The organism is Shewanella morhuae, assembly GCF_003028295.1.
Taxonomy (GTDB): domain Bacteria; phylum Pseudomonadota; class Gammaproteobacteria; order Enterobacterales; family Shewanellaceae; genus Shewanella; species Shewanella morhuae.
In genome coordinates this window covers 1960832-2191517 of sequence record NZ_PYSG01000002.1, presented here as the reverse complement: position 1 = coordinate 2191517, position 230686 = coordinate 1960832, and the positions used below count along the sequence as shown (strand labels likewise).

Sequence of the window (230686 nt, the reverse complement as noted above, 5' to 3'; positions counted from 1 at the left end):
TGATGCGTCATTAGTGCTCAGCAGAATTGTTTTTAGGCTTTAAACTGGCTTATTTGGTGCTTTAATGTGGCGGCTAAAGAGGACAGCTCATTGGCTGAGTGGACTGTTTGCGTGGCACGAAGCTCACCTTCACTCGCAAGCTCGCTGATTAGGTGCAGGTTATGGGTAATTTCTTGCGCCACACTGCTCTGTTGTTCTGTCGCCGAAGCAATATTACATGAGCTAATCGCCAGCTCGCCAATTCGCTGAGTGATTTCCTTAAGCTGTTCACCGGTTGCTTCACCTTGGGCGGCCGATGTTATGCCTAACTGACGGCTTTGACTCATTTGCTCCATCGTATTTTTGACTTGAGTTTGCAGCTTTCCAATCGTCTGGCCAATTTCTAAAATGGATGACTGTGTTCGATGGGCTAAAACTCGGACCTCATCGGCCACCACGGCAAAACCTCTACCTTGATCGCCCGCTCGCGCAGCCTCAATGGCTGCATTGAGTGCGAGTAAATTAGTCTGCTCGGCAATGCTATTAATCACTTCTGTGACTTTGCTAATCGCTTCACTTTCTTGGCTAACTTTTTCTACCGATAGATGACTACTATTGAGCTGCTGACTTAACTTGAGTAAATCTTGTACAACTTGAACTTGCTGTTTTTGACCTTCTTTAGCTGCAACATCTACCTGTTGGCTCTGGTCAGCACCGGCTTGAGCATGATTGGCAACATCACGGATTGACGTTGACATCTCTTCAATTGCGGTGGCAATTTGATCGGTTTGTAGCATCAAAGCTTGCGCTTCTTCACCATTTTGCTGCGCCACGTTTTGCGCTTGTATGGCTTGTTGCTCTAAGCTAGTGACCGAGGTTTGTAGTGCGATAATGAGTTGCCTGAGCTCTGCAGACATTGCTGATACACTGGTGGTAATTTTATCAACTTCGTTTTCGCTTTGTGGTTCAGATGCCGTTAATTGGTGACTAAAATCACCGTGGCCTAAGGTTTCCATATGATTTTGTAATACATGTAATGGCTTAAGCGTTCTGATTAGCACCATTGACAGTAATGCGGTGATTAATGCTATGCCAGTAATAGCTACAATCGCGTTAATTTTGAGTAAATGTATGCTTTCTTCACTGAGTTCACTGACTTTTACCTGGCCGATAAGCACCCAGTTCCAACCATTCACCGTTTGACTGTGGGCAAACATAGCTTCATCTTTGCTATTAGCATAACGCCAGTCGGTATTATCCTGTGTGGCTTGGCTTAGACTCAAGCCATCTAACATGGTATCTGTGACCATTTCGCCAGCTGCAAATTGAGGGTGCGCGACCAGTAAATTGTCGACTTTGTGCATTAATAGGAAATGGCCTGTTTCTTCTAAGACTAAATTATTCACGGCTTGTTGGAGTTGTTGTAATACGGCGCTTATTTCAAAACCAATGTACAAAATACCAATGACTTGTCCCTGAGTGTCTTTCACCGGACGATAAACAGTCATGTAATCTTTGCCAAACAGCTTGGCATAACCTTCATAGTCTTTGCCGCTGATCAGAGTTTGATAGCCAGGATGACTTTTGCCTAGATAGGTACCAAGTGCTCTATGGCCATCGGCTTTCTTGAGTGACGTTGCAATACGTATAAAATCGTCACCATCGCGCACAAATATAGTTGCGTTACCGCCTGTTAAGTTCGCAAAGCGGTCGACCTTACTTTTAGAGGTATTGATCTGTTCTTGTTCGTGTAATAGCGCAGGAGTGCTCACGCCAACAACGTTAATGGTCTTATCCGGTTTGCTAAATTGCCCTGGATACATTTCTTTAAAAACATCAGCATTGCGCCTAGCAAGTTGTAACAGACTGTCATATTGCAGTTCTAGCATGCTTGATAAGGCACTAATTTCAGCATTCATCGCACTAATGCCTTTATCTTCAAGTACATTTGATGCCGCTTTATAGGAAAGGGTACTGAGTATACTAAAAATAATAAGGGTAAGAAAAAAGGCGAGGGCCCCAATCTGTTTTGCAATAGGCCAATGTTTATAATTCATTATGTGTTCCTATAGGTAAAGGTGCCGCGAATGTACCTGAAAATTTAGCTAGAGGTCTTGATGTGAGTCTAAGATTTATTATTTGTTATCGATTATGGGTTAAGTTATGACCAAATAAATGTTTTATCTGGTTGTTGTGGTGTGTGATTGAATGATATTGGCTTAAAAGTGGCTACCAAGCCACTGTTTACCCTTTATATTAATACACCAGCACCTTGTTAAAGTGATGGTGTATTAAACGGCTTTTTGTTTTGCACTTTTAGTTTTTTACTTTAGCCGCGCCATTATTTAGCACTTAGCATTGTCAGGCTGCGCCGTTTCATCAACAGTAAGTACATAGTTGGTACCCATACAAGTGAGAGTAGCGTGGTGAGTAATGTTCCGCCTGCAATCGCAATAGCAAAGGGCGGCCAAAAGCCACCACCAGCGATAATGAGCGGGATAAAACCGCCAACGGTAGTAATGGTTGTCGAACTGATATGACGGCCACAACGACTGACTGTGGTAATGATGGTTTCTCTATCGCCAAGTCGAGCGCTCGGCGTACTTTCTAATTCGGCTAAGATCACAATAGCTGCGTTAATGGCTAATCCCATTAGCCCTAATAACCCTATGATTACCGGAAATCCAAAGGGATATCCACATACAAATACTGCGAGCAGCCCAAGCCCAGCCGATTGTATGGCGCTTAGAAGGATAATCGCAGTAAGCCTAAAGGAGTTAAAAGACAACACCACAGTGGCTAATAGTAGGGTTACTACTAACATGACATTTGATAATAAATTTCCTACAGCCTCGTTGCGCTTAGCGCTTTCGCCACCAATTTCAATTCGATAGCCAGATGGCAATTGTAATTGCGCCACTTTATCCTTAACCTCATTCAGCACTTGGGCGGGCAGCACACCACTGACGATATAGGCTTCAATGGTATTAACTCGTTGGCCATTACGCCTTGGGATTGCCCCGCGGCTCACACGTACATCACCGTGAGATAAAGCTGATAATGCGACCGCCTCACCCGAAGGCGTCATGAGTTGAATCTCTGCCAGACGGCTGGTTTCTTCGCGGCTGCTATCACCTAAACGAACCCGAATAGGCAAAGACTCGGTTTGTTCTAATACGCTGCCACCGATAACGCCAGTGGTCGACATTTGGATCTGTCTGGCAATATCCGTAAGGCTCAGGCCACTCATTAAGCTGGCATCTTCATTGACTTGTAACCACAACTTAGGCGCGCCGGCGCTGAGTGTTGCGCGGGTATGCAGTACGTCCGGTGTTTGGGCGAGAATATTTCTTACATCGTCGCCAAGCGACCGCAAAGTATCTAGATTTGGGCCAAAGATCATTAACTCCACCGGTGCATTGAAAGGTGGGCCTTGCTCTAGCTTGCGTACCAATACTTGTGCCTCGGGGAAAAGGCGATCAAATTGCTGCTGTAATTCAGGTATAAGCTGATTGGCGCGCTGAAAGTCAGTCACTTTAATCATGGCTTGGGCATAATTACTGGCGCCTTGTTGGCGCTGGGTTAAGTTGTAATAAAATGAAGGCGTATTATCGCCCACGACCCAATCGACCTGAGTAATGCCTTTAGTAGCATGCAGTTGTTTATCCATCAGTTGCACTTGGTGTTGGGTGTTTTCTAAACTTACATAGGGGGCAAGATAGATTTCAATCTGAAACATATCCCTATCAGATGGCGGGAAAAACTGCTCAGTCATCTTACCTGATGCGTAAAAACCTAAGGCGGGGATAATGCCAATAATAAGTGCACTAACAATAGGACGTTTGAGGGCTATTCGAATACTTGCTTGAAAATAATAGCTTAACAGTGGCAAGTTGATCCCACGTTGATACCAAGCATCATTTTGGCCCTCGTGGCTAAAGCGTCCCGCGAGCCCTGCAATTAAAGTGTGAGAAATTACGTAAGAGCCGAGCAGCGCAAACATTACTGATATGGCAATTCCACTGACAAATTCACCAGCCGCTCCAGGCATGAGCACTATGGGCGCAAAAGCAAGAATGGTGGTCAGTGTTGAGCCAGCCAGAGGAAGCCAAAGGTGGTGTAAGGTTTTGCTTACCGCAGCCAGGCGAGTCATGCCTTGCTGGCGTCTTTGTGCAATAGCATCGACAATCACAATGGCATTATCCACCATGATCCCAAGGGCGACAACAAGCCCCGTTACTGACATTTGATGTATCGGCAAACCAATATATTTCATACAAGCTAAGGTAAATAAAGCCGTAAGTGGCAGAGATATCGCCACGATAATGGCATTTCTTAGCCCGAGTGTGATTAACAGTACTAATAGAATAATCACAAACCCTTGCAGTAGATTGATAACTAATCCCCCGAGGCGTTCGCTGGTATAACTATTTTGTTCGAATAACCATTGGATACGAATATTGGCAGGCATGTCGCGATTAAGTTCATTAACCACTTGTTCTACCTGTGCTTGCCAAAGGTCAACACGATTACTATTAAGCATGTGCGCGGCAACAAATACGCCTTGTTCACCATCGACTAACGCTAAGCTGTCTGCAGGAGTTTTTGTCTGGCGGGTGACAGTGGCAATATCGCCGAGTCGAATAATCTGGCCTTGGGTGTCAATTTTTAGGGGGACTTGACGAATACGCGATTGCGAGTCGAGTTCACCTGATACTTCGACTAAGGCGCGAAAGTACTGGTTGTTAATTTCACCGGCGGCAATTTTACTGTCGGCGCCGCTGAGGATATGGGCGATAGTGGCAGGGGTGAGTTGTAATTGGCTCATCTTATTGCCGTCAAGCTGTACGAGCATTTCTTCGGTTGGCGCGCCGTAGAGTTTGACAAAATCAGTGCCCGATAACAGTCTAAGTCGACTCTGTAATTCTTTGGCGTAGCGGTTAAGTATGTCAACTCGAACTGGTGTATCGGTATTCCACACTAGGCTTAAAATGGCGGTGTAGGCATAGCCAATTTGATCATCTAAAGTCGGAGATTGTATATCCTCCGGTAGGCTCACTTTAGCATCTGCCAATAAATCACGTGCCCGAGACCACACGGGATCGGTTTCTTGGACTGTGTCTTTCAATTCTAATTGAATGACTGAAATCCCAGGCCGTGAAATTGATTGAATTAACTTAATTTCTTCAAGACGTCTGAGTTGATTTTCAAGCACTTCAGTCACCAAGGCTTCAACTCGCTCGGCAGAAGCGCCAGGATAAGGGGTGATCACTGAAGCAAAACGATTAGTGATATGTGGATCTTCGGTACGCGGTAGGCTGGATATGGCGCCAAAGCCAGCCACAATTAATAGCGCAATAATAAGGCTAACTAGACGGCCATTTTCAACAAAAGCTTTAATCATATCTACCTCGTGGCCGCGGCAATAGGAGACACAGCTTGGCCTACGACCAGCTTATGCAGTCCTTGACTGACATAGATTTCATTAGGCTTAATTGCGCCTTGAATATAAGCCATGTCTTGGGTGGTGTAGAGGATTTCGACATCCCGTCGTTCAATGACTGATTGCTGCTCATCATTTGCGATAATATACAGATTCCATATTCCACGAATACCATCCGTCAGTGCTGAAATAGGCACCCAATAGCCCGTTTGCACTATTTGTTGTTGTTGATGCAGGTACGCAATTTCACCGTTAATCACACGGGCATCTTTAGGTAGACTTATTCTGAGTTGTAGGGTGCGACTGACGGAGCTTACTTCAGCACTGATACCGGCAATTTCGGCAGTGAAATTCTGATTTTGAACGCTGATTTTTACTTTTTCCCCAGCGTAAAATTGGTCGGCTAACGCAACAGGAATACCAATATAGGCTTCAGGATTGATATTTCCCACCAAGGTAAAGATAGGGCTACCTGCGGCAACCACTTCACCTAGATTATGTAGTCTCTGACTTATGGTGCCGTCAAAGGGCGCTATTAAGATAGATTTGTCGAGCTTAAGTTGATTGGCATGTTGTGAGGCGAGTAGACGGTTTTTTACTGCGGCTAAGCTACTTAATTGTGAGTGGTTTTCATCTAACAGTTGCTCAGAGACATAGCCCGATTTTTTTAATTGTTGATTACGTTTTAAGGTGCTGGTGGCTAGATCTACATCGGCTTGGGTTTGTGCCAGACTGGCTTGGATCTCTTGACGCTCAGCTTCGAGTAGTCGGGTATCGAGGATGGCAAGTATTTGCCCTTGCTTCACTTTACTGCCTGAATTTACTTGTAGTTCGTTTAACTTTCCCGCCAATTCAAAGCCAACACCAGTGGTATTGCCAGCGCGGATTGTGCCGGAATAGGTTTGTATGCGTTGATAACTTGGCGTTAGAGTTAATGTTTGACTCGTCACAGTGGGCAACGTGACTTCAGTGGCGTGTTCAGTTACTTCCTTTTGGCAGGCCGTTAATGATGCAAACGCAAACACGCAAATGTGAGTCGTGCGCCAAAAGCGCCTTGCTGTGAGATCCATAATCAGTATTTCCACTGTGAGTTAAACGTTAATACAATGTAACTAGACTTGCTAGTCTAGTTGCGAAAGACTGGACTGTCTAGTCTATTTCGTGCTTAACTAATGCAAATTTATTGTATTTAACCAGTTGAGAGTAGATATGACGCATTCCTCCAAACCACTGTTGCCGCTAAGCCGTAGCGAGCAAAAGCGTCAACAAGTACTTGAAGCTGCAATTGATTTATTCTGTCGTCAAGGTTTTCCTCACACCAGCATGGATGAAGTTGCAAAACTTGCGGGAGTGTCAAAACAAACCGTGTATTCCTATTACGGTAGTAAAGATGAATTATTTGTTGCGGCCATTGAGTCTAAATGTGTTAGCCATAATCTTAATGATGGGTTGTTAAGTGACCCGAGTGAACCCGAGTTAGCCTTGACCCAATTTGCGCTGCAATTTGGTGAGATGATAGTTAGCCCCGAAACCATCACAGTGTTTAAAACTTGTGTTGCCCAATCCGAAAGCCATCCCGAAGTGTCGCGGTTGTTTTTTGAGGCAGGGCCTCAACATATTGTGGCAATATTGGCTGATTATTTAGCTGCTGTAGATTTACTTGGAATATATTGTTTTGGTAATGCTCACCACAGTGCAGTGCGTTTTTGTTTAATGTTATTTGGTGAACTTAAATTAAAATTGGAGTTGGGGTTAGCCGTCGATGAACTCCTTGACGACAGAGAAAAATATATTTTAGGCTGTGCTGAAATGTTTTTAAAAGCGCATCGACTATAGCCAAAAAACGGTTTTAGAAGTATCACTTTGTATCTACACATGGATAGCGTGAACTTTTTTGTTTGATAGCGCGTATCATATGCGCAAAATATATTTCGACATTTACATGTAAGGATTGAGCGTGGCTAATCAACTACACCCACAACTGAGCACAAAATACCCCACACTGAAATATGGTTTATTGTTGCTGCCACTAATGAGTAGTGCGGTGATCGCGGCAGATAAACCATTGCAGGAAAGTAAGCCGTTTAGATTAAATATCTCCCAGGTGAGCACTCAAAGTGCAGAGGTTGCCAATGGCAATACCGAGCTGCAAAGAGACAGCTTATTGCTCAGTGCTGGCATGAATATACCGCTAGATCAGCAATGGTCAGTGGGTTTTAATGTCGGTTACGATCGGCTCAATTATGATTGGCGCAATATTAGTCTTACAGGACCCAATAATGTTTCATCATTATTTGGTTCTGACGGACAAAGTTGGGATCATATTAACCGTTATCGTGCTGGGGTTTCTTTAAACTACCGTATGGATAAACGTTGGTCTTTTTCGTTAGCACCGCAGATCCAATATGCTTACGCTGATACTGCATCAGCTGACCAAGCACAGAGCTATGGTGTTGTGGCATCGGTAATGTATGCATTAAAATCGGGCAATATGATTGGTTTTGGGGTCGCATACCTTAACGATATTGACGAGGTTCGGACAGTGCCTTATCTCGCTATGCGCTGGCAGATAGATGAACATTGGGCACTTGCTAACCCCTTCCAAGCCGGTTTTAGTGGTCCTGCAGGATTAGAATTGAGTTATAAATTTAATCCTGATTGGAATATAGGTTTTGGTAGCTCGCGCCGTACCGAGCGTTTTCTCATCGAAGATGATGATACCGTAGTAGAAACTAACGAATGGGTCAGTTATCTGCGCGGTGGTTGGCAAGCGACTTCCGCACTTTCTGTTAACCTGTACGCGGGTTACTACTTTGATAGTGAAGTAGAAGTGACCAACCAAACGGCTCTTAAAATCGATAACCAAGGTGCTGTTGCCTTGGATATCGGCTTCAAATTCTAAGGTCAAGTTAAGTTATTTGCCCAGCATGGCCTCTTTTAGGCTGTTCTGGGCAGGTTGATCACCTAGCCAAATTTTTAATAGTGCTTGGCGGAACATCTCACCTTCAATAGTCGCTTGTTCTTGACCATTTTTGTAAGCCGTCACGCCGCGGGATTTATTGGCGACTAAGGTAAATTGGTCGCCAGCTTTAATTTCTTGATTAAATAGCGCCATAAAAGTATCGATTTGCGGCTGAATGTCAGCGGTATTATCAGCAGTGGCGTGCTCAAACCCTTCGGTAATTGCATCGCGCATTTTTTCGGAGGTGATCATGCCTGAAGTGATGTTCAGTCGAATGACTGCAATCGGAGCATTAATGACGGCTGCCGTGCTATTCAAGGCTGTAGGCACGTAGAGGCTTCCCACATATAAATCCATAAAGAATTTACTACGAACGCCAGCACCATTAAGTGGTAAAACCTGGCTATCTAATGTCACACTATCGGCAACTTGCACACCTGAAACGTCTTTTGCAAAGACAGTGTTAGGTAATAACAGCGCGGTTGCGAGCGTAAGCGTGGAGAGTAACTTCATAATACACCTCATTTTTAGATTCTAATTATTGGGTTTAAAACTGGTTTTAATGAGTATTTGAGCAAAAACGTTAGTATCGATTTTGCAAACACTCAATACTGCAAACGGATGTTAATCTAAACAGAGGGGTGAGTGATAGACCAATGACGTTTAAGCATGATGTGGTGATGGGGAAATTAGGCATACATGCGTTAAGCATTAGTATGCCATTTGTGTGCAAACAGGATTAAATTAACCGCGAGTACCTAGCTTGTACTGCCCATTTTGTTCGAACATAACTGCTTGTTTTTGTTTTGAAGAAATCAGAATTGGACCGTCATCGAAAAATAAAAAACATTTCCAGTTGCGGACAAATACATCCCAACGGGTTTCAATTACTTGATATTTTTCATAGCAAAAATATACCAGCGTATCATCTGGCCATTTAATGAAATCGGCTAACATAGCAGGTAAACGGCCCTCTTCACTGTCCCAAACGCTCTGCCAGTCATCAGTTTCAGTCCAAGCATCAGCTTTGGCAGCCCAATCACCCTTAGTAAATTGCTCTGCTCGACTACTTTTATTACTGATCCATTGGTTCCATACCTCCATAGCACTTTTGTCCGTTAACGGTAGGATATGCGCCTTATCCTCATCGGTAACAGGTAAGTCTTTGTGGTTGAAAATCCACTTACGGCGGTAGGTCTCTAAAGGTATATAAGTATGAGCCAAACAAAATCTCCTTGGGTATGCGAGTGAACAATGTTGAAATGAGGCTAATTATACTGTCTAGTAAGGTAATATTGAAATCACCGAACATGAATATTAGTGTTCGGTGCGAGTTTTTAACATTATAGCGAAGAAGCCATTAATCGCGTGAGCTCTGCTAAGTACTCTTGTGCAACTTGATTATTGGGGTCTGCATCAATCGCATTGGAAAATGCAGTGTGAGAGGCTTCTACTTGATTGATTTCAATCATAAATAACCCTAGCTTTATCCATGTCTGCGTGTCCGAAGGATATTTTTCTAAATAATCTAAGTAAGCATTAACAGATTGTTGAGTTTTTCCTTGAAGCTTTAAAATATGTGCATACTGGGGCATATACTCATCACTATGAGTTAAAATTTTGACCAACGTTGCTTCCGCTAGTTCAAGGTTACTCAATTTGAGAGCGAGCAAAATAATATTTTTTAACTCCATCTCAGTGCAAAGTTCCTCGGGTATAGCAAGCAAGGCATCTAATGCTTGTTGGGGTTGTTGCTCTAGGCTAAGTTGGAAGGATAGGGCGAGGTGATATAGCCGATTTGCTTCAGTATTTTGTGCAATAAAAGGCAGTAAATTACTGGCTGTCAAAGCTAGACCATAATGATTTTTGGATTGGTTAAGTCGGATAATCTTAGTATAAACATGATTCATCGCTGAATTCGAATTAAGCACACCAGTATAAGTTTGTTTAACAGGTGTGATGTTTTGCTTAAATAATAGGCTGAGCTCTAATAATAAATCGCTTTCACTCTGAACTAAAATATGTTGTTTATGCATTTTTTGCCAAATAAGAAACCTACCAGGCTGGTTTTCTTTTTTCCATCTAACGGCTAACTCTGAGAGTGGAGTATCGCTCATTTCCTTTAGCCTAAATTGAATTTTTTCATGAGCATTCTCTATAAGAGATAACATTATTCCGCAAATAGATGAGAATGCATCATAATAACTTTTTGTCATATTGTTAATATGGGTTTGAGTCCAGTTATCCTTGTCTCGAGTAGTTAAAAAATTGGAAAATTCATGATAGCCATAAAATTTTATGAGTGTAGATAAATTACTATACTTTCTGTTTAACCTATCTTCTATTTTATTTATCTCATCCATGGTTTTTACTGATAGATTAGAGTTTAGGTTTAAAGTTAATGATAGCTTTTTTGCTTTTTTTACCAGAGAGAAAACTTTTTCAAAATCGACTGTCACTTTAGTTAACTCAGTTTTCATGGCCGTTAAGTCATGACTTGAGTATTTTATGTTGATATTTTCAAGGCTTTTTGATTGCAATGTATCTAATTGGATATTATCGGGGTTTACGTAAGATATACCCGTAATTTTAGCTGTTCTGTTAGATAAATTAATAATATCAACGTCAGGATAAGCTTGTGCCTCTTGCTCTAATGACTCCATAGCATGTCTAAGTTGCAATAACGTTTCCGCAGGATAACCCTCATAGGTCTCTACCCACACCGTATTATGCCCTAAACAGGGGCCTTGATTGGCTTCTGGCGTCCCGCTAGCATGGGTATAGCCTGATTTCGAGTAACAAAAATCCACACCACTTAACAGTATTCTAGTAAATCCCATCTCTATTGCGAGGCGTACTGAGCTATTGGTTACCGTTGGTCCAACTGTAATGATATTATCTCGATCATTTTTATCATCCCAGGGAAGGCGTTGTCCCATATAAAGGCACTGTCCTTGCCATTGAGATAATATCTTCGGACTAACATGATATGAATGAACGAGTATTGAATTATCGCTTAAATCAAACATATCGCGACTTACATTAAAGCTGACATCTTGTGGATCAACACTGACGATAATATCGGGAGTAATAGACAGTTTTGCTAATCTACCTGCAATGCGGGATACGCAAATGATAAATAGGTTATTTCTGTTCTCGTAGATCCAATCAATATTTTCATCTAATGAAGGACCGCCCGCAATAACAATGCAGGTTTGTCCTGAGAAGGTGTTTTTTAGTATTTTTGCTTGTGTATGATTATCTGATATATTCGCCAGTTGAGTATGAATGAATATTTTTTGTGTTGAGTCTATTTGGCTTTGAAATGACATGTTTTGTAATTTAGATTCAATGTCATTTAGTAGCGTGTTGTAATCATCAACATGCTTGGCGGTAACCGCTAGAGAGGGGAAAAGACGGTACTGACCTTTTGTGATATAAATTTTAATCTCGTCTTGGCTTAATATTTCATCTACAGCCGATTCATCAACAATGATAAGTTTTTTTTGTAAATGCTGGGGGATATCAATAACCAATAAAGGCAGTACCGATGATAGCTCGATAAATACAAACTTACTTCCGTCAGGAAATTTTGCTTCCAGTACATAGTTGGCTAGTAGTCCAGAGTCCATCCCAATGATAATATTTAGGTTGTCCTTCTGATGGAGTAGATTTTTGAAATTTTTCTCATAAATGGTCTTTGAGTCAATATTGTCAAAAGTATGACGGTTTATACTAGGTAAGTAGTATTCGTTGAAGCGACTTATTGCAAAGTTATTCAATATGTTAGTTTGTAGTTGCATATTTTCCTCTATATAGGGTGAACAACTCATGGGTTTGCTTTAAGAGTCATTAGGATAGTGTCATTTCTTGGCATGTCAGCGCAAGTACGAGCAATTTACGTTCCAGCTAAGCCCTGATGCATGTTATGGGTGAAGATATTTGCTTTAATACTTATTTAGGGGGCTACACGTCAATAAATCGATAAAAAATTTATATTTTATCGATACTTGCCTATAATCATATCCCAATGCTTGTATAATGTTTTAACTTATTTAATCATAATGAATATATTGGCGCGGATATTGCTTTAGATTTTGTCAATGATTTTTTAGTCTTGTCACTGGTCGCTAATCGAAGATGTATATACTTTGTGGGGAAGTTTATGTTTGATAATAAAACGATTTTGATTACCGGTGGCACTGGGTCATTTGGGCAAAAATACACTAAAACAATTCTAGAACGCTACAAACCCAAAAGGCTTATTATATTCTCTCGTGATGAACTTAAGCAGTATGAAATGCAACAAGTTTATAATGCGCCCTGTATGCGTTACTTTATTGGCGATGTGCGTGATGCTGATCGATTAAAGCAAGCATTTAAAGATGTGGATTATGTCATTCATGCAGCAGCATTAAAGCAAGTCCCTGCTGCTGAATATAACCCGATGGAATGCATTAAGACAAATATCCATGGAGCTGAGAACGTTATTCGTGCCGCGATCAGTAATAATGTTAAAAAAGTAATTGCCTTGTCTACAGATAAGGCTGCTAGCCCAATAAATCTATATGGCGCGACCAAGCTCGTCTCAGATAAACTTTTTGTCGCAGCAAACAACGTTGTTGGTGAAGGGCAAACACGCTTTTCCGTTGTGCGTTATGGCAATGTCGTTGGTTCTCGTGGTTCTGTGGTTCCGTTTTTTAAACAACTAGTTGCTAATGGTGCTAAATCTTTGCCTGTTACTCACCCTGAGATGACTCGTTTTTGGATTATGCTCCAAGATGGTGTTGATTTTGTGTTGAAAAATTTTGCTCGTATGCAAGGTGGTGAAATTTTCGTACCTAAAATACCATCTATCAGAATTACAGATCTTGCAGAAGCCTATGGTCCAGGGTTAACTCAAGATATTGTTGGGGTTCGTCCTGGTGAGAAAATGCATGAAATTATGTGTCCAGGGGATGACTCTCACCATACTATTGAGTTTGAAGATCACTTTGTCATTACGCCGAGTATTAAGTTTTTTAGCCAAGAAAATGATTACACCAATAATTTGTTAGGTGAACATGGTCAATTGGTGGAAAGCGGTTTTGAATACCACTCTGGAAATAATCCGCATTTTCTTAGCACCGTAGAAATCTTAAAAATGGATGAGATAGGATGATCCCATACGGTAAGCAAGATATTAATCAATTTGATATAGATGCGGTTGTTGAGGTCTTGAAGTCTGATTTTTTGACACAGGGCCCTAAAGTTGCTGAATTTGAAGATGCCGTAGCTCGTGCCGTTGATGCGCAATTTGCAATTGCAGTCAATAGCGCAACGTCAGCGTTACATATTGCGTGTCTTGCATTAGGTGTGAAAAAAGGTGATTTAGTTTGGACTTCACCCATTACCTTTGTAGCATCTGCTAACTGCGCCCTCTATTGTGACGCTGAAATTGATTTTGTTGATGTTGAACCGACAACAGGTAATCTATGCGCGCAAGCATTCAAAAATAAACTTGAACATGCCAAACTTCTTGGGCGTCTACCTAAAGTGGTTATTCCCGTGCATTTAGCGGGTCATAGTTGTGATATGCAAAGAATTAGCGAACTTGCTAAGCAATACCAAGTAAAAATAATCGAAGATGCATCTCATGCTATAGGTGGACATTTCCAAGGTAATAAGATTGGTTCTTGCCATTTTTCTGATATCACAGTATTCAGTTTTCACCCAGTTAAGGTAATTACGACCGCAGAAGGCGGTATGTTAACGACACAAGATAGTGAGCTCGCAGCAACATTAAATTTGTTGCGCAGTCATGGGATCACACGCGAGCTAAGCCAGTTGACACGTCCAAATGAAGGCGATTGGTATTATGAACAACATATACTGGGTTTCAATTACCGGATGTCAGATCTACAGGCTGCTCTTGGTTTAAGTCAAATTAAGCGCTTAGAATCATTTGTGGAGAGAAGAAATCAATTTGCTAAATATTATGAAAAAGTATTAAAAAATTTAAATATTGGATTTATTAAACCACTAGAAAATTGCCGAAGTGCATATCACTTATTTATCATTAGATTACCAGAAGATAAAGATCGGAAATCAATCTTTAATTTGATGCGGCAAGCTGGTATTGGTGTTCACGTGCACTATTTTCCAGTATACCTTCAACCTTTTTATATTAAAAAAGGATACTTTTCTGGATATTGCCCAGGCGCTGAAAATTACTATGCTAATTGCCTTACCATACCGATTTTCACTCAGATGAAAGAGAAAGAACAAGATTTTATTTTAAAAAAACTTCATGATATCATATTTGATATAAATTAGTTGCTAGAGAGTTGGTTTTTATATCGGTGGTAGCGAGGTTTTTCAAGGCAGTTGTAACCTAAATTATTACACAGCTTCTTTATTTTGCTCTGGATTTAACTCCGAAGCCATATTGGATGCCTGTTTCGCTCTTCTTTTGATCATTGTTCTGGATGTTCACTTCTTTTTGTTTGGTACAACGCTTGGGGTGTTGTATGTGTGACTAATAAATAGTCGCTGATTTAAGTGTGATATTAAATATCGGCTATGGAAATACTCCACATTTTAGATATTTTTTTCATTTTTTCTTTTGTTGGTGCATAGATTGGAATTATATATATAGCTTCGCTGGCGTGTTCTAACTCTGAGCTAGATAAGATACGCTGACCTTCAAAGGTATGCCCTGCGAGATCATAGTCATAAAGAGTAATATGTTGCTGTTTTATTGATTCAATTATAGATGGGTAGTTTTTTGTAAATAAATAAAAATCTCCACCAAGTCCCCAAAATCCAATTTTTTTGTTTTTTTTCAAATTTAGTTTCACTATGTCAAAAAGAGCATTTTGATATTTTTTATATGCACTAAAACGTTTTTCTACAGCATGCTTCGCAGTGTTTGTAATTTTAGGATCCATTATAAATTCAGTAGTTTTATCTTTTTCCAGTAGAAGCATTAATCTTGGAATGTTTCCAGTTGTCAGTTGTTGTTGCTTTACAATTTTAAATCCAGATTTTTTAATTAATAAGGCTATTGAATCTTTACTATAATAATGAATATGTTGGCCATGAACTAAGTTTGTCACAGCTAAGTTTTCAATAAATGCATCTTGACTACAATCAGGAACTTCGATGAAAATATAACCATCATCAGCTAAAATACTACCTATGTTTTGTAGAAAATAAATTGGTTCAATTATATGCTCTAAAACATGAGTGCTTATTGCTAATGAAATAGATTTTTTATTGAAATACTTTTTAATGTTGTCTAGCTTATTTAAATCAGCATCAATATGAGTAATAGTATTTGAATGTGTGTGGTCGTGAAAGTCTACGCTTGAAAATTTTAATGAGTAAGAAGGGTACTCTTGCGCAATATATTTTAATGTAGTGCCTGCTCCAGCTCCAAAATCTACTACATGAATATTTTCTGTAATATAGGGTGCAATAAAATCTACCATCTCCTCATAAGGAGATTTATTATCTATAGGAGTATCACACCACATATCAGGTTCTAAATTACTTGAAAAATAGAGTGAATTAAATATCTCATCAGTATAGGGCACTGTGACTTGTACATGATAGCAATGCTGACATTGAGCTATTGGAAAATAAAGTATTTTTCTGACGAGTTCGACATTACTTCTGTCCCAAATTCCAGAAATAAGTGTATCTATTATTTTCCAATTCGTATGGATACATATTTTGCAGGTTGTTTGCAGGGGGGAGTTTGTATTCATTATATTGCTCTCACTTTAGATAGCAGTCTAAAACGTTCTTCCAGTCGCAGCATACAGCCCGCATCTTAATGCGTGTTTCTAAAAGTAGAGGGCTAATTAATACGGTATAGTCGACTGTGGGAATATCACTGCTGCATAAAATTATTTGTGATTGAAACTCTTTACCTTTTAGGGCGTAATCAAAAAGTATCATTTTCCCTTGGGAAATAAGACTTTTAAGGTCGGCATGTTCATTAATTAGACTATAAAAATCAGCACCGATTCCCCAGAGTCCGACTTTTCCTTCTTGAATAATTTTTTCGCGTAATATGCTAGCTAATCGTGAGCGTAGTTCACTGCACTGTGCTTGATAATGGCATATCACATCAACAGCATTGAAAATTGGCACTGAAACATGAGCTTGCTCGATTAGATTTACTTTTAATAACATCTGTAGTCTAGGTATATATCCAGTAGTTATTCTCGCTATTTTTACTGCTTTTAGTCCGGCTTTGTGAGCAGCATAATTAAGTGAGTCAACAGTAAAGTAATGAATATGCTGCAAATTTATGAGATTGCTCATACCAATTGACTCGATATTATGGCGTTCCGAAAAATCAGGAACCTCAATGAAAATAGCGCCAGTAGGGCTCAATTGTTTTTTTATTTGTCGTAAAAAATCGACAGGATCTATTACATGCTCCAATACATGGGATGCCATTGCAAGATCAACCCCGTTGGGCCAATGGTCATTTGATAGATTTTGAAGCTGATTTAGATCGAATGATAAATAGCGAATATTCTTTTGTGAAAAACGATCATTAAAATCAATGCCAATTAAGGTACTTTTGGGTGTTGCACTATGTGTTGCTTCTAAGAGCTTACCTTCACCACAACCAAAATCGACGATTGTGTTAGGCGCTAAATCACTCAATGCAAAGCTAACCATCTCTTCATAGGGGCTATTACTATTTAAAAGCGATTCATGCCACATAACCGCTTCTTGGGCAGAGTGAAAATATAAATTTTTAAATAGTTCTGAGGTGTATTCGCTGCTGATTTGAACATGCCCACAATGCTGACATATTGACAGCGGATAGTCGGATGATTTACGCACCAGCATTGAGGTATTCTTGTCCCATACTCCAAATGAAATTTGAGAAAATATTCGCCATTGCTGAGTGTGGCAAAGTTGACATTGAACTGTGGGCATAGAGGTCATCCTAGGTTGTGATGCCACCATCAATAGTGAGAGTTTGTCCGGTAATAAATGCTGCGCCATCAGACAAGAGAAAGCTAATTGCAGGAGTAATATCTTCCACAGTACCGAGTCTGTGCATTGGCGTCCGGCGAATGATTTGGTCACGCTTTTTATCTGAAAGGATCGATGACATTTCGGTGTCTAAATATCCTGGAGCAATGGAGTTAATAGTAATATTTCGCCGTCCATTTTCTCTCGCTAATGCTCGGGTTAATCCATCAAGACCCGCTTTAGAGGCCGAGTAGGCTGCAAGTCCTGTATAACCTCTACTACCTATGATCGAGCTGATATTGATAATTCTTCCCGCACTATTTTGCCGTAAGAAAACACGTAACGCTTCTCGTGCTAAATAAAGCGCCCCATGCAAATTAACTTGCAGAAGGGTATCTGATTCGATATTAGGGAATGTTGCTAATATACCTTCTTTGGCAATACCAGCATTATTGATTATGGCCCACAGTTGCGTTTCTTTGGCCCAGTCACAGGCTTGCTTTACAAATAGTGCCGTTTGCGCAGCATTGCCAATTTCGGCTTGAAACCATTGGAAATATGGATATTGAGAGGTTAGTTGGTCAATCTCTGACGTTTTTGCTCGACTGCAAGTTGAGACCATATAGCCTTCTTCTAACAGATGTTTAACTATTGCTAGTCCTAGCCCACGGCTACCACCACTAACTATCACATGTTTCATTAGATCGTTCTCTGCTTTTTCCCTGCATCAGTTAATGTTATCTGCTCAGCAAAAATTATAATTCTAGGCTTTGCTGCCGACTCTAGATTATGACTATAGGCATCTAGTGATGCTCTAGCCAATATTTGATCTTGTGCGCAGAGTTCGATACAAACTAAAGACCCTGTAATTGGATTTGCCTTAGCAAACACTCTCGCATCAGAAATGCCTTCAAGTGCGATTATTTGGTGCTCTAAGGCTTCAAGATTGACTTTAACACCGCCAACATTGACGAGGTTATCTTGACGTCCGCTAAATAAAAAACGATCTTCTGTTTCTATAATGTTATCGCCTGTATCAAGTTGCAAATGATCTTTTTTTAAAATCAGTGACTGGGCAATTTTTAATTGCCAGCCGTTAAAGGACTGATTGGTCCAAGATTTAGGGAAGCCTGCTAGACCATCCTTGACCGTAAATATCACACCTGTTTCTGTTGTGGCATAAATATGCCTTAGTGCTGCTTTGGGAAAATAAGTTTTGATGTCATCTAGAATAGACTGTGTGGCAATTTCGCCTCCTAAACTAATCAGTTTAAGCTTGGGGAAATTCTTCCCCCAGGCAAGTAACATAGCCCTAAACATCGATGGTGTTGCACTGATAGCATTGACCTTATTGTTTAAAGCAATATCTGCTTTTTGCCTAATATTGGCATCGACATTGGCAATTAAAGTGTCATTAGACACTATGGCTTGTAATATAACCTGTATCCCAGCAAAGCTCATTGGGTTATAACATAAGAGCCATCGTGTCGATTCAGCATACGTTTTACTATTTTTCGGCAGTAGGGAATCGATAGAGTGAAATATAAGTTTTGGTGTTCCTGTTGTGCCTGAAGTAAATAGCCCAATCTTAAATGTATTGGGTACATCTTCACAATCAAAAGCTTGTCCATTCCGGTTAAAGATAACTGGAATATCCTGTTGTTGGCCTATGATCATGGCTTTTAGCATCTTTGAAACTAACGGGCCATTATTTTCAAGCTGGCAGTTTAATTGTATGTAGTTGAGCTGTTCATCAATCGCTAATGGGCCAAGGCTTGTGAGTTTGTAGCAAACATCATGTTCTATTAACTTAAAATCCGCATTTAACTTAAACATTAGGTCAACATGCCTTCATAAAGATGAATCAGTTCTCCTACAGTATGAAAGCTTTTAAAGCCTTCTCTGAACGGATCAAGTCCTGTAGACATTTCTAAGCTAACTATCAGGGTGGCAAGATCTAAGGAGTCCATAGGTAAATCGTTTAAGAAATGATAATTAAGTAAGATATCTGGACAAGTTTCACCTTTAGTCTCAATGATTCGACGTGTTTCCTCAATGATGATTGTAGTTAGATTTGTCATGCGAAGTCCCAATCGTTAAATGCTGCTGAAATTTTTTCTAGACTATAATGTTGCTTCTGGCTGAGCCAATCTTCTTTCAGTTGTTCAAAGATATAAACATCTAAAAATTGGTCATTTTTAAATATATGTTGTTTTAAATAACCTACTAATCTTGTTTTGTGTAAAGTCTGTAGCTTAACGACTTTTTCATTGGCGTTGAGTACATGATTAACAATTTTATTCATTTTTAATTGGTGAAAAACATAGTTACAAATATAGGTATGCATTGTTACACCATATTTTAATCTAGCTTGTCTTTCATAAATGTATGAGCCAGTGCTGCAGCGTTGGTTTAGATAATCAATATCACTAAAACAGAGAAAACCGATAGATATTCCATCGTCTTGAATCATGTAGCCTCGGTAGTCTCTGCGATCTTGCAAAGATTTAATCCAAGCTTGCTGCTTTTTAAGTGATGGTTCTTGCAGATCAGTAAACATATGCTGAGTTATTTCTGGTGATGTACGCCATTTCAACAGTAGTTCAGCATCATTTACATCAATTCGTTTAAAATTGAGTGCCATGTGTTACTTCTTAGTTTGCCAGATACCCGCCTTCGACGGGTAGCGTTACAGCATTAATCCATTTCGCCGCATCACTTAATAAAAATGCAACAGCATTTGCGACATCTTCTGGCTGGCCCATTCCCATTGGGTGTTGGTCCAGCATGTGCTGAAATTGCGCTTCCGTCATACTGTTTTTAGTTCGCTGCACCATTTCAGTGTCCACTAACGCAGGTGCCACACAGTTAACGCGAATATTATCTCTTAAGAGTTCCATTGATAACCCTCGAGTTAATGACATTAATCCTGCTTTGCTTGCGCCATACAGCGTATTCCCTGTTTGCCCTATTAAACCAGCTATAGAGGCAACAAAAACAATCGCTCCTTGCTTATTTCTATCCCGCTTAAGGCGAAAACCCTTTGTAATGGCCATGGCACTCGCCAGATTGACATGCATAGTTTCATCAAAAAATGCTTGGTCAAATAAGCGTATCGGTTTAGTTACTTGTATACCGGCACAATGCACAAATCCATCAAAATAGCCTTCAGCTTGGCTTAAGGATTTAAACCATTCACAGAGTTCATCGGTGTTAGCCATATCAAATACAGCAATACTGTGCCCACCACCTGACATCTGCTGTAAGGTGTCCTTGAGACTTTCAAGATGGCGGCCATTGATCACAACTTTTGCACCAAGCTGAGAAAGTAAAATAGCACATGCTCGACCAATACCAGCTGAAGCACCAGTGATGAGTATGCGTTTATCACTTAACACCATTGGGTTATGTAATACCATGATAACTTTGTACCTTAAGCAGTAAGGTGTTCTTGTACTAATGCAATCAGATCATTCACTGTTTTAATTTTCTCTAACTTGTCGCCTTGAATAACAATATCAAAATGTTCATCAGCCATAGCGATAACACTTAGAAATGCTAATGAGTCCCATTGTTCAATATCCATCAGCACTTCATCACCTTGTAAAGTATTGCTATCAAGCTCTAGGATCTCTTCAAGTAGATTTAAAAACTCTTGTTTATTCATTTGTCTTACCTCTTGCTATGATTTGTAATCGTTTCTTATTTGCTATCGGCTTACTAACCGATTGCATGAGATTAATGTGCTATTCGTTGTATTATATTGGCGTTAATACGAGCTATTTCGGGGTGAAGTTGTAATAATTGGCATATTTCTTTAGGAGAGACATTGAGCCAATTCTTATCCAATAGTTTAATTAATGTTGTTACGAGTTGTAAATCTTCATTTTCATCAACACATAGTCGGAATTTATTCCAACCTAATTCACCCGTTTCAACAGGAACTATAATTGTGTCAGGCTGTGAATAAAGATAAAGTGTCACATGTTCGCGCTCTGCTACAGTAGTCGCATTTTCGTAAGCTTTAGTTAGGCTTGCCATACTAAAAACTTCCACATCGAAGCCTCGAGGAAAATAACTTAAACTAATGTGTGTGTATTGCGAGTTATCACCTTGTCGATGTTTTGTAATCGCCTCATCAATTAATATTGCTGAAATTAATGGGCAGTCACCCGTAAGCCTAATTATTATATCCTCTGGCGCAGCATTTTCGTGCAGAGCAGCGTGATAAAATCGTGATAAAACATCTAATTCACTTCCACAAAAGAAGGGTTGTTTGTTGAGTTGGCAAAATTCAACTATTGGTTTATCAATCTCAGTGTTGCTTGTCGCAATAATATGTTTATCGACTAGTTTTGCTTGCCCAACCCTAGCAAGATGATATTCGAGCATAGGCTTGTCTTGTATAGCAGCTAATACTTTACCTGGTAATCTGCTCGATCCCATTCGAGCTTGGGTAATGCAGATCGCTCTTTGCATTGTCAATCCTGTTTCTTCAAAGGAATTGAAAGATGTTGCTCTGATAAGGGAGTGCCAAATGCAATATCTGTAATCGCTGTCTGTTCTAATATTTGCGGTAGATAACGAGTATGCAATCCCTTTGCTGGACGAACAGAACGAATATTTTCTTCTGTAAAATGCTCCCCCTTTTTTATCGCTTTACTCACGTACAAAGAACGCCGAAAATCTCTGCCTCCAGCTTCGCTTGGCTTAATGTCATAACCTACAGTGCCCAAGGCTTTGAAAACTTTAAGAGTTTCTTGTTTTAATGTTGCGAATTCATTTGGCTCAAGTGAGAAAGCAGAATCGACTGAGCCGTCTGTTTTATCTAGGGTAAAATGTTTTTCTATCACTGATGCACCAAGTCCCACAGCTATAATAGATGCTGTGTTATCAATAGTGTGATCACTTAATCCTATGGGGAAGTCAAATCGACGACATAAATCTGCAATTGTGCGTAAATTGCAATCTTCAAGTGGTGTAGGATAGCCACTTATACAGTGTAATAACGCGAGTTGTACACCACCAGCATTGGCAATCGCGCTAACTGCTTCATTGATTTCTTCAAGCGTGGCAAGCCCTGTGGACATTATGATAGGTTTGCCTGTTTTTGCTGCAGCGGTTATTAAGCCAATATCATTAATTTCAAATGATGCGATTTTATAGGCTGGACAATTAAGTGACTCGAGTAACTCAATTGCAGTCTTATCAAATGGCGAGGAAAATAAAGTAATATTGTTCTTTTTTGCTCGTTCAAAAAGCGCCTCATGCCATGACCAAGGTGTATGTGCTTCTTGATATAAATTATAAAGAGTTCTACCGCCCCATAATCCACCCTCGATTTGAAATTCTGGACCATCATGGTTTAACGTAATCGTATCTGCGCTATAGGTTTGAATCTTTATTGCATCCACTCTAGTTGCAGCTGCTGCATCTATCATTGCTAATGCTTGCGATAAATGACCTTTGTGGTTACCTGATAATTCAGCAATGACATAGGGCGGATGCAATGGTCCAATTTCACGACCGTTGATTGAAAGGGTTGTATTAAACATTTTATAGCCCTTCTAATAGTTCGTTGAGATCAAGACGCCAGGCATTATGAAAATGGCGGATTCTATCTTCACATTTGCCAAGTAAACCAGGAACATTACAGTGGGGCATATTTTTTTGGCAAGATTCAGCAATCACACGATCTTCTTCTAAAATTGTATGATTAAATTGGGTGAAATTAAGATTGATAGCTGTTTTTACAGCTTCACTTATTACTCTATCGTTTGGTTTACTTATCATTTTTAATTGATAATTTAATTTGGTATGCGTGGGGTCTATCGGGTCGTAAGTTTGTAGTGACATTAAAGAGCCATTAGTTAGGCCTATAGCGAGATTTGGGTAAATAAAAAAATGATTATATTCTTTAAAGTCAGAGTGTTGGTTGGTTTTTAAATGTTTTCGAGCACCTGCCCACCATTTGTGCGTGGCATCCTGCAGTGGAGTATTACCTGTTGTATGACCATTGAAATTTTCTATTTCACATTCTGCTTTCGCAAAATTTGCAAAGGTTTCAGGGTGAACTCCTGCGACATGATAAACTTCAAGCACTGTTTCACAAGCAATTTTCCAATTCGTATTCCACAGAAAACTGCCTTCTTGAACTTGTTCTGTAAAATCAGTTGACACTCGTTGTAATATACTGAAATAGGGCCCTAAAAATTCAATTAATGATGGCCCTCTTGCGGCAACGCGTACGAAAATGAGTTCCCCGCAGATATCAACTGTAAATTGCTTTAAAGCTAAGTGTTTTTTTGCTGCTTCGTCTAGGCCAAAATCAGTCCTATTTTGAGGCACACCTGCCAATACGCCATCGCTTTTATAACTCCAGCAATGATATGGACATCTGAGTGGACGATTACCTCGCACATCCCGTTGAAGAGTCGCTTTTCTATGGCTACAAATATTTAATAGCGCACTTATTTGACCATTAAAATTTTGCACCACCACTGGAGTATTACCGATTGTGATAGTGATAAAGTCATTATTTTTCGACAAGTGCTCTTTAAAACCGACAAAAATCCAATTTTGCTCAAATACACGACTCAGTTCTTGTTCGAACGTTAGTAAATCATAGTAATGTTTTGGAAGTATGGATTGTGTCGAAATCATTGATGTCCCAATTTATTATTTATGCCAATCATCAACTGTTCAATGATCCGCTGACAACCTTTAGTGTCAACCAATTGGCGAGCCTGTTCACCCATATGAACTCTTTTGCATGTATTATGCCAAAGAATAAGTACTTCTTCTCTGATTTTATTCAATAAATCTCGATTTTGCGATATGTCACCGTTTTCATCATTGAAGTTTCTAACATCTATGCCATGGTACCATGTGTTATTTAGTGGTGAGGTTAAAGCGGGTAACTGATTGTCAACAGTAATTAACGCTAAGGTTGGTACACCCATTGATGCGAGTTCGCCAAGTGTTCCCCCCGCCGCTGAAATGGCTAATCCAGAACGTGACATTATTTCAGCAACAGATTCAGGGTTGCAAATTAGATGAAAACAAGTGTTTTTTTTCTGCAAATTTTTAAGAGATAGCTGGTGTTGGTGAGTTTTACCAAGCAATAGTTGGATTTGTACTTGGGGGAGACAGTCAAGCAGTAATTTAGATAATGGGAGTGCCAGGGATTTACTATCAGTTCCACCTAAGGTTATGAGTAGATTTTTTCGTTCTTCAACAGGAATTAAATTACATCGGGAAAATTCTTGGCGTAAATAAGTATATTGAGGCCCCAAACAAAGCATTGCAGTTGGAGCGTGCCGTTTATATACATCTAAAGGAGCATTCGGAGCTGGATTGATAATAAGATCTGCAAAAAAAATAGCATTATTTAGACCATCATCGAGTTTAACAAGGTATACATCTAAATTTTTTAGTGTGTCCAATTCTGAATCTACTAAGTAATAATCGTCAACGACAAGTACCGTAGGTTTTAGAAGCATTAGTTCGTGTGTGTTTAATGGACTATTTATCGAATGAGTAGAAAAACCTTGTTGATGTAGTTTATGTAATAGGACATCTGTACACGACTTATAGGCAAACACCACTTCAAATTGAGTTTGTGCCGCTTGTGCTAATGCAAATAACCGCATAATGTGGCCTGCACCAATTTGCTGGCTACTATTTCCATAGAAAACAATACGTGCTTTATCCAGCAAGAAAGCCACCATCTACGATTAATGTTGTACCTGTTATTTTTAGACTTAAATCGCTTACTAGAAAATAGACACTATTAGCTACATCTTCTGGAGCGCAAAGGCCTAAAGGGTGTGCTGCGATCAGCGCTTGAGACTGGTGTTCACCTATTGTCTGAAACTGTTTATCTGCTTTTGCTCCGCTTACTATTGCAGGTGCAACACAATTGACTCGTATCGATTTTATCGCAAGCTCTAGGGCTGCGGATTGAACTAACGAAGATAGTGCAGCTTTTGATGCTGCATATAAAGTACGAGCTTTTAATCCTCGCTGTCCAGCGACAGAACCAATATAAACAAAACTTGCATTATGAGAATAATATTTTGTTCTTGAAAAAGCAGTCGTTAGCATCAGAGCGGCAGAAAAATTAACATCAAAATAGTTATTAATTTGCTTTGCAGAAATACTTCGTAAAGGACTATAACCTTGGAAACTCGCACTGTGCACTAATCCATCAATAGGTCCATACTTTTCATTTATAGTTTTTGCCCAAGGTAAAATGTCATCGAGTCGACTTAAGTTATAAGGAACAACGTAGTGATCGCCTACTAGCTGACATCTGGTGGCTTCTAGAGCTTCTTCTCGTCGCCCTATCAATATAAGTTTTGCACCGTGGGCATCTAATTTTTTACATATAGCAAGACCAATATCAGAATCAATCGCAGCCCCTGTAACGATATATAGCTTATCTTTTAAATTCATCATGATTATTGCTGAATGAGTGATAGGGCTTCAAAATCATCATTAATTTCAATGATCTCTGGCGCAACAATTGGTCCAATATCAGTGATGATAGCTCCCCAAGACCAACCAACGCCAAAGCCACCAAGCATCACTTTTTTAGTTTCCTTGGTAAAAAAATCACTTAATTGATGACAAATAGCCAATGGTACTGATGCACTGGAGGTATTACCGAAATCTTTCATATCAATTAAGTATTTATCACCAGGTACTTTTACTTTTTTACGTAAGTGCTCCAAAATGAAATGGTTAGCTTGATGCATTACAACCATGTCCAGATCATCTACTTCAAGCTGTGCGAGTAGGAGTGCGTCTTTTACTAATTTGGGTACTACTTTTAAAGTGAAAGAAAATACTGCTGCACCGTTTAAATACAATCGAGATTCTTTGTAGAGTCTTTGCTCTTCGTCACGGCTTCGAGACGATAATCCTGGCATAGTCGGATTTCGTCTGCCTCCCGCTTTTACTGCAATGTGTTGTCCACCAGTACCATCTGTTCCAAAAACAGCATAAGAATCTGGCCAGTTTTCATCATACTCTAGCGCAGTTGCCACTCCTGCATCGCCAAACAAAGGAAGTGTTCCGCGATCATCTGGTAGCAAGTGACGACTTGATGTATCACCGCATAGCACTAAGGCACGCTTACCATTTGAACTATTTAGCAATTGGCTTGCTATCCAAGTACCATAAACAAAGCCAGAGCAGCCTAAGCTAACATCTAAGCATGCAGCTGATTGAGGCAATCCAAGTCTATGCTGCATGAGGCAGGCAGTTGCTGGGAGCGCGTAATCAGAGTCCTGCGATACATATATCAGTATATCGATAGTTTCTGGTGGCCAATCAAGACGTTGAAGTAATGTTTGTGCTGCTGCAATGCACATGTCAGACGCACAAAGATGAGAAGGTAATATGCGTCTACTATGAATTCCAGTGCTTGCAAATATTTTATTTGCTTCTTCTTGAGTAAAGATATCTGGAGTATCTACATAGGAATGTCTGTGGGTAGGGACTGCAGCTTGCATTCCTGCAATTTTGACTGATTTTATCACAGCTTCCATAAATAGCCTTGTTGAGGTTAATATCGTTTTTAACTATAACATTGAATAATATAGCTTGAAAGTACAAGGCTCATAGTTAAAATAAACTAGCCTTTTGCGATTATAGTAAAAATCTGGAATACGAGATGACTGAAGCTTTAATTAAAAATATTACTATTTCTGGTATTGTATCTGTGTTGCCAGAAGTCGAAAAGGTGAATATTGATAAGCAATCAAATGAGAATAGCCAAGAGATGACCCGCATTATAGCTTCTACGGGTATACACTCTAGGCGTATTGTCAAGCCTTCGCAAACCGCTTTAGATTTAGGAGTAATAGCTTGCCAATCTCTCCTTAATGAGATGCAGTGGGAAGCTGGTGATATTTCTCTTATTATTTTTGTGACTCAAACTCCTGATTTCCCATTTCCAGGTAATGCCATACAGCTTCAGCACCGGCTTGGTTTGAGTAAGAGTACGCTAGCATTTGATGTTAATTTAGGTTGTTCAGGTTTTGTCTATGGTTTATGGCAAGTATCTCAATTACTCAGTGGCTTAGAAGGAGATAAGGCTATATTGGTCGTTGGTGATACGACAAGCCAACAATATAGCGAATCAAATCGTGCTGTAGCTTCGTTATTTGGTGATGCAGTGAGTGCAATTGCTATTGAAAAACGGCAAAATTGTGAAGATATGGTTTTTTCATTAGGGAGTGACGGATCTGGTGCACCGTACCTGATTCAGCCCTACGGTGGAGCAAGAAGACCTAATACCCAGCCAGAACTTTTTATGGATGGTATGCAAGTATTTGTATTCACATTAAGAGAAGTACCCAAATCAATCAATCAATGTTTGGATAGGAAGGGTTGGGCAGTAAATGACATTGACTTTTGCGTTATGCATCAAGCTAATGAAATGATGTTAAAACGTTTGGGAGATAAAGTAGGCTTTACAAGCGAACAAGTTATCATTTCAATGAGGGAGGTCGGCAATACCAGTTCTGCATCGATTCCTTTAGCACTTTGTTCAAGTCTGTCATCAAAGTTAACCACTCAAAAAAATAAATTATTACTCTCAGGCTTTGGCGTGGGGTGGTCTTGGGGAAGTGTGGCTATTCACCTTGATAAATTAACTATTTGTCTGTTAATTGATTTAAGTTGTTAGGCTCTGAGTACAAATTGATACAGTGTCACTTATCGATTATGCCGTTGATTGATTAATCCGACCGCAAGTGACTTAAATTTCAAATTTTTACTCTGCTCTAAGATTATCTAGTTTACTTAATCGTTCACATAAAATATGTTTTTGGCATGAAGTCATATTTATTTTATCGCATCTCTTTTATGGTGCTAATTATTCAATGGCTACTTTAGTTAAATCTTTAGTTAACTTTTTGGGTTGCTGTTTTATTCTATAGAACTACAGCAGATGTTCTAGTTTGGGATTAGTTGGACTGTCTGTTGTTATGTGTTAAAAGACACATTTAATAGTAGGGGGAGGTCATATTCAAGACTGTCAGCTAAAGCTAGCCAGTCATGACGCTCTTGCGCTGCAAGCATCTCACGAAATAATTGTACAACTGTCATTGCGTTTGTTAATTCAGGCAACAGAGGCTTGAGCTGATCTATACAATGAGCAAAGTCATGTGAACCATCGGCTTCATGGCCTAATCGAAATTTACTCGCAGTCGTTATCAGTTTCATGACGAGTTCGTCAGTTGCTTTATTGCTCATGATTTGCATTCCAGATAATGAGTACCATCAATAGCAGCGCCATCTAAACTTACATTATAAAATATTACATGTGGTTTAGAATGGATGTAGTGTTCTAATGCAAGTAGATACCCACGAAAATTAAGATCAGTCGCTACTTTTTCCCCATGACCATTCATAACCCAATGCTGTTTCGCATGGGTTACGGAGGGCCCTAACTTACCGTCTTGCCAGAAAGCGTGCGTTTTATTATGCGGATAACTAAAATCACAACCAAATAATGTAATGGTTTTACTTTTTAAATATACAGCTAAATCAATAGCTGGGTGGATCACACTGCCATTAGTAAATAAGCGTAATTTAGGCGCGAGTTGGTGTAACTCATCATAGACTTGACTCTGTGAATAAGCGGCAAAACGTTGTCCTGGCCACCATTGCAGCACATCTTGTCGTGACTTGGGGAAATAGACCAACTTAACACTCGTGGGGATGTTATCAGGTAATAGCTGCCTTGATATGTTTTGATCTATGCTGACAACGATATCAGGGATAATATTTTCATTGAGTAATGCTTTTAATGCAGTATCGACACTAATCATTAGTGGCCGAGTTGGTTTTGGTAATGTTTGTTGCGCCCTTAAGTATGCGTAATGTAGCTCTAGTGTTGGACCCGTGGCTATGACTAGCGTCTTAGTCGGTTGGTAGTGGGAGCTTAAGTCTGCGGCATCTCTGTCTTTTTTTATAGTGGCGAGATTCTCCATCATCCGTAGCCGAAGCTTATCATCAACACTGCCATGGCTTTTATTTGCATAGGTCAGGTTATTATTAAATACCAATAAGTCACGCAGTCTAGCATTATCATCACTACTCAGTAATAGTTCTGGGGTAATAGCAATATATTGTTGTGCTAACCTGTGATGTTGAAGCTGAAATTCCAGCTCTAGGCGTTGATCGCTTAACCATTGTCGTTGATCGGTATAAGTCAATAATAAGGCAAATAGATTTACGTTGAGTATGCAGATACGAATATGTTTTATGGCTGAATTTTGCACGAGAATTGTAGGGACATCCCCCATGCCGACGCCGTAAACAGTTGCTTCACTACTGTTATTTGGCAGTTGACTAATTAAAAGCTGTGCTTCTGCAATACGATTGTGACGGCTGCTTAACTGGATACCATTTACGCTAATGGTTTGCTCAGTACCTTGCACTAAATGGGCACTTAAATCTAAGACTGAAGCTGTATTTAGCATTTGACTTAGTAATGGCCAGCGTTGATTTATAATTTCTAGGTTGGAGTCAAAAAGTACAGTCATTAACCGTATCCTTGAAAATCGTTGAAGTTTATCAAGATAAGCCTGTTAACTGGTCTCTCCACAGGGACTCGAACCCCGATCGGCCGCTTAGGAGGCGGCTGCTCTATCCTGTTGAGCTATAGAGAGACGAGCGTAATTATACTGGTTTTATCCTTGATTAAAAGGCTTAAAATTTAGTTGCTTAAATCTTAAGCGCTATGTCGTTTATCTGCACATTATAGGTAGCATTTTGATCTTCAAGTACTGCGGTTGCGCTTTCTTCGCTCACTTGTTCGATTTTTACTGTTGCTCGGCTCTTAGTGGCGATAGCGCGCATTTCGTTAAGGCGATCAGGCAAATTTTGTTGTAATACGACTTGGAATTTATCACCGGCACGAATGCCATGTTTACGGCCTAGATTTATAATAATTCTGTCTGCTTGGCGGCTGACAACTTGACCCAGCAATGGTCTGCAATTGAGTGCGCTGTCTAAGTCTTGAGTGGCTTGTTGCATTAATTGGCTGATACTTTTACCGTAGGACGAACGCCAGAATCTATCGCTATTAGGCGTAACGATTGCTTGTTCTTCAAATTCCCAAAGTGCCGACGCACTGTAGCTCTTACTCCAAACTTCTTCTCCACTTATCCCATGGTAGAGACTTAGTTTAAGGTGAAATTGTCTTGTCGGAGCCTCATCCCATAATCCAAGAAAGGTTGTTTGCACAGGGTCTACAGAAATATCGATAATTTGAGGCTGCAGTATATACTGGCTATCCGTGATTTCACTAAGCCAACTTGGGAGCCGATAACCACGAACATCGACAAGCGCTGGTGTAATATCGAGTCGCTCTTTAGCATGGATATGACTAAAACTTGTGGCTGAGTAATCTTCTATTATATTACCCAGCTTTTCGGAAATGACTTCTTCAAAACCTGACAGTTGTCCGTATCTTAGCTGAGCACGATCTTTAATTTGCGATTGTGGAATTAAGATGGCGGCTTTTAAATGAGCGTTAGGACATTGTGGCGTCTGCTCATCATTAAGATCAATTCTTAGGGAAACATTTATTTTATTCCCTTGAATCCTCTCATTAATGAGTTGAATGCTACTCGCTTGGGCATAACGATTTAATGCGAATTTATTCTGGGTAAGATTACCATTGGTTGTTTGTTGCTCGCTGGATATACGAATGCCGGCGTTTAACGTGGCATAACTTACCGCTTGGTTAATTGCTTCTTCCCTTGCTTGAGCTATATTGCCATTCACGATAGCGGCTTCCCCGCTGGCCTCTATCCATTCAGCTTGAGTCGGTAACGACAATAATGAAAAAATCAGCAAAATGAGCGAAGCTGAACGTGATATAAGCATCTATTCAATCCTTATCGCTAAACTAATAGCGATACAGTAAGCCAGTTTTCTGGCAACCTATCTAATATTATTGCTAAGCAATTTCCATGCCTAATTAGCTAGGTGTTTTGATAAAGGTTTGCCAGCAATGGCCGATAAAGTTCGTAATAAAATAATATTTTGGATTTGGATGCAACCTTGGTCTAAACCTTGCTTCCTTAATTCAAAACAATAGAGTGGGTCACTTTATTGTCAATAAATCGATACCATCAATGAGGTAACTACAATGCTAAAGCGCGTAATAATTCCCTTAACATTGTTAATGTTAGGTGGATGCGTTGCTAAACCAGTTGCACCGCCAAAGCCCAGCTTAGTGGATGGCAATGGTTTGCCGCCAACAGCCATGATTAACCATCTGGCACAGCGCATCGTAACTGAATTAGTTAAGCAAAATGATGCCTTACGTTCAGATCAGCCTATTGTGGTCACCACTCCCGTAATGGTTGGCGATATGCATAGTTCTAATGCGCTGGCGCAACAGTTACAACAGGGATTAATGACCTCACTACATAGTTTTCAATTTAATGTCGTGGATTTAAATCTAGCGGATGGCTTACAAGTCACCGCTGATGGTGATTTTATTTTGACGCGGGATTGGCAAAAACTTTCGAAAGACTTACCCGTAGAACATCTTTTGGTATCGACTATGAGCGCTGTCACCAATGGCATGGCAATTAATACGCGTATTGTGAGTCTAAGTAATAATCGTGTGGTGTCAGCTTCGCAAACGTTTGTGACTCAAAAAGAATTGGCTAACTATATGCAGCCTTCGGAGCAAATCGTGTCACAAAACGGCATCCTTTACCGGCAGGCTAGCCCTGGTATGAATGAAGTGCGAGTCTTAGGAGATGGAAAATGAAACGTTATTTGGCTCTTATTACTGCGCTGTTATTGAGCGGCTGCGCCGCAAAAGATAAATATGTTCAGTGGGAGGATGTACCGCCGCCCAGTTTTCCAAAGCTAACCGCTATCGGTTATGCACCTTTAGCCACTCAGCCAGCAAAAGAGCAATCACAGCGAGTTTTAATGGCGATGCAAGCTTCAAAAATTGTGGCCTATCGAGAGTTAGCCGAGCAGGTTTATGGTCAAAAAATTACTGCTAATAGCAGTGTCAGTGATTGGATGTTGACCGACGATAATGTCAAAGCCTCTGTTTCTGGGGTGATACGCGGTGCGCGAGTAATTAAGAGCTATCCGGCTGGCGATCATTATGTTACTGAGTTAGAGCTTGATTTCTCTCAGGTTTGGGCACTTTATCAGCAGCAGAGTCGACCGCAAAAAGTCAAAGAAGTGACTTACTTTTAGCTGTTTTAGTTATTTCAATTGGACTGTCGAGCCGCAAATTTGCGCGGCTTTTTTTACATCAACATGACATTTTACTCAAAGCGTCGGATAAAGAAATGCTAAGGGGGATATGCTTGTTAGGCTTTTAAATCATTGCCTAAGCTTGAGATAGTTGAGGTTTTACCTTTATCGTTATAAGTAAGGCTGGTTGCATTTCTACTCGCCTGTAAAGCTTGGGCAAAACGGTTTAGACTGGCCAAATTCATTTCTATTAGGCTGGCATTTTGTTCATTAAGTTCTTTACACTCAATTAATGCCGTTTTAATTATATCCATTTTATGGATAAGTTCTGTTTGCAAAGTGAGCAGTGCTTTATCACTGTGAGCGGCTAAAATATCATCATTAGCTTTTAGATCTTTCAAGCATTGTGATTTCTCACTAGCAAGTGACAGCAGTAAATCGGCGTTTTGGTCTGCCAAAGCGCCTTTTTCTTTGAGTATGATTTGCTTAAGTACAGCCAAATGGGCGTGTTGTTGATCTACCAGTTTAGCTATTGCTGTCATAGTTACTCTTTATTTAAGTCGTTAAGTTCGGCTTCAAAACTTGCAATATTAGCCGCTAATTTTTCAGGATCAATCTTGTAACGACCTTCTGCAATTGCTTGTTTAATTTCAGCGACTTTCTTTTGGTCAACTTCAGGAAGGCTCGCCATTTTAGACTGTGCTTTTTGAAGCTGTTGCGCTTGGGCGGTAATGACCACTGAATCGCTTTTTTGTGGTGTTGTCGATTTTGTAGCAACTTGAGCCTGTTGTTCGCTGCTGGTTTTAGTTGCCCCAGTTCGAACTTGTGCAGTGGTTGCAGTATTGAGTTTGCTAATGTCTATGGCCATTTTCAGCTCCAGCGTGTGTATTCGGGATTTCTTAACTGGGTATCGGCAGCTTATAAAAAAGCTTTAGGCTATTTTACATTCTTACTTCAACTTCGCCAATGCCCGTGACTATAGCATCTAGTTCTTTGTTTGAACTGCTATTTTTGATTCTTATTCGTTCGCCCTTATTTCCATCTTGCAGAGCTTCTCCCGCTGTTTTAAGTTCGAAAGAGTTAGAACGAACATGGATAGATATTGAGTCGTTCTTACAAACGAAGCATAAGTTATTGCTCAATATAGGAGAATCTTTGGCAACTCGTCGCTTTACGCGCACGCCCGCTAACTTGTTAGGGTCATCAAATTCAGCCCCTCTTAAACTATTTTGCTCAATATAGCGTATTTCAACCTGACTACTAGAGATGAGCTCTCCGGGCGCTAAGATTTCCGTTGAAACAACAACGGGAAATAATATATCGACACGGACTGAGATATATATTTGCCATGGGTAGGCTAAGTCTGGTGTGTCACAGCTCACCTTTAGGGTGTTATTACGACTAATTTCTCTATCGCTCGCCATTTCGATATGAAGAGATGATGAGCATTGCGATGGCAACATTCTCGCGTCAACTATTTGTGGTGTTATATTGACCTTAGCATTAGCTGGTGCTGATATCTTTTCAAGAATAAGCGCTTTAGCTAATTCTGATATGGCCGATATGGTTGGGGCAACAGGCTCTGCACTCGCAGAAGCGGGCGTTAAAAAGGTAAAAATACAAAAAAAATAGACTAAATTTACTTTCATAATGAAGAGACTAGCGTGTAACGCTAGAATACACCTATACTTTTATAAAGATCGAAGCTGGCCACTGGCATAATTATTTCTACTACAGTCAGAAGATTGACTCAGTTTCGACTATGTTTATCGATAGATAAGATGTAAGCAATTAATATGCCTATACTCACCTGAGTCATAGGGCCGTACATAAACAGAACAACAAGGCAGAGTTATGTCGAGTATTCTTGATTCAGTCAACCAACGAACCCAGCTCGTTGGTCAAAACCGTTTAGAGTTATTGCTTTTTAAGCTAAATGGTCGTCAGCGTTTTGGGATTAACGTTTTTAAAGTTAAGGAAGTGCTGCAGTGCCCACCACTGACCACTCTGCCTAAACTGAACCCATATGTAAAAGGTGTCGCTCATATTCGTGGTACAACGATTTCTGTTATTGATTTGAGTGCAGCAACTGGCGGTCGGCCATTAACCAGTACTGAAAACTGTTTTATTATCATTTCGGAATATAACCGTAGTGTGCAAGGGTTTTTAGTCAGTTCAGTTGAGCGCATTATCAATATGAATTGGGAAGCTGTGATGCCACCACCACAGGGCGCTGGCCGCAATTCTTATTTAACTGCGGTGACAGAAATTGAAGGAGAGTTAGTTGAAATCCTTGATGTTGAAAAAATTCTAGATGAAATTTCGCCGGTCAAAACTGCTATCAGTGAAGAGGCTAATGAGAAGCTAACTCTCGACAGAAATCAGCATTACCATATTATGGTGATTGACGATTCCGCTGTGGCACGTAAACAAATTATTCGCTCACTTGAATCATTAAATTTACAAATTGATACAGCAAAAGATGGTCGAGAAGCATTAAATAAGCTTAAAGAAATCGCGAAAGAGATGGATAACGTTGCTGATGAAATTCCACTTATTATCTCAGATATTGAGATGCCAGAGATGGATGGCTATACCTTGACTGCCGAAATTAGAGATGATCCTAAATTGAAGCATATCAAAGTGGTACTGCATACTTCATTAAGCGGGGTATTTAATCAGGCAATGGTTCAAAAAGTAGGTGCGAATGACTTTATTGCAAAGTTTAACCCCGACGAGCTCGCAGCTGCGGTGAATAAGCATTTAAGTTTATAAATGTGTAGGTTAGTACCTCGATAAGCTTTACGCTATAATCTCGATTTCATAACATAATAGTTTTGCACTGATTTTTGTGCATGCTATAAGATTTAGGATGTGAATGTGCCAAATAAATCACTCGCTGAAGCTGAATATAATCAATTTAGATTGTTCTTAGAGCAACATAGCGGCATCGTACTGGGTGAGAATAAGCAATATCTGGTGCGCAGTCGTTTAGCTCCTCTGATGGGGAAATATAACCTGCCATCCTTATCTGATGTGGTTAAGCACTCGATGAAGCCGACAGAGCGAGCGCTGCGGGCTGAAGTCATCGATGCTATGACGACGAATGAAACGCTCTGGTTTCGCGACCGTTATCCATTTGAATTATTAAACAACGTACTCTTACCCGAGTATAGTCGTCTGGGGCGTCCTCTTAAAATTTGGTCTGCGGCGTGTTCGTCTGGACAAGAGCCTTATTCCTTAGCAATGACGATACTTGAGTATCAACAGAAGAAGCCCGGTGCACTTGCGGGAAGCGCTTCTATTCAAGCGACAGATTTATCCCCCTCGATGCTTGAGCGTTGTAAAAATGCCGAATACGACGGTTTGGCATTAGCACGTGGTCTATCAGAAGAACGTAAACGTCAGTTTTTTGATGCATTACCCTCTGGAAATATGAAGTTAAAAGATAACGTGAAGCGCTTAGTAAACTTCAGAGCACATAATCTGCTTGAGAGTTATAGCCTGCTTGGCAAGTTTGATATTATTTTTTGTCGTAATGTGCTTATTTATTTTGCTCCGGAGGCAAAGGCAAAAATTTTGCGGCAATTTGCTGCCGCTCTCAATCCCAAAGGGATTTTATTTCTTGGAGCTTCCGAATCCATTGCTGGATTAACTGATGAGTTTGATATGGTTCGTTGTAATCCAGGAATTTATTACCAAAAAAAGACCTAAATTAGCCGCTTAAATATGAATTACCGATGAATAGTCGGTAATTTTCTATCTGCTTTTTGTTTATTCCCTTGTTATCTTACCTTTTTGTACATGTTGGCACATCAATTGCTTTGTTTCTGTTAGTGATACAAGGAGGCAATTTTATGGCGATCAATTTTGATAATGCACTCGGTGTGCATCAATATACACTTGGTATTAGAGCGCAACGAGCCGAAGTGCTGTCGAGCAATATTGCCAATGCTGATACGCCACATTATAAAGCCCGCGATGTCGACTTTTCTGCGGCAATGCAATCCGCTCGCGGTCAACAGCAGCAGCGTCGCAGCCTTGATTTGCAAGAATCTGACAAACATTTTGGACTGGCAGAATTAACTGGCCAGCATGTTAAGTTCCGTGTACCTAATCAACCCGATACAGGTGATGGTAATACCGTTGATATTCAGCAAGAGCAATCAGCATTCATGCAGAATGCGCTTGAATATCAAATGTCACTTGGATTTTTAGATAGTAAATTCAGTGGTATGAAGAAAGCGCTGAGAGGTGATTAATCATGAGTTTATTTAGCATTTTTGATGTTGCTGGCTCGGGAATGTCGGCCCAATCGGTGAGATTAAATACTACTGCGAGTAACATCGCTAACGCTGATTCAGTCTCTAGCAGCATAGATAAAACATATCGTGCCCGCCATCCTATTTTTGAAGCTGAAATGGCTAAAGCTAGAAGCCAACAACAAACCACTCAAGGTGTAGCCGTCAAAGGTATTGTTGAGAGTGATAAGCCATTGCTTAAAGAATATTCGCCCGATCATCCGATGGCGGATGCGGACGGTTTTATTTATAAACCCAATGTTAATGTCATGGAAGAAATGGCAGATATGATTTCTGCTTCGCGATCATACCAAATGAACGTTCAGGTCTCTGAAGCAGCTAAGTCTATGCTGCAACAAACACTTGGGATGGGTAAATAACATGCGTAATGTAGGAGGTAAGTTGTGAGCCTCATTAATCAAATTAATCAAGCGGCAGTGCCAACTTCTCAGAATACCAGTTCAACAGGAAACCCGTTTCTTGATGGCATACGCTTGCCAAAAGACTCGATAGTGCCTGAGGCAAAAAGTCAGAACTTAACACAAGAGGATTTTTTCTCTTTATTAAGTCAACAGCTGTCGATGCAAGATCCTTTTAAGCCTGTTGATAATGATCAAATGATTGCGCAAATGGCGTCGTTCTCTACGGTTGATGGTATTTCTAATCTAAATAAAGAAATCGTCAATTTAAATAGTGTAATGACATCGAGCCAAGCGCTGCAAGCATCAGGACTTGTTGGCCGTAAGGTATTAATACCAACAGATACGGGCAATATCTCTGCTGAAAGTCCTACGATAAAAGGTGTGATCAGTACACCGAGTAAAATACCTGAGTTGACGGTGCGCGTTGAAGATGAAAAAGGCCAAGTGATTACGACTTTTAAAGTCGATGGTAGCGAAGGTGGTAACGTCGATGTCACTTGGGATGGTTTAGATAAAAACGGCCTGCCGGTTGCCGCGGGTAATTATTCTATTAAAGCCAATGGTTTAGTTGATGGAAAGGCTCAAGAATTACCTGTGTCGACCTACGCCCACGTAAGTAGTGTGTCTTTAGGTACGGCAAGCACCGGGGCGATTCTCAATTTAAGAGGCGGAATGGGCATTAAGTTAACCGATGTATTAGCGGTATCTGAAACTTAAGTTCGCATAAAAAGGTTGAGTGATCGCAGGATCCGAATTGGGCGTTAATCGTCCGTAATTAAATTGAGTAAAATGTAGAGGTATTTATGTCGTTTAACATTGCATTGAGTGGCATTGCCGCCGCACAAAAAGATTTAAACACTACCGCAAATAACATTGCTAATGCGAACACCATTGGCTTTAAAGAGTCTCGTGCTGAATTTGCCGATGTTTATGCTAATTCTATCTTCTCAAATGCGAAAACAGCTGTTGGGGGAGGGGTTGCGACGAGTCAGGTTGCTCAGCAATTTCATCAAGGTAGTTTACAGCTAACCAATAACTCCCTCGATATGGCGATTAAAGGCGGTGGATTTTTTGTCACGTCCTCTGATTTAGGTACGGCAGACCATGCATTTACCCGTGCGGGAGCCTTTAAAGTTGACTCCAATAATTACATGGTGGATTCAGCCGGTAATTATTTGCAAACTTTTCCAGTAGATAAAGATGGTAATTCTACATCAGTGAGTTTAACGACGGCTAAGCCTGTGCAAATTCCTGATACTGCGGGTAGCCCAGTAAAAACGGAAAATGTCACTCTGCAAATGAATTTGGATGCTAAGGCTGCCGCACTTGATCCCGCTGCATTTGACCCAGCAGACCCAAAAACCTATAACAACGTCACTTCAATGACTATTTACGACTCTCTCGGCGAGTCACATATCATGACGACCTATTTTGTGAAGCCTAAAGACGGCGCATATAACGGTGAGAATAACTGGGTTGCTTATTATGCGGTTGATAATAAGCCGGTTAATTTGAGTGGTCCAGCAGGGAAATACGATGTCGATGCCGATGGTGATGGCTCTCCAGATGTACCACTTGTCTCTGGCGGTGGTGGTGTTTCAGCGCAAACTGCGGCAGGTTGGACAGGCGCAGTTTTGAAGTTCAATTCTGTCGGAGCATATATTGAGAGTAATCCTGCGGTGATTACTACTGAGCCACTGGGTAATACGGGGGCTAATGTCATCGGCCCAGGAGCTGACGGCACTCAATCTTTAACCGTCAAGTTTAATGCCCCTACACAATATGCGGATCCTTTCTCAGCAACAGAGTTGAAGCAAGATGGAACGACGGTTGGGCGTTTAACTAACGTTGAAATTGGCACCGATGGTCTTATCACTGCTAGCTACAGTAATGGCTCGACGGTCAACCTGGCTCGGGTGGCATTAGTTCGTTTTGCTAATGAACAAGGGTTAACACAAGTCGGTAATACTTCGTGGAAAGCCAGTTTAGCCTCCGGCCCTGCGTTAGCGGGTGAGGCAAATAGTGGCACGTTTGGTGGCATTAGCTCTTCAGCATTAGAGCAATCGAATATTGATTTAACGACTGAGCTAGTTGATTTGATTTCGGCGCAGCGTAACTTCCAGGCGAACTCTCGAACTCTTGAGGTGAATAACACTCTGCAACAAACCATTTTACAAATCCGCTAATTACTATGCTATTCAACTAAGTGTTGCCGCCTATGGCAACACTTAGCCTTTCTACTGAGTTATCTCCATTCCCTTTATATATTTCTTATTTCTATCAATCGATTAAACGCTAAATTTATTGGCATGATGCTTGCTTTGCTATTGTCATGTAGAAAATTTGACGGGGTCGTCTTGTGGACAAATTCCTTTATATCGCGATGAGCGGCGCTAAGCAAAATATGAACGAGCTGGCGTTGCGTGCGAACAACTTAGCCAATGCGAATACCGAGGGTTTTAAATCCGATATGGCACAAGCCAGATCGATGCAAGCCTTTGGTGAAGGGTTGCCTACAAGGGTATTTGCTATGACAGAGTCTCCGTCAGCAAATTTTAAGTCTGGTCCAATAAAAACTACTGGACGGGATCTTGACGTTGCGATCAAAGGTGATGGCTGGTTTGCCGTACAGACAAAAGACGGCACAGAAGCTTATACCCGTGCCGGTAGCTTAAGTTTTGATTCTACCGGTTTGCTACATAATGACAGAGGTAATCCTGTGATGGGTGATGCGGGTCCTATCGTATTACCACTTCCTATCGAAAAGGTTTCTATTTCTCAAGACGGGATAATTTCAGTGCGTCCCCAAGGTGCAACTGCCGAAGTAGTTGAGGAAGTGGGTAGATTGAAATTGGTTAATCCAGGTAATGCCCAAATGATGCGCGGTGAAGATGGGTTATTTCGGCTTATGTCAGGTAATGATGCCCCAGCCGACCCAAGTGTTGGCCTTGAAAGTGGCGCAGTGGAAGGTAGTAACGTTAATCCTGTCGATGAAATGGTGTCGTTAATTAGCCTACAGCGTCAGTTTGAATTACAAGTCAAGATGATGAAAACCGCGGAAGAAAACGATCGCGCTTCATCTTCATTAATGCGTATTAGTTAGGAGATAGACTATGCATCCGGCGTTATGGATTAGTAAAACTGGCTTAGACGCACAGCAAACTGATATTTCGGTAATCTCAAACAACGTGGCCAACGCCAGTACTGTGGGTTACAAGAAAAGTCGCGCAGTATTTGAAGATTTACTCTACCAAACCGTTAACCAAGCTGGCGGTGTTAGCGCTTCTAACACTAAATTGCCCAATGGTTTAAACATAGGCGCCGGTACTAAAGTTGTCGCCACGCAAAAAATGTTTACGCAAGGCAACATGCTAACAACGGATAACTCTTTAGATTTAATGATAGAAGGTCCGGGATTTTTTGAGATCCAATTACCCGATGGCACTGCTGCCTATACCAGAAATGGTCAGTTTACCTTAGATGATACAGGCCAAATTGTGACGCCAGGTTCTGGTTATGTGCTGCAGCCGTCGATAACAGTGCCCGATAATGCGACCAGCATTACGGTCTCTGCTGAAGGTGAGGTGTCTGTGAAAATACCAGGAACCGCTGAAAACCAAGTCGTTGGCCAGTTGACTATGACGGATTTTATTAATCCATCAGGTTTGGATCCGATGGGACAAAACTTATATACAGAAACGGGGGCGAGTGGCACACCCATCCAAGGGACTGCTTCATTAGATGGCATGGGAGCAATCCGTCAAGGTGCTTTAGAAACCTCTAACGTAAACGTGACCGAAGAGTTAGTTAACCTTATTGAAAGTCAGCGTATTTACGAGATGAACTCCAAAGTGATTTCGGCGGTAGATCAGATGCTGTCTTATGTGACACAGAATTTATAGAGGCGAATATCATGACTAGATATCTTGTGTTGGCCGTCGCGCTATTACTTGCAGCCTGTAGCTCGACGCAAAAGAAACCGATTGCAGATGATCCTTTTTATGCGCCTGTTTATCCAGAAGCACCGCCGACAAAAGTTGCAGCTACGGGGTCAATTTATCAAGAAAGTCAATCAGCTAGTCTATATTCAGATATTCGCGCTCACAAAGTCGGCGATATCATCACTATCGTATTGAAAGAATCGACTCAAGCGAAAAAAAGTGCCGGTAATGAGATTAAAAAAGGCTCCGACCTGAGCATAGATCCGCTCTTCGCCGGTGGTAGCAATGTGTCTGTTGGCGGAGTCCCCATCGATCTACGCTACAAAGATAGTATGAATACGAAACGAGAATCAGATGCGGATCAAAGTAACAGTTTAAATGGCAGTATCTCGGCCAACGTTATGCAAGTACTAAATAATGGCAGTTTGGTGATCCGTGGAGAAAAATGGATCTCTATTAATAATGGTGACGAATTTATTCGTGTTACAGGACTGATCCGCTCGCAAGATATAAATACCGATAACACAATTGATTCAACGCGAATGGCCAACGCCCGTATTCAATACAGCGGCACCGGCACCTTCGCAGATGCTCAAAAAGTAGGCTGGTTAAGCCAGTTCTTTATGAGCGACTGGTGGCCTTTCTAAGGATTATTATCATGAAATATAAATACGTGTTAGCGGTTGCCATGCTAGTGCTTTCCTTACCTAGTCAGGCAGAACGAATTAAAGATATTGCCAATGTACAGGGCGTGCGTAGTAACCAATTAATTGGTTACGGTTTAGTGGTTGGTTTACCTGGAACGGGTGAGAAAACCAGTTATACCGAACAAACCTTTATGACTATGCTAAAAAACTTTGGCATTAATCTGCCTGATAATGTCAAACCTAAAATTAAAAACGTTGCTGTTGTTGCTGTGCATGCCGATATGCCAGCCTTTATCAAACCAGGTCAAGATCTTGACGTTACGGTATCGAGTTTAGGCGAAGCTAAAAGTTTACGCGGTGGCACTTTATTACAAACCTTTTTAAAAGGGGTTGACGGTAATGTGTATGCTATTGCTCAAGGTAGTTTAGTTGTTAGTGGCTTTAGTGCCGACGGTTTAGATGGCTCAAAAGTGATCCAAAATACGCCTACGGTAGGCCGTATACCCAATGGTGCGATTGTGGAACGCAGTGTGACAAGTCCATTTTCGTCTGGCGATTATTTGACGTTTAACCTTCGTCGCTCTGACTTTTCTACCGCGCAGCGAATGGCTGATGCGATTAATGATTTACTAGGCCCTGATATGGCTCGCCCGTTAGATGCGACATCTGTACAGGTCAACGCGCCGCGCGATGTATCGCAGAGAGTCTCATTTTTAGCGACGCTAGAAAATCTTGACGTTATCCCCGCAGAGGAATCTGCCAAAGTGATCGTTAACTCACGTACCGGCACCATTGTTGTGGGACAAAACGTACGTTTACTGCCTGCGGCAGTAACTCACGGCGGTATGACAGTCACTATTGCTGAAGCCACGCAAGTTTCACAGCCAAATGCTTTAGCAAATGGTCAAACAACCGTCACCAGTAATAGTACGATTACGGCAACAGAAAGTGACCGCCGCATGTTTATGTTTAACCCTGGAACCACGCTAGATGAGCTGGTTAGAGCGGTAAACTTAGTCGGTGCAGCTCCCTCAGATGTGTTAGCAATATTAGAAGCGTTAAAAGTGGCAGGAGCTTTGCATGGTGAGCTTATCATCATCTAATTTCTGTCGGGAAAATCATGGAAAAGCTTTCAAGTTCATCACATTTTCTTGACTTGGGCGGGTTAGACTCTCTACGCGCCCAAGCGCAGAAAGATGAGAAGGGCACCTTGAAAAAAGTTGCCCAACAATTTGAAGGTATTTTCGTGCAAATGCTGATGAAAAGTATGCGCGATGCCAACGCCGTTTTTAAGTCCGATAGTCCTTTAAATAGCCAATACACACAGTTTTACGAGCAGATGCGCGATCAGCAGTTGTCGGTCGATTTATCTGACAAAGGTGTATTGGGTCTTGCCGATATGATGGTGCAGCAACTCTCCCCTGAAACCAGTAATTTTACGCCAGCCTCGGTATTACGCGACGATGGCGGCATGAAAATGCTCCATGATGATAAAGCGCTTAATTTACCAGTGCAAAGCACTACAGCTCCCACACTCAATATTGAACCCACGTCAGTGGTTAATGATGGCGTGCCTGCTGCTATCGCGCGTCCTGTATTTGAACCTGATAGAGCCGTCGATGCCAATTCATCAATGGATATTGATACTCCCCATCGGTTATTGGCTATCGATACGCCAAAGCCAAATTGGAGCGAGCAGGCACTTTCTGTCGTAGAACCTGTGATTAGTGGCCAAGTGTTGCCGACCACTGCGTTTAGAGAAACTCAAAAAATTGTCAGGTTTAGCAGTCGAGAAGAGTTTTTAGCAACTTTATATCCCCACGCTGAAAAAGCCGCCAAAGCATTAGGCACTCAGCCAGAAGTATTGTTAGCTCAATCAGCACTAGAAACCGGTTGGGGGCAAAAAATTGTTCGCGGCAATAACGGCGCGCCAAGTCATAACCTCTTTAACATTAAAGCCGATCGCCGCTGGTTGGGTGATAAAGCTAACGTTAAGACCTTAGAGTTTGAACACGGTGTGGCTGTTCAACAAAAGGCGGACTTTCGAGTTTACAGTGATTTTGAACATAGCTTTAACGATTTTGTATCGTTTATTGCTGAAGGCGATCGTTATCAAGGCGCGAAAAAAGTTGCCGCTTCACCAACCCAATTTATTCGTGCTCTGCAAGATGCAGGTTATGCCACAGACCCTAAATATGCTGAAAAAGTCATAAAAGTGATGCAGTCCATCAGCGAAGAGCTGAAATCAATTTTGCCAGGAGAAGACAAATGATGAAGCTTACAACCCTGTTTGTTCATAGGAGTATCAACTAATGGCCGTTGATTTACTTAATATTGCGCGAACTGGTGTGCTTGCCTCCCAGTCACAACTTGGCGTCACCAGTAATAATATTACCAATGCCAATACGGCTGGTTATCACAGACAGGTGGCAACTCAATCGACGTTAGAATCGCAGCGTTTGGGCGGTAGCTTTTACGGTACTGGCACTTACGTTAATGACGTTAAACGTATTTATAACGACTACGCCGCGCGCGAGTTGCGTATTGGTCAAACCACCTTAAGTGCGGCAGAAGCCAGCTACGGTAAATTAAGTGAACTAGATCAGCTATTCTCACAGATTGGTAAAATTGTGCCGCAAAGCTTAAATGATTTGTTCGCTGGGCTAAATAGTATTGCTGATTTACCTGCTGATATAGGCATTCGTAACTCGGCTTTAACTAATGCACAGCAACTCGCTAGTAGCCTTAACCAAATGCAATCACATTTGAATGGCCAACTTAATCAGACTAACGATCAAATCGTTGGTATGACTAAGCGCATTAACGAGATAGGTACTGAACTGGCGAACTTAAATCTAGAGTTAATGAAATCGCCAAATCAAGATGCACAACTGCTTGATAAACAAGATGCACTGGTTCAAGAGTTAAGCCAGTACGCCCAAGTCAACGTGATCCCATTAGAAAATGGCGCAAAGAGTGTCATACTCGGTGGCTCGGTGATGTTAGTTTCTGGTGAGATTGCCATGAGTATGGGGACTCAAGCGGGTAACCCATTTCCCAAAGAGTTACAGCTTAACTCAAGTATTGGTTCGCAAAGCGTCACAGTCGATCCGAGTAAACTGGGTGGGCAGCTTGGTGCCATATTTGATTATCGCGAACAAACGTTAATTCCTGCCAGCCACGAACTCGACCAATTAGCCCTAGGTATCGCAGATAACTTTAATAAAATGCAAGCACAAGGCATCGACCTTAATGGGCAAGTAGGATCTAATATCTTTAAAGATATCAACGATCCTACAATGTCGTTAGGGCGTGTAGCGGGTTTATCGGGTAATACGGGCACCGCAACCTTAGGTGTCACTATTGATGACACGAGTCTATTGACCGGCGGCGCCTATGAATTGTCATTTACTGCACCAGCAAGCTACACGTTAATTGATACACAAACGGGCAACGCTACACCACTGACCTTGTCTGGCTCAACGTTATCTGGCGGTTCTGGATTTTCAATTGATATTAAAGCGGGCGCTATGGCGTCAGGGGATCGTTTTGCCATCCGTCCTACCGCTGGGGCATCAAACGGCATTGAAGTGGTAATGAAAGATCCTAAAGGTATTGCCGCAGCATCGCCAAAAATAACCGCAGATGCAGCTAACTCGGGTAATACCCAAGTGAAGCTGACTCAAATTAATAATCGCAGTGCCGCAAATTTCCCTGTAACGGGCAGTGAGTTGACGATAAAGCTCGATACCACAGTTGTGCCTCCAACCTATGAAGCATTCGACGCCGCGGGAACATCCCTTGGGGCTGCAGCCCCTTATACGCCCCCGAGTATTAGCGCTTTTGGTTTTACCTTTGAAGTTGACAGCAAAGCGGCTGCAGGCAATGACAGATTTACCTTCGATTTATCCTTCGCAGAGGGGGATAACTCTAATGCCGTCGCTATGGCTAAGTTGAGCGAAAGTAAGGTGATGAATGGGGGAAAGTCGACCTTAGCGGACGTGTTCGAGAACACTAAGCTCGAGGTAGGCAGTAAAACGAAAGCGGCCAAAGTGCGTACAGGTTCGGCAGAGGCGGTGTATCAACAAGCTTATGCGCGCGTAGAGAGTGAGTCGGGCGTGAACTTAGATGAAGAAGCGGCAAATTTAATGCGTTTTCAGCAAGCCTATCAAGCCTCTGCGCGGATCATGACGACTGCACAGCAGATTTTTGACACCTTATTATCCTCAGTGCGTTAGGAGATTTAACTATGCGATTATCATCCGCGCAGCTCTTTAATCAAAGCATTACCAGTGTGCTGCAAAAGCAAACAGCGACCAGCAAAATTATTGAACAAATGGACAGTGGTAAGAAAGTGAATACTGCTGGTGATGATCCTGTGGCGTCACAGGGTATTGATAATCTGAATCAGAAAAATGCACTCGTCGATCAGTTTATGAAGAATATCGATTATGCGACGAATCGATTAGCCGTGACTGAAAGCAAGCTAGGCAGTGCTGAAAATTTGACCTCATCAATTCGTGATCAAGTATTACGGGCGGTAAACGGCACACTAGGCGAATCAGAGCGGCAAATGATTGCCGATGAAATGAAAGGCAGCTTAGAAGAGCTCCTTTCCATTGCCAATACGAAAGATGAATCTGGCAATTATATGTTCTCTGGGTTCAGTACTAATAAAGAACCTTTCGCTTTTGACAACTCTACACCTCCGAAAATTGTCTATAGCGGCGATTCGGGCATTAAAAATAGCTTAGTACAGGCTGGTGTTGCATTAGGTACAAATATCCCTGGCGATAGTGCATTTATGAAAGCGGCTAATGGACTTGGCGATTATAGCGTCAATTATTTGGCCAGTCAGCAGGGGGACTTTAGCGTTAAAACAGCAAAAATTGCTGACGCTGCAACCTATGTAGCTGATATATATGTTTTTAACTTTACCGACAACGGTGCTGGTGGCACTAATTTACAGGTGCTCGATTCTGCCAATAATCCCGTCGCCAATGTGATTAACTTTGATGCAACTCAACCTGTTAGTTTTAATGGAATAGAAGTGAGAATTGATGGAAAACCTAGCGCTGGCGATAGTTTCTCTATGGCGCCGCAGGCAGAAGTCAGCGTTTTTGACACGATAAGTCGTGCGATCGCATTAATTGAAGATCCTAATTCGGCTAATACGCCACAAGGGCGAGCTCAGTTGGCACAGATATTGAATAACATCGGTAGTGGTGTCAATCAAATTAGTTCTGCCAGAAGTGTGGCAGGGAATAATTTGAAAATTGTCGAAAGTTACACTGAGGTTCATATCGAAGAAAAAGTGGTGAATACATCTGCACTATCACTCTTAGAGGACCTCGATTACGCATCAGCGATTACGGAATTTGAAAAGCAACAGCTTGCATTGAACGCGGTCTCCAGTGTGTTTAGTAAAGTGGGTTCTGTTTCCCTGTTTGATTATATTTAAGCGTATTTTTCTGGTAATAACGCCAAGAAATTTATAAGTAGTTTCAAGATTGGAAATAGCCAAGCTTCGAAGTCTTGGCAAGATTCTTAGAAGAGGAAATAATTATGGCTATTACAGTTAACACTAACGTGACCTCAATGAAGGCACAGAAAAATTTAAATGCATCCAGCAGTGGGTTGGCGACTTCAATGGAGCGTCTATCAAGTGGCCTACGTATTAACAGTGCCAAAGACGATGCTGCTGGTCTAGCCATTTCTAACCGATTGAACAGCCAAGTTCGCGGTTTGGATGTGGGTATGCGTAACGCCAACGATGCGATTTCAATCGCTCAAATTGCTGAAGGTGCGATGCAAGAGCAAACGAATATGTTGCAACGTATGCGTGATTTGACCGTGCAATCAGCAAACGGCGCTAACAGTACCGACGATTTAAGCTCATTACAAAAAGAAATTGATCAATTAGCTGAAGAAATTACTGCCATTGGCAATAGTACAGCGTTTGGTGATACTAAATTACTCACGGGTGATTTTGCTGCTGGAAAAACATTCCAAGTGGGGCATCAGTCGGATGAGGCTATTAAAATTTCAGTGGGGAAAAGTAATTCAACTACGTTGAGTGTTGCTAAACTTGATGTCACTGCTTCAGTAGCAAGAGCTTCAGCATTATCGAAAATTGATGCTGCAATTAAGACTATTGATAATCAACGTGCTGATTTAGGTGCTAAGCAAAACCGTTTAGCCTATAACATTAGTAATAGCGCCAATACCCAAGCTAACGTTGCAGATGCCAAAAGTCGTATTGTCGATGTGGATTTTGCCAAAGAAACATCCGTCATGACGAAAAACCAGGTATTACAACAAACGGGTTCTGCTATGTTGGCGCAGGCAAATCAACTACCACAAGTGGCGTTATCTTTACTTGGTTAGCCTGTTACCGTGAGCTGATTATAACTGCTTTTTTGCCTGCTTTTTCTGCTTTTTTGTAGAAAGTGGGCAAAGTTTTTTATAGAAAATAAAATTATTAAAAATAATCCTAAAGATAAAAAAGCTGCTGCCGTTAAATATACTGTAACCAATTAGACCCGCCTGGCTTAAGTAGACAGGCAAGTTGATAAGCCAGGAATAAAGAGGAAACGAACCATGGCCATTACAGTAAACACTAACGTCACATCATTAAAAGCTCAAAAGAACTTAAATACTTCAGCAAGCGGTTTGGCCACGTCAATGGAACGTTTATCATCGGGTCTGCGCATTAACAGCGCAAAAGATGATGCTGCAGGTCTAGCAATTTCTAACCGCTTAAATAGCCAAGTACGTGGTCTTGATGTAGGCATGCGTAACGCTAACGATGCGATTTCAATTGCGCAAATATCTGAAGGCGCGATGCAAGAACAGACTAATATGTTACAGCGTATGCGTGACTTGACAGTGCAAGCAGAGAACGGCGCGAACAGTACTGACGACATTGGATCTATTCAAAAAGAAATCACTGCGCTATCTGAGGAAATCACAGCAATTGGTACTAATACCGCATTTGGTACAACAAAATTACTTAATGGTGACTTTGCTGGCGGTAAAACTTTCCAAGTAGGCCATACAAGTGCTGAAAATATTCAAATTTCAGTAGCTAAGAGTGACTCAACTACATTATCAGTCAGCGGTCTGACACTGACATCCTCAGCAGCGCGAGCAAGTTCTTTAACTAAAATTGATGCCGCGATTAAACAGATTGATAGCCAACGTGCTGAGTTAGGTGCTAAGCAAAACCGTTTAGCCTATAACATCAGTAACAGTGCAAACACTCAGGCTAACGTTGCCGACGCAAGAAGCCGTATTGTAGATGTCGACTTTGCTAAAGAGACGTCAACAATGACCAAAAATCAAGTGTTGCAACAGACAGGTTCTGCGATGTTGGCTCAAGCTAACCAGTTACCTCAAGTTGCCTTATCACTGTTGTAATGGTCAATATTAATCTTTAAAAGAGTGATAAGGGAGGTTCGGTAACGGATCTCCCTTTGTTACATTAAAGATAGATTAAGTTTATCGTGCATTTGCTTTGTTATGAAATAAAAGAACAAATGCTAATTGCCGTGAGGATATCGCTATGGACATCAGTGTAGCTAGTTCACCTACCCGAATGCACAATAAAATAGATTTAGTAAACGAATCACTAAAACCGACAACGGTATTTACTGAGCTCAAACAAAATGCAATTGTACTAAACTCTGAGCAACGAACCGAAAAATCGACGGCAGATGAGTCTAGCCCTAATAAGCTTGATGAAGTTGCTGCTGAGCTTTCTGATATGATGTCTATGATGCGTAAGGGATTAGCATTTAAGGTTGATGAGCATTCAGGTCAAGCAGTGGTGAGTGTGTTGGATAGAGATACGGGTGATGTGATTAGACAAATGCCAAGTGAAGAAGCTTTAGCGTTGGCAGAAAAATTGTCAGAAGTGACAGGGCTTTTGATGAAAACAGAGGCATAAAACACGTACTTACTAAAAGTATATAGTTGATGAGTGAGAGGTTTGTATGGCATTAACAGCGACGGGTATTGGCTCAGGTTTGGATATTTCTAATATTGTCAAAGTATTAGTGGATGCCGAAAAAATGCCTAAAGAAGCGATGTTTAATAAATCGGAAGACAGTATAAAAGCGAAAGTTTCTGCAATGGGAACATTAAAAAGCGAGCTGTCTAAATTTCAAGATGCCTTAAAAAAATTACAAACTGGCGATGCATTAAATCAACGTAAAATATCTGTTAGTAACCCAACGTATTTGTCAGCAACTTCTGATAAAACAGCTCAAGCAGGAAGCTATAACATTAAGGTTGAGCAACTTGCTACTAATCATAAAATAGCAGGGACTAATGTTACTTCGCCGACCTCACTAGCAGGTGAGGGAAGTCTAGATTTCGGTGTTAATGGTAAAAATTTCTCAGTCGATGTATCAGCAACCGACTCACTGGCTAGTATTGCAAAAAAAGTAAATGAAGCTTCAGATAATGTAGGAGTGACAGCGACGGTCATCACCAGTGATGCTGGGAGTCGCTTAGTTTTTAGCTCAAATAAATCTGGTGAAGATAATCAGATTACTATAACTGCGAACGATACCGCAGGTACTGGGCTTACCGATATGTTTGGCACTGGCAATACGACTACGCTGCAAGATGCTAAAAATGCAGTGATTTATATTGATGATCAAAAAGTCACTTCACAAAGCAATGATGTTAAAAATGCGATTACGGGTGTCACACTGAGTTTAACCGATGCCGATATCGCTAAAACGACTACGCTAAAAATTACCCAAGATAATGATGCGGTTAAAACTAATGTTAAAGCATTTGTGGATGCTTATAATAGTTTGGTGACAGCAGTCGACAAAATGTCGTCGTATGACCCTGACAAAAAAACGGCGGCAGCATTGCAAGGCGACTCAATGATTCGGTCTATAGAATCACAATTGCGTGGTATCTCAAGTGAGCGAGTACCAACCGAAAGTGGTGGGACAATAGCTTTATATGATATTGGTATTAAAACTGATAGATATGGCAAACTATCAGTAGACGATACCAAGCTTGATAAAGTGCTTTCGGAAGACATGTCCAGTGTTGAAGCCTTGTTTTCTACACCTAATAAAGGGCTTGCAAATCGATTTAATGATGTTGCTAATAGCTATGTTAAATCTCGGGGATTGATCGCGGATCGTCAAACGAGTTATACCACTCAGCAAAAACAATTAAGCGATCAAAGAGTTGCCTTTACACTAAAAATGGAACAGTTGACGGCTCGCTTGTCAAAGCAGTTTAATAAAATGGACTTAGTGGTTGGGCAGCTTAATCAGCAGGGCTCTGGTTTAATGGATCGTTTGAATTCGTTGCCAGGAGCAGTCAGAAAGCGTTAATTTGATACCATCGAAGGTATAAACTCAATGAAACAACTTGATAAATTAAATATTGAATTGAGTGAAGTTTTAAGTACATTAATTAAAATTCCTGCAGAAGAACTACAATCTGACGATCTGGTATCAAACTTGCTTGTGTTAGTCGGTGAGCGTCAAGCGTTGCTAAGTTTACTACTCAATGACGACAAAATAGATGATGCTGATTACCTTCAGCATCAGCTTGATTTAACTGAGAAATTTACAATTCAATCAAATGTTATCATGGCGGATAGACAAGCACTGTTGCATGCAAGCAGTAAAAACAAGCGCCAAATTAATGTTTACGAGACAATAGATTCAAATAGGTAGGTGTTTATGCGAGGGTCATTACAGTCGTATCGTAAGGTATCATTAGAAAGTGAAATTACAGTCGCTTCACCACATCGAATTATACAGTTAATGTTCGCAGGTGCATTGCAACGCCTTGCTCAAAGTCGCCTTGCAATCGAGCAGCGCGATTTATCAAATAAAGGGATTTATATAGGTAAAGCTATTGGTATCATCAACGGCTTAAACAATAGTTTAGATATGGAGACTGGTGGCCAGATAGCTCGAAATTTGAGCGATCTTTACGATTTTATGCTGCGAAAAATATCTGAAGCTAATCTTAATAATGATGTTCAAGCTATCGATGACGTGTGTGATATTTTGCGCAATATTAAAGAAGGATGGGATGCTATCCCTACTGATAAACATCACATGTCGGCTCACACAGAAACGAATTAATTATTTAGTTATCGTTTTACAAATGGCGCATTCCGTGCGTCTTTTTATTGTTCATCGTCAAGTTATTGACTAAATTGGCTGTGACTTTCTCTGAAATGAACTAAAATCAATTCAGTTTGGCATAATCCTCACCAGAGGCTTGCTTCTCGTCTGCTGATAATACAATATTCATCGTAGTCGTGATTGTGGACCAGATTGTTACATTGAATTTGTTAAGCTTTTACAGCAACTAACCATAAATAATTAATGCGAATTAATAAATATTAGCGCTTTACGGTCTATTGAATGATGCAAACAGATCAACGAATTTTACTTGTCGGACCACCATTAGAGCGACTAAGTCGCCTATGTTGTATTTTAGATTTTTTAGGCGAGCAGATTGATCAAATAACAGTCGAAAATTTAAGTGCAAGCCTCAAAGATACTCGTTTTCGTGCCTTGGTTATTTTAACTGATCCAACAGAGTCTGATGCGCTGAAAGAGATTGCTATTCAATATCCATGGCAGCCCATATTGTTATTGGGGAGTGCAGGAGAGTTACAAGCCTCTAATATCCTTGGGTGCATTGAAGAGCCATTAAATTATCCTCAGCTGACCGAGTTATTACATTTCTGCCAAGTTTTTGGCCAAGTTAAACGCCCCCAAGTACCAACTAGCGCGAATCAAACTAAGTTATTTCGAAGCTTAGTTGGACGTAGTGATGGTATTGCTAATGTGAGGCACTTGATTAATCAAGTTGCAACCTCCGAGGCAACAGTGCTTGTACTGGGCCAATCAGGTACGGGCAAGGAAGTCGTAGCCCGTAATATCCATTATTTGTCCGAACGTCGCGATGGACCCTTTATTCCTATTAACTGCGGCGCGATACCGCCAGAGTTATTAGAAAGTGAGCTTTTTGGCCATGAAAAAGGGTCTTTCACTGGGGCGATATCTTCGCGTAAAGGCCGTTTTGAACTAGCAGAAGGCGGTACACTATTTCTTGATGAAATCGGTGATATGCCCTTACAAATGCAAGTTAAATTATTGCGGGTGCTGCAAGAGCGAGTATTTGAACGCGTTGGTGGCTCAAAGACAATCAATGCAGATGTGCGTGTTGTGGCGGCAACTCATAGAGATTTAGAAGCTATGATTAGCGTTGGAGAGTTTCGAGAAGATCTCTATTATCGCTTGAACGTATTTCCGATTGAAATGCCAGCATTGTGTGAGCGTAAAGATGACGTGCCTTTGTTATTGCAAGAGTTGGTTAGCCGAGTTTATAACGAAGGGCGCGGTAAAGTACGCTTTACGCAGCGTGCGATAGAATCGCTGAAAGAACATATTTGGTCGGGTAACGTTCGTGAGTTGTCTAATTTAGTTGAACGGCTGACGATTTTGTATCCGGGTGGGCTGGTTGATGTTAATGATTTACCGGTTAAATATCGCCATATCGATGTGCCAGAATACTGTGTTGAGATGAGTGAAGAGCAACAAGAACGTGATGTTTTTGCTTCTATTTTTAGTGATGAAGAACCGGTTGAAATCCCTGAAACGCGTTTCCCAAGCGAGTTACCCCCCGAAGGTGTCAATCTGAAGGATTTGTTAGCAGAGCTTGAAATTGACATGATACGTCAGGCGCTAGAGCTGCAAGATAACGTCGTGGCTCGTGCCGCAGAAATGCTCGGAATACGTCGTACAACTTTAGTTGAGAAAATGCGTAAGTATGGCATGACGAAAGATTAACCTTCTATTTCATTGTTATTTAAGTAATTTTAACCTCTATATTTTAATTTTTAATTTGGCATAGATTCTGCAGTCACTCCGTTATAAGCAATTTATTGACGGAGTGACTATGTCAGCCAATCCACTAGCGCAAATTGAGTCATTCAAGCACACTAGCAAACAATGGAACCAACTGCGTGAGGCCGCAAATATGTCCAATCGAATGGAACATATTTTACAGGCTATGCCATCTGGCGTGGTGATTATCAATGGTAACGGCATCGTTACAGATGCTAATCCAGTTGCGGTTGAATTGCTTGAACGCTCGTTGTGCGGGGCTCGATGGATTGATGTGATCCATAGCGCGTTTGCTCCACAGGATGATGATGGGCATGAGATATCGCTGCGCAATGGTCGCCGAGTTAAATTAGCTATTACTCCTCTTACACCTGAGCCTGGTCAGTTAATCGTATTAACCGACCTCACTGAAACTCGATTATTACAAAAAAATATCTCCCATCTACAGCGTTTATCTGCGCTCGGTAAAATGGTCGCGACCTTGGCGCATCAGGTACGTACGCCATTATCAGCGGCACTGTTATATGCCTCAAATTTAGCGAGCCCTAAGTTGTCAGATGCCGCTAAAACTAAGTTTCAACAGAAGCTCGTTGATAGACTTAACGAATTAGAACGTCAGGTTAATGACATGCTATTAATGGCAAAAGGCCGTCAGGACCAACTCGGGGACTTAATTTCGCTTACCGATGTTATCGACAATGTTTTAGCTAATTGTGAACCAATAGCAGCACAGTATGGATGTGACTTGCTATTTAATAATGCATCAAGCAGCTCGATGTTGGCTAATTCGAACGCATTAAGCTCAGCAATTAATAACTTAGTGATGAATAGTCTTGAAGCTGGCGCGACTAAAATTCGGATTGAAGCGAAAGAAGAGGGCGAGCAGTTATTCTTGGATGTCATCGATAATGGCAAAGGTTTAGATGCGAGTATGCAGAATCAGGTACTTGAACCTTTTTTTACCACCAAAGCGCAGGGAACGGGACTTGGGTTAGCCGTGGTGCATTCTGTAGTCAGTAATCATGGTGGGCAGCTGCAACTCAGTTGTGTACCTAATAAGGGTTGTACAGTGTCTTTAGTTTTTCCTCGTGCTAAATCTGCGCGTGTATTACCTTTGGAGACATCTCATGTCTGAAGCCAAGTTGTTACTCGTTGAAGATGATGCATCATTGCGTGAGGCTTTACTTGATACTTTAATGCTCGCTCAATATGAATGCATTGATGTGGCCTCGGGTGAAGATGCGATATTAGCCTTGAAACAACATCAGTTTGATTTGGTCATTAGTGACGTACAAATGCAGGGCATCGGTGGTTTAGGTTTATTAAACTATTTACAGCAGCATCATCCTAAGTTACCGGTGTTGTTGATGACGGCCTACGCAACTATCGGCAGTGCCGTTAATGCGATTAAATTAGGTGCTGTTGATTACTTAGCCAAACCCTTTGCCCCTGAGGTTTTACTCAATCAGGTTTCGCGTTATTTGCCGTTAAAGCAAAATGTAGATCAGCCTGTTGTTGCTGATGAGAAAAGTTTAGCGCTGTTAGCGCTGGCTCAACGTGTTGCCGCATCTGATGCCTCTGTGATGATTTTAGGGCCAAGTGGTTCGGGTAAAGAAGTCTTAGCACGTTATATTCATCAACACAGCAGCCGTGCTGATCAAGCCTTTGTTGCCATTAACTGTGCGGCTATTCCTGAGAATATGCTCGAGGCAACGCTTTTTGGTTATGAAAAGGGTGCATTTACTGGTGCCTATCAAGCTTGTCCGGGTAAATTTGAGCAAGCTCAAGGTGGTACTTTACTGCTAGATGAAATATCTGAGATGGATTTGAGCTTACAAGCTAAATTATTACGGGTATTACAAGAACGTGAAGTTGAGCGTTTAGGTGGCCGTAAAACCATCAAGTTAGACGTGCGCGTGCTTGCCACATCAAACCGAGACTTAAAATCAGTGGTCGCGGCGGGCGGGTTTAGGGAAGATCTTTATTATCGGATTAACGTGTTTCCCTTAGCATGGCCTGCATTAAGCCAACGCCCTGCCGATATCTTGCCCCTTGCGCGCCATTTACTGGTTAAGCATGCTAAGGCACTGAATGTTGCCGATGTGCCTGAATTAGATGAGAATGCCCGTCGACGGTTATTGAGCCATCGTTGGCCAGGTAACGTACGTGAACTCGATAATGTGATCCAGCGAGCTTTGATATTAAGAGCGGGTCAATTGATTACTGCGAATGACATTATTATCGATACCCAAGATGTGATTTTAGGCAGTGAAGACCTAGAGCTGTTTGCTGCTGAGCCCGATGGTTTAGGTGAAGAGCTTAAAGCACAAGAACACGTGATTATTCTTGAAACGCTAAACTTATGTCAGGGTAGTCGTAAACTGGTGGCAGAAAAATTAGGCATCAGTGCTCGTACCCTAAGATACAAGATGGCGAAAATGCGTGATATGGGGATCCAACTGCCAAATTAGGTTTATATTCAATCGATAACACCACAGCCTCCATATAAGAAGAGAGGTTGGTGGTGTTAAATATCAATCACAAATGTAACCCGCTTTATTTTTTAATACTCCCACTATTGATGCCTTATTATCCCATTGATTGCTTATTAATAACGACCCTGTGAAACTTGGCCGTTATTTTGCATTATCCCATATATAGATATTTGAACGTCAAGATTTCGACGACTGGGAGCTCAGCATGCAAATAGGCGCAAATTCATTCCTGCAAGAAATGCAGAAACTCCAAGGCGAAATCACGCCGTCTTTCGGCGTTCAGCCAAATATCATGCAGCAAGTCAATAACACCAGTGGCGCTGACTTCGGTCAACTGCTATCCCAAGCTGTCGGTAATGTCAGCGGCTTACAGTCGACATCATCAAACCTAGCGACGCGCTTAGAGATGGGGGATACTACGGTTTCTTTATCTGATACTGTCATCGCCCGAGAAAAAGCCAGTGTCGCCTTTGAGGCAACGGTGCAAGTGCGCAATAAACTTGTAGAAGCCTATAAAGAAATCATGAGCATGCCTGTCTAGGCCAGTAAATAACCCAATTAGCAGGTACGAATCGTGAGTACAGAAATGATTGTTGGATCCAATTCCGACTCAATTGACCAAGGTGTCCAGCAAGAACATAAGCCTGGAATGATGGCAAATCTTGGCAGCGCTGATAGTCTACGTCAGATCACCATGATTTTAGCTTTAGCAATTTGCTTAGCCTTGGCCGTATTTGTCATGCTGTGGGCGCAGGAACCTGAATATCGTCCATTGGGTAAAATGGAAACAGAAGAAATGGTTCAAGTGCTAGATGTGCTTGATAAAAATAAAGTGAAGTATCAGATTGATGTAGATGTTATTAAAGTTCCTGAAGATAAATACCAAGAAGTTAAAATGATGTTGAGTCGTGCAGGCATTGACAACTCTACCACGAGTAAAGATTTTTTGACTCAAGACAGTGGTTTTGGTGTCAGCCAAAGAATGGAGCAAGCCCGACTTAAGCACAGCCAAGAAGAGAATTTGGCTCGCGCGATTGAGCAGTTACAAAGTGTTAGTCGCGCCAAAGTAATTTTAGCTTTACCTAAAGAAAACGTCTTTGCTCGTAATGCCTCAAAACCGAGTGCGACGGTAGTCATCAACACTCGCCGTGGCGGTCTAGGCCAAGGTGAAGTCGATGCTATTGTCGATATTGTTGCTTCTGCTGTTCAAGGGCTCGAGCCTGCACGTGTTACCGTCACTGATTCTAACGGCCGTTTATTAAATTCTGGCAGTCAAGATGGCGCATCAGCGATAGCGCGCCGCGAGCTTGAGTTAGTGCAGCAAAAAGAGGCTGAGTACCGTACTAAGATTGAATCCATTTTAGTACCGATTTTAGGCCCTGAAAATTTTACCTCGCAAGTCGATGTCAGCATGGATTTTACTGCAGTCGAGCAAACATCAAAGCGCTATAACCCGGATTTACCTGCATTACGCAGTGAGATGACCGTTGAAAACAATAGCACGGGTTCTTCTGGCGGTATTCCTGGCGCATTAACCAATCAACCACCAATGGAATCGAATATTCCTGAAAATGCAACGACGGCAACAGAGTCGGTGATTGCGGGCAATTCACATCGTGAAGCGACGCGTAATTTTGAATTAGATACCACTATTAGCCATACCCGCCAACAAGTGGGTTCGGTTCGTCGCATTAGTGTCTCTGTCGCTGTGGATTTCAAACCGGGCGCTGCTGGAGAAACGGGACAAGTGGCGCGAGTTGCTCGTACTGAGCAAGAGTTGAGCAATATACGTCGTTTGCTTGAGGGAGCTGTGGGGTTTAGTTCGCAGCGGGGCGATGTGTTGGAAGTTGTCACAGTTCCATTTATGGATCAATTAGTTGATGATTTACCTGCGCTAGACTTGTGGGAGCAACCTTGGTTCTGGCGTGCGGTTAAGCTAGGCATCGGTGCATTGGTTATCTTAGTGTTGATATTAGCTGTAGTGCGCCCGATGCTGAAACGTTTAATCTACCCAGATAGTGCAGACATGCCTGAGGATATGAGACTCGGTAATGAACTGGCTGAAATAGAGGACCAATATGCCGCTGACACTTTGGGGATGCTCAATACCAAAGAGGCGGAATACAGTTATGCTGATGATGGTTCAATTCATATCCCTAATCTTCACAAAGATGATGATATGATTAAAGCTATTCGTGCGCTTGTGGCCAATGAGCCTGAGCTATCTACCCAAGTAATAAAAAACTGGTTACAAGACAATGGCTGAGAATAAGACGAAAGACGTCACTGCACCTGCTTTTAATATCAAAGATATCAGTGGTATTGAAAAAACTGCCATCTTACTTTTGAGTCTCAGTGAGACCGATGCAGCCTCTATTTTAAAGCACTTAGAACCTAAGCAAGTGCAAAAGGTAGGTATGGCAATGGCGGCGATGGATGATTTTGGTCAAGAAAAAGTTATCGGGGTACACAAGCTGTTTCTTGATGATATTCAAAAGTATTCTTCAATTGGTTTTAACAGTGAAGAGTTTGTCCGTAAAGCCTTAACCGCTGCATTGGGTGCTGATAAAGCGGGTAATTTGATTGAACAAATCATTATGGGTAGCGGTGCTAAGGGCTTAGATTCGTTGAAGTGGATGGACGCGCGTCAAGTGGCGACGATTATTCAAAATGAGCACCCTCAAATCCAAACGATTGTTCTATCTTACTTAGATCCCGATCAAGCCGCGGAAATATTCGGTCAATTCCCAGAGAACACCCGCCTAGATTTAATGATGCGTATCGCAAACCTTGAAGAAGTACAGCCTGCGGCACTGCAAGAGTTAAACGATATTATGGAAAAACAGTTTGCTGGCCAAGGTGGTGCACAAGCGGCGAAAATGGGTGGCCTTAAAGCGGCAGCCAACATTATGAATTACCTAGATACCGGCATTGAAAGCCAGTTAATGGAAACCATGCGCGAGTCTGATGAAGAAATGGCGCAGCAAATCCAAGATTTAATGTTTGTGTTTGAAAATTTACTCGATGTTGATGACCGTGGTATTCAAGCTATGCTGCGGGAAGTTCAGCAAGATGTATTGATGAAAGCCCTCAAAGGCACTGATGAGCAGTTGAAAGAGAAATTCTTGAATAACATGTCTAAACGTGCCGCTGAACTATTACGTGATGATCTTGAGGCCATGGGGCCTATTCGTATTAGTGAAGTGGAAGTGGCTCAAAAAGAAATCCTATCGATAGCGCGTCGTTTAAGCGATAGCGGCGAAATTATGTTAGGCGGCACTGGTGGCGATGAGTTCCTCTAATCCAAGTGATAATAAATTGTCGAAGAAAATTGTGAGCGATAGCGATATCGAGTTTAGCCATTGGGCGCTGCCTGATGTGACTGAAGCTGAAGATGACTCAATATCCAATGTATTTGGTCGCTCAAACCACCAACAGCCTAAGCCTACAACCGTAGAGAGTGTGGCTCCGCCAACGATGGCCGAGATTGAGAATATTCGTGCTCAAGCCGAAGAAGAAGGCTTTACCGAAGGTCAGCAGCGAGGGTATGAGCAAGGGCTAGAAAAAGGGCGACTACAAGGCTTAGAGCAAGGCCATACAGAGGGACTCGCCCAAGGGCATGAACAAGGATTAGAGTCGGGTTTAGCCCAAGCTAAAACATTGTTATCTCGTTTTGAAGCTTTATTGACTCAATTTGAAACCCCGCTGCAATTACTCGATGGTGATATCGAACTTTCCTTGATGACATTGAGTATGACATTAGCCAAATCAGTCATAGGCCACGAATTAAAAACTCACCCTGAACAAATATTGTCAGCATTGCGCTTAGGTATTGAATCGCTACCGATTAAAGATCAGCCCGTAACTATCCGACTGCATCCGGACGATGCTGTTTTAGTTGAGCAGCTTTATACCAGTGCTCAATTAACCCGTAGTAAATGGGAACTTGAAATCGACCCCTCTTTAAGTTCGGGTGATTGTATTCTTAGTAGTCATCGTTCTTTGGTTGATTTAACCCTTGCTTCACGTATCGATGCTGTGTTTGAACCTTTACGGGATCAACACGCACACTTAACGGATAAACAGCGGCAATTGCAAGAGACGATAGCGGCTGAAAATACCGCTAAACAGCTTGCACCTTCAGAAATCGTTGAGCCTGAATTTAACGTAGAGTCAGAGTTGGATAGCCAAACTGTAGATTCTATTTCCCAACAAGCTGAAGATATTCAACCTGCCTCCACCAATAATCATTCAGATACAGGTTCAGATGCTAAATCGCCAACATCAACTACTGAATAGACTTAACCGTCATATCGATAAGGTTCCTCCCTTTCGCGCCGTGGCCAGCGGTCAGCTAGTGCGGGTGGTGGGGCTAACCTTAGAGGCAAGTGGTTGCCGTGCGCCGGTGGGCAGTTTATGTTCAATTGAAACCATGGCAGGTGAGTTAATTGCCGAGGTTGTCGGGTTCGATGGTGAACTCTTGTATTTAATGCCTATAGAAGAATTGCGCGGGGTATTACCCGGCGCACGCGTAGTGCCTTTAGGTGAACAAACTGGGCTCAATGTGGGTTTATCATTATTAGGGCGCGTGCTCGATGGTAACGGTGTCCCGTTAGATGGTTTAGGGGCGCTGCAAACCGATCAACAAGCGCCGCGACATAGCGCTGTGATTAATCCGTTATCTCGCCGTGCCATTACTGAACCACTCGATGTGGGTGTGCGTGCGATCAATGCTATGTTGACCGTGGGAAAAGGCCAACGTATGGGCTTATTTGCGGGGTCTGGCGTGGGTAAAAGTGTGCTTTTAGGCATGATGACTCGCGGTACTACTGCTGACATTATTGTGGTTGGGCTGGTGGGGGAGCGTGGCCGCGAAGTAAAAGAGTTTATTGAAGAAATTCTTGGGGAGAAAGGTCGCGCGCGATCCGTTGTTGTCGCGGCGCCTGCGGATACCTCGCCGTTAATGCGCCTTCGAGCCTGTGAAACTTCGACCCGAATTGCCGAATATTTTCGTGATTTAGGCTATAACGTTTTGTTACTCATGGATAGTTTGACTCGTTATGCCCAAGCGCAGCGCGAGATTGCTTTGGCTGTTGGTGAGCCGCCAGCCACTAAGGGCTATCCGCCTTCAGTGTTTGCTAAGCTACCACGTTTAGTTGAACGCGCAGGAAACGGCGGCCCTGGCCAAGGTTCAATAACAGCATTTTATACTGTGCTGACCGAAGGTGACGATCAACAAGATCCTATTGCCGATGCTTCTCGGGCGATTCTCGATGGGCATATCGTATTATCGCGTTCACTTGCAGACTCTGGTCACTATCCTGCGATAGATATTGAAGCGTCTATTAGCCGAGTCGCACCTATGGTCATTTCCAATGAACATTTGGAAGCGATGCGCCGCGTTAAACAAACCTATTCTTTGTATCAGCAAAATCGAGATTTGATTTCCATTGGGGCTTACGCTCAAGGTAGCGATCCTCGCATCGATAATGCGATACGATTACAGCCAGCAATGAATGCTTTTTTGCGACAAACCATGCGCGATGCTTTCAGTTTTGCCGACAGCCAACTCATGCTCGGGCAACTTGCCGCGCAATGTAAATAATGACGTTATTGAACTAATTGAGGTGGGGTATGGCTAACGCCGATCCGTTGTTGTTAGTGTTAAAGCTTGCTAATGATGCCGAAGAACAAGCAGCCTTGTTGCTAAAGTCAGCGCAATTAGAATGTCAAAAACGCCTGAATCAACTGAGTGCACTCAATAACTACCGTTTAGACTACATGAAACAAATGCAATCCCAGCAAGGTCAAGCGATTAGCGCTAATCATTATCACCAATTTCATCGTTTTATTCGACAGATTGACGATGCCATTATTCAGCAACATCGTGTCGTTGCCGATGGTGAGATGCAAAAGGACTATCGGCAACAGCATTGGTTAGAAAAACAGAAAAAACGTAAAGCTGTTGAATTGCTATTAGCCAGTAAAGAGAAAAAACGCCAAGTGGTTGAACAAAAACGCGAGCAAAAAATGACTGATGAATTTGCTTCGCAACAGTTCTTTCGTCGTCATCAGCGCTAGGGCTATTTTACATCACCTGAACTCGGGATAACGAGTGTCGGGAAATCTACATTTAACAAACTAAATCAATGCTATAAATGATTAGTTTGAAACAAAAAATCTATTTTCTGACTGAATGCGCAGATTTTTGCGCATATCAAGGCGTTCTGTCGTACGCCATAGCGAGCTATGATTAGACAGCGCAACGCAGAGAGGTCCGAAAAGATGTCTATTCAGCGGCTCTGCTTATCCCGAGCTCAGGTTACATACTCATCAATTGAGATTAATGCGGATGTTAGTTCGAAGCTTGATTTTCATTAGGCCGAATAATCACAATTCGAGTATATGAACACTAATTATACGAAATTTACCGTAAGTCTGAACGCTTGGCATCTTACTTGCTTTAATTTGTATTATACCTCTGCAATAGCAGCGATAAATTGACGTTCTACCTAGCTCTTTCGCCGTGAAGCTGGGTACTGTTTGGGAGTGCTTATGCAACAAATGACCAATGCCCTGTTGAGTAATACGGGAAATACTGCGGCCAACTCCGCGAAGATATCTTCTCAAACGTCTAATAATGATGACTTTTCATCTACACTGTCTTCTGTTTCCGCGAGTTCACATTCTGTTTCGTCAGCTAAAAAAACACCGGTCAATCTAGATGAACCTTCGCAGGTTACATCTAAAGATAAATCTGTTGACGAAGATAAATTAACAGATAGTGACGATGTTAATCTTATCTTTGCTCAAATAGATATGGCAAATGGTATGAAGAAAGCGGCATCGGAGGGAGAGATATTGCCGCTTACGTTTTTGGATACTGAAGGTGAAACCGTAATCACTGAAGATAAAGATGCGTTATCAGCAGACCCTTCATTGATAACGCCATTAAGCACCAATGCTGTTGTTGATACTCAGAATATAAGTAATGTAATCGATGATACGATGACATTAAGTAATCAAGATGTAAAAAACCAGTCAATGGCAACAAATATCAGTAATGCTATTAATAGCGATGAAGACAATCTGATTAATCAAGCTGCTATCGCAAAATCAATGGCTAATAACTCGGCACAGACTGGCCTAAAAACCGCTAACATTACCACGTCAGCAAATACTTTAGAGCTTGATACTTTAGGTTCTCCAATTGCATCTGAAGTATCAAAAACTGAAACAGGAAGCAAAAGTTCTCTTGATGCGGATAGTGATGCAGCAGCTAGTTTGTTACTTAAAGATGCTAAATTAACCGTCGCTATGGATATTTCGCGAGACAATAATCTCATTGATGATGACAGTAGCTTCTCAGATCTTAAGCCTGCATCGTCAACCCATGGATTATCACTGTCGCAGTTGAACCGTCAAGAAACAGTGTCAGTGCAATTGTCATTGCGTCAAGGTGTTGAGCAGCAGAATCAAATGCAAGAGATGATTCAACGGTTTTCACCTGTTATGAGGCAGCAATTGATTACTATGGTGAGCCAGGGGATTCAACACGCGGAGATCCGACTCGATCCGCCAGAATTAGGCCATATGCTGGTTAAAATACAAGTGCATGGCGATCAAACCCAAGTACAGTTTCATGTCACTCAGTCACAAACGCGTGATTTAGTTGAGCAAGCAATGCCAAGATTACGTGAGTTGTTGCAAGACCAAGGAATGCAATTGGCCGACAGTCATGTTTCCCAAGGGGACCAAGGCCATCCCCGAGAAGGTAATTTTGGCGATGGAGACGGTTCAAATCATACCGATATGGATGAAATTGCAGCAGAAGAACTCGATTTAGTGTTAAATCAAACCACAAGCATAAATTCAGGTATAGATTATTACGCTTAAGCAGGTAACCTATAGCAATAACTTACGCGAATAATGTCGTTACGATTTGATTAAGATAACAAAACATAATGCGTTTTCGCCTAAATTGAAGAGAATAGTGAATGCCTAAAGAAGAATCGCTTGAGTTAGGAAGCACTGATAAATCGAAAAGCAAGAAAAAGCTTTTTATCTTCGTGGGCGCGGGGATTATTGTTTTATTGGTTATCGCGGCCGTCTTATGGTTTTTGTTGGGTAGCAGTTCAGAAGATGCTGCCATCCCCGCTGATACTGTACAAACAGAAGTGCCAAGTGGGGCAGGGGTTGCAGCTTATGTTCCTATGCCACGTCCCTTTTTATTCAATCTTCCTGGTTCAGATAGAGCCCGCTTAGTTGAGATTAAAGTTCAACTTATGGTGCGCGGAACTGATGATGTACTGACACAAAAACATATTCCGTTAATTGAAGATGCACTTTTAACCACGTTTAGTGGCTCCAATGTCCAGAGACTCAGTACGCAAGCAGGTAAAGATGAATTACGCCAGCTAGCGCTGTTGAGTGTGCAAAATACTCTGCAGTCAGTGACGGGGCGTAAAGTGGTCGAAAAAGTGTTATTCACCGGCTTTGTTATGCAATAACAGCTGTGCTGTCAGTCGGAAATCTAAAGAGGCGAAGGCAATATAGTGAGTGATTTATTAAGCCAAGACGAAATTGATGCTCTTTTACACGGGGTCGATGACGTCGATGACGATGAAGATGACATCTCCCCAGAAGATGCGCGATCCTATGATTTCTCTTCGCAAGACAGAATAGTTCGTGGGCGTATGCCCACGTTGGAAATCGTCAATGAGCGTTTTGCTCGTCACTTACGGATCAGCATGTTCAATATGATGCGCCGTGCTGCAGAAGTGTCGATTAACGGCGTACAAATGCTTAAATTTGGTGAGTACGTTCATACACTGTTCGTTCCTACTAGTTTGAATATGGTACGTTTTAGCCCCCTAAAAGGGACGGCACTTATTACCATGGAAGCGCGATTAGTGTTTATTTTAGTCGACAACTTTTTTGGTGGTGATGGACGTTTTCATGCCAAAATTGAAGGTCGTGAGTTCACGCCGACAGAAAGACGCATCGTACAATTATTACTGAAGATTATTTTTGAAGACTATAAAGATGCTTGGGCGCCAGTAATGGATGTAGAGTTCGATTATTTGGACTCTGAAGTTAACCCTGCAATGGCGAACATTGTCAGTCCTACTGAAGTTGTGGTGATAAATTCATTCCATATTGAAGTTGATGGCGGCGGGGGAGATTTTCATATAACTATGCCGTACTCGATGATTGAGCCTATTCGAGAGTTGCTTGATGCGGGGGTACAGAGTGATAAACAAGATACGGATATGCGTTGGTCACAAGCGCTACACGATGAAATAATGGATGTGAAGGTGGGATTCGATGCCAACATTGTTGAACATGAAGTAACCCTCAAAGATGTGATGAATTTTAAAGCGGGTGATATTATTCCTATCGAATTGCCAGAATATATCATGATGAGAGTCGAAGACTTACCAACGTATCGTTGTAAAATGGGGCGTTCTAGAGATAATCTTGCTCTTAAAATTTGTGAAAAAATTCCGCGTCCAGAAACCGTCAAATCCGAGCTGCAATTAGTAACACGAAAAAATAAAACTCGCGATATATCAGAAATATAGGGTGAAGTAAGATGAGCACAGAAGATACCGATGATTGGGCAGCAGCGATGGCTGAACAGGCGCTAGAAGAAGCCAATGCTATTGAGCTTGATGAACTGGTGGACGATTCAAGGCCGATTAGTCAAGCTGAAGCGGCAAAGCTGGATACGATATTAGATATTCCGGTGACGATTTCAATGGAAGTAGGCCGTAGCTATATCAGTATTCGTAATCTATTACAGTTGAATCAAGGTTCTGTGGTGGAGCTCGATAGAGTCGCAGGTGAGCCACTGGATGTGATGGTCAACGGGACATTGATTGCTCATGGTGAAGTAGTAGTGGTAAACGATAAATTTGGTATTCGCTTAACTGATGTAATCAGCCAGACTGAACGTATTAAAAAGCTTAAATAATAGTGAATATAAACCGAGTTGGAATTTTTTGATGAATACATCAGTGATTATGAATTTAGCTGCAGCCTCGCAGACTCAAGGTAGTAGCCTACTGGCTGATAATGCGCCCAATGCCGCTAATGTCGCGAATTCTAGCGCATCATTACATGAGCCTTCGCAGATCGCGACGTTAGCGAGTATGTTAGGTGGCTTAATTGTTGTTTTATTGTTAATTTTTACTCTAGCGTATTTATTAAGACGTTTTAATCTTGTTCCTGCCAATAATAGCGTTTTAAAAACGCTTGCGGTCACCTCTCTTGGACAAAAAGAGCGCCTAGTATTGGTGCAACTGGGTACACAACAGTATTTGATCGGTGTTAGCGGGCAACAAGTAAACTTGATTGATAAACTGGCTGAGCCTATCCACATAGAATCAGACTCTTTTGCGAGTCGGCTACGTCAGGCGAAATCAAAACAATGACAACACGTATGCTTGCGTTACTAGGGGTAGTGATTTTGATATTTATGCCGTCGGCTTGGGCTGCTGATGGCGTTTTACCCGCAGTGACAGTCACTACGGCGCCAGACGGTTCAACAGAATACTCTGTTACCATGCAAATTCTACTACTGATGACATCGCTAAGCTTTTTACCTGCGATGCTGATTATGTTGACCTCTTTCACACGCATTATCATCGTGCTCTCTATTTTGCGCCAAGCCATTGGTTTACAACAAACGCCTTCTAATCAAGTCTTAATTGGTATGAGTTTGTTTATGACTTTTTTTATTATGGCGCCTGTGTTTGACCGAATTTATGATGAAGGAGTTAAACCCTACATTGAAGAGCAATTAACATTGCAACAAGCGTTCGATAAAGGCAAAGAACCCATTAGGGGGTTCATGCTAGGCCAAGTCAGAACAACAGATTTGAAAACCTTTATTGAAATTTCAGGTTATCAAGGGATTAAGTCCCCTGAAGAAGCGCCTATGAGTGTGCTTATTCCCGCCTTTATAACCAGTGAGCTAAAAACTGCTTTTCAAATCGGTTTTATGCTCTTTGTGCCGTTTTTGGTACTAGATCTTGTGGTTGCGAGTATTCTGATGGCCATGGGTATGATGATGCTTTCACCTATGATTGTGTCTCTGCCGTTTAAGATAATGCTATTTGTTCTCGTTGATGGTTGGAGCTTAGTCCTTGGGACATTAGCCAATAGTTTCGGGTAGCCAAAGGGAAATACGCATGAGTCCAGAAGCCCTAATTGATATTTTTCGCGAGGCACTCGCTGTTATTGTAATGATGGTATCGGCAATTGTGTTACCGGGACTCGGCATTGGGCTTATCGTTGCTGTATTCCAAGCTGCAACGTCAATTAACGAGCAAACCTTAAGTTTCTTACCTCGATTATTAGTCACGCTGTTCGGTTTAATGTTTATGGGGCATTGGTTGGTTCAAACCCTGATGGACTTTTTTATCGAGATGGTCAATCGCATTCCGCAAGTGATAGGCTAATCAAATGGAGGTGTTACTCGATACCATAACCCAAACCATAGCAGCATATATTTGGCCCTTATTTCGAGTGGCGAGTATGCTGATGGTGATGGTGGTATTTGGCGCAGCAACTACACCCGCACGTGTACGTTTATTATTAGCTATGGCGATTACTTTCTCTATCGCTCCTATTCTTCCCCCTGTTGAAAATGTCGAATTATTCTCTTTAGGAGCTGTATTTATTACGGCTCAGCAAATTATTATTGGTGTTGCTATGGGGTTTGTTACTCAGATGGTGATGCAAGTATTTGTATTAACTGGGCAGATTATCGGTATGCAAACCAGTTTAGGCTTTGCTTCTATGGTTGATCCAGGCTCTGGGCAGCAAACGCCCGTAATTGGTAACTTTTTTCTATTACTTGCAACGTTGATTTTCTTAGCCGTTGATGGTCATCTGTTAATGATCCGCATGTTAGTTGCGAGTTTTGAAACCTTACCTATTTCCAATCAAGGATTAAGCCTTACCAGTTATCGGGCACTAGCGGACTGGGGCTCGTATATGTTTGGCGCAGCATTAACAATGTCGATATCAGCAATCATTGCGTTATTATTAGTGAACTTGTCTTTTGGCGTGATGACCCGCGCCGCGCCGCAATTAAATATTTTCTCTATTGGTTTTCCGATCACTATGATCGGTGGGTTGTTTATTCTTTGGTTAACTCTAACGCCCGTGATGGCGCATTTTGATGAGGTTTGGTCTACCGCTCAGCTTTTGCTCTGCGATATGCTCAGTTTGCAATGTAACGCTGATGGCCTTATTTGATAATAGGAGTTGCAAATGGCTGAAGAATCAAGTGGTGAACGTAGTGAGGAACCCACCGGGAGGCGTCTAGAACAGGCGCGGGAAAAAGGCCAGATAGCTCGCTCAAAAGAACTCGGTACTGCAGCAGTATTAATTTCGGCAGCATGTGGTTTTTATATGTTGGGCCCAAGTCTAGCCATCAGCTTAACCCGAGTGTTTGAAACCGTATTTACCATGGATAGGGCACAAATTTTTGATACTGAAGAAATGTTTAATGTCTGGGGTGTGGTTGCAAACGAAATAGCCTGGCCTATGGCTAAAATTATGTTATTGATTGTCGTTGTGGCGTTTATCGGTAATATTTTACTTGGGGGAATTAATTTTTCAACTAAAGCAATGATGCCCAAAGCCAGTAAAATGAGTCCTATGGCAGGTTTTAAGCGTATGTTTGGTGTGCAGGCATTAGTTGAACTGACTAAGGGTATTGCTAAGTTTTCTGTGATAGCTTTTTCGGCATATTTTTTATTAAGCTATTATTTTAACGATATTATGCTTTTGTCTAGCGACCACCTTCCAGGTAATGTTTATCATGCTTTAGATTTACTCATTTGGATGTTTATTTTGTTATGTTCTTCTATTTTATTTATTGTCGTTATTGATGTGCCATTCCAAATTTGGAATCATAACAAACAGCTTAAAATGACTAAACAAGAAGTGAAGGATGAATACAAAGATACCGAAGGTAAACCCGAGGTAAAAGGACGCGTTCGGCAGATGCAGCGTGAATTGGCACAACGGCGCATGATGGCTGAAGTACCTAATGCCGATGTTATTGTGGTCAACCCCGAGCATTTTGCCGTCGCCATCAAATATGATATAAAACGTTCAACTGCTCCTTTTGTCATTGCTAAAGGGGTTGATGATGTGGCCTTTAAAATTAGAGAAATTGCGCGCTCACACGATATTACCATTGTTTCTGCGCCGCCGCTTGCTAGAGCAATTTACCATACCACTAAGTTAGACCAACAAATTCCTGAAGGTTTATTTACCGCTGTTGCACAGATTTTGGCTTATGTATTTCAATTAAGGCAATATCAAAAAGGGCGCGGTCGTAAACCTATTCCCATTCCGCTTAACCAACCTATTCCTGATGAATTAAAATATTAATTTTTTGAAGTGAATAGCGCAAATAACTCCCAGTATGAGTTGTAATACTCAAGATATTGATAGTGTTACCAATGCTTAGCCCTTATGTGTCGTATGACTCTCTGCACTGTTTTTAAAGCTATTTCTGTGGACCTATCAATCTATTGTGCTGATAATTTAGCCTGTCAGTTGTGTTTATATCAATTTTAGAGATGACGATGTTTTTGTTGGCTCATTTTTTGCTTTTCGATTGTTACATGTCAAAATTTTGGTTATAGCGAATGGATGTTAAAGCGACTCTTGGTCAAGTAAAACAAATGAAGTTGAGTTCATTCAAAGGCATTGGTACGCCTATGATTGTGCTTGCCTCATTAGCCATGATTGTGCTGCCCATTCCTCCATTTTTACTTGATATTCTATTCTCTTTTAACATTGCACTCGCACTTATCGTCTTACTCGTAGCTATTTATACCGATAGACCGTTAGATTTTGCTGCTTTTCCGACAGTGCTATTAGTTGCAACCCTATTACGCCTTGCGCTAAACGTAGCCTCAACCCGTGTGGTATTACTCGAAGGTCATAATGGCGGTGATGCGGCTGGTAAAGTTATTGAAGCCTTCGGTTCAGTTGTGATTGGTGGTAACTATGCAGTTGGTTTAGTCGTATTTATTATCCTCATTATTATTAACTTTGCCGTGGTGACTAAAGGTGCCGGGCGTATTGCTGAAGTAAGTGCCCGCTTTACCTTGGATGCAATGCCAGGTAAACAAATGGCAATTGATGCCGACTTGAATGCTGGCACATTAAACCAAGATCAAGCGAGAATACGTCGTGCTGAAGTGACCCGTGAAGCCGACTTTTACGGTGCGATGGACGGTGCTTCAAAATTTGTAAAAGGTGATGCGATCGCTGGGATCATGATTCTAGTAATCAATATTTTAGGTGGTTTTATCATCGGGATTGTGCAACATGGTTTGAGTTTCACTGAAGCCGTCGAAATTTATACCTTATTGACGATTGGTGATGGACTAGTCGCACAAATACCTGGACTGCTACTCTCTATTGCAGCGGCGCTAATGGTCACTCGTCAAAATGAATCCGGCGATATGGGCCAAATGATGATGAGTCAGATGTTTGACAGTCATAAGTCATTGGGCATTGCCGCTGGAGTGCTGTTTGTTATGGGTATTGTCCCTGGCATGCCACATATGGCATTTTTAAGCTTTGCAGTTTTAACGGCCTGTGCTGCATATTTTGTCTATAAGCGAAATGAGACTAAGCGCGTTGTAGCCCTAGAACAGGTCAAATCAGGACCGATTGAAAGGCAAAATTCAGAGCCGAAGGAGTTGGGGTGGGATGATGTGCATCATGTTGATACTATTGGTCTTGAGGTCGGATATCGTCTTATTCCATTGGTAGATAAAGCGCAAGGTGGTGAGTTACTTAGCCGTATAAAAGGTGTGCGTAAAAAACTATCTCAAGAATTAGGCTTCTTAGTCCCTGCAGTGCATATTCGCGACAATTTAGATTTATCGCCTAATGCCTATCGCATTACGTTAATGGGGGTTGTCGTAGGAGAAGCCGATATTCGCCATGACTGCGAATTAGCCATCAACCCTGGTCAAGTGTATGGGAAACTGGATGGTATTGAAACGCGCGATCCAGCATTTGGTTTAGAAGCTGTATGGATAGCGCCAGAATTACGTGAGCATGCACAAACTTTAGGCTATACCGTAGTCGATGCCGCAACAGTTGTAGCAACTCATATTAGTCAATTGCTAACAAATAATGCTGCTAAGTTGCTAGGTTATGAAGAAGTGCAACAATTGATGGATATGCTTGCAAAACACTCACCTAAACTTGTAGATGGCTTTATTCCCGACATTATGCCGCTAGGGCATGTCGTAAAAGTGATGCAAAACCTATTAAATGAAGGTGTTTCTGTCAGAGACTTGCGCACAATCGTACAAACTTTGTTAGAATACGGCACTAAGAGTAATGATACGGAAGTGTTAACTGCGGCAGTGCGTATAGCATTGAAACGTATGATAGTTCAGGAGATATCAGGGCCAGAGCTAGAAATCCCCGTCATAACATTGGCGCCAGAGTTGGAACAGATGTTGCATCAGTCAATGCAGGCAACTGGTGGAGATGGTCCAAATATCGAACCTGGTCTTGCAGAGCGTATGCAGCAGTCACTTGCAGATGCTGCTCAGAAGCAAGAAATGGTCGGACAACCCGCTATATTGTTGACGTCAGGTATGTTGCGCGCGACGCTGTCACGCTTTGTTAAACATACTATTCCTAATCTGAGAGTCATTTCTTACCAAGAAATACCTGATGAGAAGCAAATACGTATTGTATCTGCAGTGGGTCAGTAGAGGACGCATAAGTGAAGATTAAACGATTTTTTGCCAAAGACATGCGCGCTGCACTGGCCCAAGTGAAAGAAACACTCGGCTCAGATGCCGTTATTATGTCAAATAAAAAAGTCAACGGCGGTATCGAGATTGTCGCTGCGGTTGACTACGACGAACCTAAAGACAAAGCTGCACTAACCGCACCAGCGCCGACGTTTATGGACGTGAGTGATGATCTTGTTTCATTAGGGGCAAAGCAGCCGGTTCGGGTTGAAACCCGCGCTAAGCCAGCAGCACCAGCAGATTCTTTACAGGCTTTATTAGAAAAACAGCAAAGCCGTTTGAATCAACAAATGACACATCAACAAGCTGACGCTGAATTACCCGCATGGGCAAAAGGCTTGCAAGCGCCAGCAACAGCGGCTAAACCAGAGCGACGTGAAGCGCCTGCTATGTTTGATAAAAAGCCACAGACTTCTCAAAAGCAGACCGCTGATATTGAAGCTATGCGTGACGAGCTAGCCTCACTGCGTAATTTATTAACGCATCAGGTGTCCTCTTTAATGACAGAGCATAAAAAGCGTATTGATCCTGTTGGTGCTATGCTTGAAGCCAAGTTACTTGAGGCGGAGTTTTCTCCTGCTGTGGCAAAAAAATTAGCTGAATTAAGCCAGCATTATACACCAGCTGAATTAGTCAGAGCTTTGCCGCAGAGTCTAGCTAATATGCTAGATAATCAAGGCGATGATATTGTAAGGCAAGGCGGGGTTGTTGCGCTTGTTGGCCCTACTGGTGTAGGTAAAACGACTTCATTAGCTAAACTTGCGGCACGTTTTGCGGCTCATCATGGCGCTGAGCATGTGGCCTTGATCACCACAGATCATTATCGTATTGGTGCCTATGAGCAATTAGCTACTTACGGTAAAATAATGGGCTGTCCAGTAAAGCAAGCCCATGATCTAAATGAATTAGAACAAATTCTTTATCAGTTCCGTAATCGTAAGCTTGTTTTGATCGATACGGCTGGAATGGGACAGCGGGATATGCGTCTTTACCAGCAACTTGATAATTTAACTGCAAATAGCAGGATACCAATTCGCAGTTATCTGGTACTGTCAGCCACAGGACAGCGCCGTGTGTTGCAAGATGCTGTTAATCATTTTAAACGCATTCCTTTATCTGGTGTCGTTCTGACAAAACTTGATGAATCTGTATCATTAGCAGGAGCATTAAGTGTATTAATCCAAAATGGATTACCGTTAAGTTATGTTACTGATGGACAAAGAGTTCCTGAAGATATGAAAGTGGCGGATACCCTGACTTTAGCTCAGCAGGCGCTTGAAGCGTTAGATAGTACAGAACAACAATCATTACAAGACACAGCGTGGTCAGATAGCATGGCCTGTGCATTTGAGTAGATTTATGACCCTGGATCAAGCAAGTGGTTTACGTATGATGAATCAACCCTACAACGAAAAAGTGAAAGTAATCGCGGTAACCGGTGGTAAAGGTGGTGTCGGTAAAACCACAGTTTCCATTAATACTGCTGTGGCATTAGCCGAAAAAGGCAAGCGTGTCTTGGTGCTTGATGCTGACCTTGGCCTCGCCAATGTCGATGTTATGCTGGGTATTCGCGCTGAGCGTAATTTATCGCACGTTCTTTCTGGTGATGCTGAACTTGACGATATTATCGTTCGTGGTCCTAAAGGAATTGGGATCGTACCAGCAACATCAGGAACGCAAGGGATGGTAGAATTAAGTCCTGCGCAGCATGCGGGATTGATCCGTGCTTTTAGCGAGATGAGAACCCAGTTTGATATTTTGGTGGTGGATACAGCCGCAGGAATTTCAGATATGGTGCTCAGCTTCTCACGTGCTTCGCAAGATGTATTAGTCGTTGTATGTGATGAGCCTACTTCGATCACCGATGCGTATGCTCTGATTAAAATACTGAGCCGTGAGCATGGTGTGTTCCGTTTTAAAATAGTTGCCAATATGGTGCGTAGTTTACGCGAAGGCATGGAATTATTTGCTAAACTCAGTAAAGTGACTGACAGATTTTTAGATGTCGCTCTAGAATTAGTTGCAACAATTCCATTTGATGAAAATCTTCGTAAATCAGTACGTAAACAAAAGCTCGTGGTTGAAGCCTATCCTAAATCACCATCGGCAATTGCCTATCAAGGATTAGCGAATAAGATTATGAGCTGGCCAGTACCGCAGCAACCTGGTGGTCATTTGGAGTTTTTCGTTGAGCGTTTAGTACAACGACCAGATTTTCAAGAGGAAAAAATGAGTGAATAAAGCCGCTGCGTATACTTGTTTAGACAATAAATCATCTATCGTTGAACAGTATGCCCCGTTGGTTAAAAGAATTGCGCATCATTTACTCGCTAGGCTACCTGCATCAGTGCAGTTAGATGATTTACTGCAAGCTGGGATGATGGGGTTATTAGAAGCATCATCCAAGTTTGATGGTGATAAAGGTGCAAAATTTGAAACCTTCGCTGGCATACGGATCCGTGGCGCTATGCTCGATGAAATTCGCCGTGGTGATTGGGTTCCGCGTTCCGTTCATCGAAATAATCGTACGGTCGCACGGGCAATTGGCGAGTTAGAACAATCTCTGGGACGTGATGCACGCGATACAGAAATTGCAGAAAAACTTGATATGACACTCGATGAGTACCATCATATTCTTAACGATGTTTCTGTTGGTAAAATCATAGGGATAGAGGATTTAGGTGTCTCTCAGGATATACTGACTGACAGTGATTGGTCTGGTGATGATTCATTTGAAACATTAGCTCAGACTCAATTCCAGACAGCGTTAGTGGCGGCGATTAAATTATTACCCGAGAGAGATGCATTAGTCTTATCGCTGTACTACGATGAAGCATTGAATTTAAAAGAGATTGGCGCCATTCTTGAGGTTAGTGAATCGCGGGTTAGCCAGATATTAAGTCAGGCAATGTTACGATTGAAAGCTAAACTTAAGCAGTGGACATAATTATAATTTTTAATTGAGCACATAATGTCAGCTCACCGGAGGAAACCTTGGACAAGAATATGAAGATTCTTATTGTTGACGATTTTTCAACAATGAGGCGTATCATCAAGAACTTGTTGCGAGACTTGGGGTTTAATAACACCCAAGAAGCAGACGATGGCTCAACTGCCTTGCCGATGTTGCAAAAGGGAGGTTTTGATTTTGTTGTTACAGATTGGAATATGCCTGGCATGCAAGGGATTGATCTGTTAAAAGCCATTCGCGCAGATGATTCGCTTAAACATTTACCCGTATTAATGGTGACTGCTGAAGCAAAACGTGAACAAATCATTGCAGCTGCTCAAGCAGGTGTGAATGGTTATGTAGTTAAGCCTTTTACTGCGGCAACGCTGAAAGAGAAGTTAGATAAAATATTCGAACGACTCGCTTGAGCAAGGATGAGCTATGAAGTCACAAACATCAGGGCTCATTACGCTCGAACAAGCTCAGCACTTTGTTGAATTATTAAGTGCAGGTGAGCAAAGTCAGGCTGATGATTTATTTCGAGAGCTTGCCGTTCCACTTCAAAGGGAGCTATTCGAAGAAGTCGGAAAACTCACTCGACAGCTTCATAGCGCGTTGATGGATTTTCAAGTTGATAATCGTCTTGCTGAATTAGCCAGTACAGAAATCCCCGACGCCAAGCAACGGTTAAATTACGTTATTGACCTTACCGAACAAGCAGCTAATAAAACGATGGATGCGGTAGAAGAGTGTTTGCCTTTGGCTAATGCCTTAACCAGCAATATTCAACGTGTTATGCCAACTTGGGATCGGTTGATGCGTCGTGAGATTGCATTAAATGAGTTTAAAGTTCTCTGTCATGACGTACAAGACTTGATGACTCGCAGCGAGAATGACTCTACTCGATTACGTGAATTACTTAATCAAATTTTGATGGCGCAAGATTTTCAAGACTTAACAGGGCAAATGATACGTCGTGTTATTGATCTGGTTATGGAAGTAGAAAATAATCTAGTTTCTATGCTGACGGTCTTTGGTGAGCAGCCGGTGATCGATAATCAGATTGCTCAGAAAAATAATATTGAAGCTGAAGGCCCGATTATGAATGCTGAGCTTCGTCAGGATGTCGTAACGGGTCAAGACGAAGTGGATGATCTTCTGTCTAGTCTGGGTTTCTAACTGGGAGTCAATTTGATGGCCTTTGATGTAGATGAAGAGATACTCCAGGACTTTTTAGTCGAAGCGGGTGAAATTTTAGAGCTTCTTCAAGAGCAGCTTGTTGCACTTGAAAATAATCCTGACGATACCAATTTACTTAACGCCATTTTTCGAGGGTTCCATACCGTCAAAGGCGGCGCAGGATTTCTCAGCTTAAGCCCCATGGTTGACGTTTGTCATGAAGCGGAAAACACCTTCGATTTATTGCGAACAGGCAAGCGTAGTGTTAATGCCGAGCTGATGGATATTATTCTGCAGGCTGTTGATGCAATTAATACGATGTTTGCACAAACCCAGCGAGGTGAACAACAGGACCCTGCTGAATCAGGTTTGTTGGCAAGATTAAAAATGTTAAGTTCTGGAGCTCCTTTAACCTCTGAAACTGTGCTCGCCGCAGAGGTTATTGTTGACGTTGTTATAGAGACAGAACCTTCTGTTATTGAACCTTCAGTCATTCAAGAGATCCCCATTGATATTGCCGCTCATTCATCTTCTCTTGATGACATTAATGATGCAGAGTTTGAGGCTTTGTTAGATGCTCTTCATGGCTCAGGGAAAGGCCCCGCGGCTAATGTTAGTACATTGCCGACAGTAGCTAATAAGCCCGATTCAGCAAAGTCTGGTAGTGATATTACTGACGATGAGTTTGAAGCATTACTCGATGAATTACACGGTTCAGGTAAATTTAAAGCTGAAACTGAAATCACTAGCCCGCCGAAGGTTGCCTCGGCACCTCCACCTCAATCTATTGTTGATGCGGATGAAATTACCGATGATGAGTTTGAACGATTACTCGATGAGTTGCACGGTAAAGGCAGTACTCCAACTAAAGTTGAAACAAAAGCTGCAACAGTTGAAGTGAAAACAGTAATCGCAGCTCCAACACCAACTCCAGCTGTGGCAAGTGTTTTAGCGGTTAAGCCTAAAGTTGAATTAGCTGTCGTAGATAAAGCGCCAGCAAAAGCTGCATCATCGAATGTCCCCCAGGGTGAGACGACTGTACGAGTAGATACTGCAAGGCTTGACCAGATCATGAATATGGTCGGTGAGCTTGTATTAGTGCGAAACCGTCTCGTTAGCTTAGGCATCAGTCGTGATGATGAAGAAATGTCGAAAGCTTTAGCTAATTTAGATCTCGTCACCGCCGACTTACAAGGTGCGGTAATGAAAACTCGTATGCAACCGATCAAAAAAGTATTTGGTCGTTTTCCTCGAGTAGTACGCGATCTTGCGCGTACATTGAATAAAGAAATTGATTTAATTATGGTTGGAGAAGAAACCGACCTAGATAAAAACTTAGTAGAAGCACTTGCGGATCCACTTGTCCACTTAGTGCGTAACTCCGTCGATCATGGCATTGAAATGCCAAATGAGCGCGAAGCCAATGGTAAATCGAGAACGGGGACCATCACTTTATCTGCAAGCCAAGAAGGCGATCATATACTGCTCAAAATCGAAGATGATGGCGCAGGTATGGATCCAGAAAAGTTGAAACAAATCGCGGTAAATCGTGGTGTACTTGATGAGGATTCTGCCGCACGTATGACCGATAATGAGGCCTATAATCTCATTTTTGCTCCAGGCTTTTCAACTAAGGTTGAAATATCGGATATCTCTGGCCGTGGCGTGGGCATGGACGTCGTAAAAACACGCATTACTCAGCTTAACGGTACAGTGCATATTGATTCAATGAAAGGTAAAGGCACAGTACTTGAGATTAAGGTCCCATTAACATTGGCGATTATGCCGACGTTAATGGTTGATGTTGCCAAACAAGTATTTGCACTACCTTTATCCAGTGTTAACGAGATATTCCATCTTGATCTAACTAAAACCAATATTGTTGATGGGCAATTGACGGTCATTGTTCGTAATAAAGCGGTACCACTGTTCTATTTGGAGCACTGGTTACATAAAAAGAAAACCACTTTTAAACATGGCGATAAAACCCATGGTCATGTGGTGATAGTGCAATTAGGTATGATGCAAATTGGTTTTGTTGTCGATGGCTTAATTGGTCAGGAGGAAGTTGTTATTAAGCCCCTTGGCACTATGCTACAAGGCACACCTGGAATGGCAGGCGCAACAATTACATCGGATGGTGGCATTGCGCTGATCCTAGATGTGCCTGGTTTATTAAAGCATTATGCGAAAAGTAGAAATTAATTTCCACGCTAAGGAATGGAATGACCATTAAAGTATTAGTCGTTGATGACTCAAGTTTTTTTAGACGACGAGTGAGTGAGATAGTCAATCAAGATCCTGAGTTGGAAGTTATCGCGACGGCCTCTAATGGGGCCGAAGCGGTTAAAATGGCGGCCGAACTTAATCCTCAGGTGATCACTATGGATATTGAGATGCCCGTCATGGATGGCATCACTGCAGTTCGCGAGATTATGGCTAAATGTCCAACACCGATTTTAATGTTTTCTTCATTAACCCACGATGGTGCTAGGGCGACGTTAGACGCCTTAGATGCGGGCGCGTTAGATTTTTTACCAAAACGCTTTGAAGATATTGCAACCAATAAAGATGATGCAATTTTATTGTTGCAACAAAGGGTTAAAGCGCTTGGGCGCCGCAGAATATTTAGGCCAGCTGCGCGTGCAATTGTTACACCTACGCCATCATCGCGTCAGGCAACAAGCGGTTTAAGGACTTCAAATATTGTTGCTGCAACACCTGTTGCGGCGCCAGTACGCACCTCGCCAGCGGCATCGATTCGAGCCAGTGGCAAACAGTATAAATTGTTACTGATTGGCACCTCTACAGGTGGGCCGGTTGCGTTACAGAAAATACTCACACAATTTCCAGCAAACTATCCGCACCCTATTTTATTAATTCAGCATATGCCAGCAGCATTTACTCCGGCATTTGCGAGTCGTCTAAATGGTTTGTGCAAAATTGAAGTGAAAGAGGCTGTTAACGGTGACATGTTAAAACCTGGTTGTGCATATTTAGCACCGGGCGGCATGCAAATGATGATCGAACGGACAGGATCTACTGGTCGATTAAAAATACTCGCAGGTAGTGCGGATATGAATTATAAGCCCTGTGTTGATATAACCTTCGCTTCTGCTTCAAAAGCTTTTGGTGGCGATATACTTGCCGTTGTTTTGACAGGAATGGGAGCAGATGGAAGGGAAGGTGCACGCATGTTGAAATCTGCAGGTGCCACTATATGGGCTCAAGATGAGGCCAGTTGTGTTGTTTATGGAATGCCGCAAGCTGTTGCTAGCGCAGGTATAGCAACTCATTCAATTGCTTTAGACAATATGGCTGAATCAATTTTAAAAGAATCCACTCGTGGCTAAGCAGCAAGATCAGATGAGCACTAATATTGTGCTCATTATATTATTAATGGGCATTGCTATTTTATGCCTTAGTGCGTTAAGTCTTGATTATCATTATAAAAATAGTGTGTTGCGTGCAGATGTAGCACGATTAGAATCGAGTCAGGTATTATTAATGGTGCCCGATAGTCAAGCAGAAGCAATTGCCACTTGGCTGGCTTCTCACCCTGAACAAACCCAGATGATGTTGCAAGTTGCCTCAGATGGACAGAAAGCGATTACAATAGGAGCAGAACCTATTGTAAAGAGTGAGATTCCATATTTACTTGAAAAGCATACTTCAGAAATAACGGCAGAAAATGGGCATTCTACTCAAGAGTTCTCAGTTCCAAAACAGCTCCAAATACCTGATGTAAATCTGAAGCAAGTCGAGCCTGATAACGCCATTGTTATTACTGAGAATGTCGATGGTGTAAAAGTGATTAGCCTACCCAATGGTGGTATTCGAGTGACAACCAGGGAAAGTCAATGACGATTAAGTACGCATTTTAAAGATTAATAGGCAGTTAAATACACATTTGGAGCATTTTTTGAAAGTCTGGACTATAGCTAATCAAAAAGGTGGCGTCGGTAAAACCACAACGGTTGCGAGCTTAGCGGGTACACTCGCTAAGCGTGGTAAACGTGTTCTTATGATAGATACAGATCCACATGCCTCATTAGGTTATTACTTAGGTATTGATTCTGAAGAAGTTGCAGGATCATTGTTTGATGTTTTTCTTGCACATAAAAGTCTTTCTAAAGAACTGGTGTTATCTCATATTGTGCCTACTCTAGTTAATGGCTTAGATCTATTACCTGCTACCATGGCACTTGCCACTTTAGATAGGGCGTTAGGTCATCAAGAGGGAATGGGATTAGTACTACGTAATTTATTAGCATTAGTCGCCGATGATTATGATGTGGCTATTGTTGATTGCCCGCCAGTACTCGGGGTATTAATGGTTAATGCACTTGCTGCGAGTCAACATATTATTATTCCAGTACAGACAGAGTTTTTGGCTATTAAAGGGCTGGAACGAATGGTTAAGACCATGGACTTGATGGGGCGATCAAAGAAAACTCATTATAGTTATACGGTAGTGCCAACTATGTATGATAAGCGCACTAAAGCGTCTCCAGCCGCCTTGAAAGTTCTGGGGGCAGAATACAGCAAGACCTTGTGGCAAGATGTGATTCCTGTAGACACTAAGTTTAGAGATGCTAGCTTAGCGCATTTACCTGTATCGCACTATGCTAGTGGTTCTCGTGGTGTGAAAGCTTATGAAAGGTTATTAGATTTCTTATTAGTCGGGGAGTTTGGCCATGTCAAAATCGGTTGATGAAACTGTTTTTGATTTTTTCGCATTATTGCTGCAAGAAGATGATGATTCAAATTGTATTGTTTCACCTCAAAGCACTATAAACGTAGAATCTAATCGGAATGTTACTGTTAGTCAAACAGCTGCGGTATTACTCGATACCGCTATTTTGGCTGAAAATGGTCGCAGTGTTGCATTACATGATCTAGAAAAACCAGTAGTGCCTAAAAAACAGCTACAATCAAAGGCTCTACCAATAAAAAATGAGTTTACTACACCTGTAAGCGATATGTCTTCTCAAGTTAATAAGCAAGCGCTTGAGAAGTTATTAGCGCCAGTCTTAAAAACTAAACAGAATGATTCTGCGCCACCAGAGCTAGAGGTTGTATCACCAATTATTGAAGATATTGTCCAGTTTACAGCGAAAACGGTATCGAATGTTCAACCTACAATTATTGAAACTGATGATAAGCAAGATATAAAACTAGAACCTGAAACCCAAGTAGGTATTACGCCACCCAGTGTGACAAAAGACTTACAAGAAGTGCTTGATGATGAGTTTCAAGTGCTCTTTTTTAAGGTTGCGGGTCTTACCCTTGCGGTACCTTTGGTCAGCCTTGGTGGCATAGTTAAGGTTGAACGGATAAACCATATTTTTGGCCGTCCAGCATGGTTTTTAGGTGTGCAGGCGCATAGAGAAGAACAGTTGAATATTGTCGATACTTGTGCGTGGGTTATGCCAGAAAAATATACAGATAAACTAGCGCAATCGGTAGATTATCAATATCTTGTATTATTAGAGGGAAGTAACTGGGGATTAACTTGTGAGTCTTTAGTTAATGCAGTAAAGATAAACAAATCGCAGGTCAATTGGCGTAGTCAAGCTGGTAAACGCCCTTGGTTGGCTGGTGTAGTGAAAGAACAGATGTGTGGTATTTTACACGTACAAGCCTTAGTTGAAATGCTTAATGCGGGTTTAGGTTGTCAGGACTCAATGGGTTGAGGTAAACATGAAAGATACAAGAAATGTAGCAGCTGTCGCTGCAAGTAAAGACGATGCAGTATTACAATGGGTTACCTTTAAGTTAGATCATGAGACTTACGGTATCAATGTAATGCAGGTACAGGAAGTATTACGTTATACGGAAATTGCTCCCGTACCGGGCGCTCCGTATTACGTAGTCGGTATCATAAATTTACGTGGTAATGTTGTAACGGTTATCGATACTCGCTCACGTTTTGGATTACAACCTGCTGAAGTTGACGACTCAACTCGGATCGTGATTATCGAAGCGGAAAAGCAAGTTATTGGTATTTTAGTCGATAGTGTTGCCGAAGTTGTCTATCTACGTCGCTCTGAAATTGATAATGCACCGAATGTCGGCACCGAAGAAAGTGCTAAGTTCATTCAAGGTGTGAGTAATCGTGATAATGAATTACTGATATTGGTTGATCTTGATAAACTATTGTCAGATGAAGAATGGGTTGAGCTGACTCAGCTATAACAAATTGTGTGAAAGAGCTGAATGGGATCATTGCATTCAGCTTTTTCATTAATTTATTTGTGCAAGTTTAGTTTTTACGATTTGTTGATGCTTTATTTTGTTTTATAAATCAATATCTTGCCAATATGATAAAAGTGCTTCAAGTGAGTGTTTTAAGATTGATATGTCACTTCTGATATCTGCCAAGTGAAGGTTATTAATAGGTATAAGGATTTTTAATGGGCGATGAATTTTTAATCGCAGCGTTAGTCTATGTCATCGCGTGCTTAGGGTTAGTTCTCTATTTACAAAAACAATTGAGTAAACTAAAAAGTAAAGTTGAAGCATTAACTGTTTTAGTTAAAGAAGGCGATCGTCAACGAGAGTCATTTAAGCGTGAGTTGCAAGAACTACGCAGTGGCACAATTGGTGTTGGTCGTCGCGTGATTGAATTAGAAAAACGGTTGTTACAACAATCTGAGCGAATAGAAGAGTCAACACAACAGGATCCACAAGCAAAGCTTTATACACGGGCGATGAAAATGGTTGCTCTGGGTGCCGGTGTTGATGAGCTGATTAAAGAGTGTGAATTACCCAAAGCTGAAGCTGAATTGTTGATTCGCTTACATCGAAAATGATCCCTATTGAGTTAAATTCTATAAAGTAAAAGCTAGACTATCCTAGTCAGCTTTATTTTATTAAGTATTAAGCTTGTTCTACGATTTTTTGATGCATATTATTCCATTGTTCGGGGAATTTACCGTCTAGCATGTACACGAATGCGATGAGTTCAGCGATAAGAAGATAAAGCTCTTTGGGAATTTCCTCTCCTAATTCTAATAATTGTAAAAAACGGCTGAGGTGCGGGTCCTGATGGATAAAGACTCCGTTAGCTTTTGCTATTGCAATAATCTCATCTGCAATTAAACCTTCCCCAGTTGCTACAACTTTTGGTGCATTACGGCCATCGTAACTTAGCGCTACAGCTTGTTTGGGCTCATTGCTTTCGCTCATGTTTTAATCCTTATTTTTTATCCATCTCAACTAAACGTTAGTCATATTGTAATTGCTAGGCTTTTGTTTTTACTAAAAAATGATCGCCAGGGAGTAAAGTGGCAGGAACTTGTGCTATCTGAGTCGTCAGCTCGCCGGTGGTGAAACCTAGTTGTGTTAATTTCTGGCTTAAAGGTATTAAATAATTGCTTACTTTATCCAAAAGTATTTGATTATTACCTTGGAATTGAATATCCAACTTTTGCTCCTGGTGTTGCGCTGCAATCAGTAAAGGGCCTTGCGCTAGGTTAAATTTTAGTTGTAAGCGCCAACCTGATTTTTTTTCTGCATTATCTGGGTCGGTTCCCTGTTCAAACTTTCCCTCTAATTGTTCATGTCGTTGATTAATATTATAAGGTAATGCAAAAAACCATACTAAATTACCAGTAGTGTCTGTACTTGCCTGTGTGTATAAATGTAGGTTAGCAGCAAATTGTGCCATAGCTTCTAAACCGCCTGCTTTACCTAGTTGACCGAGTTGTTTAGTTGATAACCCAACTTTAGATTGTAATTGCTCTAGATAATCGGCTAGTTTTTTGCTCATTGATACTGAATTTTTATTCGCAGTAAAACCGAGAATCAGCTGAAATAGTGAACTAATTGCACTGGCATTTATAAAGGGAGAATTCGGGTTTATTTGTGAGGAGGCGAGGTTCAGACTCGCAAGCCCAAGAATATTAGTCTTGAGGAAATCTAAATCATTCAATTGGCTTAACGGCGGCAACCCTAAGTGCGGCATGTGCTTAAATAGCTCTGATGCTAGATTTGAGCGGCTATTAAAGTGTGATGCCTCTATAGGAAGCGCCCCTGTTTTATTGAAGGCTTTTTGTAAAACATCCACCACTTTTGTCGAAATATCTGCTTTAGCATCACTTTCTTGAGTTCCAACCCCTTTACCACTTGAACTTATATTATGAACTAACTTACCTACATCAATAGTGTTTGCCTCTACTTTAGAGGTATTTTTTGTAGGGTCCGATTTTGTTAGCTCAGATGAAGGCGGCAAAGCTTCTAGTTTTTTTAAGAAGGAAGCCATTATCTGCACGGGTTCTATTTTTGCGATAACAATATCAGATGGTAATTTATTTATGGGAATCTGAGTTTCATTTACTGGCGCACCAATAGCTATTTCAAGTTTGCCCTGTATTGGAGTGAGTAATAAAATGGGACGTCCTTGTTGTAAACTAATTTTTGCTAAGAATTCACCTTGCGTGAGTTGTGCTCCTGAATTTTGTGCTGCAACGGTGCCGTTGGTAAAGTGAAATTCTTTGTTAACGATAGTAACGTTGGGTAATGGATAGCCTTGGACACGGGCAGCAAGAGATTCAAGCTGTGCTGATGTAATTCCATTTTGCTGCGCCAAATTGATGATGGCATCTGGCACTTTAAGTACGATAGGGGGAGCTAATGCTAATAATTGATTGGTTGCGTTTAGTGCGGTAGCAGTGGAAGCTGAGCTGGCATTGGTATTTTGCATTAATAAAAATTGGCGTGTAGCCAACAGCGTTTGCCGTTGCTGAGCATTAACAAGCTTTAAATTATATTCTGTACCGTTTAGAATAATACTGTCTCCCTCTGGGGAAGTCTGTATCTGAACCGGAACAGGTCGTGAAGACGTATTTTGTACATCAGTTTGAGCCACAGTCGCTTGTGGCTGTGCATTTAGATTGTTAGTAAGTGGTATCGACTCCATTTAATGACCTTTCATAGTGACACGACGATATATTCGTTTGATAAAATTAACAATTGACCAATTTTTTTTGCTCAGTATGCTTATGCGCTTTGTGATAAACAACTGCCATACTGATAGTACGCTATTAAGACGAATTATCTTTATATCGTCATTTTTATCTCGTCACTTTAGCTAAAACTGGGTGCCTAAGCTGTATATTTATATTAAGAGAGTGATATGAAGTTGAAATGGATGGGGTTATCTTTGGGATTAATACTGCTGCCTCAGGCGCATGCAGTAGGACAATCCACGCTTGCGACTACAGCACAAACAACTCCAACGGTGCAAATTACCTATGATGATCCCCGCGATCCATTTGAAGGCTTCAACCGTGCAATGTGGGATTTTAACTATTTGTATCTAGATAGGTATATTTATCGTCCCGTCGCTCATGGTTACAACGATTACATTCCTATGCCGGCTAAAACAGGCATTAATAATTTTGTGCAGAACCTTGAAGAACCAAGCAGTTTAGTGAATAACTTGTTACAAGGAAAGCTAGGCTGGGCTGCAAATGCTGGTGGGCGCTTTACCGTCAACTCGACCGTTGGACTACTCGGTATTATTGATGTTGCGGATATGATGGGTATGAGCCGTAAACAAGACGAATTTAACGAAGTGCTTGGTTATTATGGTGTGCCCAATGGCCCATATTTTATGGCACCGTTTGCAGGACCCTACGTAGTGCGAGAACTCGCATCAGATTGGGTTGATGGACTATACTTTCCGTTATCGGAGTTAACCATGTGGCAAACCGTCGTAAAATGGGGGCTTAAAAACCTTCATTCCAGAGCATCGGCGATTGATCAAGAACGACTAGTCGATAACGCTCTTGACCCCTATGCCTTCGTTAAAGATGCATATTTACAACACATGGACTATAAGGTCTATGATGGTAATGTTCCTCAAAAACAAGATGATGATGAGTTACTCGAGCAATATATGCAGGAGCTTGAGTAGCGTTATTTGCCGTATTTGAGTGTGTTTCTTGATAGTAGCAAAGTATTTGCCTTATCTTTTTTAATGACTCTAACGGCAGCATGACTTGATTAACGACTATATACTGCATTTTATTCGGAAACCCTTATGGCGTTAAATGGTGTTGCGGTTTTGTTGGTTGAAGATGACCCAGTCTTTAGGCAGATAGTGACCCACTTCCTTGAAAAGCAAGGTGCGCAGGTCACGCAAGCTTGTGATGGCGAGCAAGGCGTGTCGTTTTTTAAATCGCAGCATTTTGATGTAGTTCTTGCTGACTTGAGTATGCCCAAACTTGGTGGGCTTGATATGCTAAAGGAAATGATAACATTAGCGCCTTTAGTCTGTTATATCGTGATTTCTGGTAATAATGTCATGGCCGATGTAGTTGAAGCATTACGGCTTGGCGCGAGTGATTATTTAGTTAAACCAGTTGCTGATTTATTTATTATCGAACAAGCTATTAAGCAAAACCTTCATCGCTCCCACATTGATGATATGTACGCGGCAGACTTTGATGCACTTTCTTTTCAAGAGTTGAGCAGTAACCTTACAATGTTAGAGCAAAGTGTTGCAGCAGCAAAGCAGGTTCAACAACAGCTTTTTCCTGCATCAAATATCAGTTACCCCGCGGCTAAAGTCGATTATAGCTTATATAAAAACAGTGATATAAGCAGTTACTTTATCGATTCATCCATGGTGGGGAGTCATCATCTCATCATGTATATGGCCCATTTATATCCTGAAGATAATCGAGCCGCCTTTGCTTGCGTTCTACTGAGAAGTTTTGTGAATCAGAAACTTAAAGATTTTCGTAGTGGGCAGAGTCAGGCCATTATCGAGCCATTTAATATGATGAGCTACTTGAATGAGCGATTAGTGAAATCGGGTCTCGATATTAAGGCGGATATGATTTATATCTCAATTGAACTGACAAAGTATCGAGCTGCGATTGCTCATGCGGGTAAGGGACTCCGTTGTTATTTACGTAATAGTGAAGGCCTAAGTCCGTTAGCGCTCTCAGAGAGCTCGCAGTTGGGTGTAGTCGATTGGGTCAAACCAAGCATTCAGTTCCGTAGTATTTTGCCACAAGAACAGCTATGTATTGCGACAAGTGAGCCAGAACATAGACAATTGTTGCTCGATGACCAATTTAAGGGATTGATTTATGATACTGATTTACCCGCTGGTGGTTTCTTGCAGTTGAGTTTTTAATGTATGCCTATCATTTCTACTTTATATTGAGTATCACTTCATATTTTTCAAAGTAATAAAAAACGCCTTACTCACAGTAAGGCGTTTTTTTTTGCAGTTGAGTAAAGTACTAGCGTTTAATTATCGCTTCATGCTCAGCTGTTACTGCTATTTCACTTTCTAATGCTTCGGCTTCTGTTTGATGTTTGCTTTCAGCACCGTGCATCCAATCGACTAACTTATCAGCCATAAAGTACAAGATCACGCCAGAAAGTGCAGCAGTGATTGCGATGCCAGAGAAAATTGCCATTGCATTCGCAAGTTGCTCCTCTTTTTCGCCGCCATGGCCAATAAACGAACCAACAACACCACCAATTTTGTTAGCGGCCGCAACGAATAGGAACCAAGCTCCCATCATCAAAGAAGCAATACGCAGTGGGGCAAGCTTAGTGACCATAGATAAGCCGATGGGAGATAAACATAACTCACCCATAGTGTGGAAGAAATAAGCGCCTACCAACCACCACATGCTTGATTTAACTGAAGCATCGCCGCCCATTTGCATTACAGCACCAATCATAAAAAGGAAACCGATGGCGAGTAAAAATAGTCCTAGTGCAAACTTAACGGGGGAGTTTGGCTCATTTTTGCCTAAGCGGATCCAAATAGAAGCAATCACTGGCGCGAATAATACAATAAAGATAGCGTTTAAAGATTGGAACCAAGTCGTCGGAACTTCAAAGGAGCCAACCATGCGGTCAGTGAATTCGTTAGTGAACAAATTCATTAAACCGCCAGCTTGCTCAAAACCCGCCCAGAAAATAATAGTAAATAAACCCATCACCATGATGACCTTAATACGATCACGCTCTACTTTAGTGAGTGGTTCCTTACGTTCTTCACCCTTTTCCTGTGCTTTTTGCTTTTCAAGCTTAGCTGCCGGCACTCTTCCTATATCGCCTAAATACTTTTGTGCGAACAAAAATTGAATGATTAATGAGAAAATCATTCCAACACCGGCACAGAAGAAACCTGCTTGCCAGTTATTAACAAAAACTTCCTCTCCATTAACGACAGAAGCATACCCGAAAGTGGTGTATGCCCAAGCCACGATGAAGCCAGACAGAGCTGCGCCTAGATTGATACCCATATAGAAAATAGTGAAAGCACCATCACGGCGGTGATCGCCCTCTTCGTATAGATCGCCAACCATTGTTGAAATATTAGGTTTAAATAGACCGTTACCAAGAATGAGTGTACCTAATCCTATATAGAATACGGTTGCTTCTAAACCGGGGATCCAGCTATGTGGCGCAGCCAGTAAAAATTGACCCGCTGCCATCAAGGCGCCACCAAAATAAATCGCTTTACGTTGACCCAGTACGTTATCTGCTAACCAACCGCCAATAAGTGGCGTTAAATAGACCAAACCTGTGAATGTGCCATAAAGTGATAAGGCTTCTGCTTGAGTCCAGCCTAAACCATGCCCGCCATCACTTTGAACTCTATCGACGAGGTACAGCACCAAAATGGCGCGCATTGCATAATAACTAAAACGTTCCCAAAGTTCTGTTGTAAACAGCAAGAACAATCCTTTTGGATGTCCAAGCATCGTTCCTTGTGGTTTTGCTACGCTCATGAAGTATTCTACCTTAAGCTCGTGATTGCCTGTGGGCCCCTGAAACAGGATGATGTCACCACAGAAAAATAATGATTACTCGTCCCAAATCGTCTGTGGTTTATCAACAATCATTTAGCACGATAAACAATAGCGTGCCTCCGTAATTGTTGAATAACCGCTAGTTACGTATGGGTTATTGTTACTTTTTTATAGTAAAAGTAATTTTTTTTAGTTTCAAATGTGTTGCTTCGCTAAAATCCCACCTTATATACCCCTTAAAAGCAACAAAAGTCAATTTTGGTAAGCACTAAGTGGTGACATTGTCGACAATTGAGTTACTTGGAAAAGTTAACACAGTTTTGCTAATGTAGAAGTGATTGTATGGATACTGAACGAGAGATGTTAATTGGCTAAAAACTACTTCCATGAGCTTAAACATCTTTGCTATGATTGCGCCCCGTGAATGGACATCACTTAAAATAGGGCAGTGAGATTAGTGTATGAAGGCATGGTACCTCTTGTATTGTAAGCCTCGTAGTGAAACGAGAGCACAACAAAACTTAGCACTTCAAAATTTAGAAACCTACTTACCGATGATCTCTGAAGAGAAATCTTTACGTGGGCGTAAACAAATCTGCCGTGTACCATTATTCCCTAATTACCTATTCATCAATTTTGACCCAAGCCAGACAAGTGTTAGGCAGGTCCATTCTACTCGTGGTGTGAATCGTATCGTTAATTGTCGTGAGCAAATGACGCCTATTGACGATAGAGTTATCCATGCCATTCGCATGAAAGAGTTAACGCCTTCCCAAACCGAATTAGCCGAAGAACCGGAGCTGAAAACGGGGGAGAAAATTCGTTTTAAAGATGGGCCTTTCATTGATTTAGAGGGTGTTTTTCAAGAGAAATGCCCTAATAAGCGTTGTCATATCCTTTTCAATATTATGGGTCAAGTCAAAATCGTTGCTGTGCCACAGCAAAGTGTAGAACGAATTCATATTTAATTTATAGACATCGCAGTAAGAGGTTTACCTGTTTTCTTGTAAGACATTAGCTATTCTTAAGCTGCTTTTGACTTGTTTTTTAGAAGGTGGATGATTATAAATCATCGATTAAACAGTAGGTTGCAGATTTTCTGTGCAGAATTTGACTCGCTGACAACTTAATAGGTTGAAATGTGAACGGCTAGGTGTTCAATTGAAGATTAAGTGCACAAAGTGAAGTGGTTTTTTAGAGTAATATGCAGTGTTATTGATACCGTGTTAATTGTTAAACGTGTTTTTATAAGCTGATGGTGTATCACGCGCTAGCAGTTGGATATTAAACGCTACATTTTGCTACTATAAAGGTATGCAATTATTGCTTTGTTCATGAAAAATAAGAATTTTCGCATCGCGAAGGGTAATTTAGAAGCCGTAATCTATGGGCGGTAGCGTGTCTGAAAGGCATGGATACATGACTAAAAGTGTCATTCGTTAAGCTGACGTCAAAAGCCACTACGTGGGTAGTTAGCGTGTTTAAAAGCATTAAAATTACAGCTTGGCTCTATATACAAGAACCAAAAATCTTGAACGTATAGTTGTCATTTATGCGCACAAGCTTCAAATAAAAGATTATCCCGCCTTTAATTGCTCTGAGTATTTAGCTGAAGGCTTAACTTAACGTTTTGATTGAATTATATTAACGGAGATAACTGGTGTTACAACAAATCAAAAAAATCATCATAGTTGGCCTTAGTACGACCATATTGATGGGCGCTCAGGCTCAGGCCGTCACGCCATCTCCGCAAATGATTGAGCAGTTCAAGCAGCTACCTAAATCGGAACAAACAAGGCTTGCTAAACAATATGGAATCGATCCAGCGATGCTTTCTGGATCTCAGGCACAAACTCAGCTTTCAAACCCAGAAGTGGTAGGGGCTCGAGATCTAAATGACAACGATAGCGAGACTGATGAACGAAGTCGTGATAATCGTAAAAAAACGGCTAAATCAGAGTTCGATTTTTCTGAAGATAGCAGCAAAATTAAATTGCGCCGTTTCGGCTACGAAATGTTCGCGGGTGAGCCGAGTACCTTTGCACCGGTGTCAGATGTGCCTGTGCCTAGCGAGTACCTTGTCGGTCCTGGGGACAATATTAAAGTCCAACTTTATGGCAAAGATAACAAAGAGTATGACTTAGTTATCAATCGTGACGGTTTTATACAGTTCCCAGAACTCGGGCCAATACCGGTTATGGGGCTTAGCTTTTCTGAGCTTCGCAACTCTTTATCCGAGCGAATTAAGCAACAGATGATTGGTATCGAGTCAAACATCACTATGGGTGAGCTACGCTCAATCCGTATTTTTGTGGCTGGGGACGCTTATAAATCAGGTTCTTACACCGTTTCAAGCCTTTCAACTATTACTCAAGCCTTATTTGTTGCTGGTGGCATGAATGAAATTGGCTCGCTACGAAATGTGCAACTTAAGCGCAATGGCAAGCTTGTAGGCACTTTAGATCTATATGATCTCCTTATGCGTGGTGATGCTTCAGGTGATTTAATGCTCCGTTCTGGGGATGTTGTGTTTATTCCCTCAATTGGTGGGCTGGTTACTGTGACGGGCGAAGTTAGACGTCCAGCTATTTACGAATTAAAACATAATGAAAATATGGCTGACATTATTGAAATGGCCGCGGGGTTAAACGCCGGAGCCTATCCCAAAAGTAGCTCTATTGAACGTTATAATAATAACTCGCTTAAAACCGTTGTGAATGTGGATTTAACAACCGAACAAGGCAAAGGTACACCAGCTAAAGCCGGCGATGTTATTAAAGTGAAAAGTGCTTCTGAGCAATACGAAAGTGCCATTTCTATCGCCGGTGCTGTAGTTCGCCCTGGTAAATATCAATGGTTTGCAGGTCAAAAAATTAGTGATGTATTACCTTCACTGTGGGGTGATTTAGCAGCCTCTGCCGATCTTGATTACGCGATTGTGATTCGTGAAGTCAATCAATATGGCGATATCGAAGTACATCAGTTTTCTCCAGGAAAAGCGATTGGTGCTAAAGATAGCAGTCAAGATTTAAATTTAAATGCACGCGATAAAATTGTTGTTTTTAACTTCTCTGATGATATTCAGAATCGTTATGAGTTAAACAAATTAGTGAAAGAACGCGTTGAAAAGGTGACTTCCTTAAATACCAATAACCTTTTAGGTTCGGATCTATTTAAAGCGGGATTTATACAACTGGATAAAAGTAAATTAAAACAACGTTCAGATCTAGCTGGTGTGGTATTAACAGATAAAACAGAAGCAGAAGAGGCCGAAGTCGTAAAAGGTGTTGTCAATAAAATGTTGGCTAATCTTTTTGATGACGTTGAGCTACTTAAACTAAGTGATCAAATGGGACGACAAGAGTTGCTGTATCCCGTAATGGTTAAATTGAATGGTCAAGGCCGCGCGGGTTCAGGGATTCAAATTGTTGCTATTGATGGTCAAGTCCGCGAACCTGGTGTGTATCCTCTCACTGTAGGTGCTCGTGTTAATGATTTAGTGATTGCCGCTGGCGGTTTAAAGGAAGGTGCTTATACTGCCAAAGCAGAATTAACCACTACCTCAACCGATATTAATGGTTCAAGTATTAGACATAATAATATTGATTTAAGACAAGCTCTGCAGGGATTCGACGGTGCCAATCTTCGTTTAACAGGGCGTGACATGTTAACAGTCATGACGACACCTGATTGGCAAGAAACTAAAGTGGTTGAAATCCGAGGTGAAGTCAAATTTCCTGGTCGTTATAATATTCACCGTGGTGAAACATTAAATGATTTAATTACCCGAGTGGGAGGCTTTACTGATTACGCCTATTTACCCTCTGCAGTGTTTGTGCGTGAATCAGTCCGTCAACAAGAACAAATTGAGATTAAAAAGCTAGCCGATCAGTTGCGCCGAGATATAGCCACGCGTGGAGTATCTAAAGACGGTTCGGTTGTAAATTATGCCGATGCACAATTGATGTTAGCTGATTTAGAAAATATAAAAGCAGTCGGTCGTCTCGTTGTTGATTTGCCGGCCATTTCGCTTGGGATTGAACAAGCTAATATTCAGCTCGAAGATGCTGATATTCTCTATATTCCATCAACTAAGCAAACTATTGCCGTAATGGGGGAAGTTCAACATCCTGCAACACATAGATTTAAAAATGGCCTAACGCTAGACCAGTATTTAGCTATGTCGGGCGGTGCACGCAAGCGCGCCGATGAAGACCGCACTTATGTTATTCAAGCGAATGGTTCTGTACTAATGCCAGGACGTTCAAGCTGGTTTAGTAGTGAAGATCAATTACAACCAGGCGATACCATCATTGTTCCTTTAGATACGGAATATAAAGATAACTTAAGCTTATGGACCCAAATTACGGGCATTATCTACAACACTGCCGTTGCCGTATCGGTTATTGCTGGACTATAACTGTAAATAGTGAACTTGCAAAAGTGAAATGTAACCGTCTTGAGTGCTGTTTCCTTATTTAGGTAAAGTGTCAAGAAGTTGTTATGTCGGTTTACTTCTATCTTAAAACCTTTTTATAAATTAAGCATTTTGCCAATGAAACGTTTGTATGTAAAATATTCAATTGGCAAAATCTTGAATAATGAGACAATTGCATAATGTCTACTGAAGTTTCAAAATGTATCGCTGACGGCAGATTACTTAATAAGGGATCTAAAATCATAGCAAATAATGAAGAAATTGATCTACGCGTACTATTTTCTGTCATCTTGCAAGGCAAGTGGCCAATTATGGTAATCACAGCTCTATTCGCTATTAGTTCAGTTTTTTTTGCTCTCATGCAGCCAAACATCTATAGATCGGACGTACTACTTGCGCCAGCTTCTGAAGCACAAGGTGGTGGATTAGGTGAATTTGCCTCACAGTTTGGTGGTTTAGCAAGTATTGCTGGCGTTAACTTAGGCGGTAAAGGCGTTATAAATAAAACCCAAATGGCAATAGAAGTGATGAAATCTCGCAAATTTGCTACTGAATTTATTCAAAAGCATAATTTACTTGCTGATCTCATGGCTGCTGATAAATGGGATATTAGTCAAGATAAACTCATATATAACCCAAACCTTTATAATGATAAAACAAATACTTGGGTCCGAGAAATAAAAGCACCATTTAAGCCAAAACCATCTATGCAAGAAGCTTTTAATGTTTTTACTAAAGCTGTTACTGTTAATTTATCTAAAGATTCTGGTATGGTAACGGTTTCTGTTGACCATGTATCGCCTAGTGCTGCTCAGCAATGGGCTACATGGCTCGTACAAGATATCAATAGAATGATGAAAGACCGTGATGTTGCTGAAGCTAATAGTAGTACTCAGTTTTTGAACAAGCAAATAGCTTTAACAAATGTTGCAGATATAAAGACAATTCTTTATAAACTAATTGAACAACAAGCAAAAACAATTATGCTTGCTGAAGTGAGAGATGAGTACATTTTTAAGACGATTGATCCAGCTATAGTACCTGAAGTGAAAACTAAACCCAAGAGAGCTTTAATTTGTATTTTAGGCACAATATTCGGTTTTATGCTTGGGTTAATAATTGTTTTAGTAAGATATTACGTAAAGGGTAGGTAAAGGGGAAATATTTACCTTGTTTGGTTTTGATGCAATTTTCGCGCTCAGTTTTTTTCGAGCTTAAATAATTCCGTATGGAAATTAATCTAATATCTTCAAAATGGATTTTGTGAGTCTCAGCTTTGATTAGATCTGCTGAGATATTGAAATGTTAATATTCAACTTCTCTATGTAGATGTTGCTCAATGTAGGCCAAGTGTAATGATTAAGACTAAAGTACTTACTGTATTTGGTACCAGACCTGAAGCTATAAAAATGGCTCCATTAGTTCACGCTTTAGCATCTGATGATCGTTTTGAATCAAAATGCTGCGTTACAGCACAACACCGTGAGATGCTTGATCAAGTTTTGGAACTCTTCGAAATTGTACCTGATTATGATCTAGACTTAATGAAAGTTGGTCAAACTCTTAATGATGTAACATCAAGAATAGTTCAAGAATTGAAGCCAGTTCTTCAAGATTTCAAACCTGATATTGTTTTAGTTCATGGTGATACTGCTACGACATTTGCTGCAAGTTTAGCTGCATATTATGAGCAGATTAAAGTTGGACATATAGAGGCAGGTCTTCGAACTGGTAATATTTATTCTCCTTGGCCAGAAGAAGCTAATCGAAGGTTAACAGGAGTATTAACGTCATATCACTTTACTCCAACCGAAACATCAAAACAAAATTTAATAAAAGAGAATTTTGATATTAATTCCATAATAGTGACAGGAAATACTGTTATTGATGCTTTATTAATAATAAAAGATAAAATTGACTCAGATGATGAGTTGAGAAAAAATCTTGCTCTTCAATTTCCTTTTTTAGATAAAGAAAAAAAATTAATATTGGTAACTGGCCATCGAAGGGAGAGTTTCGGTGATGGATTTGAGAGAATCTGTGAGGCATTAGTGATTACAGCAAAGGCACATCCAGATTGTCAAATTTTATATCCAATGCATTTAAATCCCAATGTTCGTGAACCAGTAAATCGTGTATTAGGTGGGTTTGAAAACATTTTTTTAATCGAACCGCAACAATATCTCCCATTTATTTATCTAATGACCCGTTCTTATATTATTTTAACTGACTCAGGGGGAATTCAGGAGGAAGCACCATCCTTAGGTAAGCCCGTCCTTGTCATGCGTAACACGACTGAAAGACCTGAAGCAGTTGATGCTGGTACTGTAAAATTAGTGGGAACGGATGTGGCGGCAATCGTTGAGAATTTGAATCTATTATTGACTGATGAATCAGCGTACAAAAAGATGAGTTTTGCTCATAATCCGTATGGTAACGGTAAAGCATGTGAAAAAATTCTTAATGTGTTAAAAATAAATTAAAAGGTAGTAATTTCATGTCTTTTGGCACAGTTTCAGTGATTGGTTTAGGTTATATTGGGTTGCCAACTGCAGCCATGTTTGCATCTTGTAAGAAAAACGTGATTGGTGTAGATGTGAACCAGAATGCAGTTGATACCATTAATCGCGGTGAGATACATATTGTTGAGCCAGAGTTAGATGTGATTGTTCAAGCCGCTGTTCAGAATGGTTTTTTAAAGGCGGTAATTAAACCTGAACCAGCCGATGCATTTTTAATAGCTGTGCCAACTCCATTTCTTCCTTGTTATTTTGGTGAGATACCACAACCTGACCTAAGTTATATAAAATCTGCATGTGAGGGGATTGCTTCTGTATTAAAACGCGGAGACCTAGTTATTTTGGAATCTACATCTCCTGTAGGAACCACTGAAAAGGTAGCAGAATGGCTAGCTGAAATACGTCGCGATTTATCATTCCCTCAACATAAGGGGGAATACGCTGATATTAATATTGCGCATTGTCCTGAAAGAGTCTTACCAGGACATGTGGTCAGAGAGTTAGTTATAAACGACCGCGTTATAGGTGGTATGTCAAGTCGATGTTCAGAACGTTCAGTTGAGTTGTATAAAACATTTGTTCTTGGTGATTGTGTTATTACAAATGCACGAACTGCAGAAATGGCAAAATTAACAGAAAACAGTTGTCGAGATGTGCAAATAGCTTTTGCAAATGAGCTTTCTATTATCTGTGATAAATTAGATATTGATGTTTGGGAGTTGATCTCATTAGCGAATAGGCATCCACGAATTAATATTCTGCAACCAGGTCCTGGCGTAGGCGGTCATTGTATCGCTGTAGATCCATGGTTTATTGTATCTAAAACACCCGATGAAGCTAAATTAATTTATACCGCAAGAATAGTTAACGACAGTAAACCTACTTGGGTTATTGATAAAGTTAAACTGGCTATTTCTGAGTATTTACAACTCGAGCCTACTAAAACGGTTAAAGACGTAATAATTGCTTGTTATGGCCTTGCATTTAAACCTGATATAGATGATTTACGCGAAAGTCCTGCACTATCAATTTCAGCTGAGATTGCATTATTACATCGTGGCGTAACTCTTGCTGTAGAGCCAAATATTGAAAATTTGCCATCTTCTCTCGATAATTTGAAATTAGTAGATTTGAGTACAGCTTATACAACTGCCAATATCCATGTAATGCTTGTTGATCATAAACAATTCAGGTTTTCTGACTCTCCTCAAGGAATTATTGTTGATACAAAAGGTATCTGGACAAAATGATTAATATAAAAGAAATTAAAATCGGCATTATTGGACTAGGTTACGTTGGGTTGCCATTGGCGGTAGAGTTTGGGAAAACATATTCTACTTTAGGTTTCGATATTAACAGAAATCGTATTATTGAGTTAAGCAATGCTACTGACTCTACCCTAGAGTGCTCTTCAGAAGAGATTTCTAAGGCTTTAATGTTATCATTCTCTGATGACCGTGAAGAATTAAAGCAATGCAATATTTATATTGTGACAGTTCCGACGCCAATAGATGAACATAAACAGCCAGATTTAACACCATTAATTCAAGCTTCAAAAATGTTAGGTGATGTTATTAGTGCTGGTGATGTCGTTATCTATGAATCAACAGTCTACCCAGGTGCAACAGAAGAAGTATGCATACCTGTTTTAGAGAATATCTCTGGTTTAGTATTTAATAAAGATTTTTATGCTGGTTATAGTCCAGAACGAATTAATCCAGGAGATAAGGAGCATAGGGTCACAAATATTAAGAAAGTCACTTCAGGCTCAACTCCAGAAGTTGCCGAGTTTGTCGATTCATTGTATCGCTCTATTATTATTGCAGGGACTCATAAAGCGACCTCTATTAAAGTTGCAGAAGCTGCTAAGGTGATAGAAAACACACAGCGAGATTTAAACATAGCATTAATTAATGAATTAGCGGTTATTTTTAATAAACTCAATATAGACACTGAAGAAGTTCTGATGGCTGCTGGTTCAAAATGGAACTTTTTGCCATTTAGACCGGGCCTTGTCGGAGGTCACTGTATTGGTGTTGATCCTTATTATTTAACTCATAAGGCTCAGTCTATCGGTTATCACCCTGAAGTGATCCTAGCTGGTCGCAGGATCAATGACGGTATGAGTCGATACGTTGCATCACAGCTTGTGAAGGCTATGTTAAAAAGGCGAATTCATATAGAAGGAGCCAATGTCTTAATTATGGGGCTTACATTCAAAGAAAATTGTCCAGATATTCGTAATACAAAAGTTGTCGATATAATAAAAGAATTAGCTGAGTATAATATAAACGTAGATATATATGATCCATGGGTCAGTGTCGAAGAAGCTAAAAAAGAATACGATGTTACTGTTTTAGGGGTAAAGCCAAAAAGTCAATATGATGGAATTATTTTAGCTGTAGCTCATGATGAGTTTAAAAAAATGTCAGTAACTGATTTTCAACGTCTTCGAAAATCAGAATCAATTATTTACGATTTGAAATATGTTCTTGATAAAAATGTTTCTGACCTTCGACTTTAACTTGTAAATATAAAGCACCGAGAATATTCAATGACTAAATACGAGCAAGTTCAAAAAGAATTAATAGCTTCTCCAAAAGTGTGGCTTATTACTGGTGTTGCTGGTTTTATTGGCTCAAATTTATTAGAAAAATTACTCTTACTAAACCAAAAAGTTGTTGGTCTAGATAATTTTTTAACAGGGCATCAGCGGAATCTAGATGAGGTAAAATCTCAAGTATCAGATGCTCAATGGTTAAACTTTAAATTTATAAATGGTGATATTCGTAATCTTAACGATTGTGCATTAGCTGTTGAGGGGGTTGATTATATTCTTCATCAAGCAGCGTTAGGCTCAGTACCCCGGTCAATAGCTGATCCAATAACCACAAATGCGACAAATATTACTGGTTTTATTCACATGTTACAGGCTGCAAAAGAGGCAAATGTAAAAAGTTTTACTTACGCCGCGTCTAGCTCTACTTATGGTGACCACCCTGCGTTGCCCAAATTAGAAGACAATATAGGGAGTCCGCTATCTCCCTATGCAGTTACTAAGTACGTAAATGAGCTTTATGCTGGTGTATATGCTAGAACTTATGGCTTTAAATCTATAGGCTTGCGTTATTTTAATGTATTTGGAAAACGTCAAGATCCAGATGGTGCATACGCCGCTGTTATTCCTAAATGGACTGCATCATTGATAATTGGTAATGATGTTTTTATTAATGGGGATGGTGAAACGAGCCGTGATTTTTGTTTTATTGAAAATACAGTTCAAATAAATATTCTTGCCGCAACAGCTCCTGATACTGCTAAAGATCAAGTATATAATGTTGCAGTTGGTGATAGGACTACACTAAATGAACTGTACGATGCAATTCAATTAGCGTTAAATGAAAATGGTCTTTCCGTAGATTCAAAGCCTATATATCGTGATTTTAGAGCTGGTGATGTACGCCATTCACAAGCTGATATCGGCAAGGCTAAATCTATATTAGGTTATCATCCAGAGTTTAAGATTTTTGATGGAATTTCAAAAGCAATGCCATGGTATAAAGCTTTTTTAGGAAAATAAATGAGAATTTTAATAACTGGCGGCGCTGGTTTCATCGGTTCAGCAGTGATTCGCTACATAATAAATAATACATATGACTCAGTTATTAACCTTGATAAATTAACTTACGCTGGCAATCTAGAGTCAATCAACTCTGTTAGTAATAATGAACGCTACTATTTTGAACAAGTTGATATTTGCGATCGTAAAGAACTAGATAGAGTGTTTAAGCAATATCAACCACAAGCAGTAATGCATCTAGCTGCTGAATCTCACGTTGATAGATCTATTACTGGTCCTTCAGATTTTATTCAAACTAACATAGTTGGTACCTACACACTTCTTGAGGCAGCTCGGGAGTATTGGAATACCTTATTAGGCTCTGAGAAGAAAGCCTTTCGTTTTCATCACATATCAACAGATGAAGTCTATGGTGATTTACCTCATCCAGATCAGCTAGCTGTAAATCAAGATCTTCCGCTATTCACTGAGTCTACATCTTATTCGCCAAGTAGCCCTTATTCGGCTTCAAAAGCATCAAGTGATCATTTAGTCAGAGCTTGGTTACGCACATACGGTTTGCCAATCATTGTAACTAATTGTTCAAACAATTACGGACCATATCATTTTCCTGAAAAATTGATTCCACTAGTGATCCTTAATGCACTCGAGGGTAAGCCATTGCCTATTTATGGTAAAGGCGATCAAATTCGTGATTGGCTATATGTCGAGGACCATGCTAGAGCATTATTTAAAGTCGTGACAGAAGGTAAAGTTGGCGAAACCTATAATATTGGTGGTCATAACGAGAAGAAAAACATTGACGTAGTAGAAACTATTTGCGTTATTTTAGATGATCTTGTCCCCAAAGAGACTAAGTATGCAGAGCAAATTACGTTTGTTGTAGACAGGCCTGGTCATGACCGACGTTATGCAATCGATGCGAGAAAAATAAGTCGAGAACTGAATTGGCAACCCGAAGAAACCTTCGAGTCAGGTTTGCGAAAAACAGTTAAATGGTATTTAGCTAATCAGCAATGGTGTCAACATGTTCAGGATGGTTCATATCAAAGACAACGCTTAGGTATTAACGAGTAGTATCAGGTTGTTAATAGTTTTTACGTAAATAAGAATAACTATTTGAGGTGCTATGAAAGGTATTATTTTAGCCGGAGGTTCTGGTACTCGCTTGTATCCGATTACTAAAGGCGTTTCAAAACAGTTATTACCTGTTTATGATAAACCAATGATCTATTATCCTATTTCTGTACTAATGTTAGCAGGAATAAGAGAAATATTGATTATTACCACGCCGGAGGACCAGTCTTCATTTCAGCGTTTGCTTGGTGATGGAAGCGAGTTTGGCATCGAATTAGAATATGCGGTTCAGGAGACACCCGCAGGGCTTGCGCAAGCATTTTTAATTGGTGAGAAGTTTATTGGTGATAGAAGTGTTTGTTTAGCATTAGGTGATAATATTTTTTGGGGACAAGGATTTTCTCCTATTTTAAAAAGAGCTGTGGCACGTCCAACTGGTGCAACAGTATTTGGCTATCAAGTAAAAGACCCAGAACGTTTTGGTGTTGTTGAGTTTGATGATAACCTTAAAGCCATCAGTATCGAAGAGAAACCAACAAACCCTAAGTCACATTTTGCTGTAACTGGACTCTATTTCTATGATAATAGGGTTATTGATATTGCTAAAAAAGTTAACCCTTCAGAGCGCGGCGAACTAGAAATTACCAGCATTAATCAAGCGTATTTAGAAATGGGTGAGTTGAGTGTTGAGTTATTAGGTCGAGGCTTTGCTTGGCTAGATACAGGAACTCATGAAAGCCTTTTGGAAGCGGCTACATTTGTTGAGACAATAGAAAAGCGCCAAGGTTATAAGATTGCTTGTTTAGAGGAAATTGCTTTTTATAATAAATGGTTATCTGAAGAGCAAATAATTTATTTTGCGAAGCCTATGATGAAAAATGCTTATGGGCAGTATTTAATGAGTATATTGGAAAATTAAATGAATATATTATTAAATAATCCACTTCAGCCTGATTTAAATAAATTAACTAAATATTTACAACAAGTAAATGAAAGTCATTGGTACACAAATTTTGGTCCATTACATCAAAAACTTACTAACCGATTAGAAGAATATTTAGGTGTAGAACATTTATTATTAGTATCTAATGGGACTTTAGCTCTACAAGTTGCTTGCAAAGCATTAGGCATAACGTCAGCAATAACAACGCCATTTAGTTTTGTCGCCACAACCAGCTCACTACTATGGCAAGGTATGGAGGTTGCATTTAGTGATATAGACCCCGAAAGCTATAATCTTTGCCCCACTAAGCTAGAAAATGCACTGACTGAAGATGAGCATTTTGATGCTATTGTCGCGACACATGTGTATGGAAATCCATGCAATGTGACCGAAATTGAAAATGTCGCGAAAAAATTTAACAAGAAAGTTATTTACGATGCAGCTCATGCATTTGGCGTTAAAATTGGTGAACAATCAATACTTAAATTTGGTGATGCCAGTACGCTAAGTTTTCACGCTACCAAGGTATTCCATACTGTAGAAGGTGGTGCGATTATTTTTAAGCATAAGGCTGATTTTGAAAAAGCTAAACAGTTTATTAATTTTGGAATTAATGCCGATGGTAGTTTAGGTGAACCAGGTATTAATGCTAAGCTAAATGAGTATCAGTGCGCTGTAGGTTTAACGCTACTAGATGATATTGATGCAATAATTAAACATCGAGCTGAATTATTTAAACTGTATTGTGATCAACTAAAAAACATTGTTGAATTACCTATATGGCATAGCAAAGCGAGCTATAATGGTGCTTATATGCCAATCTATATTGCTGATTCGGAACGACAACTAAAAATTATCGAGGCACTAACAGGTAATAATATACAATGCCGTAGATATTTTTTTCCTTCATTAGATGTAGCCTATGATAAACAAAAAAGTTTCGGATGCTTTAGTAGCCAAAAAATTGCACTAGGCGCAATTTGTTTACCATTACATAGTTATATGACAGAAAATGATGTTTTAGCTGTGACAGACATTATAAAGGAGAATATATGAGTTTTGCTGTAATGCAACCTTATTTATTTCCATATTTAGGTTATTATCAATTAGTACATGCCGCAAATAAATTTGTTTTTTATGATGATGTAACCTTTATCAAAGGTGGTTATATAAATCGTAATAATATTTTAGCTAATGGAAAAGCTCAACGTTTTACCGTTCCTGTTCCTGGAATGTCATCAAACACATTAATTAATGAACTTAGTTTTGATAATAATGTAAAAAAAATTCTCAAGACAATCGAACAAAGCTATAAAAAATCACCTAACTTTGCGAATGTATTCCCTCTGATAGAATCAGTTTTATGTGATGATAATAGGAGTGTAGAGTATATTTGTGCAAAGAGTATTTCATTAGTATTCGATTATTTATCTATTGCGAAAGATTTTTGCTTTTCTAGTGCGCTTGAATATAATCGTGATTTATCTGCAGCTGATAAGTTAATATCTATGGCAGGTGTTTTAAAATTAAATTGTTATATAAATAGCCCTGGAGGGAAATCTCTTTACAATAAAGACTACTTTTCTAATAAAGGGGTTGATTTGTTTTTTATCGAAATGGAATATTATGAGTATAAGCAAAATTCAGATAGGTTTATCCCACATTTATCGATGATTGATATACTTATGCATAACAGTAAAGCTGATGTAATCGATATGCTGACTAAATATAAGTTGGTTTAATAGATGGCTATTGGTGGTTACAACCAACTTTCACTGACAAGTTTTAATACTCAGTTAGATATTAAAGCATATCAATTTCAATCTGCGCGAGCGGCATTATATGCGTACTTAAATGTCGTAAAAATTAAAAAACTGTATGTACCAAATTATATTTGCGACAGCATTTTTTCAGCCCTTGAATCATTAAATGTCAATGTTATATTTTATTCTATTAATGATCTTTTGCTGCCTGATAATATCTCTGAATGTACAAGTACGAATGATAGTAAGATATTATTAGTAAACTATTTTGGCTTGTTATCTGAGCAGATTAAAATATTAACCACAATAAGACCTGAATCTTTTATTGTTGATAATTCACAAGCTTTATTTTGTGAACACATTGAGGGCACTACAAGTATTTATTCACCACGTAAATTTTTAGGTATACCAGATGGTGGTTTACTACGAACGTCAATAAATATTGAGATGCCTGAAGATTGTTATGATGCAAGTAAAAATTGTGGTCACTTACTGCTGCGCGCAGCAGGCTATGTGCAAGCAGGATATAGTCAGTTTTTAGAGGCAGAGCAAGCGCTTGAGTGTTTTATACCAAAAAAAATGTCAGTAATATCAGCATACTTAATCAACTGTGCTGACATTAATCGAATTAAAGAAAAAAGACAGCGTAACTATAAGTTTTTGTATGACAAATTTAAATCATTAAACCAATTACAGCTCCCGATTAATGGTCAAGTACCGCTGTGCTATCCGCTAAAAATCAGCCATGATGTTGGAAGTGTTTATAAACAGCTCATTGATAATGGAATTTATTTACCTCGTTACTGGAAAAGTGAATTCAGTGGTGAAGTTGGGGTATATATGTTTCAAAATACCTTGTTTTTACCCATTGATGAAAGATTAGAAGAAGATGATGTGCAAGCATTATCCGATATTATAGAACAGAGGATAGAAAATGAATATTCAAGGTAAAGTCGTCACTTTGCGAGCAATAGAAATGGAAGATTTAGCGTTATTACATCAATGGGCTAATGAACCAGAAATTTGGGAGGGTCTCGGAGGGTGGCATTTTCCTTACTCGAGCACTAGTACTGAAAATTGGATAAAAAATATAAATAATAATGATCCAAAAAACCAAAACTTTGCTATTGAGACACCTGAACACGGTTTGATTGGTACAATAAATTTAGTCAACATAGATTGGAAAAACCGCAACGCCTTTAGTGGTGTTAGCCTTGGGAATAAAGATACTCGCGGAAAAGGTTATGCCTTAGATGCAGTCATGACGATTATGCGCTATGCATTCGACGAGCTAGGCTTAGTACGTTTAGATGGCGATATGATAGCAACAAATAAAGTATCAATAAACTTTTTTCAAAAAAGATGCGGCTGGGAAATAGAAGGTATTAAAAAAAGCTGGTTCTTTAGAAAAGGAGCATTTCATGACAAAGTAGTTGTAGGTATTACAGCTGATCGTTATAAAGAGTTCTTGATAGCAAGTGATTATTGGAGATAGTTAAAGATGCTGAAAAGTGTGGTGGTTGGGGCTGGTACAATGGGGTTAGGTATTTGTTACCTGTTAAGTAAAAACAAAGGGTATGTTACAGTAATTGTTAAAAATTTAGCCAAAGAGACTGACAAGCGTGCCTTTTTAGAGCGTCTAGCAAAAAAAGATGAAAAGCGTAATAATCTGACCGATGGCGATACTGCGACAGACTTGATGGACCGGATTACTTTCTCTGATCATTATAAAAGTGTAAGCGATGCACAGTTTGTCATTGAGGCAGTATCTGAGAATATCGATGTCAAATTAGATATTATCAAAAATATAGCAATTTACAGTAAAGATACGACGATAGTCGCAACAAATACTTCAAGTTTGTCTATAACTGAATTGGCCAGTGTTTACCTATACCCTGAAAAAATTATCGGCATGCACTTTTTTAACCCTGCAACAATTATGCAGTTGGTTGAAGTAATCAAAGGTTTTAATTCATCACAAAGCACAGTAGATTTCGTTTTAAATCTTGCAAAAGAATTAGGAAAATCTCCTATCGTAGTTGATGAGTATCCTGGTTTTGTCGTAAATCGTTTACTTATGCCAATGATTAATGAGGCTGTTAATTTACTAGATTTTGGTGTCGCGACATTAAAAGGTATTGATACTGCGATGAGGCAAGGAGCTAACCATCCTATAGGACCGTTGGAGCTTGCTGATTTAATAGGTATTGATGTGGTCTATGCAATTTTAGATACTTTGTATACAGAAACCGGTGAGCGTAGATATAAACCATCATATACATTAAAAAAAATGTGTTTAGCTAATAAACTAGGCCGAAAAACTAGCCAAGGTTTTTATACTTATTAAGTGAACTTTTTTTGTTGTTTAAGTGAGATAGTTTATGTCGCTGAAAAAAAATATAATTGCAAACTATGTTAGTCAATTGTATGTGACGGCTGTTGGTATATTAATTTTACCTTTCTACATAAAACATTTGGGGGCAGAGGCATACGGCTTAGTTGGTTTTTTTGTATTATTACAAGCTTGGTTTAATTTACTTGATCTTGGTTTAACGCCAACTATAAGTCGTGAAACTGCTAGGTTTAAAGCTGGAGTGATGAGTGCTTTATCATTTCGTCAGATTTACAGAGCGTTGAGTTTGATTTTTTTATTTATTGCAGTTGTGGGAGGGATTAGTTTATTTTTATTAGCCGAGATATTAGCTAATAATTGGCTCCAGTTTGATAGTTTATCTTTATTTTCTGTTGTTATCGCTATCAAAATTATGGCTGCAATTGTAGCACTCAGGTGGCTTTGTGGACTATATCGTGGTGTTATAACCGGTAGTGAGTCTCTAATTTGGTTAAGTTATTTTAACATAGCTGTAGCAACATTTCGGACAGTCGGTGTTTTTCCGATAATGTTTAAGTTTGGGTTTACTATCTCCGTATTCTTTATTTACCAACTTTTTATCGCACTGCTAGAATCTCTAATTCTTTTTTATAAGTCTAGAATTTTATTGCCTAAATTAAGCAAGTTTTCAGAGCCTATTGGTTGGTCAGTCAAACCATTAATGCCAGTGCTAAAATTTTCTATGACAATTGCTTTCACTGCGTCCATTTGGGTTCTTGTTACTCAAACGGATAAGTTGATTTTATCCAGTATCTTGCCTTTAGCTGAATATGGTTATTTTACTTTAGCTGTTCTTGTTGCTGGAGGCATTATGATAATCAGCGGACCTATCAGTAATGCGTTATTACCAAGAATGACTTCTCTATTTGCACAAGAAAAGCATCTCGAGATGTTAGCTATATATCGAAATGCAACGCAGTTCGTCGCCGTTATAGCAGGTTCCTGTGCAATTACTATGTTTTTTTGTGCGGAAAATCTTCTCTATGCATGGACTGGAGACCTTCATTTGTCACATTTCGTAGCCCCAATTCTACGACTTTATGTAATTGGCAATGGATTTCTAGTTATTGCTGCTTTCCCTTACTACTTACAATATGCTAAAGGGAACCTAAAATATCATCTTTATGGGAACTTAATTTTGGTTGGTATCCTTGTTCCCTTAATTGTGCTCGCAGCTAAGTATTATGGTGCAATTGGTGCTGGTTATACTTGGATGACAATTAACTTTTTATTCTTAATTTTTTGGGTGGCTTTTATTCATTATAAAATAGAACCCGGTTTACATTTAAAGTGGTTATTTAATGATGTTTTTATTTTAATTTTTCCAGCAGCATGCATTGGTTATTTCTTTAACTCCTTAAATTTTTCTTATTCGACACGTCTTGATAGTTTTTTAATATTGCTTATTGTTGGTATTCCTGTTCTACTAACGTCTTTACTATGCTCACCATTAATTAGAAAATACATTAACAAAAAATACTTAACGAAGGTGGTTGTGTGAGTTTAGTTAGTAAAGTGAAAGTTTCCGTTTGTGTTGTCACTTATAATCAAGAAGCTTTTATAGGTGATTGTTTAGATAGTATAGTAAATCAAAAAACTGATTTTGATTTTGAAGTCATTATTAGTGACGATTGCTCAACCGATAAGACAGCAGAAATTATTCAAGAATATGCAAATAAATACGATTTTATCCGACCTATTTCAAGAGATTTTAATGTAGGCGCTGGAGCTAATTATTTTAATGCCCATAGTTTAGCTATTGGTGAATATGTATGTCACTGTGATGGTGATGATATGTTTTTACCCGGAAAACTTCAAGAACAAGCCAATTTACTTGATTCTCATCCTTTATATTCAATGTCAACACATGCAGTAAATGTTATCGGCAGTGATGAAATTATCGGTTCTGCTCCAGGATTACCTGAAGTGGCTAATGTCGAGGAACTTGTTACCCTTGGTACATACTTTGTCCATAGTAGTGTAATGTATCGGCGTAATCTTAGACCCGCATATCCCAAGGGGTTCCAAGCTGTAGACTTTTATGTTTATATTGATATGGCTATAAATGGTCCAATCCATCTAGATAAGTCTGTTTATGGCTGTTATCGGAAGCACTCAGGAGGTGTATCATCGAATCCTCTCTATAAAGCAAAGATTGAAAGTTTTTATCGTGAAGCATATGAGCTAGCTATACGTTTAGGCGTAAATGAAGATGTTGTTAGGAATGCACAAGTCAAAAATAATATGAGTTTCTCTCTGGCTAGATGTTTTAATGGTGATTATATAGGCTTTAAGCAACTGATATTGTTAACAATTGAAGATTATCCTTATGCAAATTCGTTTCATCGTTTTTTACATTTTACACGTCATTTTTCTCTGATTGCACGTGGCTTAAATCTAGCGAAAAAAATTAAACATAAACTATTAAATTGAGAGCTTTGAATGTGTGGTTTTGTAGGATTTATCGATACTAAAATAGATTTTGATGTGAAAACTGTTTTAGAAAATATGCTGAGTAAAATTACTCATCGTGGACCTGACGATTCAGGTGTTTGGAATGAAGGTTGTGTGGCTTTAGGACATCAACGTTTATCAATCCATGACCTTTCTCCATTAGGCCATCAGCCTATGCATTCTCACTCAAATCGTTATGTAATAGTATTTAATGGTGAAATCTATAACTTCGAATCTCTTAAAGAAGAGTTAAATTTTGCTGGTATCTCATTTAAAAGTAGCTCAGATACCGAGGTATTATTGGCCTGTGTCGAAGCATGGGGCATTGAGTCGTCTCTTAAAAAGTTTACTGGGATGTTCGCCTTTGCACTTTGGGATAAAAAACAGAGCAAGCTTTATTTAGCTCGTGACCGTATGGGTGAAAAACCACTTTATTATGCTACTTTGCCAAATGGTGTTATTTTTGGTTCACAGCTGGGAAGTCTAACTCAACATCCTAGTTTTGATAAAGAGTTAGACAGAAATGCAATTGGCTTATATTTAAGACATGGTTATATTCCTGCACCGTCTAGTGTATATAAAAATATTAAAAAATTGCTGCCAGGTAGTTTTTTAATGTTTTATTTACATGGAAATAAAGTTATTTCTCAGCCAATAGTTAATTATTGGTCATTGAACCATATTGTCGAAAATAGAAAAAATGTTAAGTATCCAGATCAACCCCAAATTATAATTGATAAACTTGATGGTTTAATTAAAAAAAGCGTTGAGTTACAATCTAAAGCTGATGTGCCTCTGGGGGCTTTTTTATCAGGTGGAATTGATTCATCTTTAATTACAGCCTATATGCAATCGCAATCTTCTGTGCCGATTAATACTTTTACTATTGGTTTTAAAGATCCTAAATTTAACGAAGCAAAGTTTGCAAAAGAAATTGCAAATCATTTAGGTACTAGTCATACAGAGCATTATATCGATCAACATGATTTATTGTCAGTTATCCCTAAGTTAGCTGTTGTATACGATGAGCCATTCGCTGACTCTTCGCAGTTACCCACTTATATCGTCGGTGCTTTAGCAAAACAAAAAGTCACCGTTGCGCTATCAGGTGACGGTGGTGATGAGTTGTTTTGTGGTTATAGTCGTTACCAAAGAACAAATCAACGTTGGGAAAAAATAAGAAAAATTCCTAAACCAATACGTTCTGTCATTAATAAGCTTACCGATACAATTGGCATTCATTCTAATGTCCAAAATTTTAAATTAATGGGAAAAAGCTCTCATGAGTATATTCGAAGCTTTGAGTATTTAGGTTGTGTTGATTTTAACTCGTTCTATAAACGTTCTGTATCAACGTTATCTAGTGTGGAACGACTCGTTAAAGGGGCTTCACCACAGCTAACGATTTATGATGCAAAAGTGGCTAGTGGTCTGTATGAGCATATGATGAGTGTTGACACCAACCAGTACTTACCAGACGATATATTGGCTAAAGTTGATAGAGCATTTATGGCTTCAAGTCTTGAAGGACGAATTCCGTTACTTGATCATAATATTGTTGAGTTTGCTAAAATGATCCCAACAGATATTCATCGTTTCGATGGTAAAGGAAAATATTTATTACGACAGTTACTTTATAAAAAAGTACCTAAAAAATTAATTGAGCGTCCTAAAATGGGGTTTGCTATACCGCTAGATGAATGGTTAAGAGAAGATCTTAATGAATGGGCTAATAATTTACTTAATCCAATAAGATTAGAGACTGATGGAATTTTTGATGTGAACTTTGTAAGCAAAATGTGGCAACAGCATCAGTGTCGTGTCAATAACTGGGGGACTTTATTATGGTCGATTTTGATGTTTAATGCGTGGTTGGATGAGCAATGATTTTTCCTCGCTTTACACTTAATATTTCACAAGATGGTTTTTTATTCAAATCATTATTATTAATTTCGACTTTTCTTTATTTATTTCAGTTGAAGTTTTTAAGTTTTGAGTGGATGCCCACTACACGGTTTGTTTTTCTATTATGTACTTTTACCGTCGGTTTTAAATTGCTCTATTTTTTTAAGAAAGAAATAGAAAATAATATAATTTTTTATCTTATACAATGCTCAGTTTTTTTATATATTATATCGCAGATTATTTTACTTCCTACAGATTTTGGGATGCTAAGTAAAATAATTGTTTTTTTAGTTTTTACTCTTTATATGGCAGCTGCCGCGTCAATATTTTTTTTTGATGTGCGGCATTTTTTAAAAATACTCACTATATGTTGTAGTATTCAAGCTGTAATGGTGTTCGTTTCTTTTTTAGTTCCTGAATATAGAGATTGGCTTTCATCGATAATGGTAGAGGGAGGAAACATTCCTTTTTCTGATCCATTTAGGGTACCTGGTTTTTCAACTGGTTCTGGTGCTAGTTTGGCTTTAACAATATCGGCTGGGGTTTTTTCATCCATGGCGCTCTATTGGTGGTCAGAAAAATTGAAGCCTAAGCTATTATATTTATTGTTGTCTATATCAATGAGTGTGTCTTGTATTTTTGTAGGGAAATTAGGTCTGTTTTTGAGTTTGTTTTATGTATTAACTTTTTTTGTTTTGTCTTTTAATAACTTGAAGCATACAGGTTTTATTTTTTTTGTAACAGTATTTATCTTATTTTTAATATACCTTAGCTTAGATGTTGATTTGGATGCTATTGCATACCCTTTACAGCGCTCATTTTCAATTTTTTTAAATGGCGAAGACTCCTCTGTTGGTGCACTAGGTGAAATGCCGATACCACCTTTAGACATTACTACAATTATTGGTACTGGTCTAGCTTCTACTCCTAATGGTTTGAATGCCTCAGGTAGTGACATTGGCTATATTCAAACTTATTTTGGTTTTGGATTAATTATATCTATATTTTTCTATGCATCATTCTTTTTTTACTTGGTTTTTAATATACTTAAACTGCCGAAATCAAAAAATAAACTTCTATGTTTAATATTCTTTGCACCACTTTTTATTATAGAATTAAAAGAGCCTTTTGTTACAAAAATAACACATCCATTAATTTTACTCATTTTAATTTTTTTATCACAAAAAGAACTAGGAAGAAAAAATGCTCAAGGAAGACTTAAATAGAACTTATGAGTTAGTTCAAGGTGGTAAGATAAAAAAAATTATTGGATGCTATAGGGTACCTGGTTGCCATGCAATTGTAACGTATCGATTCGGTCAGTGGTTAGCTAAGCAGAATTTATTTACTCGGATTTTTTTAGAGCCTTTATATATTTTTCAGTACCATAGAATGCGTAGTAAATGGGGAATCGAAATTCCTAGAGCTGCCAATATAGGGTATGGTTTATATATTGGTCATAATGGTGGCATTGTAATATCAAGCCAAGTTAAAATTGGTAAAAACTTGAATATCTCGCAAGGGGTTACAATAGGTATATCTGGAAAAGGGGAGCGAAGGGGAGTACCGATTATTGGTGATAATGTGTATATTGCACCCGGCGCTAAGGTATTTGGAAAGATAACTATTGGTAACAATGTTTCAATTGGTGCTAATGCTGTTGTCAATAAAGATATTCCTGATAATTCTATTGTAGTGTTATCTCCCGGTTGTATCATTTTAGAGAAGAAATAAAGTTAATAATGAAAAGAAAAATACCTATACTATTAATGATAGATCATTTTGGATCTGGTGGTGCGCAAAGGCAAATTGTTAATATTGCCAATGGACTTGTTGATAATGGTGAGGATGTTCATATTTTTATATATTATCCTCAATATACACATCATAAAGTTAGTTTAGATAAAAGAGTTGTTATACATGAAGCTCTTAAGTCGGATAAACTCGGTCTGTCTGTTGTAGTGAAACTAATTAGTGTTCTATATAGATTTAAATATAAAAGTGCGCTTGTTTTTTTAAACACACCGGCCTTTTATTTAGAGTTAGCAAGTTTTTTTTATTTCAAACGCCTTGCTATCACCTATTCAGAGAGAACGTCTCTTGAGTTATTACCTACAAATTTTTTGAGTAATCTTAGGAATGAGTTTCATGGGGTGTGTAAAAATATTACTTCAAACTCTATTGTTCAATCTGAAAAGTTAAAACGTAAGTACGCAAAAAAAAATGTTGTTTATATTCCTAATGTAATGCCTGATCCTTTTTTTGATATAAATATCAATCCAGAGGCATTAAATGATAAGATATTTGTTGTGATCGCTCATACAACTCCATTCAAAAATTTTAGCTATATTGCGGAATCGTTAGTTTTATACAAGAAGAATTTTTCTACTAGTCTACCTGTAATTCATTGGTATGGAAGAATTATTGATTCTGAAGAGTTAATTCGTATTAAATCAATGTTGGCTGATAATGATTTAACTGAGAATTTAGTTTTTTGTGGTGCATCTAATAATATTCCAAAAATTTTGGAAAAGTCATTTATGTTAATTCACCCGTCAAAGTATGAGTCTTCATCTAACTCAGTAGCAGAAGCCTTGGCAACTGGAACACCTGTCATTCTTGGTGATATTGCAGATCATAAAATTATTTTAGACGAATCATCATCAGGTTTTTTGGTTAATATTGAAAAACCTTATGACCTTACTTTATCACTCAATAATGCGATGAATATTGACCCAGTTAAATATAGTGAATTATGTAGTAATGCAAAAAACTATGCCATTAATAATTTTAAATCTGTTAGTGTCCTCGATAAGTACGCAAAACTACTTTCTTAAAGAAAGTTAACGTTTTTACATCAAATAGTATTGTATATTAGTTATTGATGTGAATTATTTTACAATAAGTGGTTGGGTCGTTATGGATATTTGTATTGTGGGACGTTTTCCTCCTCCAATCGGAGGGGTTAGCGTATATGTTACAAGACGTTATTCTCATATGTTAAATAGTGGTAAACATGTGGGGAAGCTAGACTTTTCTAATAAGTTATTTTTGTTTGAATTATTTAAATTCAAAGCTAATCAGTATGAAGTTAATTCTATAAATTTATTTGTCGTGCTTATTTTCTTTTTTATGGGGAAAATAAATAAAAGTATTTTTGTAGATCATAATGCTTCTAGACATTGTAGCGGAGTTAAGAAAAAAATATTATTGTTTATTTTAAATTATTCAGCAGGTATATACATTGTTAATCCGAATTTGGCTGGGTTTTATCCGTCGAATTTTAAAATAAAACTAATATCACCTTTTGTTCCTCCAGACGAATCAGAGTATGATTCTATCTATGATAAATATCCAAAAGAAGTTAAAGATTTTATTCGCAATGATTCATTTGTAGTAAACTCTGCTTGGAAGTTTATACCTTGTGGTGATGGGGATTTATATGGTCTTGGAACTAGTCTTAAGTTACTTGATTCTATACCAGAAATGAAGTTGTTACTTGTTCTAGGACTTTATGAACCCGATTTTTTTCCTGAATATTGTAAAAAGTTAATTGTTAAACATATTGATTCAGGTCGTCTTTGTATTTTATCTGGACAACATCAGCTATGGCCTGTTTTTAAGGAAAAACCAATTTTTTTAAGGTTGACTCCTACTGATGGAGATAGTGTTAGTGTAAGAGAAGCATTACATTTTTCATGCAAGACTATTGCATCAGATTCAATAGTCCGGCCAGCCGGTTGTATTACCTATAATTACGGTTCTTTTGAAAGTTTACAATTAATATTAAATGAGCATTTATAATGAAACAAATTCTTCAAGATATGGCTAAAGGTGGCACTGCCATTGTTGAAGCCCCAGCTCCTCAAGCCACTAAAAATCATGTTGTAATCGATACCAGCACTACATTAATTTCTGCGGGTACTGAAAGAATGTTGGTAGACTTTGGCAAAGCTAACTTAATAGATAAAGCCCGCGCGCAACCCGATAAAGTTAAAATGGTACTCGAAAAAGTCCAAACTGATGGATTGATGACGACCATCGATGCCGTTAAATCTAAGTTAGCACAACCACTTCCACTGGGTTATTGTAATGTTGGTTTAATTCAGTCTGTTGGCCAAGGTGCTAATGATTTTAATATAGGTGATCGAGTTGTATCTAATGGTCCACATGCTGATGTTGTTCGTGTTGCAAAAAATTTAGTGGCTAAAATCCCTGATAATGTTAGTGATGAAGAAGCTTCATTTACTGTTGTTGCAAGTATTGGTTTGCAAGGTATTCGTTTAGCGAATCCGACGATGGGTGAATGTTTTGCTGTTACTGGCGTTGGGTTGATTGGTCTACTTACAGTACAAATGCTTAGAGCACAAGGGTGCCGCGTTTTAGCTATTGATTATGACCAAACAAAGCTTGATTTAGCCAAGCAATTCGGTGCCCAAACGTGTAATCCTGGTAAAGGAGAAGATCCTGTAGCGGCTGGTATGGCTTTTAGTCGTGGTGAAGGTGTTGATGGTGTGATTATCACAGCTTCGACAAAATCAAACGACCCTGTAACACAAGCTGCGCGTATGAGCCGTAAACGAGGTCGCATTATTTTAGTTGGTGTTATTGGGTTAGAATTGAGCCGTGCTGATTTTTATCAAAAAGAATTAACATTTCAGGTTTCATGCTCCTATGGTCCTGGTCGATACGATCCAAGCTACGAGGAGCAAGGTAATGATTATCCACTTGCATTTGTTCGCTGGACTGAAAAACGTAATTTTGAGGCTATTTTAGATATGATGGCGGGTGGGCAAATTGATGTTAAATCATTAATTTCCCATCGATTTAAATTTGAAAATGCCAGTGACGCTTATGATTTATTGACCTCTGATAAAAGGGCATTAGGCATATTGCTACAGTATGAGTCTGAAGCACAATATCGCCACGAGAAAACTATCTCTTTAAATACAGTTCCGCAATACAAAGCAGGTGATACAATCGTTGGTTTTATTGGTGCAGGCAATTATGCATCCCGCATGTTGATACCAGCATTTAAAAAGGCCGGTGCTCAATTTCATAGTATTGCTACCTCTGGTGGGGTAAATGGTGTTATTCATGGTGAAAAGGCTGGTTTTACTGAAGCTACGACAGACACCCAGGCTATGATCGAGAACCCTGATATTAATACCATCGTAATTGTCACGCGGCATAATAGCCATGCTTACTTTGTTGAACATGCATTAAAAGCGGGTAAAAATGTGTTTGTTGAAAAGCCATTAGCGATTTCTCATGAGGAATTAGCGGCTGTAAAACGTGCATACGGCGAAGCAATAAAGGCTAATAATGCGCCTAAATTAATGGTTGGATTCAACCGTCGTTTTTCACCACAAATACAGAGAATGAAATCATTACTTGAGTCTATTAAAGAGCCTAAGTCTTTCATCATGACTATGAATGCAGGTAGTATTCCTGCAGATCATTGGACGCAAGACAATAGTGTCGGTGGTGGACGAATTATAGGTGAGGCATGCCATTTCATTGATTTAATGCGCTATTTAGCTGGCAGTGAGATTGTCTCTATTCAAGCTCGTAGAATGGGTGATACAGATTCAGTTGCAATTGTTGAAGATAAAGCCGCTATCACTTTGGGTTTTGCTGATGGTTCATTTGGTACAATTCATTATTTAGCAAATGGAGCTGCTAGTTTTCCTAAAGAAAGGGTGGAGGTATTTGCTGCTGGTAGAATTCTACAATTAGATAACTTTATTAAATTGAAAGGGTTTGGTTGGAAAGGTTTTAAAAAGATGAATTTATGGAAGCAAGATAAAGGCCAAACTGCTTGTTCTGCTGCATTTATAGATTCAATTAAATTAGCGGCTCCATCACCAATATCTGCCGATGAGCTATTTGAAGTGGCTAGAGTTACCATTGACATCGCTGAGCAGCTGCGAACACAGTAATGAATTTCGTTAAAATTAAAACAGCAATTGCATTGGGTGTGCTTAATTTATTCCGCGTTGTTACTTATAAATTAGGTATCGAATTGGGTTTCAATAAAGTTAAGAAAATTACCGGTAATTTAGCTGATGGGGAACTTTTCAAACCTTACAAAGGCTTGGTTAATAATCTTGAATGTAACAAACAATGGCTAGATAATCATACTTATCTGGGCGTTACTGTTAAAAATAAAGCGATACCTAGTTGGCATCAAAGTTGTTTGACCCAAAGGTCTGCACCAAGTCATAAACCCTGGTATTTAATCGCCGATTTTAATGAGCAATTGGGCGATATTAAAGGAGTTTGGGAGGCTTCTCGTTTTGATTGGGTTATTGGATTTGTTCAAAAAACTAAATGTGGAGATGAATTAGCTCTAGATTCTTTAAACATTTGGCTCGCTGATTGGATATTAAATAACCCTCCGTATTTTGGTGTTAACTGGAAGTGTGGTCAAGAAGCTTCAATTCGTATTATGCATTTAGCGTTAGCCGCAATATTATTGGAGCAAACTAATAAAACTAGTATCCCTTTACTTCGTTTTGTTAAAGCTCATTTAAAGCGCATATCACCTACTATTATGTATGCAGTTGCTCAAGATAATAACCATGGAACATCTGAAGCCGCTGCTCTCTACATTGGAGGGTCTTGGTTGTCTTTGAATGGTGATAGTGATGGAGTTAAATGGCAACAACTTGGTATAAAATGGCTTGAAAATAGAGCCAGTAGGTTAATTGAAACTGATGGTAGCTTTAGTCAATACTCTGTAAATTATCACAGGCTGATGCTTGATACTTACAGTTTGGTCGAGGTGTGGCGATTAAAACATAAGTTACCTATTTTTTCAGCAAGTTTATATACAAAATTAACAGCTGCGACTCATTGGCTTTATTGTTTTACTAATTCTGAATGTGGTGATGCTCCAAACCTTGGGGCAAATGATGGTGCACGTTTAATCCCCTTAACTAGTAGCGATTACCGTGACTTTAGGCCTAGTGTTCAATTAGCTAGTTTACTTTTTTGTCAAGCTTTAGCATATAAAGGGGATGGCGGATTTAATTTACCACTTCTGTGGTTAGAGTTAAGTAGACCTGATGCATTTTTAATAGATAAAAAATCTAAAGATTTTGATTGTGGTGGTTATGCTTTTTTAAAGAATAGCAAAGCTGAAGTTTTTCTAAACTATCCAAAATTTAAATTTAGACCTAGTCAATGTGATGCTTTGCATATTGATTTATGGCTTGGGAACGAAAATGTATTCAGAGATGGTGGTACATTTAGTTATAATGCAGGTCAGAAATATATTGATTATTATGGTGGGGTGAAAAGTCATAATACTGTTGAGTTTGATGAACATGAGCAAATGCCGAGGTTAAGTCGTTTTTTATTGGGTGATTGGTTAACTACTCATTTTAAAAAGCCGCTTGTAGTTAATCAACATAGTCAAAGTATTACTGTTGGTTATAAGGATTATTATCATTGTGAGCATATACGAACAGTTGCATTGTTATCATCATCTTTAATAATTAAAGATGAGCTGTCTGGATTTCAAAGTAAAGCTATTTTACGTTTTAGATTAATCCCCTCAAATTGGAAGGTTTTTAATAACTCACTTGTTAGCGATTCCTGCACAATCATTTTTACTGCTGATGTGCATATAGAACGTTTTGAATTAACTTCTGGGTTTGAATCTCGTTATTATTATCAAGAATCAGAGATTCCGGTTATTGAACTTGAAATCAATAAGCCTGGAATAATTATTACGGAAGTAAAATTATAATCATGAGAGTTTTATATTTTCATCAACATTTCTCTACTCCGAGTGGCTCTACAGGGATTCGCTCATATGAAATGGCACAGCGATTAGTTGAGCATGGACACCAGATCACAATGGTATGTGGAAGTTATGGTGGCGGCGAAACGGGTATAACAGATAAGTTTGTCAGAGGCCGCAGAAAGGGTCTAGTTGATGGTATTGATATCATTGAATTTGACTTGGCCTATTCAAACACTGATGGATTTACTAAACGCGCGAGCACGTTCTTAATGTTTGCTTTAAAGAGTGTGGGTATTGCTTTGACACATAAGTATGATGTTGTTTTTGCTACAACGACTCCTTTAACAGCAGGGATACCGGGTATTTTTGCTAGATGGTTACGTTTTAAACCTTTTGTATTTGAAGTTCGAGATTTATGGCCTGAGTTACCAAAACAAATGGGAGTAATTAAAAATCCTCTTATTTTAAGTGCTATGTCAATTTTAGAGTGGTGTTCATACCGTTCTGCTCATAGATGTGTAGGTTTATCTCCAGGAATTGTTGAGGGAATCAAGAAACGAGGTGTAAAAGCAAGTAAAATAGCCTTAGTTCCTAATGGGTGTGATTTAAATATTTTTGCTGAAAAAGTTATATCATGGCGCCCGAGCAATGTTTTAGATACTGATTTTATAGCCATTTTTACAGGTACGCATGGTGTTGCTAATGGCTTGGATGCCGCGCTTGATGCGGCAGCTGAACTCAAACTTCGTGGTCGAACGGATATAAAACTTGTTTTTGTAGGGCAAGGAAAGTTAAAAGCTAAATTGCAGCAGCGAGTTGTTGAAGATAAGCTTGAAAATGTGATTTTTCATGCTCCGATCAATAAAAGAAAACTCGCGCAACTGATGAAAGGGGCTGATATTGGGTTGCAGCTATTAGCTAATATTCCCGCTTTTTATTATGGTACATCACCGAACAAATTTTTTGATTATATTTCAGCCGGTTTACCTGTTTTAAATAATTATCCTGGTTGGTTAGCGGGTATGATAAAGGAAAATGATTGCGGTTATACCGTGGAACCAGATAATGCTAGCGCATTTGCTGATGCTCTAGAGCATGCTGCAGACAATAAAATATTACTCCCTAAAATGGGTGAGAATGCTCAGGCATTGGCAAAGCGAGAATTTGATCGTCATAACTTAGCTAATAAGTGGGTTACTTGGGTTACAGGAGTAGCTAAATGAAACGTCTATTTGATTTTATTGTAGCACTTAGTGCTCTATTTATCTTATTACCTATTATCATTATTGTATCCTTATTTATTCGCGTTAAACTAGGTTCGCCGATACTCTTTACCCAAGCTAGACCTGGGTTGCATGGTCAAATTTTTAATATTATGAAATTCAGAAGTATGCTTGATACTAGAGATGAACGAGGAGACATCTTGCCTGACGAGTTGCGGTTGACACATTTTGGCCGTTTATTACGCTCAACTAGTTTAGATGAGTTGCCAGGATTATTTAATGTATTAAAGGGGGATATGAGCTTGGTAGGACCACGGCCATTGCTTGTGCAATATTTGCCTTTATACAACAAAGAGCAATCTCGTAGGCATAACGTACGTCCAGGAATTACTGGATGGGCGCAGGTTAATGGTCGAAATGCTATTAGCTGGGAAGAAAAGTTTAATCTCGATGTTTGGTATGTTGAAAACATCTCCTTTTGGCTTGATATCAAAATCCTGTTGTTAACCGTGAAAAAAGTTCTTGTTAAAGAGGGGATTTCTGCTGAGGGACATGTAACCATTGAGCCTTTTACTGGGCAAGAGCACCGAGGAAATACCAATGAGTAATCGCGCTGTTGTTTCATGCGCTATCCTTGGCGCAAGTGGTCATGGCAAAGTGATCGCGGAAATAGCTGAGCTTAATGGTTTTTCTGAAATTCACTTCTATGATGATCGATGGCCTGAGTTAGCACTGATTGAGCATTGGCCTGTGTCTGGTAATAGCGATACACTTATAAGACGAGTCCATGATTATGCAAATGTAGTGGTCGCAATCGGTCACAATGTTACTAGGATGAATAAGTATCGAACGCTGCTTGAGCAAGGCGCAAGTTGTTTACCTTTAGTTCACCCTAGTGCCGTGGTCAGTCGTTACGCCAAACTTGGTTACGGTACAGTTGTTATGGCTGGAGCCGTGATCAATCCATTTAGCTGCATCGGTAAGGGTTGTATTATCAACACCGCCGCCACGGTTGATCACGAATGTGTGATAGCTGATGGTGTGCATGTTAGCCCTGGGGCACATTTAGCTGGAGCGGTTGAAGTTGCCGAGGCTACTTGGTTAGGTATCGGCTGCCATATTAAGCAACGGATCAAAATAGGTTCAAACGCTGTTGTTGCCGCAGGAGCAACAGTGATCAACGATGTATTAGATAATCAAACGGTTGTTGGTGTCCCAGCTAAACCAATTTGCCCTAAGGAATAATCACTGTGTTAAATACGCCATTTTCCCCTTGGCCAAGCTTCACACAAGAAGAGGCCGATGCTGTCAGTTGTGTGTTACTGTCAAATAAAGTTAACTACTGGACTGGCAATGAGTGTCGTGAATTCGAGAAAGAGTTCGCTGAATGGACTGGTACAGAATACGCTATTGCTTTATGCAATGGTACTTTAGCTCTTGATGTTGCGCTTAAGGCTTTAGGTGTTGCTGCCGGTGATGATGTCATTGTTACCCCAAGGACTTTTTTGGCCTCAGCTTCAACCGTTGTTACTGCAGGAGCTAACCCAATATTTGCCGATGTTGATCTAAATAGTCAAAATATCACCGCTGAAACAATTGAGAAAGCAGTAACTCCTAATACCAAGGCGGTGGTAGTAGTGCACCTTGCTGGTATGCCTGCAGATATGGATCCTATAATGGCGCTAGCGGCTGAAAAGGGTTTTTATGTGATAGAGGATTGTGCTCAGGCTCATGGTTCTCGATATAAAGGTCGTGCAGTGGGTAGCATTGGCCATATTGGTGCTTGGTCTTTCTGCCAAGATAAAATTATGACTACTGGTGGTGAAGGTGGAATGGTCACTACTAACGACAAAACCCTGTGGCAAACCATGTGGTCTTATAAAGATCATGGTAAGAGCTTCGATTCAGTCTATCATAAACAGCATCCACAAGGGTTCCGTTGGGTACATGATTCATTTGGCACAAATTGGCGAATGCTTGAGATACAAGCGGTGATTGGACGTATTCAGCTTAAACGTATGGCAACTTGGACTGCCGCACGTGTTGCCAATGCCGCTCTGCTGGATGCTACTGCAAGTTTATACCCTGTACTTAGAATTGTTGATGTCCCAAATGATGTTGTGCATGCAGAGTATAAACACTACTTTTTTGTGAATAATGATAAATTAGCTCCTGGTTGGAGTCGTGACCGCATTGTCGATGAGGTTTTTGCATTAGGAGTGCCTTGTTATCACGGTAGTTGTTCAGAGGTTTATCTGGAAAAAGCCTTTGATGGTAGTCCTTGGCGGCCTGAAAAACGATTCCCTAATGCTAAGCATTTAGGTGAAACCAGCATTATGATGCTAGTCCATCCTACTTTAACAGCGGATGAAATGCATAAAGCGTGTGCCGTTTTATCTAATGTATTAACCCTGGCATCAATTAAATAGACATTTAGGGTGCAAATAAGCTGAACCTGATACTTGGTTTATTTAATTTTAGCGGTTGTTTTTATGAGTTTTCTTATTATTTGGGGCAAAGATGGAGTTTTTGCAGTGTTTATTTTCTTTAAAGCGGGCACAGAAGCGTTTAGTGAGTGTCGCAATTGATTCGGTATTCCTCTTAGTCGCATTTTGGGCAGCATTACTGGTACGTTTGGATGCCGTGAGCGTATTAACTAATAGCGCATACTGGTTGCTCATTATTTTTGTTGTGCCAGTGAGTATTTTGGTATTTGTTAAGCTGGGGTTATATCGCGCAGTGCTTAGATATATGGGATTGCAGGCGTTAACTGCGATTATTGTTGGCGTACTTGCATCGACAGTGTCGTTAGTGCTAATTGCGTATTATAGTGAGGCCAATTTACCACGTACTGTACCAATTATTTACGCAGCTTTTGCCTTGGTATTTATCGGTGGAACTCGCGCTATGGTGCGCTCGCTAGTGGGGGCTGGTCTAAAGCGAGTTGGTGAACCTGTGATTATTTATGGTGCTGGTGTGAGTGGTCGCCAACTGGTAACTTCACTTGTACAAAGTCATGAGTATTATCCCTTCGCATTTGTTGATGATGATGTCACCTTACATGGCACGGTTATTCAAGGAGTGCATGTTCACTCGCCTTCTATTATTAAAAAGCTGATCTTACAAAAAACGGCCACTAAGGTGCTGTTGGCAATGCCGAGTGCGCCACGATCTCGTCGACAAGAAATTTTATTGCAACTTGAGCCCTTAGCCGTTCAAGTTTTAACTTTACCCGCGATGGCCGATTTGGTTAATGGCACAAAATTATATAGTGATATTAAAGAAGTCGAAATTGATGACTTATTAGGTCGAGATGCCGTTAATCCGCGAAGCGACCTCCTAAGTGCAAATATTCGTAATAAAGTGGTGATGGTAACCGGTGCCGGCGGCTCAATTGGTTCTGAGCTTTGTCGGCAAATCCTCAAGCAACGTCCTAAAAAATTAATCCTATTTGAGCTGTCGGAATATGGTTTATATGCCATAGAACGCGAATTACGCGTTACGGCGCATGATTTAGGTTTGGATGTTGAAATTTTCCCCATGATGGGCTCTGTTCAGCGCGCAAATCGTATCGAAGCCGTGATGAAGGCTTTTGGTGTGCAGACGGTTTATCATGCCGCCGCGTACAAACATGTTCCGTTAGTTGAGCACAATGTGGTTGAAGGTGTTCGCAATAATGTGTTTGGTACCTTATATACCGCTCGAGCAGCCATAGCGGCTAATGTTGAGACGTTTGTCCTTATTTCAACCGATAAAGCGGTAAGACCAACCAACATTATGGGGACCACTAAACGTATGGCTGAGTTGGTTCTGCAAGCGTTATCGAAGTTAGATCATAACACGCGTTTTTGTATGGTGCGTTTTGGTAACGTACTAGGATCTTCTGGTTCAGTTGTGCCTTTATTCAGGAGTCAAATCGCTAACGGTGGGCCTGTGACGGTGACGCATCCTGAGATCACCCGCTTCTTTATGACCATTCCAGAGGCTTCTCAGTTAGTCATTCAGGCGGGTGCTATGGGGAAGGGCGGTGATGTGTTTGTTCTGGATATGGGGAAATCCGTCAAAATAGTTGATTTAGCGGCGAAAATGATCCGTCTAAGTGGATTTGAAGTTAAAGATGAGAAAAATCCAGATGGCGATATCGCAATTGAATTTAGTGGTCTACGTCCTGGCGAAAAGTTATATGAAGAATTGCTTATCGGTGATGATGTTACTGGTACTGAGCATGAGCGTATTATGACGGCCAATGAATTATGCCTGCCTTGGAATGAGCTCGATATTATTATAAATGGCTTAGATAAAGCTTGTCATGAGTTCAATCATGAGTGGATCCGCGATATCCTCCTAACCGCGCCGACAGGGTTTAATCCGACAGATGGTATTTGTGATCTTGTTTGGTTACAAAAGAAATCGTTACCGCTAGTTGAAACTAAAAAGAAAGTGGTTACTTTGTTTTCTTAGTTGTGTTTTTTATTTCAAAAGCCAAATCAGGATTGATTTGGCTTTTTTGTTTTTAAGACTTTTAAGCGCCCTAGGTGCAACTCCCAACAAAGACCGCAATAAAGCCCTTCTTAACTTTCCTTCACTAACCACTCGACCGTTTTTCTTAGCCCTGAATTGAAGGACTCTAATGGCTGCCAACCGAGCTCTTGCAGGATCTTGCTGGCATCAATAGCATAACGTACATCATGCCCAGGTCTGTCAGTTACATACTTAATTAAACTACGAAAACCGTCCCCATTAACGCAAAGGGCTTGCGGATGATGAGGCACTAACTCTTCGAGTAAATCGCAAATTTGATACACAACCTCAAGATTACTGCGCTCATTAGTGCCACCAATATTATAAGTCTCACCAACTCTTCCTTGCGTCACCACAAGAAGCAAAGCCCGAACATGATCATCAACATACAACCAGTCACGTACTTGTTGGCCATTACCATACACAGGTAAAGATTTCCCTGCCAATGCATTAAGCACCATTAATGGGATCAATTTTTCAGGATATTGAAAGGGTCCATAATTATTAGAGCAGTTAGTGATAACTATCGGTAAGTTATAGGTGCGATGCCAGGCTCGAACAAGATGATCCGCCGAGGCTTTACTTGCTGAGTAAGGAGAGCTCGGATCATAGGCTGAGGTTTCACTAAACAATCCTGTTTCGGCCAGAGAACCAAAGACCTCATCAGTTGAAACATGATGGAATCTAAACAGTGCTTTTCTCGAAGCATCCAGTAGCATCCAATATTGGCGAGATGCTTCTAACAAAGTGTAAGTGCCCACTATATTGGTATGAATAAATGCTGTAGGTCCTTCTATGGAGCGATCCACATGACTTTCTGCAGCTAAATGCATCACAACATCTGGCTGAAATTGCTGCAAAATAGAATCTACTTTGGCTGTATCACAAATATCAGCCTTTACAAATTGGTAGCGCGCATTATCGGTAATATCAGCCAAAGCATCGGGATGGCTAGCATAGGTTAATTTATCAACATTAAGCACATAATAGTCTGTTTGCTGGATCAGCATTCGAACTAAAGCTGAACCAATAAACCCCGCACCACCCGTAACTAAAATTCGCATAATATCTTCCACACAGCACAGCTTAACAAGCAAAAAAGTAATGAAGTTTATCAGAAAAACAGAGTATCGCTGTGCTCCTTCTCTAGAGTCTGAACAAAAGCCATCCTAGATTTTCCTCGTGAACGCGAGGGTTCAGCTTTCATGCCGTCATCCTAAACCGCAAAGTAGCATGCCTAGATTCTAGCGCGAAGTCTCCTAGCAGCCAAACAACGCCCTTGCTCTATTTATATTGCCAAAACTCATCAAAAGTTTCGCCATCAAACATAGCAATATCGTGAAGACTCCTCCGTCGGCTACGTTGCTTTAATTCCATTTGTAACGCTTGTACTGTTTTTATCTTAGCCATTTTTGCAAGTAACTCTTCAGTTTCAATCGTGAGAACATCAGCGTATTGTGCTAAGTCCTTAGCACAATACGCTTTTGAACCACTACCAAAACGTTGCCAAATCATACTTTTAATATCATTGTCATTCTGCATTGATTGATAATCTCGATTTAACAAACCAATTTTAACCTGCAATGCAGCCTCAATACGTTTGACCATATGTACATCGGCCTCAAGCCTATGTATAGGTTAAACGACATCGTCCTAGTAATGCGGGGATCGTCTTCGCTTAATATGTTAAGATCAGCTACATAAACATCACAGCAAAGTGCTAAATTTATTCATGAGAAAAGGTATTTTACTGGCAGGCGGTACGGGCTCACGACTTTATCCTATGACGCAAGTTGTCTGTAAGCAACTCCTTCCTATATACGATAAACCGATGATTTATTATCCACTCGTCACCTTGATGCAGGCTAATATTCGGGATGTTTTAATTATTTGCACACCTTATGATCTATCGTTATTTCAAGCATTACTTGGCGATGGTGGTCGTTGGGGGCTTAAATTACAATATGCCGAGCAAGCATCGCCGGAAGGATTGGCGCAAGCACTGATGATTGCGGAGTCTTTTTTAGCCGGTGAGGCTTGTGCGCTTATTCTTGGTGATAATGTTTTTATGGCCAGCACTTAACGACTAATTTGAATCGAGCTTGGCAAACCCAATCAGGGGCGACCGTTTTTGGTTACCATGTGGCTAATCCTCATGCCTACGGTGTCATTGAATTCAATGATGCGGGTCACGTTCTTTCTATTGAGGAAAAGCCTCTGCATCCTCGTTCACATTACGCTATGCCGGGATTATATTTTTTTGATGGTAGAGCCGCTATGTTTGCAAAAACAGTTGTGCCTTCAGCAAGAGGTGAGTTAGAAATTGTCGATGTCATTCACCACTATTTAGCATTAGGGGAATTGCGAGTCGATATTTTAGGACGAGGAACTGCTTGGTTAGATACTGGTACACCGGATGCGATGGCTGAGGCAACGCAATTTGTTGCCGCGATAGAGAAACGCCAAGGTTTGAAGATTAATTGTCCGGAGGAAGTGGCATTTCACAATGGTTGGATCACTGCGTCACAATTAGCTGAATTAGCTCAACCTTTACTCAAAAGTGGTTATGGCGAGTATTTACTCGGTTTACTCGATAAGCAGGTATTTGATGAAATGTAGTGAAACTGAGTTGGCCGAAGTGCTGGTATTTGAACCAAAAGTATTTGGGGACGAACGAGGGTTCTTTATGGAGACGTTCAGGCAATCTTATTTTGATGCTTGTTTTACGGCTAAAGGATTTAAGCCGCCTATATTCGTGCAGCAAAACCATAGTCGCTCGCAACATAATGTCCTGCGTGGTTTACATTTCCAGCAACGAAAACCACAGGGTAAATTGGTGCGAGTCTGTGCTGGGAGCATTTTTGATGTTGCCGTGGATATACGAACCGGCTCAACAACCTATGGTCAATGGGTGGGGCGCGTGTTGTCGGCAGAGAACCATTTGCAAATGTGGACTCCACCAGGCTTTGCTCACGGGTTTTATGTGCTCAGTGATTATGCCGATGTTATCTACCAATGTACTCAGTATTATGATCCTGAAGATGAACGTATTTTAGCTTGGAATAGCAGCGACTTTTCTATTAATTGGCCATTGAGTGCCACGCCAATTTTATCGGCGAGAGATAGCGCCGCCAGTACACCACTATAAAACCATTCACTATGTGTATAAAAAGGAATGACGATGAGCATGTTATTTTCGCCTTTAATGTTAGGTCAGCTTGAGTTAGCTAACCGTATTATTATTGCCCCTATGTGCCAGTATTCGGCTATAAACGGACAGGCAACTGATTGGCATACAATTCATTTAGGCAGTATGGCGTTATCGGGTGCGGGAATGCTTATTTTAGAGGCCACTTCCGTTTTGCCCAATGGCCGAATTTCCTATGCTGATTTGGGACTATGGGATGATAAAACAGAAGCTGCGCTAGCGAATGTTCTTAAGTCAGTTCGTCAATACTCATCTATGCCGATGGCTATACAGCTTGCCCATGCGGGGCGTAAAGCATCAACTCGAAAGCCTTGGGAGGGCGGTGGCAGCATTGCACCTGATGAACCTAATGGTTGGCAGACATTAGCGCCTTCCGCTCAGGCTTTTAATGAAGACACAGCGTTACCTAGTGCGATGACATTTGATGAAATAGATGAGCTTATTGCGGCATTTGTGAGTTCAGCGCAACGAGCTGAGCGCAACGAGCTGAGCGCATAGGGCTTGATGCGATTGAGTTACATGCTGCCCATGGTTATTTATTGCATCAATTTTTATCTCCCTTATCAAACCAACGCCTAGATGAATACGGTGGCAGTTTAGAGAATCGATTGCGTTTATTATTGACGGTCTTTGATGCGGTGAAAGCCGTGATATCGCCTAAAATGGCGCTGGGCGTACGTATTTCAGCAACGGATTGGGTTGAAGGTGGCTGGGACTTAGTACAAAGTATCGTGTTGGCAAAAGAATTAGATGCCCGAGGGTGTGATTTTATTCATGTAAGCACTGGCGGTTTGAGTCCACTGCAACAAATCCCTGTAGCGGAGCACTTTCAGGTGCCTTTTGCCAAAGCGATTAAAGCTGAGGTGAATATGCCGGTGATTGCCGTTGGATTGATAACCGATGCGAATAAAGCCGAAGCGATTTTGGCTCAAGGGCAGGCTGATGCTATCGCGTTAGCGCGTAGCATGCTTTATAACCCACATTGGCCTTGGCATGCAGCAGCGACAATGGGCGCGACGGTTAAGGCACCGCCACAATATTTACGCTCAGCTCCCCATGCCGTGAAACCTCCCATAGTATAAAAAATTCCGCTAAGTATTGATAAGTTTATTATTTAAACAATTTATTTAGCAAAAAATGGGCAAGAGAATCAAATCTCTTTCCCATTTTTGTTTTAATGACCTATTAATTACTTTGTAGAATCAGCAATAGGTTTTGTATACCAAGGTGCGCGAGCATCTGTTACATCAAACAAGTTGTACTTACGACCGAGCATTTGGCCACCGTCTCGAGTTAATGGCATCCAAGAAAGGAAACCACGACTTTGAGTCGGTCTAATTGTCATTAAATCGAACGGAATTGAGATATAGAAGCCTTTAGTAAAGCTACCCTCACCATATTCTTCCGCTGATAGATTTGTTTTAGTCGCAAAGGCACCAACAATCACGCCACTATCAAACTGTTTAGATAAATCGATAGTCACACCTTTATCATCGCTAAGGTATTGACCCGCACTGACTTGAAGCAATGTATTTGGGAACCACGCTGGCTGATAATATGCCGTAGCATGCCCTGTCACCACGCCCGTTTGTACTCGATAAAATCTTCCGCTTGTAGGATCAACTTGCTGCTCATCCTCGAAGAAACCGAACATGCTGTCAGGGTCGCGTTGCTTGGCATAATTGACATTAAAGCCGAAGGCCCATTGACTATTGAGCGGGCGATAGAGGAATTCACTGCCCACGCCGCCATACATCATTTCCAAATAACCGCCATAGGCTTGGTAATAAATGTTATCGCTCAGGTTATCCATCCAAGTGAGCTGCAAATTAGTTGCTCTAACTGTCGAGTCTTGTACATACTGGCGAATCAGTGTTCTCACTCGTTTTAAATCAGTACCGTCAGGTGGGACGTCGTATAAAAATTTATCGTAATTATCGTAAAGGTTAAGATAAAGCGAGCCTGAAAGTTCTAAATTATCATTAAAACGATAGGCTGAACTTCCCGTCGCGCCTATGTTAAACATGTAGAAATCTTCAGAACCGCCGAAGGATTGCACCATAGTCGGTGATACATCAAAACTGAGCTTATCTAGCCAGTCCACATCGGTTTGAGTGACTAATGTGCCCTGTGGTGACCTTGGTATACTGACTTCGGTGCTATCGGCCATATCAGCATTGATATAACCGTAAGTGGCTACTTGCGCAAATTTGTCGGCGTCGATACGTGTCTCTGTGATCGGTTGGTTATAACGGGTTTCAATCAGACGATACTCAGTGATCATCTGCTTGTCTGTGTTATTCGCCAGTATCGTTGCCGCTCTATGATGGGCCTCTTTACGGTCCATGTACTTAAGCTGATTGGCGACTATGGTGACGCTATGGGTATCAAGATAAATTTTAGGATTATCGTAGCCGGCTATTTTGCTGAGATCTGCCGCCACTTTTTTCCAATCAGTTTGATTGAGCATCTGTGCGTTGATGGCGTTAGTCGACAGTTTTGGTGTATCCGTCTGCGTTGAAGGCTGCGCTGGGGCTATTATCGTAGGCTCAACTTTATAGACTGAAGTTATTACAGGCTCATCTTGTCTCTGTTTTGTGTCAGATGGCTTGCTAGGTATTTTATTCGCCATAGGTACTGCAGCAAGTGGCTGATATTTATCTGCAGGAGTATCACGTTTAATTTGTCGCAAATCATTGAAATTTGTTTGTAAGCTAACGCCTAATGTCCAAGTATTACCTCGCTCATAACTTAAGTGGAAATCGCTCCAACTTGTTGCGCGGTAAAGTAAGCCATAGTTAAATTTATTGTCTTGTGACATATCTATGCCACCGCGTACTACGGGGTAGTCAGATTGATAATCGTTGCTATCATATTCTACTTTAACGCGCAGTGGCTCCCAGGGTGTTTGATATTCAATACCACCATACAAGGCTGCGCAGCCTTTAAACCAGCGCTGGTAATCAACAGTCCCCCCTTCACCTCCATAGGAAGTGTCGCGATCGCAGTTATAGTTGAGATCCTTTTTATCAGAAGTTAGGTTGCCACTATTGCCAATATAACCCCAACCTACGCCCAGAGTGAAGTCTAGTGGACCGACTCGTTTGGTCGCGGCAATAAACTCACCATCGAATAATCCCGTGCCGCCAAAATCACGTACACCGATAGACGTTTCTGGAAGCCAGTTAGTTTCTTCAAGCAACCGGAGTTTAAAGTCTATACCTTTATCAGTTAGCTTAGAATTTCCACTGAAACTAGGATCATTACTGTAGAGTAGATCTTGTATTTGGGTGTAACGCACTGTGGTTTCAAACCAAGGGAAGAGCTGTACAGAGGCTGAAAAATGCTGATACTCAGAGTTATAGGTAGTTGCAAAATTAAACTCACCCTCGGGTGCCATTCGACCCGTTGGCATTTGCATTAAACCAACCCCGCCAAAGTCCGACTGTGATGCTAATAATGGGGGATAACTCAACTCATCGGCTTGGGCATGAAATAAAGGAAACAGGGTAAGAGCAATGGCAGAAAGCTTACATAAGGTAAGATTAGAATGGGTAAGGTTATTCATTACAGAGCCCGATTCCTTAGTAATTCAATAATATTGTTGTTCAATGTGCTGTAATCTTCTATTAAGTCTGAAAACCCAACATAAAGTACGGCACCAGGCGCAATATTTTGCGTTTGAGCATTCCAATACGCTATCGGTTGTTTTAGTGCTTTACCATCAGGCTGAATTATCCATACAAAACTATCGTCAGCGTTTTCTAATGGTTGGGCTTTCGCTAGATATTCTTGGCTACTCATATTGAACTGCCAATCCACACTGCCTGTTTTAGCGACTGCACCAACAATCGAGATCGTGGTTGGGCGAGGAGGTAAAACCAGTTCGAAGCGACCTGTAATGAGCGGATTGTATGAGTCAGTTATGCGAATGAGATCGAAATCTAATGGCTGCATAACACGCTGGCCAAGTTTTATTTGTCTTAAAAACTGCGCTAATTGCGCCAGTTTGGCGATATAGAGGCTGTCATCTGCAGCTTCACCCATTTGTGCTAGCTGAGATAGTGCTTCTTTACGTTTTGCTTCTAAAACTGCAGTATTTTGAACATCGAGCAGCGCTGCACCTAACCAATAAATGGGGACGACTTTAGCGTCACTATTATGCGTTGGAAGCTGTTGTAGGCTGTCTTGTACTATTTGCTCAAGTCGAACCGCAGCAGGATAATGGAGCCGAACGGGTGCATCTTGGCTTGATGACGTTGTCACTAAAACCTGTGTATCAGCCTGAGTGATGGTACTAAAAACACTGCCAAGTAGTACTGAGAGTAATAAATAAGATCTCATCATATATCCATTAAGACGCAAACGATTTGAGTAAGGTCATTTCAATAAAAGGCTGATTTGGGGCAATTTTTTGACGGCTCTTAATCACATGTCCTGTCTCTGGCACGAGCCAAAATTCATTTTGATACTGAATATTCAGATTATCGACGACAACGGATTCAAGGTAATGTAGTGCTTGAGTCGGAGTCTCATTGATAAGAATGGTTTCTGTAGCAATAAAATCGAAATGTGAGTTGACCTTATAGCCAAAGTGGTAACCAGGCTGCCAATCAATGGTGCGAGTCCACGTTTTGGGCGTAGTGTCTAAATGCAACCCTAATAGTAGAGGGTCGGGTTGCTGACTTTCTACAGCGACTAAATCACCTGTTAAGAGATTATGCGTCTTCACCAAACGGCCATTGACTGTGACTAGCATGGCTTTATCGGCTGATAGCCATTTAAGTTCTTTAACTGCCGGAGTGGGTTGCTGATTTAAGGTAAATGGAAGTTCTGCGAGGGCAAGTACAATGAAAGCCTGTGGTACATCGTCAATTTTGGCATAAATACTGGCATAAGGAATGTCATTAACTTGTTGTGTTGACAGCACGGTATCTTTGTCACCGATAAATGCTAATGTTAAGGTGTCGTTAAGAGCACTGATCCTTTGGCTACAAGCTGTTGTATTCATTAATACAATCGAGATTGTAAGTAGTGATAGTAATTTTTTTTGTATACGCATCCGAGTTGCTTATTCTCAATAGGATTAAATATCGAATTTAAAAAGGAAACTGACAGTTTTAAGTGATGAGTTTAGCTATGTAAATGCTTTAAAAAAAACAACCGCCAATAAGGCGGCTGTTTAATAGTTTACTAACTAATAGTGGCTTAGTTGCCAGAGCCAGTAGTTGTACCAGTACCAGTAGTGGTAATTGGGTTACCATCAGAGCTGTTAGAGATAACAACTGCGCCAGCAATTGCAGCAGCAGCGGCAATGCTACCAGCAACGATAGCGCCAGTGCTTGCGCCTGAAGTTGTACCTGCTGTTTCACCTTCAGCTGCAGTTGCAGTCATTGAACCAAATGCAGTCATTGCAACGATAAGTGCTAGTGAAGTTTTTTTCATGGTGATTCCCTTTTTGAAAAATTACGTAATGCTCAGATAATCTAGTAAAACATAATAAGTGATGTAAATAAAATTATCAATGTTAAATCGATTAGCTGGCTCATACTAAAGTTGGAATTATTAGCGTTAAAATTCAAACCGTATGCTTTATTTCTATCGGGTATTTTCTAAGTCAAAAAATGCTTTAATTGAATCCATTTGCGCCATGGCATCTTTATAGCCTAAGTCTATAAGCGCGCTGGTATAGTTTTTTTCAAATAATAAATAGGACACAATACTCGAATCCGATTGCCTATCTATACCAATAAATCTGAGTAAGGTTTTTACTGCCCATGGCATGTCATCGTAGAAACGGGCAGCGATTTTACTGAGGTCTTCACTGGGCTTTATTACTAATGTTTTAATCGGATGTAGGGCGAGTTTAGCACGGCCTGCTTCTGGGATCTGAGTTAAGGTGTTATTAATTCTTTCGAGTCGCTCAAGATCGCTGTTCAAGGTGTCAGAAAAAATAGTATCCAGCAGATGGCCTGCAATGGTAGCTGTTTTAGGATGGTATTCAGCTTTCATCACCGCATATTTATGTGGATTGTCTAAGTTAATCACAAAAAGTTTGTTAGCCCCCAAGTGAATAGGGCTCGAAAGCGGCGCGAGTTGATGGACTGAACCATCGCCATAATAAGCTTGGTTGAGTTTAATTGAGGGGAAAACCATTGGTATTGCTGAGCTGGCGAGTAAATGCTCCGTGTTAAGCATCATGCGTTCGCCGCTGCGCCTTGCACGAGTCCAGTTTTCAAGATCGCGTGTGGCTTGGAAAAAGGTTACCGAGCGAGAATTATTATAACAAGAGGCATCGACGCTTAGAGCGTTAAGTGCACCACTGCGAATATTACGATCAATGCGTTTAAAATCGATTAACTTATTGAGCAATTTTCTGAGCGGTTCGTTATCGAGCAAGCTGCCAGCATCGGTATTAACCTTATCATCTTGCATGCCTTTGATTGCCATTTTAGCCAGATGACTCAACACGCCAATCACTGATGCGTGGTAGACTTTTTGGGTTTCAAAATGACGCCATACCCATTCGAGCTTTTTAACACCAAGATGAAAGCAAGAAGCATGGGTTGCAATGGACGTACCATTGATTGCGCCCGCCGATGTGCCACAAATAATTTTAAACGGAATGCCGTGATTGCGTGGGTAAAGCTGAACCAGTGCTTTTAGCACGCCGACTTGATAGGCGGCTCTGGCGCCGCCGCCACCTAATACTAATGCGGTTGATGTTGGCAATATTCAGACTCAATGTATTATTGTAATTATCTGATTAAAGCAATGCTGCGCTATAAAAAGCAAGTCAGGAACTTAGATTCGTGTATTTTTTATTAAAATGATTCATTGATGTGTGATATCCAGATAACTTCAAGCACCTTTAAATTTCAATTGTCAGTAATTAATAAAAAACGCACTTAAGCTGAGCCCAAGTGCGTTTGTATGTCGATATTGCGCTAAATCAAACCTAGCGTTTAGGCTTAGCCTTTAACAGCATTTTTCAGGAAATCGAGCAGTTGATCGAATGGAATATCTTGTTTTTCACCGGTGCGGCGGTTTTTGTATTCAAAAACGCCCGCATCGATGTTGCGATCGCCAATCACCACAGTATGTGGGATACCAATTAGTTCCATATCGGCGAACATCACGCCTGGGCGTTCTTTACGATCGTCCAGCAGCACGTCGATACCTGCTTCGTTTAAGTCTTTGTATAACTGCTCGGCGATATCGGTTACGCGGTGCGACTTGTGCATGTTCATTGGTAGAATGCCCACGCTAAATGGCGCAATCGCTTCTGGCCAAATGATGCCACGGTCATCGAAGTTTTGCTCGATGGCTGCCGCCACAATACGGCTCACGCCAACACCGTAACAACCCATCAATAACACCTGTGACTTGCCGTTTTCGTCAAGTACTGTTGCGTTCATTGATTTTGAGTAGCTAGTACCTAGTTGGAAAATATGTCCTACTTCAATACCGCGCGCCATAGCATAAGTACCTAAACCATCAGGTGTTGGCTCGCCTTCGACGACGTTACGGATATCGGCAACTTGTGCAGTCGGTAGGTCACGTTCCCAGTTGATACCCAAGTAATGTTTATCATCGATGTTAGCACCAGCGGCAAAATCGTTCATTACGCTAACGCTATGATCAATAACGATAGGGATGTTAAGACCGATAGGGCCAAGTGAGCCAGGACCTGCGCCAATGGCATCACGAATTAAGGCTTCTGATGCCATTTCTAATGGTGAGGCGACTAAGTCTAATTTGTCGGCTTTGACTTCGTTGAGTTCATGATCACCACGAACAATTAGTGCCACTAACGGCGTTGCTTCTGTCGCGCCCACTACAATCAAGGTTTTGACTGTTTTAGTGATATCTAAATTAAACTGCTCAACTAATTCAGCAATGGTTTTTGCATTTGGGGTATCGATTAAACGCAACTCTTCAGTGGCAGCGCCGCGAGGCTCAGTTGGCATGGGTGACTGCGCTTTCTCAATGTTAGCCGCGTAATCGCTGCCCGTTGAGTAAGCAATTAAATCTTCACCGCTTTGCGCTAGAACGTGGAACTCGTGTGACATGCTGCCACCAATAGAGCCAGTGTCAGCTAATACAGGACGGAAGGCTAAACCCATGCGCGATAGAATATTGCTATAGGCTGTGTACATGGCCTCATAGGTTTCATTCATGGTATCGACGTCAAGGTGAAAAGAGTAGGCGTCTTTCATCAAGAATTCGCGTGAGCGCATCATGCCAAAACGTGGGCGTACTTCGTCACGGAATTTAGTTTGGATTTGGTAAAGGTTCAGCGGTAATTGCTTGTATGAGCTGACTTCTTTACGAATAAGATCGGTAATCACTTCTTCGTGGGTTGGACCCAGTACAAAGTCGCGATTGTGACGATCTTTAAAGCGTAGCAGTTCAGGGCCAAACTTTTCCCAGCGACCTGTTTCAACCCACAAGTCTGCTGGTTGCACCATAGGCATTAGAATTTCAATTGCACCGGCTTTGTTCATTTCTTCACGAACAATCGCTTCGACTTTACGCAGTACGCGTAAACCCGTGGGAAGGTAGCTATAAAGGCCCGAGGCATTACGACGGATCATGCCCGCACGTAACATTAATTGATGACTAATGACTTCTGCGTTGGCAGGAGTTTCTTTTTGTGTTGATAGCAGGTACTTGCTGACGCGCATTACCGATGTCCAAATTTGAGTTGAATGGTCGCCATTTTATCACCTGCTTTGATGATGTCACCTATGGATTTAGGTTAAATTCAACTAGCTGGGAGACAAATAGCATTTTTGAGAGGATTACTGAGCTAAAGGAGAGCAATTTAACTGGTGAGGTGCATTGGCAGCTTTAGCTTTTATCACGCCTGTCGCCAATCACTTTGGCGGGGTTGCCTGCTACTATCGCCCAGTCGGGCACATCTTTAGTGACTATGCTACCCATACCAACCACAGCGTGATCGCCAATCGTCACACCATCGACGATACCGGCCTGAGCGCCAATCCACACATCTTTACCTATAACAATGCCTTTGGAGTTCGCAGGCTGTTGATAAATGGGCGTCTCTGGCGACATACCATGGTTAAAGGCGTAAAGGGTGACATTATTGGCGATGCGGGTTTGACTACCTATCTGGATACCGACTCTGCCGCCATCAAAGGAGCATCCATGATTAATCGCCACTTCATCGCCTAGCGTGATTGGCCCGTGTAAAAAACACTCGGCGGCGATCATGCAACGATTACCCATGCGGATATCACGATTGGGTTCAGCAAATAACTGTGCTTCGGGGGCGATAAAACAGTGCTCACCGATGCTGACCGTTTCGAGGGCGCAAAGTTTTGCTTGAATGTGATCTTGCCAAGGCTTTGCCCAGACTAAATGTTTTTCTTTTAAAGAAAAATACAGCCATGGCATCCAAGATAGGCGCTTCTTGTGTTGGCTTTGATAATCGGGCTCTATTGTTGATATGGGCGCTGACATTTAGCCACATTTCCCCGGTTTGAGTTCTAATACCAAGATGTATTCTTGACCATTATCATCGACAGCCATTTGCCAAAAAATGTCTAAGTCATAGAGCGCGACTTGATATAACTTAGGGTCGTCTTTGGCTTTTTTGTAGGCGGGGCGCGGATCTTGCCCTAGCACACCGCGGATAAGCACGGCTAAATCGGTGTAGGTTTCCTGCTGGGCGTAATGCTCTATCTGCGTCTTGGCATTGTCGGAATACACCACGCTAATCAGTTTAGGTGCGTCTTGAGCAATGCCGCCGATAGCATCAATAATTGAATCCGAAAATGGAATGTAAGGCTTTATATCGATAATCGGCGTGCCATCGAGCAGATCCATACCGGAAATCTCGAGGCATACTTTACCTTTGCGCTGCACCACGCCGTGCAGTTTCACCACTGATTGACCTATACCATTGGGGCGAAAAGTGGAGCGAGTGGCGAATACGCCGAGTTTTTCATTGCCACCTAATCGCGGTGGTCTGACTGTAGTTTTCCAACCTTGGGCAAGATTCTCATGGAAGCAAAAAAGCAGCCAGAGATGGGAATACTGCTCTATGCCACGTACCGCATCGATATGATTCACATGGGGTTCAAGTTCAACATAGCCGCGAGCCTCAACGAGCCCGGGTTGTCTTGGTATGCCAAATTTTTGTTTGTAGGGCGTGCGGCATGTCGCTACTGCAACAATTTGGTTGGTAAATGTCATGCAAAAATTACCTAAAAGGGTATGTATAACAACCGCCTAAGTTCATCATTTAACGCCCATTTTCAAACGCTAATTATGCAGCGTCAATAAGAGGCGTTAGCCATTAAGCGGTTGGTAGGACAATCTCAGAGCATCGAAACGCGAGCAGTTCGCTTGCTCTGCGTAGGATTTACTCTGCAGTAGCTGTTTTGATTGCTTGGCCAACGCATAAGGCGCGGCTAATACAGCCCTGGGCAGCCTCTTCAAATATCACACATTGCTTGATAACAATACCATTAGCGCCTTTATCTGCGGCGTTACGGCGGGCTTCGGTTCTTGCATCGGCTAATGACGCGGGTGCACCGTTAAGATCGGCCTGACAGGATTCCCCTTGTACCAAACCTTTTAATTCGTAATGACCTTTTGGCAAGGTATCGCCTTCATAAAGGGTGACATCGGATGCCTTAAAATAGTCATTGATCGCCTCACCATCCAAATTACTGTTAAAACTGTAGTCGCTTGCACAGGCACTGAGCAGGAGCACTAATGCACTTGAGAGGATAATTTTCATGGTTTGACCTGAGGTTGAGGGGAAAACTGCGCAACCTTGGTAGGCTGCGCCGATGCGATATTATTATCTGAGTAAATTCTACCGCTTAAGGTACTTTTGATAAAGCTGCTGATGGCGATTATTCAGATCTATCTGTCGCCCTTCAATCCAGATAGCGTCGATTTTATTGGTCATAGGGTCGAGAATGTCACCTTCGGACAGCACAACACTGCCTTGATACCCTACGGCAATCGCCCCTAAATCCTCGATACCTAATAGTTTTGCGGCATCTAAGGTGATGGATTTCAGTGCCTGTTCAGGTGTTAAACCATAGGCAGCACTGTAGCCTGCGGCATAGGGCAAGTTACGGCTATTCCAATCCGATGAGAACCCAAGAGCGAAGGGTATGCCAGCATTAGCGAGTAAAGATGGGATTTTAAAGGGTAAATCCACCGGCTCGTCTTTACGCCTTGGCAGACTCAAGGTATGTGGATAAATAACCCCAGCATTAACATCTTTAAGGCTTGAGGCTAAACGCCACGCATCATATCCGCCAACAATCACCAGTTTGAATTGGTACTTTTTCGTCAAGGCGATCACTTGCTCAATTTGGCCAACGCTATCAGCATGGGCAAACAATGTCGCTTTGCCTTGGTATAGCGGTAACATAGCCTGCCAGCGTAGGTTGTTGGTTGCAGACTGTGGCGTTTCATGTTTATTTTTGTCTTTGCTTTTGGCTTTATCACTTAAAAAATAGCGATAGCCATCTTCAAAAGCGATATTGAGATCATTAATCGCCTGCTGATTTTTCTCTAGCGCTTTAGCTTTTTTCTTTTCATCCTCAGGCATGTATTTGATGTGTGGCCAATAGACATGGAACTGACCCGCAGTGGGCGTTAACGCATCTTCAATTGTCCACGCATCAAGATTGACCAGTACCGATTGTCCCGCTAAACCATCGCCATTGGGGACGATTTGTGCATGGGTAATACCGTTGAAGCGTATGGTCGGGATCAGCTCAGAATCAGGGTTATAAGCTGTGGCGGTGCTGACTTGTGGATTGATATAACCCACCTCGGCGTTATCAACCGTGGGGCGGCTCATTTCAATTTCGACCAAACCTAAGCTGGTGTCTAGGGCGATTAAGCCCGGATACAAGTGTTTACCGCTGGCATCGACGACTTGAGTGTCATTGGTTTCTGCGGTTGCACTGTTGGTTTGGCTGGTCAGTTGAGGTCCAACGGCCGTGATCTTGCCATTTTCAATCAAGATGTCGGTGTTGTTGAGTACGCCTTGGCTAACGGTGTGCACAGTGGCATTTTTAATCAGTATGCTGCGGCTTTGTTTAGGCGTAGGCACGATATCGTTGGCTATAGCAGGGGATAGCGTGGTGAAAATTGCGCCCAGTAACGCCGCAAAAAAAACGAGTTTAGATGAATGTTGCATTATTTGGCTCCCTGATGAGCTTGGCCCCATGCCTGATAGTGGGTATCACAGTGCCACTGAGGCTCGTTAAGTGGCGTGACTTTTTCACCCGCTTTGGCTTGCTCATCACTGTTTAGAATTTTTTGAATAAGGGCTGCGCGCTCATTGACTATAACTTGCTGGGCGAGCAGGTCTTGGTCGCGGTCAAAATAGCGTTTGCCTTCAACCCAGGCCTGCGTCACTTTGGCATAAATGGATAGCGGCTCGGCGTTCCACAGCACAATATCGGCCACTTTCCCTGTAGTAAGTGAACCCACAAACTCATCGACTCTTAATTGCTTAGCCGGATTGATGGTGACCATGTTCCAAGCATCTTCCTTCGACATATTGCAATACATCATAGACTTAGCCGCTTCTTGGTTGAGTCTGCGCTGCATTTCATAGTCGTCTGAGTTAATGCTGGTGGTCACGCCTTTGTTTTGCATAAGGCATGCGTTTTGCGGAATCGCATCATACACCTCAAATTTATAGGCCCACCAGTCGGCAAAGGTTGAGGCACCAGCGCCATGGGCTGCCAGTTCACTCGCTACTTTGTAACCTTCAAGTACATGGGTAAAGGTTTGTACCTTAAAGTGATAGGCCTCGGCTAGACGGATAAACATCAGGATTTCTGACTGCACATAGGAGTGGATATGTACATCACGTTGCTGATTTAAAACCTCGGCCACCGCTTGTAAACGATAACTTGGGCGTGGCGCGATAGTTTTCTTTTTATCGCTGGCGCGCAAATCATCATAGTTTTTTAATGCGTCCTCATAGGCAAGTGCGGCATCGAAGGTTTCCTCGAAAAATGCTTTAACGCCCATACGTGTTTGCGGGAAGCGCTGTACAAATTTCTCCCCCCAGTTGCTCTGCTTAACGTTTTCACCTAAGGCAAATTTAATACTGGCGGGTGCGTTAGCAAACTTAAGTTGCTCGGCTGACTCGCCCCATTTCATTTTGATTAACTGGGCTTGGCCACCAATCGGGTTGGCACTGCCGTGGAGCAATTGTGCGCTAGTGACGCCGCCCGCTAAGGCGCGATAGAGTGAAATATCATCGGGATTAATCACATCACCAATGCGCACCTCAGAGGTAACCGCATCAGTGCCTTCGTTGGTGCCGCCATTTATGGCGATATGTGAGTGTTCATCTATTATGCCCGCAGTAAGATGTTTACCCGTTGCATCGAGTACTTGGTAACCAGATGGTGTACTTAATTGCTGACCAATTTTTTCGATACGGCCATTAGCCATCAAGAGATCAGCATGTTTGACAATGCCTTGCTTATCTGATGTCCACAGGGTGGCATTTTTGATATGCAGTTTTTCAACATTAGGCACTTCACTCAGGCCGTAAGCGACGTTAGGGAAGGTGAGATGACTCACTAAGTTTGCGCTGGCCTCATTCTTTAAAGTTTTTTTACTTTCATTATCAATACTGTTAAGCGCTACAGAGTGTGCTATCGCAATGCCTGTAACATTAGTGGTGCGACTCTTAGCATCAGTCATCCGCCCCTGTATGCCGTCTTTTGTCATCCATAACGTAAAACGACTCAGGCCATTGATACCCGCAGCGCTTAAATCTACGGTAAAGCTCAATTTGCCATCGTCATCTAACTGAGGTTGATTAAGAGTAATACTGTTATCGCCACTACTTAAGTTGCCTTCGATTTTTGGCTTATCATTTTTACTGACATCTTGTAGCGATAAATCTAGCGTAAGGTTATCAAGGTTTAATTGATAGTCGCCGAGTAATTTAGCCTGCGCGAGTGAACGAACTGTTTGCGCTTGCCCCTGTAACCAGACGCTATAAATCAGCCCATCTTTAAAGATATTGCCTTTAGTGATAACAAAGTCAGCCATATAACCAGGCTCGAGTTTGCCGGTAAAATTATCAGTACCTGCCATCTTCGCGGCTTGGGTCGTGAGTGCGGCTAAAGCTTGATCTTCACTTAGGCCTTGATTAATTGCTTGGCGCAGACGCGGCCAAAAATCTTCAGTCTTAATACCAAATTGTGTCAATGCAAACGGAATACCTGCTTTGGCAACTGTTGCTGGGTTCGTTGGTGCACGTTCCCATTGCCTTAGCTCTGCCAGTGACACTTCGCGCTCAGCGTCATCCGTACCAACATCGGGCGCCTGTGGATAGTTCAATGGCAAGATTAGCGGGTAGTTCAGCGCCTTTAACTCATTGATACGCGAGTATTCTTGACCATTACCTAAGAGATTGGCAGGTAATTTATGTGCTTTGAGTAAATGGGCTGCACGCAATTGGTCGTTGAGATTTTGGGTTTCAAAGATAATTTGTTTATCAGCTAAATTATCTAAGCGCTCAAAGGCAATATTAAATTCTATTTGATTGTTTATTGCGCTATTAGTGGGTTTGTTTTTATTTTCGTTATACCAATTGGCATCGGCAAAAGTTTGTCTAATAAGGGCAATACTGCCCATTAATGATTCTGGATAATCTTGCTCAGATGTGCCTTTATCAAATGCCATAAAAGGTTGGCTACGGGCGCGGTAAATAATTTCGTTGGCCGTTTTATCCGCGAGTGAAAGACTAACACCTGTACCGCGGAAGATACCGTCGAGCTTGCTACTTTGCACGCTAGTAAAGCCATTATTAATCCACTCTTTAGCGCGTTCTTTATCGGGGTATACGTAATTAAACCATTCTTTTTCAGAATGAATAGCGCCGTTGTCAGCGTTACCACCAATACGTTTAATATCATAGACTGGACGCGTAAGCCCAAGTTTAGGATATTTGAATTCAATACCATAATCGGTAAATGGATCGATAAACCCCGGGTAAATAGTATAACCACTTAAGTCGATTTCAAATGCCCCTGCGGGAATGTTACCGTGTTCGATAATGGCTTTAATTCGATTGTTTTCAACTAATAAAGTTGCATTACTTAAGTGCTTGCCGGGGGCGATAATTAATTCGGCATGGGTAAGTGCAGTTAGTTTATTGGGTGTTGTTCCAGTATTGTTTTCAGCAAATACTGTCAGTGATATTAAGCTAGCTATTATGCTGCAGCTTATAATTATCTTATTGTTTATCTGCATTATTTTATTCAATTTAGTAAGAGTGAATAAAGATTAACTTAAAGCAGATGTAAATACTAAGATTGAATTGTAACGTAATTTAAGTATGGAATTGCGGGTTGTAGCTTTAGATTAAAATAAAGGGGATATAAAAAAGCCCGCAAGAATGCGAGCTTTATGCAAAATAGGGTGAGATGTTGGACTCATCTATTACCCGATTAGATTAAGAAATCTTCCATAGAACGACCTTTGTTGATCTCGTTCTTAAATACAGTTGGCATACGGCCTTGACCAGTCCACTGAACCATTTCACCATCAACTTCAATTTGGTATTTCGCTGGGCGAGGAGCGCGTTTCTTTGCTGTTGCTTTAACAGCGGTGCCACCTAAGTCATCAATAGATAAACCAACGGCTTCCATTTGCTGACGGATTTCTTCAATTTTAGCATTACGAGCTGCCATGGCTTGTTCTTCTTCCTCGGCCATAGACTCGCGTTCTACTAAAATCTTATTCAATTTTTCGGCTAAATCACGTAGTTCTTCAACGCTAAGTTCTTTTACTGCCGCTTTAAAACGACGACCATGCGTTAATATTTCTAAAAATTCGTTCATATCTATTTTAGTCCTACTCAATTTTTAATACAGGATAATGGTGAACAACCCCTGAATGATAGAAACTAATATACCTCGAATCAAATAAAATTACGCATTTAATCAAAATTAAATATTATTTATTTTTGAACTTTTAACATTGAGCTAATTAAGTGTGTTAAAAAAAGGTCGATCAAGCTTATTAAAAATGCAAACAAGCGTTTTACTTTGGTTGACGTTAACGTTAACAGGACGTAAAGTTGCGGTATCTTGCATTGGTATTAACCAATGTGTGTCCATGTACATGAAAGTGTAGAAAGGAAACCCTATGAAAGTATTGGTGCCCGTTAAACGCGTTGTTGATGCCAATGTAAAGGTCAGGGTTAAAGCTGACAATACCAGTGTTGATACCGCAAACCTAAAAATGGCGTTAAACCCTTTTTGTGAAATCGCAGTTGAAGAAGCGGTTCGTTTAAAAGAAGCGGGTAGCGCTACAGAAGTGGTGGTAGTGAGTATTGGCGGTAAAGCGGTGCAAGAACAGCTGCGTACCGCGCTAGCATTAGGTGCTGATCGCGCTATTCATATTGAGACTGACGAAAGTCTAGTGCCATTATCTATCGCTAAATTACTTAAAGCAGTACAAGACAAAGAGCAGGCTGAACTGGTGATTTTTGGTAAGCAGTCAATTGACGGTGACAATAATCAAACCGGCCAAATGTTTGCTGCATTGATGGATATGCCGCAGGCGACTTTTGCTTCAGAAATCAAATTAGAAGCGAATGGATTACAAGTTACCCGTGAGATTGACGGTGGAATGCAAACGCTACAATTACCTTTACCGGCGGTCGTCACGGCTGATTTACGTTTGAACGAACCGCGCTACGCCTCACTGCCCAACATCATGAAAGCGAAGCGTAAGCCATTAGATGTATTCACTGTGGCGGATTTAGGGGTGACGTTAAAGAGTCACCAAACGATTGTTAAGGTCACTCCGCCAGCAGAACGTAAAGCAGGCATCATGGTAGCGTCGGTAACAGAGCTAGTTGAAAAGTTAAAAAACGAAGCGAAGGTGATCTAAATGGCCATTTTAGTATTAGCTGAACATGATAATAGCGCGCTGAAACTGGATACTGCGAAAATAGTTACCGCTGCTCGCGCTATCGGTGATGAAGTGCATGTTTTAGTTGCTGGTCACCAATGTGATGCAGTTGTCAAAGCGGCGCAAACGCTGCAAGGTGTTAGCCAAGTACTCGTGGCCGATGCCAGCGTGTATCAAGCGCACTTAGCTGAAAACTTTGCTAAGTTGCTGGTGGACTTAGCACCAAGTTATGGCCACATTTTGGCCTCGGCTTCGAGTCTAGGTAAAGATACACTGCCACGCGTGGCGGCATTGCTCGATGTAGCGCAAATCTCTGAAGTGATAGCGGTAGTGAGTGCTGACACCTTTGTGCGTCCAATCTATGCGGGTAACGCCTTAGAAACACTGCAAAGCCTTGATGCCATCAAAGTGATGACGGTGCGCGCCAGTGCCTTTGATGCAGCATCAGAAGGCAACAACGCGGCTGTGATGACACTCGATAAAGTGTTTGAAGCGAAAACACAGTTTGTATCGCAATCACTGACGGTTTCTGAACGACCAGAACTCGGTAATGCGGGTATTATTGTCTCTGGTGGTCGAGGTATGGGCAGTGGTGAAAACTTTGGCATGTTAGAGCAGCTAGCTGACAAACTTGGTGCAGCAGTGGGTGCATCGCGTGCTGCTGTTGATGCAGGCTTTGTGTCAAACGATTTACAAGTCGGTCAAACAGGTAAAATTGTCGCACCTAACTTGTATATTGCTGTTGGTATCTCAGGGGCAATTCAGCATTTAGCGGGCATGAAAGACGCCAAAGTTATCGTTGCTATCAACAAAGATCCCGAAGCGCCAATTTTCCAAGTGGCCGACTATGGGTTAGTTGCTGACCTATTTGAGGCTGTGCCTGAGCTTATCTCTTGCCTCGGTTGATTTTATTTGCGATCTAGATCACACTAAGCGGCTTTGCACTAGCATCAGCTCAGCCGCTTATGTTTTTATGTGCCACGCGCTCGAGTACGAGCGTTCTTAGAAGTAGAGGTGCGCCAAATATCAGTAGTAATCAGTAGGGTGATTCCGTTGATCGATTATGAAAGGATTTGGTGCCGAAGCTGTTCGATTTATCACAATCAACGGCTGGGACTGCGCCTAATAGGTGCAGCACTGCCATAGTATTTTCCAATATGGATAATGGAAATAGTTACTATGGAGCGCTACTGATAGGACAGGTGACCTTGGGTATCTATTGCCTTCCCCCACCAGTTCAGTCGCCCTCCATTCGTATTTAACGAAGATAATAATCAATGACTGTTATGAATTATGCCGATTCGGCACTTTCCTTGTTGCCGCCTGCGGTGGCGATTGTGTTGGCAATTTTTACTCGCCGTGTACTACTTTCTTTGGGGCTAGGTATCTTGATTGGCGCTTTATTGCTCAATCAATTTTCACCCTTAGCCACAGGTGAATTTGTATTTAATGGCGTTAAAGGACTTTTTTGGACGAGTGAAGGCCTTAATTCGTGGAATTTATATATTCTTGGCTTCTTAATTGTACTGGGAATGATCACCGCGTTAATTACGGTAAGTGGCAGCGCTCGGGCTTTTGCCGATTGGGCTCGTTTACATATTCGTAATAAGCGTGACGCTAAACTATTAACCATGTTTCTAGGTTGCGTAGTGTTTATTGATGATTATTTCAATAGCTTAGTCGTTGGTTCTGTCGCAAGACCTGTGACTGACCGTTATTATATTTCCCGCGCTAAGTTAGCTTATTTACTCGATTCTACAGCTGCGCCAGTATGCGTGATTTCTCCGGTTTCAAGTTGGGGCGCGTATATTATTGCCCTCATCGGCGGAATATTAACCGCCCATGGTTTTGCCGATACAGGCCATTTGAGTATTTTTATTCAAATGATCCCCATGAATTTTTATGCCATCTTCTCCTTATTATTATTACTTTTTGTGGTGTTTATGGGATTAGATGTTGGGCCAATGCGCGAGCATGAGCTTAATGCCCAACGGGGTAGTTTATACGATGAGTCAAAAGGGTTACCGCCAGGGGCGAACGCCGATTTACCCGAAGCGGAAACCGGTAAGATCTTAGGATTATTTCTGCCTATTATCGCGTTAGTGTTTGCCACCTTATATTTTATGGTTAGCAGCGGGGCTCAAGTATTAGCCACTGAAGGGATTGAGTTTAATATCATTTCCGCTTTTGAGAAAACCGATGTTAGTTCATCACTGTTCTTTGGTGCGTTAATTGGCTTAGCCATTTCGTTACTGTTGAATTTAATACAGGGCGTTGAAAAGTCGATGATAGTCAAAGGTGTTGTGCAGGGCGCTCGCTCTATGCTGCCGGCGATTTATATCCTGTTGTTTGCTTGGACGATTGCAGGTGTAATTGGTCAACTCGAAACCGGTAAGTTTATGGCGAGCTTAGCGACAGGTAATATTCCGTTCGCTTTTTTGCCTGCGTTAATGTTTGTGTTAGCGGGTATTACTGCGTTTTCTACCGGAACTAGCTGGGGCACGTTCGGTATCATGTTGCCGATAGCGGCTGATATGGCGATGGGAAGTCACACTAGCATGATGTTACCTATGCTTGCCTCTGTGCTGGCTGGCGCGGTATTTGGCGATCATTGCTCGCCCATTTCAGATACCACTATTTTGTCGTCAACAGGGGCCAGTTGCCACCATATCGACCATGTGGTCACTCAGCTACCCTATGCCCTTATCGCGGCATTTATTAGCTTGGCGGGTTATGTGGTGCTTGGTTTTACCGAGTCAGTGGTAGCAGGATTAGTGGCTTGTAGTGTGGTATTTGTGCTCAGTATTATTGTGCTTAAAATAAAATCTAAAGAGGCGATTATCTAAAACGATAATTGCAATCTCTTACTATCCATAAATCAGCCAGCATTATGCTGGCTGATTTATTTGGATTAATACTGGGTTTTGCTATGAACGCGAGCAAAATTGGGCAATGAGTTGTCCACTAACATGCGTTTAAATTCAAAGATGAAACCAATACTATGACCATAGATAGCGCATTCTTCTTCATTGACGTTAAGGTTAATCGATTAATTGAACTTTAAATGATTGCAGCGAGCGGTATTTGAATAAAAAAGGAGCCCCATATTAGTGAGGCTCCTTTGGCAATTTCCTTGCAGGGAAATAGATACCATTCTTACTGATTACTTGCTCGTTTCTAAATCATGTAATGATGATTAGTTAACGAGTAAAGTTATGGTATTTATCAATACCCGCGCTTTTACCTGTGCTATGGCATACAGCACAAGACTCAGAGGTCGGTTGCTTAAACCAATCAGCCACACTTGGCACGCTGATTTCACCACCATTGCTTGCCATATGTGCCTTAGCTGAATCATTTGTGTGGCAGGCATAACAGTTAGCGGTGACAGGGCTGGTCATTTTATTGCCGGGTTCTAAAATGTATTGATTTGGAATGTTATCTAAATCAATCGCTTTAGCATGGCAAGCAACACAGCTAGTCACTGGATTAATAGCCCCAGCACCATTAGCGGTTTTTGCTTGAGTTCCATCAGCACTAACTTCACCCACTTTAGCACCATTGCCCCAATGCCAGCTGTGAACCATAGGACCAAAACCTGCGCCTAAAGCTGCTGAGGTACGCGCCATACCGTTGTCATGACAAGCAATACACCCATTACCACCATTATCGAAGGCACCATCTTTATGGAACGCAGTGGCATCGTTATGGCACGTTGTGCAGCTGTTCGCGCTGACTATTTCACGGCGTTCAAAAGCTGATACTTTTGCTCCAGTGGTTGGGTTAACAACATCTGAGTAGGCGGTAAAGGATACGCCCATAGAGCCATCATATCCGTCAGTTCTTAGGCTGCCATTGCTTTGATAACGTTGATTGCCATCGTCTGCCATCCAACCTGCGGTAGTAAATGTGACGCGGGCTGAATAAGCATAGTTAGCATTCACTGCAGTGATATCAGTCAATAAGTGACAGATATTTTTAGTGCCATCGGCATTATAACCATAGTAGTAGTTAGTGCGATTGCCTGGACGACCGACTAAGCTGCCATTTTCATAGGAATGTAAATAAGCACCGGCATAGACAATCGGTTTAGCTGCATTAAATACTGTGGTGTAATTAAATTTATCTTTGATATTAACAAGATTACCATCGATATCTTTTACCGTTAGGGTAGTACACCAACCTGGTGCGTTGACGGTCATTGCTGCAGTCGTTGGGGCGTAATGATCCGTTTTAGTCGAAATGTCATCTACTTTTACAGGTGTCGATAATGCTACTTTGTACTTAGCGCGTATGGCTTTGCGCTCAGTGATACCGGCTTTGTTTTCGTGCAAAATACGTAAATCGGCACCACTACTTGGGATTACAGCACCAGGTACGCCGCCACTGTCATGACAATCAATACAGCCAGGTCCTGCTACGTTAATGTTGGTAGGCGCTTCAACGTGGCAAGATGTACAGTTTTGTACTGAAAAGTCTTTAGTAAATTTTTGATGATTAATATGACCAATTTTAGACAGGGTGTTGGTCGCATAACTACCAGTTGAGAAGCCTTCAGCGTTTACTACAGCGCGGCTGACTGAGCCATGACATACTAAACAGCCCTCTACAAAGGTGACTTCACTGTCCATACCGGTTGCAACATAGTTTGCGTGGTGACGAGGGCTGGTAGCGTAATCGACGTGACATGAGTAGCAACTGTCTGTTGTCGTTGAATGAGTTCCTTCAGGTTTGTTAACGACTAACGGTTTAGATGTGGCAATACCATCGTTACCACCGACACGCAACCAAACAATACCTTCAGTGCCCGGGTTTACAACTTTCATGGGGACTTTAAATTGATAATGTCCATCGGCTAATGCTGTTAATTCTGCACCCGTTGTTGCTTGCGATCCTTCACCGCCAATATGGACATTATCAGCAATACCGTTTTTATCTGCTTCGGTACGGTTAGTGATAAAGCCTTTGTCTGTTAATGCTGCTACTTTGGCTTGTGCGTTCAGCAGCCCGTTGATTAAATTGTTGTTTTCATCTGTAACTTCAAATTCGTAACTAATACTGCCTTCTCCAAAGCTGTAGTTGATTACTTTGACGTTGGTCATCGTTGAGCTAGTGACTGCTGGCGGGGTACTTGGTTCTCCTGGGGTGCCAGGAATTCCGGGTGTACCTGGTGTTCCTGGTGTTCCTGGAACTCCCTGAGCGCCATCATCACCATCGCTTCCACAGCCAACAAGGGCGCCGGTTAGCGCTAAGGCAACGACATATGCCAGTTTTCTCGAAGTGAAAATTCTCATTCTTATCTCCATGTGATCCAATACGCGAATAAAGGACGGAGGGAAGCACTAAAATTTGCAGGGTAGATCAGTGCATTAACCGCTGGTTTTCATTCGCTCGTTATCGAATACTTTCTTTTTTTAATTGAGCACGATTTGTCTCGAATGGGATGATAGTGTTAACGGTATGTTTGTTTTTTGAGCAGGGTCCCATTTGCACCTATTACTTTGGGGGTAGATCTCAATTTTGCAATTTAGTGTTTATCACTTTTTACTTATAAAACAATAATTAAGTTTCAGTTAAGCTTGGGGTAACAATTTTGTTGTAATTGAGTTTTTTTGGTTGCATTTGTTTAATTAGGAACCGAGTTAGCTTGATAGGAGGTGCTATAGATGGTTGTGGAATAAAATAATGGATAACTTGGCATATTAGTCAATTTCATCAGAAAAGCTTAACGTCAGCTAGTGTTCTGATGTGAAACGCAATGTTAGACTAGCAACTAATTTAGCTCTGGTGACAGAGACGTATAGGTAACGTTTTTAAAAGGGTATAAGTCTTGGCTCAATTGTATTTTTATTACTCAGCAATGAACGCGGGGAAATCCACTTCTTTATTGCAGTCATCCTACAACTACCGCGAACGTGGTATGAACACCTTGGTGATGACAGCTTCGATAGACGACCGATACGGTAAAGGTAAAGTCGCGTCGCGTATTGGTATTGAGACCGAGGCACAGGTTTTTAGCAGTCAAGATGATTTAACGCAGATGATTACCGAGGTACATCAAGCCACGCCTTTAAGCTGTGTGTTGGTTGACGAATGCCAATTTCTGAGCAAAGAACAAGTTAAGCAACTTACACATGTGGTCGATAATATTGACATTCCTGTGCTCTGTTATGGTTTAAGAACTGATTTCCAAGGCGAGCTTTTTACCGGCAGTCATTATTTATTAGCTTGGGCTGATAAATTAGTTGAATTAAAAACCATATGCCATTGTGGCCGTAAAGCTAACATGGTGGTGCGTCTTGATGGTGAAGGTAAAGTGATGCGCGAAGGTGAGCAAGTCGCTATTGGTGGTAATGAAAGTTACGAATCAGTGTGTCGTAAGCATTTTCGAGAGTTCATTTGGGATTAGTATTATTCGTTACGACGGCCTCGTTAACGGTTGTGGGTCATGGATATGGCTGTTTATGGTGAATAAAGACGTGGCGAATAAATCATAGTGAATCAAAGTCGTAGATACAAAAATGGATAATTAAGGCTAAGTGAGTTTGCTATATTGCCTTATATGAGTGGCAACGGATTTGCTGAGTTGCATGAAAGATGTTTGTTTGAGTATTATTTGGAGCTGTTTTGCCTAATTCCACGTCTGAGATGAAGTTCGAAAATTATCGTCCTCGTCCGCCACAACCAGAGCCCAAGGTTAAAGAAAAACTACCGCGTAAAGCCAGATCAAAGGGGCGAGTGTGGTTTCTGTTTTTTATTCTTATTTGCTGCGCGGCGCTGCTGATTGGGCTTGAAGTTAAAACCTCCTATTATCAAGCCAAATACATCAATCAATATGCTAAAACGCTCACCTACGATTTAGATAATGCGCCGAGCCAAGCGGTTATTTACCCTAGTTATGGGCCTTTTGATGAACGCCATGGCTACAGTAAATTGCCGTTTTATATCGACAGATTATTGCAGCGTAATTTTCAGGTAACGCAACAGGTCGCGTTTTCGCCCGCGTTGCAACAATATGCCAAATTAGGTTTTTTCCCTCCATATCATGAAAAAGCCCAATCAGGGCTCACGTTACTCGATTGTCGTAATACCGATTTGTACGAGTTTACGTATCCCAAAAGGGTTTATCAGGATAGCGATAAAATCCCCAATGAAATCGTCAATACTTTATTATTTATTGAAAATCGTGAGTTGTGGACTACAGAAGCTAAACTTAACCCTGTGATTGATTGGCCACGTTTTGTGGTGGCGGGGATGAGTCAAATTGCTGAAATGGTCGGCATGAATGTTTCTACTGCTGGTGGCAGTACGCTGGCAACACAGATTGAGAAATTCCGTCATTCTTCCCAAGGTTTAACCTTAAGTATTAAGGATAAATTGCTGCAAATTGGTTCTGCCAGTGTGCGTGTTTACCAACATAGTGAAAATACTGAGCCTGCACGTAAGCGCATTGTGCAAGATTATCTAAATACAGTCCCGCTCTCTTCAGCGCCTAACCATGGTGAAGTCCATGGCATTGGCGATGGCTTATGGGCTTGGTTTGGTACCGATTTTGATACCGCTAACCAATTGTTATCCTCACCACAAATCAAGGGCAATGTAGCTAAACGTGGGCAGGTATTTCGTCAAGTGGTTGCTTTGATGATTGCCCAGCGACGCCCATCTTATTATTTATTGCAAGGCCATGAAGACCTTGAGAATTTAGTCGATAGCCATATTCGGCTACTTGGCCAGTATTATCTTATTGACCGTGGTTTGCGTGATGCCGCTCTCGCGCAGAAATTACATTTTAAAGTCGTTAAACCACAGCGCAACATTCAATCAGGAACCGACAAAGGTGTTAACACAGTACGCATTCGCACCGCAGGTATGCTAAATGTGGGCTTATACGATTTAGATAGGCTCGATTTAACGGTAAAAAGCAGCTTACACAGTGACTTGCAGCAACAAGTGAGCCATTACTTACGCAGCCTTGCGCAAGTATCTGCTGCGGAACAAGTTGGGCTACTGGGTGAGCGTCTGCTTGAGCCAAGCCAGTTACAAAATGTACTTTATAGTTTTACGCTTTATGAGCGAACTGATACCGCTAACCGCGTTCGGGTGCAAACCGACAGTACCGACCAACCCTTTGATATTAATGAAGGCAGTAAGCTAGAGTTGGGTTCAACCGCTAAATTGCGGGTAATGGCAACATACTTAGAAATTATCGCTGAGATCCACGATAAATATGCTAAGAAACACGGTATTGAATTGGAATCGATCATTATCGAACCGCGGGATCACTTAACTCGTTGGGCGATTGATTACTTGATTGTTAACCCTGGCAGGCGTTTAGATCGCATGCTAGATGCTGCCCTGCAGCGAGAATATTCAGCTTCAGCCAGTGAGCAATTCTTTACTGGTGGTGGTTTGCATGTATTTAATAACTTTAAAAAAACGGAAGATCTTAAAACTCCGACACTCTATCAAGCCCTGCAGGATTCGATTAACTTACCCTTTGTAAGGTTGATGCGTGACATAGTCAACTACAGTAGCAGTATGCAAAATGAGGGCAATATGGCCCAGCTACTGCGTAGTGATAAAGACCCGCGCCGTGACGAATATTTGCGAGTATTTGCCGATCGCGAAGGCAATACGTTTGTGACTAAGTTTTATCGTAAGTATAAAAAAATCGCCGCGAATGAGCGTTTTGCTATGTTTTTTGATGGCCAATCTCAGTCAGAACAACAATTAACCGCGGCGTACCGCTATTTATTGCCCGATGAGCCTATTTCGGCATTTAAAACGTTTATACAGCAAAGAATACCGCGAGTGAGCTATACCGATCGCCGTATTAAGGAACTGTACAACAAATACGGCCCTGATAAATTTAATCTGCCCGATCAAGGTTATATTGCGCGAGTACACCCGTTGGAATTATGGGTGCTGGATTATTTAAACCATAACCCCGAGGCCAACTTAAGTGATGTCAAACAGGCGAGTGAAGCGCAGCGCCAAGAAGTTTACCGTTGGCTGTTTAGAACGCGCCATAAAAACGCCCGTGACGTTCGGGTGCAAGTGATGCTTGAGGTCGAAGCCTTCCTCGACATACATCAGCGTTGGGCGCGTTTAGGTTATCCCTTTGATTCTATGGTGCCATCTTTAGGCTCGGCGCTTGGTAGCTCCGGCGATAGACCCGCAGCGTTAGCTGAGCTTATGGGCATTATTCAAAATGACGGTTATCGTTTGCCAACGGTGCGGATTAATCAGCTGCATTTTGCGAAAGATACACCCTATGAAGTCACATTGGATAATCAAAATACCCAAGGTGAGCGCGTGATGCGCCATGAAGTGGCACAAGCTTTAAAAGCCGCATTAGCCAACGTGGTGCAAAACGGTACAGCTAGGCGTTTAAAGGGTATTTTTACCGATGAGCAAGGCGGCATGTTGCCTATCGGCGGTAAAACCGGCACCGGCGATAACCGTATTGTGACTCAAATGCAGCAAGGTAAAAGAGTGGCAACCACAGCTATGAACCGTACTGCGACCTTCGTGTTTTATCTCGGTGATAGATATTTTGGTACTTTGACCGCCTTCGTGCCCGGCAGTAAATCCGATGACTTTAGTTTTACTTCGGCGCTGCCATTACAAGTGATGAAAGGCATGATGCCTATTCTGTCTCCCTATGTGAAAACAGAGCAGAGCATGTGCGTGGTAAATGAATAAAGGCAGGAATTTAGTGCCGCGCTAACAACCGTAAGCTAACCATAAAGAGCATTTTAAGAATGCTCTTTATGGTATTTTTCTGACATTAGCCGCTTAAACTTTTGGTTGATTGAGCTTATTACTGTGGGTAAAGCGCTGTTATTAAAGTGCAATGCTTAAGATTATTGCGGTGAGATCTGGTAAATTTTTGATTTAGCTTCATCGGTCACAAGATAAATTAGCCCATCAGGCCCTTGCACAACGGTGCGTAATCTTTGCCCCAGTTCGGTTTTTAGCAGGCGTTCTTCTTTAATAATCTTGTCGCCATCAAGTACTAAACGCACCAGTGTTTTTTCTTTTAAACTGGCGAGTAAAATATTATTTTGCCACTGCGGAAATTTATCTCCGGTGTAAAATATAAAGCCCGCGGTGGCAATTGAGGGGACCCATTTGTAGACGGGTTGCTCCATTCCAGCTTTGTGGGTGCCTTCGCCAATTTTACCGCCGCCATAATTCTCACCATAGGTAATCACAGGCCAGCCATAGTTTTTGGCCGCTTGGTCAATATTCAGTTCATCGCCGCCCTGCGGTCCATGCTCACCAGTCCACAATACTTTGCTGGTGGGATTAATGGCCGCGCCTTGCATATTACGGTGACCAATAGACCAGATCTCGGGCAAAGCGCCCGCCGTATTGACGAAGGGGTTATTCTGAGGCACAGAGCCATCGGCATTAATCCGCACGACTTTGCCTAAATGATTGTCTAACGTTTGGGCTTTATCTTTTTCACTGTAGCGATCGCCAAGCGTGATAAATAAAGTACCGTCAGGCGCCCACACCAAACGAGATCCAAAATGGTGGCCACTGTTTATTTTAGGTTGCTGGCTAAAAACGTGGGTGAGATTTTCAAGCTTGTTGCCATTGAGCACTGCAAAACTGACCGCAGTGCTATTGAGTTCGCTTGCCTCACCTTCAGCGGGTTCGGCATAACTGAAATAGATTTTTTGGCTGGTGGCAAAATCAGGCGCAAGTACCACATCAAGTAAACCACCTTGACCCTTGGCATACATCGGCGGTAAACCCGTTAGTGGTTCTCCCACTTTTCCTGTTGTGCTGACAATGCGCATTCTTCCGGCGCGTTCAGTCACTAGCATGTTGCCGTCGGGTAAAAATGCCATACCCCAGATATTTTCTAATCCTTCAGCGATGGTTTTTATCTGGATATTTCCCGCTTCTGTTTTGACATTAAGGGGGGCAGCGCGAGTGACTTCAGCGTAAACCTCTGCTTGGAATGCAAAAAGGCACAGGGCAAGAGTTAAGGTGGTCCGTTTCATAGCTATCCTTTAGTAACAGTGCTTTCCTAAATGCTAGGGCAGGGTAATAAAAAAATCGGTAACATACGCGCAGTTTATCGGCATAGTGGATCACGTACAAAAGCAAACGTATAAAAAGCCTAATGTATGAACAACCTAGCGTATAAAAAAGCCTAGTGCCATCGCTAAACCCACTATCACAATAAAACCTCGCAGTAATGGTTGTGAAATACGATAGGCCAGCACTGCGCCCACATAACCGCCGATGATTGCCATAACGGCCAGTAGTAACAGATATTGTCCATCGATGACATTACCCACGGCATAAATCACTACCGCAATGGCGGTTAGTAGAGCGGATATTAAATTTTTAAGTCCGTTCATCCCATGTAGATTGGTTTGACCCATCAGCCCAAAGCTGGCGAGTAAGATAATACCTAAGCCGCCATTAAAATAACCACCATAAATACACACAGCGGCTAGCATTAAAAGCGCTGTTATTGGGCGTAATGCCGGCGTAGAAGAGGTACTCATGCCTTGCAATGCCATTCTTCTCTTGATTAGCCAAGGGCCAATAATAAAGGCTGCAGTGGCCAGTAAAATTAGCCAAGGGATCAGTGTTGCGAACACTTGCTCGCTGGTGGTTAATAAAATGCCTGCACCAATACTGCCGCCGATGAGGGCAATCAAGATGAGATTTTTAAAGCTAAGGCTGGCAGGATATTCGATATCTTTTCTAAAGCGCCAAGCACTGGCGATATAACCGGGGAGTAGCGCTGCGGTCCCCGTAGCATTGGCCGCTATTGGCGGCACACCAACGAACACTAATGCTAAAAGCGTAATAAAGCTGCCACCGCCTGCTACGGCATTGAGCATGCCGCCTAAAAAACCTGCAAGTGCAATAATAAGCCAGTCCATAGAAAAAATCCTTTGGGCAATTAGTAATTTTATCTGAGAGTTAACAAGGTGTTTGTCGTTATGATGTAATCAACACACACTACCCTAGCAGGATGATTTGGGTATTGAAAGTTAAGTATTAACCGGAGGTGATGTTTGATACCGGAGCGCTTGATTAATATAAAAAGCCTAGAGACACTCTCTAGGCTTAGGTTAGCAAAGCAGGGACAACAAAATGTTAAAATGTCATTTCTGGCACATGCTCTGGCACGATTAACTTACCGGCTGTTTTGCTAATGATTTCGTCAACACTCACGCCAGGAGCGCGCTCTAAAAGATGAAACGCGCCATTTTTGATTTCGATAAAAGCTAAATCCGTCACTACGCGTTTAATGCAGCCGTAACCTGTCAGTGGCAATTCACACACGCTTAGCAGTTTAGAATTACCGTATTTGTCGGCGTGCATCATAGTCACGATAATGTTTTCAGCGCCAGCAACTAAATCCATCGCGCCGCCCATGCCTTTAATTAATTTTCCGGGGATCATCCACGAGGCGATAGAACCGTTAACATCGACCTCGAAGGCGCCCAGAACCGTTAAATCCACGTGGCCGCCACGGATCATGGCAAAACTTTCCGCCGATGAGAAAAACGAGGCGCCTTTGACTGCGGTAACCGTTTGTTTGCCGGCGTTGATTAAATCAGGGTCTATGGTGTCTTCGGTGGGGAATTCGCCCATGCCGAGTAGGCCGTTTTCCGATTGCAACATGACTTCCATACCGCTTGGAATATAGTTAGCCACCAGTGTAGGAATACCAATACCTAGGTTGACGTAGTAACCGTCTTTTAATTCTTTGGCGACGCGTTGAGCCAATTGTTCTCTTGATAATGCCATGATAATTATCCTTTGATATCCGTTCTTTAATCCGCAGTACGACGCTTATTTAGTCGCTTTTACTGTGCGCTGCTCGATACGTTTTTCGAACGTGCCTTGAATCACGCGGTCAACATAAATGCCCGGCGTATGGATATGATCGGGGTCTAACTCGCCCGGCTCGACAATAAATTCGGCTTCTACCACGGTAATTTTACCGGCGGTCGCCATCATAGGATTAAAGTTGGCGGCGGTTTTACGAAACACCAGATTACCCATGGTATCGGCTTTCCATGCGCGCACTAACGCAAAATCAGCAGTCAGCGATTCTTCTAACACGTAATGGCGGCCTTTGATTTCGCGGGTTTCTTTGCCATCAGCCACTGGCGTGCCATAGCCCGTGGCGGTGAAAAATGCCGGAATACCTGCGCCACCTGCGCGGATTTTTTCCGCTAGCGTACCTTGGGGAGTCAAAATCACGTTCAATTCGCCAGAGAGCATTTGCTGTTCAAAGGTTGCGTTCTCGCCTACATAAGATGCAATCATCGTCGCGATTTGGTGATGTTTTAACAGTAAACCTAGGCCAAAATCATCAACGCCAGCATTGTTTGAAATTGCCGTTAAGCCTTTAACGCCCATCTTAACCATTTGATTGATTAAGCCTTCTGGAATGCCGCATAGGCCAAAGCCGCCGACCATTATGGTCATATCGTTAGATAAGCCTTTCAATGCTTCTTCATAGCTGCTGACGACTTTATTGAGTCCTGCCATTGTGATGTCCTCTTATATACGCGCTAAATATCAGTATTTTTTGTTCTATTTGGTTATTGGTTTATTTGGCTAATAGGGCCGTGGCGACTTTTGAACCATTTTTGCGGTTCAATTGGGTGCTGATAGCTTGACCCGCTAACGCGAGTTTTTGTAACTCGATACCTGTCTCTAATCCCATACCATGCAGCATATACACTAAGTCTTCGGTGGCTAAATTGCCCGATGCGCCTTTGGCATAAGGGCATCCACCAAGACCGGCTACGGAGGAGTCAAATACTCGCACGCCTAAATCTAAGCAGGCCAAAATGTTGGCGAGTGCTTGGCCGTAGGTGTCGTGAAAGTGCAATGCCAGTTTATCAATCGGTACGCGCTCGCTCACGGTTTGCAGCATTCTACGGGCTTTTTTCGGCGTACCGATACCGATAGTGTCGCCGAGTGATATTTCGTAACAGCCCATTTTATAAAGGATTTCAGACACGCGAGCTACCTCACTGACCGCAATCTCACCTTCGTAGGGGCAACCGAGCACACAGGATACATAACCGCGCACTGGAATATTGTTAGCTTTTGCTAATTCCATCAAAGGAATAAAGCGTTCAATCGATTCTTCTATCGAGCAGTTGATATTGCGCTGACTAAAGCTTTGTGAGGCAGCGCCAAATATTGCCACCTCACTGGCTTTTGCATTCAGTGCCTGTTCAAAACCTTTAACGTTGGGCGTGAGTGCGCTATACACCACACCGCTTTGACGCTGTATTTGCGCGAATACATCGGCTGAATCAGCCATTTGTGGCACCCATTTAGGTGACACAAAGCTGCCGACTTCGATGCGCTTAAGCCCTGCATCTGCCAGAGATTCAATTAAAGCGACTTTAGCAGCGGTGGGTACGGCGACTTCATTTTGTAGTCCGTCGCGTGCGCCCATCTCAAAAATGCTCACGCTGTCACTTTGAGGTTTTTTACCCCAACTTGTTTGTTTGCTGCTATCACTCGTTTTCCAAGACATCTTAAGCTTCCTTGCTCGCTGTTTGCTCGTCGTCAGATGCTAATAATAATGGCTCTAGCGGCTCAACATTGAGCAAGGTTGTACCATCGGTTACCAGCTCGCCGGCCTTAAAGTAGAATTCAGTGACAGTGCCATCAAAGGGCGCTTCAATGGTGTATTCCATTTTCATGGCTTCCATCACCAATAAACCTTGGCCCGCTTTCACTTCGCTGCCCACATCAACTAAATGGGTCACGACTGTACCGTTCATCGGTGCTTTTAATTTGTCTGCACTGCTGGCTTGTTCTTCAACAACGACAGTTTGCACTGCTTTAAAGTGATAGCTGCCAGAAGGTAAAAATAGCGTAAAGTCATCGCCCTGTGCGCTCACTGGCACTTTACTCTTATGGCCGTTGATTTCGGCGAGCAGTAAGTCTTGTTTCAGTTCACCATTTAAAATCCAGTCCTGGCCGTGCAGTGGTAGCTGATACATGCCGCCTAAATCGAGCATTACTAACTGCTGCAATTCATGGGCGTCATCGAGCAGGGCAATATTGTGTTGGCTACAACTGTTAAGTCTAAAGCCACTCACTTGACCCCAAGGCGAGTAGGGATCAGCACTGTTAATGGCCAGTGCTTTAGCGGCTTCTTTACGGGCAAGCACTTGATACAGCGCGGCAAAGGCAAGCGCAGTATCGGCTTCGCTCGAGGCCGTACCAATTAAGGTATCGCCATAGCGGCCAATAAAGTCAGTGCTAAAGTCGGCATTGGCAAATGCTGGGTGCTCGGCAATGTTCGCTAAAAACTCAATGTTGTGCTTAAGACCGCTGATTTGATAAGACTCTAACGCATGCACTAAACGTTGCAGGGCGCGCGGACGCGATTCATCCCAGACGATAAGTTTGGCAATCATAGGATCGTAAAAGTTACTGATCACATCATTTTCGCGAATGCCTGAGTCGATACGGACAAACTTACTTTGCTCGGGTTCGCGTAGAAAATTGAGCTTACCACTAGCGGGTAAAAACTCATTTTGCGGATCTTCGGCGTAAATACGCACTTCAAATGAATGGCCGTGAATACGCACTTCATCTTGCTTAAGGGGCAGAGGCTGACCGCTGGCGACCAGCAATTGCCATTTAACTAAATCTTGGCCAGTGACCATTTCAGTGACGGGATGCTCCACTTGTAGACGGGTGTTCATCTCCATGAAATAGAAGCTATTGTCCGTATCTAGCAGAAATTCTATTGTGCCAGCGCCAACATAATCGATGGCTTTAGCTGCTGCCACTGCCGCTGCACCCATCTGGGCGCGCAGTGTATCGCTTAACCCTGGAGCTGGTGCTTCCTCAACCACTTTTTGGTGGCGACGTTGAATTGAACAATCGCGATCCGACAGGTAAATAGCATTGCCAAAAGTGTCGGCAAACACTTGCACTTCAACATGGCGCGGCTGGCGTAAATAACGTTCCATCAATAACTTATCGTTACCAAAAGAAGAGGCCGCCTCACGGCGCGCTGAGTTAACGGCTTCCATGATTTCGCCTTCGTTCTCGACAATACGCATGCCTTTACCGCCGCCGCCATAAGCCGCTTTAATCAGCATAGGGAAGCCGATTTTCAGTGCTTCAGCTTTTAGCACTGCATCACTCTGGTCATCACCATGATAACCGGGTACTAACGGCACGTTTGCCGCTGTCATAATCGATTTGGCGGCACTTTTGCTGCCCATGGCATCGATAGCATCACTGCCTGGGCCAACAAAGGCGATGCCTGCAGCCTCACATTTACGGGCAAAGTCGGCATTTTCAGATAAAAATCCGTAACCTGGATGAATAGCTTGTGCACCGGCTTTTTTGGCGATGTCGATAATCAAATCGCCCTTTAAATAGGAGTCTGCTGGCGCGCTGCCGCCTAAGTAGAAAGACTCGTCGGCCATGGCGACATGGCGCGCTTCTTTATCTGCATCGGAATATAAGGCAACGGTGCGAACGCCCATGGCATGGGCAGTTTTGATGATGCGGCAGGCAATTTCACCCCGGTTAGCAATTAATAGTTTGGTAAACATGTGCTTAGTAGACATCTAACGTGCTCCTTGGGTTTCACTTGGCGTTGGCTCTGACATTGCTGCGGCTTGCAGCCAGTTCGGCTGACGTTTTTCAAAAAAGGCGTTTAAGCCTTCTTGACCCTCAGTCGATACCCGAATGCGCGCGATACGCTCGCTAGTGTAATCAATGGTGTCTTGGTCTATCACGCCATCTTCAAGGCGCGACAGCAGTGTTTTTACCCACGCCATACCCTGTGGGCTATTGGCCAGCAGCGCGTCGATAATCGGCTTAGCTGCGGCGTCTAAGTCATCACAGATTTCACTGATAACATTAAGCTTAAGGGCGGTTTCTGCACTAAAGCGTTCGGCGGTCAGCATATAGCGGCGCGAGGCACGGTTGCCCATAGTGCGGGCAACATAAGGGCTTATTACCGCAGGAATTAACCCCAGTTTTACTTCGCTTAAACAAAAGCTGGCGCGGCTTGTCGCGATAGCGATATCACTAGCGCAAATCAGCCCCAACGCGCCGCCAAAGGCTGCACCTTGCACTAATGCAATGGTGGGCTTAGGAAAGGTGTCTAAATCCTGCATCAGTTTAGCGAGGGCTTTGGCATCATTTAGATTTTGCTCAAAGTCCATTTTGGCTTGCTTACGCATCCAATTGAGGTCAGCGCCAGCGCTGAAATTTTTGCCATTGGCTTTGAGTACCAACACTTGGCATTGCTTGTGCTCAGCAAAATAGCTAAGTACAGCAATCATCTCGCTAATCATCACTTCATCGAAGGCGTTGTGCACTTCTGCTCGGTTAAGGATTAACTCGGCAACGCCGTTATTGAGCGCGTAGCTCACGTGTTGTAAGTTGCTTAACGTGTGTGGTATTGGTTGTGAACTTGTCATGGTCGTTTCCCTATCTTGTTGATATGTCATTATCTACACGCATGAATTACATGCGGAACACACCAAAGCGAGTGTCTTCGATAGGAGCATTTAACGCTGCAGATAGGGCAAGGCCTACCACATCGCGGGTTTGCGCTGGGTCGATAATACCGTCATCCCATAAACGGGCGCTGGCATGGTACGGATGACCTTCTTTATCGTACTGGGCAACAATCGGTGCTTTAAAGGCTTTTTCATCCTCAAGTGACCACTCCTCACCTTTTCGGGCTAAACCGTCGCGGCGCACAGTGGCGAGAACGCCAGCCGCTTGCTCGCCACCCATCACAGAAATACGGGCGTTAGGCCACATCCACATCATGGTTGGCTCGAATGCGCGGCCACACATGCCGTAGTTACCCGCACCGTAGCTGCCGCCAATTATCACTGTAAATTTAGGCACATTGGCGCAGGATACTGCGGTCACCATCTTGGCGCCATGTTTAGCAATACCTTCGTGTTCGTACTTTTTACCCACCATAAAGCCGGTAATGTTTTGCAGGAACAGCAGCGGAATTTTGCGCTGACAACACAACTCAATAAAGTGCGCGCCTTTTTGTGCCGATTCAGAAAATAGAATGCCGTTGTTAGCGACAATACCCACTGGGTAGCCGTGAATACGGGCAAAGCCGCACACTAAGGTTGCGCCATAGTTGGCTTTAAACTCATCAAAATCAGAGTCATCGACGATACGGGCAATCACTTCTTTGACATCAAAGGGCTTTTTCAAGTCGGTGCCGACAATGCCATATAGTTCACTAATGTCGAATTTTGGCGGTTTGACTGGGCTTAACAGCGATTTAATTTCTTTTTGATGATTAAGGCGTGATACGGCGCGGCGCGCTAACTCTAAAGCATGATCGTCGTTTTGGGCTAAATGATCGGCTACGCCAGATATTTTGGTGTGCACATCGGCGCCGCCCAGTTCTTCGGCGCTGACTTCTTCACCGGTAGCTGCCTTCACTAATGGCGGGCCTGCTAAAAAGATAGTACCTTGATCTTTGACGATAATAGACTCATCTGCCATCGCAGGCACATAAGCGCCACCTGCAGTACACAGACCCATCACCACAGCAATTTGTGGGATACCCTTGGCCGACATTTGCGCTTGATTGTAAAAAATACGGCCAAAATGTTCGCGGTCTGGAAATACTTCGTCTTGGCGGGGTAGGTTAGCGCCGCCTGAGTCGACTAAATAGATACAAGGCAAGTGACAACGGCTGGCAATATCTTGGGCGCGAAGGTGTTTTTTAACCGTAATCGGGTAGTAAGTGCCGCCTTTTACCGTGGCATCGTTGGCGATGATCATGCACTCGACGCCGCTCACGCGGCCAATACCAGCAATAATGCCTGCAGCGGGTACTTCTTCGTCATAGACTTCAAACGCCGCAAATTGCGACAGTTCTAAAAAGGGCGATCCCGCATCGAGCAGTTTTTCAACTCGTTGACGTGGCAGTAATTTACCGCGGGATAAATGACGCTCTAGCGCTACAGGGCCGCCACCAAGTTCGATTTTAGCCAGCTTAGTTTTAAGATCGGCCACTAGGGCGGCCATATCATCGGATTTTGCTTTAAATTCATCGCTACGGGCGTTGATACGACTGCTTATTTGCGTCACTTTTATTGTCCTTCTAAAGCGGAAATTCGGTATTACTTGGCTCGAATGGGTGGCGCAAACTGTAGTTACAGTGAGGGGCTACCCATTCACTTGTGAGATTATTTGAACTCGCGTTATTTCGACTCATTGAACAATTCGCGGCCAATCAACATACGGCGAATTTCAGAAGTACCCGCGCCAATTTCATACAGCTTAGCATCACGCAGTAAACGGCCTGCGGCGTATTCGTTCACATAACCGTTGCCGCCCAGTAATTGAATGGCATCCAGTGCCATTTTAGTTGCGAGTTCTGCGCTATACAGAATCGCGCCAGCAGCATCTTTACGGGTGGTTTCACCGCGATCGCAGGACTTTGCCACAGCATAAACGTAGGATTTGGCGGCATTCATACCGGTGTACATGTCGGCTAATTTACCTTGTACCAGTTGGAATTCACCGATAGATTTGCCAAATTGTTCACGTTCGTGCACGTAAGGCACAACGATATCCATACAGGCGTTCATGATCCCTAATGGACCGCCAGACAGTACAACACGCTCATAATCTAAGCCGCTCATCAGTACTTTTACGCCGTTGTTGAGGCCGCCTAAAATGTTTTCTTCTGGCACTTCCACATCTTCAAACACTAATTCGCAGGTGTTAGAGCCGCGCATGCCGAGTTTGTCGAGTTTTTGCGCTTGGCTAAAACCTTTAGAATCTCGCTCAACGATAAAAGCGGTAATACCGTGTGCGCCTTTGGTTAGGTCGGTTTTAGCGTAAATCACATAGGTGTGGGCATCGGGGCCGTTGGTGATCCACATTTTGTTGCCGTTTAAGATAAAACGGTCGCCTTCTTTGCGGGCGTGTAACTTCATTGAGACTACGTCAGAACCAGCGTTTGGCTCACTCATAGCCAGTGCACCAATATGCTCACCGCTCACTAACTTAGGCAGATACTTAGCTTTTTGTGCGGCTGTGCCGTTACGGTTGATTTGATTTACGCACAGATTTGAGTGGGCGCCGTAGCTTAGGCCGATAGAGGCCGATGCGCGGGAGATTTCTTCCATTGCCACGACGTGGGCAAGATAGCCCATATTTGCGCCGCCGAACTCTTCTGGCACAGTGACGCCTAGCAGCCCCATTCCCCCTAGTACAGGCCAAAGCTCATTGGGAAAGGCGTTATCTTGGTCTACTTTTGCGGCAATTGGGGCAATTTCATGGGCGGCAAAATCTTGCACCGCATCGCGCAGCATATCGACGTCTTCGCCTAGGCCAAAATTCAGACTGGTGTAGAGTGAGTTCATTGCTTGTGTCCTTTCAAATGTTCTAATTTCAGATGTTTAAATTTCTGATATGTAAATTTATAGTTTTTATGATTTTTAGGTGCTTGAGTCTTTTAAATCTTGTACTTAAAGTGCTTACATCCTGCGTTTTTAGGCCTTATAGCCAATCATATTGACTTGATCTTGTTTCAACGGGGATTTAGGCTTTTGTCGTTTTGTTATCTTCTAAGGCTAAACGGCACTGTTGTTCGGCGGAATTGAGCTCCATCAATACCACTTTAATGTCATCCATTTGCTGTTGTAGGGCATATTTCTTTTCTTCTACTAGCGCCAGCATGGTATTGAGTTGTGAGGTGCTGCTCTTGTCGGCATCGTATAACTCAAACAAGCGGCGAGTTTCGGCCAATGAAAAGCCTAAGCGTTTACCGCGAAGAATCAGCTTGAGACGGACCCTGTCTTTAAGGCTATAAATACGGGTTTGACCACGGCGCTTAGGCTTAAGCAATCCTTGGTCTTCGTAAAAACGAATACTACGCGTCGTGATATCAAACTCTTTTGAGAGATCACTAATCGAGTAAGTCGTTTGTGGTGTGTTCGTTGCGCTCATCATGCACCCTAAATAATCAATTTCAAGCAAGATATATGAAGTTTACGTAAAGGTAAAGATTTAGGCTTTATTCTAGGCGCAAAAAGGTGTCAATCCCAATTGCCACAAGCCTGTATCGCTTGATTGAAACGAGTGCTTTAAATTAGTGTTCTCACATAAAACCACAAATATCTTCTGGTTATAGGCTAACGTCTAATAGTGGGCTTGGTGCACCCCTGTTAATAATGGTTGTTGGAAGGGGTAGTTATTGTGGCTGACGATTTTAGCCGCAGTCCTGATTGGAGGACATATGTTGACCGAACAGCAAAATGCATCTGTAGCGCAAGCCACAAATCAAAAACAGAACCAACAAAAACATCAAGCGTTGCATCAAGCATCCTTGCTTAATAAAGCCGAATTCTGGGGAGAAGCGGCCAAGGCGCTCGATTGGATTAAACCCGCTAAAACGGTGCTCGATGAGTCGCAGGCGCCGTTTTACCATTGGTTTGCCGATGGTGAAATGAACACTTGTTATAATGCTGTAGACCGCCATGTGCTCGCTGGACGCGGCGATCAAATCGCTATCCAATATGTGAGCCCAGTAACGGATACAGAATACGGCATTAGCTATGCGGAGCTGCAAGCTCAAGTGAGCCGACTCGCAGGCTTTATGCAATCCATTGGTATTGGCAAGGGCGACCGCGTGGTGATTTATATGCCAATGGTGCCAGAAACGGCTTTTGCTATGCTGGCCTGTGCCCGTATCGGCGCGATTCATTCTGTGGTCTTTGGTGGTTTTGCCGCCAATGAACTCGCAACGCGGATTAACGATGCCAAACCTAAATTGGTACTGTCGGCATCCTGCGGTATCGAGCCTTCGGGTGTTATCCCTTATAAGCCTTTGTTAGATAAAGCCTTGGCACAAGCTGTCCATCAAGTTGATCATTGCCTGATTTTGAATCGTAGCCAGTGTCATGCCGATTTGCTTGAGGGCCGTGATTTAGATTGGCAAGCTGCGTTAGCCACGGCACCTTGGGCGGATTGCGCTGCGCTTAAGGCTACCGATCCTTTGTATGTGCTTTATACCTCTGGCACTACGGGTCAGCCTAAAGGAGTGGTGCGTGATAATGGCGGCCACGCTGTGGCTCTGACTTGGTCGATGCAGCATATTTACGATATACAAGCGGGCGATGTATTTTGGGCAGCGTCCGATGTGGGCTGGGTTGTGGGTCATTCTTACATTGTGTACGGGCCATTGCTGATGGGCGCTACGACTTTAATGTATGAGGGCAAACCTGTTGGTACGCCCGATCCAGGAGCCTTTTGGCGTACGATTGCCAAATACAAGGTCAAAAGTTTTTTTACTGCGCCGACGGCCATTCGCGCGATCAAGCGTGAAGATCCCGACGGTGAATATCTGCAGGGCGTTGATTTAACTTGTCTTAAAAATGTTTTTTTGGCAGGGGAGCGTTGCGATCCTGATACCTTGGTTTGGGCACATGCTCAGCTTGCAAAACCGATTATCGATCATTGGTGGCAAACAGAGACTGGTTGGCCAGTAGCGGCCAATTTAATGGGCACGGCTCCTGTCGCTATTAAACCGGGGTCGCCTGCTTTACCTGTACCGGGATATGCCGTTGAAGTAGTGGATGAACTGGGTGAGCAAGTTGCGCCCAATACCTCTGGGAATGTGGTGATCAAACTGCCTTTGCCGCCGGGCACCTTGACGACACTGTGGCAAAATGATCAACGCTATCAAGACAGTTACTTGTCTATGTATCCAGGTTATTACTTAACTGGCGATGCGGGTTACACCGATGAAGATGGTTATCTTTACATTATGAGCCGTATCGATGACATCATAAACGTGGCGGGCCACAGGTTATCGACCGGACGTTTTGAAGAGGTATTATGTCAACATCCCGATGTAGCTGAAGCAGCGGTGATTGGTGTTGATGATCAGCTTAAAGGTCAAGTGCCATTAGGATTGGTAGTGCTGAAAAAGGGCGTAACGATCAGTGATGAAGAATTGCATAAGCAGTTAATCACCTTGGTGCGCCAAGAGATTGGTCCCGTCGCCTCCTTTAGGTTAGTCAGTGCGATTCAAAAATTACCCAAAACGCGCTCTGGTAAAATTTTACGCGGAACAATGCGTAAAATTGCTGATAATCAGCAATATACTGCGCCAGCGACCATAGAAGATCCGCAAACGTTAGAGCTAGTGCGTACAGCACTTACTCGCATGGGTTATGCCGATGCTTTAGTGTAAAATCCTATAACAAAGCTGAAATATCAAGGCGATAGTAAACTAACCAAGTTTACTATCGCCTTTTTTGTTTATTGTATTAATGATTAGGTAAAATCAACGATTGAAGTTTTTACCTTAAATTTGTTAGTCTTGAATTCTCATCATTACATGATAATCACATGGCTTAGGGACGACCCTAAATACGCCAAATCTATTATGGGGACGACCCCTTTTATGGGAGTTCACTATGAGCTGGTTTTTATTGATCCTTGCGGGGTTATTCGAAATTGGTTGGGCCGTAGGGCTTAAATATACCGAAGGTTTTACGCGTTTATGGCCAAGTATCTTTACAGTTGCGTCGATGGCCGTGAGTGTGTTGCTACTCGGACTCGCGGTTAAACAACTGCCTATTGGTACGGCTTATGGCGTATGGGTCGGTATTGGTGCTATGGGTACAGCTATCGCGGGAATTGTTCTTTTAGGAGAAGGAGTTAGCTTACTTAAAATTGCCAGTTTGGTACTGATATTATTGGGCGTTTTAGGGCTTAAACTCGCCCATTAACTAACGGCGTACTGAATGCTATGAGGCATAAACGATAGCGACTTTTGGTGCAATCGAAATTGCCAATCGTATGTTTCTGGTAATTAAGTTACAAAGCTCGCTATAATTATATTTCAAAATTGGTTAGCTCTAACCTTTGCGACACGTGGGAATTATATAATGCAAAACCACAAAAATCTTAATGATATCGGCGTAATAGGTCTTGGCGTAATGGGTAAAAACCTTGCGTTAAACATCGCGGATAATCAATATAACGTCAGCGCATTTGACCTCGATGCTGATAAAGTTAATGCTGTTGTACTGCAAGAAAAACACGAACGTGTTGGACTTGAACCTCGTATTCTTGGCTGTGCTAATCTTACCGAAATGTTAGCCAGCCTTACAAAACCCCGTATTTTAGTGCTTTCTGTTCCTGCTGGTGCCCCGGTTGATGGTGTCTGTAGTGCCTTGATTTCTGCCGGAATTGAATCTGACGATATCGTTATTGATACGGGTAATAGCCTGTGGACTGACACTATCGAGCGAGAAGCTCGCTATAAAGAACAATTTGTCTTTTTTAGTTCTGCGGTTTCAGGCGGTGAAGTGGGCGCGCGTTTTGGCCCGTCTTTAATGCCAAGTGGCAATATTGATGCTTGGCATCATGTCGCACCTATTTGGAAGGCAATTGCGGCTAAGGTTGATGCAAAAACAGGCTTACCTATTGAGCGTTTTGAGCCAGGTAACCCAGTGATTGAAGGCGAGCCATGTACCACCTATATAGGTCCTGCGGGGGCTGGTCATTATGTGAAAATGGTGCATAACGGTATCGAATATGCTGATATGCAGCTGATTTGCGAAGCTTATCAAATGTTGCATGATGGTTTAGGTATGAGCGCATCTGAAGTCGGTGACGTGTTTGAGCGCTGGAACAAAGGTAGCTTAAATAGCTATTTGATGGAGATTAGCGCCGAAGTATTAAAGCAGGCCGATCCTTTAACGGGTAAACCGTTAGTTGACATGATCTTAGATAAAGCAGGCCAAAAAGGTACAGGTTTGTGGACTGCCGTGAGCAGTTTACAAATGGGGTGCCCAACGCCGACGATTGCTGAAGCTGTGTACGCCCGCGCTTTAAGTACCCAAAAATCTTTACGTCTGCAATTAAATAAAAAATTGGCTGGGCCAAAAAGAGTTGCGATTGATGCTACGCAAAAAGTAGCATTAATTGATGCCCTTGAAAGCGCGTTATATTGCGCCAAAGTGTGTTGTTACGCACAAGGCTTTCAGTTAATGGCAATGACGGCCAGTGAGCAAAAATGGCAGTTAGACTTTGCTGGAATTGCAAAAATTTGGCGCGCGGGTTGTATTATTCGCGCCACTTTCTTGCAATCAATCACTCAAGCCTATGAAGAAAAAGCCGATCTTAGCAATCTGTTGATGGCCGACAGTTTTGCATCTGTTTTATCTGAAAAACAAGAACTATGGCGTACAGCCGTTGCGACTGCTGTCATGCAGGGGATTCCTGCACCGTGTATTAGTTCGGCTCTGGCATATTACGACAGTTATCGCTGCGAAACATTACCGGCGAACTTGCTCCAAGGTCAGCGTGACTTTTTTGGCTCCCACACCTTTGAGCGTACTGACAAACCAGCAGGTGAGAAATATCACTTAGATTGGAGCGCTAAAGAGCGTACTTTAGCTAAGGTTTAAGCCTAAGGTTTCTAGCTTATTATAAAAATGAAAAACGCCCCTTATCAAGGGGCGTTTTTTATGTCAGATTACGCCATAATGGCTTATAAATTGGTGGATTAGGCTTATTTAAAACACTAAGCATTCAGCTCAGATGAAAAGGCGATCAGTTTTTGCCACAGTGCTTGGGCAACAGGGCCTAAGGGGGAATGGGGTTTTCGCATTACATAATAGTCGAGTTGAATGTTGTTTTGTCTTTCACGCAAATCCAGTGCCAGCAATGTGCCTTGTTTGAGTGAATCTTCAATCATATAGTGCGGCAGTTTACCCCAACCCATACCACTTTGGATGAGCATTTTCTTGGTATAAAAATCATTAACATACCAACGTCGTTGCCCCGCTTGTACTCCAAACTCAATATTCGCAGTGCCTGAGCCCGTATCTTGGATTACGATTTGATATTCGTTAACGAGTTCTCTGGCGTAGGTCAGTGTTGGATGACGTTCAAGCATGCGCGGCGCGGCGACATCGAGCAGGCTACCGGAAAATAGATAGGCTAATTCTAAATGACTCGAGCGTATGGGCTCAATGCCGCCTGCGGAGATGATAATTTCGGCTTTATCTTGATTCATCGCTTCGAGTGCACCGGTTAAAAACTCTTGTTTAAGAATGATTTGGGTGTAGGGGAATTCATTTTGAGTCAGCTCTAAAATAGGCAAAATCCGAGCGAGATTAAAGGAGGCTTCAAAAGCTAAGGTGATACTGGCTTCGTTGCCTTTGGCCAAATGTTTTGCTACCTGCCTCATTTCCTGCGCTTCATTCAGTACCCGTTGGGTATGTTGCAGTAGTTTTCGGCCTTGTTCAGTAATGGCGAGTCGATAACCTTCACGATTAAATAAGATAAGATCAAGTTGTGATTCTAGCTGCTTAATACTTTGGCTTATTGCGGGTTGGGTTTTGTGTAGCTTGTCACTGGCGGCTTTAAGTGAGCCCGCCTCAGCCACGGTTTTAAACATCAGCAGTTGGTCTAAGGTCACAGGTGTTGCTCGCAAGTCATAAATTATTAGTTTATGAGATATTAGATTTTATTCCATATTTATTTATATTTTATCGGCTCATAATCCACGCCATTCTCGCTTGTTGACTGTGCATTGGTGCTCAAGATTGACGGCAATATTAAGTTTAATGGGGTATGAACTATGCGATTTTCAAGCTTATGCGGTGCTAAGGGACAAAGTATCAATGGCTTAGTTGCCGAGGTTGATACGCAGAAGCTATTCCTTTGTACCAATACACTTAATCGCGCCGCTGCAAGCGTCACATTGGCGCTGAGTATCGTGTTTTTCATCTCGGGATTTGCCAAGTTATTTGGTGTGCCTATGTTCCATGCTCCGTTCACTTTAATGAATTTACCGACAGGTTTTGGTTACGTGATCGGTTTGATGGAGGTGATAGGTGCCCTTGGTTTGTGTCTACGTGACTACAGAGTGTTATCGGCGAGCGGTTTGCTGGCGATTATGATGGGAGCGATTTATTTCCACTTTAACTATGAAATGCCGATGAATGCACTGCCAGCATTGAGTTTATCGGCAGGACTGTTCTTGATTATTAAACTAGATGAAACTATTGAGCGTTTAGTTCGATTTCAGCGGCAGTTGGCGCTAAGTCGTTCCGCGTTTTAAGCGATAAAAATTGAGCCTAAAGTCAGTTATACAGTTATCAGATCATCAACAAGAGAAAACCACGATGCAAGTTAACACGAGTCGTATGCCTGTGCTGTTTGTGCCCCACGGTGGTGGCCCAATGCCTTTACTCAATGATGTCAATCATCAGGAGTTATGTACATTTTTAACCTCAGTGACGGCGTCCATTCCAACACCTACGGCGATTGTGCTGATCACCGCCCATTGGGAAGAGTCTGTGGTGACGTTATCGAGTAGCCCAAACCCCGCGATTTTGTATGATTATTATGGTTTTCCACCACAAGCTTACCAGCTGACGTATCCGGCTGCTGGTGAACCAGAATTAGCCGCACAAATTGCGAATATGCTAAATGAAAAGGGGATTGCTGCCCGCTTAGATAGCAATCGTGCATTTGATCACGGCACCTTTGTGCCACTTAAGTTGATGTATCCCGAGGCGGATATTCCTGTGGTACAGATGTCTTTAATTAACCGTCTCGATCCTAACGCGCATATTGCCATTGGGGAAGCTTTAGCCCCACTGCGCGACCAAGGGGTGTTGATTGTGGGCTCTGGCATGTCGTTTCACAATATGCGGGCGTTTTTTTCAAGCGATCCTACAGTACAAAGCCGCAGCGCAGAGTTTGACTACTGGCTCACGCAAACATTAACGGCAAGTGCGAGCACTGCCGAGGCTAAAGCAGCATTAATCTACTGGGAAATGGCCCCTGAAGCGCGCTTTAGTCATCCGCGGGAAGAACATTTATTACCACTACATGTGTGTTTTGGTGCAGGGAGCTGTGATTCATCTCAAGCGCTACGTAACTTTAACGGTATTTTGTTAAACACACTGATCTCAGGCTATATCTGGCAATAATCAGATGTTGAGTGTGTGTCGTTGAATATGGCAGCAAACTAGATTTGGCTTCGCTAGCCAATAAAAAAGGTTCATATCTGTTGAGGATACGAACCTTTTTATATTCACGATTAAGCTGCGGCGTTTTGTCGCGGCTTATAGCATTAGCATAGCGGCTTTACTCTTATGCGGTAAACACTAGACCTACGCTAAACAAAGTACTGAAAATCATGGTTAACTTAGCTGTGCGGCCAAGTAATGGATTTAACGCTTCACCGGATACAGCATAAAAATCACTACTAAGTTTACGCGCGATAAGCAGTGATAAGCCCGCGAGTAATACAGGAAGTCCCGGTAAAATACCGAGCAGGAAGCCAGCGATAACGAGACCAAAGGGCAGGTAAATCAGTGCTTGATATAGCACTTTTGATTGCGCTTCGCCGATACGTACAGCCAGAGTGTGTTTGCCTGCTTGGGTGTCGGTACGAATATCGCGGGTGTTGTTGACCAGCATGATAGCCGCATTAAATAGCCCAATAGCACAACCTAATAACCACGCATTGATTGTGGTATCACCCGCCTGCAGATAATAACTACCGACAACGGCCACTAATCCAAAAAAGATAAAGGCTGCGACTTCGCCCAGTCCGTGGGAGGCGAGTGGATAGGGGCCACCACTGTAACCCAGTGCACCTAAAATAGCAGCTGCGGCGAGAATGGCGATAGGCCAGCCGCCATGCCAAATTAAATAAGAGCCAACAGCAAGTGCCATTAACAGACATAGGATCATGGCATTACGGACGCTAGAGGGCGAAAGCAAACCACTTTGAGTCACGCGAACCGGTCCTAAGCGTTCGGCGGTGTCAATACCATTTTTAAAATCAAAATAGTCGTTAGCGAGGTTGACTGCAATCTGTAATAAAATAGCGCAAAGCATAGAGGTTACAGCGATTAACCAGCTGTAGCTTTCAAGATGCAGGGCAAGAATATTGCCGATGAGTAAAGGACCTATGGCTGCGGGGAGCGTACGAGGTCTTATGGCTAAAATCCAAGGATTCATAGTGTCCAGTCGTTATGGGTAAATGGGAATAGGTTTAAGCTAGGGCTTTATTAATGGATAGCATAACAAGATTTAACTTGAAAGTGAGCACTATCTAATAAACGCATGTAGCAGAGTTTGAATTAGCGCACATATGTTGATAGATATTGGTGGATATTTGTCGCCAAGTCCAAAAAACATAAAAATCTGTATTTTTATCCTTGGTGCTGATGAGAGCCCGTCTCTATGCGTATGAACTACCCTAAGTGCCGTAGAATATCATATTTAACTAATTGTTCACATTGCGAATAATTGACAGAAAACTGGTCAGCTAAAGGTCAACTGAGTTACCCTTTAGCATTAATGGCTAATTATGTAATAGGATCCCCATGAGTCAGGTATTAGACGATCTTTTATCATTACTTTCCCTTGAACAAATTGAAATCGGTCTGTTTCGTGGTCAAAGCCAAGATCTGGGATTTGGACATGTATTTGGTGGCCAAGTGATGGGGCAAGCATTGAGTGCGGCGAAACAAACTGTCCCCACTGAGCGCAAAGTTCACTCATTACATTCTTATTTTTTACGGGCAGGTGACGAGAAGTTACCCATAGTGTATGAAGTGGAAAATATGCGTGATGGCGGCAGTTTTAGTGCCCGCCGTGTGAGTGCTATCCAAAAAGGCCGGCCGATATTCCATATGACCTGTTCGTTCCAAGAGCCAGAGGAAGGGTTTAGTCATCAAGCAACGATGCCACAAGTGGTTGGCCCCGAAGGTTTATTGAATCAACAAGAATTAGCGATGACGTTGCGGGACAAAGTACCGACTAAGATGCTCGAAAAGTTTATGGCCGATGCGCCAATAGAAATGCGACTTGTCAATCCATTACATCCATTTGCTCCCAATGAAACCCAACCCTATCGTTATGTTTGGTTAAGAGCTAATGGTCCCATGCCAAGTGATGCGCATATTCATGAATATTTACTTGCGTATGCATCCGATTTTAACTTTTTGGTGACGGCTGCTCAGCCCCATGGCGTGTCATTTTTGACGCCTGGCGTAAGAATGGCAACGATAGATCATGCTATGTGGTTTCATCGACCCATCAATATGGGCGAATGGCTGCTGTACAGTATTGATAGCCCTAATGCCAGCGGTGGACGAGGTTATGTCAGAGGACAATTTTTTAATCAACAGGGTGAATTAGTTGCTTCTGCTACTCAAGAAGGGCTGATTCGTATGGTAAAAGGAAATTAAGATGTATCTTAAAATTAAGGCGTTAATCGTATTCTCTCTAATGGCATTGTTGCTTAATGGCTGCGTGACAGTACAACCGGAACAGCCAGTTATCATTAATGGTGCTGCGGGTTATTTAGAAAAAATTCCCTTACCACAAGGTTGTCAAATTACGATTGCTATTATCGACTTTAATACTCCAGGGGTTATTGTTGCACAAAAAACCTTTGATATTGCCAGAGCACCAGTGCCGTTTAAGTTTACGCTGCCCGCCAAATCAATTGATAAAAAGATTCAATATGGCGTTGTGGCGATGATCAAATATCAAAACCAAGTGATTTTCCAAACCTATGACAGATTCCCGGTGATCAATAATGATAAATTCACCACTGAAGTATTAATGAAAGCAGTTATGGCAAAGTAGTTGTAGTGAAAATAGCTATAGCTGAAATAACGATGGGCGCAGTCACTATGACTATTGCCTAGTGTTAATCTAAGTCTGAATCTGATTTTGATTAAAAAAAGCCCTTTCAATGTTCGGTTGAAAGGGCTTTTTTGTGTGTAACAAAATCTATTGAGCGTTAAATTGCTGACCGTTTACGGTGTTTGAGTCTGAACCCATTAAATATAAATAGGTCGGCATGATCTCCTCTGCAGTTTTAAGATCCAATGGATTCTCAGCAGGATAGGCTTTAGCGCGCATTTCAGTGCGAGTCGCTCCAGGATTGATACTATTGACACGGATTGACGTGCCATCACATTCATGGGCGAGGACTTGCATCATGCCTTCGGTGGCAAATTTAGAGAAGGCATAAGGCCCCCAATAGGCTCTACCTTGGCGACCGACGCTGCTTGAGGTAAAAATAATCGAGGCACTTGGCGCTTGGCGCATCACAGGTAATAAGGCTTTGGTTAGCATAACTTGCGCGATGACGTTTACTTTCAGTACATCTTCAAGTGATGGAATATCTATATGTTCAAACGGACCTAAAGCGCCAAGCAAACTCGCGTTATGTAATAAGCCATCTAAAGAGTCAAATTGCTCAGCGATGGTATCAGCCATATCACGATAATGTTGTTCGGTCGCGCCCTTAAGATCTAATGGCACTATGGCGGGTTTTGGGTAACCCGCTTGTTCTATTTCATCGTAAACAGCCTCTAGTTTTTTTACTGTTTTACCCAGCAGAATCACCGTGGCGCCGTGCTTTGCAAACTCGATGGCAGCAGTACGACCAATACCAGCCCCAGCACCTGTCACTAAAATTGTTTTGCCTTTGAGTAAATCTTTTACTGCTTGATATTCCAACATGAGTCTCTTTTTCCTCTTGGCGAGAATGCCCGCCACTTCTACAGTCGCCGAAGTGACAAACGCATGTTTCAAACAAATGAATGAAACTTTGTTATTAATAGCGAAAATGTTTGTGACAAACTTGTAGCTAACTAAATATATTTACGTTAACTTGAAATGAGTTAGGGGCTAACATAAGCCCTATTAGTCACAGTGCCGACGGCTATTGTGACTAATTTATTGGGGAAAACAAAACTATTACAACAAGATTTGGGGAAATAAGATGAAAAGACTCATTTTGGGTGTTGCGATTGCATCTGCGCTGGGACTCACTGGATGTGGTGAGGACAGCTATAACGAACTCAAGGATAAGACAGAAGCACTCGTCCCTGAATCGCACATGGTGTTCGACCCTGCTAATGCTAAAGTGCCATTGCCGAACGATTTGCTCTTCAGTGGTACCACTGACGGTACCTTATCCATTCCCGGTGAAAACTCGGGCAATTATGTAGACCCACAAATAGCGCTTGGGGCGTTAGATGGTTGGTCGACAACATCACCCATTTCTATTGATATCGAGTTAGCGAAAAAGAATGATGGTACACCACTGACACTCGTGGCAGCATCAGTTGCACAACCAGGCGCGGTTAGAGTGTTTGAGGCTACGGTTGGCGGTCCATTGTCTTCTGATCCTGAATGTACGACTAAGCCTTCTGTATCAGCGTGTAAGGTGGGAGCCGAGTTACAGTTTGGCGTTGACTTTGTATCCACTGCATCAGGCAACAAAGTGGTAGTAGTGCCACTTAAACCTCTTAAGGCTGGACAATCGTATATTTATGCGACGACTAATCTTATTCAAGACTCTGAAGGTCGCGGTATTGCGCCATCAACCACCTACGGTTTGTTGAAGATGGATATCAATACGTTACCGTTAGAAACGCCAGACCAGCTCATGCTACAAACCTTAGTGAATAGCTATGAAAAAGGGATTGCAGCGGCTCACAATGTTGATCCATTAACCATCAGTTACTCTGGTTTATTTACAACTCAATCCGTCGCTAACGTATATGAAACCACCAAACTGCTGATGGCGAGGGGTGCTCCCTATGCACCAAGTTTTGTCGAAACACCAACACCAGCTGGCTATACCGTTGCAGACGCTGCAGGTTTAACGCCTGATGCTGGAGCGGCCTACGTAGTGTCAAGTTTAGCCGATGTGTATACCGCTAAAATTAAACTGCCTATTTACGGTGACTGTTCTTCAGTGAGCTGCTTATCTTCTGCAGGGCAGCCATTAATTAATGGTCATTGGAAAGCACAAGGCGATAGCCCTGTCTCGGTATTGCTCGCATTACAAGCAGGCACACTAAGTCAAACTAATTTTGGTATGCAAGCCGTCGCTAATGGTATTGCCAATCCTGCCGATGCGTTAGCGAATCCGTCTTTAATGGCGGGTAAAACTTGGTTGTTAGACGATGGTACTGCGGTAGATAAAACTAAGCATCTCACTAAGTTCAACCCCATTCCGGCCATCAAAAGCTATGAAACCGTATCTGTGCTGATTTCTATGCCAAATGCAGTTAAATTAGCGAATTTTTATCAGCAGCAAGGTATTCCTTTTACACCGCCGACTGCGGGCTGGCCAACAACTATTGCACTACACGGCTTAGGGGGTGGTAAAGAAATGTCATTGGCCTACGCTGGTTCATATGCGGCGATGGGTGTTGCAACGATTGCTATTGATATGCCGCTCCATGGGGCGCGTTCATTTGATGCTAACGGCGATGGTGTCTATGAAATATCGGCAACAGATCCTTCTTTTGGGGCTGTTGTTGGCACACCGGATGCCTTTAAAAATGGTAATCCATTAGTGTTCGTGAATATTTCAAGCACTCTGTCGGTGCGTGATAATTTCCGTCAAGCGACTATGGACCATTTAGGTGTGCGTCTTGCGTTGACCGGTTTAGCGCAGGGCTTAGCACAAGCTGGTCAGCCACAGGTATTTGATGTGTCTAAAATCAGTGCGCAAGGCCTTAGCTTAGGCGCTATCGTCGGTACTGATTTTGCGACCTATGCTAGTACTGGTATGAAAGATCCTGCAACGGGGAGTGCATTACCTAACCCTTATGCTATCAATGCGGTATCGCTAGTGGCACCAGCAGGTGGCTTAGCGGGCTCATTTGCCGGTTCTGCAACCTTTGGCCCTGTGTTGTTTAGCAATATCACCGCATCGCCAACTTTCCAAGCGTTGGTCAATGCAGCTAACACGGCAGGTTATGAGGTGGGTAGCCCTGAATATGCAGCATTAGTACAAGCCGTATATGCGCAGTTTATTCCGACGTTTGCCTTTGCTGTACAAACGGCCGTGGACTCGGCGGATCCTGTAAACCATGCCGCTATGCTAAAAGCGACAGGTTTACCTGTTCATTTGATTGAAATTGCAGGCGATGGTAATGGTAACTTACCCGATCAAGTATTACCGAACCGCGTGGATAGTTTCCCGTTATCGGGTACTGAACCGCTGATTTCTGCCATTGGTCTACCTTGCGTTGATAGCACGACAAAAGGTCACGGCGTAGTGCGTTTCTCTAAAGGTCACCATAGTTCGATTGTGAGCCCAGGTGAAACGGATGCAACAGATGGTATGGCAGGGGCTGCAACCGTGGAAATGCAGACTCAAGTGGCAACCTATGCTGCGACTGCAGGTAAAGGTGATGCGACTATTTTAGTGACAAACAGTGACGTCATTGCGACTTGTCCTAACTAATCTTGCTTTAATCTGAAGAACCCAGCCAATGCTGGGTTTTTTTATGCCCCTTTAGGCTGTTAGAATAGCCAGTAATTGATTGAATGAAGTACCTTAACGGAGAGCGCTTTGGAATTTTTATACGAGTATGGAATGTTTTTGGCGAAAGCTGCCACGATAGTTGTCGCAATTGTTGCTGTTATTATTGTGGTATTGGCTTCCACTGTTAAACATAAGTCAGATAAGGGCGAGTTAAGGATCACTAATCTGTCTGAAGAATTAGAAGAACTGAAGCACGGTTTAAAAGAAGAACTCCTTTCAAAGAAACAATTCAAAGCCTATGAAAAGCAATTAAAGGCTGAAGAAAAGGCAAAAGACAAAACTGCTGATGATGCCAGCACGGGCAAAGTGTTTGTGCTCGACTTTAAGGGCAGTATCGATGCCGCTGAAGTTGCGTCACTGCGTGAAGAAATCAGTGCCATTTTGGCTATCGCCGACAAAGGTGATGAGGTGGTTGTTAATGTTGAAAGTGGCGGCGGTATGGTACATGGCTATGGTCTAGCCTCTAGCCAACTTGATCGTTTACGCCAAGCAAATATCCCACTAACGGTGTGCGTTGATAAAGTGGCCGCCAGTGGGGGTTATATGATGGCCTGTGTTGCCAATAAAATTTACGCAGCTCCCTTTGCCATTGTTGGTTCAATTGGTGTTGTGGCTCAATTGCCTAACTTTAGTCGGTTGTTGAAAAAGCATGAAATTGACTATGAGCAGCATACCGCGGGTAACTTCAAACGTACCTTGACCGTATTTGGTGAAAATACCGATGAAGGAAGACAGAAGTTTCAAGAAGAATTAGAAGAAACCCATGTTTTATTCAAGGAGTTTGTCGGTAAATATCGGCCTGAACTGGATCTTGCAAAAGTGGCGACGGGTGAACATTGGTACGGCCAGCAAGCGATAGAACTAGGTTTAGTCGATGCAATTTCTACCAGTGATGATGTGATTATGTCTCTTGCCGGTGAGCGCACTGTGTACAAGATACGTTATCAAATTAGAAAAAAATTAGCTGATAAAATTGCCCATGGCGCTTCGTTATCCGTGAACGCGATTTTTAATCGTCTCATCGAGAAAAACCGCCCAATGTAACCTGAATTCTGTTATGTGATGAAAGTAGAGCGCCTGTATTTACCGGCGCTTTTTTATATCCAACACCCATAAAATACATTTAATCATCTTTTTATTAACAAATAAGTATCATTTTGTTAGGGTTAAGACTGTTCAAAATAAGTGAAATCTTATACAACTAATAGCTTAAGGATCTACATTGTTCGCTTAATAAATGTTAAGGGTTATACATGTTAAAAAGAGTCGATTATAAGACGAATTTAATGGTAGGCGATCAAACTTATCCAGCATTTGAGCTACGTAATATGCTCGACTTTATTGCCTTGCAATTAGGCGAAACGGCGCAGGATAAAGTCTGCTTGCATATAGGTGTTGGCCGTAAAGAGCTTGAGCATTGCCGTTTTGTCTATGTTTGGCAGGTTGAGTACGTGATGGAGTTTTTACGCTTACAGAGCGGGGATCCTGACATAGGAACCAAATTGGGGCTCAGCTATAAGGTGAGTAGTTTGGATGTATTACTGCCGCATTTATCCCAATTCACGACATTGCAGACTTGCCTACATTTTGTCATTAATCATCCTCAACTAGTAGGCAGCTTCACCGACACATTAGTACGACTTGAGGATGATTGTATCTGTATTCGTTGGTTAAATACGGGTCGTATCGACAGATATCAATATGGATTTCAGTTTCTTCATAGTATTGGTGCTTTGCTTGGACTCGCTAGAGAATTAACGGGGGAAACGATAAACTTAACGCAGATTAATTTAGCTGAGCCAACGCGTGATGGTAATTTTTTGGCAATAGCAACAGGTGCTCAAATTCAATTTGAAACTGAGTATTATGAGTGGAGTATCTCACTCAATTGTTTGACGCTGTTGATTAATTATCCTTTTCTTGATGCCGTCTATGCGACAAATGAAATGCTAAGTATTTCTTTTGTCGATACCGTACTCAGTGCTATCCGTAGTGATTTTCCCCATGTGTTGCATCTTGATAAAATGGCCGCACACCTTCATATGAGCGACCGAAGTTTTAGACGAAAATTAGCCCAGTTAGGCTCGAGCTATCAGCGTCTAGTTGACCAAGTACGTTGTCAAAAGGCGATTGAATACATTTTGGCGAATGAACTGAGTGTTGAAGCGATTGCCGAAACAATGGGATATGCTGATGTTAGCCATTTTAGGCAGTGTTTTAAGCATTGGATTGGTCATCCTCCCGGTTATTTTAGCCGGCTCAATCGTCATTAAATACATGAGTAAACGCTCACCCATTACACGCAGTTACCTATATTTGGCGCGAGTGAATCTATCCACTGCCTAATTAATTCAACACCTTCCTGATGTTCAAGGCTACGACCTATCGGCGGCATTCTATCCTTAGGCTCAGACAGTGTTTGTCGATATAGCAAAATAGAGTGCTCCGCATTGCCGGGGATAATATCGTAGTCGAGCCCTTTCGCACCGCCATCCCATCCCGGAGGCTGTTTGCAGATCCCATATTGATAACTGGTATGGTCGATGTAAAAGCCCAATCTTAAACCTGAAATACTGGCAAAGCCCTTGGCGTTATGGCAGTGAGCACAGTTGACGTCTAAATAGCCCTTAGCACGGGAGGTTAAATCGGCACTGCTATCCTCTATTGTATAGGTTTTTCCAACTTGCTTGATATCGGCTAGTGAACTAAGCCGTCCTTGCTCGGCCCAAAGGATCAATTGATTGACCTTATGTCCCTGATATATGACCTCTCGATTAAGCAGATGTGCTTTTAGACCGATTGGAATAATTTGGCTGCTATTGTCTTGATTCATTTGATGACAAATTTTGCATTCAGCACGGCTTGGTATTGTGTAATCAAAAGTTTGAGTTTGTCCTTGATTGGTGAGGGTGCTTCTCACCGTCGCCCCCGCAGTTAGGAGCAGCGCTTCATCCTGTCGCCATTGGTAGACTAAACTTGTCCAGCCTTTTATTCTTCTGATTAAAAGCCGAGTTTCAATCAATACTTCATTAGCCACTCCTGTGATGGCGGTATCGAGTGGTAAAGCAAAGGTTTTGACGAGTACTGCTCCGATGGGAAATTCGAATGCTTCCTGTGCATGGTATTGCATCGTTTGACCTGCGGGTAAATAAATAAAGCGATATTTACTGGCGTAGTTAGAAAATAACTGGGTCGCGAGTTGATAGTCAAATCCTGGTGTTTGTGGCTGTGTTGTGGGGTTGCTTGGATCGATAAAGAGTCCATATTGGCTTAATCGTGGGCAATCCTCAGCCATTAAAGCCTGCCAGTTTACTTGGCCATTTGCGTGTTCGCAGAGGCTATCGGGAGTGGTTGGTACGGTCGGTATCGTGGGGGAATCAGTGCTGACGTCTTGGTTATCACTCCCACCACAGGCAATAACTAGACAGCTTATTGCTAGAATAGAGCTGAAAATTAGGCGTTTTTTCATCGCTATATCCGCTGTTTAATGTAATCAATAAGGGGGATAAAAGGCTAACTTAGTCAGCCTTTTATCCTTTTAGGCATAAGCTGTGATGTACTTTAGTGCGAGCAACTTGCCGCTGGCAGGCGTTTAATCCATTCGCTGATTAGCGCTGCACCTTCATCGTGGGCTAAACTGCGACCGATTTCAGGCATACGATCGCCTGGTGTCGTGCTTTGCATCCTGAAATGCATAATGGACGCCTCGGCATTCCCTGGCACAACATCAAAGCTTAGATTACCACCGCCATAAGCAACGGGAGATTTGCAGGTACCGTGAGAGAAGCCCGCATCATCGCTATAAGCCCGCCAGTATTCGAGTTTAAGACCAGTATTGGAGGCGTTACCCTCAGGTCGGTGACAATGGGCACAGTTGATGTCCAAGTAACCTTTGGCTGTTTGCATCAAAGCGCTATCGCTTAAGTTTGCTACAGCCCCTTCATCACCATCATGGTAAGCAGGTACCTGTGGGACTTGGCTTAAGTTGGGTAGTCCTTGCAAAATACCTAGGCTTTCCCATTTAAGCAGTTGATTCATAGCGCCATCTTGATAGCTGTAGTTGCGGTTTAAGTGTCGTGCTTTAGGGCCAATGGGAACGAATACAGCATTGGTATTGTCGTTGACCTTATATTGGTGACACTGTTTACATTGGTTCATGCTGGGAACCATATAATTAAAGGTAAGGTTCTCTCCTTTATGTAACAGGCTTTGGTTGCTAATAGCGCCCGCTTTTGCCAGAACTGCGTCTGTCTTATCGGCATTCCATGCATAGGGAAGGGCGGTCCATCCTGTTGGACGATGGATAAGAAGACGTGTTTCGATCAGGCTTTCATTGGCTATACCACGTTTACTACTGTCGGCTGGCATTGCAAAGGTTTTAGTTATGACCGTTCCAATGGGAAAATCGAAAGCCTCGTTTTCTGAGTACGTTGCTTTTTGTCCTGAAGGTAAGTACACGAAACGGTACTTAGTGGCATAGTCGGTAAAGAGTTGGGTATTGAGATCGTAAGGGACACCGCCTGAATTAGGTGCCGTGGTTGGGTTTTTGGTATCACTAAACAAATTGTAATCTGACAGTTTAGGGCAGTTTGCCTTGAGTAGAGCATCCCAACTGACGTTTGAACCAGTCGCTTGGCACAGGCTTTGGTCGCCATCACCCACTAAGCCGCCTTCACCTTCTCCGATGCTACCGCCACCGCCTATAAGGACACCGCCATCACAACCATCAGTATTATCATCAACACCACAACCAAATACTTTACCTGCAAAAGTGACCGTGTGCACTGGCAAACTAACCTGTGAACACTTGAGCAGGTTGTTTTGCGTCTTCTCAAATTGCACATCTGCGACGTTAATATCTGTGTTGCTATTAGCGTATAATCTGCCGTAGGACACATCACCGTTATTGTTGGCACAGACGTTATCGCTACCATTTTCAGCAAAAGGTGTTTCCTTTAAACCGAGGTAAGCCGCAGTACCATTATTGGCTAGCATTTCGCCTAAACCATCGTAGAGTACACCGGGTAAAGTGCCATGAGCGATAATGTAAGCGCGAATAATATCTTGAATCAAATAACCTTTTGGCTTACTACCGTAGTCAGTTATCTTGTTATCGTGCAAATAAATATTACGAGGTACTGGACGCCAACCATCTTCAATGGCTTGACCAGGTTGACCATAATTACCCACAAAAGATGTCATATCGGGTTCGGCGATAAAAAAGCTAGTAATAGTGACACCCAAGGTATCGTGGTGGGTAATTTCGTTATTGAAGATTTCTACATCCGCAGTAGAAAGCACGATAACGCCAGTACCTGGTGGGACGATATGTACTCCTGCGGGATTAGCAGAAGCATTGGCGAAGTTTGGCGCGTTATTGTTATACACCTTGTTATTGAAAATTCGCACGCTGGAGCCGTATCTCTGATTATTAATCGGTAAATCAAAAACTAAGATCCCACCAGTGTTGCCCATTGCTTCGTTGTTATACACATCGGCATATTTAGAGTTTTCGATTTCTATCCCCGCTACGTTTTCTTTGGCGATATTGCGACGTAAAACGATGTATTGGGATTGACCAACATATATCCCCGCATCGGCACTACCACGAACATAGCTATCTTCAATTAAAATGTTTTCACATTCGACAGGATATAAACCATAGGCACCGTTATCTTGATCGAGCGTGCCTTCCCACACTGCAGCCACTCGGCGCAAAATGATACCATTGGTATTTTTAAGTTTAATACCGTTATTCTTAGCTTCATTAACCGACAGATCTTGAATGATAATGTTCATTGCATTTTGTACAAAAATGCCGTCTCCCGAGTTAGCTTGGGAGAAGTTCAATATTGTGTCGTTCATCCCATAACCCATGATAGTGACGTTTTTGGCAAAGCTGCCGTCGCCATCGACATCTCCATCGAATAGTAGCGTTGAGTCAATATTAAACGTCCCTTTAGGCAGAACGATAACAGCATTACTTTGTGCATTAATGAGGGCTTCTTGAATACGGATAGTGAGATTATCTCCCGCAGCGATTTTAATAGCTCCCTCTGGAAAGGTGGGCTCCGTTTCTGGCGGTTGAACTACAGGAGGCGTGACATCCGGAGGCGTAACGACGGATGCTGAATCATCATCAGAAAAACAGCCCGTAAGGTTAAAGGCCATCAGCAGTGCGACACTGGTAGGAATAAACCAATTCATCTTCTTGTTTTTAGCATCGTTACCTAAGGTGTGAGCCGCATTAATGTTAATATTGAGGTTATTTCCTTTCAGTTTCTTGGTCAGCAGTGGGTAAGCTTTTTTATTGAACATAGTTTCTTTCGCCTTTTGTTATCATTTGGTTAACAGAATGCGCTGTGAGTGGAAAAAGACAATGTGAAATATGGCCAAAATGGTGCAGCATCGGTTGAGCAGACATTAGTGCGCTGCCTGATACGATGACATAATCTGGAGGTATTACGGCAGTTAGTATAGGCAAAGTTGTAAGTCATTCTAGAATTCAACGATTTCCCGAATTCAACTCTGAAGTACATTATTGCCAAAAATTCATCACATTAATAAAATGTCATGTGACTTATGATCAAATTCATTGCCTAAGAAATTTTCCTATGTTAAAAATCCTGTCGAAAAGTGGCATTTAAATTAAGCTAAACTAAAGTTAATGTTTAACGCTACTTCAATAATAACAACATTCGTCTTAGAACATATATTTAGGGCGTTGGAGATTAACATGGGGAGACGAGTTCGGGCATTTATTAGCCTTGCTATATTTACGATCTCATTATTTTTACTTTATAATTTAGAACAACAATATCAATTAAATGACATTATTGGAGAGATTAAAACTCTTTCATTATTCCAGTTGTTGCTAGCATCGTTCTTGACTGTTGCAAGTTACATGCTATTGAGTTTATATGATTATATAGCAGTCCGTAACGTGGATGCGACAATATCTTATCGTAAAATTCTACCCATTTCATTTCTTGGTTTCACCTTCTCCAATACGATTGGTTTTTCATTGTTAACCGGAACATCAATTAGATATAAATTTTATTCTGAACTCGGTTTAAGTGGTAATCAAATTACTCAAATTGTCATTTCATGTTCAGTTACCTTTTTTCTTGGATTATTTTTCATTTGTGGTATATCTCTGATTTGTTTTCCTTCTGTGCCGTTATCTGAACTTCCACTTCCCACTTGGCTTTATTCACTCACCAGCTTAATTGGTGTTGGAATGCTGCTCTGTGTTACGGGTTATTTTATGATTGGCATGTTAAGACATAAGCCGCTCAATTTTAGAGGCTTTGAAATTACAATACCTCATATAATGACTTCGATAAAACAACTCCTAGTCTCATCAATAGATTGGATTATTGTTGGAACATTATTTTATAGTTTACTGCCTGCAGTAGATAATTTGGGATATGTTCAAGTATTAAGTATTTTCTTTGTCGCTAATGCGCTAGGGGTGCTTGCGCATGTTCCTGGCGGAATCGGCGTGTTTGAGTCAGTAGTTACTGTTTCCTTGTCGCAATACTTGCCAGTGGAGCAAATCCTTGGCGCCATTATTGTTTACCGAATTATCTATTATATTATTCCTTTTTTAATTTCTTTAACATATTTTGTTATAACCATCGCGCGTGCTAATAAAGACAATATAGTGAAACTCAATGCTAACGTTGCGTTTATGCGCCAATTATTACCGCCGCTATTGAGTGTTAGTGTGTTTGGTGCTGGTCTATTATTATTGCTATCGGTTGTCAATCCATCGATTGTGCATAAATATCATTGGTTAGGCGAACTTGTACCATTACCTATCGTTGAAATATCCAGTCTTATTCTTAGTGTGAGCAGTGTGTTACTTTTGTTATTATCACATGGTTTATTTAAACGTTATGAAAATGCTTTTTTATTGACTAAAAAATTACTTTTGATAAGTATGCTTTTTATTATCCTTAAAGGAGCTGGGTGGGAATTGTTATTCGCAGTTGGGTTCATCTATTTGCTAATAATCCCATGTGAAACGTTATTTTATCGTAAAGGTTCCGTTGTCGGAATTAAATACTCTCTGGGTTGGTTGTTATCACTATCCGCAGCCTTAGTGTTGATGATATGGGTATTGTTTTTCTCTTATCAAGATGTTGATTATGATCATTCCCTCTGGTTTACCTTCTCCCCTGATAGCCATGTATCGCGGGCATTACGTGGTGGAGCCGTTGCAATATTGATCGTATTTGGCTTTGCTATACGCTATTTTTGGTCGCGAACTCAGCTTCAATTACCCTTTATTGATAGCACTTCATTAACAGCTGCGATGGAAATTATAGATAAGTCGCCAAGCAGCCATGGCTATCTTGCGTTAGTGCAAGATAAATCAATCCTATTTAATGAGGATAAGGATGCCTTTCTTATGTACGCCAGAGCAGGACATTGCTGGGTTGTGATGGGCGACCCTATTGGTAACCCAAATAAATTTGATGATTTACTCTGGCAGTTTAGGGAGTTATGTGATGCTTATGATGGTTGGCCAGTATTTTATCAAGTGACCCAAAAATACTTACCGAGCTTTTTGGAGCAAGGGTTAGATTTATATAAATTAGGTGAAGAGGCGATTGTTACGCTCGAACAATTCGAGTTGCAGTCAAGCCAATACCGAAGTTTGCGCCAAAGTCATGCAAAAGCGCAACGAGACGGTTTAAGCTTTGCTGTGGTTGAGGCCCATCAAGTGGAAGGCATATTACCGCAATTAGAGGTAATATCATCAACTTGGCTTAATGAAAAGCAAGGGCGCGAAAAGGGGTTTTCAGTAGGGTATTTTTCGGCCGATTATTTGTGCTCCGCGCCTATGGCATTAGTGTACTCAAAGGGTGTGATTGTGGCATTTTCTAACATATGGGCCAGTGCCGCAAAGGTTGAATTTTCAGTTGATTTAATGCGTTACGATCCTAAGTTATCAAGTAGTAATATTATGGATTACCTGTTTACTGAATTATTGCAATGGGGAAAAAAGCAAGGCTATCAAACGTTTAACTTAGGGATGGCGCCTATGTCGGGCTTGACCGATAGAGCGTTAGTGCCTTTTTGGACTAAGCTCGCGAAGGAGGTATATAAAAGAGGTAGTAAATTTTACAATTTTCAGGGTCTTAGGCGTTATAAGGAAAAATTTAATCCTACCTGGGAGGCTAAATACTTGATTTGTTATGGTGGGCTCTCCTTACCGATAGTAGTCGGCAGTTTAGTGACGTTAAGCAGCCGTGGTGCAACTGGTGTATTTAAAAAATAGGTGAAAAATGAATCGAATTTTAACCCAAACCCTGGCTACGTTAATGGCGCTTTGCATGAGCTTTTGTGCCTTAGCGGATCAATTTGCAGATGATCTTGGCTTAACGCTCTTTCCTGTGCCAGTAAGTACTAATGCGAGTACTAATGCGAAAAAACCGCCCTTAGTGATATTTATGAGTGGCGATGGCGGTTGGGCTAATTTAGATAAGGGCTTAAGTGGCTTATTGCAGCAACAAGGCTGGCCTGTAGTAGGTTGGAGTTCATTAACATATTACTGGAAACAGAAAGAACCCAAAATCGTTGCGCAAGATACGGTGGCGATTATTGATAAGTATGAGGCTGAATTTGGCACTCAAAAAGTATTATTTGTGGGTTATTCTTTCGGTGCTGAAATCATTCCTTTTGTGTTAAATAATATGCCACTTATGTATCAGCAGAAGGTGATTGGCGGGGTATTACTGTCGCCATCTTTAACTTCTGACTTTGAAATACACGTGAGTGAAATCATTACGTCAAATAATGAGTCGGCTAGTTACCTCACTTTACCTGAGGTTAATAAACAAAAAACAGTGCCTATGTTGTGTTTGTATGGCAAAGATGATGATGCTCCACAGCATTTGTGCCCTGCGGTAAAACAATCGAATGTCACTGTGATGGAATTAGCGGGCGGTCATAGCTTTGATGATGATTATAAAAAAGTGGTGACAATTATAAAGCGCTGGTTGAAACACTAATTTCGGTTATCTGTTAAAAAAAGACCACTACTCCACAATCTCTGTCTAGATGCTTATGTATCTCTGAGTTCGAGCATTTAGCTTTTATTGCCAAGAGATACCTAGACTATTTTTCCATACATTCAGCTAACAGCTTGACGAAAAAGTCACTGCCTTTGCGTTGGCAAAAGGCGATATTGCGCTCTGGGATGGTTTCGGGATCAGTGTAGTTGGCTAATGCGAGTTCCATGCTGGCTTCGCGGATGATGTGTAGGGTTGGGTAGGGCGCGCGGTTGGTGAAATTGGCTGGAGCGTCCTGTGGTTCACCATCGAAACAATAATCTGGGTGAAAGGTGGCCAGTTGGTAGATACCTTCATAGTCATTGTCGATAAGCGCATCGGTTGCCATATCGATAAGATCGAGATAGGCGTAAAAACCCTCAAAACCGCGGGGTAGAATAAATAGCGTGGTTTCGGCTTCTGGGTGCGCGTCGAGGAATTGGCATTCTTCAATTAATGCCTTAAGCACGAGTTTAACTTTTGTTTGTTCCACCACCAGATACCGAATACTGCCGCGCTCGACTTCTCGCCTAGCGAACGGGCAAATATTGTATTTCATGATCACATTTTTTACCCAGTTGTCGGTGTGTACAATGATCATGTCGATTTCGTTCATGGTGGTGGCTCGTGCTGGAGTTAAAACTAGGGGGCGATCATAGGGATGATAGACGCCACAAGCAAGACGGCCATACAGATATTGAAGATTTTTTGCTGCCGAGGATTTTTCAACAGGCGCTTTAGCACCACGCCAAAACCAAGCCAGACGAGCGCACAGGGGAAAGCAATACATAAAAATACTGTGGCGATAGTAATCACTTGTGCTGTTAAATCTTGCTGTACTGATGTAAAGGTCGCTATGGCACCTACAGCCATAATCCAACCTTTAGGATTAATCCATTGAAATGCTGCGGCTTGAATAAAGCTAAAGGGTTTGGCAATGGTTTTGCCTTCCATTTTGCTACTACTATTGGCAATCAACCACGATAGATATAAAAGGTACGTGATACCAATGACCTTAATGATTTGATGGATAACGGGATAGGTTTGAAATAAGGCGCTTAATCCTAAACCAATCGCGAGGATCATGGTGGGAAACCCAAGGCTTATCCCCATAAGGTGCGGAATACTGCGTTTAACGCCGAAGTTAACCCCAGAGGTCATCAACATAATATTGTTCGGTCCAGGAGTTATCCCAGATGAAAAGGCAAATAGCGCGATAGCGAGTATTAACTCCATAGATAGATCTTATACCTTTAGTGTTGTGGTTATCGAATTGGTTATATAGTGGCAATTTGCTCACTTGTTAGTAATCAAGCTGTTATTTATATGGTTAATTTAGCGCAAGCGACGCATTTTAGCGGTTAAAGATTGCAGCGCCTATAGGTTATAACGAGTTTATAAGATAAAAATAATAACAAAATATGTTTTCTTGAAACGGTTATTGGCATGAGCATGGTGGTTATTTTTTAGCTATTAAGCACATGGTACGTTAATATCGAGAAAAGATGATTTAACACTATGATGGATATCAACTTTTAGAGTTTAAAATAGTCACTATCCTTACAGCAAATTGGACAACATGGGGTAAACGAGCATGATAAATAGCCTGTTAAATAGATATTTACGGATGTTAATTTTGAGCTTTATGGCCATCGCCAGCCTGGCAGGGTGTGTCACAGTAGAAGATAATGCTGCACAACCCTTGAGAACCACCATTGTTATGGCTGGCGATCTTAGTGGATTATCTACTTCGGCAACGACATTTTCTTGGCATCCCGAGTTACATCGAATTATTACTGATAAACGATTGGATCCACAGCAAGTATCACAGCATATGCAAGATGTGTTGAAAAGGACCTTGCAAGCTAAGGGTTATCGTTTTGTTGAAGATCCACAATTGGCGGACTTTCAGGTGGGATTTGGTGTCGCTATGGGCACTAAAATGAGTGATGCACAAATTCTCGCAGTAGCAGGCTTGGTCGCAGGGTTGTCTACCGAAGGTGTTAACACCCAAAAATACGATAAAGGTACGGTGTTAATTGCGCTTTTTAAACCTATCGGAGTGCAAGGTGGTAATGATCTTGTTTGGCGAGTACTTGCCCAAGGTTTTGGCAACGTCGAAAAAATAGATGAGTTGACGACAAACTTTGACAGCTTAATCGATTCAATGTTGACTAATCTGCCCTTGGTTAATGTGACGCCTTAATACAGGTAAAAAAGTCTTTTATCACAGCGTTAACCATGTAAATACAAGTGGGGTTAAATTGCGAAGTGTTTGCTATTTTTAGTGATGATTTGAGCCGCAAAGGCATGTTTGAGCAATTGTTATCCTAATAAAAAAAGCGCAACAGTGAAAACTGCTGCGCTTTTTTATGCTTAATTCTTAAATGCTTATTTTTATACACTGGGTATTGTTCTACGGAATAATTAGCCGTGTTCAACGCTGACTTCGTAGGATGAAAACTTACGAATATTAATTACGCCCGTATCAAATAGTAAATACTGCCCCTTAATTCCCTGCAAAATGCCGCTTACCACCACTTCTTTATCGAAGTTGTGGGAGGTTATTTTCTTCGGAAACGTGTCTATCGGATAATGAATCGGCTGAATCGTTTCATGTAAACGCTCGATACTGTAATCGCCTTTTTGCATACCGATTTCGTGCAACTTGGCCTCAATCTGTGGGATAAGTTCAGCCGCTTTTGCTGTTAAATCAATATCGTCAGCGTGGCCTTTTAACATGGCTTGCCAATGGGTTTTATCGTTGACCAGTTTTGCTAGTTCCACTTCGACTAAACCAGATAGTTGGCGGGTCGAGACCTTAAAAATTGGCAGGCCCTGTGTTGCACCTTGGTCAATCCAGCGTGTTGGCAGCTGATTGTGGCGAGTAATGCCCACTTTGACACCCGAGGTATTGGACAGATAAACATAATGCGGCACAAAACAGTGGCTTTGCGCCCACTCTGGTTCGCGGCAAGTGCCTTGGTCATAATGGCAAGTTTCCGGCTTCATAATACACATATCGCAACTGGCGAGCTTTTGCATACAAACAAAACAGTGGCCTTGCGAGTAACTCTTTTTGCTCTTTTTACCACAGTTACAACAAAAAATATTGCCAGTATGAGTTAAGGTTAATTGTTTACCTATCAATGGATTGAGTGGTAGTAACTCATCACCAACTACGAGCTGGTATTGCACTTGCTGCGCGTCATCTAATTGTGCGCGCATTTTTTTTAGCGTTCCTAACATGGTCATCCTAATGTATTGCGGTCATCGGTGTACTTTAGTCGCCCATCAAGCGTTTGAGTACAGAGACTATCTATATCGTCATTGCGTGGCCGTCAGTATACAAGATTATCCAATGCCGTTTAGATAGAATTTATCGATTGAGAGTGGGAAAGAGAAAAGCTATTGGGAGAGTTAAATAAGAACGCCAGTAGAGTCAGTTTTACCGTTTCATCCGCATTGACGGCTTAATGCGAACCGCCAGCATAGTGCTGTTCGCAAATTGAACACCGTTTATCTGTTGCTATTTGTTTTCATGCTAACGGCTTAATCTATCGAGCACTAAATCATCGCCAAGATCATAAAGAGATTGCAGCAGTTTATCTTCTTGGGCGTGATCGGTGAGACTAAGACCGATAGTCGCTCTAAACAGGGCAATACCAGTGTGGCCTGCGGTTTCATATTGGCTACTAAACTGCTCGATATTGATGCCAAGTGCGTTGATTTTATTTGAAATATCAAGCACGAGTCCGGGTCTGTCATAGGCCACTAGGTTGTAGCTTAAGCGTTTGATGGGTTTAAGCGCGACCGAGGTTTTGGCATAGGTGAGGGTGAGGCTATCGATGCACTCCAGCGCTTCAATTAACTCATCCATACGCAGTGAGGGCATTTCGAGCAGTAATATTGCGGCAAAAACCCCGTCAATATGGCGTAATTCTGAGTCGAGCCAGTTACCCCCATGGCGGCTTACTGCATGGGCGATTTGTTCTACTAATCCTTTTCTATCAGGTGCTTGTAAGGTGATTAAATATCGTAGCATTATGGTTAACTCCTATTTTTGCAAAAAGCACCGATTTTAAAATGGGGTGTAACACAACTGTCATCTTTGCGTCATATAATCCAACGCACTTAGAATAAAGGATGTTGTTATTGCTCAGTTTACGTCCAAACAGTGTAAGCATAGCACTTAGCAAATCCTAGCGGAAAACTCGCTAGTTATTAATCATCGAGGTTCTTCATGGAAAGTCAGGTCACTCAACCTGGTTCTTTATCGCACAGTATGCTTAAAGGCGGGCGCTCGAATCGCAGGGCATTTAAGGATAAAGCGGCACAAATCGGGGTCACTATTGGCGGCACTATGGTGTTTGTCGCCCTATTGTTGATCTTCTTTTATTTGTTATATGTGATTAAACCTATTTTTGATCGTGCCAGTGTCACCCCAGTTAAGAGCGTGAGCTACCAACATGGCGATGTACCAACCTTAATGGTGGGCGCCGATGAGCAAAATGAAGTGCTGTACCGCGTGGCCCTTGATGGGCAAGTGGATTTTTATACTGTTGCTGATGGTAGCCTACTCTCTAGCTTTACGCCGCCACTGCCAGCGGGCGTAAGTGTCACCAGTGCTGCGATTGCCGCGCCGAGTGAGCAACGTTTCGCGATGGGCTTAAGTAACGGTCAGGCTTTAGTTGTTGGCCTAGAGTTTGGTTTAAGTTACCCAAATAACCAACGCTTAATTACGCCTAAGTTAGTCTATCCTGCAGGTGAAACTCCCATTACCGTAGATAGCGCGGGGAGTGCGATTCACAAACTAACTTTCACTTATAGTTCAGATAAAATGAGCTTTGCTTATCAAGATGATAATGGCGCTTGGCGCCTCGCGCGTCTGGAAGGGCAAGAGAACATGATGACAGAAACCGTGGAATGGGTTTCTACAACGTCACAAATTCAAGATGCACCGAAAAAAGTCTCCCATGAGCTGATGACGCCCGATCAACGTCAATTGATGTTGCAAACGGGTAATAAAATCTTTGTGTATAACATTGCTGAGGCAAACAGTATTGACCTGCTGCAGGTGATTGATGTTGAGCGCGCCAAAGCACAAGTCAATAACGTGGCTTTACTGGCGGGGGCGAGCTCACTATTGGTCAGTTACGACACGGGTATTGTGACTCAGTACTTCCAAGTTAACGGCCCCAAAGGGCGCTTATATCAAGAAATTCGTCAGTTTGATGACTTACCGCCAATTAATTCCATCGCTTCTGAGTTCTATCGTAAGAGTTTTGCGACAGTGAGCCCTGAGGGCGAGCTTACGTTGCTTTACACCACCAGTCATCGTGAATTGTTTGACGAAAAATTCGACCTTAAAAACCCAGGTAAAATGGGTTTTACGCCTCGCTCAAACGGCATTGTGGTTGAGGCTGATAAAAAGCTACATATCTTCAGTGTGGAAAATACTCACCCAGAAGTGTCATGGAGCGCGATGTGGGACAAGGTGTGGTATGAGGGTTATCCAGAGCCACAATACGTTTGGCAGTCCACTTCTGGTTCTGACGATTTTGAAGCTAAGCTGAGCTTAATGCCATTAGCTTACGGCACCATGAAAGCGGCATTTTATGCCATGTTATTTGCCGTACCGTTAGCCATTGCCGGTGCCATTTACACGGCGTACTTTATGTCGCCCAAGGTGCGCGGTTTAGTTAAACCGACTATCGAAATCATGGAAGCCTTGCCGACGGTTATCTTAGGTTTCTTGGCGGGGTTGTGGTTAGCGCCGCTGATTGAAGAGCATCTGCCCGGTATTTTGATTTTACTTATCTTGTTACCGACCTCGATTCTTGCTTCTGCCTATGGCTGGAGTCAGTTACCCGCTATTTGGAAACAACGTTTACCGGAAGTTTACCAAGAGCTGATGTTGATCCCCGTGGTCTGTTTTGTGGGATGGTTCTCTTTTGCCATCAGTCCAGCCATTGAAGTGGCGCTATTTGATGGTAATACCCGTGAGTTTATTACTAACGAACTGGGCATCACTTTCGATCAACGTAACGCGCTGGTGGTGGGGATTGCTATGGGCTTTGCGGTTATTCCAACCATTTTTTCTATTGCAGAAGATGCCATTTTCTCCGTGCCACGCCATTTATCGAACGGCAGCTTAGCTTTAGGTGCTACGCCTTGGCAAACACTGACGCGGGTAGTGCTGTTAACCGCAAGTCCAGGTATTTTCTCGGCAATTATGATGGGCCTTGGCCGCGCTGTAGGTGAAACCATGATTGTGTTAATGGCAACCGGTAACACTGCCATTATGGAGTGGAGCGTGTTCGAAGGGATGCGAACCTTAGCGGCAAACATTGCCGTTGAAATGCCTGAGTCGGCTATTGGTAGCTCGCATTATCGCGTGCTGTTCCTCGCGGCGTTTGTGCTATTCATTTTCACCTTCTTTTTTAACACCATTGCAGAAGTCGTAAGACAGCGTCTACGTGAACGCTATAGCTCGCTGTAACGGAGATAACATAATGATACTAAATACTATTTCGAGAGCGACCTTGAGAGGTTTGTGCAATGGGTAAGTGGGTAAAATCAGGCTCGCCATGGATATGGATGACGGGCGGCGCGGTGAGCATCAGTTTGATTGCCGTATTAGGCTTACTACTGTTAATCGCATGGCGCGGCTTAAGTTACTTTTGGCCAGCCACTGTGTACCAGTGGGAACTGGAAGATAATACTGGTGTACGGTCAACCTTAATTGGTGAGATTTATGACAGGGAAGAAGTGCCAACGGAGCGTTTGATTGCCGCGGGCCATGTGTTTAAGCAGCCTCCGGGTGAGTTTGTGAGCCGTTATCTTGTCAAAACCGGCAACCGTGAATTTGTAGGCCTAGATTTTCGCTGGATACTGGGTACAGATATTTTAAGCCGCACTACGCCAAGCGATGTCGCTATGATTGAGCGAACCAAAAACGGTAACTTTTACGGTTATCCCGTGGCTGTGATTGAAAATGGTAAACGTCTTGATTTAGTCAACGATGCGATAGAATCATCCTTAATGGATCATATCGATCGCGCAGTTGCCCTCGCTGACAAAGCGGTCGATTTGCAAAAACAAGACATTGGCTCGATTAACTATGCCATTGAAAAGCTGCGTTTACAGGAGCGTCGTTACGAGCTAGATGGCGAGTTAACCGACAGTAATAAAGCCGAGCTCGCTGCTAAAAAAGCGCAACTGCAAAAAGAATATCTCGTACTTGAAAAAGCATTATTTGCTCTGCGTGATGATGCGGCGCGTGACTCGGTTATCGTGCGGGATATGCGCGGTAAAGATGTCGAGCTTAAGCTTGATACCGTGCTTGATGTAACCTACGTAAATCACTTAACTTTTATCGATAAAGTCGGTAAATGGTTTGTTGGGATCGGCCGTTTTGTGAGTGACGACCCGCGTGAAGCCAATACCGAGGGCGGCGTATTTCCGGCCATTTTCGGTACTGTGTTCATGGTGATGTTAATGGCGATTATCGTGACGCCATTTGGCGTGGTCGCGGCGGTTTATCTGCATGAATACGCCAAGAAAGGCCCAATTACTAAGATGATCCGCATTGCGGTGATTAACTTAGCGGGCGTGCCCTCGATTGTGTATGGCGTATTTGGTTTGGGGTTCTTTGTCTACGTGATGGGCGGCTCAATCGACCAATTGTTTTACGCTGAAGCATTGCCATCACCCACCTTTGGCTCGCCCGGAGTGATTTGGTCAGCATTAACCTTAGCGATTTTGACGTTACCAGTGGTGATTGTTTCGACCGAAGAAGGCTTAAGCCGTATTCCAAGCGCTGTGCGTCAAGGCAGTTTGGCATTGGGGGCAACTAAGGCCGAAACCCTGTGGCGAATCGTGCTGCCAATGGCAAGCCCTGCAATCATGACAGGTTTGATTTTAGCGGTGGCGCGCGCCGCCGGTGAAGTGGCACCACTGATGTTGGTGGGCGTAGTAAAATTAGCGCCAACATTACCATTAGATCTTAACTTTCCGTTTGTGCATTTAGAACGTAAGTTCATGCACTTAGGGTTCCATATTTATGATGTGGGTTTCCAGAGTCCTAACGTTGAAGCGGCGCGTCCTCTGGTGTATGCAACTTCCTTCTTGCTGGTGTCTGTGATTGTGGCACTGAACTTGACGGCCATTAGTGTACGTAACCATTTACGTGAAAAATACCGTTCGCTTGAGCACTAATCAGCGATTATCCTGAAAGTATTAGGACTGAATATGATTTCTATAGATTCGACCGCCATGAAAGCCAATAACCTTGATTTAGCTAACTTAGCGCCCAACGATACTGCGCTTGAGATCCGTAACTTAGATTTGCGTTATGGTGATAAGCAAGCGCTGTTTAATGTCTCGATGAAGATCCCCAAGAAGCAAGTCACCGCTTTTATCGGCCCCAGTGGTTGCGGTAAATCAACTTTGCTGCGTTGCATTAACCGTATGAACGACTTAGTTGATAACTGCCATATTGACGGCGAGATTTTGTTACACGGCCAGAATATTTATGACAAAAAAATCGATGTGGCGGCCCTGCGCCGGAACGTGGGCATGGTATTCCAGCGCCCTAATCCGTTCCCTAAGTCGATTTACGAAAACGTGGTTTATGGTTTGCGTTTACAAGGGCTGAATAACCGCCGTGAACTTGACGAAGCGGCTGAGCGTTCACTGCGCGGCGCAGCAATTTGGGACGAAGTAAAAGACCGATTGCACGACAACGCCTTTGGTTTATCGGGTGGTCAGCAGCAACGTTTGGTCATTGCCCGCGCGATTGCCATCGAGCCTGAGGTGTTATTACTCGATGAGCCGACATCAGCACTGGATCCGATTTCAACCTTGACCATTGAAGAGCTAATCACTGAGCTTAAAACCAAATATACCGTGGTTATCGTCACGCACAACATGCAACAGGCGGCGCGAGTCTCAGATCAAACCGCTTTTATGTATATGGGCGAATTGGTCGAATACGCAGATACCAATACTATTTTTACTACGCCAAGAAAGCGTAAGACTGAAGATTATATTACTGGGCGCTACGGTTAATTGTCCTAGGCCGTTAGCTAATCGCGCCGTAAGCACAGTCTTATTCGCGTGGGTTGACCAACCGTTAAGTAAAAGGTGAGTTTACAATGGAAAACATGAATTTAAGCAAGCATATATCGGGACAATTTACCGCCGAACTGGATGATATTCGTAACCGAGTTTTGGCTATGGGCGGCTTAGTTGAGCGTCAATTAGAACAAGCTATTGATGCTTTAAGTGCTTTAGATGCTGAGCTTGCACAGCAGGTTATTGCGGGCGATCACAAGGTGAATGGCATGGAAGTGTCGATTGACGAAGAGTGCACCCGTATTATTGCTAAGCGCCAACCTGCAGCCAGCGATTTACGTTTAATTATCGCCATCTCAAAAACCATTGCCGATCTCGAGCGCATTGGTGATGCCTGTGTGCGAATTGCGAAAGCCGCATTAGATAAGCGTTTGAATAATCAACAACCTTTGCTGGTGAGTGTTGAAAATATGGGCCGTCATGCAACCCGTATACTACATGCCACCTTAGATGCCTTGGCTCGTATGGATGCTGATGCCGCCTTAGCTTTGCACAAAGAGGATGCTAAGTTAGATCGCGAGTACGAAGGCATTATTCGCCAGTTAATGACCTATATGATGGAAGATCCGCGCTCAATTCCCGATATATTAGATGTGCTGTGGGCGGCGCGCGCGGTAGAACGTGTAGGCGATCGCTGTAAAAATATTTGCGAATACATTATCTATTACGTGAAGGGCAAAGATGTGCGCCACACTTCCTACGAAGAAATGGAAAAGGATATGCAAAGCTAAGATTTATGTTGGCTTACGCGCTTTTTACGAGTATTTAACGCCTATGCGGCTTAGCCGCATAGGCGTTAATGTTATCGGATACTAACGCAATAATAACTAATTCAATCGTAACTCACGCAGTAGCCATCACTAACGCAGTAGTCACCATTAACGCAATAATAATAATGGGATATGGCTTTTGCTGATCATACGTGTGGTGTTACTACCAACAAAAAACTCACGGATACGTGAATGGCCATAAGCGCCCATAACCATCAAATCAATATGGTTTTCTTGCTGGTAAACCTCAAGGGCGGTTTGTACTTCGCCCTGACAAACTGCCGTTACGACGTTGAAATCAGCTTCAGTAAGGGATGCTGCAACCGATGCCAGTCCCGCTTCTTCTTGTGATTGATTACTTGATACGATCACTAAATGACATTCCAGCCCTTTAAGCAATGGACTACTTATCACTCGATTAATAACTTTTTTGGCGGTATCACTGCCATCGTAAGCAATCATAAAACGCTTTGGCGCCTCAAACTCAGCCATAACCACTAAAATAGGCTGCTTTAGGGTGCGAATAACACTTTCTAAATGGCTGCCAATGGCTTTTGTCTGTTCTTGATGTTGCTCACCTTGACGGCCAATCACCACCAGTCTGGCGTTTGGCTCTTGTTCTAGCAGCGTTTCAACTAAGTCACCATGGCGCTGCAGTGTTTCAACGGAAACTTTGGGGGATTGCTTAATAATATGCGCGCTTGCATCTTGTAGCATGTATTTACCTTGCTCAAGTGCCAGCTTGCTCCTGCGCTCGTCAAGGTCAACCATTTCGGCCAGTAAATGTTCGCGGGTGCCTAAACCTATGCTGCCAGATAAATTAAATCCTGTAAGGTAGGATAATTTATCTAAAACATGTAATAGGGTTACTGGCGCCTCTAATCTCAGCGCTGCCCATGCGCTGGCATCACAGACTGACAGCATTGCTTTTGAACCGTCGATACAGGCAATCACATTTGTCATATTATTCTCCTTTAACGGCGTTACTACAGACTTAATGGCCAGACATGATTTTTTCAACATCTTCTGGTTTATCGTGTACTCCAAATTTATCCACTATGGTTGCACTGGCTTCGTTAAGGCCAATGACCTCAACTTTGGTTCCTTCACGGCGGAATTTAATCACTACTTTATCCAGTGCCGATACCGCAGTAATATCCCAAAAGTGCGCTTGAGTTAAATCAATGGTTACCTTATCAATAACTTCTCTAAAATCAAATGAGTTACAGAATTTATCTGCTGAGGCAAAAAACACTTGGCCAATAATGTGATAACAACGATTAGCATCAGCGGTTGTACTCTTAACCACCATAAAACGCGCTACTTTATTGGCAAAAAATAGTGAAGCGAGTAACACGCCAACAAAAACACCTATGGCTAAATTATGTGTTGCGACCACTACAATTACCGTGGCTATCATCACAAGGTTGGTCGATATTGGGTGGTGCTTAAGATTACGAATAGAATCCCAAGAGAAAGTGCCGATGGATACCATAATCATCACGGCAACAAGGGCTGCCATCGGGATTAATTTTAACCATTCACCAAGAAATACAATTAACACTAACAAAAATACGCCCGCGGTTAGTGTTGATAATCGCCCGCGACCGCCAGATTTTATGTTGATAATAGATTGACCAATCATGGCACAACCGGCCATGCCGCCCATTAAACCCGCGCCAATATTAGCGATACCTTGTCCCTTACATTCGCGGTTTTTATCACTTTGAGTGTCGGTTAAATCATCGACTATAGTGGCTGTCATCATCGATTCCAGCAAACCGACCACAGCAAGCCCCGCAGAATAAGGGAAAATGATGAGCAGGGTTTCAAGCGTCAATGGCACATCAGGCCAGAGAAATATCGGTAATGTATCGGGTAACTGCCCCATATCGCCAACGGTGCGAATATCTAAACCCATATAGATAGCAAATATCGTTAAGGTAACAATGCAAACTAACGGTGAGGGTAGTGATTTCCCAATGACTGGAATTAATGGAAATAAATAGATGATACCTAAGCCTGCGGCCGTCATTGCATACACATGCCAAGTTACGTCGATAAGCTCAGGTAATTGAGCCATAAAGATTAAAATCGCTAACGCATTCACAAACCCAGTCACGACAGAACGTGAAACAAAGCGCATCAAATTACCGAGCTTTAAGTAACCCGCAGCAATTTGTAGTACACCGGTCAATAGGGTGGCAGCCAGTAGATATTCAAGCCCATGTTCTTTAACTAAGGTCACCATTAGCAGCGCCATGGCTCCTGTTGCTGCTGAAATCATTCCCGGTCTGCCACCGGTAAAGGCTATGACCACCGCAATGCAAAAAGAGGCGTACAGGCCAACTTTAGGGTCAACGCCTGCAATAATAGAAAAGGCAATCGCCTCTGGGACTAATGCCAATGCCACCACAATACCGGCTAATAAATCTGTGCGGATATTAGAGAACCATTCTTTTTTTAGGGCTTGTATCATGTTTTTTACTCTATTAAAAATATCGTCATACGCTCCAATAGTCATGATTAACGCGAGACATACATGTCAGCGTACAGCCGCTCAGATACTTATTCAGCACAATGCAATAAGGGCGACATGGCTATTGGAATAATAGGTTGTAGCAAACAGCTCGCTAGACAGTAGTCACTATGAGCTGAACGCAGTGGATTTAAAAAGAAGGGGTAAACTAATGTGGCTTAACGCTCATTGCAAAAAGAACCCTATTAAATACTCAATGAGTAAAATACTGACGTTAAATGGCACATGCCAACCTAAAGTGGCGGCAAAGAGTACAGTTGTGGGGCGGGAAAGTCAAAATAGCGAACATAAGCTGCGGTGATAAAAAGTGTGCAAGAAGCGTTGAATACATCATGTGCTGGTGCATTGCTGACTCTGTGGTAGCATCTGCCACGCATTTTTGCGTAAATATCTTATGCCTAGTGAACCTGTGATTAAATGAGAGTGTGATGAAGAATACTTTAGCCCGTGGCTTGATGAATTTGTTACCTATGGCCTTGAGTTTGTGGCTGTTTTGGTCGTTATTTGTATCCTTAGATGGCCTAGGGATTATTATTTTAGAGTTAGTGGGGATTAACCAACATATTATAGGTGCAGGTTTTATCCTTGTTGTGGCATTAGTATTTGCGGTGGGATTATTATTTTCAGTCAGCCCAATTGTATGGATTTATGGTTGGATTGAGCGGCAACTGATGCGCTTTCCATTGTTTAAATCGGTTTATGGCAGTATCCGTGATATTGCTTCGCTAATGAATCGTGATGGCAAGCCGACGAGTCAAAAAACCGTATTAGTGAAACAAGCCAATGGCAGTTTTGTGGTGGGGTTTATTATGACGGATACGCCGCCGCAACCACTGCTCGATGCCTTACCAGAAGGGGATTGGGTGCCGGTATTATTCCAGCTCAGCTATCAAATGGCTGGCGTGACAAGTTTAATCAAACGGGACGATTTAATTATGGTCGATTGGTCTTTTGAAGAAGCAATGCGCTTTAATTTAACCGCAGGAATTTCACAGACGCCGATTAATCCTTAGCTTTTATCTAAAGGCGATTTTACGTTATCGATTTGTATACTTTAGCGTTTAACATCAAATTTGATGATTTTTGTGGTATAATTTTTTGGCGACTAATCTAGTCGCCATTTTTTATGCTAAATATACTAATAAAAAATTGTTTTATGCTGAGTGCTATTTTACCTAGCGTTTACGGCTTAGGTTGTTCGATAGCTTTAACTTATAAAGTTATGCGATTAATCCCTTGTCAGTCTTTACCGCGTTTAGCCAGAGTGCATCGTTATAATAAACCGAGGGAATAACTCCGTACTACAATTAGATAAACTCACCTCATAAAACAAGTTTTGAATATACATTTATGTTTATCTCGCCGTTGATGCGCTGAGATATTTCGAGAGTGAACTCGCTAGAAATTGGGAGAATCAATGTCGATCAAATCGAGTATTAATCCGCCGGTATTTTATTCATCGGTTTTCTTCATCATTTTAATCGTGATGATCTGTGCGGTATGGCCCACTGAGGCTAATACCGTCTTTAAATCAATACAGTCATGGATAGAAACACAAGCTGGATGGTTTTACATTTTAAGTGTGGCTTTCTTCCTGATTTTCATCCTCTTTATTATGGTTAGCCGTTTTGGCGATATTAAACTAGGGCCAGATCATTCTGTGCCTGATTACAGCTATAAAAGCTGGATAGCCATGTTGTTTTCGGCGGGCATGGGCATTGGTTTGATGTTTTTTGGTGTCGCCGAACCTGTGATGCATTACCTTGCACCGCCCGATGCCACGCCTGAGAGTCTCGCTGCTGCGAAAGAAGCGATGAAAATCACTTTTTTCCACTGGGGTCTACATGCATGGGCGATTTATGCCGTAGTGGCATTGAGTTTGGCGTATTTTTCTTATCGGCATAAGTTACCGTTATTGCCAAGAAGTGCGCTTTATCCCTTAATCGGTGAGCGAATTTATGGCCCAATTGGCCATACCGTTGATACCTTTGCCGTGCTCGGCACTATGTTTGGCGTGGCAACGTCACTCGGTTTTGGGGTGTTACAGGTTAACTCAGGGCTGAGTTATTTATTTGAAAGTTTGCCTAATAATGCTGTTGTGCAAGTGTGTTTGATTATAGGTATAACCTTGCTTGCGACACTGTCAGTGTTCTCCGGCCTTGATAAGGGCGTAAAACGTTTAAGTGAACTTAACCTTGGCCTAGCCATTATTTTATTAATCATAGTATTAGTTCTTGGCCCTACAGTGATGTTACTGCAGGCATTTGTACAAAATACGGGTGGTTACTTAAGTGATTTAGTTAATAAAACCTTTAACTTGTATGCCTATCAACATAAAGAAGATTGGCTGGGAGGTTGGACCTTACTCTATTGGGGCTGGTGGATTTCATGGTCACCTTTTGTTGGTACTTTTATTGCGCGCGTGAGCCGTGGCCGCACCATTCGTGAGTTTTTGATTGGGGTATTATTTGTGCCATCGACGCTGACTTTCCTGTGGATGACAGTGTTTGGTAACTCGGCGATTGATTCGATCATGAATCACGGCGCTCAGTATCTTGCCGATGCGGTTAATACCGATGTGTCAGTGGCGTTGTTTGTATTTTTTGAGCACATGCCGTTCCCGACATTACTCTCGGGGATTGCGATTTGTTTAGTAGTTACTTTCTTTGTCACTTCGTCGGATTCGGGGTCGTTAGTGATCGATAACCTAACCTCCGGTGGTGATAATAATGCCCCTGTGTGGCAGCGCGTTTTTTGGGCGTTATTACAAGGGGTTGTAGCCTCAGTGCTATTGTTAGCAGGTGGTTTACAGGCGCTACAAACAGCGGCTATCGCCAGTGCTATGCCGTTTTTAATCGTGATGCTGTTTATGTGTCTGGGCTTATTTAAAGCCTTGAAGAATGACTGGCTGAAAATTAATAGCGTGCAGTTACACAATACCAGTGTGCAATATGCCAAGACGAATATGAGCTGGGAGGAGCGGATTGGCGTGCTAGTTTCGCATCCAACCCATGAAGAGGCGCAGTATTTCTTAAATAATGTTGCAACGCCTGCGCTGTCAAAGGTGTGCCAACACTTTATGGCTAAGGGAATTGCCGCCGATCTTGAATATTTAGATGGACGGGTACGACTGGTGATCAGTAATGAGCTGAATTTGCCCTTTGTTTACGGTGTACGAACACGTTGCTTTGAAATTATTAATCCAGTGGGTACTGAAATCGAGCAGGGTGATACCTTGTATTACCGCGCTGAAGTCTACTTAGAACAAGGCGGCCAGCATTATGATGTGATGGGTTATACAGAAGATCAAATCCTCGCGGACGTGGTGACTCAGTATGAAAAATACTTACACTATTTACATCTATCGAATGCCGACCAAGGTCATGTGACTTAATTTTATTTAGGCTACTAAGGCTAAATCTCAAGCCGTATTACCCTGTAAAGTGCGGCATATATTGCCCCAAGTGATAACACCGATTATCCTTGGGGCAATTTTTTAGGGTTTGTTTTAGGAATGTCACTATGTCAGTACCAGGCCAGAGTAAATTAGACAAAGTATTAGCCGATGCGAGAGAGTACAAAGCCAAACGTGAAGGTGGCTATCGCGAACAGGCTTTAAAACTTTATCCTTGGGTGTGTGGTCGTTGTACTCGTGAGTTTACGCCTAAAAATTTAAGTGAACTAACCGTCCATCACAAAGACCATAATCACGATAACAATCCGTCAGATGGTTCAAACTGGGAATTATTGTGCCTGTATTGCCACGACAACGAACATTCCCGCTTTGAAGAGCTGATCCGCTACGGTGGTACCACTGAAACTAAGCAAGCGGCTGCGACCTACAATCCCTTTGCAGACTTGAAGTCAATGCTGAAAAAGTAGTTTGCGCTATGGTGTGAGTGATAGATTGTTAGTGATAGATTGTCAGCGTTAGTGCAAAAATATGAATGGACGGTATTTAATCTTTGCTGGTTAAACGCGCTTCGGCGGCGAGCCATTTTGCGCGATTCAAAATATGCTGATTCTCTTGGCCTTCTAATGCCGCTTTACGGGCTGGTAATTGCGCGCAAATAGCGGCTTGCTGTGTGTCACTGGCGGTGCGCCAACTGACAATTTCATCGATATGCCGAAAGCAACCCATGCAATAGTCATCATCATTTAAACCGCAGCGTGCAACGCAAGGTGAAAGCATAGGTGTCCTCTGGGTGCCTTATCGTTATAACGTTAAGGTTTCAGTTAACGATATGGTTGAGTGTCTAACGTGGCGCGATACTAACATTTTTTCGTATAAAGTCATCTTTAAGGCGCATTCACTTGGCCTAAAATAAGGTAAGTTTTTTGATACTGGGCATGACGTGAATCAAGATAAATCGTACAACACATCCAATTATTCAAAGCGATTTGAGCAACTTAATCAGTTGCTTGAACAGAGCGTTGCCCTATGGCAAGTGCGCGCTTTTGAGGCGACGAATTTGCCTTGGTCGGCGCAGTTTGGGCAATTGGCCGCCGCAGTCTGGGCGCTGGACGATAGCGAGCTTGATGAACTTGATGCCGAGCAATCTTTGCTGGTTGAGGCGCTAACACCGGCATTAAGTGAAGATCTTAAGGCGTTAGACCAAGATTGGGATTTATCCTTACTCACTGAATCAATTGCTGCTACAGATAAAATACTTGCTGTTGATGAGGCACAGGTTAACGGTTTATCCATTGATGATGAAGCGCATTTTAGTGCGCACATTAAAGGTCGTAAATGGCAGCAAATTACTGCATTTGTGCAGTATTTGCCGGATCTTGATTTACCTGTATTGGAATGGTGTGCGGGTAAAGGCCATTTAGGCCGCTTGATTGCCAAGGCCCGCGGCGCCGAAGTGGTGAGTCTAGAATGGCAAGCGCCACTGTGTGAGGCAGGCCAAGCTTTTGCCGATAAGTGGCACTTATCGCAAACCTTTGTTTGCGCCGATGCCTTTGCTATTAACGTCAATACCAATCCGTTCACTAGGCAACAGCAAGTGGTAGCGCTGCATGCTTGCGGTGATTTACATGTGAGGTTATTAACGTTAGCCGCAGCGGCGGGCACACAGGCGCTGGCAATTTCCCCCTGTTGTTATCATTTAATTCAAGGCAGTTATTATCAAGCATTGTCAGATATGGCTAAAAAAAGCGCGATAAAACTCAGTCGCCACGACTTACAGCTACCACTGCAACAAAGCGTGATTGCCAGCCCTAAACAGCAGGCGCTGCGTCATCAAGAAATTGCCTGGCGTTTAGGGTTTGATGCGCTGCAACGTCAATGTCGGCAAATTGATGAATACTTACCCTTACCATCGCTGAAGCAGAGCCAACTTAGCGGCAGTTTTAAGCATTTTTGCTTGTGGGCGGCCGAGACTAAGACACTTAAGTTAACGCAAAACTGTGATTTTGATGCTTGGCTTGAAGTCGGGCATAAAAGGCAGCAATTAACACGGCGCATCGACCTTGTCGCGCATCTATTTCGCGCGGTGCTCGAACAGTGGTTAATCTTAGATCGTGTTTGTTTTTTACAGGAACAGGGATACGGCGTTCGCGTGGGTGAATTTTGTGCAAACAGCGTCACGCCAAGAAATGCATTAATTTTAGCGCAAAAAATGGCGACATAATTTAAACTGTCTTAAAGTATACTGTACTGTTATGTTTTTTATGAAGTATTTGCTTACTAATCTATTTTAAATGAATCAAAGCAAATTCAACTCTGTGGTGTTTAGAACCTGCACTGTGAGACAAGTCTTACACTAAAGGTGGTTTTTTATTGAATCATCGGGCTTTTCTTGTTCAAATGTCGCATTAATGACGAATAACAACTGAAAGCTGACCTTAGGTCAGTCATTCTAGTGAGCGAATAAAACAGTTTCATGAAATATTCCCGCGTATTTATTAATAGCCTGGCCTACGAACTGGCACCTGTTGTGGTTTCCAGTAGTGAGCTAGAGTCTCGTCTCGCTCCTTTGTATCAAAAGTTCCGTATTCCTATGGGACAGCTTGCCGCATTGACTGGGATCACTGAACGCCGCTGGTGGCCAAAAGGGCATCAATTGTCTGACGGTGCCATTAAAGCGGCCCGTAAAGCCATGGTTGAAACCGGGATTAACGTTGCTGATTTAGGTGCTGTTGTCTACACCGGTGTGTGCCGTGACCAACATGAACCCGCCACGGCTTGCCGTATCGCAGCCTCTTTGGGGGTGTCAAAAGATACCGCTATTTACGATATCAGCAACGCTTGCCTTGGAGTGTTATCGGGTATTTTAGATATCGCTAATCGCATTGAGTTGGGCCAAATTAAAGCGGGTATGGTGGTGTCATGTGAATCGGCAAGGGACATTGTTGATGTCACTATCGACAACATGCTCGCCGATCCGACCATGCAAAATTTTGCTCTGTCGCTGGCCACCTTAACCGGTGGTTCTGGCGCGGTAGCGGTTATCTTAACCGACGGCAGTTTACCGCTGACTAATGTGCGTCAACATCAATTGCTCGGTGCATCGCATTTATCGGCACCTGAACATCACCAGTTATGTCAATGGGGATTACAGGAAGCAGGCCACAATCTGTATCGCGAGTTTATGCGAACCGATGCGGTCACCTTGTTAAAAGAAGGGGTTGAGCTGGCCAAACATACTTGGGAGCATTTTCTTGAGCAGCGCAATTGGCTGGTTGAACAAGTTGATAAAGTGATTTGCCATCAAGTCGGTGCATCGAACCGCAGACAAGTGCTTAGTGCACTCAATATTCCACCCGAGAAAGAATTTCCAACCTACCAGTTACTTGGCAATATGGGCACCGTATCTTTACCTGTGACTGCGGCGATGGCGCACGACCAAGGTTTTTTACAGGCGGGCGACCAAGTAAGCTTTTTAGGCATAGGTAGTGGGTTAAATTGCATGATGTTAGGCATTAAGTGGTAAAGGCGTCATAGGCCCTTAAATCTTGACACCCTAATATATTCATTCGCTTTAAATAGCGCTCGCGTTCAATAGTATTAAAAAGATAGGAAGCGTTATGTTAGACACTCTGTTGCCTTTTCAACGTCATTTTTTGAGCCGTAATGGCAACAAGCTGCATTATATAAACGAAGGCCAAGGCGAACCTGTCGTGATGGTTCACGGTAATCCTAGCTGGTCGTTTTACTATCGCAATTTAGTCAGCGCCTTAAAAGAGACTCACCAATGCATAGTGCCAGATCATATCGGCTGCGGCCTATCGGATAAACCCGACGATAGCGGTTACGATTATACGTTAAAGAGTCGAATTGATGATCTTGAGGCCCTGTTAGATAGCCTTAATGTTAAAGATAATATCACCTTAGTCGTCCACGATTGGGGCGGTATGATAGGTATGGGCTATGCGGCGCGTTATCCTGAGCGCATTAAACGCTTAGTGATTTTAAATACCGGCGCTTTTCACCTGCCTAAGTCTAAGCCTTTCCCTTGGCCGCTGTGGATCTGCCGTAATACCTTGTTAGGTACAGTGCTAGTTCGTGGTTTTAATGCTTTTTCATCTATTGCCTCCTATGTCGGCGTGAAGCGCCAACCTATGTCGAAATACATTCGCGATGCCTATGTAGCGCCGTTTAACTCTTGGGCTAATCGGATTTCGACCTTGCGTTTTGTGCAGGATATTCCGTTGCGTGAAGGGGACAGAAACTATCAATTAGTCTCTGATATTGCAGCGAGTTTGCCGCAATTTGCCAAAGTCCCGACGTTGATTTGTTGGGGCCTAAAAGACTTTGTATTTGATAAGCATTTTTTAGCCCAATGGCGCCAGCACATGCCGCAGGCAATTGTGCATGAATTTGCCGATTGCGGTCACTATATTTTGGAAGATGCCAGTGATGAAGTTATTCATCACATCAAAGGCTTTATGTCTGAAGATAGGGCTGTGATAGAAACGGCAGATGTAGACAGTTCAAATTCTAAAACGGCAGCGACTGAACAGGTCAACGGTTAATGTCGACGTTGTTTGTAACTGATGCTGCGGTTTTGGCTCAATCCATATCCTTACCGAGCGCGGCATCACCCGTTTTAGTCGAGAGTCATGCCAATATTTGCCGCCACCTTAAACAAGCGGCCCATGCGATGCCCCATCATCTTGCGGTGGCTGTTCAGCAGGCGCATGGCGCATCGGTGGCGAATCTACGTTATAGCGAGTTAGATTTCCTCAATCTAGATAAGCAGAGCGATACCATCGCTTTTGCGCTTAACGCCCATGGCATTAAGCGCGGCATGAAGGCTGTGCTGATGGTGACGCCAAGCCTTGATTTTTTTGCTTTAACCTTTGCGCTGTTTAAAGCCGGCATCATCCCCATTCTGGTGGACCCAGGTATGGGTATGAATAATCTTAAACAATGCTTTGAAAAAGCATCGCCCGATGCTTTTATTGGTATTCCTAAGGCCCATGTTGCCAGACGATTATTTGGTTGGGGTAAGGGCAGTATTCGATCATTACTCAATGTGGATGGCGGTAAAGTTGACTTCGCGGCTAAGCTGATGCAATTACTGACTGGCTCGATAAGTTTATCGACCTTGCTGCAACACACCTCAACAAAAAATACCTCAACGCAGCATATTGAATATCCAATGGTGATGCTAAAGCCTAATGAAATGGCGGCGATTTTATTCACCAGCGGCAGCACAGGTACGCCCAAGGGCGTTGTGTACAGTCATGGGATGTTTGAAGCGCAAATTCAAGCGCTTAAACATGATTATGGTATTACCCATGGTGAGCGCGACTTAGCTACGTTTCCGTTATTTTCGCTGTTTGGCCCGGCGCTCGGAATGGCATCTATCGTGCCGCATATGGATGCCAGTAAACCGATTACCGCTAATCCCGAATTCCTGTTTGCTGCGATTGAAAAATATCAATGCAGTAATATTTTTGTAAATCCTGCTTTATTAGAGCGTTTAGGCCGTGCAGGCCAACAAAAACAACATAAGCTACCCAGCGTACAGCGGGTTATTTCAGCCGGTGCACCTGCGACTATCGCCTCTATTGCCCGCTTTAAGCAAATGCTTAACCCAGATGTGCCGATTCTCAACTCTTACGGTGCAACTGAATCGCTGCCCATTAGCATGATTGCCAGTAATGATTTATTTACCACCACAGACATCACAGATAACGGTGGCGGCATTTGTGTTGGCCGCGCGATTGACGGCGTGACGATTGGTATTATTGGCATAAGTGAAGATGTCATCCCTCTATGGAATGAGGCATTGCTGCTTAATTGCGGCGAAATCGGCGAGATTGTTGTGCAAGGGCCTATGGTAAGCCATGCCTACTATCAACTCGATAGCGCGACAGCGACGGCGAAAATTTGGGACACCGAAAATAACAGCGTAAGGCATCGCATGGGCGACTTGGGTTATCTGGATGATCAAGGTCGATTATGGATGTGTGGTCGTAAGGCCCACAGAGTCGATGCCACTCGTAAAGGACAGTTTGCTAAACGCTATTATTCTATTCCTTGCGAGCGTATTTTTAATACGCATCCTAATGTAAAACGTTCGGCATTAGTGGCGGTAACGGTAGCGAACGAGATAGAACCATTAATCTGTATCGAACTTGATAGGTCACTGGTATGCAATAAAAGCCAGCAACTGTATCAAGATCTCGTCACTATTGCTGAGCAATTTGCTCAAACTCAGGGTATAAGACGCTTTCTTATTCATCCTGATTTTCCTGTCGATATACGGCATAACGCTAAGATTTTTAGAGAAAAATTAGCCATTTGGGCGCAATCACAAACAAAGGGTTAATGTTAACCTCAGCGATCTTCTGCCTGCCTTTTTACGCTATAGTCTGTGCCCACGTTAACTAAGCTTGCTTAACTTCTTAGCCTTTATGCTTATTTTGTAAATGCTTACATAGACTTTTAAGCTCATATTGATGAGCAGAAATGGATATCTCAATGACGATAGACCCAATTAATAGTACGGCACTAGCGCAGTATCATGCACTTGAGCAAACCGCACTTAAGCAGCTCGCCTTTAAGGTGTCGCACGCCTTTGTGACAGGCGCGGGGGGATTTTTAGGTAAAGCTATTTGTGTACGCTTATTAGCTGCGGGTATTAAGGTTACTGGCTTTGCGCGCGGACATTACCCCGAACTTGAATCGCTCGGCGTGATTATGCATCAAGGAGATTTAGTCAATAAAGAGGCACTGCAACAGGCGATGCAAGGCTGCGATATGGTGTTTCATGTTGCTTCTAAAGCAGGCGTTTGGGGCGATAGAGACAGCTATTTTTGCCCTAACGTCAAGGGCGCTGCTAATGTGCTTGCTGTTTGTAAGGCATTAAAAATAAATAAGTTAGTTTACACCAGTACGCCGAGCGTGACTTTTGCGGGGCAAGATGAATCGGGTATTGATGAATCTACGCCCTATGCAACATCATTCCTTAATTATTATGCCCATTCCAAAGCGATCGCCGAAAAGATGATACTGGATGCTAATCAAGTGAGTGATGCTGTGACTGAGACTACTGATATAGCTCAAATGCCTTATGCGCTTAAAACTGTCGCTTTACGGCCACATTTGATCTGGGGCGCTGGCGATCCTCATTTGGTGCCTCGAGTACTAGCGCGTGGCCGTTTAGGTAAGCTAAAACTGGTAGGGCATGAAGATAAGCTGGTCGATACTATCTACATTGATAACGCTGCTTACGCCCATGTACTGGCGGCGCTTGAGTTATGCGAACCCCAGCCTAAGTGTCAAGGTAAAGCCTATTTTTTGAGTAACGATGAGCCGATCACTATGGCAAAAATGCTCAACCTGATTCTGGCCTGTGATGGTTTGCCTCCTGTGACAAAACGGGTTTCTAAATCAGTCGCTTATGTGGTAGGTGCAGTATTAGAAAGTGTATATTTGCTGCTAAAGAAGCAAGACGAACCCATGATGACGCGCTTTGTTGCACGGCAGTTATCCTGCAGCCATTATTTTGATATCAGCGCAGCCAAGCGAGATCTCGGCTATGGTGCACTGGTTTCTATCAATGAAGGGATGGCAAGGCTTAAAGTATCACTTTAGTTTAAATATACCTTCTCTTGTTGCCATTATTTAATTGGGGATTTATGAGTTGTGATGATTGTAAAACGTCAATATTCAGACAAAAGATAGGGCGTTGTACACGCTGTATGTGGCAGCTTACGGCTTTGTCGGTAATCAGTTGGCCGCTGTGGTGGTTTCTTTATCGTGACACGCCGCGGGAAGTGAATTCGATAGCCTTATTGTTTTTCTGCAGCGCTTTTTCGGGGTTACTTGCCTTACATCTTATTGTCTTGGCTTACCGTCGCCTCAGGGGGCGAGAGTAAGCCAAGTTTTCTTTCCTTTTTAATTGTTATACTTCGCTTACCGCTGTTTTCTCATGCATCATTCTCTTCATTAGTGGCGCTAAGGCGAAGAAAACTAACGCCATCACCACACCAATTTGTGCTGAAAATATAAACAGTTGCTCATATAGTGCCATAGCACTCGGTACGTCACTTATCGTCCCACCTTGAGTATCAATCGCGGCGAGTTTGTTTAATTCGGCGGCTAATATTTCAGAATAAGAAGTCCCAAGAAACCAAGCGCCCATCATCACGCTGACCACGCGTTTGACTGAAAGCTGAGTTACGGCAGATAAACCGATAGGAGATAGCAATAACTCACCGATTTCTAGTACAAAATACGCTGCAACTAAAAACCAAATACTCACAAAACCACTGCTTAGCGGCATTTGGATCCCAAGCACTAACACCATAAAAGATAACCCCGCGAATAAAATGCCGAGTGCCGTTTTAACTGGTTTGCTTGGATCGCAGTTTTTACGGGCAAGCGCGGGCCATAGCCAAGCAAAGATGGGAGATAAGCTGATCACAAAGAAAGCGCCAAGGAAGGTAAGCTGTCCCGCACTCCATTCTAGCCCCAGCATATTACGGTCCATTACACGGTCCGAAAATGCCACCCAAGAGCCATAGGTTTGCTCATATAATGCGAAGAAAACCAAGCCTGCGAGGATAAACAGCAGTAAAGCCGACATCTGTTGACGTTCAATCGGGTTACAGTGTTTGACCATAAACCAGCCAATACCCAGAACAAGGAGTAGTGATACTGAATGCAGGAACCAAATTACGGGACTAACGGCAGGCAATAAGCTACTGAGAGAAAGCACAAGTGAATGGGTTTGAATTAAGCCCCAAACTAACACAACACTGCCGATGGCACTTAAGTAAATCCATTGTTCTGTAGTGATACCGGCGGTTTTCTTTAAAATCCGCGCGGGATCTCTTGGTTCTGCGTAACCCTGTAGGTGTTTTTTGCCACGAATAAATACGATGAGTCCGACTAACATGCCTAAACCCGCTAGACCAAAACCATACTTCCAACCATAGGTTTCACCTAAATAAGCGCAAATTAATGGGGCTAAGGTTGCGCCTAAGTTGATACCTGCATAGAAAATGGTAAAGCCAGAATCACGCTTGGGGGACGTCGCTGGATAAAGCTGGCCGACGATGGTAGAAATGTTGGGTTTTAAAAAACCAACGCCAACAATGATTAAGGCCAACGATAGATAAAAAACCTGTAGTGCTTGTTCATCTCGTTGAACTTCACCAGCAATGATCACGGCTTGGTGGCCCTCATAGGCCATACCCAAGTGGCCGAGCACTAATAACACACCGCCGAAGATGACCGCTTTACGCATACCAATATAACGGTCGGCTAATAAACCACCGACCACGGGCATGGCATACACTAAGGCACCGTAGGCACCAATGACGTTATAGCCAAACTCATCGGTAAATAAATGATACTTAATGAGGTAAAGAAATAGTAACGCCTTCATTCCATAGAAGGAGAAGCGTTCCCACATTTCGGTAAAAAAACAGACATACAAACCTTTAGGGTGCCCAAGCAGCATTTCTGGTTGGTGCGAATGGTGTATGTTTGGTATTGGGTGCAAAGGATTTTGTTCTAGTGACACTTAAAACTCCCATTGCTGGCGCTTTATGCGCCGAGCCGTTATTGATTCATTTTATCGTAATGAATTTTATTAATTATTTTTCATTATTTATGGTTATTGCAGTGCTGTTGATTGCTGAAAGACGGCGCTGTAGCTGCAGTTAATCACACTCGGCTGGCATGGAACAGTCAAGGGGCTTGAAAGTGAGAAAAATTTTACCTATATATCGATTATGACCATTATTTAATGCATTTTTTTTGTGGCGACAAATCATACTAAATGCTTAAATTCATTCATTTTCAGTTAATAAATCAGTGTTAAATAGTGGGTAGAATACCGCAGCCAAATATGAGTGCGATTAAGTTTGTAGCCTCTTAATGACGGAGTTCAGTCCTAAATATGCTCAGTTAGCGTGATGATCCTTTTATGCTTATCTGGATTTATTTCCTGAGAATAAACAGAATAAAGAATGCCGAAGTGCGATATTGCTAGAGGAGTAACAATAAGTGACCGCAGCTTAAATCGTGTGCCGGTTCTAATAGAAGGAGTAGCCGGACTCAATGTAATGTTTTACGACATCAATATTCAAAATCTACATGCCGAACGTTATGTGTAATTAAGGATAATTATGGAATTTTTTACTAGCCTATTTGTGGGTTACCCGCTGTGGGTTTGGTTAATGTTTTTTGGTTTTGTGCTAGCGCTTTTGGCCTTCGATCTTGGGGTGTTACACAAAGAGCAGCATGAGATTACCGTGGCCGAGAGTTTGAAACTTTCAGCTTTCTATATTTGTATGGGTTTATTGTTTGGGGCTTGGCTCTGGTGGTACAAGGGGTCAACGGCGGGGATGGAATATCTGACGGGCTACTTGATTGAAAAATCACTGTCTATGGATAACGTATTTGTTATCGCTTTAATTTTTAGTAGCTTAGGTATCCCACGTATTTATCAACATCGGGTGCTGTTCTGGGGCATCATGGGCGTTATTGTACTGCGCGCCATTATGATAGGCCTTGGTGCTATGCTGGTGGCACAGTATCAGGGTGTACTTGTATTGTTTGGGGTGTTCTTGATTTTTACTGGCGTAAAAATGCTGTTCTCAAATGATGAACACAGTGATATTCAAGATAATAAGTCTTACAAATGGCTACGTACTAAAATGCGTTTTACGCCAACACTGCATAACCAAAAGTTCTGGGTACGTGGTGAAAAACATCAATTAACAAAAGGATGGTGGGCAACGCCGTTATTCTTGGCGTTGATTTTAGTGGAAACCGCAGATTTGATATTTGCGGTTGATAGTATTCCCGCTATTTTCGCGATTACTCAAGATCCGTTTATCGTCTACACCTCGAATATTTTTGCCATTCTGGGGTTACGTGCTTTGTACTTTGCCTTAGCTGCGATGGTGCATCGTTTTGAATATCTCAAATATGCGTTATCAGTGGTATTAGTGTTTATTGGGGTAAAAGTGGGCTTAGTGTATTTCAATCACGAGGGCATGGTGGACTTTACTATCCCAACCCCAGTATCCCTTGGGGTAACTTTTAGCCTGTTAGTCGCAGGGGTGTTGTATTCATTATGGAAAACGCGTGGGCAAAAAATTGAAAATGAATAATTTAGGCAGGTATGGCTAGCCTAATCGTCTATCTGATCCGGCCGTTTATTGTTCACTAAACGGCCTTTTTTATATCCCGAGTTTATGAACTGTTAAGCTTTAAAGAGGATTTTTAAAATTAGTCTATACTTTATTAGAGTCACTTTTAGTTTGGGGCCTATAAAGGGAATTTTTAGAACTAATGCTCTTCAAGGACGATATTATGAAACTTAACATTACCGCCATACTCATGCTCTCGGTTTGTTCATTGACCGCTGTTAATGCACAAGCTGCAGACAAACAATCGACAAACACAATATCTGAGACAACATCTAACGTAACCTCCACTTGCACTGGAGCTTACCCAAGTTATTTCCAAGACCCTGCGTTTACTAAAACAGGTATGTGGGACAATCAGGTCATTATCAACCAAGCTTATCAGGGATGGGATGGACCTGTTTTTAGCCTCAGCGACGCCTATTCAAATGCCAAACAAGACAGTGCTGCACCCTGGCTTGAATTCAATCCCTTCGATAAAAGTCTGAGTGAGACAGAGAAAAACACCCAAGCGTGGAAATACCTTTGGGCTGTGATGAAGTACATCCAAGAGGGAAACATCGACAAAGGCGATATCAGTAAGGACTGGGATCTGTGTAATAACAAGGTACGCTCTTGGTACCATATTCCCTATCAGACCTATGATCCTATGAGTGGGCGGGAATTTATCCACGGCTTGACCCGCGAAGCCCCCGTCACAATGGAGATAAAAGGCCAAGGCGATTTGAAAACTACGATGTGGGCGGTGGGTTTTTATAATCCTCAGGCGGCAAATAGCATTGGCAAGGTATGGACGGGGGCGCCGTCACCAGTGATGCCACAACAAAACTTTGTGTTTAATGAAGGCAGCGTTATTGGCAAGTTACTGTTCACTACTGCAACGCCTAATAATTACCCCTTCCTTGAAAATGTACCAGTGTGGCGAGCGAATATCAGCTCTAGTGATTTTTGTGAATGTAAAAATACCGATGGTAGCGCTTGTAGCTTTCAACAAGAAACAGAGCAGTGCCCACGCTCTGTCGCTGATGTTTATTTATTGCAGTTTGATATCGCGGTGCGGGACAGTCGTTCACCCGTTGGTTGGGTCTATGGTACTTTTGTTGCCGACGGTCAGTTTAAAGCTAAAGAGAAAAATCCTTGGGATCGTATCTCTCCTCTGGGATTAATGTGGGGCAATGATACGCCACCTGTAAGCATCGGCGCGGCAGCATTCCCTCAAAACTCATTAACAGGGCTCAAGGATAGCGCGATATTCCAAGAGGTGGTTGACCGCTTGAATGAGCATACAAATGCGGGGCATTTAGGGTGTAATGGACGCTTAAATGGACCGGCGGATAACGGATTAAGCAGTTGTTTATCTTGTCATCAAACGGCTTCAGTTCCCGATAGCACAAATAATACACCAGCAATTATGTATCAATTCGCCTCTTACCAAGAATCGGGTAGCGGTCAATGTTTAACATCGCCTAGCACACTCGATCTCTCGATTGATCAAGTGTATTTCAAAACGTTTAAGTGCTCAGACGCCTTCGTCGGGCCAAGTAACATAGTTCCTAAGCCTAAATATACCCAAGGGCAAAAACAATGGATATCGACTGACTTTTCATTACAGCTCAGTATCAGTCTGACCCAATGGCAAGAGTGGCAACAAGATCAAGATAATCTGAAAAAGAACATCAAAGTGCGGGTATTCGAGGGCACTTTACCATCTCGTTAATAAATAGGTTTGTGTCATTAGTTGTATTGATGGCACTACATCAACACTGGTGATTAATTTATTTTTTACATTACTTTTTACGAACAAGGGACTCAAATAGAGTCCCTTTTATTATTTGTATAACTAAAAATAACGTTATTTTTACTGGCGGTCATTCCGTAACCGCATGAATATATTGATAACTACTGTAAAGGTTAATTTTATGTGATAGTTTATCGGCGTTTTTAACTCACAGAAGCAAGAGGGAACATGCTGACTATTTCTAATCTCACTAAAACCTACGATAACGGTGTTAAAGCACTTGATGGTGTTGATTTAATCATTACTAAAGGAATGTTTGGTTTACTCGGACCCAATGGCGCGGGTAAATCATCGTTGATGCGTACCATTGCTGCCCTGCAAAGCGCCGATAGCGGTAGCATAGTATTTAACGGTATTGATGTATTAGCCGACCCCCAAGCCTTGCGTAAAACCTTAGGCTATTTACCACAAGATTTTAATGTTTATCCTCGTATTAGCGCCTATGACCTTTTAGATCATTTAGCTATTCTGAAGGGCATTAATCAGAGCAAACTGCGTAAAGAAGCGGTCGAAGGATTACTGGCTCACACTAATCTTTATCAGCATAAAAATAAAGCGGTGAGTGGCTTTTCTGGCGGTATGCGTCAGCGTTTTGGTATTGCTCAGGCTTTGCTTGGCGATCCTAAATTATTGATAGTGGATGAACCTACTGCGGGTCTTGACCCTGAGGAACGTAACCGTTTCCATAACTTGCTGGTGAGTTTAGGCGAGGAAAAAGTAGTGATCCTCTCAACTCATATTGTTGAGGATGTATCTGAACTCTGCGCCAATATGGCTGTATTAGCATCGGGCAAAATCTTGCTTCAAGGCAATCCCCATCAATTAGTGAGTGAGTTAACGGAAAAGATTTGGACCAAGACGGTAAATCAAGCCCAGGCATTGGAGCTTGAGACGCAGTTGCCGGTGATTTCTAAGCGTTTATTAGCGGGACGCACAGTACTTAATGTGATGGCTGAAACCTGTCCCGAAGGTTTTATTCCTGCTACTGCTGGGCTTGAAGATCTGTATTTTTCTACCTTACACAGTCATCGCCGTCAGGCTGCATAAGGAGAGGTAGATATGTTGTTATCAATGCTTAGGTTTGAATGGCGTTACTATTTACGTCAGCCCTCTTTTTATGTTGTGTCTTTTTTATTGTTGTTAATAAGTTTTTTATCTGTCGCATCTAACAATATCCAAATAGGTAGCGGCGGCGAGGTAATGAAAAACAGTCCATTTGGTATTACCCAAACTATGTTGATCATGGGATTAATTTCTATGTTTGCCGTGGTGAATTTTGTGGGCAGCACGGCTATCCGTAATCATCAGCATTTAATGGAAGAGCTGATTTATAGCAAACCTCTATCGCCATTTGCATATCAATTTGGCCGCTTTTTAGGCAGCTTTGTTGTGGTGATGATGGTATTTGCGTTTATTCCCATCGGCTTAATGCTCGGTTCCTTTATGCCATGGGTCGATGCGAGCCGCTTTGGACCTTTTGCGTTATCGAATTATCTTGTGCCGTATTTTTTGCTCGCCATGCCGAGTTTGCTGCTGATCTCCACTCTGTTCTATGCGATGGCAAGTCGATTTAGATCTTTGATGGCGCTCTATCTAACTGCGGTTGCTATGTTGGTGCTCTACACCCTAACAGGTGAAATGGCGAGTCAACCACAGTATCGAACCATGGCAGCTTTGCTTGATCCCTTTGCGCTGCGTACCTTTGCCGAAGTAACCCGTTATTGGACTATTAGCGAGAAGAATAACCAGTTAATTGAATTCTCTGGGCTAGTGCTGCAAAACCGCGCGTTATGGTTTGGGATTGCCTGTGTATTATTGGCAATATCAGGGATTTTTCGCCAGCCGAGCTTGACCAAGAAGCGTGAGAAAAAATCAGATAAAGCGGGGGTCATTCCCAGCTTAGTGCCTTTGGCACAATTGGCTATGGCAACTGAACCCAATGGTCGACAGCAGTTTTGGATGCGCGTTAAATTTGAAATACGCCAAGTGCTGTTTACCGCGCCTTTTGTGGTGTTAGGTGCATTGACGATTTTTAACTTAATCGGCCCCATGTTTGATGACTTTGGCTCGTATGGCACATCTAATTGGCCACTGACCCAAGATATGGTGAATAACATTGCTGGCGCCACGGGGTTATTGATGGTGATAGTGTTGATTTATTACAGCGCAGAAATCGTCTGGCGTGAGCGAAGCTCAGGTATGGGAGATATTGTCGACAGCGTTCCTGTATCGAACTTAAGCTTTTGGGGGTCAAAGCTAGTATCAATAGTCATAGTAATGACCTTGCTGTACGTGCTCGCCATGTGTACCACCATCGCCTTCCAACTGATAAAAGGTCAAGCCAATCTAGAGATCGCGCAGTATCTTATTCGACTGGGATTTTACTATCTCTTGCCGTTGTTGATGACTGCGGTTTTAGCATTTTTCCTACAAGTGCTCAGCCCGAATAAGTATGCTGGTATGGGACTATTTGTTGCTTATTACCTAACAACGTTTGTCATGGCAAGTTGGGGATTTGGCCATAGCCTGTATAACTTTGGTCAATCACCGACTTTGATTTATTCAGATATGAACGGCTACGGCTGGGGCTTATTAAGCCATGCACTGTATATGATTTATTGGGGGGCCTTTAGCCTTATCCTGTTTGTCTTAGGCTATGGTTTATATCATCGCGGGCCGCAGCAAAGCCTTAAAAGTCGTATAGGGTTACTCGGCTATCAGCTTGGTTTTAGCGGTAAAGCTATCGTCAGCATTGCCTTAATGGTGTTTTTGAGTATGGGTAGTTATTTGTTCTACCAGACTAAAGTGCTGAATCATTATTTAACCCAAGATGAAACCACTGATCTGCAAGCCGATTATGAAAAGGTCTTTAAGCAATATCAAGGTATGCCGATTTTAGTGACAACTAAGGTTAATGCGAATGTCGATATTTTCCCTGAGCAACGCAAAATTGTCGCTAAGGTGATGTTTGAATGGCAAAACAAATCAGATAAACCGATTGAAAAAATACTAGTGCAGTTGCCTATTCATACGCAAGCTGAAACGGTAAAAATCAATATTCCTAATACTCGCTTGGGCGTATTTGATAACCGCTATCGCAATACTTGGTTGACCTTTACTACGCCTGTGCAGCCAGGGGAAATGGTAAAAGGTGATATTCAATTAGTGCGCGAGTCGGTGGGTATTGCTGAAGCGGATTTTGATTTGTCAGTGGTCGAAAATGGCACCTTTATCGATAATACCAATCTATTGCCGTTGTTTGGTTATCAAGATGGTTATGAGTTGATGGATCGCCACGAGCGCCAAAAACGCGGCTTAGCCGAGAAAGCACGTGCCCATAAATTAGAAGATAGCCATTATTACAGGCAAAACTTTTTTGGCGTCGATGGTGATTTCATTCAATTTGAAGCGACTATTTCGACCAGTGCCGATCAAATAGCCTTAGCGCCAGGGTATTTACAACAGCAGTGGCAGCAAGATGGACGTCAGTATTTCCATTACTTGATGGACAGCCCCATGGTGAATTACTACGCCATTATTTCGGGCCGCTATCAAGTGGAAAAAACGCAGCATAAGGGTGTTGCTGTTGAGGTTTATTATCATGCCGATCATCCTTGGAACGTGGCCCGTATGATCGAATCTGTTAATGATTCTATCGACTATTACACCCAAGCATTTGGTCCATATCAGCATAAACAAATGCGGATTATGGAGTTTCCGGGTTATCGCAGTTTTGCTCAAAGTTTCGCTAATACAGTACCTTACTCAGAACGCATTGGTTTTATTACCGATCTGCGTAATGAGGACAACATCGATTCTGTGTATTACGTGACTGCACATGAGGTGGCACATCAATGGTGGGGGCACCAAGTGGGCGCTGCGGATGTACAGGGCAGTGCGGTGATATCCGAAAGCTTATCGCAGTATTCGGCTTTGATGGTGTTGGAGAAAAAGTACGGCGATAAAATGCTCCGCAAATTCCTAAAGTATGAACTTGATGGGTATCTACGCGGTCGTTCATCGGAATCGATAAAAGAAATGCCTTTGCTGCGCAGTGAAAATCAGCAGTACATTCATTATCAAAAAGGTTCAGTCGTGATGATGGCGATTAAAGATACATTAGGTGAGGCGACACTCAACGCCAATCTTAAGGCATTTTTAGCGCGCTACCAGTACCGTAACGATCCATTCCCGACCACATTGGATTTGGTGAGTTACCTTAAGCAAGGTACAGATACAGCACAGGCTCGCTTTATCGATGAGTCTTTTAATGACATCACATTGTATGATCTCAGGTTGACGAATGCGGTCATGACCACGCTATCTGATGGCAAGACGAAAGTTGAGCTGACCGTCTATGCCAGCCGTAAAGTGGCCAGCGGTAAAGGCGAAGAAACCGAACAACCTTTAGATGTACTGGTGGATATTGGCGCCTTTAGTGCCGATCCCGATAAGCTGAAAAACGATAAACAAGTGTTATTACTTGAAAAACACAGACTTGTCAGTGGCGAAAATAAACTGACAATCACGTTGGATGATAAACCCAGTTATCTAGGCGTTGATCCCTTTGTGAAACTTATCGATAGAGATGCGAAGGACAATATCTTTAAGCTGTAATAGGCTCTTAAACAATTTTATTAAACCCTACGCACTATTTGGCTAGCTTGCCAGATAGTGCGTTTTTTCTTTGTTATACGCATATAACCTGACTCATTTTGAAATTAATGCAAATTTACTTGTTCTTCGGCGCAGTTTTTTCTAAGGTAATTGCAAATGATTTTCAATGAGGCGCTTTATGAATACCCATCTGCAGTTACAGGTTAAGCATTGGCTTGAAAATGATCCCGACTCACGCACTAAAGCCCAGTTACAAACGTTAATCGATAGCGGTAACGAAGCTGAACTGGCTGCGCGTTTTGCTGGCCGCTTAGAGTTTGGTACCGCAGGCTTACGTGGTGTGGTTGGCGCCGGTCCTATGGGGATGAATCGTCTGGTTATTCGTCAAACTTCGGCAGGTCTTGGTGCTTATTTACTTAGCCAGATTAAAGATGCGGCCGAGCGTGGCGTAGTGATTGGCTACGATGGTCGCCACGATTCATTTAACTTCGCCCACGATGCGGCTAGCGTGCTCACCGCGATGGGTATTAACGTGCGCTTAACCGCTAAAGTGGCGCCCACGCCGCTAGTAGCCTTTGGGGTGAAGCATTTTAACGCGGCAGCGGGCATTGTGGTGACCGCGAGCCATAATCCACCGCAATATAATGGCTATAAAGTCTATTGGGAAAATGGCGCACAGATTATTCCGCCCCATGACTCTGGTATTGCCGCGCAGATTGAGCGCGCTGCCAATCAAGCCATTCCGTTTTTAGAACATGATGACGCGGTAAAACAAGGTAAGTTGACTATCCTGCAGGACGATTTTTACCAAACTTATCGTAATGGTATAAAGCAAACGGAGGTGCTACAAAACCATACCGCACCCGAAAAAGTTAGCTTAGCCTATACCGCAATGCACGGTGTTGGCGCGGATATGGCTGAAACGGTATTGAAAGATGCCGGTTTTACTCAGGTGTATTCAGTTGCAGCTCAACGTGAACCTGATGGCGATTTCCCAACGGTAAATTTCCCTAATCCAGAAGAAAAAGGCGCGATGGATTTAGTCATCGCCGAGGCGAAAAAACACAGCGCTATGCTTGCCTGCGCTAACGATCCCGATGCTGACCGCTTTGCCGTTGCCGTGCGTAAAGACGATGGCGAATACCAGATGCTGACAGGCGATCAAGTCGGCGTACTCTTTGGTCATTATTTATTGTCCCATGCCAAAGATAATCAGCGTCTTACGGGCACCACAATTGTGTCATCGAGTCTGTTATCTAAGATTGCTCAAGGTTTTGGCACGCAAAGCTTTACCACGCTCACTGGTTTTAAGTGGTTGATGAATGTGGGGATTGCTAAAACTCAGCCCGAGAATCAATTTCTGTTCGCCTATGAAGAGGCGCTTGGCTACACAGTCGGCAGTATGGTATGGGACAAAGATGGTCTGTCGGCGCTGGTGGCATTTGCCCAATTAACTGCTGAACTAGTGGCGAAGGGGCAAACCATTTGGGACCGACTCGAGCAAATTTACCGCGAGCATGGTTTTCATCTTAATGCGCAGGTGAGTATTGCCTTAAAACCAGATACGCCCAATATTGGCGCTTATTTGCGCGAACATCCGCCCGTGAAAATTGGTGAGTTAGACGTACTGTCAACCGATGATTTAAAGGCCCTTGAGCGCCGTTTTGCCGATGGTATAGTCGAGAAAATCGATTTACCACCGAGCGATGTATTGACCTACTGCTTAACGGGTGGCGCTCGGGTGATTGTGCGTCCATCGGGTACTGAGCCTAAGATTAAGTGCTACTACGAAGTGGTAGAAACGATGCTTGAGGCTGATACTTTAGCCAGCGCCCAAGCGAAGGCTGATAAAAGGATGGCTGACTTTATTAAGGCTCACCAAGCTAGCTTGCCAAAATAACCGCAGCGATGTTCTTTGCCGTAGTCTGATAAGGTAAAGCTAAACATTCACTTTTAAACAAGGCAACTGACAGCACTCTGTCAGTTGCTTTTTTATGTTCCCCACTAACCATTTGTGGTGTAAAGCCATGTTATTATAGATAAATATATAACATTGTTTATCGTCACTATATGCATTTTTGGGGGGAGTTATGGCTGTTCTTGTTTATTCGTTTTACCAAATTTTTTTTCATACAGTATCTGTGTCGATATAAAAATAACAACGAACACACCAGTATCAATAATAAATTTTAGTGGTTCAAAAGAGTCACTAAAAATATCGTAGTGAAAATCGAAGTATTTGAATAATAATTTAGAGCCAATAAAAGCAAAGATAAAAGAAATAAAGAACTTCATGGTTTCCCTTAAAATATGTTGATAAATCAACCAGACACAGAATCATGAACCGTCACTGGTTATTGGGATGCTACCTTAAACTTTGCCCCCGATTTAAACTAATCAGTTTGTCGAGTATTCGCTCACCATCCATACGAATACCATTGTGTTCATACTCGGAAGTGAGCCAGTATTTTAGTCTACCGACTTGCTGGGCTGTTTCTAGACTGTATTGCATCTCGACGAACATATCTTCACTGTATATCGCTGCAGCGACAGGCACACGATTTTGTGCCAGTTGTTCGAGATTATAAAGTGCTGGCCAATCTGTTTTATGGGCTAAGATTTCCGCCGCAGCTTTTAACGGCATTAAGTGGCTAAATTGGTCAAACATCCAGGGATAAATCATCTCACCAGTAAATAACAACGCTTTGCCGACTTGATAGTTAAAAGCAGGAAAGTGTTGTCTCATCCTGTGAGCTGCCCATTGTGAACCTGAGTGTTGGCAATAGATGGCTTCGTGCAGTAGGGCAAAAATGGGGTTAGTGTTGTAATCGAGTAGCTGGCTGAAGTGGTTTAAAAACAAGGGATTGACTTCAACCCCTGATGCTGTGTCAATCAATGCTTGTTCGAGTAGGTAATAAACCGACTCGGGTCCTTGTTCCATGCCAATATTGATGCCAAGTAGCTGCAACATTTCAACCGTAAGGCGTTCTCCGGTGGCTAAATACACTTCATGTTCACACAAATGCTTTGCTAAGCGTGTGGCCAAGTGCTGTGCATCGTGGAAACGCTGAAAAAACTGCTTATTCTTGGTCAGTACTCGTTGATAGGTCGCGAGATAAACGTCATCGGCGCTGCGGCTAAGCGATGGTATACCGCCGGTAATATAGGCTTCACTAATGCCTTGAGGCGCCGAGCTTAAATAATGTAAAACGCAAAAGCCTCCAAAACTTTGGCCTAGAATTGCCCATTTATCGGCGGGGCAGAGTTGAGCTCGAATGGCTTCCGCATCGCGCACAATATTATCCGCACGAAAATGGCTAAGGTAATCTGCCTGCGCGATAGGATCTAAATGTTTTAAACTTAAGTGGTTGATTGGGGTTGATAAGCCAGTACCTCGTTGGTCGAGTAGTAAAACACGATACTCTTTTAAGGCACGGCGCAACCAGCCACTGTTACTGGCTGGACGCATAGCAGCAAACCCAGGGCCACCTTGAAAAAAGACCAGATAAGGTAGTTTTTTATCTTTATTCTCTAGGCTACAAAGTTCTCGGGCAAATATGTGGATTTGTTCTGCTATGGGATGTTGATAGTTTAGGGGCAAGGTAAAAGTGTGCTTTTTAGCCAAAACATCAGCAAGAATAATATCGGGTTTCATCAAGTCACCTTAATAGCGGAGGATGCTGTATTGTGTTTAGCAGATTGTATACAAAACGGTTTATGCTGCAAACTAGGATTATTTGCTTGGCTTCGGGTTAAGATCAACTTTTTCAATCCTAATTTGAGCCATGATGAGTTGCTTAGCGTAATCTATCGCTTATGGATAACACGAGATTGAAGCTATGAAATATCAGATTATTCCAGTGACACCCTTTCAGCAAAATTGCAGCCTTATCTGGTGTGAAAAAACCAAACGAGCAGCAGTTGTGGATCCAGGAGGTAATATAGATAGGATCCAAAATGAAGCCACAAAGCTCGGCTTAGTCCTTGAAAAAATTCTGCTTACCCATGGTCATATCGATCACGTTGGCGGCGCTAAAGCGTTAGCCAAAGCTGCAAATATTCCAATTATTGGCCCGCATATTGATGATAAATTTTGGATTGAAAACTTACCTAAACAAAGCCAAAATTTCGGTTTCCCCCATTGCGATGCCTTCGAGCCCGATCAATATTTGCAGGATGGTGATAGAGTCAGCGTGGGTGAGCAAAGTTTATCAGTACTGCATTGCCCAGGGCATACGCCGGGACACATCGCTTTTTTCTCTGCTCAATCTAAGCTAGCGTGGGTCGGCGATGTTTTGTTTAGAAGCTCGATTGGTCGCACCGATTTCCCCCAATCGAATCATCAAGATTTAATTCGATCAATCACTGAAAAACTTTGGCCTTTGGGCACTGAAGTGGAGTTCATTCCAGGCCACGGGCCTATGTCTACTTTTGGTGAAGAACGCGAGCATAACCCCTTTGTCGCCGACCAACTTTTGCGCTAACAAAGCACAGTGTAGTGAAAATAAGTCTCACCGTTGATAATTGTCTGTAAGTACGTATATAGATTGCAATAAACACATATTTAGTTCCTCTATTTTATATTTTACTTCTAGACTTAAACGACTGGTAGTCGTCTGTCTGTTAGGGCATTTATGAAAACAAAAACAATGATGAGTGTGGTATTTTCGACAATAGTCGCCAGTGCCGTGATTACTGCGGTGCTGAGTTTTAATCTTAAATCAAAAGTTGACTTATTTAACGACGCGGCGAGTATTCGATATCAGTCCTATCAAGTTGCTGATGAACTAAGACAAAGTTCCGATGACTTAACTCGCTTTGCTCGTACCTATGCCGTTACGGGTGATGAAAAGTACGAAAAAATGTATATGGATATTTTAGCTATTCGTAATGGTGAGAAGCCAAGGCCAGAAAAATATAACCAAATTTATTGGGATCTGGTGCTTAATTATGGTGATAAACCTAAACCTGATGGCGCAAAAGTTGTATTGAAAACTAAAATGCAAGCTCTTGGGTTTTCAGATGAAGAATTCCGATATCTTGATGAGGCTCAGCAAAATTCAAATGCTTTAGTGGCTATCGAGCTGAAAGCGATGAATGCAGTTAAAGGCATTTTTCTCGACCCAAATACTCAAACATATACTGTAAAAGGCGATCCTAATCTCGTGATGGCGAGGGAGTTATTGCATAGTGAGCAATACCATAAAGAAAAAGTGAAGATTATGACCCCAATCGATAACTTTTTTAGTGCCTTAGATAAACGTACTGAAGGAGAGGTTGTCCATCGACTCGGTAATCTTCACGCTGCGTTGAACTGGGTCCAACTCGTGCTATTACTTGTGATTTTTGCTGCCGTTATTGGTTTTGTCATCGTGAAGAGCCGTATCGTTACTCCTTTAGTTCAAACCTGTCGTGAGCTACTAGATATCCAGCAATCTAAAAACCTTGCACGGCGAATTACTGTAGCAACCCAAGGTGAAATAGGTGAAATCGTTAATCAAATTAACTTATTTATCGCTTCACTTGCGAGTTCATTATCAACGACTGACAGTATTGCAAAAGAGGTCGCTGATTTAGCTAAACAGACCAAAGCCTCGATTCAAATTTCTCGTGAAAGTTCAGATCGGGTGGCAAGGGAGCTAGATGCTAGTGCCAGTGCTATGGAAGAAATGACCACAACATTAGTGCATGTAAGCGAAAGCACTTCGAATGCAGAAAACCGAGCGGCTGAAAACGAAACCCATGTCACTGTGGGTCAGCAGACAGTGTCAGAAGCACTCAAAGCGATGTCAGTATTAGAAGGTGCATTCACCAACACCCAAGACTCTATGTTGCATTTGGTGAATGAAAGTACTCAAGTTAGTAATGTGCTGAGTGTGATTAAAGCCATTGCTGAACAAACTAATTTGCTGGCACTGAATGCGGCGATTGAAGCGGCACGTGCGGGTGAGCAGGGACGAGGTTTTGCGGTGGTAGCCGATGAAGTACGATCATTAGCCCAGCGCACTCAGGATTCAACCAAGGAAATCGATGACATAGTTGCAAGTCTTCAAAATCGGACTCATCAAGTGGGCACATCGGTTACTCAAGCTGCGACATTAATGCAAAAGGCTGGGGGTGAACTACAACGTATCGTCGTCGTTTTTGAGGATATTCGTTCTAGCACTGAAGCCATTCATGGGCTCAATACTCAAGTGGCCGCCTCGACCGAGGAGCAGTCATTGGTGTCTAAAGAAATCGCCTCGAGCATGATAGTGATCCGGGATAATTCCCGTGAGGTGTCCCAAATTATTGAGCAAATTGAGTCGACCTCAATTAATCTCGATAATCAATCACAAATGTTGCGTACTAAAGCAGGGGAATATCAGTTTTAGTTTAGCTGCGCCCCAGCTGCGATAAACAAGAGTTATTGTTCTAAATTACCTTAAGACATGGATGTCTATCTGCTCCACTTGATATACTTTTACACTGATTCTTGACATCAATACTTTTGCTCTCTATTACTCCTTTCAATACGTACGCGCCTTTGCTAACTTGGTTATTCAGCGGCTTAATACCGAGCTATAACAATTTCTCACAAGGCTCCCACCTTATGAGAAGTACCGAGCGTGAGCACTTATTGTATTGAGTTTTTTACCTCCCCTTAACCCAACGGAGCCTGTGCGAATGGATCACCAAATCGAAGGTTTATTAGAACATTGGTTACCGCTTGCCGATGATGCTTGGGTACTGGCGGTCATCACTCACATTCAAGGCTCTGCCTACCGTAAACCTGGCGCCATGATGTTGTTTCATGAGTTTGGCCAAGGCGCTGGAATGTTAAGCGGAGGATGTTTAGAGGCTGATTTACGTCGTCACGCACAAAAAGCCATGCAAACCAGGCAAGTGATGCGGGTGACTTATGATGCCAGCGATGAGTCCGATGCAAGTTACCGCCTCGGTTGCGGCGGTATTGTCGATATTATGTTGGTACCATTACTGAAAGAAAATCATGATTTAGGTTTAGTAGAACTGGTAAAGGCATTTCGTCACGGTCAATCGGGCTTTTATCAACTGCCTTTAGTGAGCGCGGGCTTTGATGCTCGGCTCTATCAAGCGGCCTTTTACCCAGCAGAGTTAACGCCTTTTTCAGCCAGTGATTACGTGCGAACGGGTATCTTTAACCAAGAAACGGGTGAGTCGTTAATTATCCCCCTACGGCCGAGGTTTCACCTTGGGATCATGGGCGGTGGGATTGATGCCAAACCCCTTGCGGCGATTGCTCATTCTTTAGGGTGGCAAGTGACGGTTATCGATAGTCGTACTGCTTATGCTAGAGCGGCAGATTTTCCCCATGCACACATTATTAAACAAGCCGTTGAAGATCTTGCGGCTAATGTTATTGCATCACTTGATTGCGTTGTGGTGATGAATCACAACCTTGGATTAGATGCCGCGGTATTAAAGGTCATTCAACCTTATGCGTTGGCTTATATTGGATTGCTTGGGCCAGCTCATAGACGCGATAAAGTGTTGGATATGGCAGGGCTTAACACTGAATCTTTTTCAGGAGTATTTGCAGCCCCTGCGGGACTTGCCCTTGGCGGCGAGTTACCCAGTAGTATTGCGTTAAGTATTTTGGCTCAATGTCATGGTGTACTTCACGGCGCAACGTTAAAGCAATTAGTTGAGGTTATGCGTTGATAACACCTAAAACATCTCAGGAATCTTCGGCTAAGCGATTACTTATCGTGGTACTTGCTGCGGGCCAGAGCCAGCGTTTTGAAGGGATAAAGTTAGCGCAACGGATTCCTTCATGCCATGCTTTTGGCACAGAAGAATTGCCTATCATCAACAGTCACATTACCTGTTTACAGCAACTCGATGGCCTCACTTTAGATAGGGCACGCCCAGATGCTCATTCGCCTCAAGTCGCGCCTTTACTCATTATACTTGGCACTCATCATCACATATTACAGCCATTGTTAGCTGAGCTTATTTCCCGCCAGCCATTTGATGTAATGATTAATCAGCAGTCGCATACGGGCTTAGCATCTTCTGTTCGTTTGGCGGCAAGTTACGCGCTAGAACAGGGCTTTGATGGCATGCTGTTAACACTCGCCGACCAAGTTGCGCTGGGCGTTGATGATTACCAGCAATTGATTTCAACATGGCATCAAACAGGTAAAAACGTTGCTGCTTACTATTTAGATGATGTCGGCGTGCCAGCTATTTTTAATGCTTCGACATTGCCTTTGTTTACTCATTTAAGTGGTGATCGCGGGGCAAAACCTATCTTAAAACAACAAGAGAAACAGGGCGCGTTAGTGACAATACCTCTCCCTCGCGCTGCCATTGATATTGATACCCAAGCCGATCTTGCGTCGTGGTTGGCACTTAATCAGTGAGTTATGTTGCTGTGGCTATGCTGGTGGAAGTGAGCGAGGATAAACAGCTTAAAGTCGTTAATGCCATTGCAGCAATATGCAGCAATAGGTGCGGGCACAGCCATTAACCTTGCAATAGTTAACCCCCATAGGGTAAAGCCCAGACTGAAGGCGCGATAGTGTTTGGCCTGAGCTTAGCCTTGATGGGCGAAATCACTTATAAAGAGGGTAAAGTGTAGCAATCGAATTTTCACGATTATCCTTTACTGCGCATACCTCAAGCACCCGGTATTGAGATCATTATTATTGAATCTGATGCGCCGCCAGCAGGTGTTGATGAGCCAGGTGCGCCGCCCGTTACCCCGAGCTTAGCCAATGCGATTTTTGCTGCCACGGGACAAAGGATGCGCGATCTTCCCGTTAATAAGCCGCTTCGAGTTTAAGTTACGGTAAAGCTATTAAGTGATGCAACCGAACAAAAAAGCGTCTAAAAAGCGCTTTTTTTGTTTTTTTACTACAAAATATTTGCTTGTTAGCTGTTTTGCAGGCTTTAATGCCGAAAATTTGTAATAGATCAGGTTTTTGTTA

At 42.1% G+C, this 230686-nt stretch carries 196 protein-coding genes, 1 tRNA gene, 3 pseudogenes and 1 riboswitch; of the genes and pseudogenes, 131 read left to right on the top strand and 69 right to left on the bottom strand.

Annotated elements, in window-relative coordinates; all coding sequences use genetic code 11:
• Nucleotides 1-32 precede the first annotated feature (32 nt).
• From C9I43_RS10050 to C9I43_RS10040, 3 genes are all read right to left on the bottom strand, one after another.
• Entirely contained in the window at nt 33-2036 is a 2004-nt protein-coding gene (locus C9I43_RS10050) for a methyl-accepting chemotaxis protein (protein WP_107883365.1), read from the bottom strand.
• A 284-nt stretch (nt 2037-2320) separates the two neighbouring features.
• Nucleotides 2321-5383 carry an efflux RND transporter permease subunit gene (locus tag C9I43_RS10045; RefSeq protein ID WP_107883364.1) on the bottom strand — a complete coding sequence of 1021 codons (3063 nt, stop codon included), beginning with the start codon at nt 5381-5383 and terminating at the stop codon, nt 2321-2323.
• Between the two features lie 2 nt (nt 5384-5385).
• The gene (locus C9I43_RS10040; RefSeq protein ID WP_107883363.1) at nt 5386-6492 is read right to left on the bottom strand and encodes an efflux RND transporter periplasmic adaptor subunit; all 1107 of its coding nucleotides are present in this window, start codon (nt 6490-6492) and stop codon (nt 5386-5388) included.
• 139 nt (nt 6493-6631) lie between these two features.
• On the opposite strand from C9I43_RS10040, the gene C9I43_RS10035 reads away from it, so the two are divergent.
• Together C9I43_RS10035 and C9I43_RS10030 are read left to right on the top strand one after the other, a co-directional pair.
• On the top strand, nt 6632-7258 hold the full coding sequence (locus tag C9I43_RS10035) for a TetR/AcrR family transcriptional regulator (protein WP_107883362.1): 627 nt from the start codon (nt 6632-6634) through the stop codon (nt 7256-7258).
• Nucleotides 7259-7454: 196 nt separating this feature from the next.
• The gene (locus C9I43_RS10030; protein ID WP_373455350.1) at nt 7455-8324 is read left to right on the top strand and encodes a DUF6268 family outer membrane beta-barrel protein; all 870 of its coding nucleotides are present in this window, start codon (nt 7455-7457) and stop codon (nt 8322-8324) included.
• Nucleotides 8325-8336: 12 nt separating this feature from the next.
• On the opposite strand, the gene C9I43_RS10025 is transcribed toward C9I43_RS10030, so the two are convergent.
• From C9I43_RS10025 to C9I43_RS10015, 3 genes are all read right to left on the bottom strand, one after another.
• A complete protein-coding gene (locus C9I43_RS10025) occupies nt 8337-8897 on the bottom strand; it encodes a chalcone isomerase family protein (protein ID WP_107883360.1) in 561 nt (186 codons plus the stop codon).
• 231 nt (nt 8898-9128) lie between these two features.
• Entirely contained in the window at nt 9129-9608 is a 480-nt protein-coding gene (locus C9I43_RS10020) for a DUF2947 domain-containing protein (RefSeq protein WP_107883359.1), read from the bottom strand.
• A gap of 119 nt (nt 9609-9727) precedes the next feature.
• Complete coding sequence (locus tag C9I43_RS10015) at nt 9728-12187, bottom strand: 6-hydroxymethylpterin diphosphokinase MptE-like protein (protein WP_107883358.1); 2460 nt, start codon at nt 12185-12187, stop codon at nt 9728-9730.
• Between the two features lie 362 nt (nt 12188-12549).
• Here C9I43_RS10015 and pseB point away from each other — a divergent pair, with 362 nt between their 5' ends.
• Both pseB and pseC read left to right on the top strand, forming a co-directional pair.
• Complete coding sequence (gene pseB, locus C9I43_RS10010) at nt 12550-13545, top strand: UDP-N-acetylglucosamine 4,6-dehydratase (inverting) (RefSeq protein WP_107883357.1); 996 nt, start codon at nt 12550-12552, stop codon at nt 13543-13545.
• Entirely contained in the window at nt 13542-14699 is a 1158-nt protein-coding gene (gene pseC, locus C9I43_RS10005) for a UDP-4-amino-4,6-dideoxy-N-acetyl-beta-L-altrosamine transaminase (protein WP_107883356.1), read from the top strand. Before pseB ends, pseC begins: the two co-directional genes overlap by 4 nt.
• Before the next feature lie 233 nt (nt 14700-14932).
• Here the strand turns inward: pseC and C9I43_RS10000 are convergent, their stop codons facing one another.
• The 14 genes from C9I43_RS10000 to C9I43_RS09935 form a co-directional block, all read right to left on the bottom strand.
• Complete coding sequence (locus C9I43_RS10000; protein ID WP_107883355.1) at nt 14933-16135, bottom strand: class I SAM-dependent methyltransferase; 1203 nt, start codon at nt 16133-16135, stop codon at nt 14933-14935.
• A 10-nt stretch (nt 16136-16145) separates the two neighbouring features.
• Nucleotides 16146-17327: a class I SAM-dependent methyltransferase gene (locus tag C9I43_RS09995; protein ID WP_107883354.1), complete on the bottom strand. Its 1182-nt coding sequence runs from the start codon at nt 17325-17327 to the stop codon at nt 16146-16148.
• 10 nt (nt 17328-17337) lie between these two features.
• Nucleotides 17338-18066, bottom strand: coding sequence for an SDR family NAD(P)-dependent oxidoreductase (locus tag C9I43_RS09990; RefSeq protein ID WP_107883353.1), 729 nt, complete (start codon nt 18064-18066; stop codon nt 17338-17340).
• The gene (locus tag C9I43_RS09985; protein WP_107883352.1) at nt 18066-19202 is read right to left on the bottom strand and encodes an AMP-binding protein; all 1137 of its coding nucleotides are present in this window, start codon (nt 19200-19202) and stop codon (nt 18066-18068) included. The genes C9I43_RS09990 and C9I43_RS09985 overlap by 1 nt, the downstream gene beginning before the upstream one ends.
• On the bottom strand, nt 19202-19447 hold the full coding sequence (locus C9I43_RS09980; RefSeq protein WP_107883351.1) for an acyl carrier protein: 246 nt from the start codon (nt 19445-19447) through the stop codon (nt 19202-19204). The genes C9I43_RS09985 and C9I43_RS09980 overlap by 1 nt, the downstream gene beginning before the upstream one ends.
• Entirely contained in the window at nt 19444-20010 is a 567-nt protein-coding gene (gene pseH, locus C9I43_RS09975) for a UDP-4-amino-4,6-dideoxy-N-acetyl-beta-L-altrosamine N-acetyltransferase (RefSeq protein WP_107883350.1), read from the bottom strand. The genes C9I43_RS09980 and pseH overlap by 4 nt, the downstream gene beginning before the upstream one ends.
• A gap of 10 nt (nt 20011-20020) precedes the next feature.
• On the bottom strand, nt 20021-20785 hold the full coding sequence (locus tag C9I43_RS09970) for an SDR family NAD(P)-dependent oxidoreductase (protein WP_107883349.1): 765 nt from the start codon (nt 20783-20785) through the stop codon (nt 20021-20023).
• A gap of 14 nt (nt 20786-20799) precedes the next feature.
• The gene (locus C9I43_RS09965) at nt 20800-21033 is read right to left on the bottom strand and encodes an acyl carrier protein (RefSeq protein WP_107883348.1); all 234 of its coding nucleotides are present in this window, start codon (nt 21031-21033) and stop codon (nt 20800-20802) included.
• A 71-nt stretch (nt 21034-21104) separates the two neighbouring features.
• Nucleotides 21105-21845 carry a cytidylyltransferase domain-containing protein gene (locus tag C9I43_RS09960; RefSeq protein ID WP_107883347.1) on the bottom strand — a complete coding sequence of 247 codons (741 nt, stop codon included), beginning with the start codon at nt 21843-21845 and terminating at the stop codon, nt 21105-21107.
• A 2-nt stretch (nt 21846-21847) separates the two neighbouring features.
• Nucleotides 21848-22921, bottom strand: coding sequence for a pseudaminic acid synthase (gene pseI / locus C9I43_RS09955; RefSeq protein ID WP_107883346.1), 1074 nt, complete (start codon nt 22919-22921; stop codon nt 21848-21850).
• A 1-nt stretch (nt 22922) separates the two neighbouring features.
• Nucleotides 22923-24029: an aromatic ring-hydroxylating oxygenase subunit alpha gene (locus C9I43_RS09950; RefSeq protein WP_107883345.1), complete on the bottom strand. Its 1107-nt coding sequence runs from the start codon at nt 24027-24029 to the stop codon at nt 22923-22925.
• Nucleotides 24026-25084 (bottom strand): UDP-2,4-diacetamido-2,4,6-trideoxy-beta-L-altropyranose hydrolase, encoded by a 1059-nt coding sequence (gene pseG / locus C9I43_RS09945; protein ID WP_181317871.1) that lies wholly within the window; start codon nt 25082-25084, stop codon nt 24026-24028. Before pseG ends, C9I43_RS09950 begins: the two co-directional genes overlap by 4 nt.
• Entirely contained in the window at nt 25074-25826 is a 753-nt protein-coding gene (locus C9I43_RS09940; RefSeq protein ID WP_258191877.1) for an SDR family NAD(P)-dependent oxidoreductase, read from the bottom strand. The genes pseG and C9I43_RS09940 overlap by 11 nt, the downstream gene beginning before the upstream one ends.
• A 2-nt stretch (nt 25827-25828) precedes the next feature.
• Nucleotides 25829-26920, bottom strand: a complete 1092-nt coding sequence (locus C9I43_RS09935) for a 3-oxoacyl-ACP synthase III family protein (protein ID WP_107883343.1) — start codon at nt 26918-26920, stop codon at nt 25829-25831.
• A 125-nt stretch (nt 26921-27045) separates the two neighbouring features.
• On the opposite strand from C9I43_RS09935, the gene C9I43_RS09930 reads away from it, so the two are divergent.
• Entirely contained in the window at nt 27046-28062 is a 1017-nt protein-coding gene (locus tag C9I43_RS09930) for a 3-oxoacyl-ACP synthase III family protein (RefSeq protein WP_107883342.1), read from the top strand.
• 299 nt (nt 28063-28361) lie between these two features.
• On the opposite strand, the gene C9I43_RS09925 is transcribed toward C9I43_RS09930, so the two are convergent.
• From C9I43_RS09925 to C9I43_RS09910, 4 genes are all read right to left on the bottom strand, one after another.
• Nucleotides 28362-28631, bottom strand: a complete 270-nt coding sequence (locus tag C9I43_RS09925; RefSeq protein WP_107883341.1) for a hypothetical protein — start codon at nt 28629-28631, stop codon at nt 28362-28364.
• Nucleotides 28628-29926, bottom strand: a complete 1299-nt coding sequence (locus C9I43_RS09920; RefSeq protein ID WP_107883340.1) for a motility associated factor glycosyltransferase family protein — start codon at nt 29924-29926, stop codon at nt 28628-28630. Before C9I43_RS09920 ends, C9I43_RS09925 begins: the two co-directional genes overlap by 4 nt.
• A gap of 50 nt (nt 29927-29976) precedes the next feature.
• Nucleotides 29977-30052: transfer RNA gene (locus C9I43_RS09915), tRNA-Arg, on the bottom strand.
• A gap of 55 nt (nt 30053-30107) precedes the next feature.
• Nucleotides 30108-31274: a flagellar assembly protein FlgT gene (locus C9I43_RS09910; protein ID WP_107883339.1), complete on the bottom strand. Its 1167-nt coding sequence runs from the start codon at nt 31272-31274 to the stop codon at nt 30108-30110.
• A 265-nt stretch (nt 31275-31539) separates the two neighbouring features.
• Between C9I43_RS09910 and C9I43_RS09905 the strand changes: the two genes are divergently transcribed.
• Entirely contained in the window at nt 31540-32172 is a 633-nt protein-coding gene (locus C9I43_RS09905) for a FlgO family outer membrane protein (RefSeq protein ID WP_107883338.1), read from the top strand.
• On the top strand, nt 32169-32618 hold the full coding sequence (locus tag C9I43_RS09900; protein WP_107883337.1) for an LPP20 family lipoprotein: 450 nt from the start codon (nt 32169-32171) through the stop codon (nt 32616-32618). The genes C9I43_RS09905 and C9I43_RS09900 overlap by 4 nt, the downstream gene beginning before the upstream one ends.
• Before the next feature lie 116 nt (nt 32619-32734).
• Here the strand turns inward: C9I43_RS09900 and C9I43_RS09895 are convergent, their stop codons facing one another.
• The 3 genes from C9I43_RS09895 to flgA form a co-directional block, all read right to left on the bottom strand.
• Nucleotides 32735-33160: a flagella synthesis protein FlgN gene (locus C9I43_RS09895; protein WP_107883336.1), complete on the bottom strand. Its 426-nt coding sequence runs from the start codon at nt 33158-33160 to the stop codon at nt 32735-32737.
• Between the two features lie 2 nt (nt 33161-33162).
• Nucleotides 33163-33486, bottom strand: a complete 324-nt coding sequence (flgM, locus tag C9I43_RS09890; RefSeq protein WP_107883335.1) for a flagellar biosynthesis anti-sigma factor FlgM — start codon at nt 33484-33486, stop codon at nt 33163-33165.
• 73 nt (nt 33487-33559) lie between these two features.
• Nucleotides 33560-34267: a flagellar basal body P-ring formation chaperone FlgA gene (flgA, locus tag C9I43_RS09885; protein ID WP_107883334.1), complete on the bottom strand. Its 708-nt coding sequence runs from the start codon at nt 34265-34267 to the stop codon at nt 33560-33562.
• 205 nt (nt 34268-34472) lie between these two features.
• Between flgA and C9I43_RS09880 the strand changes: the two genes are divergently transcribed.
• From C9I43_RS09880 to C9I43_RS09635, 50 genes are all read left to right on the top strand, one after another.
• Nucleotides 34473-35393: a chemotaxis protein CheV gene (locus tag C9I43_RS09880; protein ID WP_107883333.1), complete on the top strand. Its 921-nt coding sequence runs from the start codon at nt 34473-34475 to the stop codon at nt 35391-35393.
• Between the two features lie 99 nt (nt 35394-35492).
• On the top strand, nt 35493-36332 hold the full coding sequence (locus C9I43_RS09875) for a CheR family methyltransferase (RefSeq protein ID WP_181317870.1): 840 nt from the start codon (nt 35493-35495) through the stop codon (nt 36330-36332).
• A gap of 143 nt (nt 36333-36475) precedes the next feature.
• A complete protein-coding gene (flgB, locus tag C9I43_RS09870) occupies nt 36476-36880 on the top strand; it encodes a flagellar basal body rod protein FlgB (protein ID WP_076496647.1) in 405 nt (134 codons plus the stop codon).
• A 2-nt stretch (nt 36881-36882) separates the two neighbouring features.
• The gene (flgC, locus tag C9I43_RS09865; protein ID WP_107883331.1) at nt 36883-37299 is read left to right on the top strand and encodes a flagellar basal body rod protein FlgC; all 417 of its coding nucleotides are present in this window, start codon (nt 36883-36885) and stop codon (nt 37297-37299) included.
• A 24-nt stretch (nt 37300-37323) separates the two neighbouring features.
• A complete protein-coding gene (flgD, locus tag C9I43_RS09860) occupies nt 37324-38058 on the top strand; it encodes a flagellar hook assembly protein FlgD (protein ID WP_107883330.1) in 735 nt (244 codons plus the stop codon).
• An 86-nt stretch (nt 38059-38144) separates the two neighbouring features.
• On the top strand, nt 38145-39527 hold the full coding sequence (flgE, locus tag C9I43_RS09855) for a flagellar hook protein FlgE (protein ID WP_076496650.1): 1383 nt from the start codon (nt 38145-38147) through the stop codon (nt 39525-39527).
• A gap of 173 nt (nt 39528-39700) precedes the next feature.
• The gene (flgF, locus tag C9I43_RS09850) at nt 39701-40444 is read left to right on the top strand and encodes a flagellar basal-body rod protein FlgF (RefSeq protein WP_076496651.1); all 744 of its coding nucleotides are present in this window, start codon (nt 39701-39703) and stop codon (nt 40442-40444) included.
• A gap of 10 nt (nt 40445-40454) precedes the next feature.
• Nucleotides 40455-41243 (top strand): flagellar basal-body rod protein FlgG, encoded by a 789-nt coding sequence (gene flgG / locus C9I43_RS09845; protein ID WP_076496652.1) that lies wholly within the window; start codon nt 40455-40457, stop codon nt 41241-41243.
• Nucleotides 41244-41254: 11 nt separating this feature from the next.
• The gene (gene flgH, locus C9I43_RS09840; protein ID WP_107883329.1) at nt 41255-41929 is read left to right on the top strand and encodes a flagellar basal body L-ring protein FlgH; all 675 of its coding nucleotides are present in this window, start codon (nt 41255-41257) and stop codon (nt 41927-41929) included.
• A gap of 11 nt (nt 41930-41940) precedes the next feature.
• Complete coding sequence (locus C9I43_RS09835; protein ID WP_076496654.1) at nt 41941-43032, top strand: flagellar basal body P-ring protein FlgI; 1092 nt, start codon at nt 41941-41943, stop codon at nt 43030-43032.
• A gap of 17 nt (nt 43033-43049) precedes the next feature.
• Nucleotides 43050-44201: a flagellar assembly peptidoglycan hydrolase FlgJ gene (flgJ, locus tag C9I43_RS09830; protein ID WP_107883328.1), complete on the top strand. Its 1152-nt coding sequence runs from the start codon at nt 43050-43052 to the stop codon at nt 44199-44201.
• Nucleotides 44202-44241: 40 nt separating this feature from the next.
• Entirely contained in the window at nt 44242-46167 is a 1926-nt protein-coding gene (flgK, locus tag C9I43_RS09825; RefSeq protein ID WP_107883327.1) for a flagellar hook-associated protein FlgK, read from the top strand.
• 11 nt (nt 46168-46178) lie between these two features.
• Nucleotides 46179-47390 carry a flagellar hook-associated protein FlgL gene (gene flgL / locus C9I43_RS09820; RefSeq protein ID WP_107883326.1) on the top strand — a complete coding sequence of 404 codons (1212 nt, stop codon included), beginning with the start codon at nt 46179-46181 and terminating at the stop codon, nt 47388-47390.
• 104 nt (nt 47391-47494) lie between these two features.
• Nucleotides 47495-48316, top strand: coding sequence for a flagellin N-terminal helical domain-containing protein (locus tag C9I43_RS09815; RefSeq protein WP_107883325.1), 822 nt, complete (start codon nt 47495-47497; stop codon nt 48314-48316).
• A gap of 213 nt (nt 48317-48529) precedes the next feature.
• Complete coding sequence (locus C9I43_RS09810) at nt 48530-49348, top strand: flagellin N-terminal helical domain-containing protein (protein WP_107883324.1); 819 nt, start codon at nt 48530-48532, stop codon at nt 49346-49348.
• Nucleotides 49349-49493: 145 nt separating this feature from the next.
• The gene (locus C9I43_RS09805) at nt 49494-49877 is read left to right on the top strand and encodes a flagellar protein FlaG (protein ID WP_107883323.1); all 384 of its coding nucleotides are present in this window, start codon (nt 49494-49496) and stop codon (nt 49875-49877) included.
• A 46-nt stretch (nt 49878-49923) separates the two neighbouring features.
• A complete protein-coding gene (gene fliD, locus C9I43_RS09800; protein ID WP_107883322.1) occupies nt 49924-51294 on the top strand; it encodes a flagellar filament capping protein FliD in 1371 nt (456 codons plus the stop codon).
• Between the two features lie 27 nt (nt 51295-51321).
• The gene (locus C9I43_RS09795) at nt 51322-51642 is read left to right on the top strand and encodes a flagella biosynthesis chaperone for FliD, FliT (protein ID WP_107883321.1); all 321 of its coding nucleotides are present in this window, start codon (nt 51322-51324) and stop codon (nt 51640-51642) included.
• A gap of 6 nt (nt 51643-51648) precedes the next feature.
• Entirely contained in the window at nt 51649-52059 is a 411-nt protein-coding gene (gene fliS, locus C9I43_RS09790) for a flagellar export chaperone FliS (protein WP_107883320.1), read from the top strand.
• Nucleotides 52060-52344: 285 nt separating this feature from the next.
• A complete protein-coding gene (locus C9I43_RS09785) occupies nt 52345-53778 on the top strand; it encodes a sigma-54 dependent transcriptional regulator (protein ID WP_107883319.1) in 1434 nt (477 codons plus the stop codon).
• Nucleotides 53779-53887: 109 nt separating this feature from the next.
• Nucleotides 53888-54970, top strand: a complete 1083-nt coding sequence (locus C9I43_RS09780; RefSeq protein ID WP_107883318.1) for a sensor histidine kinase — start codon at nt 53888-53890, stop codon at nt 54968-54970.
• The gene (locus tag C9I43_RS09775; RefSeq protein ID WP_107883317.1) at nt 54963-56306 is read left to right on the top strand and encodes a sigma-54-dependent transcriptional regulator; all 1344 of its coding nucleotides are present in this window, start codon (nt 54963-54965) and stop codon (nt 56304-56306) included. The genes C9I43_RS09780 and C9I43_RS09775 overlap by 8 nt, the downstream gene beginning before the upstream one ends.
• Nucleotides 56307-56535: 229 nt before the next feature.
• On the top strand, nt 56536-56871 hold the full coding sequence (gene fliE / locus C9I43_RS09770) for a flagellar hook-basal body complex protein FliE (protein ID WP_011847306.1): 336 nt from the start codon (nt 56536-56538) through the stop codon (nt 56869-56871).
• A 45-nt stretch (nt 56872-56916) separates the two neighbouring features.
• Complete coding sequence (gene fliF, locus C9I43_RS09765) at nt 56917-58596, top strand: flagellar basal-body MS-ring/collar protein FliF (protein ID WP_181317915.1); 1680 nt, start codon at nt 56917-56919, stop codon at nt 58594-58596.
• Nucleotides 58589-59632, top strand: coding sequence for a flagellar motor switch protein FliG (gene fliG / locus C9I43_RS09760; RefSeq protein ID WP_107883315.1), 1044 nt, complete (start codon nt 58589-58591; stop codon nt 59630-59632). The genes fliF and fliG overlap by 8 nt, the downstream gene beginning before the upstream one ends.
• Nucleotides 59619-60629 carry a flagellar assembly protein FliH gene (gene fliH, locus C9I43_RS09755; protein WP_107884104.1) on the top strand — a complete coding sequence of 337 codons (1011 nt, stop codon included), beginning with the start codon at nt 59619-59621 and terminating at the stop codon, nt 60627-60629. Before fliG ends, fliH begins: the two co-directional genes overlap by 14 nt.
• Complete coding sequence (gene fliI / locus C9I43_RS09750; RefSeq protein WP_107883314.1) at nt 60598-61935, top strand: flagellar protein export ATPase FliI; 1338 nt, start codon at nt 60598-60600, stop codon at nt 61933-61935. Before fliH ends, fliI begins: the two co-directional genes overlap by 32 nt.
• A gap of 29 nt (nt 61936-61964) precedes the next feature.
• A complete protein-coding gene (gene fliJ / locus C9I43_RS09745; RefSeq protein ID WP_076496672.1) occupies nt 61965-62411 on the top strand; it encodes a flagellar export protein FliJ in 447 nt (148 codons plus the stop codon).
• Between the two features lie 474 nt (nt 62412-62885).
• Nucleotides 62886-64226, top strand: a complete 1341-nt coding sequence (locus tag C9I43_RS09740; RefSeq protein WP_107883313.1) for a flagellar hook-length control protein FliK — start codon at nt 62886-62888, stop codon at nt 64224-64226.
• Between the two features lie 101 nt (nt 64227-64327).
• A complete protein-coding gene (gene fliL / locus C9I43_RS09735) occupies nt 64328-64840 on the top strand; it encodes a flagellar basal body-associated protein FliL (protein WP_107883312.1) in 513 nt (170 codons plus the stop codon).
• A gap of 45 nt (nt 64841-64885) precedes the next feature.
• Entirely contained in the window at nt 64886-65914 is a 1029-nt protein-coding gene (gene fliM / locus C9I43_RS09730) for a flagellar motor switch protein FliM (protein WP_076496675.1), read from the top strand.
• Between the two features lie 11 nt (nt 65915-65925).
• Entirely contained in the window at nt 65926-66306 is a 381-nt protein-coding gene (fliN, locus tag C9I43_RS09725; RefSeq protein WP_076496676.1) for a flagellar motor switch protein FliN, read from the top strand.
• A gap of 31 nt (nt 66307-66337) precedes the next feature.
• Nucleotides 66338-66766, top strand: a complete 429-nt coding sequence (gene fliO, locus C9I43_RS09720; RefSeq protein ID WP_107883311.1) for a flagellar biosynthetic protein FliO — start codon at nt 66338-66340, stop codon at nt 66764-66766.
• On the top strand, nt 66763-67509 hold the full coding sequence (fliP, locus tag C9I43_RS09715; RefSeq protein WP_076496678.1) for a flagellar type III secretion system pore protein FliP: 747 nt from the start codon (nt 66763-66765) through the stop codon (nt 67507-67509). Before fliO ends, fliP begins: the two co-directional genes overlap by 4 nt.
• A 16-nt stretch (nt 67510-67525) precedes the next feature.
• The gene (gene fliQ, locus C9I43_RS09710; protein ID WP_076496679.1) at nt 67526-67795 is read left to right on the top strand and encodes a flagellar biosynthesis protein FliQ; all 270 of its coding nucleotides are present in this window, start codon (nt 67526-67528) and stop codon (nt 67793-67795) included.
• Between the two features lie 4 nt (nt 67796-67799).
• Nucleotides 67800-68597, top strand: coding sequence for a flagellar biosynthetic protein FliR (fliR, locus tag C9I43_RS09705; protein WP_076496680.1), 798 nt, complete (start codon nt 67800-67802; stop codon nt 68595-68597).
• 15 nt (nt 68598-68612) lie between these two features.
• Nucleotides 68613-69743: a flagellar biosynthesis protein FlhB gene (gene flhB / locus C9I43_RS09700; RefSeq protein ID WP_076496681.1), complete on the top strand. Its 1131-nt coding sequence runs from the start codon at nt 68613-68615 to the stop codon at nt 69741-69743.
• 260 nt (nt 69744-70003) lie between these two features.
• The gene (gene flhA / locus C9I43_RS09695) at nt 70004-72103 is read left to right on the top strand and encodes a flagellar biosynthesis protein FlhA (protein ID WP_076496682.1); all 2100 of its coding nucleotides are present in this window, start codon (nt 70004-70006) and stop codon (nt 72101-72103) included.
• An 11-nt stretch (nt 72104-72114) separates the two neighbouring features.
• Nucleotides 72115-73500, top strand: coding sequence for a flagellar biosynthesis GTPase FlhF (gene flhF / locus C9I43_RS09690; RefSeq protein WP_076496683.1), 1386 nt, complete (start codon nt 72115-72117; stop codon nt 73498-73500).
• Between the two features lie 4 nt (nt 73501-73504).
• Nucleotides 73505-74386: a MinD/ParA family protein gene (locus tag C9I43_RS09685; protein WP_076496684.1), complete on the top strand. Its 882-nt coding sequence runs from the start codon at nt 73505-73507 to the stop codon at nt 74384-74386.
• Nucleotides 74379-75092, top strand: a complete 714-nt coding sequence (locus C9I43_RS09680; protein WP_076496685.1) for an RNA polymerase sigma factor FliA — start codon at nt 74379-74381, stop codon at nt 75090-75092. The genes C9I43_RS09685 and C9I43_RS09680 overlap by 8 nt, the downstream gene beginning before the upstream one ends.
• Nucleotides 75093-75139: 47 nt before the next feature.
• Complete coding sequence (gene cheY, locus C9I43_RS09675; protein ID WP_076496686.1) at nt 75140-75523, top strand: chemotaxis response regulator CheY; 384 nt, start codon at nt 75140-75142, stop codon at nt 75521-75523.
• 13 nt (nt 75524-75536) lie between these two features.
• Complete coding sequence (locus C9I43_RS09670; protein WP_076496687.1) at nt 75537-76274, top strand: protein phosphatase CheZ; 738 nt, start codon at nt 75537-75539, stop codon at nt 76272-76274.
• A gap of 15 nt (nt 76275-76289) precedes the next feature.
• Nucleotides 76290-78479: a chemotaxis protein CheA gene (locus C9I43_RS09665; RefSeq protein ID WP_107883310.1), complete on the top strand. Its 2190-nt coding sequence runs from the start codon at nt 76290-76292 to the stop codon at nt 78477-78479.
• Nucleotides 78480-78499: 20 nt separating this feature from the next.
• On the top strand, nt 78500-79627 hold the full coding sequence (locus C9I43_RS09660) for a protein-glutamate methylesterase/protein-glutamine glutaminase (protein ID WP_076496689.1): 1128 nt from the start codon (nt 78500-78502) through the stop codon (nt 79625-79627).
• A gap of 13 nt (nt 79628-79640) precedes the next feature.
• Nucleotides 79641-80138 (top strand): membrane anchored protein in chemotaxis locus, encoded by a 498-nt coding sequence (locus C9I43_RS09655; protein WP_107884102.1) that lies wholly within the window; start codon nt 79641-79643, stop codon nt 80136-80138.
• A 58-nt stretch (nt 80139-80196) separates the two neighbouring features.
• Nucleotides 80197-80988, top strand: a complete 792-nt coding sequence (locus C9I43_RS09650; protein ID WP_107883309.1) for a ParA family protein — start codon at nt 80197-80199, stop codon at nt 80986-80988.
• Nucleotides 80972-81970 carry a chemotaxis protein CheW gene (locus C9I43_RS09645; RefSeq protein ID WP_107883308.1) on the top strand — a complete coding sequence of 333 codons (999 nt, stop codon included), beginning with the start codon at nt 80972-80974 and terminating at the stop codon, nt 81968-81970. The genes C9I43_RS09650 and C9I43_RS09645 overlap by 17 nt, the downstream gene beginning before the upstream one ends.
• 7 nt (nt 81971-81977) lie before the next feature.
• A complete protein-coding gene (locus tag C9I43_RS09640) occupies nt 81978-82472 on the top strand; it encodes a chemotaxis protein CheW (protein WP_076496692.1) in 495 nt (164 codons plus the stop codon).
• 218 nt (nt 82473-82690) lie between these two features.
• On the top strand, nt 82691-83089 hold the full coding sequence (locus C9I43_RS09635; protein WP_107883307.1) for a DUF2802 domain-containing protein: 399 nt from the start codon (nt 82691-82693) through the stop codon (nt 83087-83089).
• Nucleotides 83090-83156: 67 nt separating this feature from the next.
• On the opposite strand, the gene C9I43_RS09630 is transcribed toward C9I43_RS09635, so the two are convergent.
• Nucleotides 83157-83465, bottom strand: coding sequence for an EscU/YscU/HrcU family type III secretion system export apparatus switch protein (locus C9I43_RS09630; protein ID WP_076496694.1), 309 nt, complete (start codon nt 83463-83465; stop codon nt 83157-83159).
• A gap of 55 nt (nt 83466-83520) precedes the next feature.
• The gene (locus C9I43_RS09625) at nt 83521-85197 is read right to left on the bottom strand and encodes a hypothetical protein (protein ID WP_107883306.1); all 1677 of its coding nucleotides are present in this window, start codon (nt 85195-85197) and stop codon (nt 83521-83523) included.
• Nucleotides 85198-85413: 216 nt separating this feature from the next.
• Here C9I43_RS09625 and C9I43_RS09620 point away from each other — a divergent pair, with 216 nt between their 5' ends.
• Entirely contained in the window at nt 85414-86196 is a 783-nt protein-coding gene (locus tag C9I43_RS09620) for an MlaA family lipoprotein (RefSeq protein WP_076496696.1), read from the top strand.
• 126 nt (nt 86197-86322) lie between these two features.
• On the top strand, nt 86323-87426 hold the full coding sequence (locus tag C9I43_RS09615; protein WP_107883305.1) for a response regulator: 1104 nt from the start codon (nt 86323-86325) through the stop codon (nt 87424-87426).
• Nucleotides 87427-87535: 109 nt separating this feature from the next.
• Here the strand turns inward: C9I43_RS09615 and C9I43_RS09610 are convergent, their stop codons facing one another.
• Nucleotides 87536-89044, bottom strand: a complete 1509-nt coding sequence (locus C9I43_RS09610) for a peptide MFS transporter (protein WP_076496698.1) — start codon at nt 89042-89044, stop codon at nt 87536-87538.
• Nucleotides 89045-89526: 482 nt separating this feature from the next.
• Here C9I43_RS09610 and rfaH point away from each other — a divergent pair, with 482 nt between their 5' ends.
• The 28 genes from rfaH (at nt 89527) to C9I43_RS09470 (ending at nt 123573) form a co-directional block, all read left to right on the top strand.
• A complete protein-coding gene (gene rfaH, locus C9I43_RS09605; RefSeq protein ID WP_107883304.1) occupies nt 89527-90033 on the top strand; it encodes a transcription/translation regulatory transformer protein RfaH in 507 nt (168 codons plus the stop codon).
• Nucleotides 90034-90725: 692 nt separating this feature from the next.
• Nucleotides 90726-93485 (top strand): SLBB domain-containing protein, encoded by a 2760-nt coding sequence (locus C9I43_RS09600; RefSeq protein ID WP_107883303.1) that lies wholly within the window; start codon nt 90726-90728, stop codon nt 93483-93485.
• Between the two features lie 197 nt (nt 93486-93682).
• Nucleotides 93683-94657: a Wzz/FepE/Etk N-terminal domain-containing protein gene (locus C9I43_RS09595; protein WP_107883302.1), complete on the top strand. Its 975-nt coding sequence runs from the start codon at nt 93683-93685 to the stop codon at nt 94655-94657.
• 201 nt (nt 94658-94858) lie between these two features.
• Nucleotides 94859-95986 carry a non-hydrolyzing UDP-N-acetylglucosamine 2-epimerase gene (wecB, locus tag C9I43_RS09590; protein ID WP_107883301.1) on the top strand — a complete coding sequence of 376 codons (1128 nt, stop codon included), beginning with the start codon at nt 94859-94861 and terminating at the stop codon, nt 95984-95986.
• A 14-nt stretch (nt 95987-96000) separates the two neighbouring features.
• The gene (wecC, locus tag C9I43_RS09585; RefSeq protein WP_107883300.1) at nt 96001-97272 is read left to right on the top strand and encodes a UDP-N-acetyl-D-mannosamine dehydrogenase; all 1272 of its coding nucleotides are present in this window, start codon (nt 96001-96003) and stop codon (nt 97270-97272) included.
• Nucleotides 97269-98546 (top strand): Vi polysaccharide biosynthesis UDP-N-acetylglucosamine C-6 dehydrogenase TviB, encoded by a 1278-nt coding sequence (gene tviB, locus C9I43_RS09580; protein WP_107883299.1) that lies wholly within the window; start codon nt 97269-97271, stop codon nt 98544-98546. Before wecC ends, tviB begins: the two co-directional genes overlap by 4 nt.
• A 30-nt stretch (nt 98547-98576) precedes the next feature.
• Entirely contained in the window at nt 98577-99602 is a 1026-nt protein-coding gene (locus C9I43_RS09575) for an NAD-dependent epimerase/dehydratase family protein (RefSeq protein ID WP_107883298.1), read from the top strand.
• Entirely contained in the window at nt 99603-100679 is a 1077-nt protein-coding gene (gene rfbB, locus C9I43_RS09570; protein WP_107883297.1) for a dTDP-glucose 4,6-dehydratase, read from the top strand.
• Between the two features lie 52 nt (nt 100680-100731).
• Nucleotides 100732-101598: a glucose-1-phosphate thymidylyltransferase RfbA gene (gene rfbA, locus C9I43_RS09565; protein WP_107883296.1), complete on the top strand. Its 867-nt coding sequence runs from the start codon at nt 100732-100734 to the stop codon at nt 101596-101598.
• The gene (locus tag C9I43_RS09560) at nt 101599-102678 is read left to right on the top strand and encodes a DegT/DnrJ/EryC1/StrS family aminotransferase (protein WP_107883295.1); all 1080 of its coding nucleotides are present in this window, start codon (nt 101599-101601) and stop codon (nt 102676-102678) included.
• Complete coding sequence (locus C9I43_RS09555) at nt 102675-103364, top strand: WbqC family protein (RefSeq protein ID WP_107883294.1); 690 nt, start codon at nt 102675-102677, stop codon at nt 103362-103364. The genes C9I43_RS09560 and C9I43_RS09555 overlap by 4 nt, the downstream gene beginning before the upstream one ends.
• Before the next feature lie 3 nt (nt 103365-103367).
• Entirely contained in the window at nt 103368-104336 is a 969-nt protein-coding gene (locus C9I43_RS09550) for a hypothetical protein (protein WP_107883293.1), read from the top strand.
• Nucleotides 104320-104880 carry a GNAT family N-acetyltransferase gene (locus C9I43_RS09545; protein WP_107883292.1) on the top strand — a complete coding sequence of 187 codons (561 nt, stop codon included), beginning with the start codon at nt 104320-104322 and terminating at the stop codon, nt 104878-104880. Before C9I43_RS09550 ends, C9I43_RS09545 begins: the two co-directional genes overlap by 17 nt.
• 6 nt (nt 104881-104886) lie before the next feature.
• Nucleotides 104887-105732: a 3-hydroxyacyl-CoA dehydrogenase family protein gene (locus C9I43_RS09540; RefSeq protein ID WP_107883291.1), complete on the top strand. Its 846-nt coding sequence runs from the start codon at nt 104887-104889 to the stop codon at nt 105730-105732.
• 34 nt (nt 105733-105766) lie between these two features.
• Nucleotides 105767-107278 carry an oligosaccharide flippase family protein gene (locus C9I43_RS09535; RefSeq protein ID WP_107883290.1) on the top strand — a complete coding sequence of 504 codons (1512 nt, stop codon included), beginning with the start codon at nt 105767-105769 and terminating at the stop codon, nt 107276-107278.
• On the top strand, nt 107275-108210 hold the full coding sequence (locus C9I43_RS09530) for a glycosyltransferase family 2 protein (RefSeq protein WP_181317869.1): 936 nt from the start codon (nt 107275-107277) through the stop codon (nt 108208-108210). Before C9I43_RS09535 ends, C9I43_RS09530 begins: the two co-directional genes overlap by 4 nt.
• 9 nt (nt 108211-108219) lie before the next feature.
• Nucleotides 108220-110118 carry an asparagine synthase (glutamine-hydrolyzing) gene (gene asnB / locus C9I43_RS09525; RefSeq protein ID WP_107883288.1) on the top strand — a complete coding sequence of 633 codons (1899 nt, stop codon included), beginning with the start codon at nt 108220-108222 and terminating at the stop codon, nt 110116-110118.
• Nucleotides 110115-111362, top strand: coding sequence for a hypothetical protein (locus C9I43_RS09520; RefSeq protein ID WP_107883287.1), 1248 nt, complete (start codon nt 110115-110117; stop codon nt 111360-111362). The genes asnB and C9I43_RS09520 overlap by 4 nt, the downstream gene beginning before the upstream one ends.
• Nucleotides 111340-111870 carry a serine O-acetyltransferase gene (locus tag C9I43_RS09515; protein ID WP_107883286.1) on the top strand — a complete coding sequence of 177 codons (531 nt, stop codon included), beginning with the start codon at nt 111340-111342 and terminating at the stop codon, nt 111868-111870. Before C9I43_RS09520 ends, C9I43_RS09515 begins: the two co-directional genes overlap by 23 nt.
• Before the next feature lie 8 nt (nt 111871-111878).
• Nucleotides 111879-112973, top strand: coding sequence for a glycosyltransferase (locus tag C9I43_RS09510; RefSeq protein WP_107883285.1), 1095 nt, complete (start codon nt 111879-111881; stop codon nt 112971-112973).
• A gap of 82 nt (nt 112974-113055) precedes the next feature.
• Nucleotides 113056-113940: a hypothetical protein gene (locus C9I43_RS09505; RefSeq protein WP_146157133.1), complete on the top strand. Its 885-nt coding sequence runs from the start codon at nt 113056-113058 to the stop codon at nt 113938-113940.
• Entirely contained in the window at nt 113940-116078 is a 2139-nt protein-coding gene (locus C9I43_RS09500; RefSeq protein ID WP_107883283.1) for a bi-domain-containing oxidoreductase, read from the top strand. Before C9I43_RS09505 ends, C9I43_RS09500 begins: the two co-directional genes overlap by 1 nt.
• The gene (locus tag C9I43_RS09495) at nt 116078-117892 is read left to right on the top strand and encodes a heparinase II/III domain-containing protein (protein WP_107883282.1); all 1815 of its coding nucleotides are present in this window, start codon (nt 116078-116080) and stop codon (nt 117890-117892) included. The genes C9I43_RS09500 and C9I43_RS09495 overlap by 1 nt, the downstream gene beginning before the upstream one ends.
• Nucleotides 117893-117894: 2 nt before the next feature.
• Nucleotides 117895-119112: a glycosyltransferase family 4 protein gene (locus tag C9I43_RS09490; protein WP_107883281.1), complete on the top strand. Its 1218-nt coding sequence runs from the start codon at nt 117895-117897 to the stop codon at nt 119110-119112.
• Nucleotides 119109-119720 carry a sugar transferase gene (locus C9I43_RS09485; RefSeq protein ID WP_107883280.1) on the top strand — a complete coding sequence of 204 codons (612 nt, stop codon included), beginning with the start codon at nt 119109-119111 and terminating at the stop codon, nt 119718-119720. Before C9I43_RS09490 ends, C9I43_RS09485 begins: the two co-directional genes overlap by 4 nt.
• Nucleotides 119713-120357, top strand: coding sequence for an acetyltransferase (locus C9I43_RS09480; RefSeq protein WP_107883279.1), 645 nt, complete (start codon nt 119713-119715; stop codon nt 120355-120357). The genes C9I43_RS09485 and C9I43_RS09480 overlap by 8 nt, the downstream gene beginning before the upstream one ends.
• Nucleotides 120358-120362: 5 nt before the next feature.
• Nucleotides 120363-121541, top strand: coding sequence for a DegT/DnrJ/EryC1/StrS family aminotransferase (locus C9I43_RS09475; RefSeq protein ID WP_107883278.1), 1179 nt, complete (start codon nt 120363-120365; stop codon nt 121539-121541).
• Nucleotides 121542-121632: 91 nt separating this feature from the next.
• On the top strand, nt 121633-123573 hold the full coding sequence (locus tag C9I43_RS09470; protein WP_107883277.1) for a nucleoside-diphosphate sugar epimerase/dehydratase: 1941 nt from the start codon (nt 121633-121635) through the stop codon (nt 123571-123573).
• A gap of 110 nt (nt 123574-123683) precedes the next feature.
• Here the strand turns inward: C9I43_RS09470 and rfbB (C9I43_RS09465) are convergent, their stop codons facing one another.
• Nucleotides 123684-124697 carry a dTDP-glucose 4,6-dehydratase gene (rfbB, locus tag C9I43_RS09465; RefSeq protein ID WP_107883276.1) on the bottom strand — a complete coding sequence of 338 codons (1014 nt, stop codon included), beginning with the start codon at nt 124695-124697 and terminating at the stop codon, nt 123684-123686.
• 220 nt (nt 124698-124917) lie between these two features.
• Complete coding sequence (locus C9I43_RS09460) at nt 124918-125241, bottom strand: hypothetical protein (RefSeq protein WP_258191870.1); 324 nt, start codon at nt 125239-125241, stop codon at nt 124918-124920.
• Nucleotides 125242-125365: 124 nt separating this feature from the next.
• On the opposite strand from C9I43_RS09460, the pseudogene rfbA (C9I43_RS09455) reads away from it, so the two are divergent.
• From rfbA (C9I43_RS09455) to C9I43_RS09445, 3 genes and pseudogenes are all read left to right on the top strand, one after another.
• Nucleotides 125366-126252, top strand: a pseudogene (gene rfbA / locus C9I43_RS09455) (glucose-1-phosphate thymidylyltransferase RfbA).
• On the top strand, nt 126242-126781 hold the full coding sequence (rfbC, locus tag C9I43_RS09450; RefSeq protein WP_107883275.1) for a dTDP-4-dehydrorhamnose 3,5-epimerase: 540 nt from the start codon (nt 126242-126244) through the stop codon (nt 126779-126781). Before rfbA (C9I43_RS09455) ends, rfbC begins: the two are co-directional and overlap by 11 nt.
• 33 nt (nt 126782-126814) lie before the next feature.
• Nucleotides 126815-127923 (top strand): annotated as a pseudogene (locus C9I43_RS09445) (NADH:flavin oxidoreductase/NADH oxidase).
• Nucleotides 127924-128030: 107 nt separating this feature from the next.
• On the opposite strand, the gene C9I43_RS09440 reads toward C9I43_RS09445, so the two are convergent.
• The 12 genes from C9I43_RS09440 to C9I43_RS09385 form a co-directional block, all read right to left on the bottom strand.
• Complete coding sequence (locus C9I43_RS09440; protein WP_107883274.1) at nt 128031-130409, bottom strand: YjbH domain-containing protein; 2379 nt, start codon at nt 130407-130409, stop codon at nt 128031-128033.
• On the bottom strand, nt 130409-131185 hold the full coding sequence (locus C9I43_RS09435) for a capsule biosynthesis GfcC family protein (protein WP_107883273.1): 777 nt from the start codon (nt 131183-131185) through the stop codon (nt 130409-130411). Before C9I43_RS09435 ends, C9I43_RS09440 begins: the two co-directional genes overlap by 1 nt.
• 10 nt (nt 131186-131195) lie before the next feature.
• Nucleotides 131196-131903: a YjbF family lipoprotein gene (locus C9I43_RS09430; RefSeq protein WP_107883272.1), complete on the bottom strand. Its 708-nt coding sequence runs from the start codon at nt 131901-131903 to the stop codon at nt 131196-131198.
• Between the two features lie 146 nt (nt 131904-132049).
• Nucleotides 132050-132286, bottom strand: a complete 237-nt coding sequence (locus tag C9I43_RS09425) for a hypothetical protein (RefSeq protein ID WP_107883271.1) — start codon at nt 132284-132286, stop codon at nt 132050-132052.
• A gap of 153 nt (nt 132287-132439) precedes the next feature.
• On the bottom strand, nt 132440-133573 hold the full coding sequence (locus tag C9I43_RS09420) for a patatin-like phospholipase family protein (RefSeq protein WP_076499800.1): 1134 nt from the start codon (nt 133571-133573) through the stop codon (nt 132440-132442).
• Between the two features lie 239 nt (nt 133574-133812).
• Nucleotides 133813-135528, bottom strand: a complete 1716-nt coding sequence (locus tag C9I43_RS09415; RefSeq protein ID WP_107883270.1) for a proline--tRNA ligase — start codon at nt 135526-135528, stop codon at nt 133813-133815.
• Between the two features lie 166 nt (nt 135529-135694).
• Complete coding sequence (locus C9I43_RS09410; protein ID WP_107883269.1) at nt 135695-136327, bottom strand: acyltransferase; 633 nt, start codon at nt 136325-136327, stop codon at nt 135695-135697.
• Nucleotides 136328-137062: a tRNA (N6-threonylcarbamoyladenosine(37)-N6)-methyltransferase TrmO gene (tsaA, locus tag C9I43_RS09405; protein WP_107883268.1), complete on the bottom strand. Its 735-nt coding sequence runs from the start codon at nt 137060-137062 to the stop codon at nt 136328-136330.
• A 169-nt stretch (nt 137063-137231) separates the two neighbouring features.
• On the bottom strand, nt 137232-137612 hold the full coding sequence (gene rcsF, locus C9I43_RS09400) for an Rcs stress response system protein RcsF (protein ID WP_107883267.1): 381 nt from the start codon (nt 137610-137612) through the stop codon (nt 137232-137234).
• 78 nt (nt 137613-137690) lie between these two features.
• Nucleotides 137691-139037 (bottom strand): amidohydrolase family protein, encoded by a 1347-nt coding sequence (locus C9I43_RS09395; protein ID WP_107883266.1) that lies wholly within the window; start codon nt 139035-139037, stop codon nt 137691-137693.
• Nucleotides 139037-142126: an amidohydrolase family protein gene (locus C9I43_RS09390; RefSeq protein ID WP_107883265.1), complete on the bottom strand. Its 3090-nt coding sequence runs from the start codon at nt 142124-142126 to the stop codon at nt 139037-139039. Before C9I43_RS09390 ends, C9I43_RS09395 begins: the two co-directional genes overlap by 1 nt.
• A gap of 197 nt (nt 142127-142323) precedes the next feature.
• Nucleotides 142324-142716 carry an H-NS histone family protein gene (locus C9I43_RS09385; protein ID WP_076499815.1) on the bottom strand — a complete coding sequence of 131 codons (393 nt, stop codon included), beginning with the start codon at nt 142714-142716 and terminating at the stop codon, nt 142324-142326.
• 307 nt (nt 142717-143023) lie between these two features.
• On the opposite strand from C9I43_RS09385, the gene C9I43_RS09380 reads away from it, so the two are divergent.
• From C9I43_RS09380 to C9I43_RS09370, 3 genes are all read left to right on the top strand, one after another.
• Nucleotides 143024-143773: an electron transfer flavoprotein subunit beta/FixA family protein gene (locus C9I43_RS09380; RefSeq protein WP_107883264.1), complete on the top strand. Its 750-nt coding sequence runs from the start codon at nt 143024-143026 to the stop codon at nt 143771-143773.
• Nucleotides 143774-144700 (top strand): electron transfer flavoprotein subunit alpha/FixB family protein, encoded by a 927-nt coding sequence (locus tag C9I43_RS09375; protein WP_107883263.1) that lies wholly within the window; start codon nt 143774-143776, stop codon nt 144698-144700. It abuts the gene before it with no gap.
• 95 nt (nt 144701-144795) lie between these two features.
• A riboswitch (Lysine riboswitch) is annotated at nt 144796-144992 on the top strand.
• Between the two features lie 79 nt (nt 144993-145071).
• Nucleotides 145072-146640 carry a Na+/H+ antiporter NhaC family protein gene (locus tag C9I43_RS09370; protein WP_076499821.1) on the top strand — a complete coding sequence of 523 codons (1569 nt, stop codon included), beginning with the start codon at nt 145072-145074 and terminating at the stop codon, nt 146638-146640.
• A 354-nt stretch (nt 146641-146994) separates the two neighbouring features.
• Here the strand turns inward: C9I43_RS09370 and C9I43_RS09365 are convergent, their stop codons facing one another.
• Entirely contained in the window at nt 146995-149088 is a 2094-nt protein-coding gene (locus C9I43_RS09365; RefSeq protein ID WP_107883262.1) for a multiheme c-type cytochrome, read from the bottom strand.
• Between the two features lie 536 nt (nt 149089-149624).
• On the opposite strand from C9I43_RS09365, the gene C9I43_RS09360 reads away from it, so the two are divergent.
• Together C9I43_RS09360 and C9I43_RS09355 are read left to right on the top strand one after the other, a co-directional pair.
• Nucleotides 149625-150203, top strand: a complete 579-nt coding sequence (locus tag C9I43_RS09360) for a thymidine kinase (RefSeq protein WP_076499823.1) — start codon at nt 149625-149627, stop codon at nt 150201-150203.
• 218 nt (nt 150204-150421) lie between these two features.
• A complete protein-coding gene (locus C9I43_RS09355; protein WP_107883261.1) occupies nt 150422-153499 on the top strand; it encodes a transglycosylase domain-containing protein in 3078 nt (1025 codons plus the stop codon).
• 161 nt (nt 153500-153660) lie between these two features.
• On the opposite strand, the gene C9I43_RS09350 is transcribed toward C9I43_RS09355, so the two are convergent.
• The 10 genes from C9I43_RS09350 to C9I43_RS09305 all read right to left on the bottom strand — a co-directional run bounded on the left by C9I43_RS09350 (nt 153661) and on the right by C9I43_RS09305 (nt 164785).
• The gene (locus C9I43_RS09350; RefSeq protein WP_107883260.1) at nt 153661-154812 is read right to left on the bottom strand and encodes a PQQ-dependent sugar dehydrogenase; all 1152 of its coding nucleotides are present in this window, start codon (nt 154810-154812) and stop codon (nt 153661-153663) included.
• 135 nt (nt 154813-154947) lie between these two features.
• The gene (locus tag C9I43_RS09345; protein WP_107883259.1) at nt 154948-155709 is read right to left on the bottom strand and encodes a sulfite exporter TauE/SafE family protein; all 762 of its coding nucleotides are present in this window, start codon (nt 155707-155709) and stop codon (nt 154948-154950) included.
• A gap of 217 nt (nt 155710-155926) precedes the next feature.
• Nucleotides 155927-156583 (bottom strand): 3-oxoacid CoA-transferase subunit B, encoded by a 657-nt coding sequence (locus tag C9I43_RS09340; RefSeq protein WP_076499827.1) that lies wholly within the window; start codon nt 156581-156583, stop codon nt 155927-155929.
• A 45-nt stretch (nt 156584-156628) separates the two neighbouring features.
• A complete protein-coding gene (locus C9I43_RS09335; protein ID WP_107883258.1) occupies nt 156629-157333 on the bottom strand; it encodes a CoA transferase subunit A in 705 nt (234 codons plus the stop codon).
• Nucleotides 157334-157394: 61 nt separating this feature from the next.
• Complete coding sequence (locus C9I43_RS09330) at nt 157395-158339, bottom strand: hydroxymethylglutaryl-CoA lyase (RefSeq protein WP_107883257.1); 945 nt, start codon at nt 158337-158339, stop codon at nt 157395-157397.
• A gap of 1 nt (nt 158340) precedes the next feature.
• The gene (locus tag C9I43_RS09325) at nt 158341-160401 is read right to left on the bottom strand and encodes an acetyl/propionyl/methylcrotonyl-CoA carboxylase subunit alpha (protein ID WP_107883256.1); all 2061 of its coding nucleotides are present in this window, start codon (nt 160399-160401) and stop codon (nt 158341-158343) included.
• A complete protein-coding gene (locus C9I43_RS09320) occupies nt 160402-161262 on the bottom strand; it encodes an enoyl-CoA hydratase-related protein (protein ID WP_107883255.1) in 861 nt (286 codons plus the stop codon). It abuts the gene before it with no gap.
• A gap of 46 nt (nt 161263-161308) precedes the next feature.
• Nucleotides 161309-162916 (bottom strand): carboxyl transferase domain-containing protein, encoded by a 1608-nt coding sequence (locus C9I43_RS09315; RefSeq protein ID WP_107883254.1) that lies wholly within the window; start codon nt 162914-162916, stop codon nt 161309-161311.
• 113 nt (nt 162917-163029) lie between these two features.
• Complete coding sequence (locus C9I43_RS09310; RefSeq protein ID WP_076499841.1) at nt 163030-164199, bottom strand: isovaleryl-CoA dehydrogenase; 1170 nt, start codon at nt 164197-164199, stop codon at nt 163030-163032.
• 178 nt (nt 164200-164377) lie between these two features.
• Nucleotides 164378-164785 carry a MerR family transcriptional regulator gene (locus tag C9I43_RS09305; RefSeq protein WP_076499843.1) on the bottom strand — a complete coding sequence of 136 codons (408 nt, stop codon included), beginning with the start codon at nt 164783-164785 and terminating at the stop codon, nt 164378-164380.
• A 289-nt stretch (nt 164786-165074) separates the two neighbouring features.
• On the opposite strand from C9I43_RS09305, the gene C9I43_RS09300 reads away from it, so the two are divergent.
• The 3 genes from C9I43_RS09300 (at nt 165075) to gnd (ending at nt 169260) form a co-directional block, all read left to right on the top strand.
• On the top strand, nt 165075-167033 hold the full coding sequence (locus C9I43_RS09300) for a propionyl-CoA synthetase (protein ID WP_107883253.1): 1959 nt from the start codon (nt 165075-165077) through the stop codon (nt 167031-167033).
• Nucleotides 167034-167259: 226 nt separating this feature from the next.
• The gene (sugE, locus tag C9I43_RS09295) at nt 167260-167574 is read left to right on the top strand and encodes a quaternary ammonium compound efflux SMR transporter SugE (RefSeq protein WP_076499847.1); all 315 of its coding nucleotides are present in this window, start codon (nt 167260-167262) and stop codon (nt 167572-167574) included.
• Between the two features lie 159 nt (nt 167575-167733).
• Entirely contained in the window at nt 167734-169260 is a 1527-nt protein-coding gene (gene gnd / locus C9I43_RS09290; RefSeq protein WP_107883252.1) for an NADP-dependent phosphogluconate dehydrogenase, read from the top strand.
• A 116-nt stretch (nt 169261-169376) separates the two neighbouring features.
• Here gnd and C9I43_RS09285 read toward each other — a convergent pair whose 3' ends face one another.
• Entirely contained in the window at nt 169377-170276 is a 900-nt protein-coding gene (locus C9I43_RS09285; protein WP_107883251.1) for a LysR family transcriptional regulator, read from the bottom strand.
• Between the two features lie 162 nt (nt 170277-170438).
• Between C9I43_RS09285 and C9I43_RS09280 the strand changes: the two genes are divergently transcribed.
• Complete coding sequence (locus C9I43_RS09280) at nt 170439-170921, top strand: DoxX family protein (protein ID WP_107883250.1); 483 nt, start codon at nt 170439-170441, stop codon at nt 170919-170921.
• A gap of 64 nt (nt 170922-170985) precedes the next feature.
• Nucleotides 170986-171798: a DODA-type extradiol aromatic ring-opening family dioxygenase gene (locus C9I43_RS09275; RefSeq protein ID WP_107883249.1), complete on the top strand. Its 813-nt coding sequence runs from the start codon at nt 170986-170988 to the stop codon at nt 171796-171798.
• A gap of 163 nt (nt 171799-171961) precedes the next feature.
• On the opposite strand, the gene C9I43_RS09270 is transcribed toward C9I43_RS09275, so the two are convergent.
• A complete protein-coding gene (locus C9I43_RS09270; protein WP_076499857.1) occupies nt 171962-172837 on the bottom strand; it encodes a 1,4-dihydroxy-2-naphthoate polyprenyltransferase in 876 nt (291 codons plus the stop codon).
• A gap of 368 nt (nt 172838-173205) precedes the next feature.
• On the opposite strand from C9I43_RS09270, the gene tesB reads away from it, so the two are divergent.
• Nucleotides 173206-174072, top strand: a complete 867-nt coding sequence (tesB, locus tag C9I43_RS09265; RefSeq protein ID WP_076499859.1) for an acyl-CoA thioesterase II — start codon at nt 173206-173208, stop codon at nt 174070-174072.
• Between the two features lies 1 nt (nt 174073).
• Entirely contained in the window at nt 174074-174475 is a 402-nt protein-coding gene (locus C9I43_RS09260) for a YbaY family lipoprotein (RefSeq protein WP_076499862.1), read from the top strand.
• A gap of 147 nt (nt 174476-174622) precedes the next feature.
• On the opposite strand, the gene C9I43_RS09255 is transcribed toward C9I43_RS09260, so the two are convergent.
• Nucleotides 174623-175360, bottom strand: coding sequence for a YciK family oxidoreductase (locus C9I43_RS09255; protein WP_107883248.1), 738 nt, complete (start codon nt 175358-175360; stop codon nt 174623-174625).
• Nucleotides 175361-175622: 262 nt separating this feature from the next.
• Here C9I43_RS09255 and C9I43_RS09250 point away from each other — a divergent pair, with 262 nt between their 5' ends.
• From C9I43_RS09250 to C9I43_RS09240, 3 genes are all read left to right on the top strand, one after another.
• Nucleotides 175623-178106, top strand: a complete 2484-nt coding sequence (locus tag C9I43_RS09250) for a VolA/Pla-1 family phospholipase (RefSeq protein ID WP_107883247.1) — start codon at nt 175623-175625, stop codon at nt 178104-178106.
• Between the two features lie 108 nt (nt 178107-178214).
• Nucleotides 178215-179231, top strand: coding sequence for a protease SohB (gene sohB / locus C9I43_RS09245; protein ID WP_107883246.1), 1017 nt, complete (start codon nt 178215-178217; stop codon nt 179229-179231).
• Nucleotides 179232-179440: 209 nt separating this feature from the next.
• Nucleotides 179441-180460, top strand: coding sequence for a helix-turn-helix domain-containing protein (locus tag C9I43_RS09240; protein ID WP_107883245.1), 1020 nt, complete (start codon nt 179441-179443; stop codon nt 180458-180460).
• Nucleotides 180461-180483: 23 nt separating this feature from the next.
• Here the strand turns inward: C9I43_RS09240 and C9I43_RS09235 are convergent, their stop codons facing one another.
• Complete coding sequence (locus tag C9I43_RS09235; protein ID WP_107883244.1) at nt 180484-181656, bottom strand: SO2930 family diheme c-type cytochrome; 1173 nt, start codon at nt 181654-181656, stop codon at nt 180484-180486.
• A 92-nt stretch (nt 181657-181748) separates the two neighbouring features.
• Nucleotides 181749-184394: an SO2930 family diheme c-type cytochrome gene (locus tag C9I43_RS09230; RefSeq protein WP_373455349.1), complete on the bottom strand. Its 2646-nt coding sequence runs from the start codon at nt 184392-184394 to the stop codon at nt 181749-181751.
• Nucleotides 184395-184923: 529 nt separating this feature from the next.
• On the opposite strand from C9I43_RS09230, the gene mprF reads away from it, so the two are divergent.
• Together mprF and C9I43_RS09220 are read left to right on the top strand one after the other, a co-directional pair.
• The gene (gene mprF, locus C9I43_RS09225) at nt 184924-187476 is read left to right on the top strand and encodes a bifunctional lysylphosphatidylglycerol flippase/synthetase MprF (RefSeq protein WP_107883242.1); all 2553 of its coding nucleotides are present in this window, start codon (nt 184924-184926) and stop codon (nt 187474-187476) included.
• Between the two features lie 7 nt (nt 187477-187483).
• Entirely contained in the window at nt 187484-188209 is a 726-nt protein-coding gene (locus C9I43_RS09220) for an AcvB/VirJ family lysyl-phosphatidylglycerol hydrolase (protein WP_107883241.1), read from the top strand.
• Nucleotides 188210-188315: 106 nt separating this feature from the next.
• Here the strand turns inward: C9I43_RS09220 and C9I43_RS09215 are convergent, their stop codons facing one another.
• Both C9I43_RS09215 and C9I43_RS09210 read right to left on the bottom strand, forming a co-directional pair.
• Entirely contained in the window at nt 188316-188864 is a 549-nt protein-coding gene (locus C9I43_RS09215; RefSeq protein WP_107883240.1) for a DUF1415 domain-containing protein, read from the bottom strand.
• 26 nt (nt 188865-188890) lie between these two features.
• On the bottom strand, nt 188891-189484 hold the full coding sequence (locus tag C9I43_RS09210; RefSeq protein ID WP_107883239.1) for a LysE family translocator: 594 nt from the start codon (nt 189482-189484) through the stop codon (nt 188891-188893).
• A gap of 358 nt (nt 189485-189842) precedes the next feature.
• Here C9I43_RS09210 and C9I43_RS09205 point away from each other — a divergent pair, with 358 nt between their 5' ends.
• Nucleotides 189843-190454 carry a DUF4136 domain-containing protein gene (locus C9I43_RS09205; protein ID WP_107883238.1) on the top strand — a complete coding sequence of 204 codons (612 nt, stop codon included), beginning with the start codon at nt 189843-189845 and terminating at the stop codon, nt 190452-190454.
• Between the two features lie 221 nt (nt 190455-190675).
• On the opposite strand, the gene C9I43_RS09200 is transcribed toward C9I43_RS09205, so the two are convergent.
• Together C9I43_RS09200 and C9I43_RS09195 are read right to left on the bottom strand one after the other, a co-directional pair.
• A complete protein-coding gene (locus C9I43_RS09200) occupies nt 190676-191497 on the bottom strand; it encodes a DUF2797 domain-containing protein (protein ID WP_107883237.1) in 822 nt (273 codons plus the stop codon).
• Between the two features lie 295 nt (nt 191498-191792).
• Nucleotides 191793-192293, bottom strand: a complete 501-nt coding sequence (locus tag C9I43_RS09195; RefSeq protein ID WP_107883236.1) for a glycine cleavage system transcriptional repressor — start codon at nt 192291-192293, stop codon at nt 191793-191795.
• A gap of 198 nt (nt 192294-192491) precedes the next feature.
• Between C9I43_RS09195 and C9I43_RS09190 the strand changes: the two genes are divergently transcribed.
• From C9I43_RS09190 to phoU, 4 genes are all read left to right on the top strand, one after another.
• Nucleotides 192492-194750 carry an ABC transporter permease subunit gene (locus C9I43_RS09190; protein WP_107883235.1) on the top strand — a complete coding sequence of 753 codons (2259 nt, stop codon included), beginning with the start codon at nt 192492-192494 and terminating at the stop codon, nt 194748-194750.
• A 59-nt stretch (nt 194751-194809) separates the two neighbouring features.
• Entirely contained in the window at nt 194810-196468 is a 1659-nt protein-coding gene (gene pstA, locus C9I43_RS09185) for a phosphate ABC transporter permease PstA (protein ID WP_107883234.1), read from the top strand.
• Nucleotides 196469-196501: 33 nt separating this feature from the next.
• A complete protein-coding gene (gene pstB, locus C9I43_RS09180; protein WP_107883233.1) occupies nt 196502-197320 on the top strand; it encodes a phosphate ABC transporter ATP-binding protein PstB in 819 nt (272 codons plus the stop codon).
• An 86-nt stretch (nt 197321-197406) separates the two neighbouring features.
• Complete coding sequence (gene phoU / locus C9I43_RS09175; protein ID WP_076499890.1) at nt 197407-198117, top strand: phosphate signaling complex protein PhoU; 711 nt, start codon at nt 197407-197409, stop codon at nt 198115-198117.
• A 147-nt stretch (nt 198118-198264) separates the two neighbouring features.
• On the opposite strand, the gene C9I43_RS09170 is transcribed toward phoU, so the two are convergent.
• On the bottom strand, nt 198265-199119 hold the full coding sequence (locus C9I43_RS09170; protein ID WP_107883232.1) for a universal stress protein: 855 nt from the start codon (nt 199117-199119) through the stop codon (nt 198265-198267).
• Between the two features lie 31 nt (nt 199120-199150).
• Entirely contained in the window at nt 199151-200635 is a 1485-nt protein-coding gene (locus C9I43_RS09165; RefSeq protein WP_107883231.1) for a SulP family inorganic anion transporter, read from the bottom strand.
• Between the two features lie 488 nt (nt 200636-201123).
• Between C9I43_RS09165 and C9I43_RS09160 the strand changes: the two genes are divergently transcribed.
• The 3 genes from C9I43_RS09160 to C9I43_RS09150 all read left to right on the top strand — a co-directional run bounded on the left by C9I43_RS09160 (nt 201124) and on the right by C9I43_RS09150 (nt 204577).
• The gene (locus tag C9I43_RS09160) at nt 201124-201708 is read left to right on the top strand and encodes a DUF502 domain-containing protein (RefSeq protein WP_107883230.1); all 585 of its coding nucleotides are present in this window, start codon (nt 201124-201126) and stop codon (nt 201706-201708) included.
• 404 nt (nt 201709-202112) lie between these two features.
• Entirely contained in the window at nt 202113-204089 is a 1977-nt protein-coding gene (locus C9I43_RS09155; RefSeq protein ID WP_076499898.1) for a BCCT family transporter, read from the top strand.
• A 128-nt stretch (nt 204090-204217) separates the two neighbouring features.
• Nucleotides 204218-204577, top strand: a complete 360-nt coding sequence (locus C9I43_RS09150) for a YajD family HNH nuclease (protein WP_076499900.1) — start codon at nt 204218-204220, stop codon at nt 204575-204577.
• A 76-nt stretch (nt 204578-204653) separates the two neighbouring features.
• Here the strand turns inward: C9I43_RS09150 and C9I43_RS09145 are convergent, their stop codons facing one another.
• Nucleotides 204654-204887 carry a DUF1289 domain-containing protein gene (locus C9I43_RS09145; protein ID WP_107883229.1) on the bottom strand — a complete coding sequence of 78 codons (234 nt, stop codon included), beginning with the start codon at nt 204885-204887 and terminating at the stop codon, nt 204654-204656.
• 163 nt (nt 204888-205050) lie between these two features.
• On the opposite strand from C9I43_RS09145, the gene C9I43_RS09140 reads away from it, so the two are divergent.
• The 6 genes from C9I43_RS09140 (at nt 205051) to C9I43_RS09115 (ending at nt 212032) form a co-directional block, all read left to right on the top strand.
• Entirely contained in the window at nt 205051-206331 is a 1281-nt protein-coding gene (locus C9I43_RS09140) for a methyltransferase (RefSeq protein ID WP_107883228.1), read from the top strand.
• Between the two features lie 252 nt (nt 206332-206583).
• On the top strand, nt 206584-207633 hold the full coding sequence (locus tag C9I43_RS09135; protein WP_076499904.1) for a 3-oxoacyl-ACP synthase III: 1050 nt from the start codon (nt 206584-206586) through the stop codon (nt 207631-207633).
• Nucleotides 207634-207727: 94 nt separating this feature from the next.
• Complete coding sequence (locus C9I43_RS09130) at nt 207728-208675, top strand: alpha/beta fold hydrolase (protein ID WP_076499905.1); 948 nt, start codon at nt 207728-207730, stop codon at nt 208673-208675.
• Entirely contained in the window at nt 208675-210480 is a 1806-nt protein-coding gene (oleC, locus tag C9I43_RS09125; protein WP_076499906.1) for an olefin beta-lactone synthetase, read from the top strand. The genes C9I43_RS09130 and oleC overlap by 1 nt, the downstream gene beginning before the upstream one ends.
• Nucleotides 210481-210632: 152 nt before the next feature.
• Entirely contained in the window at nt 210633-211748 is a 1116-nt protein-coding gene (gene oleD / locus C9I43_RS09120) for a 2-alkyl-3-oxoalkanoate reductase (RefSeq protein ID WP_076499907.1), read from the top strand.
• Nucleotides 211749-211792: 44 nt separating this feature from the next.
• The gene (locus C9I43_RS09115) at nt 211793-212032 is read left to right on the top strand and encodes a DUF3624 domain-containing protein (RefSeq protein WP_076499908.1); all 240 of its coding nucleotides are present in this window, start codon (nt 211793-211795) and stop codon (nt 212030-212032) included.
• Between the two features lie 26 nt (nt 212033-212058).
• Here C9I43_RS09115 and C9I43_RS09110 read toward each other — a convergent pair whose 3' ends face one another.
• A complete protein-coding gene (locus C9I43_RS09110; protein WP_076499909.1) occupies nt 212059-213684 on the bottom strand; it encodes a peptide MFS transporter in 1626 nt (541 codons plus the stop codon).
• A gap of 607 nt (nt 213685-214291) precedes the next feature.
• Here C9I43_RS09110 and C9I43_RS09105 point away from each other — a divergent pair.
• From C9I43_RS09105 to C9I43_RS09085, 5 genes are all read left to right on the top strand, one after another.
• Nucleotides 214292-215281, top strand: coding sequence for a TerC family protein (locus tag C9I43_RS09105; RefSeq protein WP_076499910.1), 990 nt, complete (start codon nt 214292-214294; stop codon nt 215279-215281).
• Nucleotides 215282-215483: 202 nt separating this feature from the next.
• A complete protein-coding gene (locus C9I43_RS09100) occupies nt 215484-217034 on the top strand; it encodes a hypothetical protein (protein WP_076499911.1) in 1551 nt (516 codons plus the stop codon).
• Between the two features lie 249 nt (nt 217035-217283).
• On the top strand, nt 217284-218162 hold the full coding sequence (locus C9I43_RS09095; protein WP_076499912.1) for an ABC transporter ATP-binding protein: 879 nt from the start codon (nt 217284-217286) through the stop codon (nt 218160-218162).
• A 12-nt stretch (nt 218163-218174) separates the two neighbouring features.
• Complete coding sequence (locus tag C9I43_RS09090; protein ID WP_107883227.1) at nt 218175-221732, top strand: ABC transporter permease/M1 family aminopeptidase; 3558 nt, start codon at nt 218175-218177, stop codon at nt 221730-221732.
• A gap of 178 nt (nt 221733-221910) precedes the next feature.
• Nucleotides 221911-223632, top strand: coding sequence for a phospho-sugar mutase (locus C9I43_RS09085; RefSeq protein ID WP_076499922.1), 1722 nt, complete (start codon nt 221911-221913; stop codon nt 223630-223632).
• A gap of 465 nt (nt 223633-224097) precedes the next feature.
• Here C9I43_RS09085 and C9I43_RS09075 read toward each other — a convergent pair whose 3' ends face one another.
• Complete coding sequence (locus C9I43_RS09075) at nt 224098-225387, bottom strand: alpha/beta fold hydrolase (protein WP_076499923.1); 1290 nt, start codon at nt 225385-225387, stop codon at nt 224098-224100.
• A gap of 184 nt (nt 225388-225571) precedes the next feature.
• Between C9I43_RS09075 and C9I43_RS09070 the strand changes: the two genes are divergently transcribed.
• The 5 genes and pseudogenes from C9I43_RS09070 to C9I43_RS19060 all read left to right on the top strand — a co-directional run.
• Entirely contained in the window at nt 225572-226216 is a 645-nt protein-coding gene (locus tag C9I43_RS09070) for an MBL fold metallo-hydrolase (RefSeq protein WP_076499925.1), read from the top strand.
• A gap of 150 nt (nt 226217-226366) precedes the next feature.
• A complete protein-coding gene (locus C9I43_RS09065) occupies nt 226367-228106 on the top strand; it encodes a methyl-accepting chemotaxis protein (protein WP_076499927.1) in 1740 nt (579 codons plus the stop codon).
• Between the two features lie 292 nt (nt 228107-228398).
• Nucleotides 228399-229415, top strand: a complete 1017-nt coding sequence (locus C9I43_RS09060; protein ID WP_107883225.1) for an XdhC family protein — start codon at nt 228399-228401, stop codon at nt 229413-229415.
• Nucleotides 229412-230119, top strand: coding sequence for a nucleotidyltransferase family protein (locus C9I43_RS09055; protein ID WP_107883224.1), 708 nt, complete (start codon nt 229412-229414; stop codon nt 230117-230119). The genes C9I43_RS09060 and C9I43_RS09055 overlap by 4 nt, the downstream gene beginning before the upstream one ends.
• A pseudogene (locus C9I43_RS19060) lies at nt 230116-230541 on the top strand (molybdopterin cofactor-binding domain-containing protein); the annotation flags it as partial. The gene C9I43_RS09055 and the pseudogene C9I43_RS19060, both read left to right, overlap by 4 nt.
• Nucleotides 230542-230686: the final 145 nt, after the last annotated feature.

What these genes read in the sequence shown, in the direction of transcription:
- C9I43_RS10035 (WP_107883362.1), top strand. Translation starts at nt 6,632, where the DNA reads ATGACGCATTCCTCCAAACCACTGTTGCCGCTAAGCCGTAGCGAGCAA.
- C9I43_RS09685 (WP_076496684.1), top strand. Translation starts at nt 73,505, where the DNA reads ATGACCCTGGATCAAGCAAGTGGTTTACGTATGATGAATCAACCCTAC.
- flgC (WP_107883331.1), top strand. Translation starts at nt 36,883, where the DNA reads ATGAGTTTATTTAGCATTTTTGATGTTGCTGGCTCGGGAATGTCGGCC.
- C9I43_RS09070 (WP_076499925.1), top strand. Translation starts at nt 225,572, where the DNA reads ATGAAATATCAGATTATTCCAGTGACACCCTTTCAGCAAAATTGCAGC.
- C9I43_RS09440 (WP_107883274.1), bottom strand. Translation starts at nt 130,409, where the DNA reads ATGAATAACCTTACCCATTCTAATCTTACCTTATGTAAGCTTTCTGCC.
- C9I43_RS09510 (WP_107883285.1), top strand. Translation starts at nt 111,879, where the DNA reads ATGAAAAGAAAAATACCTATACTATTAATGATAGATCATTTTGGATCT.
- sugE (WP_076499847.1), top strand. Translation starts at nt 167,260, where the DNA reads ATGAGCTGGTTTTTATTGATCCTTGCGGGGTTATTCGAAATTGGTTGG.
- C9I43_RS09970 (WP_107883349.1), bottom strand. Translation starts at nt 20,785, where the DNA reads ATGGTATTACATAACCCAATGGTGTTAAGTGATAAACGCATACTCATC.
- C9I43_RS10045 (WP_107883364.1), bottom strand. Translation starts at nt 5,383, where the DNA reads ATGATTAAAGCTTTTGTTGAAAATGGCCGTCTAGTTAGCCTTATTATT.
- C9I43_RS10050 (WP_107883365.1), bottom strand. Translation starts at nt 2,036, where the DNA reads ATGAATTATAAACATTGGCCTATTGCAAAACAGATTGGGGCCCTCGCC.
- C9I43_RS09085 (WP_076499922.1), top strand. Translation starts at nt 221,911, where the DNA reads ATGAATACCCATCTGCAGTTACAGGTTAAGCATTGGCTTGAAAATGAT.
- C9I43_RS09780 (WP_107883318.1), top strand. Translation starts at nt 53,888, where the DNA reads ATGTCAGCCAATCCACTAGCGCAAATTGAGTCATTCAAGCACACTAGC.
- C9I43_RS09485 (WP_107883280.1), top strand. Translation starts at nt 119,109, where the DNA reads ATGAAACGTCTATTTGATTTTATTGTAGCACTTAGTGCTCTATTTATC.
- C9I43_RS09410 (WP_107883269.1), bottom strand. Translation starts at nt 136,327, where the DNA reads ATGTCAGCGCCCATATCAACAATAGAGCCCGATTATCAAAGCCAACAC.
- C9I43_RS09995 (WP_107883354.1), bottom strand. Translation starts at nt 17,327, where the DNA reads ATGCCCACAGTTCAATGTCAACTTTGCCACACTCAGCAATGGCGAATA.
- C9I43_RS09300 (WP_107883253.1), top strand. Translation starts at nt 165,075, where the DNA reads ATGTTGACCGAACAGCAAAATGCATCTGTAGCGCAAGCCACAAATCAA.
- C9I43_RS09500 (WP_107883283.1), top strand. Translation starts at nt 113,940, where the DNA reads ATGAAACAAATTCTTCAAGATATGGCTAAAGGTGGCACTGCCATTGTT.
- rfbB (WP_107883297.1), top strand. Translation starts at nt 99,603, where the DNA reads ATGAGAATTTTAATAACTGGCGGCGCTGGTTTCATCGGTTCAGCAGTG.
- C9I43_RS09520 (WP_107883287.1), top strand. Translation starts at nt 110,115, where the DNA reads ATGATTTTTCCTCGCTTTACACTTAATATTTCACAAGATGGTTTTTTA.
- C9I43_RS09375 (WP_107883263.1), top strand. Translation starts at nt 143,774, where the DNA reads ATGGCCATTTTAGTATTAGCTGAACATGATAATAGCGCGCTGAAACTG.
- C9I43_RS09260 (WP_076499862.1), top strand. Translation starts at nt 174,074, where the DNA reads ATGTATCTTAAAATTAAGGCGTTAATCGTATTCTCTCTAATGGCATTG.
- C9I43_RS09910 (WP_107883339.1), bottom strand. Translation starts at nt 31,274, where the DNA reads ATGCTTATATCACGTTCAGCTTCGCTCATTTTGCTGATTTTTTCATTA.
- C9I43_RS09990 (WP_107883353.1), bottom strand. Translation starts at nt 18,066, where the DNA reads ATGAAACATGTGATAGTTAGTGGTGGTAGCCGTGGGCTAGGACTAGCA.
- tviB (WP_107883299.1), top strand. Translation starts at nt 97,269, where the DNA reads ATGATTAATATAAAAGAAATTAAAATCGGCATTATTGGACTAGGTTAC.
- wecB (WP_107883301.1), top strand. Translation starts at nt 94,859, where the DNA reads ATGATTAAGACTAAAGTACTTACTGTATTTGGTACCAGACCTGAAGCT.
- C9I43_RS09460 (WP_258191870.1), bottom strand. Translation starts at nt 125,241, where the DNA reads ATGGTCAAACGTATTGAGGCTGCATTGCAGGTTAAAATTGGTTTGTTA.
- C9I43_RS09640 (WP_076496692.1), top strand. Translation starts at nt 81,978, where the DNA reads ATGAAAGATACAAGAAATGTAGCAGCTGTCGCTGCAAGTAAAGACGAT.
- C9I43_RS09240 (WP_107883245.1), top strand. Translation starts at nt 179,441, where the DNA reads ATGTTAAAAAGAGTCGATTATAAGACGAATTTAATGGTAGGCGATCAA.
- fliJ (WP_076496672.1), top strand. Translation starts at nt 61,965, where the DNA reads ATGGCTAACGCCGATCCGTTGTTGTTAGTGTTAAAGCTTGCTAATGAT.
- C9I43_RS09305 (WP_076499843.1), bottom strand. Translation starts at nt 164,785, where the DNA reads ATGAGCGCAACGAACACACCACAAACGACTTACTCGATTAGTGATCTC.
- fliI (WP_107883314.1), top strand. Translation starts at nt 60,598, where the DNA reads ATGCTAAATCGCCAACATCAACTACTGAATAGACTTAACCGTCATATC.
- C9I43_RS09145 (WP_107883229.1), bottom strand. Translation starts at nt 204,887, where the DNA reads ATGCTTTCACCTTGCGTTGCACGCTGCGGTTTAAATGATGATGACTAT.
- C9I43_RS09425 (WP_107883271.1), bottom strand. Translation starts at nt 132,286, where the DNA reads ATGAAAAAAACTTCACTAGCACTTATCGTTGCAATGACTGCATTTGGT.
- pseC (WP_107883356.1), top strand. Translation starts at nt 13,542, where the DNA reads ATGATCCCATACGGTAAGCAAGATATTAATCAATTTGATATAGATGCG.
- rfaH (WP_107883304.1), top strand. Translation starts at nt 89,527, where the DNA reads ATGAAGGCATGGTACCTCTTGTATTGTAAGCCTCGTAGTGAAACGAGA.
- tesB (WP_076499859.1), top strand. Translation starts at nt 173,206, where the DNA reads ATGAGTCAGGTATTAGACGATCTTTTATCATTACTTTCCCTTGAACAA.
- C9I43_RS09115 (WP_076499908.1), top strand. Translation starts at nt 211,793, where the DNA reads ATGAGTTGTGATGATTGTAAAACGTCAATATTCAGACAAAAGATAGGG.
- flgL (WP_107883326.1), top strand. Translation starts at nt 46,179, where the DNA reads ATGCGATTATCATCCGCGCAGCTCTTTAATCAAAGCATTACCAGTGTG.
- mprF (WP_107883242.1), top strand. Translation starts at nt 184,924, where the DNA reads ATGGGGAGACGAGTTCGGGCATTTATTAGCCTTGCTATATTTACGATC.
- C9I43_RS09630 (WP_076496694.1), bottom strand. Translation starts at nt 83,465, where the DNA reads ATGAGCGAAAGCAATGAGCCCAAACAAGCTGTAGCGCTAAGTTACGAT.
- C9I43_RS09065 (WP_076499927.1), top strand. Translation starts at nt 226,367, where the DNA reads ATGAAAACAAAAACAATGATGAGTGTGGTATTTTCGACAATAGTCGCC.
- C9I43_RS09350 (WP_107883260.1), bottom strand. Translation starts at nt 154,812, where the DNA reads ATGAAACGGACCACCTTAACTCTTGCCCTGTGCCTTTTTGCATTCCAA.
- fliQ (WP_076496679.1), top strand. Translation starts at nt 67,526, where the DNA reads ATGAGTCCAGAAGCCCTAATTGATATTTTTCGCGAGGCACTCGCTGTT.
- C9I43_RS09280 (WP_107883250.1), top strand. Translation starts at nt 170,439, where the DNA reads ATGCGATTTTCAAGCTTATGCGGTGCTAAGGGACAAAGTATCAATGGC.
- flgA (WP_107883334.1), bottom strand. Translation starts at nt 34,267, where the DNA reads ATGAAAGTAAATTTAGTCTATTTTTTTTGTATTTTTACCTTTTTAACG.
- pseB (WP_107883357.1), top strand. Translation starts at nt 12,550, where the DNA reads ATGTTTGATAATAAAACGATTTTGATTACCGGTGGCACTGGGTCATTT.
- C9I43_RS09785 (WP_107883319.1), top strand. Translation starts at nt 52,345, where the DNA reads ATGATGCAAACAGATCAACGAATTTTACTTGTCGGACCACCATTAGAG.
- fliL (WP_107883312.1), top strand. Translation starts at nt 64,328, where the DNA reads ATGCCTAAAGAAGAATCGCTTGAGTTAGGAAGCACTGATAAATCGAAA.
- C9I43_RS09310 (WP_076499841.1), bottom strand. Translation starts at nt 164,199, where the DNA reads ATGAACTCACTCTACACCAGTCTGAATTTTGGCCTAGGCGAAGACGTC.
- C9I43_RS09395 (WP_107883266.1), bottom strand. Translation starts at nt 139,037, where the DNA reads ATGCAACATTCATCTAAACTCGTTTTTTTTGCGGCGTTACTGGGCGCA.
- fliN (WP_076496676.1), top strand. Translation starts at nt 65,926, where the DNA reads ATGAGCACAGAAGATACCGATGATTGGGCAGCAGCGATGGCTGAACAG.
- C9I43_RS09250 (WP_107883247.1), top strand. Translation starts at nt 175,623, where the DNA reads ATGAAAAGACTCATTTTGGGTGTTGCGATTGCATCTGCGCTGGGACTC.
- flgB (WP_076496647.1), top strand. Translation starts at nt 36,476, where the DNA reads ATGGCGATCAATTTTGATAATGCACTCGGTGTGCATCAATATACACTT.
- C9I43_RS09480 (WP_107883279.1), top strand. Translation starts at nt 119,713, where the DNA reads ATGAGTAATCGCGCTGTTGTTTCATGCGCTATCCTTGGCGCAAGTGGT.
- C9I43_RS09575 (WP_107883298.1), top strand. Translation starts at nt 98,577, where the DNA reads ATGACTAAATACGAGCAAGTTCAAAAAGAATTAATAGCTTCTCCAAAA.
- C9I43_RS09880 (WP_107883333.1), top strand. Translation starts at nt 34,473, where the DNA reads ATGTCGAGTATTCTTGATTCAGTCAACCAACGAACCCAGCTCGTTGGT.
- C9I43_RS09325 (WP_107883256.1), bottom strand. Translation starts at nt 160,401, where the DNA reads ATGTCTACTAAGCACATGTTTACCAAACTATTAATTGCTAACCGGGGT.
- C9I43_RS09920 (WP_107883340.1), bottom strand. Translation starts at nt 29,926, where the DNA reads ATGACTGTACTTTTTGACTCCAACCTAGAAATTATAAATCAACGCTGG.
- flhA (WP_076496682.1), top strand. Translation starts at nt 70,004, where the DNA reads ATGGATGTTAAAGCGACTCTTGGTCAAGTAAAACAAATGAAGTTGAGT.
- fliG (WP_107883315.1), top strand. Translation starts at nt 58,589, where the DNA reads ATGGCTGAGAATAAGACGAAAGACGTCACTGCACCTGCTTTTAATATC.
- C9I43_RS09515 (WP_107883286.1), top strand. Translation starts at nt 111,340, where the DNA reads ATGCTCAAGGAAGACTTAAATAGAACTTATGAGTTAGTTCAAGGTGGT.
- fliP (WP_076496678.1), top strand. Translation starts at nt 66,763, where the DNA reads ATGACAACACGTATGCTTGCGTTACTAGGGGTAGTGATTTTGATATTT.
- C9I43_RS09095 (WP_076499912.1), top strand. Translation starts at nt 217,284, where the DNA reads ATGCTGACTATTTCTAATCTCACTAAAACCTACGATAACGGTGTTAAA.
- C9I43_RS09150 (WP_076499900.1), top strand. Translation starts at nt 204,218, where the DNA reads ATGTCAGTACCAGGCCAGAGTAAATTAGACAAAGTATTAGCCGATGCG.
- C9I43_RS09255 (WP_107883248.1), bottom strand. Translation starts at nt 175,360, where the DNA reads ATGTTGGAATATCAAGCAGTAAAAGATTTACTCAAAGGCAAAACAATT.
- C9I43_RS09090 (WP_107883227.1), top strand. Translation starts at nt 218,175, where the DNA reads ATGTTGTTATCAATGCTTAGGTTTGAATGGCGTTACTATTTACGTCAG.
- C9I43_RS09075 (WP_076499923.1), bottom strand. Translation starts at nt 225,387, where the DNA reads ATGAAACCCGATATTATTCTTGCTGATGTTTTGGCTAAAAAGCACACT.
- C9I43_RS09625 (WP_107883306.1), bottom strand. Translation starts at nt 85,197, where the DNA reads ATGGAGTCGATACCACTTACTAACAATCTAAATGCACAGCCACAAGCG.
- C9I43_RS09270 (WP_076499857.1), bottom strand. Translation starts at nt 172,837, where the DNA reads ATGAATCCTTGGATTTTAGCCATAAGACCTCGTACGCTCCCCGCAGCC.
- C9I43_RS10000 (WP_107883355.1), bottom strand. Translation starts at nt 16,135, where the DNA reads ATGAATACAAACTCCCCCCTGCAAACAACCTGCAAAATATGTATCCAT.
- C9I43_RS09165 (WP_107883231.1), bottom strand. Translation starts at nt 200,635, where the DNA reads ATGATACAAGCCCTAAAAAAAGAATGGTTCTCTAATATCCGCACAGAT.
- fliF (WP_181317915.1), top strand. Translation starts at nt 56,917, where the DNA reads ATGATTGTTGGATCCAATTCCGACTCAATTGACCAAGGTGTCCAGCAA.
- pseI (WP_107883346.1), bottom strand. Translation starts at nt 22,921, where the DNA reads ATGTTTAATACAACCCTTTCAATCAACGGTCGTGAAATTGGACCATTG.
- C9I43_RS09645 (WP_107883308.1), top strand. Translation starts at nt 80,972, where the DNA reads ATGTCAAAATCGGTTGATGAAACTGTTTTTGATTTTTTCGCATTATTG.
- C9I43_RS09340 (WP_076499827.1), bottom strand. Translation starts at nt 156,583, where the DNA reads ATGGCATTATCAAGAGAACAATTGGCTCAACGCGTCGCCAAAGAATTA.
- C9I43_RS09380 (WP_107883264.1), top strand. Translation starts at nt 143,024, where the DNA reads ATGAAAGTATTGGTGCCCGTTAAACGCGTTGTTGATGCCAATGTAAAG.
- C9I43_RS09100 (WP_076499911.1), top strand. Translation starts at nt 215,484, where the DNA reads ATGAAACTTAACATTACCGCCATACTCATGCTCTCGGTTTGTTCATTG.
- C9I43_RS09505 (WP_146157133.1), top strand. Translation starts at nt 113,056, where the DNA reads ATGGATATTTGTATTGTGGGACGTTTTCCTCCTCCAATCGGAGGGGTT.
- flhB (WP_076496681.1), top strand. Translation starts at nt 68,613, where the DNA reads ATGGCTGAAGAATCAAGTGGTGAACGTAGTGAGGAACCCACCGGGAGG.
- fliO (WP_107883311.1), top strand. Translation starts at nt 66,338, where the DNA reads ATGAATACATCAGTGATTATGAATTTAGCTGCAGCCTCGCAGACTCAA.
- flgE (WP_076496650.1), top strand. Translation starts at nt 38,145, where the DNA reads ATGTCGTTTAACATTGCATTGAGTGGCATTGCCGCCGCACAAAAAGAT.
- rfbA (WP_107883296.1), top strand. Translation starts at nt 100,732, where the DNA reads ATGAAAGGTATTATTTTAGCCGGAGGTTCTGGTACTCGCTTGTATCCG.
- C9I43_RS09490 (WP_107883281.1), top strand. Translation starts at nt 117,895, where the DNA reads ATGAGAGTTTTATATTTTCATCAACATTTCTCTACTCCGAGTGGCTCT.
- C9I43_RS09370 (WP_076499821.1), top strand. Translation starts at nt 145,072, where the DNA reads ATGACTGTTATGAATTATGCCGATTCGGCACTTTCCTTGTTGCCGCCT.
- C9I43_RS09535 (WP_107883290.1), top strand. Translation starts at nt 105,767, where the DNA reads ATGTCGCTGAAAAAAAATATAATTGCAAACTATGTTAGTCAATTGTAT.
- C9I43_RS09905 (WP_107883338.1), top strand. Translation starts at nt 31,540, where the DNA reads ATGCTAAAGCGCGTAATAATTCCCTTAACATTGTTAATGTTAGGTGGA.
- gnd (WP_107883252.1), top strand. Translation starts at nt 167,734, where the DNA reads ATGCAAAACCACAAAAATCTTAATGATATCGGCGTAATAGGTCTTGGC.
- C9I43_RS09550 (WP_107883293.1), top strand. Translation starts at nt 103,368, where the DNA reads ATGGCTATTGGTGGTTACAACCAACTTTCACTGACAAGTTTTAATACT.
- rfbB (WP_107883276.1), bottom strand. Translation starts at nt 124,697, where the DNA reads ATGCGAATTTTAGTTACGGGTGGTGCGGGGTTTATTGGTTCAGCTTTA.
- C9I43_RS09980 (WP_107883351.1), bottom strand. Translation starts at nt 19,447, where the DNA reads ATGACAAATCTAACTACAATCATCATTGAGGAAACACGTCGAATCATT.
- C9I43_RS09595 (WP_107883302.1), top strand. Translation starts at nt 93,683, where the DNA reads ATGTCTACTGAAGTTTCAAAATGTATCGCTGACGGCAGATTACTTAAT.
- C9I43_RS09615 (WP_107883305.1), top strand. Translation starts at nt 86,323, where the DNA reads ATGGCGTTAAATGGTGTTGCGGTTTTGTTGGTTGAAGATGACCCAGTC.
- C9I43_RS09390 (WP_107883265.1), bottom strand. Translation starts at nt 142,126, where the DNA reads ATGCAGATAAACAATAAGATAATTATAAGCTGCAGCATAATAGCTAGC.
- flgH (WP_107883329.1), top strand. Translation starts at nt 41,255, where the DNA reads ATGACTAGATATCTTGTGTTGGCCGTCGCGCTATTACTTGCAGCCTGT.
- C9I43_RS09130 (WP_076499905.1), top strand. Translation starts at nt 207,728, where the DNA reads ATGTTAGACACTCTGTTGCCTTTTCAACGTCATTTTTTGAGCCGTAAT.
- C9I43_RS09415 (WP_107883270.1), bottom strand. Translation starts at nt 135,528, where the DNA reads ATGCGCGTCAGCAAGTACCTGCTATCAACACAAAAAGAAACTCCTGCC.
- C9I43_RS09060 (WP_107883225.1), top strand. Translation starts at nt 228,399, where the DNA reads ATGGATCACCAAATCGAAGGTTTATTAGAACATTGGTTACCGCTTGCC.
- C9I43_RS09965 (WP_107883348.1), bottom strand. Translation starts at nt 21,033, where the DNA reads ATGAATAAACAAGAGTTTTTAAATCTACTTGAAGAGATCCTAGAGCTT.
- C9I43_RS09155 (WP_076499898.1), top strand. Translation starts at nt 202,113, where the DNA reads ATGTCGATCAAATCGAGTATTAATCCGCCGGTATTTTATTCATCGGTT.
- C9I43_RS09930 (WP_107883342.1), top strand. Translation starts at nt 27,046, where the DNA reads ATGACTGAAGCTTTAATTAAAAATATTACTATTTCTGGTATTGTATCT.
- pstB (WP_107883233.1), top strand. Translation starts at nt 196,502, where the DNA reads ATGATTTCTATAGATTCGACCGCCATGAAAGCCAATAACCTTGATTTA.
- oleD (WP_076499907.1), top strand. Translation starts at nt 210,633, where the DNA reads ATGACGATAGACCCAATTAATAGTACGGCACTAGCGCAGTATCATGCA.
- C9I43_RS09740 (WP_107883313.1), top strand. Translation starts at nt 62,886, where the DNA reads ATGCAACAAATGACCAATGCCCTGTTGAGTAATACGGGAAATACTGCG.
- C9I43_RS09635 (WP_107883307.1), top strand. Translation starts at nt 82,691, where the DNA reads ATGGGCGATGAATTTTTAATCGCAGCGTTAGTCTATGTCATCGCGTGC.
- C9I43_RS10030 (WP_373455350.1), top strand. Translation starts at nt 7,455, where the DNA reads ATGAGTAGTGCGGTGATCGCGGCAGATAAACCATTGCAGGAAAGTAAG.
- C9I43_RS09385 (WP_076499815.1), bottom strand. Translation starts at nt 142,716, where the DNA reads ATGAACGAATTTTTAGAAATATTAACGCATGGTCGTCGTTTTAAAGCG.
- C9I43_RS09660 (WP_076496689.1), top strand. Translation starts at nt 78,500, where the DNA reads ATGACCATTAAAGTATTAGTCGTTGATGACTCAAGTTTTTTTAGACGA.
- C9I43_RS09560 (WP_107883295.1), top strand. Translation starts at nt 101,599, where the DNA reads ATGAATATATTATTAAATAATCCACTTCAGCCTGATTTAAATAAATTA.
- C9I43_RS09190 (WP_107883235.1), top strand. Translation starts at nt 192,492, where the DNA reads ATGGAAAGTCAGGTCACTCAACCTGGTTCTTTATCGCACAGTATGCTT.
- C9I43_RS09835 (WP_076496654.1), top strand. Translation starts at nt 41,941, where the DNA reads ATGAAATATAAATACGTGTTAGCGGTTGCCATGCTAGTGCTTTCCTTA.
- rcsF (WP_107883267.1), bottom strand. Translation starts at nt 137,612, where the DNA reads ATGAAAATTATCCTCTCAAGTGCATTAGTGCTCCTGCTCAGTGCCTGT.
- asnB (WP_107883288.1), top strand. Translation starts at nt 108,220, where the DNA reads ATGTGTGGTTTTGTAGGATTTATCGATACTAAAATAGATTTTGATGTG.
- C9I43_RS09610 (WP_076496698.1), bottom strand. Translation starts at nt 89,044, where the DNA reads ATGAGCGTAGCAAAACCACAAGGAACGATGCTTGGACATCCAAAAGGA.
- C9I43_RS09200 (WP_107883237.1), bottom strand. Translation starts at nt 191,497, where the DNA reads ATGTTAGGAACGCTAAAAAAAATGCGCGCACAATTAGATGACGCGCAG.
- C9I43_RS09220 (WP_107883241.1), top strand. Translation starts at nt 187,484, where the DNA reads ATGAATCGAATTTTAACCCAAACCCTGGCTACGTTAATGGCGCTTTGC.
- fliH (WP_107884104.1), top strand. Translation starts at nt 59,619, where the DNA reads ATGAGTTCCTCTAATCCAAGTGATAATAAATTGTCGAAGAAAATTGTG.
- wecC (WP_107883300.1), top strand. Translation starts at nt 96,001, where the DNA reads ATGTCTTTTGGCACAGTTTCAGTGATTGGTTTAGGTTATATTGGGTTG.
- C9I43_RS09900 (WP_107883337.1), top strand. Translation starts at nt 32,169, where the DNA reads ATGAAACGTTATTTGGCTCTTATTACTGCGCTGTTATTGAGCGGCTGC.
- rfbC (WP_107883275.1), top strand. Translation starts at nt 126,242, where the DNA reads ATGAAATGTAGTGAAACTGAGTTGGCCGAAGTGCTGGTATTTGAACCA.
- C9I43_RS09230 (WP_373455349.1), bottom strand. Translation starts at nt 184,394, where the DNA reads ATGAATTGGTTTATTCCTACCAGTGTCGCACTGCTGATGGCCTTTAAC.
- C9I43_RS09275 (WP_107883249.1), top strand. Translation starts at nt 170,986, where the DNA reads ATGCAAGTTAACACGAGTCGTATGCCTGTGCTGTTTGTGCCCCACGGT.
- C9I43_RS09495 (WP_107883282.1), top strand. Translation starts at nt 116,078, where the DNA reads ATGAATTTCGTTAAAATTAAAACAGCAATTGCATTGGGTGTGCTTAAT.
- fliS (WP_107883320.1), top strand. Translation starts at nt 51,649, where the DNA reads ATGCGAGGGTCATTACAGTCGTATCGTAAGGTATCATTAGAAAGTGAA.
- pstA (WP_107883234.1), top strand. Translation starts at nt 194,810, where the DNA reads ATGGGTAAGTGGGTAAAATCAGGCTCGCCATGGATATGGATGACGGGC.
- C9I43_RS09895 (WP_107883336.1), bottom strand. Translation starts at nt 33,160, where the DNA reads ATGACAGCAATAGCTAAACTGGTAGATCAACAACACGCCCATTTGGCT.
- C9I43_RS09960 (WP_107883347.1), bottom strand. Translation starts at nt 21,845, where the DNA reads ATGCAAAGAGCGATCTGCATTACCCAAGCTCGAATGGGATCGAGCAGA.
- C9I43_RS09940 (WP_258191877.1), bottom strand. Translation starts at nt 25,826, where the DNA reads ATGATGAATTTAAAAGATAAGCTATATATCGTTACAGGGGCTGCGATT.
- C9I43_RS09665 (WP_107883310.1), top strand. Translation starts at nt 76,290, where the DNA reads ATGGCCTTTGATGTAGATGAAGAGATACTCCAGGACTTTTTAGTCGAA.
- C9I43_RS09670 (WP_076496687.1), top strand. Translation starts at nt 75,537, where the DNA reads ATGAAGTCACAAACATCAGGGCTCATTACGCTCGAACAAGCTCAGCAC.
- C9I43_RS09170 (WP_107883232.1), bottom strand. Translation starts at nt 199,119, where the DNA reads ATGACAAATGTGATTGCCTGTATCGACGGTTCAAAAGCAATGCTGTCA.
- flgG (WP_076496652.1), top strand. Translation starts at nt 40,455, where the DNA reads ATGCATCCGGCGTTATGGATTAGTAAAACTGGCTTAGACGCACAGCAA.
- fliR (WP_076496680.1), top strand. Translation starts at nt 67,800, where the DNA reads ATGGAGGTGTTACTCGATACCATAACCCAAACCATAGCAGCATATATT.
- C9I43_RS09985 (WP_107883352.1), bottom strand. Translation starts at nt 19,202, where the DNA reads ATGTTTAAGTTAAATGCGGATTTTAAGTTAATAGAACATGATGTTTGC.
- flgK (WP_107883327.1), top strand. Translation starts at nt 44,242, where the DNA reads ATGGCCGTTGATTTACTTAATATTGCGCGAACTGGTGTGCTTGCCTCC.
- pseH (WP_107883350.1), bottom strand. Translation starts at nt 20,010, where the DNA reads ATGGCACTCAATTTTAAACGAATTGATGTAAATGATGCTGAACTACTG.
- C9I43_RS10015 (WP_107883358.1), bottom strand. Translation starts at nt 12,187, where the DNA reads ATGCAACTACAAACTAACATATTGAATAACTTTGCAATAAGTCGCTTC.
- C9I43_RS09435 (WP_107883273.1), bottom strand. Translation starts at nt 131,185, where the DNA reads ATGAGATCTTATTTATTACTCTCAGTACTACTTGGCAGTGTTTTTAGT.
- C9I43_RS09195 (WP_107883236.1), bottom strand. Translation starts at nt 192,293, where the DNA reads ATGCTACGATATTTAATCACCTTACAAGCACCTGATAGAAAAGGATTA.
- C9I43_RS09935 (WP_107883343.1), bottom strand. Translation starts at nt 26,920, where the DNA reads ATGGAAGCTGTGATAAAATCAGTCAAAATTGCAGGAATGCAAGCTGCA.
- C9I43_RS09320 (WP_107883255.1), bottom strand. Translation starts at nt 161,262, where the DNA reads ATGACAAGTTCACAACCAATACCACACACGTTAAGCAACTTACAACAC.
- C9I43_RS09795 (WP_107883321.1), top strand. Translation starts at nt 51,322, where the DNA reads ATGAAACAACTTGATAAATTAAATATTGAATTGAGTGAAGTTTTAAGT.
- C9I43_RS09335 (WP_107883258.1), bottom strand. Translation starts at nt 157,333, where the DNA reads ATGGCAGGACTCAATAAAGTCGTCAGCAGCTATGAAGAAGCATTGAAA.
- C9I43_RS09365 (WP_107883262.1), bottom strand. Translation starts at nt 149,088, where the DNA reads ATGAGAATTTTCACTTCGAGAAAACTGGCATATGTCGTTGCCTTAGCG.
- C9I43_RS09775 (WP_107883317.1), top strand. Translation starts at nt 54,963, where the DNA reads ATGTCTGAAGCCAAGTTGTTACTCGTTGAAGATGATGCATCATTGCGT.
- fliE (WP_011847306.1), top strand. Translation starts at nt 56,536, where the DNA reads ATGCAAATAGGCGCAAATTCATTCCTGCAAGAAATGCAGAAACTCCAA.
- C9I43_RS09555 (WP_107883294.1), top strand. Translation starts at nt 102,675, where the DNA reads ATGAGTTTTGCTGTAATGCAACCTTATTTATTTCCATATTTAGGTTAT.
- C9I43_RS09330 (WP_107883257.1), bottom strand. Translation starts at nt 158,339, where the DNA reads ATGTCTTGGAAAACGAGTGATAGCAGCAAACAAACAAGTTGGGGTAAA.
- C9I43_RS09805 (WP_107883323.1), top strand. Translation starts at nt 49,494, where the DNA reads ATGGACATCAGTGTAGCTAGTTCACCTACCCGAATGCACAATAAAATA.
- C9I43_RS09210 (WP_107883239.1), bottom strand. Translation starts at nt 189,484, where the DNA reads ATGGAGTTAATACTCGCTATCGCGCTATTTGCCTTTTCATCTGGGATA.
- C9I43_RS09430 (WP_107883272.1), bottom strand. Translation starts at nt 131,903, where the DNA reads ATGCGTATACAAAAAAAATTACTATCACTACTTACAATCTCGATTGTA.
- C9I43_RS09105 (WP_076499910.1), top strand. Translation starts at nt 214,292, where the DNA reads ATGGAATTTTTTACTAGCCTATTTGTGGGTTACCCGCTGTGGGTTTGG.
- C9I43_RS09620 (WP_076496696.1), top strand. Translation starts at nt 85,414, where the DNA reads ATGAAGTTGAAATGGATGGGGTTATCTTTGGGATTAATACTGCTGCCT.
- C9I43_RS10040 (WP_107883363.1), bottom strand. Translation starts at nt 6,492, where the DNA reads ATGGATCTCACAGCAAGGCGCTTTTGGCGCACGACTCACATTTGCGTG.
- C9I43_RS09160 (WP_107883230.1), top strand. Translation starts at nt 201,124, where the DNA reads ATGAAGAATACTTTAGCCCGTGGCTTGATGAATTTGTTACCTATGGCC.
- C9I43_RS09815 (WP_107883325.1), top strand. Translation starts at nt 47,495, where the DNA reads ATGGCTATTACAGTTAACACTAACGTGACCTCAATGAAGGCACAGAAA.
- oleC (WP_076499906.1), top strand. Translation starts at nt 208,675, where the DNA reads ATGTCGACGTTGTTTGTAACTGATGCTGCGGTTTTGGCTCAATCCATA.
- flgM (WP_107883335.1), bottom strand. Translation starts at nt 33,486, where the DNA reads ATGGCCATAGACATTAGCAAACTCAATACTGCAACCACTGCACAAGTT.
- flgJ (WP_107883328.1), top strand. Translation starts at nt 43,050, where the DNA reads ATGGAAAAGCTTTCAAGTTCATCACATTTTCTTGACTTGGGCGGGTTA.
- C9I43_RS09205 (WP_107883238.1), top strand. Translation starts at nt 189,843, where the DNA reads ATGATAAATAGCCTGTTAAATAGATATTTACGGATGTTAATTTTGAGC.
- C9I43_RS09215 (WP_107883240.1), bottom strand. Translation starts at nt 188,864, where the DNA reads ATGAACGAAATCGACATGATCATTGTACACACCGACAACTGGGTAAAA.
- tsaA (WP_107883268.1), bottom strand. Translation starts at nt 137,062, where the DNA reads ATGACATTTACCAACCAAATTGTTGCAGTAGCGACATGCCGCACGCCC.
- C9I43_RS09655 (WP_107884102.1), top strand. Translation starts at nt 79,641, where the DNA reads ATGAGCACTAATATTGTGCTCATTATATTATTAATGGGCATTGCTATT.
- C9I43_RS09545 (WP_107883292.1), top strand. Translation starts at nt 104,320, where the DNA reads ATGAATATTCAAGGTAAAGTCGTCACTTTGCGAGCAATAGAAATGGAA.
- C9I43_RS09810 (WP_107883324.1), top strand. Translation starts at nt 48,530, where the DNA reads ATGGCCATTACAGTAAACACTAACGTCACATCATTAAAAGCTCAAAAG.
- C9I43_RS09950 (WP_107883345.1), bottom strand. Translation starts at nt 24,029, where the DNA reads ATGATTTCGACACAATCCATACTTCCAAAACATTACTATGATTTACTA.
- C9I43_RS09470 (WP_107883277.1), top strand. Translation starts at nt 121,633, where the DNA reads ATGGAGTTTTTGCAGTGTTTATTTTCTTTAAAGCGGGCACAGAAGCGT.
- fliD (WP_107883322.1), top strand. Translation starts at nt 49,924, where the DNA reads ATGGCATTAACAGCGACGGGTATTGGCTCAGGTTTGGATATTTCTAAT.
- C9I43_RS10025 (WP_107883360.1), bottom strand. Translation starts at nt 8,897, where the DNA reads ATGAAGTTACTCTCCACGCTTACGCTCGCAACCGCGCTGTTATTACCT.
- C9I43_RS09540 (WP_107883291.1), top strand. Translation starts at nt 104,887, where the DNA reads ATGCTGAAAAGTGTGGTGGTTGGGGCTGGTACAATGGGGTTAGGTATT.
- C9I43_RS09345 (WP_107883259.1), bottom strand. Translation starts at nt 155,709, where the DNA reads ATGGACTGGCTTATTATTGCACTTGCAGGTTTTTTAGGCGGCATGCTC.
- C9I43_RS09235 (WP_107883244.1), bottom strand. Translation starts at nt 181,656, where the DNA reads ATGAAAAAACGCCTAATTTTCAGCTCTATTCTAGCAATAAGCTGTCTA.
- C9I43_RS09925 (WP_107883341.1), bottom strand. Translation starts at nt 28,631, where the DNA reads ATGAGCAATAAAGCAACTGACGAACTCGTCATGAAACTGATAACGACT.
- C9I43_RS09135 (WP_076499904.1), top strand. Translation starts at nt 206,584, where the DNA reads ATGAAATATTCCCGCGTATTTATTAATAGCCTGGCCTACGAACTGGCA.
- phoU (WP_076499890.1), top strand. Translation starts at nt 197,407, where the DNA reads ATGGAAAACATGAATTTAAGCAAGCATATATCGGGACAATTTACCGCC.